Source organism: Curtobacterium sp. PhB115, assembly GCF_003752025.1.
Lineage (GTDB): Bacteria > Actinomycetota > Actinomycetes > Actinomycetales > Microbacteriaceae > Curtobacterium.
Window position 1 is genome coordinate 894,078 of record NZ_RJKR01000005.1, and the last position, 222,413, is coordinate 1,116,490.

The following is a 222,413-nucleotide window of genomic DNA, read 5'->3' on the forward strand; positions in this document are numbered from 1 at the left end:
GGCGTCGGCGGCCAGTGCTGCTCCGTCGGCGGCGCGGCCGGAAGCGGCGACGCGGTCGGCGAGCACCCGGATGACGTCGGTCGACGTGGCTCCGAGGTCCTCGTCGAGGCCGACGAGCTGTGCGCTGATGAGGCGCGGACTCGAGTCTGCGGACATGTGCTTGCTCCTTTGCAGTGGCGCTGGTCGCGCGGGGTCGTGCTGGTGTTCGGGGAGGGGGCTTCGGGCTTCTGGGCCTTCGTGGCCTTCGGGGCGGGGCGGGGCGGGCGCGGGGTCAGGCGTGTTCGGGCGCCGGCTCCGTGGACAGCACCCGGACGGTGATCGCCGTCGGGTCGGTGTGGTCGAGGGCGGGGACGTCGCTGCCCGGCAGGGCGGCGGCCGCGGCACCGGTGGCGACCGCCTGGGCGAGGCGCTCCTCGGGCGACGCCCCGGCGACCTCGGCGAGCAGGTACCCGGCGAGCGACGAGTCCCCCGCGCCGACGGTCGAGCGGGCGACGATCCGGGGTGCTGCGGCAGCGAAGGCGCCCTCGTCGGTGACCAGGACGGCACCGGCGCTGCCGAGGGTCAGCAGGACGGCTCCGACGTTCCGGTCGCGCAGGCGTTGCGCTCCCGCCGCGGCGGCATCGAGGTCCTGTTCGTAGGTGTCGGGGTCGCCGCCGACGACCTCGGCGAGTTCCTCGGCGTTCGGCTTCACCAGGTCGATGCGCTCACCGGACTGCAGCAGCGCGGTGAAGGGCACGCCGGACGAGTCGACGGCGATCCGGACGGCGTCGCCGTGCCGCTCGCGGACGGCGCGGACGAGCACGGCGAGCGCGTCGTCGGGCAGGCCGGGCGGGAGTGAGCCGGCGAAGACCACCCACCGCGCGGCGGGGCCGGTGGCGGTCGCCGCGGCGGTGTCGGCGACCAGGGCAGCGAGGTCGTCCAGGCGGCCCGCGAGCGAGGGACCGGGCTCGTTGAGCTTCGTCGTGGTGCCGGTCGGCTCGGTGACGGTGACGTTCGACCGGAGCGGTGCACCGATCGGCAGTGCGGCGGTCGGGATCCCGCGGGTCGCGAGGCCGAGCAGCACCGGGTCGAGCTCGTCGCCGGGCAGGACGGCGATCGTGTCCCCGCCGCTCGCGACGACGACCCGGGACACGTTGACGCCTTTGCCGCCGGGCTCGGCGGTCGAGCGGGTGGCGCGCTGGACGGCTCCGCGCTGCAGCTCGCCGGCGAGCTCGATCGTGCGGTCGAGGCTCGGGTTCGGGGTGACGGTGACGATGCGGGTGCTGACGTCCGTGCTGGTGCTCATGCGACGACCACCTCGACGTCCGCGTCGGCGAGGGCCCCGGCGAGGTCGGCCGGCGGTGCCTGGTCGGTGACGACGGTGTCGATCTCCTCGAGCCGGGCGAAGCGCATGAGGGCCTCGAGCCCGTGCTTGGCGGCGTCGGCGAGCACGACGGACCGGCGGGCGGCCAGGACGTACGCACCCTTCACGGCGGCCTCGTACTCGTCGGGTGTGCTCAAACCGAAGCCGGCGGACAGGCCGTTCGTCCCGATGAAGGCGATGTCGGGGCGGAGTGCGCCGATCTGCTCGACGGTGGCCGTGCCGACCGCGGCGCTCGTGACCCCGCGGACCCGGCCGCCGAGCAGGTGCAGCTCGATGTCCGCGCTGTGCTGCAGGGTCGCGGCGATCGGCACCGAGTTGGTGATGACGGTGATCGTCGCGCCCTCGACCTCGGGGCGCCAGTGTGCGAGCTCGGTGGCGACCGCGGCGCAGGTCGTGCCGGCGTCGAGGGCGATCGAGCCGGTGAAGGTCGGCGGGACCAGGCGCATCGCGGCCCGGGCGATGGCGGACTTCGCGGTGCCGTGCTGTCCCTCGCGCTCGGCGACGGAGAGCTCGACGACGCTCGAGCGGCCGATGGGCACCGCGCCCCCGTGCACGCGGCGCAGGACCCCGGCGGACTCGAGGGCGTCGAGGTCGCGGCGGACGGTCTCGGTCGTGACGTCGAAGTGCTCGGCGAGACCGGCGACGGAGACGCGGCCGGCGTCCTGCAGTGCTGCTGCGATGGCCTCGTGCCGCTCGGTTGCGTACATGCCCGAACTCCTTCGTTCCCGTGGGTTTCAGGAACCATAAGCCCGAAACCCACACAAACGCAACACTTCCGCAGCGGAACCAACACGTGCGAAGGTGCTCCCCCGTCGAGGCGCCCCGCCCCCGGGGGCATGACGGCGCCCCGGTCCGCGCGGGGCGGGCCGGGGCGTTCGGGTCGGCGGTCAGCCCTTGACGGCCCCTGCCGTCATGCCGCTGACGAGTCGGCGCTGCACGATCAGGAAGAAGACCACGACGGGGATCGAGAACAGCACGCTCGCCGCCATCAGCCCACCGAAGTCCGTGCCCTTGTTCGTCGAGAACCCGGCGAGCCACACCGGCAGCGTGTACATCCCCTGGTCCTTGAGCATCACGTACGCGATCAGGTAGTCGTTCCACGCCGCGATGAACGCGAAGACGCTCGTGGCGATGACCCCGGGCATCACGAGCGGGAAGAGCACGCTCCACAGGATCCGGAAGGTGCCGGCTCCGTCGACCTTCGCTGCCTCTTCGATCTCGACGGGCACGGCCACGAAGAACCCGCGCATCACCCAGATCGAGAACGGCAGCACGCTCGCGACGTACGCCAGGATCAGCCCGACGTAGCTGTTGAGCAGACCGAGGGTCTGGAACGACAGGAACAGCGGGATGAGCAGTGCCCCGGACGGGATCATCTGCACGAACAGGATGCCGACCAGGATCGCCCGCCGCCCGCGGAACCGGAACCGCGACAGCGCCGCGGACGCCAGGAACCCGACCACGATCGACAGCAGCACCGCGGCCACCACGACGATCGTGGAGTTCCGCAGGTAGACCAGGAAGCCCTCTTGCGTCAGTGCCCTGGTGAAGTTGTCGAACGTCGGGTGCAGCGGCGCCCAGATCGGGGTCATCGTGGTGACCTCGTCCGCCGGCTTGAAGGCGGTGTTCACCATCCAGTAGATCGGGAACACCCACACCAGGCAGAACACGACGGCGATGGTGTTCGCCAGCACGCGCGGCTTGCGCTTCCGCGATCGCGCGGGCACGGGGGCCGGCGCGACGCCCGCACCGGGTGCTGCGTTCGAGACGGTCACAGGTCCTCCTCACCGCTGCGGACGAGCCGGCGGATGTAGTAGCTGGTGAGCACCCCGAGGATCGCCGTCGAGATGACCGCGATCGCCGCACCCTGGCCGTAGGCGTTCGAGACGAACGACTTGACGAAGGTCCAGATGCCGAGCGTCAGGGTGGCCTCCTCCGGACCACCACGGGTGAGCAGCCAGATCTGGTTGAAGACGTTGAAGTCCCAGATCACCGACAGGATCGACACCAGGAGCAGCGTCGGCGCCAGGGCCGGCAGCGTGATCGCCCGGTACATCGTCCACGTCGAGGCGCCGTCGAGCGCCCCGGCCTCGTAGTACTCCGGTGCGATCTGCGACTGCGCCGCGTACAGGGTCAGGGCGACGAACGGCACGGCCTGCCAGATCACGAGCGTGAGCACGATCGTGTACGCCTGCCCCGGGTGCGACGCCCAGTTGTCCTGGGTGTGGTCGCCGAACACCCGCAGCTGCGTGATGAGCCAGTTGAGCACACCGTAGAACGGCTGGAAGAGCCACTGCCAGACGAGGCTCGACGCCACGTTCGGCATCGCCCAGGCCAGCACGAGCACGACGCTGACGATCGTGCGCATGGCCACGCCGAGCCGGGTGAGCAGCTGGGCGACGCCCATCCCGATGACGATCGTGCCGAGCACCATCGCGCCGGTGACGAGCACGGTGCGCAGGATGACGGGCCAGAACGACGCGTCGGTCAGGACGTTCGTGTAGTTCGTCAGTCCGGCGAACCCGGCCTGACCGGTGAAGATCGCCCGGAGCCCGTAGTCCTGGAACGAGATGACGACGAGTCGGACGAGCGGGTAGACGACCAGGGCGAGCAGCAGGAGCGCCGCCGGGGCCAGCAGGACGAGCGGTGCCCGCGACCCCGTGGCCGAGCGGCGACGGCCGCCGCGACCGCCCGCGTCTGGCCGCCCCGTGGTCCCGCCCGGTCCGGGTCCGGCCGAGCGTCCGCGACGGAGACGGCCGGCCCCACGCCCGCCGGTGACCGGCTCGGACTGCTCCGAACCGGTCACCTGCTCTGCAGTGGCGGTCATCGACTACGGCTGCGCGTTCAGCGCGGTCGTGAGGTGCTTCGAGAAGCCCTCGGCCGCCTGCTCCGGCGACTTCCGGCCGGTCGCGACGTCGGCGAACATCGACTGGAACGAGGCGTCACCCTCGATGGTCGCCCACCCCGGGGTCGCCGGGGTCGGTCGGCTGGTGCCAGCTGCCTCGAAGTACGGCTTGTGCAGGGTGTCCACGTCGCCGGCGACGGCGTCGAGCAGCTCGGTGGAGTTCGGCTCCCACCCGTCCACGCCGAAGACCTGCTTCTGCTGGAACTCCTTCGAGGTCAGGATCTTCAGGTAGTACAGCGCGAGTTCCTGGTTGGCGGCCTTCGCCGGGATCCCGAGGTCGGAGCCGCCGAGGAACACCGGCTGCGTCCCGCCGTCGGTCTGCGAGGGCATCGGGAACGTCCCGATCTGGTCGGCCAGAGCGGGCTTCGCCGTGGTGATCGAGCCGATCTCCCACGCCGAGCCGAGGAACGCCGAGGTGTTGCCCTGCGCGAAGACGTCGCTCTGCGAGGGCTTGTCGGTGTTGATGTCCTGCGTCGAGGTGGCGGAGTAGTCGTTCTGGAACTCCTTCCACGCCGTCAGGCCCTTGACCGCGTCGGCGGAGTCGAGCGTGCCGGTCCACTTGCCGCCCTTGTCCGTGGCGATCTCGCCGCCGGCGTCCCAGACCCACTGCAGCCCGCCGTACCAGTACTGGCCGGGCATGTAGAAGGCGGAGAAGTCGCTCGCCGAGTTCGCGGCCTTGACCTTGTCGAGGTCCGCGGTGAGCTCGTCGTAGGTGGTCGGCACGTCGGTGACGCCGGCGTCCGCCCAGACCTTCTTGTTGTAGACGACGGCCCGGTTGCCCGCGAAGAGCGGTGCCCCGTAGAGCTTGTCGTCGACCGTGGCCGGCCCCTCGAGCCCGGTGAGCCAGGTCTGGCCGTCCTTGAGCTCGTCGCGGTACGGCGTGAGGTCCATGAGACCACCCGCCGCCGCGTAGACCGGCACCTGCGTGTTGCCGAGGTCGACGACGTCGGGGGCGTCGTCCTGGGCGAGCGCCGTGGTGAGCTTGGTGGTGATCCCGTCCCACTGCTGGGTCTGGATCTTCACCTTCGCCCCGGTGTCCGCGGTGAACTGCTCCTGGGCTGCGTCGAGGACCTTGTCACTGAGGTCCCCGTTCATCATCCAGACGGTGATGGTCTTGCCCTTGCCATCCGGTGTGCCGATGGACTTCGTGCCGCCGTCGGAAGCGCCGTTGCTTCCTGCGGAGCACCCGGTGAGGGCGAGCGCGCCTGCGAGGGCGAGCGCACCGAGTGCGGCGAAACGCGTGCGTGTCACGTTGACTCCCTTTGTCCGACCTTTATGAAAGGACGTTGCGTATTCGCAAGTGAAGACCCTCGGAGCCGGGTTGTCAACCGTTGGATCGGTCCCTGTGGACAGGTTCGATCCGCATGTTTCCGGGGGATCACGGATGTCGAACAGAACATGCCGAATGCTTGACGAGCTGGTCATGACCAGGCATGATCTGCACCCCCGGTCGGCCGGTGGGGACGTGACGGCCTGGAGGCGCGGGGGGGGGGCGCCCCCCCCCCCCCCCCCCCCCCCCGCCTCCAGGCGGTCGCCACCACCACACGCCGTCAGACGGCCGCCAGGGCGGACGTCGGCGGGATCCGCGCCGCGCGTGCTGCCGGGTAGAGGCCGGACACGCCCCCGATGAACACCGTGGCACCGAGCCCTCCGGCGACGGCCCAGAGCGGGATCGCGACCGGCCATCCCTGTCCGAGCGCGTAGACCGTCGTCACCCCGACCCCGAGCGCGACGCCGGCCACGCCGCCGAGGAACGAGAGCAGGAGCGACTCCACCAGGAACTGGTCACGGATGTTCCGCCGCCTGGCGCCGAGCGCTCGACGGACCCCGACCTCGGCCCGCCGTTCGAGCACGGTGATCACCATCGTGTTCGCCACCCCGATGCCCCCGACCAGGAGCGCCACCCCGCCGATGCCGACGAGCAGCCCGGTGAACGAGTCGTCCGTCGCGTTCTTGGCGGCGAGCGCGTCGGAGGGCCTCGTGACCCCGACGTCCTGCGCTGCCCCCGGGCGGATCGCAGCCGCCAGCACATCGCGCGCCCGCTCCACGTGGTCCGGGTCGACCCGTGTGTAGACGGCGGTCGGGGCTCCGGTGAAGCCGAGCGTGCGGGCGAGGTCACGCGGGACGAACACCTGGTTGTCGAGGTCCTCCGCGAGCTGGATCGGCTCGAGGATCCCGACCACCTGCACCCACTGCGCACCGATCCAGACCCGGGTGTCCGGCCCGACGGCATCGATCCCGAGGGCCGTCGCGGCGTCGGCACCGAGGACGACCTGCGCCGGCGCTCCCGGTGCGTCGTCGATCCACCGTCCGGACGCCAGCGCCCCGCCGAGGACCGTCGGGACCTCGCCCCACGCGGCCAGCACGCCGATGCCCTTCGTCTCCGGCGCCGGGACGTACCCGTTGCGGTAGACGGCGGCGTCCTCGATGGTCCCCACCGCCGCCGCGGCCTGGACGTCGTCCTGCCGGAGCACCGACTCCAGCGCCGTCTCCGGCAGCGGCGGCGTCTCGCCGAACCCCTGCGCCTGCGTCGCCGTGAGCACGTTGGTGCCGAGTGCGTCGAGGACCTGGTCGAGCTGCGCCTTGCTCGACGACGAGATGCCGACGACCGCGATCATCGCCGCGATGCCGATGGCGATGCCGAGCGCGGAGAGCACCACGCGGGTCGGGCGGGTCCGGAGCCCGAACAGCCCGAGGCGGAGCAGGTCGGCGGGGGTGACCGCGGACCGGAGCCGACGCCGAGCACTGCCCGCGCTCACCGGGCACCCCGGATCGCGGCGGCGAGCGACGCGGCGTCGGCCGGCGCCGCGGCAGCAGCGCCGGCTCCGGCGGCGCCCGCGCGGCGAGCGCCGCCGGAGTCCGCCTCCACCCGTCCGTCGCGCATCCGCACCTGCCGGGGCAGCGACGCGGCGAGCTCGAGGTCGTGCGTGATGACGAGCACCGTGGTGCCGCCGCCGTTCAGCGCGCGCAGCAGGTCGAGGATCGCGCCCCCGGACGCCGTGTCGAGCGCTCCGGTGGGTTCGTCGGCCAGCAGGATCGTCGGGTCCCCGACCAGGGCCCGGGCGATCGCGACGCGCTGCTTCTCACCACCGGACAGCTGGTTCGGCCGGTGGTCGACGCGGTGGCTCAGGCCGACGCGGTCCAGGGCGTCGACCGCCCGCCGGTGCCGGTCCCGACGTCCGACCCCGGCGTAGAGCAGCCCGTCCGCGACGTTCTCCGCGGCGGTCGCACCGGCCTGCAGGTGGAAGTGCTGGAACACGAAGCCGATGTGGTCCGCGCGCAGCAGCGACAGGGCGTCGTCGGACATCGTGTCGACGTCGTTGCCGGCGATCGTCACGGTGCCGGACGTCGGCCGATCGAGGGTGCCGACGATGTTGAGCATCGTGGACTTGCCGGAACCGGAGGGCCCGACGACGGCGACGAGTTCCCCGCGGGCGACGTCGAGCGACACCCCGCGGAGCGCCCCGACGTCGCCGTAGGTCTTCCGGACGTCGCGGAGTGCCAGCGCTGCGCCGACCGGACGCGCCGTGCCCGTCATGCCGGCACCACGACCTCGTCGCCCTCGGACACGTCCCCGGTGATCGCGACCCGACCGTCCGCGATGAACCCCGGCCTGACCGGGACCCGGTCGGTGGTGCCGTCCTTCCGCACCACGTCGACCGCGTACTCCCCGCCCGTCCCGGCGACGAGGGCCGACACCGGGACGGAGAGCACGCCCTTCTCGGTCGAGCCCTTCGCATCGAGCTGCGCCGAGGCGGCGGTGGGGAGCTTCCGCGAGCCCGGGTCGAACGACACCGAGACGTCGACCTTCCCGTCCGCGTCGTCGCCGGCACTCGGCTGCACGTCGGTGACCTCGCCGCGCATCGCTGCACCGGCACCGTTCACCCGGACGTCGACCTTCGTCCCGACGGCAAGCCGCTCGGACTCGCGTTGCGACACGGTCGCCGTGACGATGCGCTTGGTGCTGGTGACCTGGAGCACGTCGCCGCCCTCACCGCCCGAGGCTGCCTGCCCCAGCTTCCCGGTCACCGAGCCCACCCGGACGGCGCCGTCGACGAACGCGATGTCCGCCGCGGTGAGCACCCCGGTCTCCTTCTGTCCACGGTCGTGCTGCCACGCCTTGACGGCACGCTCGGTCCGCGGGCCGAACGTGTCGTCCACGGCGAGGTCGTAGCCGAGGGCCGCGAGGTTCGTGTTGAGCTGCTGCACGTCGGTCCCGTCGATGCCGCGCTCCAGGTCGCGCCAGAGCGGCACGGTCCCCCACATGGCACGGACGGCGCGCTCGTCGACCGCGTACAGGATGCCGTCGCGCTCGATGACCTGCCCGGGCTCGGGCAACCAGGTGATCGTGCCGGGTGCCGCACCGGGGACACCGACCGTCGCCCCGTACCCGAGTGCGCCGGCGAATACCTTCGAGTCGGTCAGGTCGCCCTTCGTGATGGTCGTCGTGGGTCCGTGGTGGCGGACGGTGTCCGTGGCCGATGCCGACGGCGGTGCCTGGAGTCCGACGAGTGCCCAGGTGGCCCCACCCGCGACCAGCAGGGCGACGAGGCTCAAGGTCACGATGAACGCCGACTTGCGCGTGGTCGTGGTCACTTCTCCTCCGCCATCGAGCCCTTGCCGTACACCTTTTCACCGCACTGCTTCGACACCTCGTCGTACGCCTGCTCATCGTCCGGCCGGAAGTCCGCCACCGCGTCGGGGTCGTCGGGGTAGTCCTCGAAGCCGTTCGCTCGGATGCACTTCGCCAGCTCCTCGGCGTCCTCCGCTGCACCCTCGACCTGCTCCGCCGTCCCGGCACCCGCGCGTCCGCCGACCTTCTCGAGACAGGTCTTCATGTCGTCCTGGTACTGCGCCGGGTCGACGCCGTCGGGCACGGAGAACTGCATCCCGCTGCCACCGGCCGTCGGGTCGGCCATCTCGTACCCCTTGTCACGCATGCACTCGGCGAGCGAAGCCCCCTTCGCTTCGGCCCCGGCGGACCGGGACGCGGTCCCGTCCGGCGACCCGCCCGAACACCCGACCAGCAGCCCTGGCAGCAGCACGACGGCAGCCAGGACCGCGATGCCGGAGCGACGGGCGGTCATCGGCCGAGCTCCTGCGTCTGGGTGTCCGGCGCGAACTCCTCGGTGCAGGACCGGAGCGCCTTCTCGAAGCCGGGTTCGCGGCCGCGCTCGTACCCGAGGGCGTCGAGCATCCCCGGCTTCTGCTCGGGGAAGTCCGGGTAGCCGTTGTCGCGGATGCAGCTCGCGACCTTCGCGGTCTCGCGCGCCCACTTCTGCTGGTCGGCGTTGCTCGAGCCCTGCACGCCCGCCGCCTTCCGGCACGCCCTCATCGCCTTCTGGAAGGCGTCCTGGTCGGCGTCGGCGGGTGCCTGGACGGCACCCGACTCGAGCGCGGCATCGTCGGGGTCCTGGATGTCGAACCCGGCATCGCGCATGCACGCGCCGTACTTCGCGCCGACGCCGTTGGCCGTCTCGGCGACGGTGTCGGCCTCCGAGGGACCGGAGCAGGCTGTGAGCCCGAAGGAGAGGGAACAGGCGAGGACGACGGCCGCCAGGGCCGCCCGCCGGGATCGTGTGGTCTGTGTCATGTGACCAGCACAGCGGAACCGGTGTTTCGCCCCTCGTACCGCCGGGGTTACGTCGGCGAAACGTCCACGTGGACACGGAGCCCGCCCGCGTCCCGTGCGTCGATCGTCAGCGCCCAGCCGTGCGCCTGCACGATCGACGCGACGATGGACAGCCCGAGGCCGTTGTGCCGGCCCGGAGCGCCGTCCGGACAGCGCCGGAAGGGCTCGACGAGGAGCGGCGCCACGTCCGGGGGCACCCGCGCACCGGAGTTCTCGACGAGCACTCCGTCGACGGCGGTCGTCACCCGGACGAACCCGCCCCGCTCGTTGTGGTCGAGCGCGTTGCCGACCAGGTTCACGAGGAGCTGCCGGACCAGGGTCGGCTCACCCCGGACGACTGTGGCGGGACGGCCTGGAGGCCCGGATCGCGTGTGCACGACCGTCACGCCCGCCGCACGGGCGGCCCCGGCGACCCCGGTGGTCACCTCGTCGGCGAGCGCGCCGAGCTCGACGTCCGCTGCGCGGTCGCCGATGCCCCGGTCGGCCTCGGCGAGGTCGAGCAGGGACTCGACCAGGTGCTCGGTGCGGCGGTTCTGGTCGAGGAGCTGTGCCCGGACAGCCGCGACCTCGTCCGGCAGGGCATCGTCGTGCAACCCGATCTGGACGGCGGCGCGCTGGACGGCCAGTGGGGTGCGGAGCTCGTGCGATGCCTGGGCGACGAAACGCCGCTGGCTCTCGAACGCGGTCTCGAGCCGGTCGAGCAGCTCGTCGACGGTCCGGGACAGCCGCCGGAGTTCGTCGTCGGGACCGGTGAGCGCGATCCGCTCGTGCAGGTTCGACGCGGAGATGCGTGTGGCCGTGGCGGTGATGCGGTCGATCGGCCGGAGCATCCGGCGGCTGACGAACCAGCCGAGCGCACCAGCGAGCGCCCCAGCGCCGGCGATCCCGACGGCCGACCACTGCCACTGCACGACCGCCACCAGCCGGATGACCGAGGGCTGGGCGCCGTGCGGGAGGGAGTCCGCCGGCCCACCCGTGGGTGCGGCGCTCGGGCCCGGCGACACCGAGATGTCCGGACGCGCCGCGGTCCGGTCGAACGCCTGCCCGAGGTCGGCGAGCGACATGGTGTTGGCGAAGACGACCACGCCGGTCGCGAGCGCCATCGCCGCGAGCGCGAAGACGAGTGCGGTCCGGGTCCGGATGCTCCAGGTGCGCCGGGCGGGGAGTCGCCTCACAACGCGTAGCCCTGCCCGGGCACGGTGCGGATCGGGTCCGGTTCACCGAGCTTCTTCCGGAGCTTCGACATCGTCACCCGCACGGCAGCGGTGAACGGGTCGATGTTCATGTCCCAGACCTTCTCGAGCAGTTCCTCGGCCGAGACGACGCGCCCGTCCGCCCGGAGCAGCGTCTCGAGCACCCCGAGCTCCTTCGAGGTCAGGTCGAGCGGCCGGCCGTCCCGTGTCACCATGCGACGGTTCGTGTCGAGCACCAGGCCGGCCCGTTCGAGCACCGGCGCGACGGGGGCGACGCAGCGGCGGCCGAGTGCCCGCACCCGCGCGACGAGCTCCGGGTACTCGAACGGCTTCGACAGGTAGTCGTCGGCGCCGAGTTCGAGCCCGTTCACCCGGTCGGTGAGGGTCGTCGCCGCGGTGAGCATGAGGATGCGGGTGAGGCTGCCGCGAGCCGCGAGCCGTCGGGCGACCTCGTCGCCGTGCAGCCCCGGGACGTCCCGGTCGAGCACGACGACGTCGTAGTCGTTCACGCTGAGCAGTTCGTCGGCGGTGTCGCCGCGGTAGGCGACGTCGACGGCCATGTCCTGCCGGGTCAGCCCCTTCGCGACGAGGTCGGCCAGCGGGACTTCGTCGTCGACCACGAGAACACGCACGGATGTATTACATGCAGAGTTCCTATGAGGCGGCTGGGTCGACATGGACGACACCCGCCTGCTCGTCGATGTGGATGACGAACTCGGTGCCGCGCGGGCTCGGGAAGACGGCGAGCGGGACGGTGTCGATGCTGAGGTGGTCCATGCCGGCGATCCTGTCGGAGGCGGTGTTTCGCCCCCGTAACCGTGGCGCCCCGGATCAGCGGTCGAACGGGACCTCGCCGTCGCGGCTGACGCCTGCACGCTGTCGGTACGCCAGGTGACCGCCGAGGTAGCCGCCGACGCCGACGACCGCGAGGCCCGCGAACCCGAGGAGCTTGCCCGCACCGTGGTTGCCCCGCTTCCGCTGCAGCCACGAGAACCCGTAGAGCGAGATGCCGACCCAGTTCACGGCCTGGTGCACCCAGCCGGTCCGGAGCTGCTCGCGGTCGAGCTCCGACCAGTCGACGTAGCCGGCGACGGAGGCGCTGCCGGACGAGACGAGTCCGACCCCGACCAGGGTCTTCGCGGCCTTCGCGTTGCCCTTCCCGCCGAGCAGGTCGAGCACCGCCGCCGAGATCCATGCCCCGAGCGGCACCTGCACCATGAGCGGGTGCAGCGGGTGCCCGAACGGCACCCCGTGCAGCAGCTGGCGCAGCGCCTTCGGCTTGGCGAGGGCGTTCACCACCGCCCGGTCGATGTCGACGGCCGGATCGAGCACGCTCGCGTGCTCGACGGAGTCGGTGAGGCGACGGAACAGGCGGATTTCAGGCATGCCCTGGACCGTAAGCCTGGAGGCCCGTCACCGATCCCAGGAACCGGTGACGGGCCTCCCGTCGGTCACCCCTGCCGCGGGGCGGACGCACGCTCACTCCTCGACGATCTCCGCCAGTTCGAAGGGCTCGACCGTCAGGGCGTCGCCGCCGTCGGCGACGTCCACCCGGACGGTGTCGCCGTCCCGGACCTCGCCGCCGAGGATCGCCCGCGCCAGCTGGTCGTCGATCTGCCGCTGCATGAGCCGGCGGAGCGGCCGCGCGCCGTACACCGCGTCGTAGCCGCGCTCGGCGAGCCATTCGCGGGCGTCCGGCGTGACTGCGAGTTCGAGCCGCCGGTCGGACAGGCGCCGGGCGAGTCGGTCGACGTAGAGCGAGACGATCTGCCCGAGGTCCTCCTCGGTCAGCGCCTGGAACACCACGATGTCGTCGAGCCGGTTGATGAACTCCGGACGGAAGGCCTGCTGCACCATCTCGCGCACCGCTGCCTCGCGCTGGTCGGCGTCGAGGGTGGTGTCGGTCAGGAACTGCGAGCCGAGGTTCGACGTCAGCACCATGATCGTGTTCCGGAAGTCCACGGTCCGGCCCTGGCCGTCGGTGAGCCGTCCGTCGTCGAGCACCTGGAGCAGGACGTCGAAGACCTCGCTGTGGGCCTTCTCGACCTCGTCGAGCAGGATCACCGAGTACGGGCGGCGACGGACTGCCTCGGTGAGCTGCCCGCCGGCCTCGTAGCCGACGTACCCGGGGGGCGCACCGATCAGCCGGGCGACCGAGTGCTTCTCGCCGTACTCGCTCATGTCGATGCGGACGAGGGCCTTCTCGTCGTCGAACAGGAACTCGGCGAGCGCCTTGGCCAGCTCGGTCTTGCCGACGCCGGTCGGGCCGAGGAACAGGAACGACCCCGTCGGACGGTCCGGGTCGGAGATGCCGGCACGGGTGCGCCGGACGGCCTCGGAGACCGCGGTGACGGCGCTCCGCTGCCCGATGATGCGGCGGCCGAGTTCGTTCTCGAGGTGCAGCAGCTTCTCGGTCTCACCCTGCAGCAGGCGCCCCATCGGGATGCCCGTCCACTGTGCGATCACGGCGGCGATGTCCTCGTCGGTGACGCTGTCGTTCACCATCCGGTCGGCTGACTCGGCCTGCTCGGCGGCGGCGAGCTCCCGCTCGATCTGCGGCAGCTCGACGTACCGGATGCGCGAGACGGCCTCGTAGTCGTTCTCACGCTCGGCGCGGGACTCCTGCATGTTGAGTTCGTCGATGCGCTGCTTCAACTCACCGATGCGGTTCAGGCTCGCGCGCTCCGCCTGCCAGCGGGTCTCGAGTTCGCCGAGCCGTTCCTCGCGCGAGCGGAGCTCGTTCCGCAGGGTCTCGAGGCGGGCCTTCGAGGCGTCGTCCTTCTCCTGCTTGAGCGCGAACTCCTCGACGCGGAGCCGGTCGACGTTCCGCTTCAGCTCGTCGATCTCGACGGGGCTGGAGTCGATCTCCATGCGGAGCCGGCTCGCCGCCTCGTCGATGAGGTCGATTGCCTTGTCGGGCAGCTGGCGGCCGGAGATGTACCGGTCGGACAGGGCCGAGGCCGCGACGAGGGCGGAGTCGTTGATGGTCACCTTGTGGTGCGCCTCGTAGCGCTCCTTGAGCCCGCGGAGGATCGCGACGGTGTCCTCGACGCTGGGCTCGCCGACGTAGACCTGCTGGAAGCGACGCTCGAGTGCGGCGTCCTTCTCGATGTACTCCCGGTACTCGTCGAGCGTCGTCGCACCGATGAGCCGGAGCTCGCCGCGCGCCAGCATCGGCTTCAGCATGTTCGACGCGGCCACGGAGCCCTCTCCACCACCGGCGCCCATCAGCGTGTGCAGCTCGTCGATGAACGTGATGACCTGGCCGTCGGAGTCGTTGATCTCCTTGAGGACGGCCTTCAGCCGCTCCTCGAACTCGCCGCGGTACTTCGCGCCGGCGATGAGGGCGGACATGTCGAGCGACACGAGCCGCTTGTCCTTGAGGGAGTCGGCGACGTCCCCGGCGACGATGCGCTGGGCGAGTCCCTCGACGACGGCGGTCTTGCCGACGCCGGGTTCCCCGATGAGCACGGGGTTGTTCTTGGTGCGGCGGGTCAACACCTGCGAGACCCGCCGGATCTCGGCGTCGCGGCCGATCACGGGGTCGAGCTTGCCGCTGCGGGCGACCGCGGTGAGGTCGATGCCGTACTGCTCGAGCGCGGTCTTCTGCTGCTCCTGCGAGTCAGGGGCGCCCTGGAGGTTCGCCATGCGTTCCGTCCTTCCTCTCGTTGTCCTGGTGGTCCGGCTGGTTGAGCCTACTTGACTCAACTTTACTCCGCACGTGGTCATTCCGCCTTCGGGTTGCGGATCCCGACCGCGCTGACGATCGCCCCGGCGAGGAGCAGCACCGCCATCACGACGACCGCCCGGTGCAGGCCGGCGACGCTCATCTCACCGCCGAGCACCACGCCCGCGAGCGCCACCATCACGAGGCCGGCGATGCGCGCGATGGCGTTGTTCACGGCGGAACCGACCCCGGCCTCGGACTGCGGCACCGACCCGAGCACGGCGCTGGTCAGCGGGGTCACCATGAGGGCGATCCCGAAGCCGATGAGCACCAGACCCGGGAAGACGCCGGTCCAGTAGCCGCCGGGCTGCGCGCCGACCAGCAGCATCAGGAGCGAGCCGCCCGCCGCGACCGCCGGTCCCGCGGCCATGAACCACCGCGGCCCGAAGCGCCCGGCCAGCCCGCCGACCGCCGAGGACACCAGCAGCAGGATCACCGTCGGGGGCAGCGTCGCGAGCCCAGCGAGCCAGGCCGGGAAGCCCCAGACCTCCTGCAGGAACAGGGTCACGACGAAGAAGACCATGCTCAGGGCACCGTAGATGGACAGCGTCGCGAGGTTGCCGACCGCGAAGTTGCGCGCACGGAACAGCGCGAGCGGCACGAGCGGCGCTCCCGTCGTCCTGGTCACCCGGAGCTCCCACGGCACGAAGGCCGCGAGTGCCGCAGCGCCGAGCACGAGCGCCGCGACCACCACGGGCGCACCCCACCCGAGCCGCTCCTGTTCGATGAGCCCGAGCACCACACCGCCCACCCCGACCACCGCGAGCGCGGCACCGACCACGTCGATGCGCGGGCGAGTGGCGGGGTGCACGTCGCCGGTGATCCGCAGCACCAGGGGGATCGTCACCGCGATCGGGACCGCCGTCAGGACGAAGATCCACCGCCAGCCGATGCTGTCGACGACCAGGCCGCCGACCACAGGTCCGAGGATCGTCGCCGCGCTCGACCATGCCGTCCACGTGCCGATGGCCTTCGACTGCGCCGCCCCGCGGAAGGCCGCCACGATGAGCGCGAGCGCACTCGGGGTGACGAGCGCTCCCCCGACGCCCTGGAGCGCCCGGGCGACGATGAGGACCTCGCCGGTCGGGGCGATCGCACACGCGACCGAGGCGACGCCGAACACGACGAGCCCCCACGTGATGATGCGCACGCGGCCGAACACGTCGGACAGCGACCCGGCGACGAGGATGAGCGACCCGAGCGTCACCAGGTAGGCGTCGACGACCCACTGCTGCACGACGAGCCCCCCGCCGAGCTCCTGCCGGATCGCCGGGAGCGCGACGTTCACGACGCTCGAGTCCAGCCCGACCACGAACGAGGCCAGGATCGCGACCACCAGCACGATCCGCCGATCGTCGCGGAGCGGTGCGGTGGCCGGTGTGGCCGGAGTCGTGGTCATGCGCTCATCCTCCACCCGACGACCGGCGACGGGCAGTCCCCGCCAGGACCACCCCTGCGGTCCGCGCCACCAGCACCGGCACCGGCACCGGCACGACGAAGCCCCCGCGACCGATGTGGTCACGGGGGCTACCGACAGGACGGGGCTGGGGTCCTGAGTTCTGGGGTGCCTAGCGCCGGGTGTCCGAGTTCGGCTGCACCGACGGGCCGGGGTTCACGACCGGCTGCGCTGCGGGGGCTGCGGGCTCGGCAGCGGTGTTCTGCACCGTGGGGTCCGCCTGCGCTGCCTTCTTGTCGTCGTCCGACATCTCCTTCTTGAAGATGTTGATCGACTGGCCGAGGCCCTTGGCGAGCGCCGGGAGCTTGGTCGCGCCGAACAGCAGGATGACGATCCCGAGGATGATCAGCAGGTGAATGCCGCCGAGGTTTCCGAGCATCATGACTCCTTGATCTGGAACTGGTCGCCGTTCGTGGGTCGTCTTCGACCGACGCGGCGGAAGTCCGTGTGCACCCATCGTAACTCCCCCGCCCGCCGATGCCCAGGCCGGGCGTGGGAACGGACACCGTTCGCACAGGGAAGTGCCGCGCAGCCCGGTGGCAGCGCCCCGCGACTCAGTACGCGCCGCGCGACCGGAGCACCGACGGCACCGTCCGGGCGAGGATCACCAGGTCGTGCAGGAACGACCAGTTCTCGACGTAGTGCAGGTCGAGCCGAACTCCGTCCACCCAGTCCAGGTCGGACCGGCCGCTGACCTGCCACAACCCGGTGATGCCCGGGGTCACGAGCAGTCTGCGGTCGGCGAAGTCCTCGTACAGGGCGACCTCGCGCGGGAGCGCCGGGCGGGGGCCGACCAGGCTCATCGTGCCGGTGAGGACGTTCCACAGTTGCGGGAGCTCGTCGAGCGAGGTCCGCCGCAGGAAGGCCCCGACCCGGGTGATGCGCGGGTCGTCCTTCATCTTGAACAGCGGACCGGCGCCGTCGTTGTCGGCGTGCAGCGCAGCCACGCGGGCTTCGGCGTCCACGCACATCGTGCGGAACTTCAGGATCGAGAACTCCGCACCCCCACGTCCCACCCGGACCTGCCGGAAGAAGACCGGCCCGCCGTCGTCCGACCGGATCACCAGCGCCACGACTGCGAGCACCGGCGCGAGCAGCAGCAACCCGATGCCGGCACCGGTGACGTCGAGCAGCCGCTTGCCCGCCCGACGGCGGTAGTCCGGGGTCTCGACGTGCATGAGCGGGAGTCCGTCGACCGGACGTTCGTGCACCCGACCGGCGGCGATGTCGGCGAGCGGCGACGAGACGACGAGCTCGACGCCGTGCTCCTCGAGCTGCCAGCCGAGCCGGCGCAGGCGTTCGTGCCCACCACGGACGGCACCGGCGACGACGACCGCCGACACCCCCTGGGCGCGGGCGAGGTCGAGGACGTCGTCGATCCCGCCGACGACCGGTGCGGTGGCGGCACCGAGCCCGATGGTGACGCCGACGGGCTCGCAGTCGGTCACGACGGCACGGACGCGGTAGCCGGCCCCGGGCGTCGACGCGATCCGCCGACCGACGTAGCGGACGTCCTCGGTGTCCCCGACGAGCAGGACGTCCTGCAGGCGTTCACCGCGGGCACGACTGCGGGCGAGTGCGGACCGGACCACCTTGCGGCCGATGACCAGGAACAGGATCCCGAGCGGGAAGGCGATCGCGACGTACCCCCGGGCCAGGTCGAGCTGCGACGCGTACGCCAGGACGGCCACGCTGGCACCGGTGATGAGGCTGGCGGTGAGGAGCCGCCGGTACTCGTCACCCCCGATGCCGGCGATGCGCGGGTCGCGCGTGCGGAAGGCCGACAGCAGTGTCATCCAGACGACCACGATCGCCGGGGCGACGACGAACTCGATCCACCCGGCCTGCACGGTGCCGGTCGAGAGCTCCCACGGGAACCGCACGACGTGGGCGAGCCCGAAGGCGACGACCAGGAGCACGACGTCGAGCAGGGCGACCATCGGGGTGAACCCGCGGCGCGCACCGGCCGGCGCCTTGACGGGCGCCGACGCCGGGACGGGCAGCTGGGTTGGCGGACGCATCGCGAGCGACATCGTGGGACCTCCTGTCGACCGGATCGACGAGGGGTCGACCGGACGCCGGAGTCGTTCGGGTCACGACTGCGAGCGGCGTGCTACGAATATATCACTGTGTCGTTTCGCATATCAACAGCCGAGCGCACGATCGAGGCTCCAGAGCACCGGAGCCGCGAGCAGCGCCGGGACGTCGGCCTCGGCCACACCGGTGAGCCGGAACACCACGCGCTCCCCGGGCAGCAGGGTCATGAACCCGCGGTCCACGGCGCCGTCGGCCGAGACCCGGTCGGGCTGGACGAGCAGGTCGCGCACGAGCGAGTCGGCATCGACCACCAGGTCCACACCGCCCTCGACGGGCGTGCACGACACCCGGTAGCGGGCAGGTTCCCAGCGCATGTCGACGTCCGGGCCGGGGGTCCAGACCGCGCGGCGCCAGTCCATGTCCGCCACGACCAGCTCGTTCGCCGGGTCGTCGACGACGCCGACCGACTCGGGCAGCGCCACCACGGCGACCCCGGCGGCGGACAAGCGCACCGGCAAGGACGCTTCGGCGAGGATCGCGCCGGACAGGGTGATGCGGCGCACCCGGACCACGCTGTCGTGGCCACCCCGGGTGGACCGGACCGCGACCTCGATGGGCGAGGACCCGAACGCGCCGGGCGAGACGCCCAACGACAACGTGTCCGCCAGGTCACCCAGATCAGCCGTCTCGCTGGCGGTGGCCGACCGGTCTGGGTGATCCGCGCCTCCAGGCCGGTCGGCGTTCGACGCGGACGACGTGACCGACGAGGACACCGTCGACACCGGACGGATCGTGAGCAGCACGTCGTCGTACAGGCGACGGAGCTCGTGCGCGAGCGGCTTCAGCCGCCCCGCGGAGTCGATCGCCGACCACGACGACACCGGCCACAGGTCGTTCAGCTGCCACATCACGACACCGGTGTTGCGCGGCCAGTGCGTGCGCCAGTGCTCCACGCCCGTCGCGATGGCCCGTGACTGCTGCAGCTGCGTCAGGTAGTGCCACGCATCGAACGAGAACGGCCCGGTGCCGAAGCTCGGCTCGAGTCCACGGGCGAGCTTGCCCATGCCGTCGGTGGCCTTCTGGTGGTGGACGACCCCGGGCGAGTCCTGCGACAGGACCTCGTCGGCGACGCCGTCCCGCAGCGTCCGCCACGCGGGCGGTGCCTGCCAGCCGAACTCGGACACGAACCGCGGTACCGAGTCCCGGTAGGCGGTGTCGGGCAGGCGGTTCCAGACGTCCCACGAGTGGTGGGTCTCGTGGTCGACGTCGTTCGCGAACAGCGACTCGGAGCCCGACCACGGCGACGCCACCGTGTAGAAGCGCGACGGGTCGACCGCGTCCACGATCGTCGGGAGCAGGTCGAGGTAGTAGTCGAGCCCCCAGCCGCGGTCGCCGAGCTCCTCGCCCCAGTTGTCGACGCCGTGCAGCCAGATGTTCTCGTTGTTGCCGTTCCAGAGCACCAGCGAAGCGTGCCGGGCCAGACGGGCGACGTTGTCCCGCGCCTCGGCGATGACCTCGCTGCGGATCGGCTCGACCTCGGGGTAGGCCGCGCACGCGAACGGGAAGTCCTGCCAGACGAGCAGACCGAGCTCGTCGCAGAGCTCGTAGAAGTCACGGGACTCGTAGACGCCGCCGCCCCACACCCGGACGAGGTTCGTGCCGATCGACGCGGCAGCCTCGAGGCGCGACGCGAGCCGCGCACGGTCGACACGGGAGACGATGACGTCGTCGGGGATCCAGTTCACGCCACGCACGTCGATGAGGGTGCCGTTGACGTGGATGCCGAACGGCCGGCCGACCTGGTCGACCTGGGTGTCGATCCGCGTCGACCGGAAGCCGGTGCGGAACACGTCGCGGTCGAGGACCTCGCCCTCGACGGTCTGCAGCTCGACGACCACGTCGTACTGCGCAGGCGTGCCGTAGCCGCGCGGCCACCAGCGCTGCGCATCCGGCACCCGCACCGTGACGACGGTCTCGTCGTCCTTCGGCGTGAGCTGCGCGCGCGACCGCTGCCGGGTCGGTTCGCCCGCCTCGGTGGTCCCGCTCACGGTCACGACGAGCACGAGGTCGTCGTCCTCGCCGTCCTGGTCGAGGTCGTTCAGTCCGGAGCGCTCGACCGTGATGTGGGTGTCGAGGACGCCCTCGCCCGCCTCGACGTCGACCAGCGGCCGCACCTCGCGCAGGCGGGCGGTGGACCAGCGCTCGACCGCGACCGGGCGCCACGGACCGCTCGTCACGGCGGTGAGTCCCCAGTCCCAGCCGAAGTTCGACGCCATCTTCCGGATGTACGGGAACGGCTCGGCGTACGGCCCGGGCATGCTGCCGGCCTTCGCGGCGACGCGTCCGGCTTCCCGGTACGGCGACTCGAACAGGATCTCGAGGTCCTTCGTCGTCGCGTCCGAGGAACCGGTCTGCACCCGCGCGTCGAACCGGTAGCGGCGGTGCATGTTCCGGGTGGTGCCGACGACGACGCCGTCGAGGCTCAGCTCGGCCACGGTGTCGAGGCCGTCACAGACGAGGTCGACCCGTTCGAAGCCGTGCGGGTCGACGTCGACCGTGCAGCGGTAGGCCCAGTCGGACCGGCCGACCCACTTCGCGGCCTGCTCGTTCAGGTGGAACGTCGGGTCGGGCAGCAGCCCGGCACGCTCCAGGTCGGTGTGCACCTGCCCCGGCACCGTCGCCGGGATGATGCGTTCCGTGATGTCGGCCGGGGCGCCCGCGGGGACGGCGTCCCCGGCGATCGTCACGGTCCAGCCGTCGCGGAGTTCCTCGCGTTCGAGGGTCATGCGGGTCCTTCTCTTCGGCGGACGGTGCTCGGAGATGCTAGTACGGGATGCTTTCGGCGAGCTATGTGGGACGCACGCGGTGCTCCGGTCGTGCCTTCCTGGTGACACCCGCCCGCCTTCCTGGTGACACCGCGCCTGCCGTCGTGCAGGGTGGAGACGTGATCACCGTCGAACTCGCCAGGGCCCTCCGCGACGCCGGACTCCGCTGGCACCCCGAGACCGGCGACCGGTTCGTCATCGACAAGCCGGGCGTGGACGAGGACGTCTACACGGTGTCCGAGATGACCGTCGAGCGGCACGACTCCCCCACCGGGACGATCCTCGGGTTCAACGGCACCACCGAGTGGGCGCTCGACTCGGTCACCGCCACCGAGTCGCTGTGGCTGCCGCGCGAGGACCAGCTGCGCGAGCTCCTCGGGCCGGCCTTCGTCGGGCTGACCCGGGTGCAGCTGCCCGCTCGCGTGGTGTTCACGGTCACCGCCACCATCGGCGGCACCGACCGGAGCTTCGCCTCGGAGACCCCGGCGATCGCGTACGGGCAGGCGCTGCAGGCGTACATCGACGCCTCGCTGTCCTGAGCGGCACGCCCGGGGTCGTCGACCCTGGACGTTCCTGGAATGGACGCTGAGGGACGTTTGGTTGCATGACACCATGACCGTTCCGAACATCACCCTGAACGACGGCAAGACGATCCCGCAGCTCGGCTTCGGCGTCTTCCAGATCGACCCCTCCGAGACGAAGGCCGCCACGCTCGCCGCGCTCGAGGTCGGCTACCGCCACATCGACACCGCCGAGATGTACGGCAACGAGAAAGAGGTCGGCGAGGCGATCGCCGAGTCCGGGATCCCCCGCGAGGAGATCTTCGTCACCTCGAAGCTCAACAACGGCTTCCACGCGCCCGAGGCGGCTGCCGAGAACGGCAAGAAGTCGGCCGACCTGCTCGGCGGCTACACCGACCTGTTCCTGATCCACTGGCCGCTGCCCACCGTGTCGGACTTCGTCCCGACTTGGAAGGCGCTCGAGGAGCTCTACCACGCGGGCACCTCGCGCAGCATCGGCGTGAGCAACTTCCAGGCGCACCACCTCCGTCGCCTCATCGCCGAGACGGACGTCCCGCCGGCGGCGAACCAGATCGAGGTGCACCCGTACCTCGCGCAGGAGGAACTCCGCGCCGTCAACCGTGAGCTCGGCATCGCGACCGAGGCCTGGTCGCCCATCGCGCAGGGCCTCGTGCTCGACGACGAGACCATCACCCGCATCGCGCGGGCGCACGACAAGTCCCCGGCACAGGTCGTCCTCCGCTGGCACATCCAGCGCGGCGACATCGTGTTCCCGAAGTCGGTCACCCGTGCCCGCGTCGAGGAGAACTTCGACATCTTCGACTTCGAGCTCTCGGACGAGGACGTCACCGACATCACCGGCCTCGACAAGGGCCACCGCACCGGTCCGGACCCCGACACGTTCGACTACGTGCCGGCCTGATCGGTCACGCGGCCGTCCGGCCGCCACGCCCTGCGGGGCGCACACACGACGAAGCCGTCCGGGTCCGCCCGGGCGGCTTCGCCGTTCCGCCCGGGTCGCGGCGTCGTTCCGCACTACGCTCGGGGCATGCCCGCCGCGGATCGGCACGACGACGGCTGGACGCCGCAGTTCCGCGACGCGTACCAGTCGGTGCTCGGTGCGATCCGTGACGGCTCCCTCGCCCGCGACGTCGACCACGACGAACTCGCGCTGTCCGGACGCCTCGACCTCGACCCTGCTGTGCTGCACGGTGTCCTCGAACGGCTCGCCGACGTCGGACTCGTGACCTTCGTCGGTGCCGCCGAGCTGCGGTTCGGGACCCTCTCGGTGCCCGCGTGGGTGGACAACGGCCGGCTGCTCGTCGGCCTGCTCGAAGGGGTCGTGCGGTCGGCCGTCCCGACGCTCACCGCCGAGGACGAACCCGCACACGCCGCGTCCGCCGACGATCTGCGACGGGCGGCGGCGCTCCGGACCGCCGACCTCGACCCCGCCTTCTGGGCGACGCTGCGCTTCTGGATCGACCGCACCCCGAACCCCGTCCTCGCCGGGCTGGCGAACCGGGCACTCGAGCGTGTCCGGTTCGGCGTCGACCCGTCGGTCCCCTTCCGGAACACCGACGTCGAGGAGTGGATCGCCGCGTCGCAGCAGGCGGCCCGGTACCGGACCCCGGCGGCGGCGGCGCGGGCGGCCCACGTGCTCGCGCGGGTCTGGGAGGGGAACCTCGTCGCCTGCGCCGAGCCGCTCGGGCACACGCCCGACGAGCTCCTCGCCGCGACCTCCTCGGCGGCTGACGCACCGTTCTGGGCGACGTGGACGCCCGACGACCTCTGGTGGGACCTGCTCGCGATGGTGCGTGACGGCACCCTGGAACGCGACCGGACGTACCGAGCGCGGGAGATCGCCGCCCGGCTCCGCCAGTCCGTGCTCGTCCTCATGCCACTGTTCCGTCGGCTCGAGCTCATGGGGCTGATCGCGACGCCACCGGCGGACCCGGAGGCGATCCGGATCGTCCGGCCCGACGTGCGGCACTGGGTCGACTCCCTGCAGCTCGCCGCGACGCTGCAGGAGATGTGCGCGTCGTGGGCGATCCCGGCGCTGAGCGCACGCGGCCGGACGCAGCTCCGCGCGGTCGTCGCCGCCGCTCGCCGACAGGCACGGACCCGGGACTTCGCGTACACGTTGACGATGGTCGAGCTCTCCCGTGTCTTCGGCGCACACACGCAGAACCCCTGGATCGCCGGCAACCTCCGACTCGCACTCAGCCGCCTCGCGTTCGTGTTCGACGACGCGCCGCTCTTCCGGCAGTGGGACATCGAGGACGTCCTCACGCTGCTCGACCGCGCGATCGACACGGGCGACGCCGTCCTGGCGACCGAGGCGATGCACGCGCTGGGCCTCCACTACGACGTCCACATCGCCGAGGTCACCGCGAGGCTCGGCGGCGCGCCGACGGCCTGAGCCGCCGAGCGCCCAGAGCCTGAGCCGCCGCGCGCCCACGGCCTGAGCCGCGCGGAGGACGACCCCCGCACGGCCCAGGTCCGCGGTCACTCCATCCGGTGTCGGCGGCGCAGGACGAGCAGCACGCCGCCGGTCAGTGCGAGCCCGAGGCCGAGGACGCTCGCGACGAGCAGCCCACGCGCTCCGGTCCAGGCGAGGCTCGACGGGCCGGTGACCGACGAGTCGAGCGACGACCCGACCGTCGACGCAGACCCGCTCCCACCCGCACCACCCGGTGCCACGCCGGACCCAGCCCCGCCAGGGCCAGCCCCGCCGGAGCCCGGGCCGCCCGGACCCGGCACGGACGGACCGGGCGTCGGGACCGGAGCCGTGGGCGACGGCGTCGGCGTCGGCCCCACCGCTTCCGCCGACACCTCGACCCGCAGGACCGCCGTCGCGACCTGCCCGGCGTTCGAGGTGACCTCGTACCGCACCGGCGACGCCGCCCCGGTGAACGACGGCTCCGGCGTGAACGTCACCCGCCCATGGTCGTCGACCACGTAGGTGCCCTCACCGGGGACCCGCAGCGTCTTCCCGTCGTCGGACAGCTCGGCGCCCTCGAGCCCGTCGTCGGTCAGCCGGACGGACCCGAGGTCCGGGCCGCTGCCGTCGAGCGCGTCGTTCCCCACCACGTCGACGGTCACCGGCTCGCCCTGCTCGCCCGTGACGGCGTCGTCCGACGCCTCGGCTTCCGGCAGCACGACGTCGAAGCCGATCGTGTCGGTGTTGTTCGTCAGGTCGACGTCGCTCACCGAGCCGTCGCGGGCGACGGCGGCGAGGCCCTCGTCGAAGCGTCCGGCGGCGAAGTCCGTGACGCTCTCCGCCGGCGCCGTGTACGTCCCCGTCCGCGTGGTGACCGGCACCGTCCCCCGGCCGACCATCGTCACCGCACCCCCGGGCGGAGCAGTCCAGTCCGAGGCGACGGGCCCCGTACCGGCACCGGTCGCGCCGTCCTTCCCGCACGCCGCTCCGCCGGTCCCCTCACACGTCCACGTGACGTCGTCGAGCGGCAGGTCCTGGACCATTGCGACGGTCCGGGCCACGGCGTCGGCCGGCCCACCGATCGTCGCCGGCCCACGGTTCTCGGAGCGCACCCGGAAGGTCACGTCGTCGCCCGGGGTCACCGGCCCCGTCCCGTCCACCGAGGCGGTCGTGACGACGTCCGTCGGCTGCGTCGCCCGGACGTTGCGGATCTCGTGGAACTCCGCTCGACCGCCGGTCGACGCGCTGAACCCGAACCGCATCCGGTCGGGCAGCGCCGTCGCGGGCAGGTCGGTCGAGATCACCTGCCGGAGCGCGTCCGGCTCCGAGCCGATCGCCGTCGCACCGGACATCGTCACGATGGCCGTGATCCCGCCTTCAGCCCTGGGCACGACGTCCACCTGCACGTGCCGGTAGGTCGCGGTCGCGGCATCGGCACCCCGGTCCTCGAGGAACCCGTTGCCCTGGTCGCCCGTCGTGGCGAGGACCGGGTAGCACTGGGCCTCGGCACCGCGGACGGTCACCGCGTTCGGGACGGCGTCCGGCAGCGCGAAGTTGCCGAACCGGTCGAACCCGACGCCGACGACGCCGCCGTCGAGCCCGGCCGAGCACGCGGACTTGCCGTCGTGGTACCCGAGCCCACCGCCCACCGGTCCGATCGAGTCGAGCGGGACCGCGGCGTCCTGCAGGAAGAACCCGATGCCGTCGGCGTACCCGGTGTCGGTCGGGCTCCACATGCGCTGGTCGAACTCGACAGTGAGTCCGTGGCTGGAGTCGTACGGCACCTCGTTGTACACGGCCGAGGCCATGTACTTCGCGTTGTCGGTCATCCGCAGCCACTTGCCGGCGGCGCCGTCCTCGACGATCGCCGCCTGCTGGTCGTTCGAGGCGATGCGCGCCCAGCCCGGCGGCATGGTCGTGCCGACGGGCAGGTCGACGAAGGGGTCGTGGACCGGGAACGGCGAGACGGCGTGCGCCGGTGGCGTGTGGCCGACGATCCCGGTCCCCGTCGCGGCGACGAGCGCGACGAGTGCGGTGAGGCCGACGAGGGCCCGGCGGCCTGGTGGTCGAGTGTGCATGGAGGTCCTCTCTGACGGTGCAGAGACGACTGTGCAGTCCCGATCAGCGGGACACAAGTATTATGTGTTCGATATTCCTAGTTCGACATGACCCGGCTCGCGGTGACGGTGAACTTCGGCGTCCGCACGACCTGCCTGGTCGGCCCGACCAGGCGCTCGAGCACGGGACGGTACCGCAGGTGCGAGTTCCAGACGCACCACAGTTCTCCCCCGGCCTGGAGGATCGTGGCCGCGTTCCGGAACATCGCCTCGGCCGCGTCGGTGGTCACCGTGGTGTCCGCGTGGAACGGCGGGTTGCAGAGCACCAGCTGCGCGGATCCCACCGCCAGCTCGTCACCGGCGTCGGCCAGCAGCGCCGTCACGCGGTCGGCCACCCCGTTGGCCGCCGCCGTCGCCCGAGTCGACGCCACCGCGATCCGGGAGACGTCGGTCGCCAGTACCTGCACCGCCGGCCGACGGAGCGCCACGGCCGCGGCGATGACGCCGTTGCCGCATCCGAGGTCCACGACCGTTCGGGCCGTCGGCACGGCATCGTCCATCGCGTCGAGCAGCACGCGCGTGCCCTGGTCGAGCGAGGTCCCGGCGAAGACCCCACCGTGCGCCACGAGCGTCATGCCGAGGTCGTCGACGTGCACCGACCGCGGCCACGGGTTCGTCGCGGCGGCGCGGTTGGCCTGCGCCCGCAGCGGGTCCTGCGCGATGAGGAGCCGCGACTTGCCGCGACCTCGTGATGCGGTGACCTCCCCGAAGGACCGCCGCAGCACGTCGTTCTGGGAGACGTTCATGTACTTCACGTTGCCACCGCAGAGCAGCACGACGTCGGGAGCGGCGAACCGGGCGACCGCGCGCGCGATCTCGTCGAGCCGGTCGTGCGACTTCGAGAGCCGCAGGACCACGAGCCGGACGTCACGGAAGGCGTCCTCGAGCGAGTCCGGGTGGTGGAAGCCGCGCAGGCCGAACGTCCCGGCGTTGGCCTCGAGTGCCCGCTCGCCGACCAGGGAGTCCTGCACGACCCGGATGTCCGATGCGCCGTACTGCGTGATGAGCCCGAGCGTCAGCACCCCGAAGCGGTCGTCGACGACGGCGACCTCACCGGGCTGGCGGAGTGCGTCGCCGTGCACGTGCGGGGCCTCGTCGATGAGGAACCGGTCCGTCCCGTCGATCGCGATGAGGTCCGGGGTGTCGTCACCGGGCTGTCGTCGGAAGAAGTCGGCGAAGTCGAACGCTGGCACCGGTGCAGCGTAGCCGCTCGGAGCCGAACACCCTCGACGTTGCGGGCGGTATGTGAAATACTGAAGAGATGTCGTCGTTCCTCCCCCGGCCCGTCCTGCCGGCCGTCACCGCTGCCGCAACCGTGGCGTCCGTCCTCGTGACGACCCTCGTCGGCGTCCCCGCAGCCGGCTCCTCGGAACGCTCCACCGTCGCGCTCCCCGGCGGTCCGCTCCCGACCGCCATCGTCCGGAGCGCCGATACCCGCTCCACCGACGTCCTCGTCCACGGGCTCGGCTCACCCGAAGCCGAGCGCATCCGCGAGGGCCGGAACATGCGACACAGCGGTCTCCAGCCGACCGGTCGGTTCGTCCGCTCGGGGCAGACGATCACCGTGCAGGTGCCGTCCGGGGCGCCGACGATGCGGGTGGAGACCGGGCTCATCGGCCCGTACGCGGCGTTCAACGGCGGTGCCGAGGTCGGCATCACCGCGGCGGACCTCACCGCGGGCCGCAACGAGGTCACCGCCGACCGGGACGGCATGGTCTTCCTGTCGAGCACGGCGCCGTCGGGCTCGGCCACCGTCACCGTCTCGGGTGGCACCACGGTCCCGACCTTCGTCACGGGGCAGACCTCGAACGCGGAGTTCGCCGCAGAGGTCGAGCGGTTCCCCGACGCCCCGATGGCGACGATCGTCGGCGAGCGGGTGTTCGGCGACTTCCAGGCGCGCACGGTCCCGACGATGTCCGGTGACCTGGCGTCCCGGGTGGAGGACTGGGACCGAGTCGTGCAGGTCACGAACGAGCACCACGGGCTCCTCGACGACGCCGTCGGTGCGGCCCGCAAGGCCCCGCACCGGATCTACATCGCCTCGCCGGACTCCGGTGCCGGCTACGCGAACGCGAGCCACGACCGGATCATGTTCCAGGTCGACACCGCTGCCGCGTCGGAGCTCTTCACGATGCGCGCGAGCGGACTCTGGGGCTTCTGGCACGAGGTCGGTCACACCTACCAGCCGCCGGCCTACAACTGGAAGGGCATGGTCGAGGTCGTCAACAACGTGTCCGCACTCGACGTCCAGCACCGCCTCTTCGGAGCGAACCGCCTCGACGGGCAGCAGACGGCGATCGCCGCGTTCTTCGCCCGCCCGGTCGAGGCACGGAGCTTCGCCGACGAGGACAGCGTCTGGGCCCGTCTGCTCATGTTCGACCAGCTCCGCCGCGCGTTCGGGCAGCAGTTCTGGCCCGCCCTCGACCAGGAGCTCCGCGTCCGGTTGCGCACGGGCGACGCGACCGTCCACGACGACGACGCGAAGCGAGCAGCCTTCACGCTCACCGCCGCGCGGGTCGCCGACCGGGACCTCCGTCCGTTCTTCCGGCAGTGGGGCTTCCCGCTCGACCCTGCCGTCGCGGACGCGATGGCCGACCTGCCGGCACTCACGACCCCGATCTGGGAGAACCGTGGCGCCGCGTCCGACACCGTCCAGGAGCGCGAGCTCCCGCGCTACGGCGTCCCCGTCGGTGTCCCGTCATCCGTCACCGAGCCGGTCGCGGTCGGGCAGCGGCAGCTCGAGACGGCGCCCACCGCGACGGGCATCGGCAACACGGACGGCATCGGGACCGCACACATTACCGGCCACGCCCTCGAGGCGCGCGAACCCGGCACCGGGACGGCGTCCGTCGTGCTCCGGAACGACCGCGGCATCCGCGAGGTCCTCGCCACCCCGGTGCGGGTCGGGCCGGGCAACGCCATCCGGTTCACGGGCATCGGTGACGAGACGATCGGGTGGCTCGCCCTCGATCCGCTCGCCGGCGCACTCCGGTTCGTCCCGGTCAGCACCGCGGCGGCGCACCCGTACTTCGACGGCGAGGAGTACGTCGGCTTCGCGCTCCGGACCGCCGACGGCCGGACGCTCGGCGACTGGTCGATCGACGGCGACGAGAACGGCACAGCGGTCGCGGCCGCGTTCGCGCAGGACTTCGAGGACGGGCAGGTGCTCGAGGTCCGGCACGCCGAACCCCGCTCGCGGCTGACCGCCTTCCGCGACGGCGAGGAACTCCCGCACCGCCCAGAGAAGCTGCAGCGCTTCCGGATCGTCGACGACCGGATCGAACCGATCGCCGACGAGGCCGTCGGGGTCCTGCCCGTCGAGACCACCGGCCTCGTGCGCGGGACGGACACGCCCGTGTCGTTCGGGATCGTCGCCGGCCGGGAGCTCACGTCGATCCGCGCGGACCTCGTGGTCACCGCTCCCGATGGCACGGTGTTCGCCGAGGGGCAGACATCGCTCGTCGGGCAGTACCGGAACCCCGGCGACGACTGGCGGACCGCGGCATCGATGACGATGCGTTCGGGTCAGCGCTCACCGGACGGCCGCACGACGACGTTCCGGCTCGACACGACGACGACGTTCCGCCTGGTGCAGGGCGCGGCCGCGCGATGGTCCCCGCTCGTGCACACCCCGGAGGACGCGATGGCGGGACAGTACGGCATGCACTGGGAGTTCAGCGGGACGACGAACGCCGGTTCGGTGCGCATCGGTTCGTGACGCTGACCAGCACAGCCGACGGCTCAGTGCAGTCGAGGGCTCAGTGCAGCCGATGGCTCAGTGGGGCCCGCGGTACAGCACGATCTGCGTGTTGCGCTGCGGCCGCGCGCCGGCTCGGAGCGACACCGCTGCGCCGGTCGTGGTCGCCGCGAACACCCGGGCGCCGGGTCGGTTGATGAGCTGGTCGGCGAGGGCCGTCTCCAGCTCGCGCACCCGGTCGCGCAGTTCCTTGTTCTCGTTCTCCAGGTCGAGCACCCGCCGGATCCCCTCCAGGGACACCCCCTCGGAACCGAGGCGCGCGATCTCGCGCAGTTGCGCGACGTCGCGCATCGAGTAGCGGCGGGAACCGCCGCGGGTGCGGCCGGGCACGACCAGGCCGAGCCGGTCGTACTGCCGCAGCGTCTGCGGGTGCATGTCGGCGAGCTCCGCCGCCACCGCGATGGCGAAGACGGGCGAGTTCTCGTCCATGTCGGTCATGGCGCGTTCCTTTCCGTCGTCCGCGTGGTCTGGAAACCCAGCCTGGAGGCTCGGTGCGGCTTCCTGACGGAGCCGCACCGACCCTCCAGGCGGGTCTTCTTGCTGTTCGTGCGTTGCGCGCTAGTCGCGCGCCTTGGCGAGGATGTCCTCGCGGGGGTTCTCGTCGGGCAGGACCTCCGCGAGCGCCTCGACGGCCTCGCGCTGCTTGTCCGACAGGTGCGACGGCACCGCGACCTGGACGGTCGCGAGCAGGTCGCCCGTGCCGTTCTTCGTCGCGACGCCACGGCCCTTGACGCGGAGGACGCGACCCGACGGCGTGCCGGGGGCGACCTTCAGCTTGACGGTGGAACCGCCGAGCGTCGGGACCTCGATGGTCGCGCCGAGCGCTGCTTCGACGAACGTCACGGGGACGTCCACGCGCAGGTTCAGCCCGTCGCGCTCGAACACCGGGTGCTTGCGGACGGAGACGGCGACCACCAGGTCACCGGCCTCGCCGCCGTCCGGCGAGGGTTCGCCACGGCCGCGGAGCCGGATCTTCTGGCCGTCCGCGACCCCGGCCGGGATCCGGACGTTGACGGGTCGGCCGTTGCCCTGCGAGAGCTTGACCGTGTCGCCGGCGATCGCCGTGGTGAAGTCGAGCGTCGTCGACGCCGTGACGTCGCGACCCTTCGTCGGTCCACCGAAGCCGCGGTAGCCGCCGGTGGACTGGCCGAAGCCGTTCCCACCGCCGAACATCCCGCCCAGGATGTCCTCGAAGCCGCCGGCACCGGCCGCGCCGCCCTGGCCGAAGCGGACACGCTGTCCGCCCCCGCCCTGCTGCCCGAACATCCCACCGAAGACGTCCTCGAACCCGCCCTGGCCCCCGCCGCCCGCCGTGAAGCGGGCGCCGGAGCCCATGGCACGGACCTGGTCGTACTCCTGCCGCTGTTCCTTGTCGGAGAGGACCGAGTAGGCCTCGCTGATCTCCTTGAAGCGGTTCTCCGCCGCCGCGTCACCCGGGTTGGAGTCCGGGTGGAACTGCCGCGCGAGCTTCCGGTAGGTCTTCTTCAGCTCGGCCTCCGACGCGTCCTTCGACACCCCGAGGACCTTGTAGAAGTCCTTGTCGAACCAGTCCTGACTGGCCACTGGTACCTACCTTCCGTTCCGGATCAGGCCGGGACCGCCACTGCGACCTTGGCCGCACGGAGCACGCGCTCGCCGAGCTTGTAGCCCGGCTCGACGACGTCCGCCACGGTCTGGCCGGTGGCGCCGGGAGTGGGGAGCTGGACGATCGCCTCGTGGATGTTCGGGTCGAAGGACTCACCCTTCTCACCGATCTGCACGAGCTTGAACTTGTCGAAGCCCCCACGGATCTTCTGGCCGATGACCTGCATCGGACCCTCGGCGAGGTCACCGTGGGCCTCGGCCCGGGTGAGGTCGTCGAGCGCCGGCAGCAGGGCCCGCACCACTTCGGCGATGGCGACCTCGCGGTTGGCCTCACGGTCGCGCTCGACGCGCTTCCGGAAGTTCACCAGCTCGGCCTGCGCACGGAGCATGTCCGCACGCATCTCGGCCACCAGGTCCCGCTCGTCGGTGCTCAGCTTGTCCTCGGCGATGCCGCGAGCGGCGTCGGCCAGGAGTGCTTCGTCCTCGGGGCTCAGGTCGTTCGGCACCTCGACGTCGGGGCCTTCCGCCTCGATGAGGTCCTCTGGCTGCTCCGCGTTCGTGGCGTCGCCCTCGACCTGGGGCTCCGAGTCTTCCGGCACGGGCTCGTTGGGGACGTTGTCCTTGGGATCCGTCATCGGTTACTTCTTGTCCTTGTCGTCCTCGTCGTCCACGACCTCGGCGTCGACGATGTCCTCGTCGTCGGCCGGCTGCTCACCCGCGGGCTGGTCGCCTGCGGGAGCGCCGGCGTCCTGCTGGGAGTAGATCGCCTGACCGAGCTTGCCCTGCGACTCGTTGAGCTTGTCGAAGGCGGTCTTCACCGCGTCCTCGTCCTCGCCCGCGAGTGCCGACTTGAGCGCGTCGACGTCGCCCTGGACCTCGGACTTGACGTCCTCGGGGAGCTTGTCGTCGTTCTCCTTGATGAGCTTCTCGATGGAGTAGACGAGCTGCTCGGCCTGGTTGCGACGCTCGTTGGCTTCACGACGGGCCTTGTCCTCGGCCGCGTGCTCCTCGGCTTCGCGGACCATGCGCTCGATGTCCTCCTTCGGCAGCGACGAGCCGCCGGAGATGACCATCGACTGCTCCTTGCCGGTGCCCTTGTCCTTCGCGGACACGTGCACGATGCCGTTGGCGTCGATGTCGAACGTGACCTCGACCTGGGGGACGCCACGGGGAGCCGGCGCGATGCCGGTGAGCTCGAAGGTGCCGAGCGGCTTGTTGTCGCGGGTGAACTCACGCTCGCCCTGGAAGACCTGGATCGCGACGGAGGGCTGGTTGTCGTCCGCCGTCGTGAAGGTCTCGCTGCGCTTGGTCGGGATCGCGGTGTTGCGGTCGATGAGCTTCGTCATCAGGCCGCCCTTGGTCTCGATGCCGAGCGAGAGCGGCGTGACGTCGATGAGCAGGACGTCCTTGCGCTCGCCCTTCAGGACACCGGCCTGCAGTGCGGCGCCGACGGCGACGACCTCGTCCGGGTTGACGCCCTGGTTCGGCTGCTTGCCACCGGTCAGCGACTTGACGACCTCGGCCACGGCGGGCATGCGGGTCGAGCCACCGACGAGGACCACGTGCGCGATGTCGTTGACCGACACGCCCGCTTCCTTGATGACGTCGTTGAAGGGCTTCTTGGTGCGGTCGAGCAGGTCGGAGGTCATCTGCTCGAACTGGGCGCGCGAGATGGTCTCGTCCAGGTTCAGCGGGCCCTCGGCCGTCAGCGTCAGGTACGGCAGCTGGATGTTCGCCGACATCTGCGACGACAGTTCCTTCTTGGCCTGCTCGGCGGCTTCCTTGAGGCGCTGCTTGGCGATCTTGTCCGTCGACAGGTCGACGCCGTGCTCGTCCTTGAACTTCTTGATCAGGTAGTCGACGATGCGCTGGTCCCAGTCGTCACCACCGAGGCGGTTGTCACCGGAGGTCGCACGGACCTGGATCGTGGAGAAGTCGTCGTCCTTGCCCACCTCGAGCAGGGAGACGTCGAACGTGCCGCCACCGAGGTCGAAGACCAGGATGAGCTCGTCTTCCTTGCCCTTGTCGAGGCCGTAGGCCAGCGCGGCCGCGGTCGGCTCGTTGATGATGCGGAGGACGTTGAGCCCGGCGATCTCACCGGCGTCCTTCGTGGCCTGGCGCTCGGCGTCGTTGAAGTACGCCGGCACGGTGATGACCGCGTCGGTGACGTCTTCGCCGAGGTACTGCTCGGCGTCGCGCTTGAGCTTGCCGAGGGTGCGGGCCGAGATCTCCTGCGGCGTGTACTTCTTGCCGTCGATCTCGGTGGTCCAGTCGGTGCCGACGTGACGCTTGACCGACGCGATGGTGCGGTCGACGTTCGTCACGGCCTGGCGCTTGGCGGTCTCGCCGACCAGGACTTCGCCGTCCTTGGTGAAGGCGACGATCGACGGCGTGGTGCGGAGCCCTTCGGCGTTCGCGATGACGGTGGGCTCGCCACCCTCGAGAACGCTGACGACCGAGTTGGTGGTTCCGAGGTCGATGCCTACTGCACGTCCCATGTGGTGTTGCTCCCTTTCGTCGGGTGCGCCGGGTCGGCGCGTGATGCTGAAGTCTGCGGACTTGCGTCCGATGGACTCAACTCTACTCCGGACTGGAGGCGCGTCAACTCTGGGAGCTGAAAGTTGCGTCCGAACGACGCAAGTTCTCACCCGAGGCGACAGGTTCTCGTGAGTTGATTTGTAATGTCACACGTGATATTTTGATATCACGCGGCAAGTCTCTCGATGGGCCGCGTGTCTCCTGTTATCCGACCTGGACTCCCGACACAGCGGCACCGGGCCATCACAGAAAGCACTCACCCATGCGAAAGCACAAAACCCTCAAGGTGTTCGGCGCAGCCACCCTCGCCGCCGCGACGGTCGCCTCCGGCCTGAGTTTCGGCACCTCCGCCGCCTCCGCCGCTTCGCCTAGCGCAAACGAGTCCCTCCAACTGATCCTCAAAGGAACCGACGGCAAGTACTACTCGTACATGACTTGGGATGGTCGGACGACCTACAAACAGTGGAACACGCTTGCGGCGGCGGAATCGGAGTCCCCGTACCTCGCGGTCAGGGTGAATTCGAACGGTAGCTTCGGACTGAGCAGTGACGCAGGGTGTATCGACTTCAGTCAGTGGTCGACGGCCCCTGGGAAGTTTTTTCTCAATGCGTCTCACGTGAACAATTGTGCACAATTCGCTGCCCGGAGCGATGGGAGCGTACACGTATCCGGCCAGCATCACGCAGGAGTCCTCGGGGGCGTCGTGATGACGGGCATCGGGACGTCCGCGACGGGGTGGACTGCAGCGGGTGATTGGTCCGCTGTTTCACCTGCGAAGAACGGAGGGTTCGAAGCGAATGGCGTCGGGACCGCCACGACGATTGCGGCGGGCGAGACGAAGCCGGTGTTCTTCGGGGCGAAGGCCTCGGCCAGGATCACGTCGATGACCGGCACGAAGGTGACCCTCACGGCGCCGAACGGGACCACGTTCCCGGCCGGCATGACCAAGCTCGAGGGCTCGTACGACCAGAACGGCGCCTGGGACCCTGTGGCGTCGCTCGGTCTCACCGGATCCGTGAGTTCCGACGGCAAGACGTTCACGGGCACCATGGCCGACTCGGGGTACTACTTCGCCGTGAACTCCGGCACCACCATGCGGTGGAGCGCCGACGTCAGCGTGCCGGCTGGAGCCAGTGCTGCCGTCCGCGACTTCGGGTTCTCCCTGTCCGGTACGACGCAGAACGGGGCGTTCACCGTCGCGGGCACGTCGCCCGTCACCATCACGTCCGACGACTCGCGAGACTTCACCGCGAAGGTGGACTCGATCGACGAGGCCAACAAGTCGGCGGTCATCTCGGGCACCGGAACCCCGGGCGCCGAGCTCGTGGTGGACAACGTCAGCATCTCGCCGGTGAGCGACGAGGGCACGTGGTCGTACACGGTCTCGGGCCTCAAGGAGGGCGCCAACAAGATCCAGGTGCTCCACATCGTCGGCGCGAAGGTGCAGGTCAAGGACCTCACCATCGACATCGGCGCCGCGACGCAGCCGATCATGGCGAAGGTCGACTCCGTCGACGACGACGCCCGCACGGCGAAGATCTCCGGCACCGCGACCAAGGGTGCCGAGATCTTCAACGGCACGACGAAGATCGCGACCGCGGACGGCGACGGCAAGTGGAACGCCGACGTCTCCGGGCTCGCCGTCGGCAAGAACACGCTCACGCTGATCCAGAAGGTCAACGGCGCCGAGGTCAACCGCACCTCGCTCGACATCACCGTCGAGAACACCGTCGTCGCACCGCTCGTCGTCACCACCCCGGCGAACGGCTCGACCTCGGACACGAACCGCCCGGTGTTCTCCGGTACCGGTGACAAGGGCGCGACCATCGAGGTCCGTGGCTCGTCCCGTGTCGTGGCGACGACCACGGTCGACAGCGACGGCAAGTGGAGCGTCCCGGCTGGCTTCGACCTGGGCGACGGCACGTACAACCTCACCGTCAAGCAGACGCCGCTCAAGGGCGACGCCACGAGCAAGACGGTGACCTTCTCCATCAAGAACACCGCGGGCTTCGTGGACCTGACCGCCAAGGGCGCGTTCGACTCGGACGTCACGAAGCCGGCGACGATCTCGGGCGCGGCCACGGCCGGCTCGACCGTCATCGTCCGCGACTCCTTCGGCAACGAGATCGCCCGCACCACGGCGACGTCGGACAAGACCTACTCGGTCGCGATCCCGGTGAACAAGGCGCAATTCGGCGTCAACGAGTTCTCGGTCACCCAGACCGTGAAGGGTGACGTCTCCGCCCCGGTGAAGGTCTCGCTCGACTACGGCACCCCGACCGCGGTGGACATCACCTCGCCGGAGAACGGTGCGACCGTCGACAAGAAGGACCTCACCTTCACCGGCACCGGCCAGACCGGTGCCAAGATCGACATCCGCGGCACGATCAACGCCATCGCCACGGGCACCGTCGTCGACGGCAAGTGGACCGCCAAGGTCAACTACACGCTGAGCAACAACGTCTACAACCTGTGGGCTGTGCAGACGACCAAGGGCGGCATGACGACGCGTCAGGCGATCACCATCACGATCACCGACCAGGCCGTCGCACCCCTGACCGCCACCGCGGCGTTCAACGCCACGGACGCCAACCTGCCGGCCGTCGTGAGCGGCACCGCGCAGAACGGCGCCACCGTCACGGTGAAGACCAGCACCGGGGCCATCGTCGGGACCGCGACGGTCGTCGCCGGCAAGTACTCCGTCGCCGTCGACCCGAAGCACGCCAAGTTCGGGATCAACTCGTTCACGATCACCCAGACCGTGGGCGGCAAGGAGTCCGCTCCGCTGACCCGCGCGCTCGACTACGGCAACCCGATCGCCCCGGCAATCACCTCCCCCGCCAACGGCGCGGTCGTCGACGCCGGCAAGGTCACGTTCACCGGAACCGGCGACACCGGCTCCAAGATCGACATGCGCGGCTCGTTCAGCGCAGTCGGTTCGGGCAAGGTCGTGGACGGCAAGTGGACCGTCGAGACGCGTGAGCTCAAGGCCACCACCTACAAGCTCTTCGCGGTGCAGACCAGCAAGGGCGGTCTGACCAAGCAGATCGAGACCACCGTCGTCCTGCGCGACAAGAAGGTCACCGAGCTCACCGCCGCGGGCACCTTCCCGGCCGCAGCCGACGTGGACGCCACCATCTCGGGCAACGCCGAGACCGGAGCCACCGTCGTCGTCAAGGAGGGTTCGTCGGTCATCGAATCCGTCACGGCCGTGAACGGCAAGTACTCCGTTGCCATCCCGGCCATCGGATCCGGAGTCCGCACCTTCGCCGTCACCCAGACGGTCGATGGAGTAGTCTCGGCCGCCAAGGCCGCGACGCTCGACTACGGAACGGTGACCCCGGTCGTCGTGACCTCGCCGACCGAAGGCGCGAAGGTCAAGGCGGGTACCGTCACCTTCACCGGCACCGGAACCCCCGGCGCCCTCGTGAAGGTCAACGGCACGAGCAGCGCACTGGGCGTCGCCACGGTGAACGCCCAGGGTGACTGGTCGCTCACGCTGAACCGTCAGCTGACGCCGCAGCTGTACACGCTCTTCGTGAAGCAGACGACGAAGGGCAACCTCGTCGGAGGCGCCGTCGAGCGCAGCTTCGCCGTCGTGAAGTAGGACGTCGCGCAGGAGCACGTCGGGCAGTAGCAGCAGCCGACAACACAGCGGGCGCCCCTCCACTCGGAGGGGCGCCCGTTCGTCGTCTAGAGCGCGTACGTCCGGTACCGAACCGTCCCCCACACCCGGCCGAGCACTCCGCCGAGCCGCTGGGCGGCGACGATCCGGGCTTCCGCGCCGGTGGGTGTCCTGGCCACTGCCAAGACGGTCGCGGCCCACTGTCGGAGCGTGTCCCTGATCCCCCACCGCGCACCGAGCGGGCGGCGCCGCCGGAGGAGTCCCGCGTCGTCGGCGGCGTACCGGAGCGCCTGCCCGAAAGCGCCGCGGGCGTCCATCCGGAGTCGGTAGTGGACGATCGCCCCCGGCACGAAGACCATGCGGACCCCGAGCCCGGCGAGCCGCCAACAGAGGTCGATGTCCTCGCCGCAGGCCAGGTCTTCGTCGAACCCGTCCGCCACGGCGAGCAGCTCGCGGCGGACGCCCAGCGCGCACGTCGGGGAGAACGGCAGGTGCCGGAACTTCACCGGGAGCGCGTCGGTCGAGGACGATTTCCTGGCTGCGAGCGCCGGTGGGTTCAGGCGCTCGTACTCGAGGCGACCGCCGCACGTGCCCGCTGCCTCGACGGCGACGGCCATCTGCTCGGCCCAGACCGCGTCGACCAGGTCGTCGCCGTCGCAGAACAGCACGATCTCGTGGTCCGCGTGCCGCCACCCCACGTTCCGTGCGTGGGCGGGGCCGCGGACGGCACTCGCATCGAGGGTCCGGACGGACCAGTCAGCTGGCCAGGGATGCGCGGCAACTGCCCGTCGGACGGCCGCGACGTCTCGGTTCGCAGCGACGACGAGGTCGATCGGCCGTGCGGTTCGCTGCGCTCGGACCGCTCGGAACTGTTCGTGGAGGTGATCGTCGACACCGCCGACGGGGATCACGATCGAGATCCCCAGGGGTGCGTGGTCGGTCGGGGATGTGCTTCGTTGCACGGTGGACTCCGTCAGGTCGCGATGGGGAAACAGGCGAAGCCCCCGAACGCGGTGCGTCCGGGGGCTGGGGTGGTGCGGGGGCGGGTCAGCGCTTCTGGAAGACGTTCTGGTCGCCCGAGTCCTTCGGCTTCGGGGCGGTGTCCGAGGTGACCCGGTTGCCGTTGCCCGTCACGGTGATCGTGGTGACGGCCTTGACCGCCACGTCGTTGATGGACCCGGTGACGACGAGGTGCTCCACCGCGCCGAGGTGCACGATGCTGTTGCTCGCATCGACGGTGACCTTCGCGCAGTCCGGGACGGTGACGTCCTGGTTGCTCTGCGTCACGGTGACGGCGCCGTCCTTGCACTCGGCCTTCGACTTCTCGATGTCGGCGGGCGGTTCGAAGTACTGCGGTGCAGCGGACTTCGTGGCGGTGGGGGTCGGGCTGCTGCTCGACTTCGCGGTGCCGCCGTCGGCGTTCGACACCGAGCAGGCCGCGAGGGTGGTCAGGAGGGCGATGCCGCCGAGGGCGGCGACGGTCGTTCTGGTGATCTGCGGGGTGCGCATCCGGTGCTCCGATTCGGGCGGGGTCGGGATGGCATTTCCATCTCGTGTTTCATATATTACTTGATATGCTGGATGGATGACAAGCCCGAACCCTGGTCTTCCGCGCGTCGCCTTCGTGACGCACAGTGCTGCGCTCTCCGGCGCCGAACTCTTCGTCGCTCGCGTGGCCGCCGCTGCCCGACGCATCCACCCGGTCGTGGTCCTCGGTGAGCACGGCCCGCTCGAGCAGCGGCTGGCGGAGAGCGGCGTCGAGACCGTCGTCGTCCCGCTCGGCGAGGCCGCACGGGATCGCTCGGCCGGCTCGGGGCTCCGATCGGTCCCCGGAGCCCTCCGGACCACGGCACGGACGACGTTGGCCCTCCGCACCACCCTGCGGAGCCGCCGCATCGACGTGGTGACCACGCACTCCGCCAAGGCGCACGTGTACGGTGCCATCGCCGCTCGGCTGGCGGGCATCCCGGTGGTCGCGCACGTGCACGACGTGGCGCGCGGCTCCCACCTCTCCACACTCAACGGCATGGTGCTCCGCGCCGCCATCGGCTTGCTGCCCTCGCACCGCGTCGCGAACTCGGCGATGACCCGCCGGTCGCTCGGCCGCGTCGGCCGCACCGCAGCGGTCGTCGGCTGCCCGGCCGCCCTGCCCCAGATCGGCCCGGCACCGGACGGCCCGCTCGTGCTCGGCATGTTCGGCAGACTCGCCCCGTGGAAGGGCCAGGACCTCACGATCCGCGCCTTCGCCGCCGCGGACGCCACCGGCCTGCCCTCCGACGCGCGGCTGCGCATCGTCGGGGGCGCACTCTTCGACGGCGACCGCGCGTACGCCGCTGCACTCGAGCAGCTGGTCACGGACCTCGGCCTGGAGGCACGGGTCGACTTCACGGGACACGTCACGGACGTCGCGTCCGAGCTCTCGGGCTGCCACGCCATCGTGCACGCCAGTCGCCGACCGGAACCGTTCGGCCAGGTGGTCGTCGAGGCGATGGCCGCGGGCAGAGCGCTGGTCGCCGCCGACGCCGGTGGCCCGGCGGACCTGCTCGACCACGACCGGTCGGGGTTGCTCGTCGACCCGGAGGACACCGACGCCCTCGCAGCAGCGATCGTGCGGATGGCCGACGCTCCCACCCGCGACCGCCTCGCCACTGCGGCGCGCACCGCCGCGGAACCGTTCCGGCAGGACCGGATCGTGGCGCGGCTCGAGGACGAGTACCTCCGCCCCCTCCGCCGCTGACGCCCGAGCACGACGAGCACCACGAAGCCCGCGACCAACCGTCGCGGGCTTCGTGGCGTTCCGACGCCCTGGACCGGCGTTCTGCGTCAGGTGCCGTGCGCCGATGAGGGGAGCCGCGCCTCCAGGCCGGATCTGGACGCGACCGGCACCACGGGCCGGACCACGTCGTCCGTCCGCACGCGCCAGGCGTCCGCGACGCACGCGGCGATCAGCAACCACAAGATCGGCGTCGACAGGTCGGGCGTCCCGACCGTCTTCGCGACGAGGAGGGCGAGGAGCGCGCAGGCGAACTCGATCCGTCGCGTCCGGCACGCCACGACGACGGCCCCGAGGACCAGTACGAGCAGCAGGGCCGCGCCGGGGACGCCGAGGCAGGACAGGACCGACATCGCGAAGGACGACGGCCGGTTGCCGCCGAGTCCGGTCCCCAACCACAGCGTGTCGGCGGCGACACCCCACGAGAACTCGTCGCCGCCGGTTCGTGCGTTCCAGGACTGGCTGCCGATCTTGTCGTCCACGAGGGCGGCGAGCGGCGCCCACAGCGTGGGACCGGCGATGAGGACCGTGATGCCGAGCGCGAGTCCGGCGAGCACCACCCACGGGGTGCCGACCCCGCCACCGAGCACGTACCGGACCGCGAGGACCACGAGCCCCGCGCCGATGACCACGGCGGACGCGACGAACGCGACGCCCGAGGAGGCCTGCAGCAGGTTCGAGCAGGCGAGGACGAACAGCGCGGCCCAGACGGCGCGTACGCGCCCGCGTGACCGGGAAGCGGCGACGAAGAAGAAGACCGCTGCGGTCACTGAGAACGCGGCGAACTCGCTCGGCTCGCTGAACATGCCCCGGGCACGCCGTCCCGGTGTGAAGCCGCCGAAGATCGTGTTCGGGCTGGTGTCGAAGAGCCACTCGAACGCGCCGAGGCCCGCCTTGACGGACATCCCCCGGACGGCGCTCGCCACGGTCCCGACGGCGAGCGCGACCCGGATCGCGCGCCGTGCGCCGTCGATCCGGACGAGGAACAGGAACGTCAGGAGCGCGATCACGAAGTAGCCGAGCTGGGCGACCGTCGACACCGTGTACCCGAGCCGGTCGGGGTCGAGGACCTGCGAGTCCAGTCCGCCGCGCGACGAGAGCACGGGGATGCCGCGGAAGAGCCACGGGCCGAGGGTCGTGATGACGACGGACCAGAGACCGAAGAGCACGAGGAGGTTCGCGGTCCAGTGGGTCGTCCGGAGCGGCGCCGTCCGTGCGAGGAGCAGCACGGCCACGATCGCGGACGTGTAGAAGAGCGAGATCCCGTTGCCGGCGACGACGCCCGTGACGGAGACGGGCAGCGCGGCCGTGGCACCGAGGACCGTCGGCAACCACTCGCGGCGGAACGTGACCGTGACCGCGAGGACGACGACCAGGACGGCCCCGAGGGCAGTGATCACGAGACCAGCTCAGCGGCGACCGTCCGGACCCGGTGCGCGAACGCGTCGGCGCTCCAGCGTGCGGCGTCGGCGGAGATCGCCTCGTGGTCCCACCGCAGGCGGAGCGCGCGTCGGATCGCGGTGCGGAGGGACTCCGGCGTGTGCTCGTCGAAGAAGACGCCGGAGTACCCGTCGGTGACCGTCTCGACCGCCCCGCCGCCGCGGTACGCCACGATCGGGGCGCCGGACGTCATCGCCTCGATCGGGACCATGCCGAAGTCGTCCTCGGAGGGGAAGACCACGAGGGCGGCGCGGGCGTAGAGGTCGGCGAGGGCGGTGGTGTCGACGGCGCCGAGGAACCGGACGTTCGCGGGGGCCGTGGCCTCCAGCCGTGCGCGGTCACGGCCGTCACCGGCGACGACCAGCGCGATGTCGGGCAGGTCCCGCATCGCGTCGAGGAGCAGCCCGAGCTGCTTGTAGGGCTCGACGATGCGGCCGGCCCAGACGATCTCCGCCCGGCGTTCGACCGCGGGCAGCCCCTCGCGGGTGAACGCCTCATCGACGGGCGGTGGCACGATCGCGAGCGGCTCGACTCCGTAGAACCGGCGGATCCGGCCGGCGACGACCTGGTTCGTGGCGATGTACCCGTCGGCGCGGCGGGCAGCGGCTCGGTCGAGGGCGCGGAGCGTCGGGGCCACGGCGGCGAGTGCTCGACCGCCGTACATGGCGCTGCCGCTCCAGATCTGCCGGAGCGGACTGTGGCAGTAGACGAGGTGGGTCCCCTCGGCGCGGACGTGGTGCGCGAAGGCGTACGAGGACGAGATCACGTTGCCGGGGACCGGTCGGCGGGCGAGGTCGAGCACGGGCCGCGCAAGGGAGCGCATCCGGTAGTTCCGCGCCGTGTACCCGCGGCCGCCGACGTGCCGGGTGCCGCGGAGGCCGAGCTGGGCCTCGACCGCGGGGTCGCCGGCGATGGCGAACACGTCGTCCGTGCCCACGGCGGAGGCGAGGTGGGTGCTGACGCGCTCGGCGCCGCCGAGTTGGAAGAAGAAGTCGTGGCTGATGCTCCAGGAGGAGGACATGCGGCGCCTTTCGGGTCGGGCCGGGGTGGCAGTGCGGGCTTCGTGCCCCGGTTCGCGGTGGGCGTTCACGCCTGGGCCAGGAGTCGGGTGATCACGGCGATCGGGCCGGCCACCCGAGCCCGGAAGCGCTCGTGCTCGCTGTCGTCACCGCGGATCGGGTCGGCGACGTCGTCGGAGTCGGACGCGGTGCCGGGCAGGCGTGCCGCACGGACGGAGTCGACGAGCGCGGGGAACGCCGGTGTGGCGCCGTCGGCCGCATGGTGCATCCCGCCCGCTGCCCGGGTGAACTCGGCGAGTGTGAAGGTGCGCCGGAGGATCGACGGCTCGAGGTCGAGGACGTCGGCTCGGTGCCGACGCTCGAGGGTCAGGACGAGGTCGACCGCGGCGAGCGCCGGGACGTCGTGCAGCGCGCGGGAACGGAACCCGTCGGCGTCGATCCCCCGGTCCCGGAGCGCTGTGGCGGAGCGGTCGACCATCGGCAGTCCGGTCCGCGCTCGGGTGCCGGCGCTCTCGATCCGGACGCCGTGGACGCCGTGCTCGTGGAGGGCGGCGCGCAGCGCGTGTTCGACGTAGGGCGACCGGCAGATGTTGCCTTCGCAGACGACGAGGATCCGGGGCATGAGGGGGCTCCTGTTCGAGGTGATCGACTGCAATATTACATCATGTGATATTCTAATGCAGTAGATCAGACAATCCGGAAGGCAGCAGATGACGCTCGTCCAGTTCCTCGACGTCGTGCGGCGCAGGTGGCTCACCATCGCCATCGCGGTGGTCGTCGGCGTCGCCACGGCGTACGGCGCGACCCAGCTCCAGACCCCCGAGTACCAGTCGGAGGCCGGGGTGTTCGTCTCCGTCAGCGGGAGCGACAGCATCTCCGACCTCAGTCAGGGCAACAACTTCTCTGCCGCGCGGGTGAAGTCGTACGCGGCACTCGCCACCACTCCGGAGGTCCTACGGGCAGCAGCGACCGCCGCCGGTCTGCACGGGCCGGCCGCCGCGATCGGCGGGACCGTGGGCGTCACGACCGACCCGGACACGGTCATCATCAGCATCACCGCGACCGCGACGGACGCGAACCGGGCAGCAGCGGTCGCCAACGCCGTCGCCGCGGAACTCATCGACAAGGTGGCGACGGTCGAGCGTCGGACCGGCAGCGCCATCGTCCACCTCTCCGTCATCGAGAAGGCGATGCCGGCGGGTTCCCCCTTCACCCCGCGGGTGCCGGTCAACATCGCGCTCGGGCTGCTCGGCGGCCTCGCGATCGGTCTCGCCGGCGCGCTCCTCCGCGAGGTCCTCGACACCCGGCTGCGGTCGACCGAGGTCCTGCACCGCCTGATCGACACGAGCGTCCTGGGCGAGTTCCCGATCGACGACTCCGTCCGCGACCACCCACTGCTCGACGCCACGAACCGGTACACCCCGCGCGCCGAGGCCTTCCGACAGCTCCGCACGCAGCTCACCTTCACGAACCTCGAGGGCTCGTCGCAGAGCTTGGTCGTGACGAGCGCCCGCCCCGGCGAGGGGAAGTCGACGACCGCCGTCAACCTCGCGATGACGCTCGCCCAGAACGGCGGCCGGGTCCTGCTCGTCGACGCCGATCTGCGGCGCCCGAAGATCGGTGACTACCTCGGGCTGGAGAGCCGCGTCGGGCTCACCACCGTGCTGGCCCGTCAGGTCGCACTCGAGGACGCGATCCAGACCATCGGGGACACGAACCCGCTCGCGGTACTCGCCTCGGGACGCGTCCCACCGAACCCCAGCGAACTGCTCGGGTCGCAGCACATGGCCGAGTTGGTGCGCGAGCTCGAGCGCCGCTACGACTACGTCATCGTCGACGCCCCACCGGCGTTGCCCGTCACCGACCCGGCGATCCTCGGGGCGATCTGCTCCGGTGTCCTGCTCGTCGTGAGCATGAACGGCCACGTCCGTCGCGCGGATGTGCAGGCCGCCCACGAGCGGATGCAACGGATCGGGGCGCGGGTGCTCGGCGTCGTGCTCAACAAGACCACGCTCCAACGCAAGGAGCGCAGCTACTACCACTACGAGGCGTCCGCGCCGCTGAGCGAGAGCCCCCGACGAGTCGGCCGGGTGCGTGCCCGCCGGACCTCGTCGACGCCCTCGTCCTCGTCGGCGTCTCCCACCACCACCCCGATCTCGGAGGAGACCCGATGACCCGCGACTTCGTCTACCTCGGTTGGCAGGGGTACGACAACTTCGGCGACGACCTGCTGCACGACACCTGGCGCGCGGCACTCGACGCACCGCTCGACGTCGAGGCGCCACTGCACGGCCGCGCGTACGTCAAGCGCTCCCCCGAGATCGCCCACCATCGACTCCGGACGCTCGGACACCGGCGCCTGGTGCTGCTCGGAGGTGGCACGACGGTGGGCTTCGGCACCTGGGCCGGTCATGCGTGTCGCGCCGGTCTGGCCTACGGTGCCGAGGCGGTCGTCGGGCTCGGGCTCGGAGCCGCCGAGCCCACGGACGCGCACCTGCTCGCGACGCAGCCGTACGACTGGCCCGCCTGGAAGCGCAACTCGCGGTTCCGGCTGGCCGGCGTCCGGGGTCCGTTGTCCCAGCGCGAGGTCGCCCAGCACCTCGGTCCGACCGAAGTCGTCGGTGACCCGGCCCTGCTCTACCCCGTCGTCCGGCCGGTGTCCCCGTCCGGTGCACCCGCGATCGGGGTGTCGCTCGGGTCCGATCCGACGACGCGGTTCGACCTCGACACCGTCGCGGCGGTCATCGACCGCCGCGCCGCGCGGGACCACCTGCCGATCAGGGTCTTCGCGCTGTCGCGTTCCGACCGATCCGTCGCCCGGGAGCTCGCCGAGCGGGTCTCCGCACCGGTCGAGATCCACGAATACTCGGGCGACGTGCACGCCACGATGCGCGCGATCGCCTCGTGCACCGTGCTCGTCTCGGAACGTCTGCACGGTGTGATCGCCGCCGTCGCGCTCGGGGTCCCCGCCGTGCCACTGGCCTACGCCTCGAAGTGCGACGACTTCTGGATGAGCATGACCGGCACCCGGCCGAGCACGACCGTCGGGGCGTCCGGGTCGACGATCGCCGAGGCCGTCGACCGTGCCGTGGACGGCGGAGCGCCGACCGGTACCTCCACCGCGAGCGGCACGACGATCGCCGCGTCGGTCGCCGGGATGCAGCGGTCCCTGGGCGCCCTGGCCGACCGGCTCCTCGCCTGGCAGTCGGGCGCGCCGCTCGACCTCGACGGACTCACCGCCGAACCCGCGACCGCGACCACGACCACGACCACCACTCGAGCGGAGACCCACTGATGCGGACCGACAGCACCTTCCACCTCGTGATCAGCACCGTCCGCGGACCCGAGCACCTCGCGCGCTGCCTGTCGACGCTCGAGCACGAGCCCGAGTCCCTCTTCGTCACCGTCGTCGAACAGCACGAGGACCAACGCTGCCGGAGCCTCGTGGAGCCGTTCATCGCGGCCGGCCGGGGCGAGTACGTCCACGAGCCCGTCGTGCGCGGGGTCAGCCGGGGCCGCAACCGCGGGATGCGTCAGCTCCGAGGCCGGTACGTCGCGTTCCCGGACGACGACTGCTGGTACCCCGAGGGGACCCTCACGGCGGTGCGCGAGCAGTTCGACCGCACGCACGACGGGCAGCACGTCGACGGGATCGCCGCGACCATCGCCACGCCAGAGGGCGACAAGGGGCTCCTGCGGTGGCTCTCGACCACCACCTGGGTCCGCCCTCGCACGATCCCGCGGACGGTCTCTGCCGCCAGCTTGTTCTTCCGCGCCGACGTCGTCGCCGTGGTCGGCGAGTTCGACCCGGAACTCGGCACCGGTTGCGCGACTCCGTTCGGTGCCGGCGAAGAAGCCGACTACGTGCAGCGCGCCCTCGACCACGGGTACCGGATGCTCTACCGCGCGGACCTCGCCGTCTACCACCGCGAATGGCGGGACGACCCGGACGTCGACGCTGTCCGGGCGAAGGTCCGCCGGTACAACCGTGGGTTCGCGCGCGCGCTCCGGAAGCACCGGCAGTTCGGCCACCTCGCCTACTGGGTGGCCCGGAGCGTCGTCGGTGTCGGCGCGACGACGCTCCGCCGTGACCGTCCGGGCCGTGACCACCAGCTCGACCAGCTGGTGGGACGACTGCAGGGGTGGTTCAGCGGCCCGGTACCGCGCTGAGGCCGTCGTGGTCGGCTGCCAGGTGCGGCCGACCACGGCGACGGACGGCTCGGATGACCGGCCGTTCGAACAGGTACCAGGAGAGCGTCGCGACGCCGAGCGCCAGGGCGACGACCGCCAACCGTGAGACGCCGCTGATCGGCTCGCCGCCCGGCCGGAGCTGCAGCAGGGCGAAGTGCCACAGGTAGAGCCCGTACGACACCGTGCCGAGCCACCGGAGCGGCAGGACGTCGAGCGCCGGGACACCACCGCGGGCGGCGAACAGCACGACCACCGCCGCGAGCGCGACGGCCACTGTCTCCACCCAGCGTGTGACGCCGACGAGCGGACCGAGCGTGATCGGCAGGGTGCACACCGTCGCCACGACCAGGAGCACGGTCACCGTCGTACCGAGGACGACACTGCGGTTGCCGAAGGTCGCGCGGACGACCCCCACCCGCACGGCGACGGCCGCCCCGCAGCCCAGCAGCAGCGCCGCGACCGAGGTGTCGAACGCGTAGGCGAGCCAGGCGTACGGCGCGACCACCGTGGCGACGATCCGCCAGCAGACCGCCGCCGACACGATCGCGACGAGGAGTGCCACCGAGGCCCTCGGGCGACGCCGGGCGAGCGCGACGAGTCCGATCAGCGCGAGCGGCCAGACCGCGTAGAAGTGCTCCTCGACCGCGAGCGACCAGGTGTGTCCGAGGACACCGAGGTCACCGCCGACCGCTCGGGCGTAGTCGGCGGTGTACGTCACCGCAGCGAGCACGTGCCAGCCGACGACCCCGCGGTCCGGGTCGTCGAGGACCACGACCAGGACGGGCACCACGACGACGAGGAGCCCGAACGCCGGCAGCAGACGTGCTGCCCGGCGGCTCCAGAATCGCCGCAGGTCGACCCGACCGCGGACGTCGACCTCGTCCAGCAGGCCGCGGGTGATCACGAAGCCGGACAGCACGAAGAACGTGGTGACGCCGACCACCCCGCCGTAGGGCACCACGGACTCGGCGACGTGGCCCGCGACGACCAGCAGGACCGCGAGCCCCCGGAGCCCGTCGAGCTGGGTGAGCCGCATCAGTCCTGCCAGACGACGTACCGCGGCGCCCACTTGGCGGTCATGGTCAACAGACCCTTGGTCGCGGTCACGGCCTTGCTCGCCCCGGTGGACTCCACGAGGGTGCCCGTCGTCGGCAGCGGGATCGCGATCGACTGGTCGGCGAACCGGTCGACCGTCTGCCAGACGACCCGCACGTGGCGGTGGCCGTCGGCCGACACGAACTGGATCTCGCGCGTGGTGTCACGGGTGCGGCTGCCGGTGGCGCGCATCCCCGCGAGCATCCGCTGCATGGTCAGGTAGGCGGCAGCGGCGGGCCGGGGTTCGAACCCGGAGGCGACGTCGTGCGTGAGCCCGTAGGTCCGCTCACCGGCGTTCACCGGCCAGTTCAGCTCGAACGTGTAGAGGCGCTCGACGCCGCTGCGGGCCGCCAGGGCGTGCGTCCGGACGAGGAACGCGGCGAGGTCGGACTCGCCCACACCGGTCACACCGGTCGCCGACCACCCCACCTCGGTGATCCAGACCGGCGCGGGGGCACCCGAGGCGGACGGGTTCGCCTTCGCCTGGGCCTTGAGCGCCGCGAGGGTCTCGGTGATGCACCCGGTCCCGGCGGCACAGTTCTCCGGCGCCCACGGCTGCGAGTACGGGTGGACGCTGATCGCGTCCACCCACCGAGCGCCGCCGAGTGCGAACCAGCGGGTCATCCAGTCGCGCTCACGTGCCGAGACGGCGTTGACCCCCGGACCGACGACGCGGGCGGTCGGGTCGGCCGAGCGGACGGCGTGGAAGGTGGCTTCCGCCAGCGGCAGGTAGGCCTCCGGGGTGGCCGGGAAGGACCCGTGGAAGTTGTTCCACTCGTTCCAGACCTCGAACGACAGGTCGGCGTCCGGGTACCGGTCTCGGAGGTGCCGCACCGAGGTCGACACGAACCGCTCCCACGCGGCGCGCTGGGCCGGCACGGCCATGTCGGGCGGGGTCATCGCGCCGCCGGTGTGCGCCACGTTGCCGTAGTCGAGCACGAACAGCGGAGCGACGTCGGCGTCGCGGACCCAGGCGTCCACGCGGGCGTCGACCGGCGCGAAGTCGAACCGGCCCGCCACCTTCTCGACCGCCTGCCACTGGAGGTCCTGCCGGTAACCGCCACCGCCGAGCGCCCGGAACGTCGGCAGGACATCGGTCTTCGGCCCGGGGCTGCCGCCGACGTTGAACGCGAAGAACGGGTCCACCACGGCGGGCCCCGACGAGCGCACGAAGCGCGTCGATCCGGTCGCGGCACCGCACGTGACGGTCAGCCGGTAGATGCCCGGCTTCGTCGCGGTACCGCCGGGGAGCGCCCGTGCCGCCGTCGGTGCCGCAGCCGTGCGGTGCGATCCCGAGCCGACGGACGCGCCTTCCGAATCGGTGACCCGCCAGTCCGTCCCGTCGACGAGACAGTCGGGTACCCGGTACGCGATCGGAGCACCGGGGGCGAGGACGCCGCTGGTGCCGTCGATGCGGACGGTGAGCAGGGCGGCGGCACGAGCGGCCGGGACATCGACCACGAGGTCGGCGATCACGACCCCGATCGCGAGCAGCGGGAGCAGTGCTGGTAGGGAACGGCGGCGCGTTGGAGGTCGCATGGTGCCATCGTGCTCGGGGCCGGACGGCGACGACGAATCCTCGGTATGCACGGCGGGAGCGATGGGAACGACTGGCATTCCACCGGAGAGCGGCCCGGTAGGCTCGCGGCATGCGATGGAGTCGAGTGGGTTGGCCCGCGGTCGGGTACGTCTCGTTCGAGGACGTCGACGGCTACGCCGAGCACCTCGCCCGACTCGTGACCGATGCACCGCCCACCGTCGCGGCGCTCGCCTCGATCACGTGGAGCGAGGCCCGGGTGAGCGAATGGCGGGTCGAGGACTCCGGCCGCCACGACACCGCCGGGGTCGGCGCCGAGCCCGTGCGTACCGTCCACGCCGCGTTCGTCGTCCGCAACGACGAGGTCCTGGACACCCCGGACGGCCTGTGGCGCCGGTGGAACCACGCCAGGGTCACGATGCGCTTCGACCGCGCCGTGCTCGAACCCGACGACACCGACGTGCTCGACCTGCTCGCCGGTGACGTCCAGGTCGCACGCGGCGAGCTCGCCCACGTCGACGCCGACGTCTGGGAGCTGCGCCTGCTCCTCTCACCGACCGGCGAGCTCGCGATCCACTTCCGCGACGTGGCCGTCGAGGTCCGTCGCGTCGACGAGGAAGAATGGACCGCCCTGGAGGCCCGTCCAGCGCACGGCTGGCACGGCCCGATCCCCGATGGCTGGGTCGACTGGGCCACCCCCAGCGTGCGCGCTGCGGCGCACGGTGACGTGGGTGGGCTCTCGCTTGCGCTCGACGGGTTCGACGCCGACCCCGCGGACATCGACGGCATCGACCCGCGCTGGGGCTTCGCGCCACTGCACGCCGCCGCCTGGTTCGACCGGCGCGCGGTGCTCGAGGCACTCCTGGAACGCGGAGCGGCCCTCGGCATCGAGGATGCCGAGGGCCGGACCGCACTGGACCTGGCGCGCGAGCGGGGATCGACGCGCGCCGAGGAGCTGCTGCTCGCCGCCTACGAAGCGGGCTGAGCGGCCGTCTCGAGGGCGTTCGCCTTCGCGACCGTCCCGTACCAGCGGGCCGAGTCCTTCGGCGTGCGCTCGAAGGTCTCCGGGTCCCACGCCACGAGACCGAACGTCGGTCGGAAACCGGACGCCCACTCGTAGTTGTCGAGGAGTGACCAGTGCTGGTAGCCGAGGACCTCGATGCCGTCCTCGATGCAGCGGTGGATGCCCTCGAGGGCGCCCTGCGTGTACGCCTCGCGACGGGTGTCGTCGGCGGTCGCGATGCCGTTCTCGGTGATCATCAGCGGGACGCCACCGGAGAGCTCCCACGCGCTGCGGAGTCCGTCGGCCGAGGCCTCCGGGTAGAACTCCCACCCGGTGAGGGTCGTCTCGACGTCGTCGCGCACGGGCAGCGGACCGTTCGGCCCGATGAAGGTGCGGGTGTACGCCTGCACGCCGAGGAAGTCGTCGCCGGCCGCGTTCTCGAGGTACCAGTCGTCGCGCGGGTACCCGTACTCGCGGAGCATGGCGTCGGCACCGGGCTCGCCGTTCGACTTGAACGCCTGCGTCGCGATCGTCCAGCCGCTCTTGACGCCGTCGACCTGGGACAGGACCTCGCGCGACCGCTTGTGACTGGCGAGCAGTGCATCGGCGACGCCGAGGTCCGGGTTCGGCAGGCCGTAGGCGACCAGGTTCGACGCGTCCTCGCCGCCGGCGAGCATCGCCGCGATGTTCGGCTCGTTGATCGTGCAGACGTAGCGGACACCGTCCTGCACCACCGGCAGCGCGAGCTCGGTGTAGCGCGCGAACAGGTCGGCCGCGTCGGGGGCGCGCCAGAAGCCGTCGCGCTCGAACCAGCGCGGGACGGTGAAGTGCATGAGCGTGACGATCGGCTCGATGCCGAACTCGTGGCACGTCTCCACCATGCGGCGGTAGTGGTCGACCTCGGCACGGCTGACGAAGCCGCGCTCCGGTTCGATGCGTGCCCACTCGATGCTGAACCGGTAGGAGTTCAGCCCGAGCTCCGCCGCGATCCGGATGTCGTCCCGGTAGCGGTGGTAGCTGTCCGCCGCGTCGCCCGAGGGCTCGACGATGGTGGTGTCCGGCTCGTGCTCGTGCACCCACCAGTTGCTGTTGACGTTGTTGCCCTCGATCTGGTGGGCCGCGGTGGCCGCACCCCAGAGGAAACCGTCGGGGAAGTTCAGCGTGGTGATGATGGGGTCCTTTCAGTGCTGGCTCAAGAAAGCGTCGAACACGGCGACGGTCCCGAGCGGGTTCTCGACCTGGGGGCCGTGGTAGCTCGCGGGGATGACGACGTACTCGGCACCGGTGCGCTCGGCCATCGCGTGCTGCCACGGGATCGGCCAGGCGCCGTCCCACTCACCGTGCGTGACGAGGACCGGCAGGCCGGTGGCCCGCAGGGCGTCGGAGGCGTCCGTGTGGTCCTCGAGGATGTGCCCGCCGGCGACGACGCTCAGCGGACTCGTGGCGTCGAAGCGGTCGCGGACCATCCGGACGTCGTCGGGGAGTTCATGGTCGGGTCGGTACGCCCAGAGGGGGTTCGTCGAGTCGAAGAGCTGTCGGAGGTTCCCGCCGGTGTCGTGCAGGATCGTCAGCTCGGCGACCTTGCGGTACGGCCACCCGTGCGGACCGGAGCAGAACTGCACGACGTCGCGGAACGCCGTGGGGTCCTGGATCGCGGCGGCGCGGACGATCACGCCGCCGAGCGAGTGCCCGATCAGGTGCACCGGGGCCCCGTCGTCGAGCAGCCGCGCGACGCGGACCACGTCGGCCGCTTCTTCGTCGAGCGAGTAGTCCCGCGGCTCGGTCGGTGCCGCCGAGTCGGCCTGCCCGCGCCGGCTGATCGCGACGGCCGTCCACCCGGCATCCCGGAGGACCGGCAGGAAGGTCCGCCAGTCCTCCTTGGAGCCGGTGTACCCGGGGACGATGAGGACGGTGCCCTTCGACGGGCCGTCCGGCACGATCCGGTACGCGGTGAGGCGACCGATCGGCAGGTCGACGCCGACCACGTCCACCCCGTCCGGGGTCGGCAGGTGGCCGAACGCCGGGACGGACGGGAAGTCGTGCAGCGTCGTCACAGTCGACCCTCCGCCAGGGCCCGCCGCGGGTTCGGGACGGCGTCGAGCAGCGCGATCGTGTAAGGGTCCTGCGGGTTCTGCAGCACCTCGGCCGTGTGACCGCGCTCGACCACGGCGCCCTCGTGGAGCACCATGATGTCGTCGGTGATGAGCCGCGCGCTCAGCAGGTCGTGCGTGATGTAGAGGAGCGAGACGCCCCACTGCTCGCGCAGGTCCTCGAGCAGGGCCAGCACGCCGGCGCGGAGCGTCACGTCGAGCATCGAGACCGGCTCGTCGGCGATGATCACCTGCGGGTCGGACGCGAGCGCCCGGGCGATCACGACGCGCTGCCGCTGCCCGCCGGAGAGCTGGTGCGGGAGCTTCTGCGCGAACTGCTCGACGGGGGTCAGGCCCACGGTGTCGAGCAGCTCGAGCACGCGCTTGCGGGCGTCGCGACCCGTCAGCCCCGTGTAGTTCGCGATCGGACGGGACAGCGTGTACTCGACCGTGTGCAACGGGTTGAGGGCGGCGTACGGGTCCTGGAAGACCATCTGCACCTCGGACCGGAGGTCACGGAGGCCTCGCTTGCCCAGGCGTGCGACGTCGAGGTCGCCGAACCGGACGGTACCGGTGGTCGGCTTCTCGACGCCGGTGAGCAGCTTCGCGATGGTCGACTTGCCCGAACCGGACTGGCCGACCAGGGCGAGCGACTGCCCCGGCTCGAGGGTGAACGACACGTCGCGCACCGCCTGCACCGGCTGCTCGCCACGGCGCGGAGCCGGGTAGGTCTTCACGATGTTCGAGACCACGATCGGGTTCTTCGCCGCCGAGCGCTCGCGCGACCCGACGGTGCTGAACGACGACGTGGCCTCCTGGCGCTTCTCGCCCGACGTCGCACGCTGCGACCGGTCCGGGAACCCGGGCAGGGACACGACCTCGGCACGCGGGTCGGCGTAGTGCGACAGCAGCATCTTCGTGTAGTCGTCCTGCGGGTCGCGCAGGAGCTGCTTCGAGCCGCCGTCCTCGACGATGCGGCCCTCGTGCATGACGAGCACGCGCTCGGTGGCCTCGAGGACGATGCCGAGGTCGTGGCTGATCAGGATCGCGGTGAAGCCCTCGGACTGCTGCAGCTCGATGATCGTGTCCATCACGGCGTGCTGCACGAGCACGTCGAGCGCCGTCGTCGGCTCGTCGAACACCATGAGCTGCGGCTCGAGCGACAGGGCCAACGCGATCGAGACGCGCTGGCGCATGCCGCCGGACAGCTCCCCCGGGAAGCGGGCGAGCATCGTCGTCGGCAACTTCACCTTCTCGATGAGCTCCTTCATCCGGGCGTCCCAACGGTCGCGCGACACGTGGCCGTGCGCCTTGAAGATGTCGATGAAGTGGTTCCGGATGGTGCGCACCGGGTTCAGCGCGTTCATGCCGGACTGCAGGACCATCGCGAAGCCGCCCTGGCGCTGCTGACGCAGTTCCTCGTCACCGAGGTCCCGGATGTCGTGGCCGCCGAAGACGATGTTGCCGCCGTTCGTGCGTGCCGGGGGCTTCTGCAGGCGCGTCAGCGCGTAGCCGAGCGTCGACTTGCCGGAGCCGGACTCGCCGACCAGGCCGACGAACTCGCCCTTCTTGAGCTGGAACGACACGTGGTCGACCGCTTGGACCGCTTCCTGGCCGGCCGACTCGTAGACGACCGACAGGTCTCGGACGTCGAGCAGGACGTCCGCAGCCTGCGGGGCGGACCCGGGACGGGCCTCCAGGGTGGATTCAGGCATTCTTGGCTCCCTTGGGACGACGCGCGCCCTCGCGCAGCCGCGGGTTGGAGACGGCGTCGACGCCGAAGTTGATCAGGGTGAGGCTCATCGCGAGCAACGCGATGCAGAGACCCGGCGCGAACAGCAGGATCCACTGGCCGGTGAGCAGCGCGTTCGAGTTCTGCGCCCAGTAGAGGATCGTTCCCCAGCTGACGATCGACGAGTCGCCGAGCCCGAGGAACTCCAGGCCCGCCTCGGCGAGGATCGCGCTCGTGGCCGCACCGAAGAACGAGCCGACGATGAGCGACGTCATGTTCGGCAGGATCTCGCGGAACACGATGCGGGTCGCACCGTCACCGGAGAACTGCGCGGCCGTCACGAAGTCGCGACCACGGAGCGACTGGGTCTGGCTGCGCAGGACGCGAGCGCCCCATGCCCAACCGGTGACGACGATCACCGCGATGATGACCGCGATGCCGCCGTTCTGCAGGTACGCCGCGATGACGATCATCAGGGGCAGACCCGGGATGACCAGGAACAAGTTCACGATGAAGCCGATGACCTCGCCGATCCAGCCGCGGACGTAGCCCCAGCTGAGGCCGATCGCCACGGCGACGAGCGTGGACAGGATGCCCGCGACCGCGCCGACCATCACGGAGATCCGCGCACCGTAGATGATCTGGGAGAGGACGTCCTCGCCGGCGGCGGTGGTGCCCATCCAGTGGTCGGCGGTCGCGTCGGCGGAGCGGGCGAAGCCGTTCTGGCTGGCGCCGTACGGGGCCAGGAGCGGCGCGAAGATCGCGACCAGCACGAACACCGCGAGGATGATGATGCCGATCCGGGCCTTCGAGTTCGACCAGACGACGCCGAACTGGCGGGCGATGCTCTTCCACTTGGAAGGAGCCTGTTGTTCGTCGGTGTCCTGGGTCCGGACAGCGACAGTGGCGTTGTTGGTCATCGGCGCGTCCTCGGGTCCAGGACGCCGTACATGACGTCCACGATGAAGTTGGCGATGAGCACCGACACGGTGATCATCAGGAAGAGGGCCTGCATGAGCGGGTAGTCCTGCCCGATGACGGCGTTGAACAGCAGGTAGCCGATGCCCGGGTAGCCGAACACCTGCTCGACCAGGACGGAACCGCCGACCACGCCACCGAGCGCCAGACCGAAGCCGGTCAGGTTCGGCAGGATCGCGTTCCGCGCCGCGTACCGGACGGCCACGGTGCGGCCGCGCAGACCGTTCGCCTCGGCGAAGGTCACGTAGTCGTCGCCGAGCGTGTTGATCATCGCGTTGCGCATGCCGATGATCCAGCCACCGAGGCTCGTCACGAGGATCGTGACCGCCGGCAGGACCGCGTGCTGCAGGGCGTCTCCGACGAACGCGCCGTTCAGGCCGGGCGTCGTCGTCGCCGAGTAGGCACCCGTGGTCGGGAACCAGTGCAGGACGTAGCCGAGGAAGAACAGCAGCAGGAGGGCGGTCCAGAAGTACGGGAACGTCGACATGAACGAGCCCGACAACGTCGGGAGCGAGTCCAGCCAGGTGCCACGCTTCCACGCCGCCGCGACACCGATCAGGGTGCCGAGGACGAACGCCAGGATGGTCACGACACCGACGAGGATCAGCGTGTACGGCAGGGCCTTCGACACGAGGTCACCGACGGGCTGCGGGTAGAACGTGTAGCTCGTGCCGAAGTCGAGGGTGATGACCTGGTGCAGGTAGCTGACGTACTGGTCCCAGAGGTTGCCGGTCGGGACGCCGAGCTGGGCCTCGATGGCCTTCTTCGTCGCCTCGGTGACCGGGCCGTTCTGGCTGAGCTTCGCCAGTGCCGCATCGGTCGGGCTGCCCGGCATGAGGCGTGGGAGCACGAAGTTCAGCGTGACCGCGGCCCAGAGGGTCAGGACGAAGAGGACGAGTTTCTGGAGGATGTACTTCACTTCTTGTCCGCCTTTTCGTCCTGCAGGATCTCCTGTCCGGCGGCGCTGTCACGCAGTCGCAGCTTCGAGAAGATCAGCAGCGGTGCCGAGTCGTAGTTCTGCGGGGCCATGTACGGGTCGTCCGCACTCGGCCAGCCGACGAACTTGGAGGTGTTGAACAGCCCCCAGAGGCCGCCGTAGTACATGCCGATCACGGGCAGGTCGTCGTAGACGATCTCCTGCAGCTGGTTCAGGATCTCCTGCTGCTTCGCGGTGTCCGTCGTCGCCTTGTACTCGTCGAGGAGCTTCTGCGTGTCGGCGTTCTTGTACCGCTCGTAGTTGTTCACCGTCGACTTGCCGACCGGCTGGTAGAAGTCGGTGCTGAGCAGCGAGTTGAACGCCTGGTAGACGTCACCGTTGCCCATGCCGCCCATCGCCATGTCGAACGTGCCGTTGTTGATGTTCGACTGGTACCCGGCGGGCTGCGGTGCCTGGATCGTCACCTTGACGCCGATGGCCGTCAGGTTGCGACGGACCTCCTGCGCGGCGCGGAGCCAGTCCGAGTAGCCGTTCGCGGTCATGATGTTGATCTCGAGCTGCTTGCCGTCCTTGACGAGCTTGCCGCCCTGCTGCGTGTAGCCGGACTTCGCGAACTCGGCCAGCGAGCGCTTCTCGTCCTGCGTGATCATGCCCTGGTCGGGGATGTCCGGGTTGAGGTACTTCTCCTGGTTCGGCAGGATCAGGCCGGTCTGGCCCGCCGCCGCCAGGTTGCCCTCGGATGCCGTCTCGGCGATGTCGTCACGGTTCAGCGCGTACGAGATGCCCTTGCGGACGTTGACGTCGTTGTACGGCGCCTTCGTCAGGTTCGGGATCAGCCCGATCACACCGCCGGCCGGGAACCACCACTGGTTCGACTTCGACGCGGCACCCCAGGTGCCCTTCACGTCGGAGATGAACGAGTACGCCCAGTCGTAGCCGCGGGTGACGGTGTCGAGCTGCGTGTTCGTCGCCGGCAGGATGAGGTGCTTGATGGCGATCTTGTCGGCCTGCCAGTACGTCGGGTTCTTGTCCATCGAGTACTGCTGGTCGGTGTAGTTGCCGAGCACGAACGGACCGGTGCCGACCGGGTTCGGGTCCCGCCACGTGGTCGGGTCCTTCACCCCGCCCCAGTGCTGCTCGCCGAGGATGTACGTCGCGCCGATGATGTTCAGGCTCGGGACGTCATCGGACTTGAGGTGGAAGACGACGTGGTCGCCGTCCTGCTCGATGCTCTTGATGTGCTGCCAGGCGCCCTTGACGTCCATCGCCGGGAACTTCTTCAGCAGGTCGAACGTGAAGACGACGTCCTTCGCGCTGAACGCGTCACCGTTCGACCACTCCACGCCGGAGCGGATCGTCATGTCGATCGTGCTGGCGTCCGGCTGGCTCCAGTCACTGGCGAGCCACGGGGTGCCCTTGCCGTCGAGGGGGTTCACCTCGATGAGGGGCTCGTACATCCACTTGGAGGCCGTGCGGGCGTTCGCGATGTACGGGTTGAAGTTGCGGTCGAACAGCGGGTTGCCGTGGTCCGCGTTGATGAGCATCGTGTCCTTGCCGATGCTCGGGTCCGGTTGGGAACGGACCTGGATGCTGCAGCCGGTGGCCATGAGGGCCACTGCGGCGAGTCCGGCGATGGCCGCGACGAGACGTCCGCGGCGTCGGGTGCTGCCGGGGCGCGTTCCGGGAGCGCGGGTCCCGGGGTCGCGCTTGCCGCGCGTGCGCTGTGGGGGAAGCGTCATTGCTCGGTCGACCTCCGTGTCGATTCGGTACCTGCTCAATGTATGCGCTTACATCGCGGTGCGCAACCGGGGTCGAGCGGGTCGGAGGCGCGGGCGGTGCGTGCCGGTGTTGTTTGCCGGGGTGTCACGTGTGGGTGGGGGTGGGTGGGAGCGCGGCGGGTGGGCGGATGGTCGCGGCGGGTGGGCGGATGGGCGCGGCGGGTGGGCGGATGGGCGCGGCGGGTGGCTCGCACGGTGCGAGGGCGGCGCCGGGCTCGGGACAGAGACGGTGCACGGCTCGCACGGTGCGAGGTTCCGAACACGGTGCGACGCCGCGCGGCCCGCACACTGCGCGGAACCTCGCACACTGCGGCCGACGCCCGTCGAGCCTCGCACGGTGCGAGGGCAACGCCGGGCTCGGGACGGAGGGGGCGCACGGCTCGCACGGTGCGAGGTTTCGAACACGGTGCGACGCCGCGCGGCCCGCACACTGCGCGGAACCTCGCACACTGCGGCTACGGCGCGAGCCACGGCACGCCCCCGCACGAGCGACCAGCCCGCGCCCGCCCGCACACGCGCCCGCACGCACACGCCCCTCACAACACCGGCGGGCAACTCTCCCGCAACAGCACCTCGACGGGCAGCCGCACGGCGCGCGGCGGCCCCTCCCGGTGGTCGAGCCGGTCGACGATCGCCCGCACGGCAGCCCGCCCGAGCTCCCCCATCGGCTGGTGCACCGTGGTGAGCCGCGGCGACGAGAACCGCCCGGCGTCGATGCCGTCGAACCCGGTGACGACGACGTCCTCCGGCACGCGCAGCCCCCGGGCGGCAGCGGCGTCGAGCACACCGAGCGCCGACTGGTCGTTCGAGCAGACGATGGCCCGTGGCACGTCACCGGCGAGCAACGACGTCGCGAGCTCCCGCGCACGCACCCGCCCGAAGTCGCCGTGCACGACACGGACCGCCGACGCCGGCACCCCGTGGTCGGCCAGCGCGGCGCGGAACCCCGTCGACCGCTCGATGTCGTCCGGGGAGTCGATCGGCCCGGCGACGTACGCGAGCGACCGGATACCCAGGCGCCCGATGACGTGCGACACGACGGTCCGCATGCCCGCGGCGTTGTCGACACTGACCGAGTCGAAGCCGTGCGAGCGCCGGTCGTCCGCGAGCACGACGACCGGGATCCGTCTGGCGACGTGCTCGAGCAGCTCGTCTGGCACGGTCTGAGCCAGCACGGCGAGGCCGTCGACGCGACCGGCGACGTCGTTCACGATGACGTCGCGCGACGAGCCGCGTCCAGCGGCGACCATGAGTGCGAGGCCGCGCTGCCACGCCTCGGTCTCGGCGCCGCGCAGGACCTCGTCGAAGTACAGGTTCGAGGAGAACGGCTGGGTCACGTGCCGCCGGTCGTCGACCACTCGGACGCCGCCGTCGGTGACGAGGTCCGGCCGCTCGTCGGGCACCACGTCGAAGCCGGGCAGCAGCAGTCCGACGACGCCGGTGCGCTTGCCGGCGAGGGCCCGGGCATTGCCGGAGGGGACGTAGCCGAGGCTCCGGATCGCCGTCTGGACACGGTCCCTGGTGCCCTCGCGGACGGCGTCGGGCGTGCGCAGCACGCGCGAGACCGTGGCGATCGAGACCCCAGCGGCAGAGGCCACGTCGTAGACCGTGGGAGGTGCGGCACGCTGCTCAGCCAAGCCGTGCCTCCCCTCCGACGTCCGTGGTGTCCGTGCGTCGACCGCTCGGCCGGACCATCCTAGGCATGCCGTCCGCACCGGACTTCCCCACAGGTCCCCGAGACCCCTTGCGGCGCGGAGACCGGCCGCGCCACACTGTTGCGACCTCAGTACGTCCCGTGAGGAAGCGCACCGACGGGCCGGGTGCCCGTGCAACCACGATGCCCACACGCAGGGGAAGGACACCGACATGTCACAGGCGACACGATCCGGGAGCAAGCTGGCGAACCGCGCGAGCCACGACCAGGCCGAGGTGCGCGACGCGCTCCTCGAGCACACCGATGGTGGCTCCGCTTCGGTCTTCGACCAGCTCGACGCGGCGGAGGAACGCGCGGACCGCCCCTAGCGGGCGGGTGCGGGCGGGCGGTTCCGGATCCGGCCTGGAGGCACGGGTCGGCTCGTCCGTTCCGCGACCGCGACGCAGGTGGTCGCGTCAGCGTTCGGTGGTGCCGACGATCGTCATGCCCGCGCCTCGCAGACGGCGGCGCTCCTGGGCGATCCAGCTGAGCAGGCGGTCGTTCGTGCCGGCGACGTGCGCCGCGACGAGTTCCGCTGCGCGGTCCGCGTCGCCGTCCCGCACGGCGTCGATGATGGCGCTGTGCTCCTCCCAGGCGGCGTCGCGAGCCTCGGGCGTGCGCACCTCGATCCACCGTGTGCGTTCGAGGCGCGTCAGTGCGTCGGCGATCGCGTCGGTGATGAACCGGTTGCCGCCGAGTGCGGCGAGGTCGAGGTGGAACGTCGAACCCATCCGGATGCCGGCCTGCTGGTCGGGCGTCGGACGGAGGGTGTCGAGGTGGCCACGGACCTCGGCGAGCTGTTCCGTGCTCGCGCGCTCGACGGCGAGCCGGGCGGCCGCGGGCTCGAGGACACCGCGGAGCTCGGCGAGCGACGCGATCTCGTCCAGGTCGATCGGGGTGACCGTCCACGAGCGGCCCTCGTGCAGGATGAGCCCTTCGCGCTCGAGCCGCGACAGTGCCGCGCGGACGGGGGTCCTCGAGGCGTGGAACCGCGCCTCGAGACCGCGCTCGGAGATGCGCTCCCCCGGCGCGATGTCGAGCGTCAGGATCGCCGCACGGAGGTTGTCGTAGAGCTGGGCCGTCTGCGACACCGGGGTTGCATCGGTCGTGTCGGTCACGGCCCACGATCTTAGTAGCGCCGGTGCGGAAATGGTATACCGTTTTGGTATACCAATCCGTTCCGTCCTGAAACGAACCTCCATGAGCGCGACCGCCGCACCTCCGAAGCCCACCACGATCGGCCCTCGAGCGTGGACGATGCTCGCGCTCGGCGTCGCCGCGCAGGCCGCCGGGACCCTCGTGGTGACGGCCCCGGCACTCCTCATCCCGTACCTGCACGCCAACGGCACGTCGCTCACGGTGGCGGGGGTCCTCGCGGCGGCGCCGACCTTCGGCATGGTGCTGACCCTCATCGCCTGGGGTGCGATCACGGACCGGTTCGGTGAACGGATCGTCATCGCGGGCGGACTCGTGCTCACCACCCTCGCGGTGGTCGGCGCCTGGGTCGCGGCCGGGGACCCGGTGCTGCTCGGCCTCGCGTTCCTGGCCGGCGGCATGACGAGTGCGTCCACGAACGCCGCGAGCGGCCGGGTGGTCGTCGGGTGGTTCCCGAAGGAGCGCCGGGGTCTCGCGATGGGGATCCGGCAGATGTCGCAGCCACTCGGGGTCACGCTCGCGGCGGTCACGGTGCCGCAGCTCGCCGAGTCGTCCGGCATCCGCGCGGCCCTCGTCCTGCCCGTCGTGCTCTGCGCGGTCCTCGCGGTGCTCTGTGCCGTCGGCATCCAGAACCCGCCGCGTCCGGCACGGCACACCGCCCCCTCCGAGACGACCGCGAACCCGTACCGGACGAGCGGGTTCCTCTGGCGCATCCACGCGGTGTCGATCCTGCTCGTCGTCCCGCAGTTCACGTTGTCGACCTACGGACTCGTCTGGCTCGTCGGACTCGGCTGGTCGACCCCCGCTGCCGGACTGCTCGTCGGGGCATCCCAGTTCGTCGGGGCGATCGGACGCATCCTCGTCGGGGTGTGGAGTGACCGAGCGGGCTCACGGGTCGGGCCCCTGCGGATCGTCGTCGTGAGCGCCGCTGTGGTGATGGGCGCTCTCGCACTCGTCGACCTGACACACCTGGCCGCCGCCGCGGTGTTCCTCGTCATCGCGACGAGCGTCACGGTCGCCGACAACGGACTCGCCTACACGTCGGTGGCCGAGGCCGCCGGCCCGTTCTGGTCAGGACGAGCACTCGGTACCCAGAACACCGGGCAGTTCATCGCGGCGAGCGCCGTCGGGCCGGGGATCGGCGCCCTGGTCACCGCCCTCGGGTTCGCGGCGTCGTTCGGCATCGTCGCGGTGCTGCCGCTCCTGGCGCTCCCGCTGGTCCCGCGCACCGATCGTTCACACGACTGACGGACGCGCGCCGAGCACTTCGTGAGCAGGAATGGTCGACTCCCCTGACCGGACCCGACCGTTCCTGCTCACGAAGCACGGTTCTCGGCACGTCGCCCGCGTCCCCCCTGACTCAGGCCGGGACGGCAGGCCCGACCGGCCAGCGCAGGAGTGCCGCCGCGGCAGCGCCGCCGGGCAACGACGCCGCGTTCACCAGCACGAGCTCGGCATCGGTCAGCACCGCGGCCCGGACGAGCGCGCACACCGCCGGCACCGCTCCGATGACGGGGACGCCGGACGCCTGCTCCGGCGCCGTCGCCACCCACGGTGCTCCCGCGAGTGCGAACAACGTCCGGTCCCCGATCGCCACCGCGTCGAGGGCGACCGTTGCACCCTGGGCCTGCTGCAGTGCCTCGACGACGGACCCGATCCCCGTCACGACCTGGTTGTCCCCGCGGCCGATGTGGGTGCGGAGCAGGTCCTCGAGGTCGTGCCGACGGGTGGCGACGACCCGCGCGAGGGCGGTCTCGACGTGCTCGACGAACGCCTGCTTCGATCCGGCGTCGGCGCGGGGGTCGCCCGGGAACACCGACACGAGCGCGCGGGTCTCGGCCGAGAACGCCTTCACCAGGAGTTCGCGGGCCGTGACGTCGCCGGCGACCACGACGAGCCCGGGGCGGAGTGAGCGCACGGTCTCGTCGACGGCCGACGCGGTCTCCGAGGAGTTCTGCTTCCAGATCTCCTCGGTGTGCTGCTGCCAGTGCGGCTGCTTCCAGCCGGTGCCGGCCTTTGCGTAGTGCAGCGTGTCGTTGCGCCCCTGCACCTGTTGCTCGGAGGCCTCGGCGGCGACGGGTGCGTGCCCGAGACGGTAGGCGCGGAAGGCCCCGCCCTCCTTGCCGGCGTGCACGACCAGGAAGGGCAGGTCGACCGGGCGGTGCGCCACGAGCGGCACGAGGTCCGGGACGGCTCCGACGCCGACCGACTCGGGGCCGTGCAACTGGCCGGGCAGGACCTCGCTCAGCACGACGGTGTCGTCGTGCACGAGCACGTACCGGGTCACGGGCGACGGGACGCCGGGCTCCTGTTCGAACTCTGCGGCGACGAGGTCGACGACGTCGTCGGTGGCCCCCTGCGCTCGCAGCGATTCCTCTACAGCACGGAGCTTGAGCGCCGCCTGGCGCCGCGGATCCTCCACGTTGCCGGAGACGTCGGCGTAGGCCCAGGCCCACGTCCCTCCGCCCTCGAGTCGTTCCCCCAGGATCCGGTGCAGTTCGCTCGTCGCGTTGGTCGACGTCATGGCAGCTCCTCTCGGACGGTTGCCGGAGCGGATGAGCCCCGGCGCTCTCACGTGCGACCACCCTTCACCCCGTGGCCGTCGGGCGTCCACAGTCAGGAGCGAACACCCAGTCACGAAACCACAGCGACGCTCGGTTCTGTGGTTGGCTGATCTCGACCCCGATCGACGACGAACCGGAGTGCGGCAATGACGCCACGACCACGACCCATCTCCAGACGCCAACTGCTGGGATTCGGCATCGGCACGGCAGCGGCAGGGCTGCTCGCCGGCTGCGCGGTCCCCGGTTCCACGAACGTGAACAAAGCTGCCCTCGTGCCGGCCGCCGCGTCTGGTGAGACCGTCCAGCTGACGTACTGGGCCTGGCTGAAGGACCTCCAGAAGGTCTGCGACGTCTGGAACGAGACGCACCCGGACATCCAGGTCTCGGCGAACTGGATCCCCGGCGGCAACAGTGGCGGGTACCAGAAGATGTACTCCGCGCTCGCGGCCGGCGGCGGCCCGGACATCGGCCAGGTCGAGCTCCGCCAGATCCCCGAGTTCATGCTCGCGAACGGGCTGGTCGACCTCGCCCGCTACGGCGCGAAGGACTACGAGTCGAAGTACGACGAGGCGGCGTGGGCGCAGGTGTCGTTCGTGGACGGCGTCTACGGCATCCCCCAGGACACCGGCCCGATGGGCTTCTACTACCAGACCGCCCTGCTCGAACAGGCCGGCGGCGAACCCCCGGCGACGTGGGACGAGTGGCGTGACCTGGCCGAGAAGGTCCGGAAGACCGGCAAGCAGAACTACCTCGAGGTCTTCCCGGTCTCCGACGCGTCGCCGTTCGCCGCGTACGCGCAGCAGGCCGGTGCCCGCTGGTTCAAGGTCGACGGTGACGAGTGGGTGGTCGACCTGACGGACGACAAGACGCTCATGGTCGCCGACTTCTTCGACGGGGTGATCGACGACAAGCTGGTGGACACCTCCGCCGGCGCCTACTCCCCCGGCTGGTACGCCTCTGCGGCGAGCGGCAAGATCGCCGCCGTCACGAGTGCGAGCTGGGGTGACGCCCTGATCGAGTCCGTGCAGGGCGGCGAGGGCAAGTGGAAGGTCGCCCCCATGCAGAAGTGGGGCTCCGACGGCTTCGGCTCGAGCGCGATCGGCGGTTCGACGGCCGCGGTGCTGGCGAACGCGAAGCACCCGAAGGAGGCGCTCGAGTTCATCACGTGGATGACGACCTCGAAGGAGGGCATCGACGCGATGATCAAGTACTGCGGCATCGGCTGGTCCCCCGCGGTCGACTACATCGGCAAGCAGCGCGAGCAGCCGTCGAAGTGGTTCTCGGGACAGAACTACAACGAGGACGTCTTCGTGCCGGCCTCGAAGGAGCAGAACGTCGACTGGTCCTGGTCGCCGGTGACCCAGTCGGCCTTCACGAGTCTGCAGAACCAGTTCCGCCGGAAGCTCACCTCAGGGCTCAAGCTCTCCGACGCGGTCGAGCTCGCGCAGCGCGAGATCGTCCAGTCGTTCAAGGACAAGGGCCTCAGCGTCAGGACAGCACGGTGAGCGCCGACAGCACGACGACCGGGGACCGCACGATGAGCCAGACCAACACCAAGCCCGCCTTCCGGACGTCGACCAAGGCCACGAGCGCCCAGAAGCGCGCCCCGTGGATCCTGCTCGCACCGTTCCTGGCCCTGTTCCTGCTGACGTTCGTCATCCCGATCATCAGCGCCCTGTTCCAGTCGTTCACGACGGTCGACCGCCAGGGCCTGTTCGGCGAGGACGGCGTCACCGGTCGCTTCGCCGGGTTCGACAACTACGTCACCGCGCTGAGCGACAACGGCTTCGTCGCCTCGATCGGCCGGATGCTGCTGTTCGGCATCGTCCAGGTGCCGGTGATGATCATCGCCTGCACGATCCTGGCGCTGCTGCTCGAATCGGCGAGCGCCCGCTGGCCGGGCTTCTTCCGCGCGATCTACTTCATGCCGTACGGCGTCCCCGGGGTCATCGCGACGATCCTCTGGTCGTTCCTGTACGTGCCCGGCCTGTCGCCGATCGTGTCGCTCCTGCAGTCGATGGGGCTGCAGCCGGACTTCCTCGGCGCCAACAGCGTGCTGTGGTCGATCGCGAACATCGTCACGTGGACCTACACGGGCTACAACATGCTCATCATCGTGGCCCAGCTGAAGTCGATCCCCGGCGAGGTCTACGAGGCCGCGAAGATGGACGGCGCCGGTCCGTTCCAGGTCGCGTGGCGCATCCAGATCCCGCTGATCGCCCCGGCCCTGGTGCTCACCACGGTCTTCTCGATCATCGGCACGCTGCAGCTCTTCGCGGAGCCGCAGATCCTGTCCACGGTCGCCCCGGCGATCGACACGGAGTACACGCCGAACTACGCCGCGTACACGAACGCGTTCGCGTTCAACGAGTACGGCGTCGCGAGCGCGCAGGCGGTCATCATCGCCCTGGCCGCGTTCATCCTGTCGTTCGCGTTCCTCGCGCTGACGAACCGGCCGCCGAAGGACGAGCGCGATCGCCGCAAGCGGCAGAAACGCGACGGCCTGGAGGCGCGGCGTGCGCTCCAGACGCGCGCGTCTGCCGTCCGCACGGTCACCACCCAAGCCGACCAGGGCCTCCAGGCCGGTCGCGTCGCGACCACCGAAGGGACTGACCGATGACCAGCGAAGCCATCGAAGCGCCGGCCACGGCGAAGACCGCTGTCCCCGTGGACACCACGTCGATCTCGGCGCACCAGCGCCGGAAGCTCGACCGGTCCCCGCGCTCGCAGATCGTCGTGACGGGGATCCTCGTCGTCGTCGCGCTGTACTTCCTCGTGCCGCTCTACTGGGTCGTCATCGCCGCGACGAAGACCACCGGCGCCCTGTTCTCCACGAACGGCTTCTGGTTCGGCGGGGACTTCGCGCTGTGGAGCAACCTGCAGCAGGTGTTCACGTACGACGGCGGCATCTTCGTCCGCTGGATCGCGAACAGCATCCTGTACTCCGGTGTCGGCGCGGTGCTGGCGACCTACTTCGCCGCTGCCGGTGGGTACGCACTCGCGAAGTACGACTTCCGCGGCCGGCAGTTCGTGTTCGGCACGATCCTCGGCGGCGTGCTCGTCCCCGGCACCGCGACGGCACTGCCGCTGTTCCTGCTGTTCTCGACGCTCGGCCTGACCGACACGTACTGGAGCGTGCTCATCCCGAGCCTCGTCTCCCCGTTCGGGCTGTTCCTGTGCCGGGTGTACGCAGCGGCGTCGGTGGACACCACGCTGCTCGAACAGGCACGCATCGACGGTGCCAGCGAGCTCCGGATCTTCCACACCGTCGTGCTCCGCCAGATGACCCCGGCCCTGGTGACCGTGTTCCTGTTCCAGGTCGTCGGCATCTGGAACAACTTCTTCCTGCCCCTGATCATGCTCGCCGACCAGAAGCTCTACCCGATCACGCTCGGGCTGAACAACTGGCGTTCGCAGGTCGACCGGCTGCCGGAGTTCTACCAGCTCACCACCGGCGGGGTGCTCGTCTCGGTCATCCCGCTCGTCATCGCCATCATCGTGCTGCAGCGCTTCTGGCGCGGCGGCCTCACGGAAGGATCGGTCAAGGGTTGACCCACTCCGCACTCTCCTCCACCTCTCCCGGTTCCGAGTCGCGTCTGGCACCCCGTGCCTGGCTGCACACGGATGCCCCGTCGCTGTCGTTGAACGGTGACTGGCGGTTCCGGTGGTCGCCGGTCGCGTCGGTGTCCGAGGCGTTCGCGACCGACGCCGTGGTGGACGACGACCCGGCGTGGGGTGAGCTGCCGGTGCCGTCGCACTGGGTGCTGCACGGCCACGGTGCGCCGAGCTACACGAACCTGCAGTACCCGTTCCCGATCGACCCGCCGAACCCGCCGGAGGAGAACCCCACCGGCGACCACCGGCGGACCTTCGAGCTACCAGCGTCGTTCGCGGCGGCCGGTCGGGTGCTGCTGCGGTTCGACGGGGTCGAGTCGCACTTCCGGGTGTGGCTGAACGGCACGCTCGTGGGCTGGTCGACCGGGTCCCGCCTCGCGACCGAGTTCGACGTCACGCAGCTGCTGCGCCCGGGGTCGAACGACCTCGCGGTGCGGGTGCACCAGTGGTCGGCGGCCTCGTACCTGGAGGACCAGGACCAGTGGTGGCTGCCGGGTATCTTCCGCGACGTCACGCTGCTGGCTCGGCCGACGGCCCCGATCGACGACGTGTTCGTGCGGGCTGGGTGGCGGGCGTCGCTCGGCAGTGCGGCCACTGCCGGGACCGCTGCCTCGGGGCGCCCGGCGACGGGGACCGGCACGATCACGTTCCCGACGTTGGACGCTGCGTTCCCGGTGCGGTTCGCAGTGCCCGACCTGGGCGTCGACGTGACCTGGGCGACGGCGGACGACGTCGCGCCGATCGAGGTCGAGGGTGTCGAACCGTGGAGCGCCGAGCTCCCGAAGCTCTACGACGCGACGGTGTCGACCGGCACCGATGCGTCGGGGACGGCGGGTGGCGAGACCGTCTCGCTGCGGCTCGGCTTCCGCACCGTGGCGATCGAGGGTGACCGGTTCCTGGTCAACGGCGAGCGCGTGGTGTTCCACGGCGTGAACCGGCACGAGACCCACCCCGTCCGCGGCCGGGTCTTCGACGAGGAGCACGCCCGCGCCGACATGGCGCTCATGAAGCGGAACAACGTCAACGCGATCCGCACCTCGCACTACCCGCCGCACCCCCGCGTGCTGGACCTGGCCGACGAACTCGGCTTCTGGGTGATCCTCGAGACCGACCTCGAGACGCACGGGTTCATCTTCACCGGCTGGGTCGGCAACCCCTCCGACGACCCCGCGTGGGCTGACGCCTACCTCGACCGCGTCGCCCGGACCGTCGAGCGGGACAAGAACCACCCGTCGATCGTGATGTGGTCGCTCGGCAACGAGTCCGGCACCGGCCGGAACCTGGCGGCGATGTCGCAGTGGGTGCACGACCGCGACGCGGAGCGCCCCGTGCACTACGAGGGCGACTACACGGGCGAGTACACCGACGTGTACTCGCGGATGTACCCGACGCTGCAGGAGACCGAGTCGATCGGCGGCGGCACTCCGACGCCCCTGCTCGGCTGCGGTCCCGCCGAGGCCGCCCGACAGCGGTCGAAGCCCTTCATCCACTGCGAGTACGTGCACGCGATGGGGAACGGCCCCGGGCAGATCGCCGAGTACGAAGCGCTGGTGGACCGGTACCCGCGCCTGCACGGCGGCTTCGTGTGGGAGTGGCGGGACCACGGGCTGCTCGCGAAGACACCCGACGGCCAGGACTACTACGCCTACGGCGGCGACTTCCACGAGGTCGTGCACGACGGCAACTTCGTGATGGACGGTCTGGTGCTGCCCGACGACACCCCGACCCCGGGGCTCGCCGAGTTCGCGGCCGTCGTCGCGCCGATCCGGCTCAGCGTCTCGGACACCACGATCCTGGTCGAGAACCGGTACCACTCGGCCTCGACCGCCGGGCTCCGGTTCACGTGGACGCTGGCACGGAACGGCGTCGTCGAGGCCTCGGGCCGGTTCGCGCCCGGCGTCATCGCAGCTCGGCAGTCGGCGACCGTACCGGTGCCGGACGCCGTGCTCGAGGCGGCGACGTCCGAACCGGCGCCGGGCGAGGAACTCTGGCTCGACGTCGTCGCGGAGCTGGCGGGCCCGACCGCGTGGGCGGACACGGGCCACGTCGTGGCGCGCACCCAGCGGCTCGTCGCGAGCCGCGTGGCGGACGCACCACGGGCCTCCCGGCAGGGGTGGGACGGCGACCGTCTCGGCGACGGGACGTTCTCGGAGCGCGGCGACCTGGTGTCCTGGAAGGGACACGAGGTCGCCGGGCCCCGGCTCGAGCTCTGGCGCGCCCCGACCGACAACGACCGGTTGGCGTCGCAGGGCGGTTACGAGACCGCGGACCCGGTGCTCACGCACGGGGTCGGTGACCCGGACGCTCCGCCGTCGGCCACGCGCTGGCGGGACCGGGGGCTGGACCGCCTGACGCACCGGCTCGTGTCGGTGTCGCGGACCGACTCCGGTCTGGAGCAGCGCGTCCGTGTGGCTGCGGCGAACAGCGGGTGGGGCCTCGAGGTCACGCACCGATGGACCCTGACCTCCGACGGGCTCGTGCTGCAGACCGACGCCGTCCCGTTCGGGGCGTGGGACGTCACCTGGCCGCGGATCGGCGTGCGGTTCGACCTGCCCGCGGGGCTGGCCGAGTCGGAGGCGACCTGGTTCGGGACGGGGCCGCTCGAGTCCTACGCGGACTCGTCGCACGCGGCTCGGGTCGGTCGGTTCACCGCTCCGGTGCGGTCGCTCGGGGTCGAGTACTCGCGGCCGCAGGAGACCGGGCACCGGCCGTTGTTGCGGGAGCTGTCCGTCGGGCCGTTCACGGTCTCGACCGTGGGGTCGCACCGTGCAGGGTTCACCCTGTCGCCGTGGACCGCGCAGCAGATCGACCGCGCCGGGCACCCGTACGAGCTGCCGGCGTCGGAGCACCTGTACCTGTACCTCGACGCGGCGCAGCACGGGCTCGGCAGCCGGGCGTGCGGCCTGGACGTCCTGCCCGAGCACCAGCTCTGGCCGCAGGCGTTCAGTTGGAGCGTCGTGCTGGCGTAGGGGGCGCTTGCTGCGTCCGGCTCGTGCGCGCCCCGCTGTCGTCGTCGCGCCCCGGCTCTTCGGGGCGCGATGACGACAGCGGGGCGCGATCTGTCGACTGTGCCGCGCCGTGCGGCACAGCGACCGCGCGGCGCGCCGCGCCGCGCTACGCGCCGGCGGACAGGGCGCGCAGGGCCTCGGGATCGCTCGCGTCCAAGAAGTCGGTCAGGCGCTCGGGCTCGCCGGGCTCGTCGATCGCCTCGGCCGCACGGCGCAGCGCGAACAGGGCACGGAGCACGCCCCGGTTCGGCTCGTGCGACCACGGCACCGGACCGGCACCACGCCAGCCCGCCTTGCGCAGGGCATCGAGACCGCGGTGGTACCCGACGCGGGCGTAGGCGTACGACTCGAGCGTCGCGCCGCGCGCCCAGGCCTCGTCGGCGAGGAGCGCCCACGCGAGGCTCGACGACGGGTGCGACACCACCACGCTGGCGACGGGAGCGTCGGCGGCGAGCGCCGCGGTCACCTCGGGTTCGGCGGGGAGCAGGGTCTCGGGGTTCGTCGACGGGGTCGGCAACAGGTTCTCCGGCATGCCCCCAGCCTGTCATCCCTTGCGGGTCGCCGCAGCCGGGATTACCGTGGGTGGCACCTCGTCGTCATCACGAGGCCCCCGGGGCGGGAGACCGACCGGCGGCACGGATGGCGGACACGGGGGTTCCCCGACGGAAGAAGACGGATTGCTGTCGATCACCGGTTCTGCTCAGCCCACGCGCTGACACCGTGATCGTCGCGCCCACGTCGGGCGCTCCACCGCACTGCGGTGGGTCCGGTGTCGTGCGCCCAGCATCGACATCTCCGGAGGCACCTCCATGCCCAGCAGTCCGTCCGTCGTCCTGAACGACGTCACCTTCACCTGGCCCGACGGCACCGTCGCGCTCGATCACCTCACCACCGCGTTCGGTCGGGGCCGGACCGGCTTGGTCGGGAGGAACGGGGCCGGCAAGTCCACGCTGGTCCGGCTCGCGACCGGCCGGCTCCACCCCACGTCGGGCACCATCTCGACGTCGGGTCCCGTCGACCACCTGCCCCAACGGCTCTCCCCGCCGGCACGGCCTGATCGCCGCTGGCGCGTCGATCACGAACCGGCGGCGTGGGCCCACACCGGCGAGGACGACACGGTCGCCGACCTGCTCGGCATCCGGTCGACGCTCACCGCGCTCCGGGCCGTGCTGTCCGGCGACGCCGCACCGGCCCACTTCGACGCGATCGGTGACGACTGGGACCTGGAGGAACGCGCCGCCGCGGTGCTCGAACGCGTCGGGCTCGACGGCACCGAACTCGACCGGCCGGTGTCGACGCTCTCCGGCGGGCAGTCCGTGCTCGCCGCCGTCGCGGGCGTGCGGTTGCGCGGTCGGCCGATCGTGTTCCTGGACGAACCGACGAACAACCTCGACCGCCGCGCACGAGGCCTCCTGCTCGACCTGGTCGACGACTGGCGCGGCACCCTCGTGCTCGTCAGCCACGACCGGGAGCTGCTCGAGCACGTCGACGAGATCGTGGAGCTCCGCGCCGGGGCGATGACCGTCTTCGGCGGGACGTTCAGCGCGTTCGAGGAGCACCTCGCCGTGCAGCAGGCCGCCGTCGAGCGCGAGGTCCGCGTCGCCGAGCAGCGGCACCGCACCGAGAAACGGCAGCGCATCGAGGCGGAGACGAAGATCGCCCGTCGTGCTAAGGCTGGTGAGAAGGCGGGCCGGTCGATGCCGAAGATCCTGGCGAACGAGCAGCGGAAGAAGGCGCAGGAGACCGCCGGCCGACTGCGGGTCGGGTACGCCGACGACGAGGCGGCGGCGCTCGCCACGAAGCGCGAGGCCGAACTCCGGCTGCGCGACGACGAGTCGATCCACGTCGCACTGCCCGACCCGGAGGTGCCCGCATCGCGGCGGATCGCCACCGTGACCGTCCGGGGGCGGGACACCATCGTGCAGGGGCCGGAGCGGATCGCCGTCACCGGGGACAACGGCGTCGGCAAGTCGACCCTGCTCGAGCAGCTGGTCCGCGACCCCGCTGCCCGGGAGCACCCGCTGCCGGACACCACGGCCCTCGCCCACGTCGACCGCATCGCGTACCTGCCACAGCGGAAGGACACGCTCGACGACTCCGCGACGGTGCTCGACAACGTGCGACGGGACGCCCCGCACGTGTCGGACGCCGAGGTCAGGAACCGCCTGGCGAAGTTCCTGGTGCGCGGGGACACCGTCGACCGTCCGGCTGGGGCGCTGTCCGGTGGGGAGCGGTTCCGCGTCGCGCTCGCGACCCTGGTGCTCGCCGACCCGCCGCCGCAGCTGCTCGTGCTGGACGAGCCGACGAACGACCTCGACCTGACGAGCGTCGACCAGCTCGTCGACGCCCTGCGGGCCTACCGGGGAGCGCTCGTGGTGGTCAGCCACGACGAGACGTTCCTCCACCGGCTGGGCCTCGACGCACGGATCGAGCTCGAGTGAGCGACGACCGTCAGCGCAGCGCCCTCAACGACGCGGCGCTCTCAACGACGCAGCGTCGGTCGGATCGCGAGTGACTCGACGGTGCCGCGCTCGGGCAGGTCGACGACGGTGCGGACCGCTGCGGCCACGTCCTCCGGCGCCAGGTAGTAGTCGGTGTCGTAGGACTCCCCCAGCTTCGCCACGAGCTGCCGCTGCATGTCCGAGTCGGTCCGGCCCGGGTGCACGCTCGAGACCCGGACGCCGTTCGCGCGTTCCTCTTCGCGCAGTGCATCGGCGAAGGCCCGCAGCGCGAACTTCGACGCCGCGTACACGCCACCGCCGGGGCCGGAGTGGAACCCGGAACCGCTGTTGATCGGCACGACGATGCCCCTGGCCGCACGGAGTGCCGGCAGCGCCAGCCGGGTGAGCTCGGCGACCGCGAACACGTTCGTCGCGAACACGGACTCCCACACCGCGCGCGGGGTGTCGGCGACGGTGGTGCCCTGCTCGACGCCGGCGGAGTGCACGAGCACGTCGATCCGGTCGGGCAGCGCCGGGACCTCGCCGGCGCCGAGGTCGCCCACGAACGGCGCCGCGCTCGGCAGCGTCGCGACGAGGGCGTCCACGGCCGCCGCGTCCCGTCCGCCGACGAGCACGTGGTGGGTGCGGCCGAGGTCGGTCGCGATCGCGCGGCCGATGCCGCGGGTGGCACCGGTCACCAGCGCGACCGGTCGGTTCTGGAGCTGTTCTGTCGTCACGTGGGCCAGCCTACGGAAGCCGGGACGGGCCTCCAGGCGGTGTCCGCCGTTCGCTCAGTCGTTGTCGACGTTCTGGCGGATGCGGATGCCCTCGAGGACGTCCTGCGCCCGCTTCTCGTCCTGCTTCTCGATCTGCCGGGTGTCGCGCTCCGGGAGCTGGATGTCCTCTTCCGCGCGGATGCCGGCCTGCAGTTCACGGCCACGCTCGATCTCGGCGTCGAACTCGGCACCGAAGAGCAGGGCGTTGTTCGTGATCCAGATCCACAGCAGGAACACGATGACCCCACCGAGGGAGCCGTACGTGGCGTTGTAGTTCGAGAAGTTCCCGACGTAGAAGCCGAAACCGACGCTCGCGATGATCCAGATGAGGAGCGCGAGGATCGAGCCGCCGCTCACCCAGGTGAACTTCGGCTGCTTGACGTTCGGCGACCAGTAGTAGAGCACCGCGACGACGATGATCGCGATGACGAGCAGGATCGGCCACTGCACGATCGACAGGACCGTGACCGCGACGTCACCGAGACCGATCACGTCGCCGAAGCTGCGGGCGAGGGGTCCGCTGACCAGGACCAGCAGGCCGAGGACGAGCAGGATCACCGTCGTGAGGGTCACGCCGAGCATCGTCGGGCGGAGCTTCCAGATCGGGCGGCCCTCGCGGACGTTGTAGACGCGGTTCATCGCCCGGCCGAACGCACCGACGTAGCCGGAGGCCGACCAGATCGCGCCGACGACACCGACGATGAACGTCACCGGTGCTGCGGGCGACCGGACGAGGTTCTCGACCGGCCCCTTGATCAGGTCGACGACCTGCTGCGAACCGACGTTGCCGATGATGTCGAGCAGCGTCTTGATGGTGTTGTCGGCCTGACCGACCAAGCCGAGGATCGACACGACCGCCAGCAGTCCGGGGAACAGCGCGAGCACCGAGTAGTAGGTCAGGCTCGCGGCCAGGTCGGTGCACTGGTCACTGGAGAACTCGCGCAGCGTCTTCTTGAGCGTGTAGACGAGCGTCGGCTTCTTGAGGTCGGTGGGGTTGTCGGGCTTCCGGGCGTCGTCCGGTGCCGGCTTCTGGTCGTCGCTGGACATCGGTCAGACCGCCTTCGCGCGCTTCGCAGCCTGCTTCGACCGCTTCACCGCCTGCTTGCGGTTCTTGTCCGCCCGTCGCTGCACCGCCGAGATCCCGACCTGCTGCTTCACCCGCGCCTGGTGCACCGGATCGCGCTCGAGGGCTTCCTCCGCGGCCTTCGCGCGGGCCTTCCGCCCCTTCCGGCCGGACTGCGCCCGCTCCTTCGCCGACGGGGTGTCGCCGCGACCGCCGAACGGCAGCAGCGCGGTGAACGCCGAGGAAGCCGGTGGTTCGGCCAGGTGACCAGCCGGTCGGTTGCGGATCGCGACACCCACGACGATCGACGCGATCCCCGCGGCCGCGGTCACGCCGAGCGCCACCAGGGGCGTCGGGTCACGGTGCCAGCGCTGGCGGGTCTTCGCGATCGCGAGGCGCGTCCGTGCGGGGACGTCCGCGCGTCGCTTGAGCTCCGTGACGGTGTCGGTCATGCGCTCACGCGTGCGGACGTTCGCGAGTTCGAGCTCGGGGAGACTGTCCTTGGCCATTCCCCATCTTCTACACGTCGGGACCGGGATCGTGCCCAGCAGATGACGGCTACCGTGCGCGTCATGCTCTTCCGGGACGTCGCCGAGGGGATCCACCGCCTCGAGATCGCACACACCAACACGTACTTCGTCGAGACCGGCGACCAGCTGCTCGTGGTCGACGCGGGGCTGCCCGCCGCGTGGCCGCACCTGCAGCTCGCCGTGCTGGACCTCGGGTACACGCCCGCGCAGGTCGAGGGACTGCTCCTCACCCACGGGCACTTCGACCACGTCGGCACGGCCGCGCGCATGCACCGTGACTGGGGCACGCCCGTGTACGTGCACCCCGGTGACCGGCGGCTCGCCGCACACCCCTACTCCTACCGCCCGCAGACCAACCGGCTCGGCTTCGTCGCGCTGCACCCCGGCGGGCTGCTCCCCCTCGGGCGCATGCTGCTGGCGGGGGCCGCGACGGTCGAGGGCATCGAGGACACCCTGCCGTTGGAGTCCCGGGCCGAGGTGCCTGGTTCCCCGTGGATCATCGAGACCCCAGGGCACACGGACGGGCACGTCGCGCTGCACTTCGCCGACCGTGACGCCGTGATCGCCGGGGACGCGCTCGTCACCTTCGACCCGTACACGGGCGGCATCGGGCCGCGCATCGTCGCCCCCGCGGCGACGGCGGACGTGGACACCGCGGTCGCGTCGCTCGACGGGCTCGTGGACACGGAGGCGAAGCACGTGCTGCCGGGCCACGGGCCGACGTGGTCGCTCGGCGCGCGCGCTGCGGTCACGCAGGCGCGACGGGCGGCCGGCGCCGCCTGACGCGGCCGCGGGCGCGGCGCGGCGGCGCGCTGCGGCGCGTGAGGTGTCGGTACGCGCGAAACGTCGCCGAACGCAGTGGGCGCGACCACGAGCGGCCTGGAGGCGCGGTGCGGGCCCGCACCGCGCCTCCAGGCCGTCAACGGGTCACGACGGGACGACGACGTCCTCGGGCAGGCCGCTGGCGGCCGAGCGGCCGGCGGCCTCCATCAGCGCGAGGCTCCGCAGGTTGTCGCGGCCGCTCGTCGCGGGGGCCGGGCCACCGGAGACCGACCGGGCGAACGCCTGCAGGCCACCCTGGCGATCGGTGTGCTCGAGCACGGGCAGCTCGACCGGCACGGCCTCGTCGTCCTGGGTGCGCCGCATGGTGACGCGGTCACCGGCGACCTCGCTGGGGGAACCGTCGCGGCTCGTGAACCAGAGCTCGCCGTCCTCGCCCTGGATGCTCCACTCGCCGGCCCAGGCGGTGCGGGGGCCACGGCTCAGCCAGCTGCCGCGGTAGCTCACCACGAGCCCGCCGTCGAGCTCGATGATCATCGACGCGATCGCCTCGTCCTGGTACTTGCTGTACGACGGGTAGGTCGCCTTGGCGAAGACGCGGACGGCCTCTTGCCCGGTGACCATCCGCAGCAGGTCGAAGTGGTGGATGGCCATGTCGTTGATCATCGCGTGCGGGAACTTGTAGTGCGGGTGCTCCTCGAACGCGAGGTCGTTGTCCCACTGCCGGAAGTCGATGTTGATCGCGGACAGTTCGCCGACGGCGCCCTTCGCGAGCAGGTCCTGCACGACGCGGGGCGCCGGGTACCAGCGGTAGTTCTGGCTGACCTGCAGCACGAGCCCGAGCTCCTCGGCACGACGGACCGCGGTCACGGCCTCCTCCGTGGTGTTCGCGAACGGCTTCTCGACCAGCACGTGCTTGCCGGCTTCGAGGGCCTCGAGCGCGAGCGGCACGTGCGTGACGGCCGGGGCGGTGATGACGACGGCGTCCGCCTCGACGCCGGCGAGGGCCTCGGTGAGGGACGCGAACGCTGCGGAGGCCGGCAGTCCGAGGTCCTGCTGCACGGCGAGCAACGTCGGGGCCGACGGGTCGACGATCCCGACCACCTCCACTTCGGAGACCTGCGGGATGGCGGTGCGGGCCCAGTTGCCGCCCCACCCTCCGAGACCGACGTGGATGATCCGGACCGTCATGCGTGCACTCCTTCGTGGCTGGTGTCGCACCACGGCCGCCGCGGTGCGTCCGTCCAGTCTGTCAGGGGTGCGCTCAGTGCGTGAACGCGTACGCGATGAGTGCCATCGTCACGATGAACCCGGCCAGGTAGTTGATCCAGAGGAACCGCTTCCAGCCGGCGTTCGCAGCCTCGGCGTCCTGGTCCGTGATGTTCCACCACGGCAGCACGTTGAGCGCGTACGGCACGACGACGACGGCGGCGATCGGCCCCGGGAACGCCGAGAACAGCAGCGCGACCCCGGCGACGAGGTACGCCACGAACGCCAGGCGGACGGTTGCCCGGGCTCCGATGACGGTCGCGACGGACCCGATCCCGCCGGCCCGGTCGGCGAGGACGTCCTGCACGGCGCCGAACGCGTGCGAGGCGACGCCCCACAGGAAGAACGCGATGCAGACCGCGACGAGCTGCCCCGTCCAGTGCGGCCCCGCGAGGGCGAGGCCGTAGATCGCCGGCGAGACGAAGTGGGTGCTCGACGTGAGCGAGTCGAGGAACGGCTTCTCCTTGAACCGCAGACCGGGCGCCGAGTACGCGATCACCGCGAAGACGCTGACCGCGAGGACGAGCCACGACCACGGCCCGTTGCCGCTCAGCGCACCGAGCACGACGAGGGCGACGAGGAACGGCACGTTCGTGAGCACGACGGCCCAGAGCGTGGTGCGGTGGACGCTCTTGTCGAGCAGGGCGCCCTCGACGCCGCCCTTCCGCGGGTTCCGCAGGTCGGACTCGTAGTCGAACACGTCGTTGATGCCGTACATCGCGAGGTTGTACGGCACGAGGAAGTACACGACACCGATCAGGAACGCGGCGAGCGAGAACCCGCCGCCACCGTCCACGCCGACCCCGCTGCCAAGCAGGTACGCGGCGCCGAACGGGTAGGCGGTGTTCACCCAGCTGATCGGCCGCGACGACACGAACAGGGCGCGCAGGGTCGACGGCCTGGAGGCGGTGCTGGCGTTCACTTCATGTCCTCTGCTGGTGCTGGGGTCGGGTCGGGCGCGGGGCGCGCGCCGGTCCGGTCGCGTGCGCCTGTCCGGTCGCGTCCGCCGGTCCGGTCGAACAGGACCCACAGGCTCGGCAGCAGCACGATCGCCGCCATCGCGTACGCGAGGTCCTCGACCGGGATCGCCCCGATCGTCGCACCGCTGATGAGCGCGGGGTCGTAGGCGACGATGCGCAGCGTGACGATCACGTTGTCGAACACCATCGTCATCACCAGGAGTGCGATCCCCGCGATGAGCGAGGTCAGCAGGGCGACCCGTCGGCCGGGTCCCGCCTGTCGCCCCGCGGCACGGGCGCGGCGGGCTGCCACGATGCCGGCCACCACGGCGACGATGACGGCGGCGCCGAGGAACGGCAGGGCGAGGAGCGCGTACGCCCCGGAGCCGTTCACGAGCGGCGCCGTTCGGTCGTCCGCTGCACGAGGGGCCGGACGAACCCGACCAGGTCCATCGTCGAGTAGCAGAGGAGCAGCAGGAAGAAGAGTTCCTCGAGCGGGACCTCCGGAGCGAGGAGCACCCCGGTCAGCAGGTGCTGCGGTCCGATGAAGAAGATGCCCGACGCGACCCCGGCGACGTCCCACACCAGGAAGAAGCCCAGGCCGACGGTCATCACGGCTGCCGCTCGCCACGGTGCCCGCCAGAAGAACAGCCGGAAGCGGGCGTCCAGCACGGTCATGCCGACCAGGGACACCACGAGGCCGGCGAGGTACAGCCCCGGCATCAGCTCGTGGCGCCGAGCGGGGTCGGCAGCGGTTCGGTGCTCGTGTCGCCGTGGATGCGCTTCAGCAGGACCTCGGCGCTGATGAGGCACATCGGCAACCCGATCCCCGGGATCGTCGAGGCGCCGACGTAGTACAGCCCCTCGACCTTCGTCGAGGCGTTCTTCTCGCGGAAGAACGCGCTCTGCTTCAGGGTGTGCGCCGGGCCGAGCATGGAGCCGTTCCAGGCGTTCAGGTCGTCGGCGAAGTCCCGCGGACCGATCGTCCGCCGCACACGGATGCGGTCGCGGAGGTCCGGGACGCCGGCGCGCTCGGCCACGACGTCGATGGCGCGGTCGGCGATCCGCTCGACCTCGTAGTCACCGGCGCCGTCGACGCCGCCCTTGCCGATCGACAGGTCTGCCGGCAGCGGCACCAGGATGAAGAGGTTGCTCGACCCTCGTGGTGCGACCGACGGGTCCGTGGCCGACGGCGCGCAGACGTAGATCGACGCGGGATCCGGCACGTGCCGGTCGTCGCCGAAGATGGCGCCGAAGTTCGCCTTCCAGTCCTCGGTGAAGACCAGGGTGTGGTGCAGCAGCCCCGGCGTCGGGCCGTCGATGCCGAGGTACACGAGCACCGCGCTCGGGCCCGGGTCGCGCTCCTTCCAGTGCGCGGCGCCGTGGGTCCGGTGCTCGCGGTCGAGCAGCTGCATCTCGGTGTGCTGCAGGTCGGCGGCGCTCACCACGAGGTCGGCCGGTGCCGTGTGCTGCCCGCCGTCGCGGTCGCGGTGGACGACCCCGGTGGCCACGCCGTCCTCGACGACGATCCGTTCGACCTTCGCCCCGGCGATGATCCGCGCCCCCTCGGCACGGGCGACCCGCTCGACCGCGGAGATGACCTCGGTGATGCCGCCCTTCGGGTACAGCACCCCGTCCGCGAGATCGAGGTGGCTCATCAGGTGGTACATGCTCGGAGCGGCATACGGGCTTGTGCCCAGGAACACCGCGGGGTAGCCGAGGATCTGCCAGAGCCGCCGATCACGGACGGCGGACTCCGCGAAGGTCGCCAGCGGCTCGATGAGCAGGCGCGCGAGCTTCGGCAGCCGGCGCAGGACGTCGGGTGCCGCGAGCTTCGTGAGGTCCTGGAACGTCGTGTAGAGGAATCGGCGGATCGCCATCGCGTAGGTGTCCTCGGCGGACGCGAGGTACTTCCGCATCCGCGCTCCGGCACCCGGTTCGATCGACTCGAACAGTGCGATGTTCGCCTCGCGGTCAGCCCGCAGGTCGACCGGTTCGTCGTAGCCCTCGCTGTAGACGCGGTAGCCCGGGTCGAGCTTCACGAGGTCGAGCTCGGCGTCGGCGGAGGTGCCGAGCAGCTGGAAGAAGTGGTCGAACACCTCGGGCATGAGGTACCAGGACGGACCGGTGTCGAACCGGAAGCCGTCCTGCTCCCACGAACCCGCACGGCCACCGAGCTGGGTCCGCTGCTCGAGCACCGTGACGGCGAAGCCGTCGCGCGCGAGGAGCGCTGCCGCTGCGAGCCCGCTGATGCCGCCGCCGATCACGACGGCGCGACGCGCCGGCACCTTGCGCCGGGTGGTGGAGGTGACGGTCTCCGGACCGGAGGCGCGGGGCGGGGTCACGCCGTGCCTCCCGTCCGACGCCGGGTCGCGCGCGACCGCACCGGCGCACGTCCGGCGAGTACCTGTGCGGCCAAGCGCGCCTTCACCGGGTTCGGGACGCGCACGCGCGTCGTCACCAGCTGCGACGCCGGGGTCGCCGCGATGCGGTCGTTGAGCTCCTGGAACAGCGCGTGGGCGAGGGCGACGGCGTTGCGGGCGTCCGCCGGCAGCAACCGGATGGTCCGCGCGGCGTGGTCGAGGTCGGCCTGCACGTCGGCGACGAGACGGTCCTTCGTGGCCTCGTCGAACGTCCGGATGTCGACACCCGGGAAGTACGAGCGGCCGAGGACCTCGAAGTCGGCGTGCAGGTCGCGCAGGAAGTTGACCTTCTGGAACGCGGCGCCGAGCGCGCGGGCACCGCCGACGAGTTCCGCCTGGTCGAAGGTGGGCCGGCCCGCTCGGTACACGAACGCCCGCAGGCACATCAGCCCGACGACCTCGGCCGAGCCGTCCACGTACGCCGCGAACGAGGCGTCGTCGTGCTCGGTGCGGTCGAGGTCCATGCGCATCGACGCGAAGAACGGCTTCGTGAGTTCCGGACCGAAGCCCGTCACACGAGCCGTCCGGGCGAAGGCGTGCACGACCGGGTTCACCGAGAAGCCCAGTGCGATCGCACGCTCGGTGTCGGCCTCGAGCTCGTCGAGGACCGTCCGAGCGAGCTCCGGGCCGAGCCCCGCCTCGGTCGCGGGACCGTCGACGACCTCGTCGGCGACCCGCACGAGGGCGTAGACGTTGCGGATGTGCTCGCGCGAGTCCTTCGACAACAATCGGGAGGCGAGCCCGAACGACGTCGAGTACCGGTCGATGACGACGCTCGAGGCGGCCTCGGCGGTGGCGTCGTACAGGGGCAGGCGGCCGGGCTGCACGCTGACCGGCCTGGTGGTGCTGGTCGTCACCGGGCGCGCTCCACGAGTTCGTTCACGAGGCCCTCCAGGCGGTCGGCGAGGTCGTACGGCAGTCCGGACAGCTCGGCGCGGGCGAGTGCGACGTGCTCGGCGATCCGGGACTCTGCAGCGGCTCGGGCACCGCACGTGACCAGGGTCGCACGGAGTTCGGCCGCGCGCTCCTCGGTGAGGTCCGGGTCGCCCAGGTACGGCGACAGCTCCGGCCAGCAGTCGGTGGTGGCGGCGTACGCGATGAGCATCGTGCGCTTGCCCTCGCGCAGGTCGCCGAGGACGCTCTTGCCGGTCGTGGACTCGTCGCCGAAGACCCCGAGCAGGTCGTCGACGATCTGGTAGGCGATGCCGATCTCGCGGCCGAAGGCGCCGAGCGCGGCGACGACCGTCTCGGGCGCGCCGGCGAGCACGGCGCCGGACTGCAGCGGCGCCTCGAACGAGTAGACGCTCGTCTTCGCGCGTTCCATCGCCAGGACCTCGTCCACCGTCGGCATCACGCCGAGCGACAGGTCGACGTCCGCCATCTCGCCCGCAGCGCTCGCGAACACGGCGTCGTCCAGGATCTCGAGCAGTCGGGACCGGGCGTCGCCGGTGACCCCGGACGACTCCACGAACCGGGGCGCGGCTGCGAGGGCGAGGTCGCCGGCGATGACCGCCGCGCTCATCCCCCGGTGCTCGGCGGTCGGCAGCGGCAGCCCCCCGGTGGTGCCGTTGTCGCGGAACGACCCGGCGACGTTGGGGCGGCCACGCCGGGACCAGTCGCGGTCGATGACGTCGTCGTGCACGACCAGTGCGGTGTGCAGGAGTTCGTAGGCGGCGGCGATGTGCGCCGCGGCGTGGGCGTCGGTGCCGCCGGAGCCGGCGTACGCGGTGAGGACCATGCGGGGCCGGAAGCGCTTGCCGCCGATGCTCGCCTTGCGGAGCACCCGCCAGAGTTCCTCGGACGACCCGCCGAACCGCTGGGCCCGGGCCGAGGACACGGTGAAGAAGCGCTCGAGGCAGTCGTCCACGAGCGAGAGGTCGATCGCCGCCGCGGTGGCCACTTCTTCGCTCATTGGCCTAACCTATCCGAGCAGATGAGCACATTCCCGGAAACCGTGGTGCTGCTGGACGACGACCGTACCCCGGTCGGCACGGCGGACAAGTTCACGGTGCACACAGACCACACGCCCCTCCACCTCGCGTTCTCGTGCCACGTGCGGAACACCGACGGCGACGTCCTGGTGACCCGACGCGCCCTGTCGAAGAAGACCTGGCCGGGTGTGTGGACGAATACGTTCTGCGGGCACCCCGGGCCGGACGAGTCCTTCGAGGACGCCATCGCCCGTCGGGCCTCGCGTGAACTCGGGATCACCGTGCGCGACGTCGAGCTCGTGCTGCCGGACTTCCGGTACCGGGCGGTCGACGCCTCCGGGATCGTCGAGAACGAGGTCTGCCCGGTGTTCCGCGCCGTGACCGACGACCTGCCGGCCCCCGCGGACGACGAGGTCGCCGAGTACGCGTGGATCTCCGAGGACTCGCTGCGGGCCGCCGTCGCCGGTGCGCCGTTCGGCTGGAGCCCGTGGCTCGGCTGGCAGCTGACCGAGCTCGAGGCCGCAGACCTGCACATCACGCGCTGACGCGCGGTCGCGCTGACGCGGTGCACGCTGACGCGGTGCGCGCTCCCCGCGCGGACGCCCGGCGATCGGCCGCTGGCGCGATCCCTCGGGGACGTTCAGGTGGCGTCGATCCGCCGGACGTGCATAATGATCTGGCTCGGAATGTGAACGTGCACATCGACGTGACGCGGCACCCGGGCGGAAACGAGCAGCAATGGCGTCATCGCGGGCACAGCAACCGCGTTCGCCCAGCATCCGTGACGTCGCACGGATCGCGGGCGTCTCCCACCAGACCGTGTCGCGGGTGCTGAACAACTCCGACGCCATCCGCGACGCCACGCGCGACAAGGTCCTCGCGGCGATGGAGCAGCTGCAGTACCGGCCGAACCGTGCTGCGCGGGCCCTGGTCACGAGCCGGACCCACACGATCGGCGTCCTGACGGCCCGGCGCGCCCACTACGGCCCGGCGGTCGCGCTGCAGGCCATCGAGGACGCCGCGATGCTCCGCGGGTACTCGGTGACCACGGCGAACATCACCGACGCCACCGACGCCGCCGTCCGCGAGGGCCTCGGGCACCTGCTCGACCTGGACGTCGAGGGCATCGTCGTCATCGCACCGCAGCAACGGGTGTTCGACCTGATCGAGGAACTCGGCATCCGCACGCCGTACGTCACGATGCGTTCGAGCGTCGGCGAGGACCCGACGGCCCTCTGGGTCGACCAGATGGAGGGCGCGCGGCTCGCCACGGAACACCTGCTCGACCTCGGCCACGAGTACGTCCGGCACATCGCCGGGCCACAGGACTGGATCGAGGCAGACGCGCGCATGCAGGGCTTCCTCCGCGCCATGTCCGACCGCGACATGCCCGTGGTGGCTCCGATCCTGGGCGACTGGACCGCGGACTTCGGCTACCACGCCGGCCGCGAACTCCTGCGGTGGCGGGACTGCACGGCGGTCTTCTGCTCGAACGACCAGATGGCGCTCGGCGTCATGCACGCCGCGCGCTCGTACGGGCTCGACGTACCGGGTGACCTGTCGGTGGTCGGCTACGACGACATCCCCGAGGCGAAGCACTTCTGGCCACCGCTCACCACGGTGCAGGTCGACTTCGCCGAACTCGGGCGCCGCTGCGTCGACCTGCTCCTGCCCGGTGACGACGAGCTCCTCCGCCCGATCGACATCGTCCCGCAGCTCGTCGTGCGTGCGTCCACGGGAGCCCCGCGCGGCCGTTGACGCGACCGCGTGACGGACGGGAGGCCCGTGGCGGGCCCGCCCCGCGCCTCCCGTCCGGGGGACGTCAGCGCCAGATCACGCGGGCCGTTACGAAAACGCGACCAATCCGAATTGACAGCCGCCCCGAGGCTGTGCGTAAATTACCTCCGTTCAGCCGATGTGACCGTTCACATGAGCGTCACACCAGGCCGGACACCGGACGCGACAACGAAGTCCACACAGACCCCTGTGCCCATTCGCTGCCGCAGCAGAACCACCCGAACGACTGCCGCGGCGAAGCGGCAGAAGGAGATGCACTGTGGCGTCAACCCCGATCGACACCGGCCTCGAGACCCGGTCGATCACCGCACCCGAGACCATCCTCGAGATGCGCTCGATCACCAAGGAGTTCCCTGGTGTCAAGGCGCTGTCAGAGGTCTCGCTCAACGTCCGTGCCGGCGAGATCCACGCGATCTGCGGCGAGAACGGCGCTGGCAAGTCGACCCTGATGAAGGTCCTGTCGGGCGTCTACCCGTACGGCACCTACAGCGGCGAGATCGTCTACGAGGGCGAAGAGGTCCGCTTCAAGGACATCAAGCAGTCCGAGCAGGCCGGCATCGTCATCATCCACCAGGAGCTCGCGCTCATCCCCGAGCTCTCGATCACCGAGAACCTGTTCCTCGGCAACGAGCCCGGCCGCTTCGGCGTCATCGACTGGACCTCGGCCCAGCTCCGTGCGCAGGACCTGCTCGCCCGCGTCGGCCTCGCCGACGACCCGGACACGCAGATCAAGAACATCGGTGTCGGCAAGCAGCAGCTGGTCGAGATCGCGAAGGCCCTGCACAAGGACGTCAAGCTCCTCATCCTCGACGAGCCGACCGCCGCGCTGAACGAGAACGACTCCCAGCACCTCCTCGACCTGATCGTCGGGCTGAAGGCCAAGGGCATCTCGAGCATCATCATCAGCCACAAGCTCAACGAGATCGAGCAGATCGCTGACGAGATCACGATCATCCGCGACGGCAAGACCATCGAGACGCTGAACGTCAAGGGCGACGGCGTCAACGAGGACCGCATCATCCGCGGCATGGTCGGCCGCTCGCTCGAGAGCCGGTTCCCGGACCGCACCCCGAAGATCGGCGAGACCTTCTTCGAGGTCCGCGACTGGACGGTGCAGCACCCGCTCGACTCCAGCCGCCTGGTCTGCAAGAGCTCGAACTTCCACGTGAAGCGCGGCGAGATCGTCGGCTTCGCGGGCCTGATGGGCGCCGGACGCACCGAGCTGGCGATGAGCCTGTTCGGTCGCTCCTACGGCACCTGGCTCGGCGGCGAGATCATCAAGGACGGCCACGAGATCAAGGTCACGAACGTCCAGCAGGCGATCCAGAACGGCATGGGCTACGTCTCCGAGGACCGCAAGGCCCTGGGGCTCAACCTGCTCGACACGGTGAAGCGCTCGACGGTCTCCGCCGATCTGCAGAAGATCTCCAAGGCCGGCGTCGTCGACTCCATCGAGGAGTACGACGTCGCCGAGAAGTACCGCAAGATGCTCCGCACCAAGGTGCCGACCGTCGAGGAGAACGTCGGGAAGCTCTCCGGCGGGAACCAGCAGAAGGTCGTGCTCTCCAAGTGGATGTTCACCGACCCGGACATCCTGATCCTCGACGAACCGACCCGCGGCATCGACGTGGGCGCGAAGTTCGAGATCTACGGCATCATCCAGGAGCTCGCTGCACAGGGGAAGGGCATCATCCTCATCTCCTCCGAGCTCCCCGAACTCCTCGGCCTCTCCGATCGCATCTACACGATCTTCGAGGGCCAGATCACGGCCGACGTCGCAGCTGACCAGGCCGATCCAGAAACGCTCATGCGCAGCATGACCTCCGCGCGGAAGGGCGCTCCCGTCTCATGAACAACCTGAAACTGCTCTTCGGCAAGGGCAACAGCATCGGCCAGTACGGCATGATCATCGCGCTCGTCGCGATCGTCATCTTCTTCTGGTTCACCACGGACGGGCTCATCCTCGAGCCGACCAACGTGATCAACCTGTTCCTGCAGTACTCCTACATCCTCATCCTCGCGCTGGGGATGGTCATGGTGATCATCGCCGGTCACATCGACCTGTCCGTCGGATCGGTGGCGGCGTTCGTCGGCATCATCGTGGCGCAGTCGATGGCCGTCTGGCACTTCCCGGTCTGGCTGGCGATCGTGCTCGGCCTGGTCGTCGGTGCACTCGTCGGAGCATGGCAGGGCTTCTGGGTGGCGTTCGTGAAGGTCCCCGCCTTCATCGTGACGCTGGCCGGCCAGCTCATCTTCCGTGGCGCGAACCAGATCATCGGTTCGTCCACCTCCGTCCCCACGCCCGACGCCTACAACAGCATCGGCTCCGGCTTCCTCGGTGACTTCGGTCCGGACTTCGGGTTCTCGAACGGCACGCTGCTCATCGGCTTCGTGACCATCGCGGTCCTGATCATCGTCGAGGTCCGCGGCCGTGCCCGTCGTCGCAAGATGCAGGCCGAGGTCCCGCCGCTGTGGGTCTCGATCGTCCGCACCGGCATCCTCGTCGCCGTCACGCTGTTCGCCACGTACCTGTTCGGCGCCGGCCCGGTCGGCACGTCGATCCCGATCGTCGCGATCATCCTCGGCGTCCTGACGATCATCTACGGCTTCGTCACCAAGAACACGATCTTCGGTCGCCAGGTCTACGCGGTCGGTGGCAACGCCAACGCGGCGGTCCTGTCCGGCGTCAGCGCCCGCAAGGTCAACTTCTTCGTCATGGCGAACATGTCGGTCCTCGCCGCGATCGCCGGCATGGTGTTCGTCGGGTACTCGAACGCCTCGGGTCCCGCGGACGGCACCGGCTGGGAGCTCGACGCGATCGCCGCCGTGTTCGTCGGTGGCGCAGCGGTCGCCGGTGGCATCGGCACCATCTCCGGGTCCATCATCGGTGGTCTCGTGATGGCGCTCCTGTCGAACGGCCTGCAGCTGATGGGCATCGAGTCGAACAAGGTCCAGATCATCCGCGGCCTCGTCCTGCTCGTCGCCGTCGCCTTCGACGTCTACTCGAAGTCGCAGGGCCGCCCGTCGCTCATCGGCGGCATGATGCGGCAGTTCCAGCGGAAGGACGGCAACGAAGCACCCGTCGTCCAGCAGCAGCCGCGATCCATCGAGGACCAGCCCGACAAGATCACCCTCCCCTAGTCCAACCCTTCCCCTCACAGCACCACCACCTCAACGAAGAGAAAGCAATCTCATGCGCAAGAAGCTCATCGCCGGCATCGGCCTGGCACTCGTCGCGGGCCTGGCCCTCAGCGGCTGCTCGGCTCGTGGCACCTCCGACTCGGGCGACGCCTCGGGTTCGTCCATCAAGAAGGGCGACCTCATCGGCGTCGCGCTCCCCGCGAAGACCTCGCAGAACTGGGTGCTCGCGGGCGCCGCGTTCAAGAAGTCGATCGAGGACGCCGGCTTCAAGGCCGACATCCAGTACGCCAACGCCGGCAACCCCGTCCCGGACCAGCAGTCGCAGATCTCGGGCATGGTCACCAAGGGCGCGAAGGCGATCATCATCGGTGCCGCCGATGGTTCGCAGCTCGGCTCGCAGGTCAAGGCCGCCAAGGCCCAGGGCGCGACCGTCATCGCCTGGGACCGCAACATCCTGAACACGAAGAACGTCGACTACTACGTCGCGTTCAACAACTTCAAGGTCGGCCAGCTGCAGGCCCAGGCACTGCTCAAGGGCCTCGAGGAGAAGAAGGGCGACGGACCGTACAACGTCGAGCTCTTCGCCGGTTCGCCGGACGACGCGAACGCGACCGTGTTCTTCAACGGTGCGATGGACGTCCTCCAGCCGAAGATCGACGACGGCACGCTCAAGGTCGTCTCGGGTCAGACCACGTTCGCCAAGGTGAACACGCAGGGCTGGCTCGCGCAGAAGGCCCAGTCGCGCATGACCGACCTCCTCGCGCAGTACTACACGGGTGACACCAAGCTCGACGGCGTCCTGTCGCCGAACGACACCCTCGCCCGTGCGATCCTCACCGCGACCAAGGCCGCCGGCAAGGACAACCCCGTCGTGACCGGGCAGGACTCGGAGACCGCCTCCATCCCGCTCATCATGAAGGGCACGCAGTACTCGACGATCTACAAGAACACCACGGAAGAGGCCCAGGCGGCCGTCGACCTGGTGTCCACGCTGTCGAAGGGCGACAAGCCGGACACGAAGATCGACAAGACGAACAACTACAACGGCGTCAAGACCGTCCCCGCGATCGAGCTCACCCCGATCCTCGTCACGAAGGACAACGCGGTCGAGGCCTACAAGGGCAACGACACCCTCGAGGCACTCGCCAAGAAGGGCTGATCTCCCCAGCACACACGGACGGCCCCGTCTCGCTTCGGCGAGACGGGGCCGTCCCGCGTTCCGGGGGCCGAGCGGACGACGGACTGGAGGCGCGGCGCACGTCGTGATCCGTGCCTCCCGTCCGGTGGTGGTCCGGACCACCACCCGGCGCGAGACGCGCGGTCAGGCGTGGGCGCGCAACCGCCGTGCCGCCTCGGCGAGGTGCGGCACGTCCGTGTGGGCCGTCCCGGAGACGACCGCACGGGTGGTGTCGAAGTAGCGCCGGGTCAGCCGCTCTCCGAGGTCGGACACCCGCGCCCACGGGATGCTCGGTTCGCTCGCGGTCAGGCTCGCGGGCAGCACGCGGACCGCTTCGCCGATCTCGACCAGGCGCATCCGGACGGCGTCGTGCACGAGTTCCTCCGGGAGCCGCTCGTCGTCGACGTAGCGGCGGATGGCCTCGCACGCGCCGATGACGTCGTCGAGCCGGTCACTGACGGCACGGTGGCCGGTGGGCTCCTGGCTCACAGCGCGACCGCTCCCCGCACGACCTCGGGGCTCATGCCCGCGGCGTCGACGACGTCGACCCGCACCCCGAGCAGGCGTTCCGCGGCGTCCTGGATCCGCATCAGCGCGAAGATGCCGAGTCCTGCATCCACGTCGATCATCAGGTCGACGTCGCTGCCCGGGCCGTCGTCGCCCCGGGCCACACTGCCGAAGAGCCTGGGGTTCCGGCCGCCGAACCGCTCCACGATGCCGATGAGCTCGCGGCGGACCGCTGCCACGCGTTCCCGGAGCGGTGGGGGTTCCTCGACCGGGTGGAGGTCGATCGTCGTCGTGAACCCCGCCGCCCGGAGCATCCGCTGCAGTGCCGCGAGCGACGGTTCGCGGCGGCCGTTCTCGTACGTGCTGATGACGCTCTGGGTGACGCCGGCTCGGCGTGCGAGCTGCACCTGGGTCAGTTCGGCGCGGTCGCGGGCATCGCGGATGAGCGCGGCCGCGGACACCGACGGCGCGGGTCGTGAAGGGACTGCGGACATGCTGCAACGATACACAGAATGCGACATTTCGTCCGCCGTCGGTGTACCGCGTCTCGGTCGAGTCGCCGGCGGCCCTGCGGTCAGCGCGGCGAGGAGACGTCCGCTCGGTGGAAGTTCGTCGCGGAGCGCGAGGCCGTCGGGCCGCGCTGCCCCTGGTACCGGGACTGGTACTCGGCCGAGCCGTACGGCTTCTCGGCCGGGCTCGACAGCTGGAAGAAGCAGAGCTGGCCGATCTTCATCCCCGGCCACAGCTTGATCGGCAGGGTGGCGACGTTCGACAGCTCGAGCGTCACGTGCCCGGAGAACCCGGGGTCGATGAAGCCGGCCGTGGAGTGGGTCAACAGGCCGAGGCGTCCGAGCGAGCTCTTGCCCTCGAGCCGGGCGGCGATGTCGTCCGGCAGCGTCACGACCTCGAACGTCGAACCGAGCACGAACTCACCCGGGTGCAGCACGAACGCCTCGTCCGGGTCGGTCTCCACCAGGCGCGTCAGGTCCGGCTGGTCGACCGCCGGGTCGATGTGCGGGTACTTGTGGTTGTCGAAGAGCCGGAAGAACTTGTCGAGCCGGACGTCGATGCTCGACGGCTGGACGAGCGACGCGTCGTACGGGTCGAGGCCGATGCGGCCCTCGGCGAGCTGGGCGGTGATGTCGCGATCGGAGAGCAGCACGCGCAGAAGCCTAGCGGCAGGACGATCGGTCCCGGTATGCTGCCAGGCTGCCCAGCGTCGGGTTCGGCGGCGTTCGGAGGGACCATGACCACCTACAGCGTCGACGAGCTCGTCGTGCCCGCGACGATGAACGACGATCCGGCGACGGTGCAGTCCTTCCGGGACTGGCTCGCCGTGTCCGACGCGGCCGAGGTCGGGGTGCACGGCCTCCCCGAACTCGCGTGGACACCGGAGGAGTACCTGCCGATGTGCCACGAACCCGGTGCGCCGAGCCGGCTCTTCGCGGTGCGCGACACCGACGGCGCCGTCGTGGCCGCCGGGTCGTACGACACCAAGCAGGAGGCGGGGACGACGAACTGCTGGCTGGCCGCCGGCGTCGCCCCGGAACACCAGCGCCGTGGGATCGGCACGCTGCTCGCGGACCACCTCGAGGGGGTCGCCCGCGCCGACGGCCGGACGCAGTGGAAGACGTACGCCGTGTCCCGGCAGGTCGGACCGGCTGCGGGGCCCGGGTACGTGCAGGCACCGACCGGCTTCGGGGCGGTGCCGGTCGACGAGGCCGGCGTGCGGTTCCTGACGGCGCGCGGCTGGCGGTTCGGTCAGGTGAACCGGATCAGCCGGCTCCCGCTGCCGGCCGACCACTCGGTGGTGCGCGAACTCCACGACCGCGCCTCGGCGGCAGCGGGGCCGGACTACCGGGTGCACTCGTGGACCGGTCGGACGCCCGGCGAGTGGCTCGACGGGATCGCGCTGCTCGAGACCCGGATGAGCACCGACGCCCCGTCGGGCGACATGGCGGAGCCCGAGGACGTCTGGACCGCCGAGCGTCTGCGGGCGCACGAAGAGGAGCTGGCCCGGGCGCCGCGGTCGATGCTCACCGTCGCCGTCGAGCACGTCCCGACCACCACCTTGGCCGGTTTCACGCAGCTCGCGGTGCCGGACGATCCAGCACGACCGGCCATGCAGTGGGACACGCTCGTCCTCCGCGAGCACCGTGGGCACCGGCTCGGCTGGCTCCTCAAGGTGGTCGGGATCGAGGAGCTCGAACGGTCGTTCCCCGGTCGACCGTCGATCGTGACGTTCAACGCGGAGGAGAACCGGCCGATGCTCGACGTCAACGAGGCGGTCGGGTTCACCGGGGTCGGCTGCGAGGGGATCTGGGAGCGACGCGTCTGAGCGAGCGGGGCAGTGGGCGTGACCCTGTGGCGGGCCGCAGCCCGCCCTGCGGACTGACACCCCGCCTCCAGACCGCTCCGCCTACCATGGAGGGTCCGCGGTCTCGCGGACGCACGCGTCCCTGGAACAAGGTTGATGACCGTCACATCCCCCGCAACCCAGCCGGGAGGCCCGGCACCGGAATCCGCGCCCGTCACCGCGCGCACGTCCACCGTCGCGACGGTCCTGGTCATCGCGATCCCGCTCGCGGCGGCGTGCTCGGTCCTCGGCATGACGGTCACCGGTGCCTTCACCGCGAGCCAGCAGCTGGTCTCCGCCGGCGACGTCGTCGAGTACGGCCTGCCGATCGCCCGCGTGGTGCACGACACCATGGCCGCGCTCACCATCGGGCTGCTCATCGTCGCGGCGTTCGCGCTGCCGGCGCAGAAGAAGGACCACCGCTCGATGTCGAGCGTGCAGCACCGAGCCACCCGGTGGGCCGCGGCGACCGGGGCGGTCTGGTTCCTCGCCGCCGCCGTGAGCATCGTCCTCACGGGGGCGAACACCCTCGGCGTCCCGCTCACGAGTCCGGTGTTCGCCCGGAACTTCATGCTCTTCGCGTTCCAGGTCGAGATCGGGCAGGCGCTCGTCGTCTCCGCCGCCGCCATCCTCATCGCCACCGTCATCGCGGCGTTCGCGACCCGGGTCACGACCCTCGCGATCGCCACGGTGTTCGGCCTCTTCGCGCTGCTCCCCCTCGCACTGTCCGGCCACGCCGCCGGGTCGCTCGAGCACGCGAACGCGGTCAACTCGCTCGCGATCCACCTGATCGGTGTCTGCGTCTGGGCCGGCGGGCTCGTCGCCGTCGTCGTGCTGCGGACGAGGACGAAGGGGGCCACCGGCCGTGTGGTCTCCCGGTACTCGACCCTCGCCGCATGGTCGTTCGGCGCCGTCGCGTTCTCCGGCATCGTCAACGCCTCGCTGCGACTGACCGGTCCGCTCGACCTCGTCACCACCCCGTACGGCGCGCTCATCACCGTCAAGGCCGCGATCCTGGTGCTGCTCGGGCTCGCCGGCGTCGTGCAACGCCGGAAGCTCGTGCCCGGTCTGCTCCGCGCACCCCTCGACCGCCGACTGTTCACGCGGTTCGCCCTGGCCGAGATCGTCTTCATGGCCGTCGCGATCGGCGTCTCCGTCGCCGTCTCCCGGTCGCAGCCGCCGATCCCGCAGACCCCGGAGACGGGCGAGGACACCCGCTCGGGCCTGATCGGGTTCCCCTTCCCGCCAGCGCAGACCATGCAGACGTACCTGACGCAGTGGCACATCGACTGGGTGTGGCTCGGGCTCGCCGTGGTCGGCGCGGTCTGGTACCTGCTCGCCGTCCGGAAGCTGCGGAAGCGCGGGGACAAGTGGCCCGTCGGGCGGACCATCGCCTGGCTGATCGGCTGCGCCCTCTTCATCTGGACCACCTCGGCAGGCCCCGCCGTCTACGGCATGATCCACTTCTCGTCGCACATGCTCCAGCACATGCTGCTGATGATGTTCGTGCCGCTGCCGCTCGTGCTCGGCGGACCGGTGCTCCTGGCACTGCGGACCCTGCCGGTACGGAACGACGGGTCTCGGGGCGCCCGCGAATGGCTCATGCTCTTCGTGCACTCGCGTTACATGCAGTTCATGGGGAAGCCCGCCGTCGCCGGTGTGATCTTCGCCGGGTCGCTCGTGGTGTTCTACTTCACGCCGGCGTACCAGGCGGCGATGCAGTCCCACGAGTGGCACGTCGCGATGGTCGTCCACTTCGTGCTGAGCGGCTACCTGTTCTTCTGGGTGTTCGTCGGGGTCGACCCGGGGCCGAAGCGTCCGCCGTACCCGATCCTGATCATCGCGCTGCTGGCCACCCTGGCGTTCCACGCGTTCTTCGGTGTCGCCGTGATGACCTCGCAGTCGGTGTTCGCGGTCGACTGGTTCCACGCGCTCGGGCAGACGAACGACGCCGCACTGCTCGACGACCAGCACACCGGTGGCGGGATCGCCTGGGGCGCGTCCGAGCTGCCGATGGTCTTCGTCGCGCTGCTCGTGGTGAAGAACTGGATGCGCACCGACAAGCGGGAGGCAAAGCGCCTCGACCGCAAGGCCGAGCGCGACGGGGACGCCGACCTGAAGGCGTACAACGAGCGGCTCGCGGCGATGAACGAGCGCGACTGAGGCGCTGCGGGCGGGGGGCTGCGCGGGGGCGGGCTTCGGGGCTCCGTTTCCGCAGTGTGCGAGGTTCCGTTCACGGTGCGACGCCGAACGGGTCGCACACTGCGCGGAACCTCGCACCGTGCGAGCCGCGCGGGCCGGGCTCTCGCACCGTGCGACCTGCGCGCCCGGTTGACCTCGCACCGTGCGACCCGGAGCCAGTGTGCGAGGTTCCGTTCACCGTGCGACGCCGAACAGGTCGCACACTGCGCGGAACCTCGCACCGTGCGAGCCGCGCGGGCCGGACCCTCGCACCGTGCGACCCACGCGCCCGGTTGACCTCGCACCGTGCGACCCGGAGCCAGTGTGCGAGGTTCCGTTCACCGTGCGAGGCCGAACGGGTCGCACACTGCGCGGAACCTCGCACCGTGCGAGCCGCGCAGGCCGGACACACGAAGAACCGCGCACCAGGCGTGAGCCCGGTGCGCGGTTCTGTCGTGACGTCGCTGGTTACTCGGCGGCGGCGGTGTCGACGACCGCACCGCGAGCGGCCCGGGTCCGACGAGCCATCAGGAGCACGAGGCCCGCGATGAGCAGGGCGGCGCCCAGGGCGATGCCGGTGCCGATCGCGACCGGAGCACCCGTGAACGCGAGCTCGCCGGTGCCGGCGGGCACGGCGGAGGCGGACGCACTCGGCGCGGCGGGCGCCCTCGTGGCGACCGGAGCCGTCGTGGCACCCGGGACCGTGGGGTCGGCCGTGACGGGTGCCGAAGCCGTGGGCTCCGACGTCGGCTCGTCCGTGGGGTCGGGCGTCGGCTCCTCGGTGGGGGCCGCAGCGACGACGATCTCGAGCGAGCTGCTCGAGGCAGCGAACGAGGCATCACCGCTGTACGCGGCGGTCACCGTGTTCGTGCCGACCGGCAGTGCGTCGGTCTCGCAGGTCGTCTCCGGCAGGGTGACGGTGCAGAGGACGGAGCCGTCCGCGGCGGTGAACGTCACGGTGCCGGTCGCACCCTCGGGCAGGCCGGAGGCGGTCAGGCGGACCTTCGCGCCCACGACCGGGGCGGTCGCGTCGGTGCTCGCCACGAGCTCCGTCGACTGTGCGGTCACGACGAGGTCGAACGGCGCACCGTCGGCGGGCTCGTAGTTGTCGTCGCCGCTGTAGTGGGCGTGCACGGTGTACTTGCCGCCGGGCAGGTTCGCCGGGATCGCACACGTGGTGTCGGGCAGCGTCGCGGTGCAGAGGACGGTGCCGTCGTCCGTGACGTACTCGATGGTGCCGGTGGCGTCCTCGGGCACGTTCGGGGTGTCGAGCGTGGTGGTCTCACCGTGCGTGACCGTCACCGTGGTGTCGGGTGCGGTCGGCTCGCCACCCTCGCTCGGGTCGCCGCCCTCGCTCGGGTCGCCGCCTTCGCTCGGGTCACCGCCACCGGTGCCGGGCTGGGTACCGATGGTCGTCGAGGCCTTGCGGACCGTCAGGTCCACCGCGACCGAGGCCGACCCGGTGTGCAGGGCGTCACCGGAGTAGACGGCGGTGACGGTGTGCGTGCCGGCGCTCAGGCCCTCGGCGACGCAGCTGGTCTCGGGCAGGGTCGCCGTGCACAGGAGGCTCTCGCCCTCGCGGTACTCGATGGTGCCGGTCGGGGCGGCGACCGTGTCGGTGCCGGAGCCGAGGCCGGTCACGTCGAGCGTGATCGGCTCACCGTAGGCGGCGGACGACGGGGTCGTCGTCAGCGTGACCTCGGTCGAGACCTTGGTCACGGTGAGCGCACCGCTGTCGGTGGCGCCGGTGTGGTCGGCGTCGCCCTCGTACGTGGCGGTGAACCCGGTCGTGCCGACCTTCGAGGTCGGGACGTCGCACGATGCGGCGCCGTCGACGATCTTCGCCGTGCAGAGGTCCGCGCCGGACTCGGTGTCGGTGAAGACGACCGACCCGGTGGGTGCGGTGGCGCCGGACTCCTCGGACGAGGCGACCTTCGCGGTCAGGGTGGCGGTGTCGCCGACGGTCGCGGTGGCGTCGGCGACGGACAGCGACGTGCCCTGCGGCTCGACGGTCAGGTCACCGGTGACGGTCACGGCCTCGGCGTCGGTCGACGCGACGACGGTGGAGATCGTCGCCGAGCGCGCGGCGCCGGTCACCGTGTACGGGATGGAGAGCGTCGGCAGCACCGTGCCGGGCGCGAGGGGCGATGCCGCGTCGACGGCCTGGTCGCAGGTGACGACCCGTCCGACCGGCGGCTGGCAGGTCCAGCCCGCACCGGTCACGCCGGAGACGTCCGGCGTGACGCCGGCCGGGAACGTGGTCGTGGTGCGCACGAGCTGCGACTCCGAGCCGCCGTCAGCGGAGACGGAGGGGGTGACCGTGTACGCGCCGGAACCGGCGTGCGCGACGGTGGCCGGGTCTCCAGTGCTGGCGGTCAGGGCCGGGACCGGACCGGCGGCCGTCGTGGTGCGGAGGTAGTTGACCTCGTGGATGTCGTTCTGTCCGCCGGTGCCCGCGACCCACCCGTAGGTGAGCTTGTAGGGGTAGCCGGTGGCCGGGTCGACCCACGACGGGTCGACGTTCGCGGCGTTCGTGCCGGTGAGCTCCGGGAGCGCACCGCGGACGACCTGCTGCGTGCCGCCGATCGAGGTGAAGACGACCGCGTACTGGCCGGCGGGGACGGAGACCGACGGGTTGTCCTGGGCGGCGAGCGCCGACGAGGTCGGGTTGATCACGATCTCGACGGGCACCTTGGCCTGCGAGCGGTTCGTGACGTCGGTCTTGTTGAGCGAGCCGTTGACCACGGTGCGGGACTGGACGCAGTACCCGGTGCTGCCGTCGCCGGGGCCACGGACCGTCACGGCGTTCGCGGTGAGGGAGCCGTTCGTGCCGGCGTCGTTCGTGCAGCCGCTGCCGCCGAACTGGCGGTTGCCGAAGTTGCCGAAGCGGTCGAGACCGATGCCGAGGTACGCGTGGGACAGGCCCTGCGCGTTGTTCGCGGTGCTGGCGCTGTAGCCGAGCGACCCGCCGAGGTACCCGATCTTGGCCGGCACGGTCGGGTTGTACGGGTCGGTCGCGGCGAGGTAGAACACGATGCCGTCGGCCGAGGTGCCGTTGTACTGGTAGCTGTCGAACACCGCGTCGATGCCCTTGGTGATCGGCACGGACTGCTTCGCACCGAGACCGCCGGCCTGGTCGTTCACCGCACCGGTCAGCCGGAGCGCGCCGGCGTCCGGGGCGTCGGAGGCACCGGCGCACGTCGGGACGGAGCCGTCGTTGGTGGTGCCGGAGCCGGGCTTCGCGGTGAGGCACGCGACGTTCGCGGCGCCCGACTGCGTCGACGGCATGATGTACGCGTTGCCGGCGCTGATGCCGGTGAACCCCTCGTTGACGAAGGTGGTCTGCGCCGGTGCCGCGGCGGACGCGGCAGTCGTGCCGGCCCCCACGAGCGCGACGCCCGCGAGACCGGCGATGACCACGCCGGTGAGGATGCTGCGCGCACGCATGACGGCACGCTTCTGGGATTGTGAACGCACTGGAGCCCTGTTCAGTGAGAAGAGCGGTGCCGACGAGGAGCGGAACCGCCCGGCTCGTCGGCTCGGGTCTTCACACCGTAGAGGCGGTCTGAGTACTCACCGGTCTCGAAACGGGCGATCGCACCAGAACTGGGGGCACGGTCGAGCCGCAGAACGCGGCTGCACACCGCGGAACGCAGCAGCGCGGGCCGCGCGCCGCGCGCCGCGCGCGCGTCAGTCGCCGTGGACGATGCAGACCGCGTCGAGGTCCAGCGCAGCCTCGAGCGCAGCCGAGATGCCCGACTCGCCGTCGGACCCGGCCGGCGTCACGGTGTCGACCCACCAGAGCGGGGTCGTGAGCGTCGGGGCGTCCGGCAGGATCCGCTCGACCTCGTCGAGGGAGTCCACGCGCCGGACACCGAGCACCGTGATCACCGGGTGGGTGGCGTCACGGCAGACCTGCATCATCGGGCCGTCGTCGAGCGCTCGGACCCCCCACGTCTCGTCGTGCAGCAGCAGCGCCTCGGCCACCTCGCGCGTCTCGACGGGCTGACGGCAGAGGATCGTGACGTCACGCGGCACCCTGACCCCCAGCGACGCGGACGTGGCCGTCGAGGGTGCCCTCGTCGTGCGCCGGGTCGAGCGGCGCACCGCCGACGAGTTCGAGGAACCGGTCCTCGTCGATGCGGTCGAGGAAGGACTCGAGCGCCTCCCAGCCGTCCTCGAACCGGACGATCATCCCGCTGTCACCGGCGTCGCCGCCGTCTGCACCCGATCCGTCGGTGTCGGACGCACCAGCACCGGCTGCCCGCCGAGCGCCGAACGTCGCCGTCGTCGTGCGCGGTGGTGGCCACACCCCGTCGCGGTCCAGGAACCCGGAGGCCTCGGGGCCGACGACGACCGCCAGGGGCGACGGTTCGCCGTGCGAGACCGCACGAACGAGGTGGTCGGCGTCGCCGCGGCGCTGCATCACCACGCCGAACACCGGGACGACCTCGTCCGCGACCTGCTGCACGGCGTCGAACAACCGGTTCGCGAGCTCGGGATCGGTGTTCTCCTCGGGGACGGTCAGGACGGCGGCCATCGTCTCGACGACGACCCTGTCGACCAGGTGCGCGGTCATCGTGGCGGAGAAGCCCTCGCCGACGGCGTACGACGTGGAGACGCCCGGGGCCTCGTGCTTGGCGTACTGCGTGACGACCCAGCGGTCCCACGGCACCGCGAGCGGCTCGGCGGTGCCCCAGCGGGTGGGACAGGTGCCGACGGTGTGGCACAGGGCCTCGATCGCGGAGCCCATGTCGATCGCCCGCTCGGCGTGGTGGCGGAGCGTCAGGTCGATGCTGATCTGCCGGACCGAGTCGGCGGAGACGGGGTGTTCCGGCGACGGAGTGCCGACGAGTTCGGGGCCGCGGTGCACGAAGTCCTCGATCCCGGAGGCGGCGACCCCGGTCCGTCCGTCGCGCAGGGTCCCGTCGAAGTCGGCGACGGCCCAGGCCGCTCCGTACGCACCGAGGGCGTGGCGGAGGGCGGGCGTGACGGCGGATTCGCGGCCGGTGCGGAGCACGACCATGCGTCCGGCGGCCGCGGAACGGCGGAGCAGGGAGGCGAGCGCCTCCGTCAGCCACACGACCGGCGATGCGGACTCGACCACGATTGCGGGGCCGACCACGTCGTCGATGAGGGGATGCCTGACCATCCGGTCCTCCTCGGGTTCTTCGGCGCTGGATCTCCCTGGACGGTACACACGTCTCACGACACCTGTCCGTCAGGCTGGCGTGCTCACAGCGGAGACTCGGGAGGCCCGCCACACGTCCGGCAGGAGGCGTACGGTGCGCGGTCGGCTGGCTTCCAGGCGAGAATCCGCTAGGCTTGCCGAGTCCCGTTCTGCGGGGTGCGCGAGTGTAGTTCAATGGTAGAACTCCAGCTTCCCAAGCTGGTAGCGCGGGTTCGATTCCCGTCACTCGCTCCAACTAGCATCGTGCTGTGGAGTCCAAGCCGGCATCTGTCCTCAAGGCGATCAGGGCCGAGATCATCGCCGGGACGCTTGCACGCGGTTCCCGGCTGAAGGAAGACACCCTCGCCGAACGCTTCGGCGTTTCGCGGGTTCCCGTGCGCGAGGCACTCCGGCAGCTGGAGACCGAGGGGTTCGTCGAGTCCGAGAAGTTCAAGGGCGTCCGGGTCGCCGACTCCTCGACCGAGGTGGTCATCGAGCTCATGCAGATCCGACGCGGGCTCGAGGTGCTGGCCGCGGAGCTGGCCGCTCGTCGCCAAGGCGGTGAGTGCGCCGACCTGCTCCGCGCCGTCGGTCGCGAGGAACGCTCCGACCAAGAGGTCGAGGCCGCGCAGTCGCCGCGGTTCGCATTCCACGGACTGGTGGCGCGTGCCTCGGGCAACAGCCGGCTCGAGACGATGATCGATCACCTCATCCATCAGACGGCGTGGGCGTTCGAGCGCGTGACGCAGGACGAGGTGGCCTCGAGCAGCGATGACCACACCGCCGTCGCCGGTGCGATCCTGCGCGGCGCGTCGGTGCAAGCGGGGCTCCTGATGGACGAGCACCTGCGCCGCGACGAGGCGATCTACCGAGCGCTGAACTCGTAAGAACGTATACGAAGCGAGAACGTAGTCCGCCTGAAACCAGCCCGAAACAGCCTTTCGTATACAAAAGAGTGACCGCACGGTGCACCCACCTCACTCTTCCCCCGCTGGAGTTACGAATGTCTGCTGTAACCCGCTCCACCGCACCAACCCGAACCGCGTCCACCGCCCGACCCGAGGGCGGCATCGGATCCGCCCTCGACTCGATCGGATTCACCCGGGCCCAGTTCTGGGTCCTCATGCTCATCCTGGCCGGGGAGTTCTTCGACACGCTCGAGCAGAACTCGGTCGGCGCCATGGCCACCAACATCAAGGCTTCGCTCGCCATCGGCGACGTGCAGCTCTCCACGATCAACACCGCCACCGTCTTGGGTGGCCTGGTCGGACGGTTCCTGGCCGGCTGGCTCGCCGACAAGTACGGTCGGCGGTTCTCGCTCGGGCTCAACCTGCTCGTCTACACGCTCGGCGGACTCCTCAGCGCAGTCTCCTTCAACTTCGACATGTTGCTCGTCAGCCGCTTCATCGTCGGGATCGGCGTCGGCGGCGAGTTCATGATCGGCATCGCGATGCTGTCCGAGATGGTGGCCACCAAGTACCGCGGTGGCCTCATCGCGACCATCAACGTCGGCGCTGGCGGCATCGGCAACTTCATCTCCTACGGTCTGTTCCTCCTGCTGCTCGGCCCGCTCGCCGTCCCGCTCGGCGGCGACGACCACGTCTGGCGCTGGAGCTTCGTCATCCTCGCGATCCCCGCGCTGTTCGTCGTCCTGTACCGGCGCAAGCTCCCGGAGACGCCGCGCTGGCTCTTGTCGAAGGGCCGGGTCGACGAGGCCAACCGCTCCCTCGCGGTCCTCGCCTCGAACACGCTCACCCCGCCCGCCGATGCGGCTCCTCCGGTGCGCTTGACGCCGGCCGACCTGCCACCGGTCGCCCTGCACTCGTCGCCCGCAGCCGTGTTCCACAAGCTGGTGCTCCGTCGGACGATCGCGATCGGCGTCGCCTCGTGGATGGCCTTCGGCGTGCAGGTCACGCTGAACTTCCTGATGCCGACCCTGCTCGTCGAGCGTGGCTACACGGTGTCGCAGAGCCTGCTCTACACGATGATCATGAACATCGGATCGCTCCTCGGGTGCACGGCAGCAGCGCTCCTCGCCAACCGGGTCGGACGGCGGCCCCTCATCGCCGTCGCGGGCGTCCTCGGCTGCCTCACCGCCCTGGCGTTCGCGGCCTTCGGCAACGACACCGCCGCGATCCTGGTGCTCGGCGCCCTGTTCCAGTTCTTCACGATGCTGACGAACACCACCCTCGCGGCGTGGACCGCCGAGGTCTACCCGACCGCGATCCGTGCCTCCGGCGCCTCGATCGTCAACGGCATCGGCAACATCGCCGGAGCGGTCATGCCGTTCGCCGCGATCGCGCTGTACGGCTCGTGGGCCTTCGCCGGTGTCTTCGGACTCGCCGCCGTCATGTACGCGGTCCTCGTGGTCGCGTCACGCTTCGCCCCGGAGACCCGCGGCCGGTCGCTCGAGGACGTCAACGAGAACGCCCTCTCCACCACCACCGCCTGACCGAACTGCCCACCGCACCAACCGCACCACCCCGGTGGGCCGGGCACCCCGGCCCACCACCCCACGATCGGAGCACACCATGGACACCCTCAATATCTCGGCGACCGCGAACGGACTCAACTACCTGCCCGAGTACGTCGCCGACGTCGGCGGCCTGTTCGCCGAGCGCAGTCTCTTGGTCACCGCGAAGGCCTGCGACCCGTGGACCGGCGTCCTCGACGACATCGACTCGCACGAAGCGGACCTCGCCCTCGGTGGTCTCTGGGTCCCCGCGATGTACGCCGGCACGCCCCGGGAGCTGTCCGTCGTGGGACAGCTCAACCACGGGTTCCCGATGACCATCGTCGCCCGCGACGAGACGACCCCGATCACCCTGGACTGGCTCGCCGGCAAGGTCGTCCTGGCGCCCGGCGCCGGCGGCAGCGCCCCGTACGAGTTCACGGCCGGACTCGTCCGCGAGGCCGGGTTCGACGTCGCGGCGACCCGTTTCGTCCGCGACCTGTCGACCGCGATGCTCATCGAGCTGTACCAGGGCGGGCTCGGTGACGCGATCATCCTCGACCTCGTCTCCGCCCAGGAGCTCGTCGCCGCTGGTGGGGGCACGATCGTCTTCCGGCACCTCGACGCCGGGGGCGTGATGCCGAACAGCGTCTACTACACGCGCACGGACCGCATCGACGAGCTCGGCGACCGGGTCGACCGGTTCATGGACGGCATCGCCGCCGCGATGGCCAAGATCACCGCGGGCGACGCCGACGCCGAGATCGCGGCCGTGCTCGCCGCCCGGTGGCCGGAGAAGGACGCCGCCCTGCTGCGACGGGCCGCCGACGAGATGGCCGCCGGGGGCGTCTGGGACTCCGCGGTCGTCGACCGCGAGGCCTCCGACCGCTGGATGCGCATCCTGTTCGACGGTGGCCTCACGACCCACACCCCGTCGCTCGAGGAGCTGCTCGGCACCTCGACCGCCGTCACCGCGTCGTGACCGTCGTCCTCGGCGCCGCCGACGTCGCCGGTCTCATCGACGCCGTCGACGTCGTCGGGGCCGTGGAGGCCGTCCACGCCGACCTCGGGACCGGCGCGATGCAGCAGCCGGCCCCGGTCGCCCTGACCGGCGCCGACGACGCGCTCTTCCTGCCGATGGCCGTGCGCTCCGACCGGCTCGGGCTCGTCGCCGTCAAGCTGATGGCCGACATCCCCGACAACGGTGCGCGGGGACTCCCGTCGCAGCGGTCCACGATCCTGGTGTCCTCGTCGGTGACCGGCGAGTGCGTGGCCGTGCTCGACGGCATGACGATCACCCGGGCACGGACCGCGGCGACCACCGTGGTCGCGACGAAGCACCTCGCCCGCTCGGGCGGCCGGACCCTCGGGATCCTCGGCGCGGGCAACCTCGCCGTCGAGCACGTCCGCGCGTTCGAGGGCACACGACCGTTCGAGCGGATCGTCGTCTGGTCCCGTTCGTCGGGCACGGTCACGCGGTTCCTCGAGGCCATCGGACCGGACGTGGCTCGGCGGTGCGTGGTCGCGCCGGAGGTCCGGCGGGTAATCGAGGAGGCCGACGTCCTCTGCACCCTGACGCCCTCGATCGACCCCGTCGTCCGCGGCGCCTGGTTGCACGCCGGCCAGCACGTGAACGCCGTCGGGGCACGGCCCCGTCCGACGCACCGGGAGCTCGACGGCGCGGCGATGGCACGCGGCACCGTGTTCGTCGACAGCCGAGCCACCGCCTGGACGAAGTCCGGTGACCTGCTCGAGGCCGTCGTCGAGGGGGCACTCCCGCGGGACCTCCGCCCGGCGGAACTCGGCGAGGTCGTCGCCGGACGCGCACCCGGCCGGACCAGCGACGACGAGATCACCGTGTTCGACTCGGTCGGGCTCGGCGCGCAGGACCTCGCCGTCGCGGCCCGGCTGATCGACCTCGCACGCGAACGGGGCGCCGGGACACCGGTCACCGTGGCGAGGGTCGGGATGCCGGTTCCCGGCAGGTGACCAGGGTCGGGCGGCAGGGTGCTCCCATGCGCCGTGCTCTCCCCCTGGTCGTCAGCGGCACGGTCGCCGCGCTCGCCCTCGCCGGTTGCTCCGGTGGCGACGCCGGCGCGACCACCGCGTCGGCCGCCTCGACCGGGCTGTCCACGAGCACGCCGACGAGCGCCCCGACGACGGCGTCGGCGGGGACGGACGCCGCGACATCGGCCGCGGTCCGACGAGCGATCTCGTCGCTCGAACGCGAGTACGACGCGACGATCGGCGTCGTCGCCGTCGACACCGCCACGGGCGCGACCGTCACCCACAACGGCGACCGCCGGTTCGGCTACGCCTCGTCGATCAAGGTGTTCGCGGCCGCGCAGTTCCTGCGGACGGTCCGCGGCGACGCCCGCGACGAGGTCGTGCACTGGACCGCTGACGACGTCGCCGCCGCCGGGTACTCCCCCGTGACGGAGCAGCACGTGGCCGACGGGCTGTCGTACGCCCAGCTGGCCGAGGCAGCCGTCCGGATGAGCGACAACACGGCGCTCAACCTCGTCCTCACCCGGATCGGCGGACCGAACGGGCTCGACACGGCGCTGGCGGACCTCGGCGACACCACGACCGAGGTGGTCCACGGCGAACCGGACCTCAACACCATCGAACCGGGCAGCACCGAGGACACGACGACCCCGGCGGCGTTCACCTCGGCCCTGGCGACCGTGCTCGACGGCACCACGCTGAGCACCGCCGACACCGCACTGCTCGTCAGCTGGATGAGCGGCAACGCGACCGGCGACGCACTCATCCGGGCCGGAGCGCCGGACGGCTGGGTGGTCGCGGACAAGTCCGGTGGTGCCGGTCCGATCCGGAACGACGTCGCACGGGTGACCCGCCCCGACGGCGACACGATCGTCCTCGCCGTCCTGACCCGGCGGGACGACCCCGCGCAGCCGTACGACGACGCCCTCGTCGCGCGGTCCGCGGCAGCGGTCCTCCGCGCGTTCGACACCGGCGGCTGACCCACCCGCTCCCAGGCCCGTTCTGCACCGCGTCACACGGCGTCATGATCGACACCTGTCGGGGACCGAGCGACACTACGCTCGCTCCATGTCCTCCCCCGCTTCCCCCACGATCGTCGTCGGCGCCGGCATCATCGGGCTGAGCGCCGCGTGGCACCTCGCCGGTCTCGGTCAGCGGGTCCTGCTGCTCGACAGCGGTCCCGCCGCCGGCGGCACGACCACCGCGGGTGCCGGGTTCGTCGGGCAGTGGGCCGCCGGGTACGCCTGGTACTGGAACGAGTCCGAACGCGACATCGAGCAGTACGGCATCGACTTCTACCGCCAGCTCGCCGAGTCCGGCAACGGTCCGACCGGGTACCGGCAGAACGGCAACGTCTGGCTGACGGTCACGGAACAGGGGCGCGCCGACCACCTCCCGCCGTTCGAGGAGCACCCCCTGCGCCCGGCCGGCGCGCGGTCGCTCACCCCGGACGAGGCAGCAGCGATCGTCCCCGGGCTCGACCCGTCGGCAGTGACCGCCGGCTTCCTGCACCCCGACGGCATCCAGGTCAGCGCACCGGACACGGCGCGCGCGCTGGTCGCGTCGGTGCGGGCGCGCGGCGTGGAGATCCGTGAGCACACGCCGGGCGCCGCCCTGGAATCGCGCGACGGTTCCGTCACGGGCGTCCGGACCGTGGGTGGCGACGTCATCAGCGCCGATCGCGTCGTGCTCGCCGCCGGCAGCTGGACGAACGCGCTGCTCGCACCCTCCGGGCGCGAGCTCCCCACCGTCCGCGTCGTCGCGAGCCGCCTGGTGACGCAGCCGTTCGGCCTGCCGGACACGCTCCCGACGCTGATGCTCCCCGAGCTGCACGGCCTGTGGATCCGTGAGCACCGCGGCGGCCTGACGTACGGCGCCGGCCCAGGGTACGAAGCACTGCACGTCGGCGGTTCCGACCGCCGCACCGAACCCGACCGTCGACCGGTGCGGCCGGACCTGCTCGACGCGATGCGCACGTACCTGCACCCGATCGTCGCGAAGCTGCTGCCCGCGGCGTCGAGCGTCCTCGGCGTCGACGAGACCCCCACGCAGGGCGTCGTGTCGATGACCGCGGACCGGAACTTCATCGTCGGCCCGGTTCCCGAGCTCGTCGGTCTCGTGGTGGCCGGTGGCGACAACGAGTCCGGGGTGACGCACGGTCCCGGCCTCGGACGGATCGCCGCAGAGCTGAGCGCCACGGGGGCGACCACCCTCGGCGACGCCTCACGCTACGACCCTGCACGGTTCGCCGCCGCCGCCCCCAGCGAGGCCGAGGTCGTCCGGATGATGCCGGCTCGCCGCGAAGCCGACGCCCGACGAGCCGGAGCGGTGGCATGAGCGGCGCCACGACCGGCCAGGCGACGACGCACGTCGTCATCGGAGCCGGGGTCGTCGGTGCCGCCACCGCGTACGCCCTCACCCTCCGCGGCGAACACGTCCTGCTCGTCGAACAGCACGAGCGGGGGCACCACAACGGCTCGTCGCACGGCGCCACCCGGATCTTCCGGCAGGGCTACGCCGACGCCGAGTACGTCGCCCTGACCACCCGCGCACTGGCGCTGTGGGAAGCGCTCGAGGCCGCTGCTGGCGAAGCGCTCATCGTCCGAACCGGCGCCGTCGACCACGGCCGACCCGAGGTCGTGGACGCCATCGCCGCCGCGCTGGCGGACGCCGGCATCCCGCACGAGACCCTCACCCCGGACGACGCCGCGGACCGCTGGCCCGGCATCGCGTTCGAGGGGCACGTCCTCACCCACGCCACCGCCGGTCGCATCCGGTCCGACCGCGCGATCGAGGTCTTCCTGACCCTGGCCGACCGGACCGGGCTCGCCGACCTGCGCTTCGACACCCGGGTCACCGGGCTCGAGGACCACGGCGACGACGTGACCGTGACGCTGTCCGACGGGTCCACGCACCGCACCCCGTCCGTGGTGGCCGCGGTGGGGTCCTGGGCCCCCACGCTGGTCGGCGAGCTGCTCGCCGGACGCGGGGCGGGCCTCCCGGCCATCCGCGTCACCCAGGAACAGCCCGCGCACTTCCCCAGCCACCTGCCGGACCAGGCGTGGCCGAGCTTCGTGCACTGGGCCGACGGCGACGACGTCTACGGTCTGCTCACCCCGGGCGAGGGCGTCAAGGTCGGGTTCCACGGCACCGGGCCCGTCGTCGACCCCGATCACCGGGACTTCACACCCGTGCCGGCCGAGGCGGAGCGGTTGCAGGCGTACGTGGCGCGGTACGTGCCCGGCGTCGACGCGACGAAGCCGACGTTCATCAGCTGCCTTTACGACAACTCCCCCGACGAGGACTTCGTCATCGACCGTCGGGGTCCCCTCACCGTCGCGACCGGGTTCTCCGGGCACGGCTTCAAGTTCGCACCGCTGCTCGGCGACATGATCGCCGACCTCGCGACCGGCGGGTCACCCCATGCCCGCTTCTCCCTCTCGAAACCCTCCCCCACAGGAACCCCGTGAAGACCCGACTCCTCTCCGCGCTCGCGCTCTCCGCAGCCGTCGCCGCCGTCCTCACCGGCTGCGCGTCGACCGGTTCGTCCACCGACGTCTCCGACGGCCTGGTCATCGGCACCACCGATCCCGTCACCTCGCTCGACCCCGCCGGCGCCTGGGACCGCGGCAGCTACACCGTGCAGACGCAGCTGTACCAGCACCTGCTCACCTACCCGGCGGGCAAGACCACGACGAGCCCCGAGGTCGCGAAGTCGTGCGACTTCACCGACGGCACGCACTACGTGTGCGAGATCCGCGACGGGCTCACGTTCTCGAACGGCGACGACCTGACCGCGAAGGACGTCGTGTTCTCGTTCGAGCGGCAGGTCGGGCTCGGTGCGACGGACGGCCCCGGGTCGCTGCTCGCCAACATGCGGTCGGTCGCCGCCGACGGCTCCCAGGTCACCTTCACGCTGAAGCAGGCGAACGACCAGACGTTCCCGTACGTGCTCGCGAGCATGGCCGGCGCGATCGTCGACAGCCAGGTGTTCTCGAAGACGAAGATCCACGCGAACGACGGGGTCGTCGGGTCCGGTCCGTACGCACTGCAGCAGTCCGCGGACGGCGGAGCGACGATCGCGTTGACCGCGAACGAGGAGTACGACGGCACCGCTCCCGCGACGTCGAACGTGACCATCAAGCAGTACACGAAGTCCGCCGACCTCAAGCTCGCCGTGCAGAAGGGCGACGCGGACATCGCCTACCGCCAGCTCACGCCGACCGAGGTCACCTCGCTCGCCGACGACGACGGGCTGCAGCGCGTGCAGGGCTCGTCGGGCGAGGTCCGCTTCCTGGCGTTCAACCTCGAGACGATGCCCGGCAAGGACACCGCCCAGAAGACCGCGATCCGACAGGCCGTCGCCGCGACCGTCGACCGTGCCGCCATCGCGAAGGACGTCTACCAGGACACCTACGCACCGGCGTACTCGATCGTGCCGTCGGACTTCAGCGGTGCGACGGACGCGTTCCAGACCGAGTACGACGGTGCCGACGCCGCCGCCATCCTCGAGAAGGCCGGCGTGAGCACCCCCGTCGCGCTGCCCATCCAGTACACGACCGACCACTACGGCTCCGGCTCGGACGACGAGTACGCGCTGATCAAGCAGCAGCTCGAGGACACCGGCCTGTTCACCGTCGACCTGCAGTCGGCCAGCTGGGACACCTACGTCGGCAACGTCGGCAAGGGCGAGTACCCGGTCTTCCAGCTCGGGTTCTTCCAGGACTACCCCGACGCGTCCTCGTACCTGACGCCGGCGTACGGATCGGCTGACGTCAACCTCCTCGCGAACCACTTCGACGACACGGCCGTGACGGACCTCGTCACCGCGCAGGCCGTCGAGGCGGACCCCGCGACCCGGAAGCAGCAGATCGAGGAGGTCCAGCGGGACACCGCCGAGTCGGTGCCGTTGATCCCGCTGCTCGCCGGCCAGGAGAACGTCATCGGCCAGAAGTCGCTCACCGGGCTGACGAAGTCCGTCGACGCCTCCGGCGAGTTCCGCATCTGGGAGATCGGGCGCCCATGAGCACCGGCGACGAGACGCTGCGCGCAGCCGTCCACGCGGGGATGCCCGCGGGACTCGACGAGCTCGCGGCGCTCGTCGCCGTCCCGTCGGTCCACGACCCGGCCGTGCAGTCCCTCGACGACTGCCACCGGGTCGCCGACCGCGTCCGCGACGCGCTCCAGGACCTCGGTCTGGCAGCGCGCTGCGTCACCACGACGGACGGCTCGCGGGCGGTCATCGCGACCCACCCCGCACCCGCCGGCGCGCCGACGGTCCTGCTCTACGCACACCACGACGTCCAGCCCGCGGGCGACCTCGCGGCGTGGACGAGCGACCCGTGGACCCTGACGGAACGCGACAGCCGGCTCTACGGCCGCGGCGCGGCGGACTGCAAGGGCGGGGTGGTCACGCACCTCGTGGCGCTGCGGGCGCTCCTCGACGTGCACGGCGCGTTCCCGGTCGGGCTGGTCGTCGTCGTCGAGGGCTCCGAGGAGCAGGGCACCGACGGCCTCGAAGAGTACGTGTCCACCCACGCCGCCGATTTCGCGGACGTCGACACCGCCGTCGTGATGGACGCCGGGAACGCCGCGGTCGGCGTCCCCGCGCTCGTGACGACGCTCCGCGGGACCGCGTTCGTCGAACTGCGCGTCCGGGCACTCCGCGGCAACGTGCACTCGGGGATGTTCGGCGGCGCCGCTCCGGACGCCGTCGCGGTCCTGGTCGCACTGCTCGCCACACTCCGAGACCCGGCTGGCGACACCACCGTCGACGGGCTCGACGCCTCCCAGACCTGGGACGGGCTGCCGTACGACGCCGACCGGTTCGCCTCCGACGCCGGGCTGCTCGACGGCGCGGTGCCGATCGGGTCCGGGGACCCGGCGTCCCAGGTCTGGGCGCGCCCGGCCCTGACGGTGGTCGGCATCGACGCGCCGGGCGTCGCGGGGTCGTCCCCGTCCGTGCAGGCGACCGCCGGTGCCGCGCTGAACCTCCGCGTGCCGCCTGGTGTCGACCCCGCTGCGGCCGGTTCGCTCCTCGTCGAGCACCTGCTGCGGCGAGCGCCCGACGGCGTCGAGGTCACGGCGCAGGTCACGGGCACCGGCGACGGGTTCCGTGCGACCGCGGGGCAGTTCTCGTCGGCGTTCCGAGCGGCCCTCGCGTCGTCGTACCGCGTCCCGTCGGTGGGCTCGCTCGGCGGTGGCGGCTCGATCCCGCTCTGCGCGACCCTCGAGCGGGCGATCCCCGGGGTGGAGGTCATCCTCGCCGGGGTGTCCGAGCCGACCGCGAACGTGCACGCGCCGGACGAGAGCGTCGACCCCTCGGAGATCGAGCACATGGCCCTGGCCGAGGCGACCTTCCTGGCCGGACTCGGAGCCGCCGGAGCCTGAGCGGGCCCGCTGGCGCATCCGCTCGCGATCCGCCAGCGGATGCGCCGTCTCCGGTGCCGCCACACGACGTCGGCGCCCGGACGTCAGGCGGTGGCGACAGGTGCCGACGGCTTCCGCCGCGTCCGCACCTGCAGCACCCCGGTCAGCAGCAGCACGACCAGGCCGATCGCCACCACGACGAGCCCGCCGAGGAACCCGATGACGACGAGCAGCAGCGTCTCGGTGGACATCCCGCCGCCGGCACCGTCGCCTGCCGCGGCCACGACTGCCCCGGCCCCGGCATCAGCCGACCGCGCGACCGCTCCGACGCCGTCGACCACGGTGAACGGCACCGCGACGACCGTGCCCTGGTCACCGACGAGCACGACGTGGTGCTCGCCGGCCTCGAGTCCGGTGGTGTCGACCGAGGCAGTGGCCGTGCCGTCCTCGACGGCGAAGTCGTCACCCTGCACCGGTTCGGAGTAGGTCCACACGCTGCCGCCCTCGTCGTCGCCCGTCCACTGCAGCGAGAGCTCGAGCTGGTCACCGGCGGTGACCTCGTCGGGGATCCCGGCGTCGGCGGCAGCGACGGTGGCGATGTCGCCGGCGTCGATCTTCCGCACCAGCTCGTCGGAGTCCGCGGCGGGGGCGCTGGGCGGCTCAGCGGCCGAGGGGGCATTCGCGCTGTTCCGGGGCTGAGCGGCGGTGTTCCGCGGCGCAGCGGTCGGCGCGGCCGTCGGTGCCGTGTCCGAGGCGTTCGTGATGGTCGGTGCCGTGGCGGCCGGCGGCAGCTGCACGACGGGCGGTTGGATGACCGTGCCGCCGCCGTTCCCGCCGCCGGTGCCCCCGCCCGTGGTCGGGCCGGTCGGCAGGGTGCCGGGGACCGTCTGCCCGGCGAAGTACACCGGCGTGAAGGTCTCGAGCGCGGCGTCGGCGGCGCCGTGCGCACCGATGGTCAGGACGCCGCACTGCACGGCTCCGGACAGGCAGTCGACGCGCGCGGTCGACTGGCCGGTGAACGAGGATCGCGCGATGATGCCGGCCTGCGTGAACCCGGCGTTCTTCGTGCCGCTGAGCTTCGCGGTCGCCGCGGCTCCGGTGCCGGTGTTGTCGGGCCAGGCGACGAAGCCCTGGCCGTCCTGCCCGGTGCCACCGGACCCGGGCAGGTAGTCGTAGCCCGCTCCGGCCGCTCCCCCGGCGCTCGGGTGCTTCGTGACGTAGCCGAACAGCACGTAGAGCCCGGAGCCGTTCGTGTTCTTCGTGAACCCGGAGCCCGTGACGGTCAGCTTCGTACCGCTCGCGCCGGTCGAGAGCTCGGTGGCCGGCCGCACGTTCGTCGAGGCACCGCGGGCGTTCTCCGCCCCGGTGATCGAGCCGTCCGCACCGACGACGGTCGACCCGCCGCCGGTGCCCCCGCCGCCCGTTCCCCCGCCGCCGTTCCCGCCGCCCGTTCCCCCGCCGCCGTTCCCGCCGCCCGGGTTCGTCGGCGCCTGGACGGTCACCCGCAGGGTCGCGGTGTCCGAGGCGACCCGACCGACGACGGTCGCACCGAGGACGTTCGTGGCGACGGCGCGGTACCGGTCGCCGTGCAACCCCTCGGTGGCGGTGATGCGGAGTGTGCTGGTCGTCGCGCCGGAGACCGAGGGGCCGTCCTGCAGGTCGGCCCAGCCGGACGGGGTGTCCTGCTGCCACTGCACGGTGGGTTTCGGGGCCCCGGTCGTGGTGACCGCGAACGAGACCTGCTCCGGCTCGGCGGGGGTCGCGCCGCCGTCGGTGCCGGTGGTCGCGCCCGTCAGCGTCACGGCGACGTCGGCCGGCTGCTTCGTGAACGTCGGGGTGGTCACGACCGTGAACGCGCGGAGCCCCTGGTCGGCGGCGTCGGTCGCGGCGTTCACGACGCCGACCACCGCGTCGCCGTCGGCGGAGACCACGATCGGGTCGCCGGTGTAGGTGGTGCCGGGCTGGTACTCGGCGCCGAGCGTGGGCGCGGTGTTGCCGTCGATCGCGTAGGCGCGGACGACGTTGCCGGTGTCGGTGCTGCCGGCGGACGACACCCAGAGGCGCTTCGCGGACTCGTCGACGGCCAGGTACGCGGCGCCGCCGGCCCGGTCGATCGAGGTCGTCACGGCCGGGGTCCCCCGCAGCGAGACGGCTCGGAGCGTGGCGTCGCCGTCGTTGCTCCACCATGCCCGGCCCCGGGAGTCGACGACGGTCCCGCCGGCGGCCCCGGACGTCGCGGTGGCGCCGATCGACACGTCGGCGACCGACGCCCCGGTGTCGAGGGCGACGACGCGGGCGAGAGCGGCAGCCTGGTCGAAGACGACGGCGCGCTTGCCGGTCCAGTCGACGCCGACCGACGAGATCGTCCCGGTGACCGAGCCGATCAGGGTGGCTGTGCGGGTGACGGCGCGGACGGTCCCGCCGGCCGGACTGGGCCCGACCTCGGACACCGCACCCGAACCGGAGACTGACCCAGCACCCGCACCCGCACCGACGGCGGCCACCCGCAGCAGCCCCGCGGACCCGCCGTTGGCGGCCGGGGCGACCTGCGCGACGATCGAGCCGTCGGCGGGGTCGATCGCGAACGCCTTCGCTGCGGGAACCGCCACGGACGGCTTCACGTGCACGACGTCCCGGTAGGTGGCGTCCGTGCCGCGCTCGACGACGACGTAGCCCTGGACGTTCGCGCCGCTGCCGCCGAACTCCGCGGCGGGCAACGACGCGGTCGCGACGATGTTCCCGGTCGACGGGTCGACGCTCGGCTTCGAGGTGGCGACACCGGGGTCGATCGGTCCCGCGATGCGCTCACCGTCTTCGTCCAGGATGAAGTAACTGGCCTTGGCGGTTCCCGCAGCCGGTACCTGCACGACGTTCAGGGCGCGCGCGGCGTCGCGCACGACCGTCGTGATCCGGCCGATGGTGGCGCCACCGGCCGTGGTCTGCACGCCGGTGCTGACGAGCCCCTGGACGCCGGGTTCACTGAACCCCTGGTCGCCGTCCGTGCCCTCGGCGGCCCAGTCGCCCGTCACGGCGACCGACAGCGGGTCCAGCGCGGTGCCCGCGGCGTAGAACTGCGACGGGTTGCCGCCACCCGTGATGTCCGCCGCGAAGGCCGCCGCACCTGCCGCGGTGATCGTGGTCGGCAGACCGGTCCACGAGTACCTCCCGTCGGTGACCGATCGTGTGCCCTTGGTGACGTCGATCGTCGCGAACGCGATCCGCTTCGTCCCCGGGTCGGACTTCGTGGCGCCGGTGGTCGGGTCCACCAGCCGGACGTCGACCCCGGCGGTGAGGGTGCCGGTGGTCGGCGTGAGCTCGATCGCCGGGTCACTCAGCGAGATGACGAACGTGTGCGCCCGGTAGTCGAACACCGCGGCGCCGGAGCCCGTGACGGTGAGCTTCCGTGTGCCGGGGTCGTAGCTGCCACCCGACGCCGTGAACCGGAACGTGCCGTCGGCGTTCTTCGACGCACCGCCGGACACCGACTGCCCTGCGGCCGGCACGTAGTTCCGGAACGACTGCTTGAACCCCCAGTCGAGCGTGCCACCCGTGACGGACGTGCTCGGAGCCGAGGCGGCGGCCGCCGCGGTGGGCACGGTGCCGGCGACGGCCGCGGTCAGGCCGATGATCGCGGTGACGGTGGCACTGAGCGCGCGGAGGCGTCGGGCCGGTCTGGTCTGGGTGTGCATCGGTTCCTCGGGTCGGGTGGTGCGAGCGTGGGGAGGCGGTGCCCCGGGCGGACCCGGGGCACCGCGAGGGTCACCAGGTGACGGGGACCTGGACCTCGTCGAGGTCGACCGGGTCGTTCGCGACGCCGTGCGCCGAGAACGTCTGGACGAAGCACTCGTACTGCCCGAGGGCAGCGTTGGCGGTCGCGGTCTTCGTGGCGTCGTAGTCGCAGCTGACGGTCGCTGCTGCGTCACCGGTGTGGTGCGGGTCAGCGGTGTAGGACTTCGCGACGTCGATCGTCGTCGTGAAGCCGCCGCCGGCCGTGAACGCGCTCTTCGACACCCACTGGGCGGAGCCGAACCAGCCGGAGTTGGTGGCGTAGTCGGCCTGCTTGGGCCCGTAGACGACGTAGACGCCGAAGCCGCGCCCCTGCGCGTCCCCGTCGAACCCGTTGCCGGTGACCGTGACGGTGCCGTCCGAGACGCCGTGGAGCGCCCCCGAGCCGTCGGTCACGACCGAGGCCGGACCACTGACGGACAGGCTGGCGCCGTAGTCGTTCGTGACCGCGGTGGCCGCGGACGCGCTGACCGCGGGCAGGACGGCGATCCCGACCGCTGCGACCCCTGCCGCCAGCGTGATCCCGAACGAGCGTGCGATTCGTGCCATGTTCGTGTTCCCTTTCGATGCGGGTGCCCCCTGTGAGCACCCGGGTCCGGTGGTCCTACGGCGCGACGTCGGTCGCGGCGCCTCGTGCGGTGCGGCGGGAGTGCACGATCGCGAAGACGACGAGGGCGGCGACGGCCACGACGAGCGCGGACAGTCCGCCGAGCACGATCCGCAGGACGCCCGGGTCGATCCCGCCCGAGGACCCGTCGGCAGCCGCTGCCGCCACCGCCGAGGGGGTCGCCCCGGCCGGCGCAGTGGGGGTCGCCGACGCGGTCGGCTCCGCGGTGGAGCTCGGCTTCGTCGTCGACCGCGCGGACGGCTTCGTGGTCGCGCGGGTGTCGGCGCTCGCCTCGGACGTCGGCTCGGCGGACGGACGGGAGGCACTGCCCGCGTCCGTCGTGTCGGCCTGCGTCCGCCCGGTGGTCGCCGTGGTGCCACCACCGGCCAGCGTGCCCCCGCTGCCGTACAGGTTCTGCACCGAGACCGGCGTGAACGACTCGTTGTTCGCGTTCGCGACGCCGTGCGCCCCGATCGTGATGACGCCGCACTGCACGACAGTGCAGTCGACGGTCTTCGCGGCGCCGTTCCGGTCGAGCGCCTGGAACGTCGAACCGGGGACCTTGAGCGTCGCGGACCAGGTGCCGGTGGCGGAGTCGACGGTGCCGCCGTTCGCCAACGACGCGGTGGTGCTGCCCTCGAACGCGACGAAGTCGAGGTACCCGGTGGGGTTCGACTCGTCGTCGGGCACGTAGCTGTAGTCGACGCCCGTCGCCCCGCCCTTGCTCGGCTGCCAGGTCCCGCTCACGGTGCCGAACGCGACGTAGATGCCGCCGTACCCGTTCTTGATGCCCTGGAACCCGGAGCCGCTCAGGCGCAGCGTCGTCAGGTAGGTCGAGTCGACCTGGTCGGTGACCTCGGGGTGCCCCTCGATCGCGACGCTGACACGGCCGACCGCCGACGCGGGCGCGCCTCCGACCAGGGCAGCCCCGCCGGCGCTCAGGGCGACGAGCAGTCCGGCGAGCACGAGCCGCAGCGAGCGGGTGGGAGTGGTCACGAGGAGACCTCCTGGGGTGTCCGGGACGGCACGACGACGGGCGTGCCGGTGTTCGGGTCGGGGACGACGGTGACGGGGTGGCGGTAGACGGCACCGATCCGGTCGGCCGTCAGGACGTCGGTGGGCGTGCCGACGGCGACGATCCGGCCGCCGGCGAGCATGGCGACGCGGTCGGCGTAGGCACCGGCGAGGCTGAGGTCGTGCAGCACCACGACCACGGCGCCGCCGGCCTGTGCGTGTGCACGCGCGACCGCCAACACGGCTTCCTGGTGCCGGAGGTCGAGGGCCGCGGTGGGTTCGTCGAGGAGCAGCACCGGCGTCGACTGCGCCAGGACCCGGGCGAACGATGCCCGCGCGCGCTCGCCGCCGGAGAGCGAGGGGAACGTCTGGTCGATGCGGTCGGCGAGCTCGACCTGGTCGAGGACCCGCGCGACCACGGTGTCGTCGTCATCGGCCAGCGGGGTCCCCCGCCACGGCGCACGGCCCATCCGGACGACCTCGCCGACGCGGAACCCGAACGCCACGGCGGTGTCCTGCTCGAGCACGGCCCGTCGTCGTGCCGTGGCGACGAGGGGCTCGGTGCCGGCGGGGACGCCCTCGATCGCGACCGTCCCGGTGTGCGCGACGTCGCCGGCGATCGCGCGGAGCAGCGTGGACTTGCCGGCACCGTTCGGCCCGACGAGGGCCAGTACCTCGCCCGCGCGGACGGTCAGGTCGACGTCGGCGAGCAGTGGACGGCCGCCGATGACGACCCCGACCCCGGAGGCCACGACGGAACGGGTCATGCCCAGCCTCCCGATCGGCGGCGCGCACGGCGTAGGAGCCAGAAGAAGAAGGGTCCGCCGACGAGCGACGTCAGCATGCCGATCGGCAGGTCCGCGTACGGCACGAGCGTCCGGGCGAGCATGTCCGCGATCGTCAGCAGGAGTGCGCCGCCCAGGGTCGAGACGAGCAGCAACGGTCCGTGCGCCGGGCCGATCACCATCCGCATCAGGTGCGGGATCACCAGGCCGACGAACGCGATGATCCCGGCGAACGCGACCGCGGCGCCGACGAGCAGGGCCACCACGACGATGGCGGCGATGCGGACGGCCTCCACCCGCACCCCCACGTGCCGAGCGGCCCGGTCACCGAGCGACAGCAGGTCGAGCGACCGGGTGAGCAGCACCGAACCGACGAGTCCGGCGCCGATGACCGGGGCGATCGCCGCGGCCTGGTCCCACATCGAGCCGTTCAGGGACCCGAGCTGCCAGAACACGATCTGCTCGCGCGCCTGCTGGTCGCCGAGGAACGTCAGGAACGCCAGCCCGGCACCCGTGAAGGCGTTCACCGCGATCCCGGTGAGCAGCAGCGTCACGACCTCGGTCCGGCCGCCGGCGCGGGACAGGCCGTAGACGAGCAGGGTCGCGACGAGTCCCGCGGCGAAGGCCATCAGCGGTGTCGTCCAGTACCCCGCGAACTGCAGCCCGAAGACGATCGAGGCGCAGGCGCCGAACGCCGCTCCGCCGGAGACCCCGACGACGCCGGGGTCGGCGAGCGGGTTCGAGAACACGGCCTGCATGAGCACACCGGCGGCGGCGAGCGCGGCGCCGATCACCAGCGCCATCACGACCCGGGGGAAGCGGATCGTCCAGAGCGCCTGGGTGACGAGGTCGTCGGATGGTCCCTCCACGGGCAGGCCGACGGAGCGCGCGACGGTCCGGAGCACCTCGGCGGGCGAGATGCCGAGCTGTCCGATGCTCGCCGACACCAGCGTCGCGACGACGAGGCCCACCACGAGTCCGACGGTCAGCAGCGTGACCCGGCCGGCCCGGGACCTGGACGTGACCGCCGGTGCGGCGGGGACGTGCGTGGCGGGCGCGACCCGTTCCTCCAGGGTCACGAGGCGTCCGCCGGACCGTAGATCGCCGCTGCCAACGCAGCCACGATCTCGGGCGTGCGCGGCCCGAAGCTCATCACGGTCGTGTCGGCCATGTCCACGATTCGGCGGTGCTGTCCCGCCGGGGTCTGCGCGATCGCCGGCACCCGCTGGAGCAGCCCGTCGACCCCGCCGACGGACTCGAGCCCCTTCGTCATCATGATGACCAGGTCCGGCTGCATCGCGACGAGCGCCTCGGCGTTCACCGGACGCATGCCCTTCCAGTCCTGCTCCGTCGCGACGTCCCGCGCACCGACCGCGTCGATGAGCGAGTCCGCGCCGGACTCCTCGCCGAACAGGTAGTAGACGCCCGCGCTCCCCCGCACGTAGAGGAACACCGTCTTGAGCTTGTCGGCCTGCGCCTGCGGGGCGATGCGGTCGACCTGCTCGGCGACCGCCTGCTGCTGCGCGTGCACCTCGGCGGACAGTCGCTCCCCCGTCTCCGGCACGCCGAGCGCCGTCGACACCTGGTCGATGATCGTGTCGGTGTTCGAGGTGTCCCGGTGCGAGTCCACGATGACGACCGGCACACCCGCCTTCCGGATCTGCAGGACGACGTCCCACGGGCCGAGCGACGAATCGGTCAGGAGCACGGTGGGGCGGAGCGCGAGGATCGCCTCGGCGGAGAGCTCGTGGCCGTTCTGGGTCACGAGGGGCAGGTCCTCGGTGCCGGCGAACCCGGTCGAGACGTCACGGCCGACGAGGTCGTCACCGAGGCCCAGGCCGTACACGGTCGAGGACAGCGTGCCGTAGATGTCGAGGGCCAGGATCCGGTCGGCGCTCTCGACGGTGACCTCGGTGCCCTGGTTGTCGGTGACGGTGACGGGCAGTTCCGGCGCGTCGACCTCGCTCGCCTTCGGCGGCAGGTCGGTCGACAGGGTCGCGGTGGTCGCGCCGGTGACGGACTTCGCGTCGGTCGCCGGGGCGATGGCCTGGAGGCTCGTGGCCGGGTCCGTCGCGCTCGTCGCGGGGTCGGTCGTGCCGTTCGCACCCCGTGCGGACCCCGCCCCGCCGGCTGCGGTGCAGCCCGTGGCGACGGCGAGCACGACGAGGGTGGACGCGGCGGCGAGGGCGGCGCGGCGGAGTGGCGACATTGAGATGGTCCCGAGGTGCTGTGAAGTTAGGTGAGGCTCACCTAACCGTTAACTTAGGTGACCCTCACCTCGCTTGTCCAGCGGGTGTCGCGCAGCACCGCTACGGTGGACCTCGTGCGCATCGTGGTGGCTCCAGACTCGTTCAAGGGGACCGCGACCGCGGCCTCCGTCGCCCAGGCGGTCGGCGACGGCTGGCTGGCCGAGCGGCCCGACGACGACGTCGTGCTCGTCCCGATGGCCGACGGTGGCGAGGGCACCCTCGACGCCTTCGCCACCGCGATCCCCGGTGCGGTCCGTGTGCCGGTCACCGTCACCGGTCCCGCCGGCACCCCGGTCGACGCCCATTGGCTGCAGCTGCCCGACGGCCGCGCGGTCGTGGAACTCGCGGCGACGAGCGGCCTCCCGCTCCTGCCCTCGCTCACGCCCGACACCGCGACGTCGCGCGGGTTCGGTGAGGCGATCGCCGCCGCGCTGGACGCCGGCGCCACCGGCCTCGTGCTCGGCATCGGCGGCAGCGCCTCGACCGACGGCGGACGACCGGTGCTCGAAGCCCTCGGTCTGGACGGAGCGGGACTGCGCGCGCTCCCACCGCTCGGCGTCACCGTGCTGACCGACGTGACCTCTCCCCTGCTCGGCCCGACCGGCGCGGCTGCCGTGTTCGGACCGCAGAAGGGCATCGAGCCGTCGCGGGTCGCGTTCTTCGACGAGCAGCTGGCCGCGTGGGCCGCGCGGTTCCCGTCCGTCGACCCCGCGACCCCTGGGGCCGGAGCGGCCGGCGGCGTCGGCTTCGGGCTGCTCGCCTGGGGTGCGACGCTCGCACGCGGTGCCGACGGGGTCGCCGAGGTGCTCGGGCTCCGCGACGCGGTGCAGGGCGCCGACGTCGTGATCACCGGCGAGGGACGCTTCGACGGGCAGTCCGCCGCGGGCAAGGTGCCGTCCGTGGTGCACGCACTCGTGTCGACGCACGCCCCGGGAGCGCGCACGATCCTCGTCGCGGGCGCGATCGACGCTCCGCTCGACGACTTCGCGGCGGCGGCGTCGCTCACGGTGCTCGCGACGCAGACGACCGGTGAGCCCGCCGATGCCCTGGCCGACCCGCTGCGCTTCGCGACCATCGCCGGGCAGCGGCTCGCCCGCATGGCCTGATCAGTCGACCGCGTCGCCCCACCCGCGCTCGGTCGCCATCGCTGCGATGCGGTTCGCGATCGTGATCGCGTGGGCTCGACCGCTGTCGTCTGCTCGCACGTCACGCAACGCGGTCGCGAACGCCGCGGCCACGCCGCCCCGGATGCGATCGACGGTTGCTTCGGCAGCTGCAGCGTCGATCCTGAGCAGTCGTGCGCACTTGACGAACTCCGCCATCCCGATGCGGTTCATCCGACGCTCGCCACCGATGTTCACGGCGGACTCGACCGGCTGCGCACCCGAGTAGAGGATGTTCGAGCCGAGGTCGTACAGCGGGGCGAGCTGCGTCCGCCGCCCCGGGTGCACCAACGAGTAGTTCTTGGCGTGCGCGTCCGTGTTGACCGAGGCGACGGAGTACACGAGTCCTTGGAACAGCCGCTCGGTCGCGTCTCGGACGACCGAGGGTGACAGCGACAGGAGGACACGGGCGAACTCTGCGACACCCGGTCCCCCATCGGCTTGGTACTTCCGCACCGGATCGACCGAGAGCGCCTGGGCAAAGTCCTCTTGGTGGATGCGGTGGAACCTGCCGTCGTCTCCGATCACGCGGTCGTACCGACGACTCACGAAGACGTGGCGGCCGCGCTCGGTCCGCATGATCTCGTGGTCGGCGACGTTCAGCCCCAGGTACCGGGCGGCCCGCATCGTGAGGAACTCGTTCACTTCGTGACGAGAATCCAGCCCCGCTGGCTTCAGGATGTACGTCGTCGGCGTTGCATCGCGCGGGAGGCCCCACCGACCGGACTCTTCATCGCGGTAGAGCGCCACCTTGGGCTGCGCACCGGCCAGGGACCAACGGATGTCGTCCCGTCGTCGCTGCCACGCACCTGCCTCGGTGACGATGCCGTCGATGAGTTCCTCGAACTCGCCGTCGGACAGGTACTCGATGTCTCCGACCTGCCGCTCGGCGTCGCGGGATGGTTCCTCCGACGGGAGGAGCTGCAAGGCTCCGGCGGTGTCCTCGCCCACGTGACGGAGCAAGGCGAAGGGGTTGCGCGCTGAGGTGTGGTGGTTCCGAGCGATTGCTTCGAGGGTTTCGTTGTTGTCGGGCAGCAACCCCTGCAGGAACGGCGCGACGACTCGGTGCTTGTAGACAGCACCCGTGACGATCGGCATGGCGATCGACAGCGGAGTGGACGCCGGCGAGTAGTCATCGTCGTAGCGGAAGGTGAGCTGTCCGCCACGCGTCTGCTCGACGACGCCGATCCGGTGCCCGTCGATGTACGCGATGAGTTCGCTCATCGTCGACCGGCCTCGTCCCCGTCGTCCGTCAGCGCGAGCGTGAGCCCGAGTGCCTCGACGACCGCGAAGACCTTCTGCAGCGAGGGGTTCGGCAATCGGCCGTTCTCGAGTTGCACGAGCCACTGCCGCTGGACACTCGCCTGGTCGGCGAGCGCAAGCTGCGTCCGCCCTGCCCGCAGCCTCGCCGTCCTGAGCGCGGAGCCGAGTTGCGCCAGGGAATACACCGAAGTCATCGCCACGAACCACTCCTCTCCGGAGATGTCCGATACAGCGTACATACCAAAATGTCCGATCCACAAGACTTTCCCGGATGTCCGACACACCGGACACTGCCCCTGGGGGCGGGCATTCCGACCAAGGGAGTCCCAACGGAACCTCCCACCCGATGGCGCGCTCCACGAGACTGGTTCCGGGCCGGAACCGGCCCGGACACGCACCACCCCCACGAGGAGATCATTGCGCACCGTCAACGCGTACGCGGCACCGTCAGCGACCGAGCCGCTCGTCAAGACCACCATCACCCGTCGTGACGTCGGCCCGAACGACGTCGAGATCGACATCGCCTACGCCGGCATCTGCCACTCGGACATCCACACGGTCCGCGGCGAGTGGGGGCCCATCCAGTACCCCCAGGTCGTCGGCCACGAGATCGTTGGCCACGTCTCCGCCGTCGGCGAGAACGTCACCAAGCACCAGGTCGGCGACCGTGTCGGCGTCGGCTGCATGGTGAACTCGTGCGGCGAGTGCGAGAACTGCCTGAAGAGCGAAGAGCAGTACTGCCTCAAGGGCAACATCCAGACCTACGCGGGCGTCGACCCGGCCGACGGCTCGATCACCCAGGGCGGGTACTCGCAGGCGGTCGTCGTGAACGAGGACTTCGTCCTCCGTGTCCCCGAGTCGCTCGACATCGAGAAGGTCGCGCCGCTGCTCTGCGCCGGCATCACCACCTACTCGCCGCTGCACCACTGGAACGCCGGCCCCGGCACGAAGGTCGCCGTCGTCGGCATGGGTGGCCTCGGCCACATGGCCGTCAAGATCGCGGTCGCCCTGGGCGCCGAGGTCACCGTCCTGTCGCAGACCACCTCCAAGGAAGCCGACTCGCTCCGCTACGGCGCGAAGGCCCACTACGCGACGAAGGACCCGGAGACGTTCGAGAAGCTCGCGAACTCCTTCGACCTGATCATCAACACCGTGTCGGCCAAGATCCCGATGGGCTCGTACCTCGGTCTGCTCGCCGTCGACGGCACCATCGTCAACGTCGGCGCCCCGTCCGAGCCGCTCGAGGTCCCCGCCTTCGCGCTCATCGGGTCGCGTCGCAGCTGGGCCGGATCGGCCATCGGCGGCATCCGCGAGACCCAGGAGATGCTGGACTTCTGCGCCGAGCACGACATCCTGCCGGAGACCGAGCTCATCAGTGCCGACGCGATCAACGAGGCCTACGAGCGCGTCCTGGCGTCGGACGTCCGCTACCGCTTCGTGATCGACGCGGCCACGCTGGCCTAGTCGTCACCACCTGCGCGACAGCGAGGCCCGTTGCCAGCCGGCAACGGGCCTCCAGTCCGTCGTCTCCGGACCGTCAGCCGATCTCGTCACCGGACGGCAGCGCACCGCACCAGTCCACGGAACCGGCGTCGATGCTCGCCTCGAGCGCTCCGGAGGTCGCATCGACGATGCTCACGAGCTCGTCGGTCGCCGACTTCGTCGCCACCGCGACGAACTGCCCGTTCGGGGACGGACAGACCGCCCGCACGCTCGCGTCGTCCGGGATGCTCACCGCCAGCCGGGAGGCGCGGCTCCCCTCCACGCGCACGATCCGTGCCGAGATGGTGCCGGACGGGAGCACGTCCCCCAGCACGCGCAGGTACGTGTCGTCCGACAGCTGGGCGATGCGGCCGAGGACGGCCGCGTCCGTGCTCGCGGCCGGCGCCTGCAGCGCCGACTTGGACCCGTCGGTCAGGTCGAGGCGCACGATGCCCGTACCGGTCTCGACGACCGCGGTGGTCCCGGTCCCGACGAAGCCGTGCAGGTAGGTGGCGCTGCCGAGCCGCACCGGCTCGGCGCGCCCGCTCATGTCGACGAGCACCAGGTCGTCGCTGCCCGTCCGGACGAGGGCGCTCTCGGTGCGCGGGACGTAGGCCCACTGCCCGACGGTCATCGGCACGGCGCCCGTCGTCGCCTTGCCGTTCGCCGCGATCGCCGTGGGCATGTGCGTGCCCGTCATGTCGACGACGTACAGGCCGGTGTTCCGGGACTGCCCGGTCGAGGTGTCGGCGTACTCGAACCCGAACGAGGCACCGTCGTCGGCGACGTGCAGTGCGGTGACCCTGCCCTGCGGTGACGGCAGGGTGAGGTGCTCGACAGGGGCGTCCTCGTCCTCGACCCCGCCGGACAACGGCACGACGTCGACCGATGAGCGCGCGTCACTCCCGCTGACGACCACCAGCGACCGACCGAGCCGGGCGTACTCCGAGATGTCGGCGCCCTGGTACACGGTCGTCGCGCCACCGGCGTCGAGTTCGCGTCGGACGATCCGGTCCTCCGCACCGTCGGCCCCGGGGACCAGGGCGAGCACGTCGGTGCTGCCCGTGCGGATCGACGCGGTGAGGTCCGACGTCGCCCGCTGCCCCGGCGCCCGGACGTTCACGACGGTCACCGTGTAGTCGCGGTCGTAGGCCAGGGGTCCGGCGAACTCGACCGCGATCGTGTTCCCGCTCGAGGTCACGGTGTGCGCCGCAGCCGGACTCACCCGGACGTCGGCAGCGGAGACCCGCTGCAACGCCTGGTTCGCGGTGAGGATCACCCGCTGCGCCGGCCGTGACACCAGGCCGCTGGCGTCGTACGAGACGTCGCGGAGCCGCGGACCCTGCTGCGAGCCGACGACGGCGGCGACGGCGGCCACGAGCGCGAGGACGAGCACGACGGCGAGGTACCGGCGGTGGAACCGACGCGTGACCGGGCGGCGGTCCGGGTTGCGTCCCGTGCGGCGTCCCGTGCGCTCAGTACTCATACGGGTCCTTCGGCTGCGCGATCTCGGTGACCTTCGCGGCCTTGATGACGATGCGGGCGTCGGCGGACTGGTCCGGGTTCGCCGCGAGTGCGCCGGTCACCGTGACCCACTGCCCCTCGTCGGGCGCAGAGCCGTCGGCGTCGTCCGTCACCACGCCGAGACCGACGGGCTGGGCGTCGACGGCACAGCAGCTGATCACGAAGCGGGTCAGGGTGAAGGAGCCGTCGTCGCCGGGCACCACGAAGCCCGAGAGCTCGACCGGCTTGCCGACGAGTGCCGTGGTGTCGGTGGTCTGACGGATCAGCGCCGCCCAGTCCTTGACGCCGTACTCCGAGGTGTCGACCCCCTCGCTGCCGAGCAGGGAGACCGCCGCCTCGGAGCCGGTCGCGTTCGACAGGGTCGCCGAGTCCACGCTCCGCTGCTGCGCGGTGCGGGCGGAGAGCGTCGTCGGGGGCAGGACCAGCATCGACACGGTGACCCCGACCGTGACGATCGCGGCCGCTCCGCCGAGGGCAAGGCGGACGGCGCCACCACGGCCGGGCCCGCGCCGCCCGTGGTCGTGATCGTGGTCGTGGTCCGGCTCGTGCTCGTCCGCGTCGTCACCGTGCGTGTGGCCGTGGCCGCGTGCGATGACCGCCAGGCCCGCGATCGAGGCGGGTACCGCGACGGCGGCGAGCACGATCGTGAACACCGAGTACCGCGGGTTGATGTACAGGTCGAGGTGGCCGACCAGCGCGAGCCACAGCGTGCACAGGGCGACCGCCAGCACGGACCCGAGCCCGAGGTAGGCCGGAGCGTTGCTGCTGCGTGCGTCAGACGAGGACATTCATCACCAACCCGACGGTTCCGGCGAACAGGACGCACACGACGGCGAGCAGCACCAGGAAGCGGGCGCGGAACGTCGTGCGGAGGAGAGCGATCATCTTCACGTCGATGATCGGCCCGATGATCAGGAAGGCCGTGATCGACCCCGGCAGGAACGTCGACGCGAACGACAGCGCGAAGAAGGCGTCGACGTTCGAGCAGAGCGACACCGTCATCGCGAGCAGCATCATCGCGGCGACGGAGAGCACCGGGTTCGACCCGATCGCGACGAGGGTCGAGCGGGGCACGGCCACCTGGATCGCGGCGGCCAGGCCGGCACCGACGAAGAGCGCGGGCATCATCGTGGCGGACTCGCCGCCGAACTGCGCGGCGCTCTCCCGCCAGCGGTCCCGGCTCCGTGAGGCGCCGATCGCGGCACGGCAACGGGCCTCGAACGCGGGCAGCAGCAGGTCCGCCGGACGGCGGTGCGCGGCGACGATCCAGCCGACGAGGTTCGCGATCACGAACCCGCCGACGATCCGGACCGGCAGGATCCAGCCCGACCAGCCGAAGGCCTGCGCGGTGCTGATGATGACGAGCGGGTTGAGGATCGGCGCGGCGACCAGGAACGTGACGGCCTCGGCCGGCGTGAAGCCGCGCATCATCAGGCCGCGGGCGAGCGGCACGTTCCCGCACTCGCACACCGGGAACAGCATGCCGATGAGGGAGATCACGGCGCGGCGGCCGAAGGCGTTCTGCGGCAGGACCCGCTCGAGTGCGCCGACCGGCACCCACACCTCGACGACGATCGACAGCACGATGCCGAGCACCACGAAGGGCAGGGACTCGACGACGACGCTGATCGCCAGGGTGAGGAAGTCCTGCACGACGTCGGGCAGACCGGCGGTCCCGATGCTCGGGGACAGCAGCCGGATCCCGAGCAGCACGACGACGGCGAGCAGCACCAGGCCCGGGCCCGTCAGGGAACGGGAGCGGGAGCGCTGCGGCGGCGGCGTGGTCGTCGTCACCCGGCCAGGATAGGCGACGCGTGCTGCCTGGGGCTGCGCCGGCGTGGGCAGTGCCGTGCGGTTGCGCCCAACGCCCCGCAGTGTGCGAGGTTCCGCGCAGTGTGCGAGCCGAATGCCCTCGCACAGTGCGCGGAACCTCGCACCATCGCGCTCGTGCCCTCGCACCGTGCGACCCGCGCCGCCTCGCGCCCTCGCACCGTGCGACCCGCGTGCCACCGGCCCTCGCACCGTGCGACCCGCGGGCTGCCTGCCCCGGAGCCGGTGTCCGCGAGCGGCCCCGCGCTCAGACCCGCGCGATGCCCGCCACGTGCCGGTCGAGCGTGTCGATCGCCCACGAGGCATCGCCGCCGGGGTCGAGCCGGACGATGTGCATCGCCAGCCCGTCCACCAGGGCGTGCAGCCGCCGCGTCTCGTACGGCACGTCGACGTCCCGCACCCCGATCGCATGGAGGATCCGCGCACACCACGCCCGCATCTCGTCGACGACCCGGTCGTGGAACGGCCGGAGCTCGGCGTCGGTCAGGGCCGCGGTCCCGAGGCCGAGGTAGACGTCGAGCTCGATCCGACGCTCCTCGTCGAGTGGCAGCAGCTCGAGCAGCACCGCGTGCGCGTACGCCGTCCCGCGGAGGTCCGTCGGCACGGCATCCACCCGCGCCGCGGTGGCGTCGAAGACGAGCTCGAGGGCGTGCGACCGGACGCTCGCCTGGGTCGGGAACGTGTAGCGGACGGTGCTCGGCGGGAGCCCTGCCTCGGCCGCGACGTTCCGCACGCTGAGCGCGCCGAGGCCGTCGCGGGCGAGGACCCTGCACGCCGCCTCGGACACGGTGCGGCGCCGTCCCTCGATGTCCATGCTCCTCGCCATGCCGCCATACTCGCACAGTCGTACCAAGTCGTGCTACCGTCGGAGTTGTTGTCGCACAGTCGTGCGACTACCGCACCACACACGGAAGGACATCGTCATGGCATGGGTCATCCTCGTGCTGAGCGGCGTGCTCGAAGCCGTCTGGGCCACCGCCCTCGGCGCCTCGAACGGCTTCAAGAAGGTCGTCCCGACGATCGTGTTCGTCGCAGGGATGGCACTCAGCATGGTCGGCCTCGCGTTCGCGATGAAGAGCATCCCGGTCGGCACGGCCTACGCGGTCTGGGTCGGGATCGGAGCCTCACTGACGGTGCTCGTCGCGATCCTCCGTCGGCAGGAAGCCGCATCGTTCACCCGACTGGCCCTGGTGTTCGGGCTCGTGGCCTGTGTCGTCGGCCTCAAGGTGGTGAGCTGAGATGGCGTGGATCGTCCTGTTCGTCAGTGCCGCACTCGAGACCGTGTGGGCGACCGCCCTCGGCGAGAGCAACGGCTTCACCGAGCTGGGCCCGACCCTGGTGTTCGCGGCGACCATCGTGGTGAGCCTCGGCGCGTTCGGCTACGTGCTGCGCCACATCCCGATCAGCACGGCCTACGCGGTGTGGACCGGGACCGGGGCAGCACTCACGGTCCTCTGGGGCATGGCCACCGGCGCCGAACCCGTCACCGTGCTGCGCCTGCTGTTCATCGCCGGCATCGTCGGCTGCGTCGTCGGCCTCAAGCTCGTGCCGGCCCGCCCCGTCGTGGAACCAGCAGCCGAGCTCACGCGCTGAGCGACAGCTCACGCGCCGCCCACCCCGTGACCTGTCGCTGACCGCGAGAAGTGGGCCCAGGCCCGAGAACGCGCGCCGAGACAGCCAGGAGGCGCGGTGCCAGCTGGCACCGCGCCTCCCGTCCGCTCGTGGTCGCGCCCACCGCACATGGTGAGCAGAAATGGTCGGGTCACCTCACGGGACCCGACCATTCCTGCTCACGAAGCGAGCGCTGCGAGCGCCACCCACGCTGCGAGCGCCACCAGCCCTGCGCGCGTCAGACGGACGCGCCCGTCCACTCGTCCTCGGCGGCGACGTGGTCACTGCCGACCGTGCCGGCCGCCATCGCCGCAGCCACACGCGAGGCGTGCGACGGCGGGTTCGACGGCACACCTTCAGGGCGACCCTCGTCGTTCAGCTTCCGGAGCGCCGGCACGATGTCCTCGGCGAGGATGTCGATCTGCTCGAGGACCGTCTTGAGCGGCAGCCCGGCGTGGTCGACCAGGAACAGCTGGCGCTGGTAGTGGCCGACGTGGTCCTTCATCGCGGCGTACCGGTCGATGACCTGCTGCGGCGACCCCACGGTGAGCGGGGTCTGGGTGGTGAAGTCCTCCATCGAGGGGCCGTGACCGTAGACCGGGGCGTTGTCGAAGTAGGGCCGGAACTCGTTGATCGCGTCCTGCGAGTTCTTCCGCGCGAAGAACTGTCCGCCGAGGCCGACGATCGCCTGGTCGGCACGGCCGTGTCCGTAGTGCTCGAAGCGCTGACGGTAGAGGCCCACCATCTGCTCGGTGTGCTGGATCGGCCAGAAGATGTTGTTGTGGAAGAAGCCGTCACCGTAGTACGCGGCCTGCTCGGCGATCTCCGGCGTGCGGATCGAGCCGTGCCAGACGAACGGTGCGACGCCGTCGAGCGGGCGCGGGGTGGAGGTGAAGCCCTGCAGCGGCGTGCGGAACTTGCCCTGCCAGTTCACGACGTCGTTCTCCCAGAGCTGGCGGAGGAGCGCGTAGTTCTCGATCGCCAGGTTGACGCCCTGGCGGATGTCCTGCCCGAACCACGGGTAGACCGGGCCGGTGTTGCCGCGGCCCATCATGAGGTCCATCCGGCCGTCGGAGATGACCTGGAGCATCGCGTACTCCTCGGCGATGCGCACCGGGTCGTTCGTGGTGATGAGCGTCGTCGACGTCGAGAGCGTGATGTTCTTCGTCTTCGCCGCGAGGTACGCGAGCATCGTTGTCGGCGACGAGGCGACGAACGGCGGGTTGTGGTGCTCACCGGTCGCGAAGACGTCGAGGCCGGCCTGGTCCGCGTGCTCGGCGATCGTGAGGATGTCCCGGACGCGCTGGGTGTCGTCCGGCGTGGTGCCGGTCGTGGGGTCGGTCGTGACGTCACTGACCGTGAAGATGCCGAACTGCATGATGCGCCGCCTTTCGCGATATCGATGCGTTTGCATCGACTTGCTGGGTACAACGTACCGCACGCGCTGGCATTCCCGCCAGGCCCCGTCGGCCTACGTCGGGTCTCCCGCCAGGCCCCGTCGGCCCGCGTCGGGTCTCCCGCCGGCTTCCACCCTGCCTGGAGGCCCAGCTCAGCTCCCGCGCTCGGCCCGCGGTGGCAGCGTGGCCGGGTCGGTACGCGCGGCGTGGTGCATGCCGTCGAGGAACCAGACCACGGTGACCACGGCCAGGACGGTGGCACTCGAGGCCATCCGTCCGGCGACCAGGATCGCGGCGTGGTCGTGCGGGCCGTCGGTCGCGAGCCCGAGGACGAGCGCGGTGAGCCCGACCGCGAGCGTGACCCCGGTCGCGACGAGCAGCACGAGACTGACCACCCGGCGCGGAGCCCGTCGGCCGTCACGGTCGCCACGGAGACCGCGGTCCACCCGGGGCCCGAGCGCCCGGACTGCTCCGAGCCAGAACACCGCGATCGCGCAGGCGCCGACGATGTCGCTCACCCGGTGCCAGCCGTAGACCACCGTCTGGTTCGCCACGAACACGGCGTAGACGGCACCGACCACGGTGACCACTGGCCGGAACCGCCTCGGCGTGACCATGAGGACCGCGAACAGCGCAGCGAGCGCGATGGTCGCGTGCCCGGACGGGAACGAGTTCGGGGTCGTCGACTGAGCGATCTCCGGGCGCACGGCGATACGCTTGAGGAGCGTCGAGGTGGCCGCCGACGCGAGCAGCACCACACCCGCGCCGAGCCCCACCGCGAGCCGTCGTCTGGCGAACGCCACCGCGACGATCACGACCACGAGCAACAGGATCACCGGCACCGAGATGACGTTGAGGGCAGTGTCCGAGCTGAACAGATCGGACTCCCGGACCCCGCCGAGCGCGGCGTCCTCGACCCGCTGCCCCACCGGCGTCAGCACCGCGGCCGCGTAGACGAGAGGCACGATCACGAACCCCAGAGCCGACAGCACAGCCCACCGCACCCTGCGCGAGACACTCGGTCCACGCGACTCCGGGGCGCTGCGCTCGGGTGTCAAGGTCACCGGGCTGGTCCTCCTCGGGGTGGTCGTGGTGGGTCTCGTCGCACGTCTCGTGACGGCGCTGCGATTCGGTCGGTCGGGGTCCGACACGATACCGTTGGAACACCGGCCGGAGGCTGGGAACCGCGGCACGATCGCCCGCGTGTTCGCCGCCGGACCGATCGGATCGGCGGGTGCCACCGGACGGTCAGGCACCGCCGGACCGACGCACACCGCGTCGGCAGTGTACGAGGAGGAAACCGAAGTGGCCATCAAGGAACCGAGCATCACCGCTTCGCCGAACCGCGCACTCGCGCTCACGGTCGGCAGTGTCCTCGCACTCTGGGGCATCCTCGGCTTCTTCTTCGCCGCCGACGGTGACCCGGGCTTCTTCAACCGCCAGGGCGGCATGCTCTGGAACGCGTTCGGGGTCAACCCGGCGCTCTGCTTCATCTGGGTGCTGCTCGCCGTCGCCCTGCTCATCGCCGGACTCGGCACCACGATCGCATCGCGGAGCGCCAACGTCGTCGTCGGGGCCCTCCTCGTCGTCTTCGCGGTGTACGGCTTCGTGTTCGTGAACACCTCGGCCAACGTCTTCGCGCTGAACACCACCGACAACGTGTTCCACGCGATCGTCGGTGTGGTCCTGCTGCTCACCGCGGTCGGTGCCGACAAGGAGAACCTCGCCGCGCTGCGTGCGGCGCGCGCCTGATCCACTGCTCCCCGACGCCCGTCTGCCGATCCGGCAGGCGGGCGTCGTCGTGTGTGCGTGGGCGGGGGTCCGGGGGTGGTCCGGCGGCGGGGTGGTCCGGCGGCGGGGTGGTCCGGCGGGTGTGTCGTCCGGCGGGTGTGTCGTCCGGCGGGTGTGTCGTCCGGTCACGACTCCCCGCTCAGGTCCGCCGGCCGGTCACGAACTGTCTGATGCGGAGTGTCCAGGCGACAACGAGTGACCACTCGGCGCAGGACCGACGGGGAGTCGTGACCGCTCGGCAGTGTGCGACCGGGCATGCAGGCGCGCGTGCCCGGCGGCGTGAGGCCGATGCGGACCCGACTGGCAGTCCGACGCGTCAGTCGTCGGTGGGGGCTGGCTTCGGGGCCTCGAGCTCGGTCGCCACGATGCGCGGCGCCTCGGACATGAAGCGCCGGACGTCGAGGTCCACGATGATGTCCTGCGGGCGCAGCGGCCTGGTGAGGTACAGCCCCTCGAGCGAGGTCAGCCGAGACAACGCCACGTAGGTCTGCCCGGCGCTGAACACCCGGTTGCCGAGGTCCACCACGGCCCGGTCGTACGTGCTGCCCTGGGACTTGTGGATGGTCACCGCCCAGGCGAGCCGCAGCGGGAACTGCTGGAACTCGCCGACGGTGTCCTTCTTGAGTTCCTTCTTGTCGGCGTCGTAGGAGTACTTGAACTTCTCCCACACCGACGGCTGGACCTCGAACGACTCCCCGTCGACGTCGACCCACACGGTGTCGCGGATGGCCGTCACGACCCCGAGCGTGCCGTTCACCCAGCGTTGGTCGGCGTCGTTGCGCAGGAACATCACGTGCGCTCCGGGCTTCAGCTCGAGGGCTTCGTCCGCCGGGAAGTTGCGTCCACCGAAGTCCCCGTTGACGTCCGCCTTGGCGGTCTTCACCTTGCCGGGCAGCCGCTCGAGAGCAGCCTTGTTGATCCGGGACACGGTGTCGTTCCGGGTCGCCAGGGTGATGGCGTCGTCGGGCGAGGGACGAGCACCCGCCGTGTTCAGCTGATCTGCGATCTCCGCGGTGACCCGGCCGTGACGGACCGCGGTGAGCATCGCGGCGAAGGCGTCGTCCCGCTGGCGGTGCACCGTGGCGAGCTCGATGATGTTCAGCTCCGCTTCGAGCCACACCTTCGCGTCGAAGAACCACATCGACCGGTAGTGGTCCGTGAAGTAGGCGCGCTCGTCGGCGTCGCCCGGCACCGGCGGCAGCTGGTACGGATCGCCGAACATGACGACCTGGACTCCGCCGAACGCCTCGAACTGCCGCCCGCGGGCCTTGCGCAGCGAGCGGTCCATGCCGTCGAGCAGGTCGGCGTTGACCATCGAGACCTCGTCGATGACCAGGGTGTCGATGGTGTTCAGGAGCTTGCGGGTGTCAGGACCCTGCCGGAGCTCGGCGTCGGCGATGAGGCCGATGGGCAACCGGAACAGGGAGTGGATCGTCTGGCCGCCGACGTTCAGCGCCGCGACCCCCGTCGGCGCGCAGATCACGACCTGCTTCTCGGTGTTCCAGGACAGGTGGTTGAGCAGCGTCGACTTGCCCGTGCCCGCGCGCCCGGTGATGAAGACGTGGTCGCGGGTGTGCTCGATGTACTCGAAGACCGCCCGCTGTTCGTCGCTCAGTTCGATGCTCATCGTGCGTCCCCCTCGAGCGTGCGGGCGGGCGATCCATCACGCCGGACCCGAACGAGCACCACGACGACGACCGCGACGAGCAGCAGGACCCCGGCGGCGACGAGGACGAGCCCGCCTCGGGCCTGGTCGACGAGCGGGTCCGGCCCCCAGGTGCGGCCCATCGCGCCGAACCACGACGCCTGCAGCAGCCCGAGGGGCCCGCGCATCGCGATGCCGAGCGACACCGCGCCGGCGGCGACGACGACGGCTCCGACGATGCGCACGAGTGCCGCCGCGCGGGTCGGGTGCTGCCGGCCGGCAGCGATCGGTGTGAAGAGCGTGGGCACGGCCAGGAGCCCGACGAGCAGGAAGCCCGCGTCGATGACGGTCCGCCCGGTGGAGTCGCTCACGGACCACCGCACGGCGTCTGTGGCGAAGAAGGCCCACCACATCGCCGCTGCGAGCAGGAACGCGGGGAAGGGCTGCGCCAGGTACCGGACAGCCGGGTTGTCGACGAGCACCTCGGTCCACTCGCGCACCCCGGTGCTGTCGTCGTCGCGGGGGTGCACCGCTGCCCGGATGAGCACCACCGGCGCCGCGGCCCACACCAGCGCCGGGACGACCAGGCCGAGCAGCACGTGGGCGCCGATGTTCGCGGAGATGAGGAACCGGTCGTACTGGTGCAGCGAGCCCGAGGTGGCGACGACGAGCGACACGATCGCCAGGGCAGCTGCCACCGACCGGCGCACCGGCCAGTGGACCCCGTTCCGGCGCAGTCGCACGACGCCGGCGGTGTAGGTGGCGGCGACCAGGACGGCGGCCATCAGCCAGAACAGGTCGACGTTCCACTGCGTCAGCCAGCCCCACGCACCGGGCGCGTGCGGCAGCAGGTCGTCGGTCAAGAGTTCGGCGGGACTCGGATCGGTCGTCTTGCTCAGGGCGATCTGGTCGACCGGGGTCGCCGTCCGCCCGAGCGCTGCCGCGAACCCCGACGCGACACCCATCACCGCGAGCTCGACGACGATCAGGGTCCAGAACGGGCGGTGCCGTGCCGGAGCCTCGGACAGGGAGCGGATCGCACGCCGACGCTGCACCACACCGAGCACCCCGATGGCCACGATCGCGCCGATCTTGACCAGCACGAGCGTGCCGTACGGGGTGAAGAGGTTGGACAGGGCACCGACGCGGATCTGCGCGGACGCGATGCCCGACACCGCCACGAGCACGAAGCACCCGAGCGCGATGCTCGAGTACCGGGCGACCACGACGGCCAGCCGGTCACCGGGCAGGACACCGCGCAGGAGCACGAGCATGGTCAGCCCGCCGACCCAGAGCGCGGCGCCGACCAGGTGCAGCCCGAGCGCGGTCACCGCGGCGTCGTGACTCGCGGTGCCGGCGGCGTGGCCCTGCTGCGCGAGCGGGATGAGCCCGATCATCGAGACCCCGGCGGTCAGGGCGACCATGCCGCGGGACCGCACGGCGAAGCACAGGACCGTGACGGCGGCGGCGACCAGGACGGTCACCAACCAGGCGAGCCCCAGGTCCGTGCCGGTGAGGAACACCCCCATCGACTGGCCGAACTGCTCGTCGATGCTGATCGTCGAGCCGGCGACGCTGAGGAACGTGAAGAAGGTCGTGACGGCCGAGGACACCGTCCACACCCCGGCTGCGGCTGCTGCGACGTCGATCGCGCGGTTCCACTCGGGGCCCGACCGTGAGAGGCCGACGGTGGCCAGTGCGAGTCCGCCGATCGTCGCGGCGGCGGACAGGTCGACGACGAGTCGCGCGATCGGCAGGCCGAACCGGACGGCGGGGCCCGGGTCAGCGATGAGCGCTGCGTCCGCGCCGCCGCCGATGACGAGTGCCGTGAGCAGCGCCACGAACCCGACGAGCAGGAGCACGGCGGGACCGGCGATGCGCGCGATCCGATTCACCCGTCAAGCCTAGGCGGTGCCCACCCGGCCACAGAATCGGGCGGGCCGATCTGTGGAAACCGGCACGCGCCTCCAGGCCGACGACAGGGACGAGACCGACGCGACCCGCGCGCCGCACGAAGACCGACAAGACGCGACGCGACGCGACCCGACCCGACCCGGCCCGACAAGACCCGACCCCGGGAACGACGAAAGGGACGGCCGAAGCCGTCCCTCTCGATGTGCGGAACAGTCTTACTTGACCGCAGCCTTGAGCTTCGAGCCGGCGCTGACCTTGACCGAGTCGCTCGCGGCGATCTCGATGGCCTCGCCCGTCTGCGGGTTGCGGCCGGTGCGGGCGGCGCGGTGCGTCTTCTCGAAGGCGATCCAACCCGGGATCGTGACCTTCGTGCCGTCCGCGACGGACGACGAGACGACGCTGAACAGTGCGTCGACGACGCCGTTGACGGTGGCCTGGCTCTGGCCGGACTCGGCGGCGACGGCAGCGACGAGCTCGGTGCGGTTCAGTGACTTGTCAGCCATGGATGTCCTCCTCGGACTTCTTGCAGTATCGGTCGGACGTACGTGCCGCCCGGCGCCCGGAGCGGGTGCCCCGTGCCACGGTTCCATCGGGCCGAGGGCCCGGCGGAACCGGAGTTGAACCTACCAGCCGCATGGGACGAATTCAGCCGACTCGCCCGGATTTCCGGGCTTGTCGCGGGTCAGGAGGGGCTGATGTGACGAATGAGGCCCCGATGTACCCCGCACACAGCGAACGCCCCGCCACCAGGAGGTGACGGGGCGTTCGAGGAAGCGAGTGCTTACCAGGAGCTCTTCGTGATGCCGGGGAGCTCACCACGGTGGGCCATGTCGCGGAAGCGGACACGGCTGATGCCGAACTCACCGAGGTGGCCACGGGGGCGGCCGTCGATCGCGTCGCGGTTGCGGTAGCGGATCGGGGACGCGTCACGGGGCAGCTTCTGCAGGCCCACGCGAGCGGCCTCACGCGACTCGTCGGTGCCGTTCGGGTCCACGAGGGCCTTCTTCAGCTCGAGACGACGCTCGGCGTAGCGCGCGATGATGACGGCACGCTGGTTGTTCTTCGCGATCTTGCTCTTCTTCGCCATGCTTAGCGCTCCTCACGGAAGTCGACGTGCTTGCGGATCACCGGGTCGTACTTCTTCAGCACGAGACGGTCGGGGTTGTTCCGACGGTTCTTCTTGGTCACGTACGTGAACCCGGTGCCCGCCGTCGAGCGGAGCTTGATGATCGGACGGATGTCCTGACCTTTTTTCGCCATCAGATCTTCTCCCCACGTGCGAGGACGTCCTTGACGACGGACTCGATGCCGCGGGCGTCGATGACCTTGATGCCCTTTGCGCTGACGTTGAGCGTCACGTTACGACGAAGCGACGGCACGTAGTACGTCTTCTTCTGCACGTTCGGGTCGAAGCGGCGCTTCGTCCGGCGGTGCGAGTGCGAGATGTTGTGACCGAAGCCGGGAACGGCGCCGGTCACCTGGCACACTGCTGCCATGGTTTCCTCCTGAGGTACCGTGCGACCGGACGGCCGCACCCAAGTTCACTTGCCTGGTGCACACGCGCAGGACCACGAGGTGGAGATGCGAGGGGGTTGTGTGCACCGCCCAGGTCCGCAGCCCCTGTCGAAGGGGAGACGGACACCACGCGACCGCGGCGTTCGCGACGGTCGGAGGGCTTGGAACAACGGGTCATCCGCGCGGACGCGGAGAACCAAGGGACAACACTACGCGAGCGCCGGGCGTGTCGCAAGCGGCCGGTCGGGCCGTCGGGCCTGGAGGCGCGGCGCACCTCCGCCCCGCGTGCTCGCGCCGTGCCGCGGCCGCGTTCACCGCCCCGTTCGCCGCCGCGTTCACCGCCCCGTGCCGCCGCCGCGCTCGCCGCCCGCGCATCGTGAGCAGAAATGGTCGAGTCCGGCAGCCGGACCCGACCATTTCTGCTCACGAAGAGGGCTGCCTGCCGTCGCCGCGCCGCCCGCTGCGTCGCGCTACCGCCCGCTGCGTCGCGCTACCGCCCGCTGCGTCGCGCTACGGCCCGTCGGTCGGCTTGGGCGCGAGCGCCTGCACCATCAGCGCCCCGAGCTCCTGCGGCGCCGTGAACATCGGCCAGTGGCCGGTCTCGAGCCCGACGATGGCGAGCTCTTCGGTCGCGATGAGTTCTGCAGCCCAGGTCTGGTGGTCGGCCACCATCGTCGCGAGCTCGGTCGCCGGGATCTCGCAGGTGATGACCGTCGCCGGGATCGTGTGCCGCGCCGCGTCGCTGTAGTGGAACCGGTCGGACGGTACTGCCGCGGGCTCCGGGATCGCGCGGTGCTCGAACGCCGTCCGGAGTTCCGGGGTCATACCGCGGAGCGTCGCCGGCTCCCAGACGTCCCACGACGGCAGCGGCACGGTCCCGTCGACCACCGGCAGTTCGTCGTTGACGCAACCGCCCTCGGGCCCGGGGAAGGTGTCGACGTAGAGCAGGTGTGCGACGAGGGAGGGGCGCTGGTCGGCAGCCATGTACGCGATCGGGCCGGCGCCGGAGTGCCCGGCGAGCACGACCGGTTCTTCCGGCGTGGCGACGTCCTCGAGGATCGCCACCAGTGCGGCGACCTGCTCGTCGAGGGTGTCGCCGTCGCGCGTGACGGCCTGCACCGAGTGCCCCGCCGCGCGCAGGATCGGGGCGACGTCGTCCCACGCGCTCGCGTCGAGCCAGAACCCGGGGACCAGGATGACGTGCATGCCGGGGACGCTACTCGCTGGCAGCGGTCGTCGCGCGTGCAGCGGTGCAGGCCGCGCATTCGCCGAAGATGTCGACGACGTGGCTGGCGTTCGTGAACCCGTTGGCCGCGGCGACGTCCTGCGCCCACTGCTCGACCGGGTCCGCCTCGATCTCGACGGTCCGACCGCAGTTCCGGCAGATCAGGTGGTGGTGGTGCGCGTCCGTCGTGCACGCCCGGTACAGCGATTCGCCGTCCTGCTGGAGCGAGTCGGCGTCGCCTTCGGTAGCCAGGTCGGACAGCGCCCGGTAGACGGTCGCGAGTCCGATCGTCGATCCCTCGTCGCGGAGGTGCTGGTGCAACGCCTGCGCGCTCACGAACCCCTCGGTGGAGTCGAGCGCCCCGCGCACCGCTTCGCGTTGCCACGTGTTCCGCTTCGTCTTCTGCACGGCGTTCATGCTGGCACCTCTTCCTTCCGGCCTGCTGTCGACCCCGTTCCGGCCTGGAGGCCCGGGTCGTCCCCGCCCCGCTGGTCGCGGCCTGCGACGCGGTCGCGACCGCGCTTGTCCTTCCGCGCTCCCACGATCCGGCACACCACCCAGATCGCGAAGGAGATGGTCGTCACGTAGGGGCTGATCGGCAGTCCCCCGCCGAGTGCCAGCAGGATCCCACCCACCACCGACGTCACCGCGAAGACCGTCGACAGCACGGGCACGACGACCGGGTGCGAACTGAGCCGCAGGGCCGCGGCCGCCGGGGTGACGAGCAGGGACAGCACGAGCAGCGCACCGACGATCTGCACGGAGACCGCCGTCGCCAGCCCGAGCACGAGCATGAACACGATCGCCAGGGTCCGGACCGGCACACCGGCGGCCGCGGCGACGTCGGGGTCGACCGACGCGAACATCAGCGGGCGCCAGATCACGAGCAACGTCGCGACGACGACGGCGGCGATGACGATGAGGAAGGCGAGCTGCGGGTTGTCGACCGACACGATCTGCCCGGTGAGCAGCCCGAACTTGTTCGCGGCGCGACCCTTGTACAGCGCCAGACAGAGGATTCCGAGGCCCAGGCCGAACGGCATGAGCACGGCGATGATCGAGTTGCGGTCGCGGGCCCGGGAACCGAGCACCCCGATGAGCAGCGCCGCGATCACCGACCCGACGAGCGAGCCCGTGACGACGTTGACGCCGAGCAGCAGGGACGCGCTCGCGCCGGCGAACGACAGCTCCGAGATGCCGTGCACCGCGAAGGGCATGTTCCGGGCGACGACGAACGGCCCGATCAGGCCGCCGACGATGCCGAGCACCGCACCGGCCCAGATCGAGTTCTGCACGAGCGCGACGAGTTCGCCGTAGTCCTGGAAGGAGAAGACGGTGGAGAGCACGTCCATCAGATCCGCCCTTCGTCCGGCACGTGGCCGTGCGGGTCGACCTCGCCCGCGTGGTGCTCGTGCGCCTCGTTCGCACCGACGATGACGATGCGCCCCATGGTCCGGACGACGTCGACGGGCGTGCCGTACAGGTCGCTCAGGACGTCGGCGCGCAGGACCTCGTCGGGGGAGCCGATCCGGAACCGACCACCCGCGATGTACAGGACCCGGTCGACCACGTCGAGGATCGGGTTCACGTCGTGCGTCACGAACAGCACGGCGGCGTCCCGCTGCCGTCGCTGACGGTCGATGAGCTCGGTGACGCCGCGCTGGTGCCGCAGGTCGAGCGAGATGAGCGGCTCGTCGCACAGGAGCAGTGCCGGGTCGGCGGCGATGGCCTGCCCGACGCGGGTGCGCTGCTGCTCGCCGCCGGACAGTTCGGCGACGGGGGCGTCGGCGAAGGCGGTGGCACCGACCTCGTCGAGGATCCGGTCGACACGGGCACGGTCGGCCCGCGACGCCGGCAGGACACCCCACCGGTGACCGGTGACGCCCTGCGCGATCATGTCCCGCGCGCGGAGCGGCGTGCCGGCCTCCATCAACCGCTGCTGCGGGATGTAGCCGATCTTCCGGTGGCCGCGACGGACGGGCTGGCCGAGGAACGACATCGTGCCGCTCGTCAGGCGCTGCTGGCCGAGGACGGTCCGGAGCAGCGAGGTCTTGCCGGCACCGTTCGGTCCGAGCACCGCGACGAACTCCCCCGGCGCGATGTCGAGGTCGAGGTGGGCCCAGAGCTTCCGGGAACCGTAGGACAGCCCGGCGTCGCGGAGCGCCAGGACGGGACGGCCCGTGGCCCGGTCGTCCACCGAGGTGGTCGCCGGGCCGTCGGTCACCGCTGGTGCGGTCGAGGTCGTCACTTCTGGAGCGCCGCCTGCACCGCGTCGATGTTCGCCTGCTGCCACGAGACGTAATCCTCCCCCTTCGGGAGCGTTTCCGTGACACCGACCACCGGGATGCCATTGTCCTCTGCGGCTTTCTGGACCTGCTCGGTCTCGGGGCTGGAGGTCTGGTCGTTGTACGCGAGCAGTCGCACGGTCTTCGCGCTGAAGAGCTGCAGCGTCTTGTTCAGGGCGGCCGGCGGGACGTCGTCGCCCTCCTCGATCGCCTCGGCGAAGGCCTCCGGCGTGACATTGTCGAGGCCGATCGCGTCGAACAGGTACCCCGGCACCGGCTCCGTGTAGGACACCTTCTCGCCGTCGTACGTCTTCTTCAGGTCGGCGGTCTGCGACTCGAGGTCCTCGAGCTTCGTGGTGAGCGCGTCGGCGTTCTTCTCGAACGTTGCCTCGTCGCCCTCGTCGAGCGCGGACAGGCGCTTCGTGACGTCGTCGACGAGCTTCACCATCGTCGGGTAGCTGTAGAAGACGTGCTCGTTGAACTCAGTGTCGCCACCCTTGTCCAGACCGGAGAGCTTCACGACGTTGATGGTGTCGGCCTTGGTGTCCGAGGCGTCGGCGAGCGTGGTCATGAAGTCGTCGTACCCGCCGCCGTTCTCGATGAGCAGGTCGGCCTGCGACACCGCGAGCTGGGTCCGGGCGCTCGACTCGAACGAGTGCGGGTCCTGCGACGGGTCGTTCAGGATGCTCGTCACGTCGACGTGCTCGCCGCCGATGGTTTCGACGAGCGACCCGTAGACGTTCGTCGAGGCGACGACGGCGATCTTCCCGTCGCTGCTGGCGTCACCGGATGCAGAGGACGTCGCGCACCCCGTCAGGGCGAGCGCGGCGGCGCCGGCGACCAGCGGGAGGGCGAAGAGGCGGTTGTGCATGCGTCGACGGTAGCGCTTGCTGATAACGATTGTCAAAACCGGTATCAGCGCTCTGGTGGTGACGGCAGACGGACGGGAGGCCCGGTGCCAGCTGGCACCGGGCCTCCCGTCTTGCAGGAACGCGCGCTTACGGCTTGGTGGCCGCGTCGATCGTGTTCTCGGCGATCGTGTCCTCTTCGCGCCCGGGGGTGCGGAGGTTCCACTTCTTGATCACGAAACTGAACAGGAAGTAGTAGATCACCGCGTAGCCGAGGCCGATCGGGATGAGCCAGATCGCTCCGTCCGCCTTGCCGAAGTTCAGGACGTAGTCGATCGCACCGGCCGAGAACGAGAACCCGTCGTGGATCCCGAGGGCGTTCACCAGGGCGAGCGACGTCCCGGTGAGCAGCGCGTGGATGATGTACAGCGGGAACGCCACGAACATGAACGAGTACTCGAGCGGCTCGGTGATCCCGGTGACGAACGAGGTCAGTGCGGCGGAGATCATGATGCCGCCGACGAGCTTGCGGTTCTGCGGCTTGGCGTTGCGCCAGATCGCGAGGGCACCGGCCGGCAGCGCGAACATCATGATCGGGAAGAAGCCGGTCTGGAAGATGCCAGCGGTCGGGTCACCGGCGAGGAAGCGTGCGATGTCACCGTGGTAGACGACGCCGTCGGCACCCGTGAAGCTGCCGAGCTGGAACCACGGGAAGAAGTTGAGCAGCTGGTGCAGCCCGATCGGGATGAGCATGCGGTTGACGAACCCGAAGATGCCACCACCGATGACGGCATTGTCGGCCACGGCGGTCCCGGCGGCGGTCAGCGCGATGTCGAAGTACCGGTAGACGAAGGACATCAGGACCGCGATCACGAGACCGGCGACGGCCGTCAGGATCGGGACGAGTCGGCGACCCGAGAAGAACCCGAGGAAGTCGGGCATCTTCGTGCGGTGGAACCGCTCCCAGAGCACGGCGGAGACGAGACCCATCACGATCCCGCCGAGGACACCGAAGTTGATCGTCGCCTGGTTGCCAGCGGCGTCCTTCACGCCTGCGAGGACGATCGGCGACATCGCCGCGAAGACCTGGTACATGACCATGTAGCCGACGACGGCCGCGAGTGCGGTGGTGCCGTCGGACTTCTTCGCCCACCCGATCGCGATGCCCACCGCGAAGAGCAGCGGCAGCCACGTGAACACACCGTTGCCGGCAGCGGCGATGATCGTCGCGCCCTGCTCGAAGCCGGGGATCGCACCGAGCATGTCGGACTGGCCGAGGCGGAGCAGGATGCCCGCGGCGGGCATGACCGCGATCGGCAGGAGCAGGCTCCGACCGAGGCGCTGGGCGTTCGCGAAGAGCCTGGACTGCTTCTTCGGCTTCTTCTTCTCCGGCACGTCCGTGGCAGTGGTGGCGCTCATCGGAGTTCCTCTCGTCATTGGGTGGAGCTGTCGGGGTGAGTTGAGTCGCGCAGCCGGCGCAGGTAACCTCGGCGGTGTCGCCAGGTCCGGTCCTGTCCGGTCATGACCAGTTCCGTAGTCTGAACCGAGACGGGTCCCGTGTCAACCTGGTACGAAAACCCTTAACGAGGAGGAAACGATGGCCGACATCAAGGCAGCCGACATCATCGCCGCGCTCGGCGGTGCCGACAACATCGAAGAGGTCGAGGGCTGCATCACGCGCCTCCGCGTCGAGGTCGAGGACGGTGACCTGGTCGACAAGGCGGCCCTGCAGGCCGCCGGGGCCCAGGCCGTCGTCGGTGGCGGCACCGGCTGGCAGGTCATCGTCGGCACGATCGCCGACAACCTCGCGCAGGACATCCAGGACGAGCTGTGACGGCGGTCCGCACGCCGTTCGCCGGCCCGGTCGTCGCCCTCGCTGACGTGCCGGACCCGGTGTTCGCAGGGCAGCTCGTCGGCGCCGGCGTGGCCGTGGACCCGACGGGCGTCGAGGGCGCGGTCACCGCGGTGGCCCCGGTCGACGGCACCATCGTGAAGCTGCACCCGCACGCGTTCGCGCTGCAGGGCTCTGCGGGCACGGACGTCCTCGTGCACGTCGGCATCGACACCGTGAAGCTGTCGGGCGAGGGCTTCGAGCTCCTCGCCACCGAGGGCTCGACGGTCGCGGCCGGCGACCCCGTCGTCCGGTTCACCCCCTCGGTGATCTCGGCCGCCGGCTACTCGCCGATCTGCCCGGTCGTGGTGCTCGGCTCCGCGCCGGACACCGTCGACCAGGGCACGGTGGGCACCTCGGTGCTCGACGGCGACAGCCTGTTCGAGGTCTGACCCGGACCCACTCCGGTTCTTCCCCGGTTCTTCCCGCCGAAGCGACTGTGTGCCGCGGAACGTTCGCGGCACACAGTCGCTTTCGCGTGCCGGTCGGGGTCAGGCGACCGCCGGGGTCGCCGTGACCTCCATCTGCACGCGGTACCGGTCCGACCGGTACCAGCTGCGGGTGTGCTCGACGGGCCGCTCCCCCGCGTAGGACACCCGGTCGAACTCCAGCACGGGAGCCCCGGTCTTCGTGCCGAGCAGCGTCGCGACGTCGTCGGCAGCGGGGTTCGCGGCAACCGTCTGCTGCGCGCGGTCGATCGGGGTGCCGTACTCCGTCGCGATGATCGAGTAGACCGACCCCGACAGGTCGTGGTCGAGGAGCCCCGGGAACGCATCGGCCACGAGCCAGGCGTCGTCGATGGACACCGGAGCACCGTCCGCCATGCGCAGCCGCTTCACGTGGAAGGCGGGCACGTCGGTGTCGATGCGGAGCGCAGCCGCGGTGTCGCTCGGCGGCACACGTTCCTCGCGCACGAGGACGACCGTCGTCGGCACGTGGCCCATCGCCCGCATCTCCTCGGTGAACGAGGCGAGGTGCAGCGTCGACTGGACCGGGCGGTGCGCCACGAAGGTGCCCTTGCCGCGCACCCGCTCGAGGTAGCCCTCGTTCACGAGCTGTCCGAGGGCCTCGCGCACCGTGATCCGCGAGACGCCGTACTCCGCGATGAGCTGCCGTTCCGAGGGGATCGCAGCGCCGGGCGCCAGCCGCGTGGTGGCGAGGTCGAGCAGGATGCGCCGCAACTGTTGGTGCTTGGGCTCGGCACCCTCGGTGATGCGGCTCGTCATGCGTCCCTCGTGCTCCGTTGCTGGTCCTGGGCGGTGGTCATGCGCGGACATGACCAGTCCCATCACAGTAGCGAGTCCACCTCGGAACGCCAACGTGCGTGACGCGCCGGGATCGGAGCGGAGCGCGTCAGGCGTTGCGGACGAGCCAGGCGAACTGCTCGTCGGAGAGCAGGCGGTCGGTCCACACCTGACCCTCCACCCCCACGGCGGTCGGCGTCTGCACACCGGGAGTCCCCTGCCACACGAGCGAGAGCCCGGCGCGACGGAGCACCGCAGCGGACGCGGGGTTGTTCGTGAGCACGCGACCCGTCACCGGGACGTCCGGCGCGGTGTCCGCCGCTGCTCGAACGGCAGCGAGGGCGATCTCGGACGCGAAGCCCTGCCCCCAGGCGGCGGGAGCCAAGCGGTAGCCGAGGTTCCAGACCCCGCCGGCGGTCATGTCGACACCGCCGACCCCGACGAACGTGTGGTCCGGCGTGCGGACGGCCCACGAGCCCAGCCCGTGCCGTGCCCGGCCGCCGATCTTCCGCTGCACGAGGTCCACGCTCGAGCTCCGGGCGACGTGCCGCCCGGTCGGCAGGTGCTGCCACGTCCGGGCATCGGAGAACAGCGCGTGCACGTCGTCGATGTCGGCCGGGGTCAGCGGGGTGAGCAGGAGGCGATCCGTTCGGATCTCCTGCGAGGGGGTCAGGAGCTGGTGGACCATGCTCCGATCATCCCGCCGACCACCGACATCCGCGTGAACACCACGCGAACGGGCGGGCATCGTGCGGAGGACCGCACATCGTGAGCACAAATGGTCGAGTGGCTCGGAGCCACCCGACCATTCCTGCTCACGAAGAGCGAACGCCGTGCACGAAGCGCGAACGCCCCTCACGAAGCGCGAACGCCGTGCACGAAGCGGGAACGCGCGCCTCAGTCGAGCAGGAGCGCGGGCTCCTCGAGCACCGAGGCCACGTCGTGCACGAAACGCGACGCCACGTCACCGTCCACGACCCGGTGGTCGAACGATGCGCCGATCGTGGTCACCATGCGCGACCGGACCTCGCCGTCGACGACCCACGGCTTCGGCTTGATCGTGCCCATGGCGACGATCGCGACCTCGCCCGGGTTGAGGATCGGGGTCCCCGTGTCCATGCCGAACACGCCGATGTTCGTGATCGAGACGGTGCCGTTCGCCATCTGCGCCGGCGTCGTCTTGCCGTCGCGGGCGGTCAGGGTGAGCTCCTCGAGGGCCTGGGCCAGCTCGAGCAGCGACATGTCCTGCGCGTCCTTGATGTTCGGCACGATCAGCCCACGCGGGGTCGCCGCGGCGATGCCGAGGTTCACGAAGTGGTGGACGATGATCTCGCGGTCGGTCCAGGTCGAGTTCACCGAGCGGTTCCGGCGGACGGCCCAGATGACGGCCTTCGCGACGAGGAGCAGCGGCGAGACCTTGACGCCCGCGAACGTCGGCGAGGACTTCAGGCGCTTGACGAACTCCATCGTGCGGGTCGCGTCGACGTCGACGAACAGCGACACGTGCGGCGCGGTGAACGCCGAGGTGGTCATGGCGGTCGCGATGGCCTTGCGGACGCCCTTGACCGGGATCGTCTCGCTGCGCACGTCGCCCCACTCGGGCGTCTCGATGTTCCGGAAGACGCTCGCCTGCTTCGCGTGGCGGATGACGTCGTCGCGCGTGACCTCGCCGGCGAACCCGGTCGCCACGATCTCGGCGAGTTCGACGCCGAGGTCCTTCGCGAGCTTCCGGATCGGCGGCTTCGCGAGCACGTTGGTCGCCAGGGTCTGCTTCCGTGCGGGCGCAGACGCCAGACCGGCGATGGCCTCGGCGGTGGTGTCCTCACCGGGATCGCTGGCCGCTTCGGCCGCTGCCGCGGGATCCGCACTGGAGGCACGACTCGCCTCGGCCGCGAGCGCTGCGGCCCGGCGGGCGCCCGGCTTGCGACGCGACGGCGACGAGGTCGCCGAGCCGTAGCCGACGAGCACGGCGCCGGAGGACTCGTCCGTCCCGACGACGGAGGCGTCGACGGCGACGGGCTGCACGGGAGCGGCGGCTCGAGCGGGCGCGGCAGCCTGCACGGGCGCCGGGGCCTGGGCCTGGGCCTGGGCCGGCGGGGTCTGCGCGACCGGAGCCGGCGGGACGGACGCTGCTGGCGGGGTGGCGGCGACCACCGGCGAGGTCGGGACGCTGTCGGTGACCGGTGCCGGGCCTCCAGGCTGGGTCGACGTGACCGGCGCACCGGACGCGACCGACGCGTCGGACTCGACCCGGATGATCGGCTTGCCGACCTCGACCGTGTCGCCCTCGGACACGAGCAGTCCCGTGACGGTGCCTGCGAACGGCGACGGCAGCTCGACGAGCGACTTCGCGGTCTCGATCTCGACCAGCACCTGGTCGACGGCGATCTCGTCCCCGATGGCGACGCGCCACTGCACGATCTCGGCCTCGGTCAGGCCTTCGCCCACATCGGGCAGGGGGAATTCGGCGACGGCCACTGACGGCTCCTTCGGCGTTCGGACGAGTTGGGTCGGTCGAGCAGGATCAGTACGCGAGGGCGCGGTCGACGGCCTCGAGGACGCGATCGGCATCCGGCAGGTGCAGGTGCTCCAGTTTCGAGACCGGGAACGGGATGTCGAACCCGGAGACGCGCAAGGGCGGTGCCTGCATCGTGTAGAACGCCTTCTCGGCCACCGTGGCGGCGATCTCGCTGCCGACGCTGACGAAGCCGGAGGCCTCTTGCGCGATGACGAGTCGGCCGGTCTTGCGGACCGACGCGAGCAGCGGCTCCCAGTCGATGGGCGAGATCGAGCGGAGATCGATGACCTCGCAGCTCGTGCCCTCGGTCTCGGCGAGCTCCGCGGCCTGCATCAGGGTGGCGACCATCGCGCCGTGGCCGACGAGGGTGACCTCGGTGCCGGTGCGGGCGACGCGGGTGGTGTGCATCGGGACGTGGCCGTCGACGAGGTCGACCTGACCCTTCGGCCAGTACCGCGACTTCGGCTCGAGGAAGACCACCGGGTCCTTCGACGCGATCGCTTCCTGGATCATCCAGTAGGCGTCGTTCGGGGTGCTCGGGCTCACCACGCGCAGACCCGGGGTGTGCGCGAAGTACGCCTCGGGCGACTCCTGGTGGTGCTCGACGGCACCGATGTGGCCGCCGTAGGGGATGCGGATGACGACCGGCAGCGACATGTGCGCCGGCAGACGGTTCGCCATCTTCGCGAGCTGCGAGGTGATCTGGTCGAACCCCGGCCAGACGAAGCCGTCGAACTGGATCTCGACCACGGGGCGGTAGCCGCGCAGGGCCAGGCCGATCGCGGTGCCGATGATGCCGGCCTCGGCGAGCGGGGTGTCCCGCACGCGCTCGGGGCCGAACCGCTCCTGCAGGCCCTCGGTGATGCGGAAGACACCGCCGAGCGCGCCGATGTCCTCGCCCATCAGCAGGACCTTGTCGTCCGCCTGCATGGCGGCGGCGAGCCCGGCGTTGAGCGCCTTGGCCATCGGGAGGGTCGGGGTGGGGTCGCTCGGGATCTCGCCGGCGCCCGGGTGGGAGCGCAGCGTGTAGTCGAAGAGCTGCTCGGTGGTGCTCATGCGTGGGCGCCCCCTTCGAAGCCGGCCTCGTACTGTTCGAGCCAGGCCTTCTGCTCGGCGACCAGCGGATGCGGTTCGCGGTACACGTTGTCGAACATGACGTCGACCGACGGCGGCGTCAGGGCCACCGTGCGGCGTCGGACGTCGGCGGCGATGTCCTCGCCCTCTTCGTCGAACGCGGCGAACTGCTCGTCCGTCGCGCCCTTCGAGCGGAGGTACGCCTCGGAGCGGGTGATCGGGTCGCGACGGACCCATTCCTCGAGCTCGTCGTCGCCGCGGTACCGGCTCGGGTCGTCCGAGCTGGTGTGCGCACCGATGCGGTAGGTGTCGGCCTCGATGAACGCCGGGCCCTGGCCGCTGCGCGCGTGGTCGGTCGCGACGACCGACGCCGTGTACGAGGCGAGGATGTCGTTGCCGTCGATCAGCACGCTCGGGATCCCGAAGCCGCGCGGGCGGTCGACGAGGGGCGTCGGGGACTGCACCGCCACCGGAACCGAGATCGCCCAGTGGTTGTTCTGCAGGAAGAAGACGACGGGCGCCTTCGTCGACGCCGAGAAGACGTAGGCCTCGTTGACGTCGCCCTGGCTGGTCGCTCCGTCGCCGAAGTACACGATGGAGCATGCGTCGCGGTCCGGGTCACCGGTACCGACGTCGCCGTCGAGCATCTGGCCGAGTGCGTAGCCCGTGGCGTGCAGGGTCTGCGACCCGATCACCAGGGTGGAGATGTGGGTGTTGCCGCGCTGGTCCGGGTCCCACCCGCCGTGGGTCTGCCCGCGGTACATCGCGATGATCTCCATCGGCTCGACGCCGCGCTGCATCGTGACGGCGTGCTCGCGGTACGAGGGGAAGACGTGGTCCTGGGCGCGCAGGGCGAAGGCGGAACCGGTCTGTGCGGCTTCCTGCCCGTGGCTCGGCACCCAGAGGCCGAGCTGACCGGTGCGCTGGAGGTTGTGGCCGGCGTGGTCGAACCGTCGGGTGAGGACCATGCGGCGGTGCATCGCCAGCAGGGTCTCGTCGGGGATCGCTCGCGCAGCGGCGGCGAACTCGGCGTTCTCGTCGGTCTCCACGAACCGACCCTCGGGGTCGAGGAGCCGGACGGTGGTCGTCGCGGGAGCCGCGGCGCGGAATGACATGCGGGCCAGCGTAGCGGCAGCCATCAGTCGGCCACCTGGAGGTCCCCCACAAGCGAGCGGGCCGTTTCGAGGAGCGTTTCCACAGCCTCGTGCTCGCCGATCGAGATGCGGATGCCCTCGGGGTGGAAGGCCCGGACGATGATGCCGGCGTCCTCGAAGGCGGTGGCGGCGACCGCGGTCCGCTCCCCCGTCGGCAACCAGACGAAGTTGCCCTGTGCATCCGGCACGGCCCAGCCCTGCTCGCGGAGCTCGGCGACGATGTGGTCGCGCTGCACGGCGAGCTCGGCGACCCGCTCGAGCAGCTCGCCCTCGCGCTCCAGGCTCGCGAGCGCGGCCGCCTGGCCCTGTGCGGTGACGGACAGCGGGATGGCGCACGCACGGACGGCCTCGAGCACGTAGGCCGGGCCGAGCGCGTAGCCGACCCGCAGCCCGGCGAGTCCGTACGCCTTGGAGAAGGTGCGGAGGACGACCAGGTTCGGGTACCGCTCGAGCAGCGGGTGCCCGTGCACGGCGGACTCGTCGGTGACGAACTCGGCGTATGCCTCGTCGAGCACGACCAGCACCGACGACGGCACGGTGGCCATGAACGCCTCGAACTCGGCGGCGGTGACGATCGGGCCGGTCGGGTTGTTCGGCGTGCAGACGATCACCATGCGGGTGCGGTCGGTGACGGCGGCGGCCATCGCGTCGAGGTCGTGCCCGCCGTCGGGACGGTTCGGCACCTGCACGCTGGTGGCGCCGGCGACGGTGACGACCCCGGGGTACGCCTCGAAGGAGCGCCAGGCGTAGACGATCTCGTCACCGGGACCCGACGTGGCACGGGCGAGCTCGTGCAGGATCGCGACGCTGCCGGGGGCGACGTGGACCTCGTCGGCGGTCAGGCCGAAGCGGTTCGCCAGGACGGCCCGCACGGCGAGCGCGGTGGCGTCGGGGTAGCGGTTGTAGGAGGTCTGGGCCTGGACCGCCTCGACGACACCGGGGAGCGGCGGGAACGGGTTCTCGTTGCTCGACAGCTTGAAGGCCTCGGCCGAGGCCTGCCGTCCCTGCTTGTACGCGGGGAGGATCGCGATCTCGGGTCGGATGTACACACGCTGCTCGCTCACCGGTTCAGGGTATCTGCACACCACCGGCGTTCCGAGGGCATCATGAGTCCATGCGATTCCTCGTCCGCCTCGTCGTCAACGCCGTCGCCCTCTGGCTCACCACGCTCATCGTCAGCGGCGTCTCGGTCACGCCGTTCGGCGACGGCGGGACCCTCGCGACCGTCCTCACCTACCTGCTCGTGGCGTTCGTGTTCGGCCTCGTGAACGCGGTGATCGGCACGCTCATCCGGATCGTCGCGTTCCCGATCTACATCCTGACGCTCGGGCTCATCTCGTTCATCGTCAACGGGATCCTGCTGCTCATCGTCGCCGGGATCTCCGACGCGTTCGGCTTCGGGCTCGAGGTCGAGTCGTTCGGCTGGGGCATCGTCGGCGCCTTCGTGCTCGCGGTCTTCGCCTGGCTGATCGGGCTGTTCGTCCGCCCGGTGCTCAACCGCTCGCGCGCGTGACCACTGCGGACGTCGCGGGCGAGAGTCCGCTGCGTCATGATGTCCCCATGACCCAGGACGTCGACGCCCCGTTCCGCGTCTCGTTCGTCTGCAGCGGCAACATCTGCCGCTCCCCGATGGCCGGTGTCGTCTTCGCGCAGCTCGCCGCGGACGCCGGGCTGTCCGATCGGTTCCACGTCGAGTCCGCGGGCACCGGTGACTGGCACGTCGGCGAACCGGCCGACGAGCGCACGATCGCAGCCCTCGCGGCACGCGGATACGATGGCAGCAGGCATCGCGCCCGTCAGTTCGACCCGGACCGGTTCCCGGACCTCGATCTGGTGGTCGCACTCGACCGCTCCCACGAACGCGTCCTGCGCTCGTGGGCACCGACCATGGACGACTCCGCCAAGGTGACGCTCCTGCTGCGGTACGACGACGCCTGGCCCCAGCAGACCGACGTGCCGGACCCGTACTACGCGGACCGGCACGAGTTCGACCGAGTGCTCTCGACCGTCGAACGGGCCTGCCGGGCGCTCTTCCACCAGCTCGAGCCGGCAGTCCGTCAGGGAGCCCCATGACCCCCCTTCCCCCGCAGCCGATCAGCCCGCTCGACGGGCGCTACTACCCGATCGTGCACACGGTGGGCGAGCACCTCTCCGAGGCCGGCCTCAACCGCGCGCGCATCGTGGTCGAGGTCGAGTGGCTCATCTTCCTGACCGACCACGCGATGTTCACCACGTCGCCGCTGAGCGTCGACGACAAGGCCGCACTCCGCCAGGTCGTCGAGACGTTCGGGCAGGACCAGATCGCGGAGCTCGCCGAGATCGAGGCGACGACCCGCCACGACGTCAAGGCCGTGGAGTACTTCGTCCGCCGCCGGCTGTCCGAGCTCGGCCTCGACGCGATCGCCGAGCTGACCCACTTCGCCGCCACGAGCGAGGACGTCAACAACCTGTCCTACGCGCTCACCGTGCGGGACACCGTCGACCAGGTCTGGTTGCCGGCCTACCGTGCCGTGCTCGAGAAGCTCCGGACACTCGCCGTCGAGCTCCGTGCCGTGCCGATGCTCTCCCACACCCACGGCCAGCCGGCGACCCCGTCGACGCTCGGCAAGGAGCTCGCGGTCGTCGTCTACCGCCTCGAACGCGTCCTCGCCCAGATCGAGGGCGGCGAGTACCTCGGCAAGTTCTCCGGCGCGACCGGCACCTTCTCGGCGCACCTCGCCGCGGACCCCGAGGCCGACTGGCCGACGCTGTCCCGCGAGTTCGTCGAGGGACTCGGTCTCACCTGGAACCCGCTCACCACGCAGATCGAGTCGCACGACTGGCAGGCCGAGCTGTACGACCGGGTCCGGCACGCCAACCGCATCCTGCACAACCTGGCGACCGACGTGTGGACCTACATCTCGATGGGGTACTTCACGCAGATCCCGGTCGCCGGTGCCACGGGCTCGTCGACCATGCCGCACAAGATCAACCCGATCCGGTTCGAGAACGCCGAGGCGAACCTCGAGATCTCGTCGGCGCTGTTCTCCACGCTGTCCGAGACCCTGGTGACGAGCCGGCTGCAGCGCGACCTGACCGACTCCACCACGCAGCGCAACATCGGCGTCGCGTTCGGGCACTCGCTGCTCGCGCTCGACAACCTGCGCCGCGGGCTCGGTGAGATCTCGGTGAACCAGGAACGGCTCGCCGAGGACCTCGACCACAACTGGGAGGTGCTGGCCGAGGCGATCCAGACGGTGATCCGCGCCGAGGTCACCGCCGGGCAGTCGAACATCGAGGACCCGTACGCGATGCTCAAGGAGCTCACCCGCGGCAAGCGCATCGGGCAGGCCGAGCTCGTGGCGTTCGTGAACGGCCTGGACATCTCGTCCGGCGCCAAGGCCCGGCTGACGAACCTCACGCCGGCGTCGTACACGGGCCTGGCGGACGAGCTCGTCGACCACCTGGACGTCTGACGCGCGTCCGCTCGCACTTCGTGAGCAGAAATGGTCGGGTTCCGTGACGGGACCCGACCATTTCTGCTCACGAAGCGCCCCGCGGCGCCCGCGGCGCCCGCGGCGGCGGGCGGAGGGAAACATCGGGCAACGAAACGGCACCGAGGGGTGCGGAATCCTCATGAAGTCGATAGGTTCGTCCTGCTGAGCACCATCTCAGCACGGGGGGCGTCGGAGTGGACGAACCCTGTCCTCTGACCGGATGGATCTGTAGAACCGTGCTTCGTTCCCGCATCACCGCGGCCGCCGTCGGCGCCACCGTGCTCGGCGTCACCGCTGCGCTCGTCCCCACCGTCTCCACCGCCAACGTCTCCGTCGACGCCGCTTCGGCCGTCGTCACGTGGAAGGACTCGGCCGCCGACTTCACCGCGGCGCCCGAGGGCACCTTCCCCCTCACCGACCAGTGGTACTGGGCGGCGCTGTCCGACCCCACCGCCGGCGGGAAGATCACCGACTTCGCCACGCTCGACGAGGACGGCGTCTCCGTCTCCGAGGGCGAGGCCGTCGGCCTGGTCCGCGGGCTCACCAAGCCGGTCGCCCCGAGCGACCTCGGTGCCCTCGCGTCCGGCATCAGCAGCACGACGACCGGCGCGACGACGTTCGGCCTCGCGATCCAGGAGGGCGACGACGACAGCGCCCAGACCGTGGTCTTCGCCACCGACCAGGCGAACGGCGAGGGCGTCGTCGACGGTCTGAGCAACTGGCTCGACCCCGAGACGGGCGAGGTCGAGTCGACCTCCGCACTCGCCGCCGACCTGCGGGCCGCAGACGCCGAGGTCGTCGGCTACATCGTCTACGTCGGCATCGACGTGGCCGGTGAGGTCACCGCGCCGCCCGCGACGGACGAGCCCACCGAGACGCCGGCGCCGACCGACGAGCCGACCACCGCACCGACCGACGAGCCGACGGTCGCGCCGACCGACGAGCCCACCACGGCACCGACCGACGAGCCGACCACGGCCCCGACCGACGAGCCCACGGCTCCGACCACCCCGGTCGAGCAGGCACCCGGCGCCGAGCTGAAGAGCCTCGCCTCGCCGCTCGAGTCCAGCGCCCAGGCCCTCGCCGCCGACGCCAGCGGTTCGATCTCGTCGCTGCGCATCGACGACACGACGACGTACTTCACGCCGCAGCCCACCGCGGCCGCGCGCCTGGTCACCTCGTCGGCCACCCTGACCGAGGCCACCACCACCGGTGTCCGCGTCCAGGGCTCGGGCTTCGCACCGTTCGAGGTCGTGGGTGCCGGCGTCGGCACCTCTGCCCAGGGCACGGACATCCCCGGGGTCGCGCTCCGCGCCGACGCCGAGGGCAACGTGGCCGGCACGATCGTCCTGCCCGCCGACTTCGTGAACGCAGCAGGCACCTACACGATCGGCCTCGTCGGCACCTCGTCGGCACAGACCGCCCAGGCGACGCTCACCGTGACGGCCGACCCGGCCGTCGCACCGGTCGCCGTCCCGGTGCCCGGAACGGCGACCTTCACGGGCTGATCTTGCCGATCCTCCCGACCGAGCCACGGCGGCGCGCGACCCTGATCGCCGCCGCCGTGGCCGTCGTCTGTGCGGGGGCCGTCGCGTTCGTCGCGTTCGGCCCCCTGTCCGCGTCGCCCACGCCGACGCACTCCGTCGCCGCGACCCCGACGGCCGCTCCCACGGCCACCCGGACGCCGTCGTCCACGCCGGAGCCCGGGAAGGTCGACGCGATCGACGCCCCGGAGAGCACGACCGTCGCGGCGGTCCGAGGCGACAGCGTGCCGGTCAGTCGGACGGCGGGCGGTGCCGCGACCACGACCCTGTCGAACCCGCAGGCGTCCGGCGCTCCACTGGTCTTCCGCGTCGTCGACCAGCAGGACGGCTGGGCCGAGGTCCAGCTCGCGCAGCGTCCGAACGGCAGCACCGGCTGGGTCCCGACGAGTGCGGTCACCCTCTCCGAGGACCCGTACGCGATCGTCGTGACCCGTTCCACGAACACCCTCGACCTGTACAAGAGCGGCAGGGTCGTGCACTCCTACCCCGTCGCGACGGGCACCGGGGGCACGCCGTCACCGACCGGACGGTTCGCGCTGACGGAACTGCTCGCGCCGACGAACGCCGGGTACGGTCCGTACGCCTACGGCACGACCGCGTTCTCGGACGTCCTCAACTCCTTCGGCGGCGGCCCTGGTCAGATCGGCCTGCACGGCACCGACGACACCTCGAGCATCGGCACGGCGGCCTCGCACGGTTGCATCCGGATGCACAACGCGGACATCTCCGCGCTCGCCGAGCTCCTGCCGCTCGGCACCCCCTTCCAGGTGCGCTGACTTCCAGGTGCGCTGAGCGCCAAGGCCGCGCACTTCGTGAGCAGCAACGGTCGGGTTCCGAGACGGGACCCGACCATTGCTGCTCACGAAGCGGGTCTGCCGCAGCGCGACACCCGGCCTGGAGGCGCGGCGTGCGCCCGGCAGTGGGCGCGACCACGTCAGGTGGTGACGTCCAGGGCCTCGGCGACCAGCGCCTCCAGGACGGTGCGCACCACGGGGCGGACCGCGCGGTCGGGGCGGACGAGTGCCTCGAGCCGGCGGCCGGCGCGGACGTCCGCGAGTTCTGCCAGGTGGAACCGGCCGCGCGCCCGGGTGCCCGACGTGTACCGCGGCACGAGGGCGACGCCGTGCCCCGCCGCGACGAGGTTCTCGATGACGGGCAGGTGGATCGTCCGGAACGCGACGCTCGGCGGGGTGTCCGACGCGGCGGCCATCGCCTGCAGCACCCGGTCGATCGGGTAGCCCTCCGGTACGCCGATCCAGGTCTCGCCGACGACCTCGTCGATCCCGACGCGCTGCCGGCCCTCGAGCCGGTGTCCCGGCGGGAGCGCCACGTCGAGCGGTTCCCGCAGCAGCGGCACCGTCTCGAGGGCGCTCCGCTCCACCGGTCGGACGCCGTCGGACCGGTGGCCCACGACGACGTCGTGGTCGGCCGCGAGCGGAGCGAACTCCCCCTCGCTGACGTCCACGTCGACCAGGGTCAGCGCGATGCCCGGGTGCTCGCGCATCCGGGTGAGGACCCCGGGCAGCAGCAGTTCCGCGGCGGACGGGAAGATCGCGAGGTCGACCTGCCCCGTGGCACCGCCGAGGTGTTCCTGCCAGGCCGCGTCGACGCGGGCGATCGCCGTCGCGACCCCGGTGGACAGGCCCGCGAGCACCTCGCCGTGCCCGGTCAGCCGGACGCCTCGGCCCACCCGTTCGACGAGCGGGACGCCGACCTGGCGTTGCAGCGTCTGCAGCTGTTGCGACACCGCACTCGGCGTGCGGTGGGTCGCCTCGGCGACGGCGGTCACGCTGCCGCGCTCGGCGAGTTCGCGGAGGACGGCGAGCAGCTGCACGTCGAAGTCGACCATGCAGGCAGGCTACAACGTCGATGGCGGAAGTCTCGCTGGACCTACACGATCGAGACGGCCACGATCGGAGCATGACCGCACGTGACCGTCTCCTCGCCGTGGTCGTCGCGGTCGTCTGGGGCCTGAACTTCCCCGCGACGGCCCTCGCCCTCGAGCACTTCCCGCCGTTCCTGCTCGCCGCCCTGCGCTTCACGATCCTGGCGGTCCCGACACTGCTGTTCGTGCCGCGGCCGAGGATCCCGTTCGGACGACTGCTGCTCGTCGGGTTCGGGCTCGGCGTGCTGCAGTTCTCGTTCCTGTACCTGAGCATGGCGTCCGGGATGCCGTCGGGGCTCGCGTCGCTCGTGCTGCAGGCCTCGGCGCCGTTCACCGTCGTGCTCGCCGGGGTGTTCCTGCGCGAACGGCTCACCGGGCGGCAGGTGATCGGCGTGACGATCGCGGTCGCTGCCCTCGGCCTGATCGCCGTGCACCGCTCCCAGACCGCAGCGCTGCTGCCCGTGGTGCTGGCGCTGTGCGGGGCGCTCGGATGGGCGATCGGCAACGTCGCGACCCGACGAGCAGGAGCCGCGAACCCGTTGCACCTGACGCTGTGGTGGTCCGTCGTGCCGCCGATCCCGATGGCCGTGCTGTCGTTCGTGGTCGAGGGGCCGGACCGCATCGGCGCCGCACTCGGCACGGCCTTCACCGCCGAGGCCCTGCCGGCGGACCTCGGTCTGCTCTACATCGTCCTCGTCGCGACCCTGGTGGGCTACGGCATCTGGTCGCGGCTCATGGCGACCTACCCGTCGAGCACCGTCGCACCGTTCTCGATGCTCGTGCCCGTCGTCGGGGTGCTCGCGTCGTGGGCGGCGTTCGGCGAGGTGCCCGACCTGGTCGAGGTCCTCGCCGGCGCGGTCGTGGTCGCCGCGGTGCTGTGGTCGTCCCGCCCGGCGCGGGGCAGCGGGCCGCGATCGTCCACCGGCGGCGAGTTCGCAAGACGCGCCGCGGCCGTGTCGCCGAGGTCGTACGACATGCTGTCCGGACCGCTCGCGAGCGGCAGTCCGCGCGACCTCGAACCGACCATCAGCCCCGGTGCTGGCGACGTTCCGCGATGATCCCGGCGAGCGCGCCGCGCAGGTGCGGGTACCGGAACTCGTAGCCGGCCTCGAGCAGCCGGCTCGGCACCACCCACCGGCTCTTCAGCACCAGCTCGGTCTCGGTGCGGATCGCGAACGACCCGATCTCGAGCATCCAGCGCGGCGTCGGCAGCCCGAACCGCCGACCGACGGCGTCCCGGATCGTCGCCATCACGGTGCGGTTGTCCGACGGGTTCGGGCTCGACACGTTGAGCGGCCCCTCGAGCTCCGGGTGGTCGCGGACGAAGCGGATCGTGCCGAGGACGTCGGCGATGTGCACCCAGCTGAACCGCTGCCGCCCACGGGTCGGTCGGTGGTGGTGGTACGTGCCGGCCCGGAGCCGGGAGCGCGTCGGCACCCAGGCACCGTCGTACTGCGGGCCGCCGAGCCCGGTCTGCGCGAGCCGGAGGAGCGGGACCAGGGCGCTGCCGTCACCGAAGACGATCGCCATCCGGAGCGCCACCCGTCGGGTGTGCGGCAGGTCGGCGGAGAAGAACGCGTCCTCCCACGCTCGGGCCACCGAGACGGAGAAGCCCTCGCCGAGCTCACCCGTCGCGTCGTCCTGCGGGCGGTCGTCGGCGTGCCGGTAGATCGTCGCGGTGGAGGCGTTCACCCACAGCGGCGGCGGGTGTTCCGCGGTGCGGATCGCCTCGGCGAGCTCGAGCGTGGTGTCCACCCGGGAGCGCACGATCTCCGCCCTGTTCCGGCGGCCGTACCGGCAGTTCACACTCTTGCCCGCCATGTTCACGACGAGGGCTGCACCGTCGACGAGCTCGCGGATCCGCATCGTGTTGCCCCACACCGCGTCGCCGGTCCGCCCGACCGTGACGACCTGGTAGCCCTCCTCGGTGAAGGCATCGCGCAGGTACTGCCCCACGAACCCGCTCGCTCCCGCGATCACGACGCGGCCCATCTGGTCGCTCATCTCATCCCCGTCCTGTGTCCGGCGCGATCTCGTACCGGAACGCCCCCTCGTACCGGTACAGCGTGCCGAGCACCGGTGCCGAGAGCACCAGGGACACGCGCTGCACGTCCGCTTCGTCATCGAATCGTTCCATCAGCGTCACACGCGGCGCGATCAGGGCCGGGAGGCGCACCTCGCGTCCCAGCGCTCGGAACGTCACACGCGTGGAGACCAGGCGCAGGGCGCCCGCGTCGGGGCCGTCCGCGTCGACCTCCGCCCGGAGCCGGGCGCTGACGCGCCCGTGGCGACCGAGGTGGTCGACCAGGCCGTCCGGTTCGGCGGTGATGGCGTCCACCATCGTGCGGCTGCCGGTACGGAACCGGAAGGTGCGGTGCGCGCGGACCGCGGGGCGGGCCTCCCGTCCGGCACGACCACGACGGACGCGAGCCGGGAGGTTCTCGACCGTGAAGGGGACGTCCCGCTCCCAGACCGGGAACATCACGGCATCGCGCGCGAACACCGCGAGCAGTGGCCAGAGCCAGCGGCGAGGTGTGCCGACGACGTCGAACACCCCTTCACCGCGGCCGACGTGGCCGGACGGGATCGGACCGAAGTAGGTGCTGAGTCGGGGGTGCAGGCGGGCCAGCACCTCCGGGGGCGTGGACAGCTCGTACGGCGACCGGGTCACGGTCTCGATCCTGGCATGTCGTCGGTGCGGATCCCTACGATGTGGCACATGGGACACGACCACGGGCACTCGCACGGGCACGCGTCCGAGCGCGCCCTGCTCGTGGCGTTCTGCATCTCCGCGGGCATCCTGCTTGCCGAGGTGATCGGCGCCGTCGTCACCGGCTCGCTCGCACTGCTCGTCGACGCCGGCCACATGGTCGTGGACACCGGTGGGCTCGGCATCGGACTCGTCGCCACCCGGCTCGCCCGCCGTTCCCCGACCGCGCAGCGCACGTGGGGCTTCCAGCGGGCCGAGGTCCTCGGGGCCACGGCGCAGGCGGCGATCCTGCTCGCGGTCGGCGTGTACGTGATCATCTCGGCGATCCAGCGACTGTTCGTGCCGGCGGACATCCACTCCGGGCCACTCCTGGTGTTCGGGATCATCGGACTCGTCGGCAACCTGGTCGCCTACGCCGTGCTGCTGCGGGCCTCCGGCGAGGGGTTCACCTCACGCGCCGCCCGGCTCGAGGTCCTGAACGACACCCTCGGCTCCGTCGCCGTCATCGCCGCCGCCATCGTGCTCATGCTGACCGGGTGGGAGCGGGCGGACTCGGTCGCCGCGATCCTGATCGGACTGCTCATCCTGCCGCGGGCGATCCGGCTGCTGCGCGAGACCGCGAACGTGCTGCTCGAGTCGACGCCGCCGGGGCTCGACCTCGATGCCGTGCGGGGCCACATCCTCGAGCTCGACCACGTCATCGCGGTGCACGACCTGCACGCGACCCTGGTGGCGACGGGCGTCCCGAACCTGACCGCGCACGTGGTGGTGGACGACCACTGCTTCTCGACGGCGCACGCTCCGCGGATCCTCGACGAGCTGCAGCAGTGCGTGGCGGAGCACTTCGACGTCCCGGTGGAGCACTCGACGTTCCAGTTGGAGCCGGCGTCGCACCGGCGGCACGAGCACGAGGTGCACGCGTAGCGGTTGCGTTCGGGCGCGGCGGGTTGCGCACGTTCGCGACGTTCCACGAGGCGATCGACGCGTGTTCTGTCGCAAGATGCGCACGCAACTGGTGCACGCGCATGTTCCGACAGAACACGAGGCGATCAACCGGTGTTCTGCCGCAGAACCGGTGCGCGTCAGCAGTCGTCGGTGCTGGTCGGGTACGCCGTGATGACGCGGTCGTTGGTGGCGGAGACGATCACCTTGACGAACGGGTCGTCGTCCGGCCGCGAGCCGTCGTCGAACCGCACCGGCGCCGCGTAGCAGACCTTGCCGTCGCCGGCGTCGACGGGGAAGCCGGACCTCGGTGCGGTCAGGGCCGTCTGCACCGCGGTCAACATGGCGTCGTCCCAGTCGCGGGAGCCGTGCCCGGCGACGACGTCCTGCCAGTCGGCGGTGTGCCGGATGCGGATGTGCTCGTAGCCCTGCCCCGAGTTCCCGCACTCCATCGTGACCCGGCCGAGTGCCGCGGTGTCGTACTCGGCGACGGCCGCCCGGGTCGTGCTGTCGCACCGTGCGAGGGCGGCAGACCCGGGCAGGTCGGGCCCCGTGCGGGTGATGGTGACGGTGCTGTCACCCGCGGGCGATGCAGCACCGGTCGTCGCACCGACGGTCGAACCGCCGCCGGTCGAGCCGCGGATGGTCGAGCCGCCGATGGTCGGGTCGTCCGCGCCCTGCCGCGCCGTCAGGAACAGCCCGCCCGCGAGGAGACCAGCGGCCACCACGGCCGCGATCCCGGTGATGACGGGACGGTTGCGGTTCTGGGGCACGCGCCCAGTATGCCGGAGGCGGATCGTGCGTCCGGGCCGGGTCACGCCTCCGGGCCGGGTCGCGGACGACGGGTAGACGGGATGCGCCGGGCAGACCGGCCGCGCCGGGCAGACGGGTTGCGCCGGGGACGGACGGGAGGCCCGCCCCGCGTCAGGCGCGCGCGGCCAGCCGGGTCCCGGCGACGACGGCCAGGACGGCGACGAGCACCACGTACCCGATCAGGACGGGGAGCGTCGGGATCACCAGGAGCGCCGCGCCGACCGCCACGACCGGCACCGTGAGCCCGGCGTAGGCGATGAGGAAGGTGGCAGCGAGCACTCCGCCGCGACGCTCCGGGCCGACGAGGGCCCCGGCGCTGGCGATGCTGGCCCGGAAGAGCAGACCGACCCCGGCACCGGCGATGACGCCACCGCCGATGAAGCCGGCGACCTGCAGCAACAGCGCGGCGACGGCCAGGATCACGAGTCCGCCGACGAGCAGCACCATGCCGAGACGGATCTGCTTCCGCTGCGTCAGTCGGGCGAACACGATCTGCGACACCGCACTCGCGGCGAACACCCCGAAGGTCGTGGCGCCGGCAGCGAGCCGGTCGGTGACGTGGAAGGTGGTACCGAGGAACGACGGCGCGACCGAGGTGAAGAGTCCCTGCACCGCGAGGGCCGCGAACGCTGCGGTACCGGCGGCCCAGAACTCGGCGCCCTTGCCCTCCGGTGCCTGCATGCGCTGCGGGCGGTAGGGCACGGGGGTGGTCGGGCGGTCGACGGTCTCCGGGACGGCGAGCACGAGGGCGAACGCGATGGCGAGGGCGACGACGAAGACGACGTACGGGACCATCAGCGGCTGCCCGACGAACTCGGCGAGTGCGCCACCGACGAGGGCCCCGAGTGACAGGCCGCCGAGGTTGACCGCACCGGCCGCGACGCTCGCACCCTTCGCGGAGTCGGGCGAACCGGTCGCGCGGACGCGGAGCTCCCCGAGGTGCGCGGTCGCGGTGGCCGTGAGCAGTCCGACACCGAGGCCGGTGACGAGCCGGGCGACGATCAACCCGGAGACGTCGTTCCACACGAGGAAGAGCACGGCGGCCACGAGCTCGAGCGCGATCGACACGAGGATGAGCGGTCGGCGTCCGTGCACGTCGCTGAGGTGGCCGGCGAGGTACAGCGCACCGACGACGCCGACGCCGTACGCGGCGAAGATCACCGTCGTCGTGAAGGTCGGGAAGCCGTCGCGCGCCTGGTAGATGACGTACAGCGGTGCGGGGACGGTCGCGAAGGCCATCACCGAGAGGAACGCGAAGGCGACGGCCCAGAAGCCGAACCCGTGGCGCCGACGCGTGTGGGAACCGTGTCCGCGAGGTGCGGACACGCGCTGACTGGCCGGGGCTTCCGTGACGGTTGACATGCTCCGATGATGACGCCCGGCGCTCATCGAGTCCAACGGATGCTCTTGATGGAAGCCATCGACGTGATCGATGATGGGTGGGTGGAGACCCGCCTGCTCGAACAGTTCGTCACCGTCGCCGCAGAGGGCAGCGTCACCCGCGCCGCGGAACGCCTCTGGGCCGCGCAGTCGACCGTGTCGGCGGGGATCGCGTCGCTCGAACGGACCCTCGGAGTCCGGCTCTTCGACCGCACCGGCCGGCACCTCGTGCTCACCACCGCTGGAGAGGACCTGCTCCCCCACGCCCGCGCCGTGCTCGAGTCGCTCGACCGCATGCGCGACCTGGCCACCGTCGACGACGCTGATCTGCGGGGTCGGGTGCGGCTCGGCATCTTCACCAGCATGGACATCGTCGACCTGACCGGGGTACTCCGGCGGTTCCGGCAGCGGCACCCGCTCGTCGCCGTGGAGCTGATGACCTCGCCGTCGGGGACGACCGGGCTCGTGCAGGACCTCGCGGCGGGCCGGCTCGACCTCGCCTACACGGGGCTGCCCGCACTGCCCTCCGGAGTCGTGGTGGAGCCCCTGCGCGTGATGCCGTTCCGTGTGTTCACGGCCGCCGACCACCCGCTCGCCGGCCGGGGATCGGTGTCCCTGTCAGAGCTCGCGGACGAGCCGTTCATCGACACGGCGCACGGGTTCGGGAACCGGATCATCCTGGACGCCGCACTCGAACGGCTCGGGATCCGTCGGCGCATCGTGGCGGAGATGAACGACATGCCCGCGGTGATCCGGTTCGCGTCGGCCGGGCTCGGCGTCGGGGTCGTGCCGGACTCGGGGGTGCGGCACGACGGTGCGGTGCTCGAGTTGGAGGACGACGTCGAACCCCTGCGCATCGGCCTGGCGATGCGGACGAGCCCGGAGCCGAACCGCGCGGTGCGGGCCCTGGCGCGGGACATCGTGGCGGCGCGCGTCGAGTGACGCTTCGTGAGCAGGAACGGTCGGGTCGCGGTTCGCGAGGCGACCATTCCTGCTCACGATGTGCGGTGGTCGGCCCCGTCCGACCGGCCGGCGGAGCTCCGGGTCAGTGGAAGTCGTTGCCGCCGTCGCCGTCGCCCGGCGTCTTGTGTCCGCCGAGCATGTCGTTGTCGTCCTGGTCGCTGGTGGAGGCGAGCTGCAGCATGGCGAGGACCACGACGACCACGATGAACGCGACGCCGAGGAAGATCACGGCCAGCTGCAGTTCCCGCGTCGAGAACAGCACGACGAGCCCGGTGAACACCGCGATGATCGCGGAGATCCCGAGGAGCTCGACCGGGCGAAGACGGTCACGACGGCTGGGGGTGGTCATGCGTGTGGTGCTCCGTCCGGGGCGACGGCCGGTGCGGCCGTTCCCCACTTGTGCGAGAGGCCGGCGATCACGTGGAAGACCGCCGTGATGGCGAGGTACGCGCCGAGCAGGCCGACGAGGACGATCGAGGCGTCGAGGGTCCCGGTGACCTGTTCCACACCGCCGAGCTGCTGGGAGTAGTCCGGCGGGGTGACGAGGAACGCGATCGCGAGCAGCAGGGTGAGCCCGCCGATCGTGGTCCAGTCGCGGGAGAAGGGGGAACGACGACGGGCGCGCAGCCCCTGCGTGAGTTCGAGGGCTCCGGTCAGCACGGCGAACGCGACGACGACCGCGATGAACGCGGGCAGGCCGAGGCCGTTGCCGGCGAACCCGGCGACCGCCGCGAGCAGCGTGATGACGGCCTGCAGCAACGTTGTGCGGCGGGACCGGGCATCGAGCGGCATCCGGTTCAGGGCGGCGAAGAGGAGCACGAGTCCCTCGACCAGGGCGAAGGCCCCGAACAGCAGGAGCCCGTACCCGGCGGCGTGGTTCGACGAGAAGGTGATGACCATCGCCACGACCGCGGCGGGCACGGCCCGGAGGATCGGGATCGGCCAGTACCGCGCGCGTTGGGTCGCGTCGTTCACGGTGGTGGCGTCGTCCACGGTGTCGGACACGAGACCTCTTTCAGGCAGCCGGATCGTGATGTCGATCCTACCGCCGGTGCGAGTGCCGACCGACCGCGGGGCGACCCGGAGCACTGAGGATGCTCGAATCCGGGCCGCCCAGCCCCGTTCCGCTCAGGTCAGATCAGACCCGGTCAGGTCAGACCAGGTCAGGTCAGACCAGGTCAGGTCCGCCGAGACCCGTCGGCGTCCGCTGCCCGTCGCAGCCGGCGTCGGGCGAGCCACCAGCAGGCGCCCCCGGCGGCGACCAGCGCCCCGCCGAGCGCCGCGAGCAACCCCAGGTCCTCGGCCCCGGTGTAGGCGAGTGCACCCGATCGAGCGGGTCCGTCGTCGGGGACCGGACCCGCGTCGTCGGCATCGGCGTCGTGACCATCCGCACGAGGCGCGTCCGGGAGACCGGGTCCGGCACCGTCGTCGTCAGGACCGGGGCCCGCCGGCGAGGGCGAGGGCGCCGGGCCGTCATCGCCCGGATCGACGACCAGGCCGACCTCGGTCGAGGGGTCCCCGCCGTCCGGGTCGGTCGGCGAGGTCGCGGTCGCCACGTTCAGCACGTCGGACCCGTCCCCCCGGTACTCGGGGTCGAGCACCGCACGGATCCGGAAGTCGAGGGTCTCCCCCACGGCGAGCGCCACGTCCGAGGTGCACGTCACGACCTGGGCCACCGCCGTGCAGCCGTCGTCAGAGCCGGCGAAGCGCATCACGTCGGGCAGCTCGTCGACCGCGCCGACCTGCTGCGCGACCGCCGGGCCGCGGTTCCGAGCGGTGACGAGGTACTCGACCTCGTCACCCGGTCGGACGGCGGTCGACGGCGACACCGACTTGTCCGTCTCGACGTGCGCGACGGTGGGCTCCGGCGGGGCCGCGGTGACCGTGGTGCTCGCCCGCGAGGTGCTGTCGGACTCGTCCGTGTCGGACATCGAGGTCGGCGGGGCGATCGTGGCCACGCTCTCGAGTTCGCCCGCGGCCTGCTCGGCGATCGTGCCCTCGACCGTGACGACCGCCGAACCCCCGCGCGGCAGCGACAGGTCGGTCGCCACGTCCCCCGTGCCCGTCGCGGTGGCGCAGCCGGAGCCGTCGGCGGCCGTGCAGTTCCAGGAGACGTCCTCGATGCCGTCGGGGACGTCGACCCGCAGTGGGCTCGGGTCGGCGGCGTTCGGCCCGGGGTTTCGCGCGGTGACCGTGTAGGCGACGGGCTTGCCGGCCTCGGCGGTCGGCGGCAGGTCGTGCTCGACCGACAGGTCCGCCGGCTTCCACACCCGGAGCGCGTCGACCTCGTGCTTGTTCACATGGCTGCCGGTTGCGCCGGCGAAGCCGAGGCGGAGCGTGCTCGGCAGTGCGGTCTGGTCGTCGCCGTGGAGCGGCACGGCGTCGAGCACGGTGCGCATCGTCGACCCGACCTGCAGACGCACGGTCATCGACAGCTCACCGGCGCCCCCCGGCAGCAGCGTGACGCGGACCTTCCGCGGAGCCGAACCGGCGCTCTCGGCACCACCGGGAGCGGGTGCGCCGTCGACGTACCGGTACCCGGTGATGCCGTCACCGGAGCCACGCACCACCACCATGCCGGGCTGGGCTCCCGGCCCGGACCCGTTGATCCGCGACGAGAAGTTGCCGTAGTGGTCGATCGCGATCCCCGCGAACCCGCCGGGGACCCCCGGCAGGTCGCACACCCGACCGCCGCCCTCGGTGACCTCTTTCCGGCAGGCGTACCCGAGCCCCGCGCCGAACGACCCGACGCCCTGCGCGGCTGCCCCGTCGGCCAGGTAGAGCAGGAGCCCGTCCGCTCCGGGGTCGTCCTTGTCGCTGTACATCGCGTACGTGAACTCGATCTCGAGCCCGGTGTCCGAGGGGAACGTGTCGTTCGTGGACCACGCGCCGGCCTGGTTCCGGACGTCCTCCGTCAGCCGGAGCCGCCCGCCGGACACCGCCGCGTCTCCGTGCAGGGCGCCACCGGACGCGCTGGAGAACTGGTTGACGTACGGGAAGTCGAGCGCGGCGGCGTTCGAGCCGGACGGGGCGACCGCCGGGGCCGCGAGCACGGCCAGGGCGGTGAGCGCGGTGCACGCAGTGGCGAGGCGCCGCGCCACGCGTGATCGGGCCGGTCGTGGGACGGATGCTGGTGCAGTGGGTTCTGTCATGGACCGATCGTCGCGATCTGGACCCGGCGACCGCGGGGCCCGGGACCGATCTGTGGAACGCGGCCACGGGCCTCCGGGCTGTGGAGGAAGGGATCGGGAATAGCGCTCCGGACGCGTGCATTGGTTGTCGGTGACACCTTTCCGTCTCAGAACAAGAAGGATCACCACATGACGAACGTCCTCGTGCTCGTCGGCAGCCTCCGCGCCGGCTCGATCAACCGCAAGCTCGCCGAGGCGGCCGACCACCACGCCCCCGAGGGCATCGAGCTCTCGACCTTCGACGGCATCGTGGACCTGCCCTTCTACAACGAGGACATCGACGGCGACACCCCGCCCGCCTCGGCCGTCGCCTTCCGTGCCGCGATCGACGACTCGGACGCCGTGCTCGTCGTCACGCCCGAGTACAACGGCACCATCCCCGCCGTGCTGAAGAACGCGCTCGACTGGGCCTCACGTCCGTTCGGCGCTTCCCCGCTGTCCGGCAAGCCGCTCGCCGTCATCGGCTCGGCGTTCGGCCAGTACGGCGGCGTCTGGGCACACGACGACGCCCGCAAGGCCGCCGGGATCGCGGGCGCGAAGGTGCTCGAGGACGTCAAGGTCGCCATCCCGCAGTCGGTCGTCCGCTTCGCCGAGACGCACCCGCGCGAGGACGCCGAGGTCACCACGCTCGTGCAGGGCGCGCTGAACGCGCTCGCCGAGGCCGCGCAGGAGCCCGCAGCTGCCGCGTAGCCCACGCGACCAGACGACGGACGGGAGGCCCGTGGCGACACCGCCACGGGCCTCCCGTCCGTCCCGTGCGCACGCACGACCGCGACCCGCGCGCAGGCACGACTGCGACCCGCGACAACGCACGATCGCAACCCGTGCGTTCGCTAGACGACCTACTAACGAGACGGGTTACCCTGACCCCATGTCCATGCAGGAGATCACCGAGGCGTCCGGGTACTGGTTCCCCGACGACGATGCGACCCAGCGCGGGGTCGCCGTCCTCAACGCCCTGCGCCGCTACCGCTCCGCCGAGACCGCGATGCGCCGCCGCACCCGGGACTCCATGGGCATGGGCGAGACCGACCTGCTGGCCGTCCGCTACCTGCTGCAGGCCCAGCGATCCGGCCGCAGCGTCAGCCCGAAGGACCTCGCCGCGTACCTCAAGATCTCCTCGGCCTCGACGACGATCCTCATCGACCGGCTCGTGAAGTCGAACCACGTGCGTCGCGACCCCCACCCGACCGACCGTCGTGCGCTCGTGATCACCCCGACGACGGAGACCGACGACGAGGTCCGCGCGACCCTCGGTGTGATGCACCGCCGGATGATGTCGATCGCCGAGGGGCTCCCGGCGGGCGAGGCCCGCATCGTCGCCGCCTTCCTCGAGCAGATGCGCGAAGCGGTCGACCTGGTCGATCCGGCCCCCGCACACTGACCGGGGGACACCTCGTTCCACGTGCTCTGAGAGCCGACTCTGCCGCGGCGCGTAGACCGGAACGGTCAACCGACGCGAAAGGAGCCGATCATGCACGCATCGGACAAGCTCGCCAAGAACCTCCAGGCCGTCCTCGTGGACCTCATCGACCTGCACCTGCAGGGCAAGCAGGCCCACTGGAACATCCTGGGCACGAACTTCCGCGACCTGCACCTGCAGCTCGACGAGATCGTCGACGCCGCACGTGAGTTCGCGGACGACACCGCCGAGCGCATGCGCGCGCTCTACGCCGTGCCCGACGGCCGCTCGAGCACGGTCGCGGCCTCGAGCCACCTCGACCAGTTCCCCGAGGGCGAGATCACGACGCACGACGCCATCGACCAGGTGACGCTCCGCCTCTACCAGGCGACCGGCACCATGCGCGATGTGCACGACGAGGTCGACGAAGAGGACCCGACGACCGCGGACCTGCTCCACGGTTTCATCGAGCGCCTCGAGCAGCTCGCGTGGATGGTCTCCGCCGAGAACCGCGCACCGAGCACGCCGCTCGCCTCGGCCACCACGCCCGCCGTCGCCAACGCCTCGGCGCACGCGTAAGGGGGCCGGGTGGACCTCGGGATCCAGGGGAAGACCGCACTCGTCTTCGGTGCCGACTCCGGCATCGGCTGGAACACGGCGCGCATCCTCCTGCAGGAGGGCGCGACCGTCGTCGTGAGCGACATCGACCAGGCGCAGCTCGACAACAGCGCCGACCAGCTCGAGGCACCGCAGGGCAAGCTGCACGCGTTCGCGGCGGACGTCACGGACACGGCGAGCCTCGCGGCCCTGCACGAGAAGGTGCGGGACGCCGTCGGCGAGATCGACATCCTGGTGCAGTCCTCCGGCGTCACCGGCGCCCAGGGGCTGTTCCACGAGATCGACGAGGAGGGCTGGGCGAAGACCATCGACATCGATCTGATGGGCCCGGTCCGCATCACCCGCGAGTTCATCGGCGACCTGCGACAGGGCGGCTGGGGCCGCATCGTGTACCTCGTGTCGGAGGACGCGTCGCAGCCGTACGACGACGAGCTGCCGTACTGCGCGGCGAAGGCGGGCGTGCTGTCGTTCGCGAAGGGCCTCTCGCGTTCCTACGCGACCGAGGGCCTGCTCGTGAACACGGTCAGCCCCGCCTTCATCCACACGCCGATGACCGACGCGATGATGGACAAGCGGGCCAAGCAGACCGGCCAGAGCTTCGACGAGGCCATCGAGTCGTTCCTCGACGAGGAGCGGCCGTACATGGAACTCAAGCGACGCGGTGAACCGGAAGAGGTCGCGAACGTCATCGCGTTCCTCTGCTCCGACCTCGCCAGCTTCGTCAACGGTTCGAACTACCGGGTCGACTCCGGCTCGGTCGCCACGATCTGACGTTCCCACGACGTCGCCACGATCTGAACCAGGAGGCACGATGACCGACTACCGCTACCTCATCGTCGGCGGCGGGATGGTCGCCGACTCCGCCGCTCGAGGCGTCCGGGAGATCGACCCGGACGGCTCGATCGGCATCGTCAGCGAGGACGTCGACCGGCCGTACGCACGACCGGCGCTGTCCAAGAAGCTGTGGACGGACCCCGAGTTCGACTGGGACGAGAAGGTCGACCTGCACACCGAGGAGACCGGGGCGACCTTCGTCCTCGGGACCCGGGTGACGGCGATCGACCGCACCGGGAAGACCGTCACGACCGACGACGGCGCCACCCACGGCTACGAGCGCCTGCTCATCGCCACGGGTGGGAAGCCGCGCAGCCTGCCGGGCCTCGAGCCGTCCGAGCGTGTCCTCGACTACCGCAGCGCGGCCGACTACCGGCGTCTGCGCGCCCTGGCCGACGCCGGAGCGCACGTCGCCGTCGTCGGCGGCGGGTACATCGGCACCGAGATCGCGGCTGGCGTCGTGCAGAACGGCGCTCGCGTGACCCTGGTCGACCCGGACGAGATCGTCGGCGGACGGATGTTCCCCGAGGACCTGGCGACGGCCTTCCAGCAGCGCTTCGTCGACCACGGCGTCGAGCTCCGGCTCGGCCGACGGGTCACCTCCGGCTCCGAGACGGACACGGGCGTCGTCCTCACGCTCGACGACGGCTCCGTGGTCGAGGCCGACGCCGTCGTCGTCGGACTCGGCATCGAACCCGCGACCGCACTCGCAGCCGACGCCGGACTCACCGTCCGGGACGGCATCCTCGTGTCGTCGACCCTGCGCACCGACGACGACTCGGTGTTCGCCGCGGGTGACGTCGCCGAGTACCCGGACCGGATCCTCGGCACCCGTCGCGTCGAGCACGTCGACAACGCGCAGCAGCAGGGGCGCCAGGCGGGGCGCAACCTCGCCGACGCCGACGAGACCTACGACCACACGCCGATGTTCTACTCCGACGTCTTCGACATGGGGTACGAGGCGGTCGGACAGGTCTCGACCTCGCTCCGCACGCTCGAGGACTGGCAGGAACCGACGGTCACCGGCGTCGTCTACTACCTCGACGACGACCAGCTCGTGCGCGGGATCCTGCTCTGGAACGTGTGGGACAAGACCGACGAGGCCCGGAAGGTCCTCGCCGAGGCGCACGCCCTGACGACGGACATGCTGCCGGGCCGCATCACGGCCTGACCGGAGCGCTGGTCGCCCTGGACGCGACCGACTGGAGGCCCGGTGCCGGTCCCGTGGACCGGCACCGGGCCTCCAGTGCGTGCGTCGAGAGCCCCGCTCAGCGCGCCTTGCGGGCTTCGGGGGCGACCGTGTCCAGGACCGCTGCGCGGTCGGCCGGGTCGACCGGCAGGTCGTCGCCGTCCGCCATCGCGACGGCGTGTGCGGACTTCGCCGCCTCGAGGGTCTCGTCGTCGTTCCGCGCCATGCCGAACAGCTCGACGAACCGCGACTTGACGAGCAGCCAGGCCTCGCCGGGGGCGAGTCGCGACAGGTCCGACGCCGTCGAGTCGTCGCGGACCCGCTGCAGCGAGGAGACCCCGCGGTCCGGCAGGTCACCGGCGACGTGCGCGACCGCCAGCCGGGCCACCGCGTCGGCCTGCGCGTGCATCACCGAGTGGGCGCCGTCGACGACCTCGCGGAGGACCGCGTACGGGAACACCCGCGCGAGCCGGCGGATCCAGTCCCGCGGCACCATCGCGTCGTGCTCACCACGGACGATGAGGGTCCGCGCCTGCACCAGGGCGGCACGCTCCTCGATCGGGAACGCGATCATCCGCGGCAGGACCTTGCTGAACCAGTGCCAGCCGCACAGGACGTACGCTGTGATCCCGTGCCAGCGGACCGCAGCGGGCTCGTGCAGCGTCGACCGCAGGAACCGCCACGCGGACTGCCGGACGGTGCGCGCGTGCGAGTCCACCACCGGGCTGATCAGGACGAGGTCGGACAGCTCCGGACGACGCGATGCCACCTCGGTCACCACCTGCGTGCCCATCGAGTGGCCGACGAGCACCGGGTCCTCGAGACCGAGGTCGTCGAGGACCTTCTCGACCGCGTCGGCGTACCGCTCGATCGAGACCTTGCCCCGGAAGCGCGGCACGCCCGCGAACCCGGGCAGGTCCAGCGCGTGCACCGGACCGTTCTCGTTCAGGTGCGGGGCGAGCCGCTCGTAGTAGGTGGCCGCGATGCCGAGGCCGGCGACGAGCACGAAGGCCCGCTCGCCCGGCTCACCGATGGAGCTGACGCGGACGTAGGTGCCGTCGACGGCGACCCGGTCCACCTCCACCGTCACGTCGGCGTTCTCCGCCTGCGCGAGTTCGCTCGCCGGGTCCGGGGTGGCTGCCGTGTGCTCGTCGTTCACGTGGGTCTCCTCGGGTCGGGCGAGCGCCCACGATACCCGCCGTGCTGCCCGCCGGACGCCGCCGCTGCCGTCAGCCGCTGAACGTGTTCGCGGGGAAGCCGTGCACCCGCGTCGGCACCGCGAGGACCGCCCCCGACGCCGGGGACTGCTCGAGCTGCTCCTCGGTGAGGTTCTCGCGTGCGGTGCCGACGAAGAGCGTGGCCATGTCCGGGCCGCCGAACGCCACGGACGTCACGTTCGGTGCGGGGAGCTCGACCGTCTCGAGGTGCGACCCGTCCGGGCCGTACCGCTCCACCCGGCCGCCGCCGTAGATCGCACTCCAGGAACAGCCCTCGTCGTCGCGCACCAGACCGTCGTGGGCGGCGCCGACGACGAACGGTTCGAGTTCACCGAGCTCGCCGTCCGGACCGTAGGACCCGCGGTAGACCGTCGACGCGCTGGTGTCCGTGACGTACATGACGCTGCCGTCGTCCGACCACTCGATGCCGTTCGTGACGCCGAAGCCGCCGCGGAGCAGCCGGGTCGTGCCGTCGGGCTCGATCGAGTACAGGGCGCCGTCGGGCTCCCCCGTCGTCAGGTTCATGCTGCCCACCAGGAACCGGCCGAACGGGTCGCACTTGCCCTCGTTGAACCGGATGCCGGCCGTGGCGTGCTCGACCCGGGCGATCTCGCGCTCGATCGCGCCCTCGGCGTCGGTCACCACCACGGAGTCCCCGAGCGCTGCGACGAAGCCGCCGGAGGCCCGTGGCTGGAACGACGCGAGCGGCGGCGGGAGCGGGACACTCGAGACCGCGGTCCCGTGCGCGTCGGCGGTGTTCAGGGTGCCGAGGGTGATGTCGGTCCACCGGAGCAGCTGGGCGGACGGGTCCCAGACGATGCTCTCGGCGAGGACGGCTCGGGCGTCGGAGAAGACGGTGGCGGGGCCGGTCGTCGCGCTGCTGCTCATGCCTCCGGTCTACCGGCGACGGCTCCGTGGTCCCCCAGCCGTCGTGCCGCCGCCGCCGCTGCCGCTCCGCTCCGCCGCCGCCACTTCACGGGCTGGGCGACACCTCACGGGGCGACGGGCGCGTGAAGTGTCGCTGGGCGCGAAAGGTCGAGCGCTCGCGGGCGGAGCGCGAGCGCTCAGAGGCGGGCGTAGCGCGCGCGGAAGAAGCTGTAGACGCCGAAGGCCAGGAACCCGATGCCGATGACCACGAGGACGAACACGCCACCGGGCATGCTCCGGATCGCGTCGAACGCCCCGTCGAGGCCGGTCGCCTGGTCGGGGTCACTCTGCAGCCCGGCCACGCCGATGAGCACACCGACGATCGCGACCGCGATGCCCTTGAGGACGTAGCCGACCACCCCGAGCACGGTGATGACCCGTTCGACCGACCGCGGCGGCCGCACGAGCTGCTTCCAGAACGAGCGCCGGCAGCCGATCACGACGAGGCCGATCCCGATCGCGACCGCGATCGCCCCGGCGAGGAGCAGCACGAACACGCCACCGGGGGTCGCGAGGGTCTTCGCCGCGGCACTCTGCGACGAGCTGCTGGAGCTCGAGCCGGCACCGAGCGCGTACGAGGCCGACGAGTACGCGATCACGCCGTAGACCACGGCCTTCGCGACGTCCTTGAACCGGGCGAGCCAACCCCGGGTGCTGTCCGACCGACCGCCGACGACCGCCTCGAGGACCAGCCGCACGGTCAGCGCTGCCGTACCGATCGCGATCGCCCAGAGCAGGAACACCCCGCCGGGCACCGCAGCGATCTGCTGCAGAGCGCCGGACTGGTCGGTCTCGCCGCCCGAGGACGCGTTGCCGACGCCGAGCAGGATCGCGAGGTACCCGATCAGCAGGTGCACGATGCCGCTGCCGACGAAGCCGGCCCGTGCGGTCGTCTCGAACCAGCGGCTGTCCGCGACCCGCTTCGCTTCGCGTCCGGTCTTCCGGGCCGCCTGTTCCGCCTGTTCACTCACGCCATCGAGCGTGCCCGACGCGCGCCGGTCTGTCCGGGCCGCGCCGGGCGGTCGACCGGACCCGACGTCGGACTGGAGGCGCGGGGCGGGCAGCACCCGTGCCTCCAGTCCGAGGGGACGCGCAGCGTCAGTCACCCTTCACGTTGACGACCTGCCGCAGCGTGTGCCGGACCGCGACGAGGTCCGACGCGTCCGCCATCACCTGGTCGATCGGCTTGTACGCCGCCGGGATCTCGTCGAGGAACGCATCCGTGTCGCGGTACTCGATCCCGACCATCGCCTCGCGCAGCTGCTCGTGGGTGAAGGTCCGGCGGGCGGCACTCCGCGAGAAGAGCCGGCCGGCACCGTGCGGCGACGACTCGAGCGACGGCTTGTTGCCGAGGCCCTCGACGACGTACGACGCGGTCCCCATCGACCCGGGGATCAGGCCCGCCTGTCCCGCCTTCGCCTGGATCGCGCCCTTCCGGGACACCCACACCGACTTGCCCCAGTGCGTCTCACGCTGGGTGAAGTTGTGGTGGCAGTTGATCCGCTCGAGCTCGTCGACCGGGGACCCGAGCACCTCGGACAGCTGCCGGACGACGCGGTCCATCATCTCCTCGCGGTTGAGCAGCGCGAAGTGCTGGGCCCACCGCAGCTCGGCGATGTACCGGTCGAACTCGGGCGTGCCCTCGACCAGGTACGCCAGGTCGGGGTCGGCGAGCTGGATCCACCAGCGCTCCATCAGCCGCTTCGCGACCTTGATGTGCCGCTGGGCGATCTTGTTGCCGACGCCACGCGAGCCGGAGTGCAGGAAGGTCCAGACCCGGTCCTCCTCGTCGAGGGAGACCTCGATGAAGTGGTTGCCGGACCCGAGCGTGCCGAGCTGGTTGCGCCAGCCGCCGTGCACGCCGTCCGGGTCGAACCCGGCGGTCTCGGCCATGGCCTCGAGCTCCGCGATCCGGGGCGCGGCGGTCGCCACGATCTTCCGGTTCGACGCACCGGCCGACAGCGGGATCGCGCGCTCGATCTGCTCGCGCAGCCCCTGCAGGTCCTCGGGCAGGTCGCCCTTGGTGAACTGGGTCCTGACCGCGATCATGCCGCAGCCGATGTCCACACCGACGGCCGCCGGCATGATCGCGCCGAGGGTCGGGATGACCGAACCGACGGTCGCACCGAGTCCGAGGTGGGCATCGGGCATCAGGGCCAGGTGCGGGAACACGAACGGCATGCGCGCGGTCGTGCGGGCCTGCTGCTCCGTGTTGTCCTCGAGCATCGAGGCCCAGCTGAGCAATCGGTCGTTGATCTTCTCCATGGTGTCGTCTCGCTTTCGTGACGGTCTTCGATGACGGTCCGAGGCGGAATCCGGCTGCCGTTCCGTGCTGCGGTGCGGCGTTCGGAGGGGCAGCGTCGGGAGGTGACGCCCCGGGCCGGGTGGGCACGGGGCGTCTGGTGACGTCGCGTGCCTACGCGGGATAGCTGGAGGACTGCTGCTCGCGCTGCTGTTCGGGCAGCACGACGAGCGTGTCGAGCTGGAGCTCGACTCGCTGTTCGCTGTGCTGCACGGCGCGCATGCGCGGTCCTTCCGAGGTGCCCGGGACGGGCGGTCCTGCCGGTGGGCAGGAGGACCGACAGTAGTTCGACACGCCCGGGGTGCACAAGTCACGCCGGGCGTGTCGTGCGTTCTCGACGCGTTGTCGTGCGTTCTCCACATCCTGGAGGCGCGGCGCGGGTTCTCCACAGCGGGGTACGGCCGCCTGATGGTCGCGCCCACGGCCAGGGCAGGCTGGGCACATGACGGAGCGCACCCGAGACACCCCCGACGCGGTCGACAACGACGAACGCAGCAACGGGTACGTCCCGCTCCGCTCCTACGGAGCGATCGGCGACGGCCGCACCGTCGCCCTCATCGCCGCCGACGGCCGGATCGACTGGCTGCCGATCCCGTCGATGGACTCCCCGCCCGTCTTCGCCAGCATCCTCGACGCCGAGCACGGCGGACACATCGCGTTGCGGCCGACCGGCGACGCCTCCGCATCACGCGAGTACATCCCCGGCACGAACGTCCTCGTCACGACGTGGACCACGGACTCCGGCACCTGCACCGTCACGGACGCGATGGTGACCGGTGTCGCCGGACGTCTGCCGTGGGCCGAGATCGGCCGCTGCGTCCAGGGCGTCGACGGCACCGTGGAGCTCGAGTGGGCCGTCGTGCCCGGCACCCTGCTGAACACCGCCGAGCCGAGGCGTCTCGACACCGTGAACGGCACCGTCGTCGGGGTCGACGGCATCACGATCGCGATCGTCGAGCAGGGGTTCGACCCCGTGCACGAGGACGGACCGCGCTTCTCCGGCCGCTTCACGACCTCGGCCGACTCGGAGCACATCCTGACGATCGTCGGCACGCACGACGAGCCGATCTTCATGCCCGACCCGGAACAGAGCATGCAGGGCATCGACCGGACCATCCGGAACTGGTCGACGTGGTCGGAGGAGTTCGCCTACGACGGCCCCTGGGCGGATGCCGTCCAGCGCAGTGCCCTCGCCCTGAAGCTCCTCATCTACTCCCCCACCGGGGCGATCGCCGCGGCGCCGACGACGAGCCTGCCCGAGGACCGCAGCGGTGGGAAGAACTGGGACTACCGGTTCGCCTGGGTGCGCGACCTGTCGTACACCGTGCACGCACTGACGAGCTTCGGGTTGCGCGAGGAGACGCACGCCGCAGTGTCCTGGGTGATCCGCACCATCGCCGAACACGGCGACAGCATGCCGATCTTCTACGAACTCGACGGCTCGGACTCCGACGGCGTGCACGAGCGCGACGTCCCGGGGTGGGACGGCATCGGGCCGGTGACCGAGGGCAACCGGGCGAGCGACCAGCTGCAGCTCGGCGTCTGGGGCGACGTGTTCGAGATCATGCGCCAGTACGTGCGCGCCGGCAACGTGCTCGACCGCAAGACCGCCGCGACGCTCGAGGGGCTCGCCGACGACGCCTGCAAGCGGTGGGAGCAGCCCGACGCCGGCATGTGGGAGCTCGAGGAGACCCACCACTACACGACGAGCAAGATCGGCTGCTGGCAGGCGCTCGACGCCGCCGTGGAGCTCCACGACGCCGGCCAGATCGAGGGCACCCGCGACATGTGGGTGAAGAACCGGGAGCTCATCGAGGACTGGGTCGCCGAGCACGGGTGGAACGAGGAACTCGGCCACTACGTGATGCACCCGGACACCGATGCGCTGGACTGCTCGATCCTGCTGCACGCCATGTCGGCCTTCGACCGCGGCCCCCGCATGTCGGCGACGATCGACGCGATCCGCGAGCAGCTGCAGCGCGGCCCGCTCGTCTACCGGTACTCCGGGATCGAGGACGAGGAGAGCCCGTTCGTGGCTTGCTCGTTCTGGCTCGTGGCCGCTCTCGCCTGCGTCGGGCGGCAGGACGAGGCGCGCGCGCTGATGGACGAGATGGTCGCACAGGGCAACGACGTCGGACTGTTCAGCGAGATGATCAGCGAGGACGGTTCCTTCATGGGCAACCTGCCGCAGGGACTGTCGCACCTCGCGCTCATCCAGGCAGCGCTGACCGTCCAGGAGATGAGTGGCGAGGACGACGCCGCCGCGTGATCATGGACTGACGATGAACGACGTCGATGCACGGATGGACCGGCTGCGACGAGCCGCGCGGTACCGGTACCAGCAGCTCGTGGACAGCGAGATCGAACGCGGCTCCCTCGACCCGGACGAGGTGCGCGAGGAACGCCGCCAGCTCCGGGCCGCCGACGTGGCCGCGAACGCCAGGGCCCGGATCGAGGAAGCCGAACGCCGCGGCGTCTTCGAGGGCAACCCGTACCACGGCAAGCCGTTGCCGGGGAACGACGGGCAGCACGACCCGGACTGGTGGATCCGCTCGAAGATCGAACGCGAGGACATCCGCGGGATCGCTCCGCCCGCGCTCGCGCTCCGCACCGAGGACGCCGACCTCGACGATGCGCTCGATGCGCTGACGGTCGAGGCCGACGTCCGTGCGGTGCTCGAGGACTTCAACGCCCGTGTGAAGGAAGCCCGGCGGCAGTTGCTCGGCGGGCCGCCGGTCGTGACGCCGATGCGGGACGTGGACGCGGAACTCGTCGCGTGGCACGAGCGGCGGGAAACCAGGCTCGCGGCGGCGGCGGCCACCGCGGCAGCCCGAGCAGCGGAGTCGGCGGACCGGCCGCGTCGGTGGTGGCGCCGGCGGCGGTGAGCAGTGAGCGCTGTGCGTCCGCGTGGCGTCGCCGTGTTCCGCACGACGAAGATCGGCCCGGACCACGTGTTCACGTGGTCCGGGCCGATCTTCGTCGTGGGTGTTACTTGATCTGCGCCGTGATGGTCGCGGTGCCGACGAGCAGGCCGCGCTTGACGGCGTCGGTGCCGAAGGTCTTGTTCAGCAGGCCGGCAGCGTCCTCGGACACGTGCACCGTGGTGCCGGTCAGGATCGCGTTGTCACCCTCGAGCTGGAGGGGCTTGAGGGAACCGCCCCAGAGCTCGAACAGGTACGCGTTCGACGCGGCGACCTTGCCGTTGACCAGGACGTCACCGTAGAGCTTGGACGAGCCCGGGTTCACGACGAAGTTCTCCAGCGTCACCGTGGTGTCGCCGGCCTTCAGGGTCAGACCCGAGTCGTCGTGGTTCAGCAGGCCCTGCACGTACGGGCGGTAGTTGCCGTCCGGCGACCAGTACGTGACCGACCCGGCGGTGATCGGGAACGACACCGAACCGTCAGCGAGGGTCGCGTCGCCGGAGACACCCGGGGTGAGCTTCAGGGCGGTGAGGGCGTCGGTGAAGCCGGAGTCGAGCTTCACGGCGGTCGAGCCACCGAGGACCTCGGGCACCGAAGCGACCGGCGCGGGGATCTTCGACGAGGACGACGACACGGTGTGCACCGTCGGGGTGGAGGCCTGCGCGGCGGAGACGCCGAACGCGGCGCCACCGAGCACCAGGGCACCGGTCGTGGCGAGGGTGATGGAGGTCTTCAGGCTCTTGCGCATGATTTTTCAGTCCTTTGCTGTGTGGGCACTCCGGCCGGCGGCCGACGTAGCTCCTGTGCGTACGCTGAATACCGGCCGAGTTTGACCGGAGAGCGCCCTGGGCTTTTGCCCTGTGCAACTCATTCGGCACCCCGGCCCGAACGGTTTGGAAGTTCTTTTCTGGGGCGCTCCGATGCCGGGTTTCGTACCGTGGGGGCATGTCCCCAGCACACCTCCCGACCACCGACCGACTCCGGGCGATCGACGCGTGGTGGCGCGCCGCCAACTACCTGACGGTCGGGCAGATCTACCTGCTGGACAATCCGCTGCTCTCACGGCCCATCGAGCCCGACGACGTCAAGCCGCGGCTGCTCGGACACTGGGGCACCTCGCCCGCACTGAACCTCGTCTACGCGCACTGCAACGCGCTCATCGCCGAGACCGGTCGCGAGTTCCTCTACATCTGCGGGCCAGGGCACGGCGGCCCCGCGATGAACGCGAACGCGTGGCTCGACGGCACGTGGGGGGAGCTCTACCAGGACGACGACCTCCAGCGCTTCTTCCGGCAGTTCTCGTTCCCGGGCGGGATCCCCTCCCACGCCGCACCGGAGACCCCTGGCTCGATCAACGAGGGCGGCGAGCTCGGGTACTCCCTCGCCCACGCGTACGGCGCAGCACTCGACAACCCCGACCTCGTCGTGGCCTGCGTCGTCGGCGACGGCGAAGCGGAGACCGGCCCCCTCGCCGGCTCCTGGCAGGCACACACGTTCCTCGACCCGGTGTCCGACGGCGCCGTGTTGCCGATCCTCAACCTCAACGGGTGGAAGATCGCGAACCCGACGATCCTCGCGCGCATCCCCGACGAAGACCTCACGTCGTACTTCCGCGGGCTCGGCTACGACCCGATCGTGGTCGACTCCTCCCGGGTCGGCGACGACCCCTACGCGGTGCACGCCCTCTTCGACGGTGCGCTCCGCCGGGCACTCGCCGGGATCGACGACATCCAGGCCGCGGCACGGGCGCAGGCAGCACGTGCGGCAGCGGGGCAGCCCGCCGGTGCCGCCGACCTCCGTCCGCGCTGGCCGATGATCGTACTCCGGACCCCGAAGGGATGGACCGGCCCGAAGGAGGTCGACGGCGAGCGGGTCGAGGGAACCTTCCGCGCGCACCAGGTCCCGCTGCCGGGGGTGCGCGAGAACGACGAGCACCGCGCCCAGCTCGAGGAGTGGATGTGGTCCTACCGACCGGACGAGCTCTTCGACGAGGACGGCCACCCGGTCGGGATCATGACGACCATCCGGCCCACCGGCGACGAGCGGATGAGCGCCACCCCGCACGCGAACGGCGGGCGGATCCGCACCGCGCTCGACCGGCCGTCGATCGACGACCACGGGGTCCCCGCCGGCACGACCGCGTCCGCCACCGGCACCCTCGGACCGTGGCTCGCCGCGCTCATCGAACGGAACGGCTCGACCTTCCGGCTGTTCGGTCCGGACGAGACCGTCTCGAACAAGCTCGACGCCGTGTTCGACGTGACCTCGCGGGTGTGGCGGGCGCAGCGCACGGCCGACGACGAGCACCTCTCCGCTCGGGGCCGGGTGACCGAGGTGCTGTCCGAGCACCTACTCGAGGGGATGCTCGAGGGCTACGTGCTCTCCGGCCGGCACGGGATCCTCAACACGTACGAGGCGTTCGCGCACATCATCGACTCGATGGTCGGCCAGTACGCGAAGTGGCTCGAGTCCTCGACCGGCATCGACTGGCGCGCGCCGGTGGCGAACCTGTCGATCCTGCTGTCGTCGCACGTCTGGCGGCAGGACCACAACGGCTTCTCCCACCAGGACCCGGGCTTCCTCGACGTCGTCGCGTCCAAGCAGCAGGACCTCGTGCGGATCAAGCTCCCCGCCGACGCGAACACCCTGCTCGCCGTCGCCGCGCACGCACTCGAGACCACCGACCGCATCGAGGTGATCGTCGCCGGCAAGCACCCGGAACCGGTGTTCCTGTCCCTCGAGGACGCGAAGGCGCACGCCGACGCCGGACTCGGGGTCTGGGCGTGGGCCGGTACCGAGGAGACCGTCGGTCGCGTCGACGTCGTCCTCGCCTCCGCCGGTGACGTGCCCACGGTCGAGGCCGTCGCCGCCGCGGACCTCATCCGCAAGCACGCGCCCGACGTCGGTGTGCGGGTGCTCAACGTCGTCGACCTCCTGGCGCTCGGCGACCCCCGGAAGCACGAGCACCCGATCCCGGACGACGAGTACGACGAGCTCTTCCTGCCGGGGACGCCCACCGTCTTCGCCTTCCACGGGTACCCGTCACTCGTCCACCAGCTCACCTACCGGCGGCACGGGCACGACGACCTGCACGTGCACGGGTTCCTCGAGCAGGGCACCACGACGTCGCCGTTCGACATGCTCATCCGGAACGAGATGGACCGGTTCGCCCTGGCGCACGACGCCCTGACGCGGGTCGACGCCGACGCGCACGCTGACCTGCTGACCAAGCTGTCCGAGGCCCGTGATGCTGCACGCACCTACGCGTACACGAAGGGCGAGGACCACCCGTCCCTCGAGGGCTGGGAGTTCGCGGGCTGGCCGCAGGACGAGCCGGCGTCCGGCGGGACCGGGGGCGACCCGGGCGCCGGTGAGACGGAGGGCGCGGCTCCCGGGAACTGACGCACTTCCTCCACAGCCAGGAGGCCCGCCATGCTCTCCACAGGACCGGTCACGCTCGACGCGTGGCCGGTCCTCCGGCGTCAGGCTGATCCTCATGGAAGTCGGATGGATGAGCGCGGTCGTGTCGGCCCTCAGCGCCTTCGTCGCGGTCGGCGCATCGGTCACGAGCGGCAGGAGCGCGCCCGCGCGCGGAAGCTCCGGTACGAGGCGTCGTTCGGCGAGCACTGAACCGACGCCCTGCAGGCCTGCCACGCTGGGACGGTGACCGACCTCGTGATCCCGGCCCCGAGCCTCCCGACCGTCCCCGTCGCGACCGGCGGCCGATTCCCGGTCCGACGCGTGTTCTGCGTCGGACGGAACTACGCCGCGCACGCGCGGGAGATGGGACACGATCCGGACCGCGAACCGCCCTTCTTCTTCGCCAAGCCCGCGGACGCCGTGGTCGTCGACGGTGCCGACACCCCGTACCCGTCGCTGACCGAGCAGCTCGAGCACGAGGTCGAACTCGTCGTGGCGATCGGGACGGGCGGCACCGACATCACGGCGGCGGACGCCCTCGACCACGTGTGGGGGTACGCGGTGGGGATCGACCTCACCCGGCGGGACCTGCAAGCCGAGGCGAAGCGGCTCGGACGGCCGTGGGACACCGCGAAGGGCTTCGACTCCTCGGCGCCGATCGGCGCGATCACACCGGCGGCGGGGGTCGACCCGACCTCGGGGGCGATCGAGTTGACCGTCGACGGGGAGCGGCGACAGGCCGGGGACCTCGCCGACCAGATCTGGTCCGTGGCGGAGACCATCGCCGCGTTGTCCCGGTTCGTGGCCCTCGCGCCGGGCGACCTGCTGATGACCGGTACGCCGGACGGGGTCGGCGTCCTCGAGCGCGGCCAGTCGGTCACCTGGACGATCTGCGGGGTGGGTTCGGTCACGACCCGCATCGTCTGAGCCGCGCGCCCGCGTTTCGGCCGTGTGACCGCCGACTGGGAGCGCTCGCAGCCGCGCAGAGTACTCCTGACCTGACGTCGAGTGGGGCACACGACGTCCAGACACGGGGCTGGCGGGTCACGACAGGGTGGCGTCGGTCGCGGGACAACGGAGGTACGGCCGTGCAGGAACACGATCTGCTCGCGACGTCCTGGACATGGGCCGGCGACGGGAGCATCCGCGAGCGCGTCCACGCCGTCGGCGCAGCCGGGTTCGCCGGGCTGTCGCTGTCGCTCGACGACCTCCACGAGGTCCGTGCGACGACCGGGTTCCCCGAACTCCGACGCATGCTCGACGGTGCCGGCATCGTGTGGGTCCAGCTCGGACCACTCGACCGGTGGTGGACGTGCCCGAGCCGGACCTCCGACGAGTCGGACGCCGACCGCGGGGTCGTGCTCGAAGCAGCAGCGGCGCTCCGTGCGTGGCAGGTCGTCGTGCGCGCGGACACCTCGCTGCCCGGCGCCTCGCCGATCGCGATGGCCGACGACTGGAACGTGCTCGCCGGGCAGGCCGAGGGCGTCGGTGCCCAGCTCGTGCTCGAGCCCGAGCCGTGGTCGAACCTGCCGACGGTGGAGCGGGCGTCGCGCTTCGTCGCCACCGCTGGCCACCCGAACGGCGGGCTGCTCCTCGACGCCATGCACGCCCTGCGTGGTGGGTCGACGCTGGCCTCCATCCGTCAGGGTGTCTCGCCGGTCACGTTGGCGGCCGTCGAGCTCAGCGACGGTCTCCTCCACACGCCCGCCGGCATGACCCTCGCCGAGGAGTCGCGTGAGGCGCGGTACCTCCCCGGAGCCGGGGCATGGGACCTGCCGGGGTTCGTCCGGATCGTCCGTGAACTGGGCTTCGACGAGCCGTGGGGTGTCGAGGTCCGGACGCCAGGGCACCGTGCGATGCCCGTCGCCGACGGCTTGCGGATGGCCGCGGCCGCGACCCGCGCCGTGCTCGACGCGGCGGACGCGTTCGGCACCCCGGCCGTGCCGGCGATGCCGTCGAGCCCTGCGCCGACCTCCGCCGTCGACTTCGAGCCGCCGCACGGCCGCCCGCACGACGGCGTGCGTCGTCGGGATGCCGGCTCAGGGACCCCCGCGTAGCGTCCGGTCCATGACGGATCACGCAGCCAACGACGACCTCCTCCGCCGCTCGCAGGAGTCCATCGACGACGCCAAGGCCGCCGCGGCCGAGGTCGTCGAGCCGGAAGAGGACGAGCTCATCGACCAGGACGTGCCAGCGGCCGACGACGCCGAGCCCGCCGACGGCCCCGCTCCTGCCCCCTGACGGACGCGTGCTCGGGCTCAGACGATCTCGACGACGCGGACGGTGACGTCCGTCGGACGGCTGCCGAGCAACGGCTCGGCAGCCGTGACCACCGCGTCGCGGACGGCCCGGACCACGGCGACCAACGGGGTCGAGCGCTCCGAGGTCACGACGACCCGGATCCGCGGGCCGTCCGAACGCTGCTGCACGAGGACCGCCCCGCCGTCCGCCGGGATGTCCATGACCGAGCGCACGTCGCGCACCAGGGTCGCGAGACCCGGCCCCGGCGGCAGGACGGTGCGGACACCGGGGACGTCGAGCACGACGGCGGTGAGGGCGCGGGAGACCGCTCGCAGGTCGGTGGTCACGGTGTCCCCTCGATCATGACGTCGACGACCCGGACGACGAGTGACCGGACGACGAACGGCGCGTGGGCGGCGAGCGCGTCGGCGACCCGTTCGCGCAGCACGTCGGCGCGGGCCGTGACCGAGGCGTCCACGGAAACCACGATCGTGATCTCCACGTCGACCGGGCCGCCGGGGACGGCGACGTCGCCCGTGAAGCGGGTCCGGCGGACGAAGACGCCGGGGACCTCGTCGCCGAGCGACCGCACCAGGCCACGGAGCGCACCCTCGGTGACCACCAGCCGACTGGCGGGGTCGTCGTCGGGCACGGGGATGTCGCGTCCGGCGTGCGCGGTCGTCCGGATCGAGGCGAGCACCGCGGTGATCCAGGCCTCGTCACGTGCCCGCACGGCGTCACCGACCCCGGTGTCGAGCAGGTCCCGGCACGCTGCACGCAGCGACTCGAGCCGTACCAGTGCCGCGGCGGCTTCGTGGTCGTCCTCGATGTCGTCGCGCACCGGGGTGCGATCGGCGTCCAGGTAGTCGGACAGCTCGTCCAGCGTGAAGGCGCCGTAGCGGTCCTCGACGTCGTCGTCGTTCATCGCCACCCCTCCATCTGCTCGACCACTCGCCGCCGCGCACGCGCGAGCAGCCCCCGAACCGTCGCGGCGGACAACCCCGTCGCCTCGGCGATCTCCGCGTACGGCGCCCCACCGATCTCCCGCATCACCCAGACCGCACGCTGTGCGTCCGGGAGAGCCTGCACGATACGCGCGAGTTCCCGCACCTGCATCCGGGCGGCGACCACGTCGTCGACGGGACGGTCGTCGACGGGGTCGACCACGGCCTCCAGGTCGGCGTGGGGGTGCCGTCCGCGCAGGCGGTCGAGCGCCTTGTTCGCGGCGATCCGGAACAACCAGTTGCGCACGCGCTCCGGGTCCTCGACCCGGTCGATCCGCTGCCACGCCTGCAGTGCGGCCTCTTGCACGGCGTCGTCGGCCTCGCCGTCCCCGTGCCCGAGGATCCGCGCGGCGTAGGCCCGCATGTGCGGACCGTACCGGCGGATGAGCACACCGAACGCCGCGGTGTCGCCGTCGGCGCTCCGCTCGACGAGGGAGGCGTCCGACAGGGCCGCCAGGGCCTCGTCGCTGGACAGGTGGTGCTCCTCTGCGCGGATCTCGGTTCTTCGTGTGACGAATCGCTCGCTCGTCACGTCGTTAGTACGTGCCTACCAGGTGCATCTCGGTGTGCCTGGTGCGAGCGCGCCGTGGCCGGCCATCCCTGAACGGTCGGTCACGGTGCTTCGGCGGCGGCCCGTGCGTTCCCTGATCCGGCGCACGGGCCGTCTTCTCCCCCGTGTCCGGCGGCCGAGACCGCAGCCGTCGTCGGCCCCGTCTGCTTCCCTACTCGTCGATCTCGTCGACGAGGAAGTCCGCGTACGTGACCTCGGTCTCCCCGATGACCGCCCCCGGGTCGGCCGTTGTGTGCGGGACGTGATCTCCGGTGATCGCGACACGCTCCTCGGCCGTGAACGGTGGCAGGTACTTGCTCGCGCTCATCCCCGTGCCCTTTCGTCCCGGCGAAGGTAACAGCCACCGGGCGATCCGCAGGTGGCTCGTCCGGAAACGTCCCCCGTTCGCGGGCCGGACGGGGGACGGATGTTCGCCGCGGGCGGACCCCATGCGGATGCATGCTCAACTCTCGCGGACGACGTCCGACGGGTCCTTGTCGACGCGCCAGCCCCGCCACGAGGGCTGTCGGAGCCGTCCGTCCCCGGTCCACTCCGCGAACTCGACCTCGCCCACACGCTTCGGCGTGACCCAGTGGGCATCGCGGGCGTCCGGCCGAGGGACGTCGACGAACGGCGGGGTCTTCCGCTCGAGCGGGTCGAGCACGGCGGCGATCTCGTCGAGGTCCCGGTCGCGGAACCCCGTCCCGACCTTGCCGACGTACTCGAGTCCGTCGGGCCCCGGGATGCCGAGAAGGAGCGATCCGACACCGCCCTCTCGGCGACCACTGCCGGGTTTCCAGCCCCCGACGACGACCTCTTGCGTGGCGTGGTCCTTCAGCTTCAGCCACGACTCGGACCGACGGCCCTCGACGTACTTCGAGGAACGCTTCTTCGCGACGACGCCCTCGAGTCCCTTGCTCGCCGACTCGGCCACCGCACGGTCGAGGTCGCCCTGGTACGCCGGCGGCACGTCGATCACGCCGCCGGGCTCGACGACGGTCTCGAGCGCCTGCCGCCTGGCGTCGTAGGCGAGTCGCGTGAGCTCGTGCCCGTCCGCCTCGAGCACGTCGAAGAGCAAGAACCGCACGGGCGTCGACTCCTGCGCGGCGCGGACCTCGCGGGGCTTCGTCAGCCCCATCCGGTTCTGCAGCAGCTGGAAGGACGGACGGCCACGGTCGTCGACCGCGACGATCTCGCCGTCGAACACCCCGTCGACACCGGCCCGTTCGCCGAGCTCCTGCAGCTCCGGGTACTGCGCGGTGAGGTCGTTGTCGTTCCGGCTCCGCAGGGTCACCTCGCCACCACGTACGGTGGCGAGCGCCCGCACGCCGTCCCACTTCATCTCGAACGCCCAGTCGGTGGGGTCGAGGTGCGGGGTGTCCTTGGCCAGGGTCGCCTGCATCGTCCGCCGGTCGGCCGGCGCCGTGTCCGCGTCGGCAGCACCCGAGATCCGCTCGCGTCCGCCACGGTGTCCGCCGCGCTGCCCGTCGGCGGGCCCGGAGCCGCCGCGACGCGCGCCCGCAGCGTCGCCACCGTCGGCGAGACGTTCGGGCTGCTCCTTCGTGCGGTGGATCAGCCAGTTCTTCTCGTCGCCCCCACCACGGCCCCGGGTGTGCAGCAGTGCGAGTCGGCGAGCGCCGCCGGTCCGGCCGTGCAGCGTCACGATGACCTCTTCGCCCTCGCGCCACTTCTCGAGCTCGTAGGTGCCGTCGTCCCACAACGTCACCGTGCCGCCGCCGTACTCGTCCTTGGGGATCGTGCCCTCGAACGACCCGTACTCCAACGGGTGGTCCTCGGTCTGCACGGCGAGGTGGTTCTTGCCGGGGTCGGTCGGTTCGCCCTTCGGCAGCGCCCAGCTCACCAGCACGCCGTCGTGCTCCAACCGGAAGTCGTAGTGGTCGCGGGTGGCGTGGTGCTCCTGGATCACGAAGGTCGGGGTGCCGTCCTTCCGGACCGAGGGCGCCCCCTCGGGCACGGGTTCCGGGGTCTTCGACGCGTCGCGCTTCGCACGGTAGGCCGCGAGCCGGTCGCGGGCCGGCTGCTCGGCGTCGTTCGCGCGGTCCGTCCGGTCGCTGTCCCAGTGACCGTGGTCGTCACGCCCGACGGCCAACGAGGCGGACGCGACCGGGTGCAGGAAGTCCCCACGGGCCTCCAGTCGTTCGAGGACCTCGTCCAACGTGAGCTGCGCGAGCCCGCGTTCCCCGAGCTCCTTCCAGGTGCGCGGAGCCGCGACCGTCGGCCGCTCGCGGCCGCGCAGCGAGTACGGGGCGATGGTCGTCTTGTTCCCGTTGTTCTGCGACCAGTCGACGAAGACCTTGCCCGTGCGCTCGGCGCGGCTCATCGAGGAGAGGACCAGGTCCGGCAAGTCCGTCTCGAGTGCCTTCGCCAGCTCGTGGGCGACGTCGGAGACGTGCTTCGTGGTCGATCGGCCGTCGAGTGCTGCGTAGAGGTGGATGCCCTTCGACCCCGAGGTCACCGGGTACGGCTCGAGGCCCATGCCGTGCAGGATCTCGCGGGCGGCCAGGGCGACCTCGACGCACTCGGGCAGCCCGACGCCGTCGCCGGGGTCCAGGTCGAGGACGAGCCGGTCCGGGTTCTGCTGCGCGCCACGGGGACCGAACCGCCACTGCGGCACGTGCAGTTCGAGGGCGGCCTGCTGCGCCATCCAGACCAGGGTCTGGACGTCGTCGACGATCGGGTACTCGTTGTCGTGCTCCGAGTGGTGGATCGTGTGGTGCCGGACCCAGTCGGGCGCGGAGTCCGGCAGGTTCTTCTCGAAGAACACCTTGCCCTCGACCCCGTTGGCCCACCGCTTCCTGGTCACCGGTCGGTCCTTGACGTGCGGGATCATCCACGGCGCCACACGCTCGTAGTACTCGATGACCCGCCCCTTGGTGGTGCCGGTCTCGGGGTAGAGCACCTTGTCGGTGTTCGTCAGCGCGATCCTGCGGTCACCGACGACGACCACGGTCTTCCGGGACGCGGGACTCACAGCGCCACCCCGGTCGCTCCCGCCACCGTCAACGTCGTGCCCGAGGTGTACGACGACTCCGGACCGGCGAGGTACACGTACGCGCTGCCGAGCTCGACGGGTTGAGCCGGGCGCCCGAACGGGGTGTCCTGACCGTAGCGGGCGATCTCGTCCCCGGGGTAGCTGATCGGCTGCAGCGGCGTCCACACCGGGCCGGGGACCACCGTGTTCGCGCGGATCCCCTTGGCAGCGAGCTGCCGGGCGAGGCCGTTCGTGTAGGTGATGATCGCGGCCTTCGTCGCCGCGTAGTCGATCATCCGGTCCTGCGGCTGCGTCGCCGAGACCGAGCTCGTCGTGACGATCGCGCTGCCTGGTGCCATGTGCGGCACCGCCGCGCGCACCAGCCAGAACAGCGAGTAGAGGTTGACCTTCATCGTGCGGTCGAAGTCCTCGGTCGACTGTTCGGTGACGTCCTCGTGCACCTTCTGGTGCCCGGCGACCAGGACGAGGGCATCGAGCCCACCGAGTTCGCGCACCGCGGTCCGGACCAGGTCGTCGCAGAAGCCCTCGTCCGTCAGGTCGCCCGGCAGCATGAGCGCGTTGCGACCGAGGTCGGCCACCAGGTCACGGACCTCGGTCAGGTCGTCGATCTCCTCGGGCAGGGCGTTCAGCGCGACGTCCGCGCCTTCCTTCGCCATCGCGATCGCGGCGGCACGCCCGATGCCGGAGTCCGCCCCGGTGACGAGCACGCGGTACCCCCGCATCCGCCCCGTGCCGAGGTAGCTCGTCTCGCCGTGGTCGGGAGCGGGGTCCATCGCGCTCGCCAGCCCGGACCCCTGCTGGGTCTGCGCGGGGAACGGCGGACGGGGGAACTGGTCGCGCGGGTCCTGCTTGTCGAGCTGACTCATGCGCCCATCGTGCACGTCCCCGCCACCGGACGGTCCAGCGAAGCCGGATCTGTGGAGAACCCGTCGCCTGCGGGCACTCCCGCACAGGGACGGGCATCATGTGGTGATGAGGTCGATCTGGAAGGGCTCCATCGCGTTCGGGCTGGTCAACGTGCCGATCAAGGTGTACGCAGCCACCGAGACCCACGACGTGTCCCTGCACCAGGTCCACGACGAGGACAAGGGCAGGATCCGGTACAAGCGGGTCTGCGAGTTCGGGCACGAGGTCGAGTACGGCGACATCCAGCGCGCCTACGACGACGGCGACAAGACCGTGGTGCTGACCGCGGACGACTTCAAGCAGCTCCCCGAGGAGCAGTCGCACGAGGTCGAGGTCCTCGAGTTCGTGCCGCTCGACCAGGTCGACCCGATGATGTTCGAGAAGACGTACTACCTCGAGCCCGACTCGCGCTCGCCGAAGGCGTACGTCCTGCTGCGCGAGACCCTGTCGAAGACGGACCGGCTGGCGATCGTGCAGTTCACGCTCCGGCAGAAGACCCGGCTCGGCGTGCTCCGGGTGCACGACGACGTCATCCTGCTGCAGGGCCTGCTGTGGGGCGACGAGGTGCGTGCGGCCGACTTCAAGGCCCTCGACTCGTCGGTGAAGGTCAGCGCGAACGAGCTGAAGATGTCGTCGTCGCTCGTCGAGAGCATGTCGACGGACTTCGATCCCGACCGCTACACCGACTCCTACCAAGAGGAACTCCAGCAGCTCATCGACGCCAAGCTCGAGGCCGGTGACGACATCGACACCGAGAAGACGTTCGGCGAGAAGCCGGACGAGGACGACGACGAGGGCGGCGACGTCCTCGACCTGATGGCCGCCCTGCGTGCGTCCGTGGACAAGAAGCGGACGGGAGGCGCGGGGTCGCGTTCGGCGTCCCGGTCACGGTCGTCGTCGGGTTCCGAATCGAGCACGTCCGGCTCGACGAAGAAGGCTCCGGCCGCGAAGGCGCCCGCCGAGAAGACTGCGCCCGCGAAGAAGGCCCCCGCGAAGAAGACCCCGGCGAAGAAGGCCCCGGCAAAGAAGGCACCTGCGAAGCAGCCCGCGGCCAAGAAGGCGACCGCCGAGAAGAAGCAGGCGAGCTAGGCGTCCTCGTCGGTGTCGCGTCGGGTCCGTCGCAGCGCGAGCGGCACCGACACCCACAGCACGGCCGTGCCGAGGAACACCGCTGCTCCCCCGACGATGCCCCCGACGTCCCCGATGACCACGTCGAACACGAAGAGCACGGTGCCGGCGAAGAGCAGCGCGCTCGCGATGAGCGTCGCGAGCAGGATCACGTTGCCCGCCCGGACCAGGTCGTGCTTCTGCCGTTGCCGGAACACCAGCCGGTGCGTCGCGACCGCCGACAGGGCAGTCACGGTCACGAGGACGGCGAGGACCACCAGCACGAGGTAGATCGCCTCCTGCGCCTGGTCGAGCGTCGTGAAGCGCTGCTGGAACGGCAGGGTCAGCAGGAACCCGGCGAGGATCTGCGTCCCGGTCTGCACGATCCGCAGTTCCTGCTGGATGTCCGCCCAGTTGCGGTCCCACCGCTCGGTCGGCGTCTCGTGCCGTCCACGCTCGGTCGCCCGCGGGTCGCCGTCCACCTCGCTCATACCGAGAACCTACCCGTGGCACTTCCCGCGCCGGTCCGCCGCGACACGAGCCGGTAACACGGGTCCGCGAGACTGGACGGATGACTCCACAAGAGCCAGGAGCCCTGCAGTCGTCACCCGAGACCGCCGGCCCGCCCGTCACCGTGTCCATCACCCGCCTGGTCGAACCCGACCGCATCCCGGAGGTCACCCGCTGGGTGCAGTCCGGCGTGAACCTCGCAAACCGGTACCCGGGCTTCCTCGGCTCCGGGTGGGTCCGGTCACGGGCACAGTCCCGCGAGTGGCACATGCTCTACCGGTTCGCCGACCACGAGTCCCTGGCGACGTGGGAGAACTCCGACGACCGGCTCCGCTGGCTCGACCTCGGCCGTGACCTCGTCGTGGAGTCCCGCGTCGAGAAGCGCACCGGGATCGAGGGCTGGTTCGACGCCCCCGCGGACGCCCCGGCCTCGAGCGCTCCGCCGCGCTGGAAGCAGGCGGTCAGCATCTGGCTCGGGTTCTTCCCGGTGAACCTGGCGTTCACGTACCTGGTCAGCTGGCTGCTCCCAGCGTTCGGCGCGCTGCCGGTCCTGCCCCGGGTGCTCATCACGACGCTCGTGCTCACACCGATCATGACGTTCTGGGTGCTGCCCTTCGTGACGACGCTGATCCGTCCGTGGCTGCTGGCTCCGCCGAGGTCCGAGCGGGCTTAACCGACGGCCCCGAGCGGCACGGTCCCGTCGTGGCCGAGGGCGTCCCATCCGACCTGCAGCATCCGCGGCCGGGCCTCGGCCGCCGAGGCCTCGGTCTCGTACGTCAGTGCGAGCATCACGATCGCACCGAACGCACCGGAGACCCGTGCCCGCCGGTCGAGCGGGGTGGCCGTGGCGTCGGCCATGTCGATGCCGAACACGTCGAGGAGCGTCGCGGCGACCGGTTCGAGCCGGACGCCGACGTCGTCCCCGCGCCGCAGGGTGAACGCAGCGAGCGCGAGTTCTGCCCAACCCGGCCGGGAGAGCGCGAGGTCGGCGATCCCCGCGAGCGCTGCGGCGTCGCGGGACTCCCCCGCGGGCGCAGCGGAGGCGGCAGCACGGATCGCCTCGGTCTGCTCGGTGCACTGCGCGAGCGCGGCCTCGACGAGCAGCTCCTTGCTCGTGAACCGGGCGAGGATGCCCGCCTTCGAGTAGCCGGCCTGGTCAGCGACGGCCTGCACGGCGGTGTCCTTGATGCCGCGGCGGGCGATGAGTCCGGCGGTGATGTCCAGGACGTCCCCGTTGATCTCCTCGGCAGAGGGCCGAGCCCGGCGCCCGGGGCGGGTCACGCTCCGACCGCCGAGGCCCGTGCCGCCCGCCGGCGCCGGGCACCCGCGACGAGCAGGGCGATCCCGGTCACGAGCTCCCACGCGACGATCGTGTACACGGACGCACGCTCCCACACGCCGTCGGGGAGCACGTCGATCGCCGTCGACGACGAGTCGACGACGAGCATGACGAGGGAGACGAGGCCGACGATCCCGAGCACGACGCTCGTGATCCGGTAGGCCGCCGGTGCCCGCAGCGCCCGGGATCCCATGCCGGCGGTGATCGCCACGAGGTTGCCGGTCGTGATCGCTGCCGCGGCACCGAGCACGTGGAACACGATGGTGCCACCGTCGGTGCTCGTCTGGCTGCCGTGGAACGAGCCGACCAGGACCATCCCGACCAGGTGGACCACGGCGAGGACCGCGGTCGCCACCCGCGCACGGCGGGATGCGGCACGGAACACCACGACGGCGAGCACCGCTGCGATCCCGAACAGGACGCCCTGCCCGATGAACGTCGTGTTCATGAGCACGTGCAGCGGTGAGTCGATGGACCGCCCCTGGAACGAGCCGACGTCGGGGACCCCGAGGTCGGAGATGTAGTTCGTCGCGTAGTCGTAGCCGGGGAACGCCGACGCCGAGACCGCCTCACCGACGAGCCAGCCGACCCCCGCGAGCGTCCAGAGTGCGCCGGGCATGAGTGCGCGGGAAGTGTCCGATTCGGTCATGTACTGACCATAACGGTCACTACTTGGAGTTGCCGAGCACCGACAACTGGTCGAGCCGCTCCAGGATCACGCCCTCGCGCAGCGCCCACGGGCAGATCTCCAGCGCCGGCAGGTCGAAGATGTCCAGGCATGCTTCGGCGACGAGCGCACCCGGCACCACCTGGTGCGCCCGGCTCGCCGACACCCCGGGCAGCGTCGCGAGTTCGTCGACCGACATCGTCAGCAGCGCGGGCAGCTTCGACCGGAGCACGTCGCCGTCGAGCGCCCGCGGCACGAGCGGACCTGCACCCGAGGGCGCTGCCCCGCAGATCCGGGCGATCGACCGGAAGGTCTTCGAGGTCGCGACGGCCCGGTCCGGACGTCCGGCGCGGAGCAGCTTGCCGGCGTCGCGAGCGATCTCCACGCGGATCTCGTGCCGGATCCGGCGGACGTCGTCCTCGGTCGGCGTGCCCTCGGCGAAGTACGAGCGGGCGAGCCGTGCGGCGCCGATCGGCATCGACCACGCGACGTCGGGTGCTTCGTCGGCACCTCCGGCGATCTCGAGCGAGCCACCGCCGATGTCGAACACCGCGAGCCGTCCTGCCGACCACCCGAACCACCGTCGGACGGCCAGGAACGTCAGTCGCGCCTCGTCGCCACCGGACAGGACGGCCAGCTCGACGCCGGTCGAGGCCTCGACGTGGGCGAGCACCGCGTCGGAGTTCACCGCGTCGCGCACGGCCGAGGTCGCGAAGGCGAGCATGTCCTCGCAGCCGCGTTCCTCGGCGACGCGGACGGCATCCGCGACGAACTGCGTCAGCGCGTCGACGCCCTGCGGTGTCACCGCGCCGGAGTCGTCGAGGTGCTCGGCGAGCCGCAGCGGCTGCTTGAACGAGGACGCCGGCAGTGGCGCGGCGCCGCCGTGGGCGTCCACCACGAGCAGGTGGCCGGTGTTGGACCCGATGTCGAGGACTCCCACGCGCATGCCACAACGCTAGCGGCCGGTCCGCGCTCGACGAGCGAAGGGCAACAGGCCGGGAGGCCCGTCCTACGCCCGCAGGAACGCCTCGAGTTCATCCGTGGTCGGGTACGAGGCCTGTGCCCCGGCCTTGGTCGCGGCGTACGCCCCGACCCCCACCGCGAACCGTGCGGCGTCGACGAGGGAGTCCCCCGCCGCCAGCCGGAGGGCCACCGACCCCATGAAGGCGTCGCCGCAGCCCGTCGTGTCCACCGGCTCGACCCGCACGGCGTCGATCGACACCGGGTCGGCGTCGCCGTCGTGCACGACGCAGCCCGAACCACCGCGGGTGACGATCGACCGTGCGACACCGTGCTCGCCGAGCGACGCAGCCTCGTGCTCGTTCACCAGCAGCACGTCGGTCAGTTCGAGCAGCTCGGCGGGGACGGCTCCGAACGGCGACAGGTTCGTGAGCACCGTGACCCCGGCGGCGTGCGCTGACCGGGCCGCCGACAGGACCACGTCGATCGAGACCTCGAGGCAGAGTCCCAGGACCCCGGCATCGTCGAAGGCGTCGGCGGGGACGTCGTCCGGCGTCAGCGTGCCGTTCGCGCCGGCGGAGATCACGATGGTGTTCTCGCCGGCCGAGTCGACCGTGATGACGGCGGTGCCGGTGGCCACGCCCTCCCGGACGGCGACGTGCGTTGTGTCCGCACCCGCAGCCGCGACGGAGTCGCGGAGCAGCGCACCGTTCCCGTCGTCGCCGACCGCACCGATCATGCGGACCGTGCCCCCGAGCCTCCCGGCAGCCACCGCCTGGTTGGCGGACTTGCCACCCGGAAGGATGCGGAGGTCGGACCCTTGCAGGGTCTCACCGGGCTTGGGGAAGCGCTCCGTGCGGACCACCAGGTCCGCGTTGAGGCTGCCCACGACGACGATGCCGGTCATGCGGCGGCTCCTGTCTCGGCCGAGGCCGGGCGCGGGATGAGGAAGGACGTGGCGAGTGCCGCACAGGTGATGACGGCTCCCAGCAGCATGGCACCGGAGTACCCGGCGGTGCCCGCGGACCCGCCGACCCCGAGGGCGATCTGGAGCGCCGGCAGCACGGCGAAGCTGACTCCGGCACCGAGGTTGAAGGCGCCCGCGTTCAGGCCGGGCAGGAAGCCGGGGTTCGACTCCGGCGAGAGCACGATGCCCAGGCCGTTCAGGATGATGTTCGCGATGCCCGCGTAGGTGATGCCGATCAGCACCGTCGCCGTGACGAGGACCGGCAGGGAGTGCACCCCGACGATCGCCATCAGGATCGTCGACACGATGCTGCCGATCAGGCCGAAGCGGAGCACGGCCCGGTACCCGATCGTCGGCGCGAGGCGTCCCGCGAACGGACCGACGATCCAGCCGACCAGTGCGTACGGGGTGAGGAACACGAGCGAGGCCAGGTCGGGCTCCATGCCGAAGCCGACGTCGCCGTTCTGCGCCAGGGAGGTGACCAGGCCGTTCACGACCGCGAAGACGCCTGTCATGGTGAGGAAGGTCGTCGCGAGCAGTGCCCACGTCGCGCGGCGCTTGAGGAACCGGGTCTCGACGAGGGGTTCCTTCACCCGCGACTCCACCGCCCAGAAGACCGCGAAGGCCGCGAGGGCGACGACGATGCCCCCGATCACGAGCACCGGGTTGGCAGCGCCGAGCTTGCCGGCCTCGTTGAACGCGGTGAGCAGTGCGCCGACGCTCACCACGAGCGGGACCACGCCGACCCAGTCCATCCGGGTGCCGGCGGACGGCTTCGACTCGACGCCCCACAGCGCGACGAGTGCCAGGGCGATCACGGTGACGACGGCGATCACCCAGAAGATGCCGCGGAAGCCGAAGTTGGTGGCGATCCAGCCGCCGGCCAGCGCGTCGATGCCGGCGATGCCGCCGTTCACCGCGGTGAGCAGCCCGAGGGCGGCGCCGTAGCGCTTCGGGTCGGCGATCTCGTTGCGGAGCACGAGCAGGGAGATCGGCACGACCGGCCCGGTGACACCCTGGATGATGCGGCCGGTGAAGAGCATCGGGACGTTCACGGCGAGCGCGGCGACGATGCTGCCGACGAGCATCACGGCGAGCATGCCGATCAGGACGCGCTTGCGGCCGACGATGTCAGACAGGCGCGGCAGGAACAGCGAGAACAGCGCGGCGAGCGTGAAGTACAGGGTCTGCGAGAGCCCGATCGTCGCGTCGTCGGTCTTGAGCTCCCGCGCCATGGTGACCAGGGCGGGGCTGAGCATGCTCGCGTTCAGCTGGAACGCGATGCAGGCGGCGAGGAGCGCGGCGGTCAGTGCGCCGATCGACTTCTTCGACATCGTCGTCGAGGTGGTGGTCATGGCGGTCAGGCCTCCGGGGTGGTGGTGGCGCCGGTCTCGACGGCGACGGCGACGCCGCCCGGGGTCCAGCCGGTGTCGGGCGTCTCACCGATGCGCTCGAGGGCATCGACGACGAGGTCCCAGAACCGGCCGTGGTCGAGCTCCATCGCGGCGCTCGTGCGGCAGTCCTCCGGCGCTGGCGCAAGGAAGTCGGCGACGGTCATGCCGAGGGTGTGGGTGCCCTGCGTCTCGACGTGGATCGGCACCTTGACGGCGCGGACGACGGTCGGGTCGATGACGTACGCGACGGCGCAGGGGTCGTGCACCGGCGGGGCGTCGAAGCCCTGCACGTCGCGGTAGGTCTGGCCGAAGAACTCGAGGAGCTCCCCGACGAACGCGGCGGGACCGGTGCCGATCGCGGCGATGCGCGCGGCGACCTCCGGGGTGGCGAGCGCCTGGTGGGTCAGGTCGAGGCCGACCATGACGACGTCCCACCCGGCCTCGAACACGATCGAGGCAGCCTCGGGGTCGATGACGATGTTGAACTCGGCGACGGGGCTCCAGTTGCCGACGTGCACACCGCCGCCCATCAGCACGACCTGCTTGACGCGCTCGACGATGCGGGGCTCCTTGCGGGCGGCGAGCGCGATGTTCGTGAGACCGGCGGTGGGCACGATGGTGACGGTGCCGGGCTCGTGGGCCATGACGGTGTCGATGATGAGGTCGACCGCGTGCCGCTCGTCCAGGGCGAAGGACGGCTCCGGGAGCATGGTGCCGTCGAGGCCGCTCTCGCCGTGGATGTCCTCGGCCACCTCGATCTCGCGCAGCAGCGGTCGCTCGGCACCGGCGGCGAACGGCACACCGGTGATCCCGGCGATGCGGGCGACGGCGAGGGCGTTCCGGGTGACCTTCGGCAGGGTCTGGTTGCCGACCACGGTGGTCACGGCCAGGAGCTCGATGTCCGGGTTGCCGTGGGCCAGCAGCATCGCCACGGCGTCGTCGTGACCGGGGTCGCAGTCGAGGATGATCTTCTCGGGCACGCGGGGGCGCTCCACTTCTTCGGGGAATCGGGGTCGGGGCTCGACGTGGTGGGGATCCGCGGACCGGCAGAACGTCGGTCAGCAGCGCGTCAAGCGTTTGACATGCAAACACGTCAAGCGTTTGACGTCAAGTCGCCACCGGAGGCAGCCGGCCCGAGGATCTCGCTCGGTAGCATCGACGCGTGCCATCCTCCGCCGCCGCCGGCCGTCGCGTCACCGCCGCGATGGTCGCCGAGCGCGCGGGGACGAGCATCGCCACGGTCTCGCTCGTCGTGAACGGCAAGGACCGCGGCCGGGTGTCCGTGCCGATCGCCACTCGCGTGCGGGACGCCGTCGACGAGCTCGGCTACGTCGTCGACCACGCGGCCAGCTCGCTCGCGCGGGGCAGCGGTGACCTCGTCGTGCTCATCGCCCCCGACCTGTCGAACCCGTTCTTCGCCGAGGTCATCCGCGGTGTCCGCGACACCATCGGCGACCGCTTCCAACTCGTGCTCTCGGTCACCGAGCGGGGCGCACAGCCCGTCGCCGCCGACGTCCGACGCTTCGAACGCCTCCGGCCCGCCGGCATCCTCGTCGACGCCCCGGCCGCTGGGGAACCGATGTCGGCGAGCGTCCCGGTGGTGCTCCTCGACGCTCCGGGAGGCTCCGAGGCCGTCAACTACGACCTCTCCCCCGGTGTGCACGACCTCGTCACGCACCTGCACGCCCAGGGACACCGGCACGTCGCGTACTTCGACGGGACCTCGCGGGCGGCGACGTTCGGCGTCCGCCGCGAGCGCTTCGAGGCCGAGTGCGCCGCCGCCGGCATCACCGTGTCCGAGGTCACCGCCCGCGCGGACCTCACCGTCGAGGCAGCGGCCTCGGCCACCGAGCACGTCATCGAAGCGTGGCAGGACGACGACGTCACCGCGGTCGTCGCAGCCGCCGACACCCTCGCCTACGGGGTCTTGCGGGTCGCGGGCGCCCTCGGCATCGCGGTCCCCGGGGACCTGGCGGTCGCCGGCTTCGACGACCTGCCGTCCTCGTCGGTCACCGCACCGGCACTGACGAGCGTCGCCCTGCCCGGCGCCGACCTCGGACGCGCGGCCGCGGAGCGCCTGCTCGCGACCCTCGACGGCACGGCCCCGGAGCCGATCGGCTTGCCGGCACGGCTCGTCCGGCGCGCGAGCACGGGCGCGTAGCGCGGCCGCCACCAGGTTTCGCGCTGAGCGACAGTTCACGCGCTCGCGAGCGCGTGAACTGTCGCTCAGCCCGAAAAGTAGGGCGCGCGGCGTCGGCCGAAACGTCGGCGCGACCACGGCGGTCGGCGCGACCACGAACGGCCGGGAGGCGCGGTGCCAGCTGGCACCGCGCCTCCCGGCCGTCACGCCGTCGTGTCCGGAGCACGCCCCGCTCTCCGCGAGACGCCTCCGAACGCGGCGGCGTCTCGCTCAGTCGGAGGCGTCTCGGCGAGACGCCGGCGTCTCGCCGCCCGACGAAACGGACGACTCCGTCGCGCGCTCCACCCGGCCCTCGCGCTGCGCGCGCTCGAGCTCGTCGGCCTCGGCACCGCCGACGGCCTCGCCACGGGCGACCATGCCGGCCGTGTCGGAGAGCTTGATCTGCGGCAGGAACAGCGCGAGCAGGAACGCGATCGCGATGAAGGGCAGCAGGTACCAGAACACCGGGGCCAGCGAGTCGGCGTACGCGTTCACGATGCCGTCCTGCACGGCCTCGGGCAGCTTGGCCACCGTCGCCGGGTCGATACTGCCCGCCGACGACGCGGCATCGGTCGCCGAACCCCCGGCGCCGCGGAAGACGTCGGTGAGCGACGTCGTGAGCCGCGCCGTGAACAGCGCACCGAAGACGGCGGTGCCGAGTGAGGCGCCGACCTCGCGGAAGTAGTTGTTCGTCGAGGTCGCGGTGCCCACCTGCGACGCCGGCACGGCGTTCTGCGCGACCAGGACGACCACCTGCATGATGAGCCCCAGCCCGGCGCCGAAGACGAACAGGTACGCGCAGATGAGCCAGATCGGGGTGTCCGCCGCGAGCTGGGTCATCGCGAGCATCGCGACGGCGACCAGGACGGTGCCGATGATCGGGAACATCCGGTAGCGACCGGTCTTCGTGATCAGGTTGCCGGACGCGATCGAGGTCCCGATCAGTCCGACCATCATCGGCAGCATCAGCAGACCGGAGACCGCGGCCGAGGTACCTGATGCCATCTGCAGGAACGTCGGGACGAAGCCGATCGCCGCGAACATGCCGATGCCGAGCACCAGGCCGATGCCGGTCGCCAGCAGGAACGTGCGGTTGCGGAAGAACGACAGCGGGAGGACCGGGTCCTGCGCACGCGATTCGACGAGCACGAGGAGCGCGGCCGAGACGACGAGTCCGGCGAACCAGGCCCACGTCTCCGGAGCGTCCCAGCCGTGGTCCTTGCTGCCACCGAACTCCGAGAAGAACACCAGGCACGTGGTCGCGGCGGACATGAAGAGCACACCGAGCACGTCGATCCGCTTCGTGGCCTTCTTGTTCGGCAGCGTGAGTGCGAACCACGCGACGAAGAACGCCGCGATGCCGACCGGGATGTTGATGTAGAACGCCCAGTTCCAGGTGAGGTGGTCGACGAAGAAGCCGCCGAGGAGCGGGCCGCCGATCGCGGACAGGCCGAAGATCGCACCGAGCGGGCCGAGGTACTTGCCGCGCTGCGAGGCGGGCACGATGTCGGCGATGATCGCCTGCGACAGGATCATCAGGCCGCCTCCGCCGAGCCCCTGCATGGCGCGGAACACCACGAGCTGCGTGAAGTCGCCGGCGAAGGCGCACCCGGCCGAAGCGATCGTGAACAGCGCGATCGCGATGAGGAACAGGTTGCGGCGGCCGAGCACGTCGCCGAACTTGCCGTAGACGGGCATCACGATCGTCGAGGCGAGCAGGTACCCGGTCGTCAGCCAGGCCTGGTGCGCGACGCCACCGAGCTCTCCGACGATGGTGGGCATCGCCGTCGAGACGATCGTCTGGTCGAGGCTGGAGAGCAGCATCCCCGCGATGAGCGCGGAGAAGATGATCCAGATGCGGCGCTGCGTCAGCAGCAGCGGCCCGTCGGAGCCGGGGCGGGCACGCTTGGTCGTGCCCGGCGCGGTTGCGCTCATGGTGTGGGGTCCTGTCCGGTGGTGATGGCCGCCCTCATGAGGCGGAGGTTCTGGGTGAGCAGCTCGTCGAACGGCGGGCCCGTGGTCTCGTCGAAGGCGTCGTCGAACCAGGTCTCCGCGGTGACCTTGGCCAGCGCGGCGGCTGCTTCGGTGACCAGGCGCGCCCGGCGGTCCGCAGGGTCGTCCCAGCCGAACCGCTGCCGCACGGCGTCCGTGATCCGGGCGAGCTGCACGTCCGTCGCCGAGAGGAACCGAGCGACAAGCGCCGGCTCCCGCTCGAAGACGCTCCGCACCAGCACCTCGTCGGCGCGGTCGATGCCGTAGCGGCGGAGCTGGTCGATCGCCAACGCGACGATCGAGTCGAGCGGACCGAGGTCCTGCGGGACGATCCCGCCAGCGGCGTACTCGTCGATGGCCTCGACGTCCGCGTGCAGCTCGATGCCGAGCACGGCGTCGTCCTTCGACGCGAAGTGGTTGAAGAACGTGCGCCGGGACACCCCGACGGTCTCGCAGAGCTGCTCGATCGTGAACCCGTGCAGTCCGTGCTCGACCGTCGCCCGACGTGCTTCGACGATCATGCGTCGGCGCAGCGCGCGGGTGCGTTCGGTGGTGCTCACCGAACAAGAATTGCACTATCTACCCGAGAGTGCAATACGGGGTGGGGCTGCTAGAGCGCCTTCTCGAAGCAGAACGACCACGGCAACGTCGCCACGTACGGCTCGTACACCGGGATCGGGGTCCACCCGGTCTTCTCGTACAGGGCGACGGCGTCGGGCTGCTTGTCACCCGTCTGCAGGATCAGCCGGGGCGCGCCGAGCTCACGACCGATGCGCTCGCACTCGTCGAGCAGCGCGGTGGCCGCCCCCTTGCCGCGCGCCGACGTCAGCACGATCAGGCGCTTCAGCTCGACCTCGTCGCCGAGGCGCCGGACGGCGATGTGCCCGACGGCCTCGCCGGACTCGTCGACGGCGAGCACGGAGGTGACGATCGTCGACGGGTCGACGGACAGCGCACGGTTCCGCTCCGCCGTGATCGCCGGGTCCTCGTCGCCGATGGACGAGCCGTAGCGTTCGTGCATCTCGTCGTCCATGCGGGCGCGGAGCACCACGCCACGGGGGTCGTCCCAGGACACGCGTTCGATCGTGATCACGATGGTCGATCCTGGCACGGACCGCCGACGACCGGCGAACGCGCGGCCGTCGGTCGACAGTGCATCAGCCCCGCAGTGCTGCGATCGCGCCGTCACCCGCACGCAGCGCGGCGAGCACGGCCGCCGCGTCGTCGTGGACCTCGGCCGCACCGGCGCCACGGAGTTCGTCCCCGCCGATCCCGCCGGTCATCACCGCCACGCACGGCACGCCGACCCGACCGGCGGACTCCACGTCCCACATCGCATCGCCGACCATCACGGCGGCACCGGCGGTGACCCCTGCTCGGTCGAGTGCGACCTGGATGATCCCGGGGTCCGGCTTCGCCTGCTCCACGTCCTCGGAGCTCGTCACCGCGGTGAGCCACTCCTCGGCGTCGAGCAGTTCGCGCAGCCGCGCCAGTTCGTTCTCCGGCGCACTCGTCGCCAGGACCACGGCATGCCCCGCCTCGGCGACCACCCGGAGCAGGTCACGGGCGCCGGGCAGCAGTCGCAGCAAGGGCATCTGCTCGGCGTAGTACGCCGTGTGGAACTGCTTGACGGTGTCGCGCGTCTCGTCGGAGGCGTCCGGCAGCAGCGTCTCGAGCAGCTTCGACGAGTCCATGCCGATCGCACGGTGGATCCGCCAGGCGTCGACGGACTCGCCCGCGGCGCGGGCAGCGCGCCACCAGGCGTCGATGTGGGCGTAGTTCGAGTCGACGAGCGTGCCGTCGATGTCGAAGAGGACTGCGGTCGAGGGAGCGTCGGACATCCCTCCATGCTGCCCGGGAGGCGCGGATCGCCTCCCAGGAGCACGGTCGCGTCCGTCAGACGGTGACGCGCTCACCCGCCTGGAGGATCGTGGTCGGCACGCCGCCGAGACCGTCGGTCCCGAGCATGCGGACGTTCATCTGCTGTCCAGCATCGCTCAGCAGGAGCTCGTGGATCTGGATCGCGCGCTCCGGCGCGACCTCGCGGACGTAGTCGACGGCAGCGGCGGTGTGCACCCACGGGCCGCTCGTGGGGATGAGCAGCGTGCCGACCGGGACCCCCGGCACGAGGTAGGCGTCGCCCGGGTGGAAGACGGCACCGTTGACCAGGTAGCCGACGTTCGCGATCGTCGGGATGTCGCGGTGGATGACGGCGTGCTGCTCACCGAAGACCTGCACGGAGAACGGCCCGACCTCGAACGCGTCGCCGGCACGGACCGCAGCGACGCGGCCGTCGTGGTCACCCAGCTGCTCGACGATCGCCGCCGGCCCGCGGACCACGAGCGACGGGTTCGCGTCGAGCCCGGCACGGACGGCGTCGACGTCGAAGTGGTCGGCGTGCTCGTGGGTGATGAGGACCGCGGCGGCAGCGCCGGCCAGGTCGGCGGCCTTGGGCGTGAAGGTACCCGGGTCGATGACGAGGGTGGCGCCGTCCTGCTCGAGGACGACGGTGGCGTGGTTGTACTTCGTCAGCTCCATGCCCGAAAGACTACAACACTGTTGTAGGTATTGCCCGGGGAGGAGGGTGAGGGATCGTTCAGTCGGCGCGCCGGGCGATGCGCTCGAACAACTCCGGCATCCGCTCGAGCAGCGCACGTTCCTCGTCGTCGAGTTCCTCGCGGAGAGCCGTCGCCAACCAGTCGGCACGGGCGTTCATGTCCCGCTGCAGGGCAACCCGGCCGGCCGCCGAGATCCCGATCACGGACACGCGGCGATCGGACTCGGAGACGGTCCGCTCGACGTAGCCGAGGTCGGCGAGCTCACCGACGGTGCGCGACTGCCCCTGGTGCTTCACGCCGCGACGACGGGCGAGTTCCGCGATCGTCATCGGGCCCTCGCGGTGCAGGAACCCGAGCGTGGTCTGGTGTGTGGCCGGCAGGGCGTCCGCCTCACGGCGGGCCGCGCGGACCACGCGTCCGATGGACTGCCGCAGCGCTGCGGCGAGCTCGTCGATCGGGTCCATGCCCGGAACGCTACCGCCTGACGGCCTGGAGGCCCGTGGCGGCGTCGCCACGGGCCTCCAGGCCGTTCCGGGGTTGCGTCAGCTGCTGCGCACGTCGTCCGCAACGCCCTTCGCGTGGTCCTGCACGTCGGACGCGGCGCCCTGCGCCTCGTCCTTGACGGTCTGGGCCGCGTCCTGCGCCGTCCCCTTCAGGTCCTGCGCATGCTCCTTCGCGGCGTCGCCGAGCTTCGACCCGACGTCCTTCGCCTGCTCCTTGACTTCCTCGACGAGCGGAGCCGCCTTGTCCTTCAGTTCACCGGCGAGCTCCTCCTCCTTGGTCGACGTCGGGATCAGCGAGGAGACAAGCCAGCCGGCACCGAACGCGATGAGTCCGACGGCGAGCGGGTTGCCCTTCGCCTTCTCGACACCGCGCTGCGCGACGTCCTTCGCTTGGTCGGTCGCGCCGGACGTCGTGCCGGACGCGCTGGACCGGGCCGAGTCGGCCGCGCCCATCACGGAGTCGCGGACCCCCTGGAACCGGCTCTTCACCTTCTCGGTCTGGCGGTGCGCGATCGACGACGGGCTGACCTTGTCGGCGAGTGCGTCGACGTCGGAGCCGAGTTCGCCGCGGGTGCGCTCGATGTCGGCGCGGATCTCGTCTGGGGTGCTCATGGCTTCCTCCCGGTGGTGGGCTTGAGTGTCTCGGGGACTTCCTTGGCGGTCTCGATCGTCTGCGGGGCGCCCTTGATCTCCTTCATCTCCTTGCGCCCGCGGAGTGCGAGGACCGCGGCGACGATCGCGTACACGACCGCGATGATGAGTGCCGACCACGCGTTGCCGACGAGGTGACCGAGACCCCACCAGGCGGCGATCGACAGGAACAGCAGGGCGAAGAGCGCGGTGAGACCGGCTCCGCCGAACATCCCACCGGCCTTGCCCGCCTTCTTCGCGGACTCGGTGAGCTCGGCCTTCGCCAGGGCGACCTCCTGCCGGAACAGGCTCGACAGGTCCTTCGACACGTCGGAGAGCAGTTCGCCGAGCGGGGTCGTGGCGGCGCGTTCCCCCGGCGTCGGTTCACCGGTGGGCACGGCGCCCGGAGCGGTGTGGCTCATACGCCGCTCCCGGTACCGGTCGTGCCCGTCGCGCCGTCGTCGGCTTCCTTCTCGTGCTTGACCTCGGTCGCGAGCGCCTTCGCGAGCCGCCCGGCCAACAATCCGGCACCGGCCGCGACCGCGATGAACGTGCCTGGACGCTTGGCAGCGAAGTGCTTCACTTCGTCCAGGAGGGAACCCGGGTCGCGGTTCTCGAGGAACCCGGCAGCGGAGGTCGCACGGCTCGACAGGTCGCGGACGACCTTCGACGCCACGCCCTGCTCGTCGTCGTTCTCGGCCATGCGTCCGAGCTGCTCGCCGATGCTCCGGAGTCCACCGGCGGCGCGCTGCTGCTGGTCTGCGGCCTGCTCCTTGAGCGTCTCGGTCGCCTGGCCGTAGAGCTGCTTGGTGTGGTCGGTCGCCTCGGAGGCCACGTTCGACGCCTGCTCCTTCGCGGTGCCGGCGACGTTCGCTGCCTTGTCCTTCGCATCACCGGCGACGTCCTGCGCGGCACCCTTCGCGGCGTCGGCCTTGCCGGAGCCACCGCCGTTCGGGGCCGACCCTGTCGGAGGCAGGGTCGTCGGGGTGGCGGTCGTCGGGGTGGCGGGGAGCTGTTCGTCCGCAGGGACGGCGTCGAGGTCCGGGTCGAAGGGCACCTCGGCCGCGTGCTCGCCGTACGGGTCGTACGTCTGCGCCGTGTCCGGGTCCGCGGGTCGCGGCGCGGGCGTCCCGCTGGCGAACGACGGCACGGTGACGCCAGGGTGTACCTGATTGCCCTCGGACGCTGCGGTGCGGTCGTGGATGGGGGTCCCGGAGTCGTTCCCGGGTGGGTTCGTGGTCATGGTCGGCCTTCCGGTTGTCGCCGTCGCTGGCCCTGCACCCGCGGCGTGCCAGTCGACCGTGCGCGCTGCTCACTGGCACCGGGCCCAGGAACGACCCGCAATGCGGACCGCACGTCCACCCAGCGCACATCCGGTTGGATCAGAGGATGCCCACGAGCGTGTCCGTCGTCGTCCCGGTGCTCGACGACGCCGAACACCTCCGCCGCTGCCTGGCCGCTCTCGCCGTGCAGACGACGCCACCCGACCAGGTCGTCGTCGTCGACAACGGCAGCACCGACGACAGCGCCGCCGTCGCACACGCAGCCGGCGCCCTCGTCCTGACCGAGCGGGTCCGCGGCATCGCCCGAGCTTCTGCCCGCGGCTACGACCGGGCCACCGGCGACGTGATCGTGCGACTCGACGCCGACTCCGCGCCGCCGCCGGGGTGGATCGCCGACGCAGTCCGACTGCTCGCCGATCCGTCCGTCGTCGCGGTCACCGGCCCCGGACGCCCGCACGACGGCGGCCCCGTCGTCCGACGGCTCTGGGACGCCGCCTACATGCGTCCGTACTTCGGTCTGATGTGGGCAGCGCTCGGGCGGCCACCACTGTTCGGTTCGGCGATGGCGATGCGGCGGAGCACGTGGCTGGCAGTGCGGTCCCGGGCACACAGCGGCGACGCCGAGGTCCACGACGACGTCGACCTGAGCATGCAGCTCGACCCGGCCTGGCGGGTGGTGGCCGACCCCGTGCTCACGGTGCAGGTGTCCGCGCGACCGTTCTCGGGCCTCCCGTCGGTCGTGCGGCGGACGCGACGCGCCTTCCACACGTTCCGCGTGAACGGCCGGCGCGCGAACCCGGTGCGGCGCTGGGCGCGTCGCTCTCGTGTCGCGCTGCGCCTGCGGGCGGCCGCGCGCTGGTCACGCGGCTGAGGTCCTCGAGGAGTGACGGTCAGGAACCGTCGTCCTTCTGCCACGGCAGCATCCGCCCTGCGACCAGGGCGAGGACCCCGCCGAGCGCGTACACCAACAGAGTCGCCCACCACGGGTTCGCCCGGGCCCGACCGTGCCCTCGTTGCTCGTGCACGTCAGACCTCCTCCTGATGCCGCCGCGACGCTGACGGTGATCGGCCACCACGCTACCGAGTCGGGGCCGCGCCCCCGCCCAGCGACCGCGGATAGTCTCGGGAGGACGGGCGATCGGCCCGCTGACCGGGGGGGGGCACCATGCAGCGCAAGGACCACAGGAACGCAGTACTCGGGATCACCGGGGCGCTGGCCGTGGGACTCGCCCTCGGCGGGTGCGCCCAGGGGTCGTCGGGCGACGAGGGCACACCCTCCGCCACCGCGGTGGAGAGCACTGCGGTGGAGAGCACTGCGACGCCGACTCCGAGCGAGAGCCCGACCACCGGTGCACCGAGCCCGACGTCGACGAGCTCCGAGGCGCCGGTGGACTCCGTCGGCACGGTGCCGGACAGCTGCACGGACCTGATCACGGCCGGCAAGTGGGACGACGCGTTCGCCTCGGCACCGCTGAACGACCCGGCGGTGGTGGGCGACCCGATCGCGATCCCGAAGAGTGCGTTCACCCCGGCCCTGCAGGGGGATGGCACGCGCCTGTTCTGCGTGTGGAAGGACCCGAACGCGGACATCACGAACCTGTCGATCGGGGTGGACGTCGTCGACCCGACGACTGCGCGGGCGGAGCTCGACTCGCTCGCGACGGAAGGCTACGACTGCGGCGACGAAGCCGGGGGCTACCGCTGCCAGAAGATCTCCCAGAACCCGCAGTACCCGGTCACCGACGGGGACACGTACTACACGCGGGGCGAGCTCGGCATCCACATCCAGCAGTCGAACACCGAGACCTCCGGGCTCCTCGCGGACGTCATCGCCCACACGTTCTGACGCCTAGGCACGCCGGAGCGTGCCTGGACCGCTGGCGCGCCACACGCCACACGCCGCGCCACACGCCGCCCCGCGCGCGCCACTCGCCGCCCCGCGCGCGGCACCCGCCGCACGCTCAGGCCGGCCGCGACCGGACGTGCGCCCGCTCCCCCTGCGGCCCGTACAGGCACAGCACCTCGGTCACCGAGTCGCTGACGTTGCCGATCCAGTGCGGGGTGTGGGTGTCGAACTCGGCGACCTCACCCGGTCCGAGGTCGAGGTCGTGCTCGCCGAGCACCAGGCGCAGCCGGCCCGACAGCACGTAGAGCCACTCGTACCCCTCGTGCGACCCGAGCGAGGGCTCGCCACCCGGTGTGCCCGGCGGGAACACCTGCTTGAACGACCGGACCCCTCCGGTCCGCTCGGTCAGCGGCACGACGACCCGCCCACCGTGCACCTCGGGCTTCATGTGCACCCGCGGGTCGCCGGTCTGCGGTGCTCCGACGAGGTCGTCGAGCGGCACCTGGTACGCACGGGCGAGCGGCAGGAGCAGCTCGAGCGTCGGCTTCCGCTGTCCGGACTCGAGCCGCGACAGGGTGCTCACGGAGATGCCGGTCTGCTCCGACAGCCCGGCGAGCGTCACGTCACGGTGGGCACGCAACGCGCGGAGTCGGGGGCCGACCGCGTCGACGACCTGCGCGGTCGTGCGTGGGGTGATCCGTTCCTCCCGGCCACGGTCGTGCGATGCGCTGCCCATGCCGGCCATGTTGCCACACCAGCAAGCTTTCTTGCTGTTCTCCGGCAGGTGCCCGCATGATCAGCGCATGCGTGATCACTACGACGTCATCGTCATCGGCGGAGCAGCCGCCGGCCTCTCCGCCGCCCTCGTCCTCGGGCGCTCCCGCCGCTCCGTCCTGGTCGTCGACGCGGGCGAACCCCGCAACGCGCCCTCCGCCGGCGCACACAACTACCTCGGACGCGAGGGCGTCGCCCCCGCCGAGCTGTCAGCGATCGGACGCGACGAGGTCGCCGCCTACGGCGCCGAGGTGACGGCCGGGAGGATCGTGGCCGCGTCCGCCACGACGGGTGACGGCACCGACCCGGTCGGCTTCTCGGTCACGCTGGACTCCGGCGCGGTCGTCACCGCCCGCAGGCTCGTCGTCGCCTCCGGCGCCGTGGACGTGCTGCCGGAGGTCCCCGGGCTCGCCGAGCAGTGGGGGCGCGGGGTGGTGCACTGCCCGTTCTGCCACGGCTGGGAGATCCGCGACCAGCGCATCGGAGTGCTCGTGACCACGCCGAACGGCGTCCACCACGCGCTGATGTTCCGGGCGCTGAGCGAGCACGTCACGGCGTTCGTGACCGACCCGTCGCTGGTCGACGACACCGCGCGCGCCGGTCTGGCGGCACGCGGCATCACCGTCGTGGACGCTCCGGTCGCCCGCGTCCTGTCGTCGCACGGCAAACTGACCGGGGTCGAACTGGGCTCCGGCGAGGTCGTCGAGCTCGATGCCCTGGCGGCGGCGAGCACGGCCGAGGCGCGGGTGGACTTCCTGGCCGGGCTGGGACTCGTCGCGACCGACCAGTTCATGGGCGACTTCCGGTACGCGAGTGCGCTGACCGTCGATCCGGCCGGACAGACCTCGGTGCGCGGTGTGTACGCGGCCGGGAACGTCGCGAACCCGATGGCGACGGTCATCGCGTCCGCTGCTGCCGGGACCCAGGCGGGCGCGGCGACGCACGGCGACCTGGTGCAGGCCGACCTGGCCGCGGCGTTGGCGACGGCGGGTGCCCGCGCGGGCGCCTGACCGCCGGGCTGCGGCCGGGCTGCGGCCGGGCTGCGGCCGGGCTGCGGCCGGGCTGCGGCCGGGCTGCAGCGAAGTTTCGCGCTGGGCGACACTTCGCGGGGCTCCGGCGCCGTGAACTGTCACCCAGCGCGAAATCTGGCGCCGATCGGCCCGCCGTCGGTCAGTCGACCCGGTAGCCCGCCTGCGCCGCGAACAACGGCGCGAGCGTGTACAGCTGGTCGCCGCCGATCGTCGCACCGCGGAAACCCTCGAGCCGCTCCACCCGGTCGAGGTCCGCCTCGCGAAGGTCCACGTGGTCGATGCGGGTGTTCGAGCCCTCGGCCGCACGGATGCTGCTGCCGTCGAACGCCACCCGCAGGAGCTTGGCGTCGGCGATGTCGAGCTCGTCGATGACGCAGTCGCGGAACAGCACGTCGGTGAGGGTCGACCCGCGGAGGTTCACGAACCCGAACTTCATGCCGACGAATTCGACGCCGTTCAGCCCGGCGTCGTACAGCTCGGCGGACCCGATCCGCCCGCCGGACACCCGGACCTCCCGCCAGGAGCTGCTCGACGCCCGGAACACCGGTGCGTCCAGCGTGTCGATGACCGAGTCACGGACCCGGAGCCCCCGGAAGTCCGCCGCATCGCCCCGGAACGTGTCGATGACGCACTCCTCGATCTCGAGGTCCGGCAGTCGCTCCCCGGCGAGGTCGAGGACGTCGATGCGCTTGCCCTCGATCCGGTCGCCGGTCAGGACGTCACCGGGACCGGGTACCCAGTCCTCGAGGTCAGCGGGTTCGGTCAGGGTGATGCGCGGGGCGTCGGTGCCGGAGGAACGTGCCATGCCCCCAGTCTGGCGGTGACCGCCGACCTGGCGTCGACCGCCGACTCCGGGGCCGCAGGGCACGGCGGCGTCAGGGCCGCGTGAGCACGCTGTCGAGCCGGTAGTCCTTCGCCGGGCCGACGGCCTCCCACCGCACCGTCCACCGGTGCTCGTCGCCGTCGAAGGCACCCGTGTAGTCGTCGGGCGCGCACGCGTGCACGACGGGGACACGCCAGACCCAGTCGTGGAACACCCGGCCGTCGGAGAAGTGCACGGTCCAGCCGCCACCGGCGTTCCGCCGCACGACGAGCTCCCGCGACACGGGCACCGTCCGGCCGTCGAACGCCATGACGCCGGACTCGTCCCAGCGCACCTCGTCGGGGCTGGTCGTGGTCAGCGTCGTGGTGCCGGTGACGATGCCCTGGACACCGGCGCGTCGGTCGTCCACGGTGCGACGGAGTTCCCACGCCCCGAGCAGGTCCGTCGGCAGCAGCACCCGTTCACCCTACGTCGGGCCGTGCCGCCCAGCGGCACTCCTCACCCGCGCAACGGAGCCGACGCCGGGAGGTTCGCACCGTCCGCGAACCCGGCCACGAGGGCACGCAACGCGTCTTCGGAGGTGTGCCGGGCCTCCCAACCGAGCACCGACCGGGCACGGTCGGTCCGCATGATCGGCACGCCGGCCGCGATGTCCACCCACCCCGCGTCCGTCGGCTGCAGCCGCAGCCGCCAGGTGAGCGTCACGATCCCGCGGATCAGCCAGAGCGGGACCCGGACGGCTCCGAGCATGCCGAAGGCACGTGCGAGCCGCGGTGGGGTCAGCACGGGTGACGCCGCGATGTTGAACGCCCCTCCGGCCCGGCGGTCGATCGCTCGCCAGTAGGCGTCGGCGACGTCGTCGGCGTGCACGGCCTGGAACACGAACGGGTACGGCAGCGGCAGCACCAGCCAGCGGATCCACCGCACGATCGACATCGGCACGAGGTGTCCGAGGAACAGCCCGCGGATCTCGGCGGCCGCGTCCCGCTGGAAGATCAGCCCTGGACGCATCCGCGTGACGGTCACGGACGGGTGGTCCGCCTCGAACGCGTCCATCGCCGACTCGTTCGCGGCCTTGTGGATCGAGTAGGTGGCGGTGGGGATACCGTCGGCCGGCCAGCTCTCGTCGACCGGGGTCCGCTTGCCGTCGACGTCCACCCCGCGGTAGGTCCCCACCGACGATGCGACGACGACCTGTGGGACGGAGGCGCGAGCGACGGCCTCCAGGACGTTCGCCGTCCCGGTGACGTTCGTCCGGTACTGGGTGGGGATGTCGTGCGTGGGCTGCAGCGCCCAGGCCAGGTGCACGACCGCGTCGGCGCCGGTGAAGATCGCGGCGAGCTGGTCGACCGCGTCCGGTGCGCCGACGTCGACGGCGTGCCAGACGGCGGACCGGTACGGCTCGACGTGGACGTCGGGCAGGCGCCGTGCGACACCGACGATGTCGACGCCGCCGCGGTCGCCGGCCGCCCGCGCCTCGACGAGCCGACGGAGCACCGCCGTCCCGACGTTGCCGGTTCCGCCGACGACCACGACCCGCATCAGGAAGCAGCCAGGGCGGGGTCGAGCACGACCTTCACGCAGCCGTCCTCCTTCTTCTGGAACACCTCGTACATGTGCGATGCGTCCTCGAGCGGGACCCGGTGCGTGGTGAGGTCGAGCGTGCCGAGCGGGTCCGAGGAGTCGGACACGAGCGGCATGATGTCGTCGATCCAGCGGCGGACGTTGCACTGCCCCTCACGCACGGTGATCTGCTTGTCGAACAGGGTGAACATCGGCATCGGGTCGGCACGGCCCCCGTAGACGCCGCTGAGGGAGACGGTCCCGCCACGTCGGACGAGGTCGATCGCGGTGTGCACGGCGGCCAGGCGGTCGACACCCGCGGTCTCGATGGCCTTCTGCGCCAGCGCGTCGGGCAGCAGGCCGGCGGCACGCTGCGCGAACCCGGCGAACGGGTTGCCGTGCGCCTCCATGCCGACGGCGTCCACGACGCCGTCGGGGCCACGGCCGTCGGTCAGGTCCACGAGCTGGGTGACGAGGTCGTCCGACAGGTCGAACACCTCGATGCCGTACTTCGCCCCCAGGTCTCGGCGGACCTGCTCCGGGTCGACGGCGAGCACGCGGTAGCCGAGGTGCTTGCCGATGCGTGCAGCGAACTGTCCGACGGGGCCGAGCCCCAGCACGGCGAGGGTGCCGCCCTCGGGCACGTCCGCGTACCGCACGCCCTGCCACGCGGTCGGCAGGATGTCGCTCAGGAACAGCCAGCGGTCGTCGGGCGTGCCGTCGTCCGGCACGACGATGGGGCCGTAGTCGGCGTGCGGGACGCGCAGGTACTCGGCCTGTCCCCCGGGCACCTGGCCGTACATCTTCGTGTAGCCGAAGAGCGAAGCGCCGGTGCCGTACTCCTTGACCTGGGTCGTCTCGCACTGCGACTGCAGGCCGTGCTGGCACATCCAGCAGTGCCCGCAGGAGATGTTGAACGGGACGACGACGCGGTCGCCGACCTTGAGGTTCGTGACGGCGCTGCCGACCTCTTCCACGATGCCCATCGGCTCGTGTCCGAGGACGTCGCCCTTGTCGATGTACGGGCCGAGGACCCGGTACAGGTGCAGGTCGGAGCCACAGATCGCCGTGGAGGTGATCCGCACGATCGCGTCGGTCGGCTCCTGGATCGTGGGGTCCGGGACGGTCTCGACGGACACCTTCTCGGTGCCCTGCCAGGTGAGTGCGCGCACGTCGCGTTCCTCTCGTGGTCGGTTCGGGTCGGCCGGGAGGCTCGACTCGCGTTGCCCTCCTCGGTACGCGCCCGCCCCGTGGTGCGTTCACAGCCGCGGGGGCGTCCGCACGGCGTGCCGCGTGCTCGCCGCGGGTGTCCCCGCAGCGTGCTGCGGCTCAGACCACGGGGTCGGCGAGCACCGCGGCGAGCACTGCCTCGTGCTCGGCACGGTCCCCGGGGCCGGCGCTCCCGGCGAGCATGATGAGGCTCTTCCAGAGCGCCCACCCGCGCGCCCGGCCCCACGTGTCGGCGTCGAGCCCGACCGCGTCGTGGAACACCCGGCGGGCAGGGGCATCGAGGAACGTCCACGCCAGGACCAGGTCGCACGCGGGGTCCCCGACGCCGCACGTGCCGAAGTCGATCAGTGCGCTGAGCCGCGCGGCGCCGTGGTCGTTGCCGCCGTCGTCGTCGTCCACCGTGACGAGCAGGTTCCCGGGTGCGACGTCCCCGTGGAACCAGACGTCGGGCTCCTCCCAACGGCTCGCGATCGCCCGCTCCCAGACCTCCTCGCACGCTTCGCGATCGACCCCGTCGCCGAGCGCGTCGAGCGCCGCCACCACCTCGGTGCCGTAGTACGACGGGTGCCCTCCGCGGTGGAACGAGTGCGCGCCGGCGACGGGTCCACCGGTGGCGGGGATGCTCCGGAGCTGGCGGAGCACCGCGCCGACGTCCTCCGCGAATCGACGGTGGTCGATGCCGATCGCCCGGGAGGCCACGGTCCCGTCGAGCCACCGCCGGACCGACCACGGGAACGGGTACCCGTCGCCCGGCTCCCCCAGCCCGACCGGTTCGGGTACGGCGACGTCGAGGCGACGCGCGAGGTACGGCAGGACGTCCTGCTCCTTCTCGACCGCGGCGACGTACCCCTCGGCGCTCGGCAGTCGGACGGAGAGCGCGTCTCCGAGCCGGTAGGTGCGGTTGTCCCAGCCCTGCGGGTCGACCTCGCGCACGGGCAGGTCCGCCCACTCGGGGAACTGGGCGGCGATGAGTCGTTCGACCAGAGCGGCGTCGATCCGGGGCACGTCGGTGTGCATGGACCCAGGTTAGGCTCCGGGCATGGCCACCGTGTCCGAGCTCCTGACCGCGAACCTCCACGACGTCTTCGGCAACCGGGACCCCGCTTCCCGACGGGCGGCGATCGAGCGGACCTACTCCTCCGACGTGACCTTCACCGACCCGGAGGCCACCGTCGTCGGGCGGGACGCGCTCGAGCAGAAAGCCGCCGAGCTCCTCGACGGGGCGCCCGGCGCGTTCCAGTTCGTGGAGGAGGGACGCCGGTACGTCTCCGCGACGCACGGTGCGCTCGCGTGGGGCTTCGGTCCCGTCGGAGCGCCCGTCGTCCGTGGCGTCGACGTGATCGAGGTCCGTGACGACGTCATCGTGGCGCTGACGACCGTGCTGGCGGAGCCCGACCCGGCCTGACGTGGTCTGACGTGGTCTGACCGCTGTGTGCGGTCGCGACTCCACGCTCACCGACAGTTCGTGCGCGGGCGAGCGCGTGATCTGTCGCTGGGGGCGTGAGCTCGGTCGCGGTCAGCCGCGCAGTCGGGCGCGGTCAGCCGCGCAGTCGGTCGCGGTCAGCCGCGCAGCACGTCGCGGTCAGCCGCGCAGTCGGTCGCGGTCGGCCGGTGCGAGGTGCTCGGTCGCCGTCTGCCGTGCCGCGGGCGTCAGGAACCGCCCGCTCTTCTCGAGGAACGCGACGAGTGCCGGCTCCGACGCCCGCTTGCCCGTCTCGCGCAGCACCCACCCGAGCGCGGACTGCACCGTGTCGCTCCGCTCGCGCACCAGGCGACCTGCGATCGCGAGCGGCACCTCGGCGTCGCCCTGCTTCGCGAACGCCAGCGTCGCCACGACCGCGATCCGCCGGACCATCGCGACGTCCGACTTGACGAGCGCGAAGAGCGGACCGGTCGAGCCGCCGACGAGCGGGGCGCCGACGAGTTCCTCGGCTCCGAGGTCGACGGGTGCAGTGTCATCGAAGCGCTCCGCCTTCGCCGCCGACAGGTACTCGTCGGTCAGCTCCGGGTCCGGCCGTTCCCGCATCGCCTGCACGAGCAGCAGCACCGCGACGAGCTTCGCCCCGGGGTCCTCGCTCCAGAGCAGCGCGGACCGCTCACCTTCGTCGAGGCCCTGGAACTGCCGCGCCACCCGGCGTGCCGCCGCGACGTCGCCGCTGGTGCGCGCGAACGCGACGAGCACAGCCCCTGCGTCGTTGCCTCTGCCGTTCTTCCCTGCCTGGAGGCCCGTCATGCGACCTCACCGTCCGTCGCGTCGTTCCGGCGTGCGGTCCGACGACCACGGCTGAGCACGATGACCGCCACGACCACCAGGAACGCGGCGAAGAGCCAGGTGCCCACCTGCGGGTCGACGAGGCGTGCGAGCCACGCCCCCGCCGGCGAACAGACCGCGGCGGTGATGCCGACCGTCAACCCGACCCGCAGGTCCACCGTCCGACGACGGAGGTTCGCGACCGTACCCGACACCGACGTCGGCACCATCGTGAGCAGCGACGTGCCCTTCGCGAGCAGGTCGCCGGCGCCGAGCACGACCTCGAGTCCCGGCACGATCACGACGCCACCGCCGACCCCGACCAGCCCCGACAGCACGCCCGACAACAGCCCGAGCAGCAGGAGCACGATCGCCTCGACGACGCCGAAGTGCACCTCGCCGCCACGCGTCGGCACCGTGGTGAACAGCGAGACGAGCACGACGGCGATGAAGCCGACGAAGATCCAGGGCAGTACCCGGAGCGGGAGCGCACGGAGGAGCCGGGCGCCGAGCGGGGCACCGACGACGCTGCCGATCGCGAGCGTGAGCGCCGCCGACCAGTGCACGTCACCCTGCACGGCGTAGGTGATCGCGCCGACGACAGCTGCGGGGGCGATGGCCACGAGCGACGTCGCCGAGGCCCGGCGCTGGTCCATGTGCACGAATGCCATGAGCGCCGGCACCACGATGACCCCACCACCGACGCCGAACAGCCCGGACAGGATCCCCGCGAGGACCCCGATCGCCACCAACACGATCCCGGTCCCACCGCGCGTCTTCATCGCCTCAAGGGTATCCGCGCCGCGGCCGCCCCACTTCGTGAGCAGAAATGGTTACTCAGTTCGCGAGCCGCCCCACGCCCTCCCGGATCGAAGCCGCGTGGAGGTAGATGTCGTCCAGTTCATCGATCGGGTGCTTCGTCTCGACCTTGTTCTCGTCGAAGAGGCCGAGGTACTTCTGCTTCTTGCCGTTGAACCAGAGGCGGGCGATCGGCTTGCGGTTGTTGTCGTCGAGCAGCACCGCGAAGTACGACTTCTGATCGCGGTGCGCGATGCGGTCCGGCTTGACCTCGCTGCAGGCGATGGCCTTGACGATCTGGTAACCCTCGAGCTCCTCGAGCGTCGTCTCGATCTCGGTGTCGCGATCGAGGTCGTCTTCGGCAACCGCTGCGCTCGTGACGGTTTCTGCGGGTGCGTCCGCCCCGACGGGCGCGCTGTACGAGGCACCGAGAGCAGTCTTCAACCGATCGTTGACCTGCTCGTTGAGGAACTGCTTCGAGGCCTTCGCGACCAGCGCCGTGAACTGCGTTCGCGCTTCCTGCGTGAACCGACCGTCGTAGACACGCGACGTGAAGAGGCGGACGAAGTCCTCTTCCGGCTCACGGAACTGTGCCGCGATCGCTCGCTTGATCGAACCGACGTACTTCAGTTCCTCTGCGGCACTGATCACCGAGTCGAGGTCGAAGACGTCCTTCGTGAGCTTGCTCAGTTCTGGAAGGAGCGTCTCGTCGATGTCGGCGAGGTCCAGCACCAGGAATGGACGGTCGTCCATCTTGTTCGGCGCGTCGAGGTCTGTGTAGAAGTTGTAGACCTCGCCGTTCGTCAGGACGGCGATCCGGGCGTTCGTGACTGAGAAGTAACGGAACAGCTGCGATGCGTGCTCGATCTTCAACGGCTCGGTCGACTTCTTGCACTCGATGAGGATCTGCACCTCGCCGTCGCGCATGATCGCGTAGTCGACCTTCTCGCCGCGCTTCACGCCGACATCGGCAGTGAACTCCGGCACGACTTCCAGCGGGTTGAAGACGTCGTACCCGAGGATCGTCGAGATGAAGGGCATGACGAACGCGTTCTTCGTCGCTTCTTCGGTCTGGATGGCATCGCGCTGGTTCTGCACCTTCGTCGCCATCGCGGCGAGACGCTCTTCGAACTCCATTGTTTCTCCCCTGTGCTCAGGGCAACGCTAGTTGACGACTCGTCACCCATCGACCGCGTGGGCCTCCCCCGTTCGCGGGGCGTGCTGTGCAGCCCCCTTGAGAACAGGACGACATCACGATGCAGCGAGCGCCGCTGCATCTCGCTCGTGCACGAGCTGGTGGACTCGCTGGTACGAGACACCGAGCACCACGGCGATGTCGCGCAGGGTCATGCCGTCGTCCTTGAGGGACACTGCGATCGCCCGGCGCAGCGACAGCGCCCGAGCTTCCTTCTCCTCGGCCTCGGCCCGGAGCGCGAACGCCTCGTCGAGTGACCGGGCGAGTGCGGGCTCGAGTTCTGCACGGATGACGACGGTCACGTCGGCCTGGTCGACGTCAGCGACGAACGCGATCGCTTCACGCTGGGCGTCTGCGGCGAGATCGAGCCGCCGCACCTGCGAGATCGCGCCGGGGAACTGGTCGTTCTGGACGACCCACCAGTTGCCCTCACGGTGTGCGTGCGACGTGTAGGTCATCGCCACCACCCCTTCCCGAATTCGTGCTCGTACTGCTTGAAGAACGCCCGAGCGGTCCCGTCCGCGATCTCGGAGTGGCGGCCGATCGTGCTGCGCGTACCGCCGACGACGACGCCAGTGTGGTTCGCCAGCTCGACTTCGCGGTACTCGAGGCCCGCAGCGCGCGCCGCGATCTTGAGCCGCTTGAGCACCGCCTGCCGTTTCATACCTTATGTCTACGGCGCTTGACACTTCAAGTCAAGGAGCATAGACAGAGCGGGATAACCCTCCGTCGTACCGAGCGAGGTGGCGGCCGTCCCGTGCGCAGAAATGGTCGGGTGCCCGAAGGCGACCCGACCATTTCTGCTCACGAAGTGGAACGCCGAGCGCTCCGCAGGATCAGCGGAAGTGCATGTTCTTCAGGGGATCGATGAGGGTGCCGTTCCGGCGCGTCTCGACGTGCACGTGCGGACCGGTCGACTGCCCGGTGTTGCCGGAACGTGCGATCTCGGTCGCGAGCTTCACGACCTGCCCCTTCTTCACCTCGATCTTGCTGAGGTGTGCCGTGAGCACCGTCGTCAGCCCGTAGGTCACCACGATGTAGTTGCCGTACGCGGCGTCGTTCGCGACGGTCGTCGTCACCGTTCCGGTCCCCGAGGCGTAGACCTTCGTGCCGACCGGTACGGGTGCGTCGGTGCCCTGGTGGTAGCGCGGGACGTGCCCGGCGCCGCGGTCGTCGCCGTACCGCCCGCTGATCTTGGTGCCCGCGACCGGCCAGGCCAGCCCGGTCACCGGTCGGCTCGACCAGACCCGGGTGTCCTTCGAGCCGTAGAGGACGACGTTGCCGTCGACCTGCACGAGCAGGTTGCCGGCACCGGCAGTGCTCGTCCGCGAGGTCCAGAGAGCGACCTTCTTGCGTGCGGCGTTGCGGGTCCAGACGACGAAGTTGCCGTTCTTCTGCAGCTCGGCCCAGGCGCCGGGGTGGCCGCCGGTCCGGGACTGCCAGACCACGCGACCGCTGACCTTCTGCACCAGGTTGCCGTCGGTGCGCATGTTCAGGACGCGGGTCGAGGTCGGGTCGGACCGCAGGACCGTGCCACCGAGGAGCGTGTTCCCCGAGGGGACCCGGTCCTGGTAGGTGGTCCAGTTCACGACGACGGAGCTGCCGGCGAGGAGCGCCATCGTGCCGTCGGCGCGGAGCTTCAGGGCGGTCGAGTTCGCACTGCCGGCCGAGGCCCAGCGGGCGAGCCGCTTGCCGTTCTTCGTGATGTCGAGGGCACGGTTCCGGCCGACGACGGCGACCGCGCCGGGCGACCCGGCGGTGTTCGACGCCCAGAGCACCTGGTTGCCGATGCCGTACTCGACGAGGTTCCCGTCGCCCTGCATGATGAGCTTGAACTGGCCGTTCGGCGAGGTCACCGAGTCACCCGGGTAGATCGTGGTGCCGGCGGGCGCGGTGCCCACGTACACGGCGGATGCCGCAGCCGGCTCGGCCGTCACGACGAGCGCACCCGCGGCGAGGGCCAGTGCCGTGACGGCGCCGGCGATGCGTGGGAGCCGGCGCACACGTGCGACGGTCGACGGAGTGGTGGTCATGGATCCCCTGCCCTGGAATCGACCACGCCCCTGCGCAGCCGTTCGGCGCTCGCCCTGTACGAGTCGCCGAACGATGGTCGCTTTTTGCAACACCCTGCGCAAGCCCCTTGACAGGGGGGTCACGGTGCCTGGAAGAACTCCTTCGGGGTCGCGAGCAGGGCTTCGAGCTTGTGGAACGACTGCGTCCACCCGGCGATGTTCATGTCGCGCATGACCTCGGGGAACGGCCCCTGGGTGAGGGTGAGGACCGTTCCGTCGCCGTCGGAGGCGAACTCGATCGTCAGGGACAGTTGCGTGCCGTCCTCGACCCCGGGGATGCCGTGGGCGGTCGACGTCCCCACGATCAGGCGGTTCTCCTCGATCTGCTCGAGCGTCGAGGTGACGGGCGACGACCACTCCGCGTTGTCGTTGCTCACCATCGTGAGGTTCCAGGCGCCACCTACCCGGGCGTCGACCTCGACGGTGGCGGCGGGGACGTGGAAGCCGAGCGGACCGAACCACAGCGCGAGCTGCGCCGGGTCGACGAACGCGCGGTAGACGTCCTCGACGGGGAACGCGAACCGGTGGGTGGCGTGTGCGGTGAACTGATCGGTCATGACTGCTCCTGCGGATCGACGGTGAAGGCGGAACTGGCGGAACTGGCGGAACTGGCGGAACTCGTGGAAGTGGTGGGTGGGGCGGTGGACGGACCGCCCACCGGGGCGGGCGTGCGCCGGGCGGCGAGCACGGCCTCCAGGCTGTCGAACCGGCGGTCCCAGACGGGCAGCAGCCCGCCCAGCCATGCGCCGAGCTCGTCGACGGCCTCTGGCCGGAGGCGGCACGTGCGCCAGGTGCCGTGCCGCTCGCGGCTGATGAGGCCGGCGCGTTCGAGGACGCCGAGGTGGCGCGAGATCGCCGGGCCGCTGACGTCGAACGGGGTGGACAGGTCCGAGACGGTCGCCTCGCCCTTCCCGAGTCGTTCGACGATGCGGCGTCGGATCGGGTCGGCGAGCGCCGACAGGACGGCGTCGATGCGGTCGGGCTCCATCGCGCACCTCCTGATGAACCTGGCGGTTAATTAACCGGCGCGTTCAGTATGCGCGGGTCGGGGGTCTGACGCAAGGGCCAAGATGGGAGCATGCCGACGCCGAACCCCGCCTTCGTCCCGCCCGCCACCCAGACCTCGCGACCGGACCTCGGCGGCACCTTCGGCATGGCCGCGTCGACGCACTGGATCGCCACGGCGACCGCGCAGTCGGTGCTCGAACGCGGCGGGAACGCGTTCGACGCCGCCACGGCCGGCGCCTTCGTCCTGCACGTCGTCGAGCCGCACCTGAACGGCCCGGGCGGCGACCTAACCGCGGTGTTCGCGACCGCCACGAACCCGACGCCGATCGTGCTCGTGGGTCAGGGGCCCGCGCCCGAGGGCGCGACGCCGGAGCACTACCGCTCCGAAGGCCTCGACCTCGTCCCCGGATCCGGAGCGCTCGCAGCGACCGTCCCCGGCGCCGTCGACGCCTGGCTCCTGCTCCTCCGCGACCACGGCACGTGGGAGCTCGCCGACGTCCTCGCACCGGCGATCGGCTACGCCCGCGATGGCCACCCCGTCGCGCCCGCCGTCGTCCGCACCATCACCGCCGTGCGGGGGCTCTTCGAGGAGCACTGGCCCACCTCCGCCACGCAGTGGCTGCCGGGAGGCGCGGTGCCCGTCCCCGGGGACCTGGTGCGCAACGAGGCGCTCGCCTCCGTCTTCGACCGGCTGGTCGCCGCCGGCGACGGCGCCGGCGGTCGCGCCGCGCAGATCGACGCGGCCCGGAGCGAATGGGCGGAAGGGTTCGTCGCCGAGGCGATCGACCGGTTCGTCCGCGAACCGCACCGGCACTCGTCGGGCACCGACCACGCCGGGGTCGTCCGGGCGTCCGACCTCGCGGCGTTCCGGGCGTCCTACGAACCGGCGACGACGGCCGAGTTCCGCGGGTACACGATCGCGAAGACCGGCCCGTGGGGGCAGGGCCCGGCGCTCCTGCAGACCCTGCGCCTGCTCGAACCGCTCGACGACGCGCTCCTCGACCCGTCGACCGAGCTCGGCGCGCACACCATCGCCGAGGCGCAGAAGCTCGCGTTGGCCGACCGTGAGGCCTTCTACGGCGACGGCGACGTCCCACTCGACGTGCTGCTGTCCGACGCGTACACCGACGGTCGGCGGGCGCTGATCGGGGACCGGGCGTCCGCGGAACTGCGGCCGGGCACGATCTCGGGGGTCGAGTACGCGCTGCCCCCGATCCGCGAGACGTACGGAACCGGCGCGGGCGCGGGGCTCGGCGAGCCGACCGTGCAGGTCACGCGAAGCGCTGACCGTGCGACGGCGAATCCGGTCGTGCCGGTCGCTCCCGTCGTGCCGGTCGAGGACCGCGGTGAGCCCTTCGTGGCGCCGGACGGCGAGACCCGCGGCGACACCTGCCACATCGACGTCGTCGACCGCTGGGGCAACATCGTCAGCGCCACACCCTCCGGCGGCTGGCTGCAGTCCTCGCCGACGATCCCGGAGCTCGGGTTCTGCCTCGGCACCCGACTGCAGATGACCTGGCTCGAGGAGGGCACGGCATCGACACTGCGCCCCGGGCAGCGCCCCCGCACCACGCTGACCCCCACGCTCGTGCTCCGCGACGGCGAACCGGTCGCGGCACTCGGCTCACCCGGTGGGGACCAGCAGGACCAGTGGCAGCTGCTGTTCCTGCTGCGCTGGATCGTCGGCGGGTACTCCCCGCAGCAGGCGATCGACGCCCCGGCACTGCACACCACGTCGTTCCCCGGCTCGTTCTGGCCGCGGACGTGGGAACCGGCCGGACTCGTGGTCGAGGACCGACTCGGCGACGACGTGATCGCGGGTCTCGAGGCACGCGGGCACGTCGTCACCCGTGCCGGTGACTGGGCCCTCGGACGGCTGTGCTGCGTGACGCGGAACCCGTCGACCGGGGTGCTCGGTGCCGCCGCGAACTCGCGCGGCGCCCAGGGTTACGCAGCCGGGCGCTGAGCGCTCCGGCGCGATGCCCGCACCCAGCGGACGACGTTGACGACGGGGTAGGCGAGCGCCACGATCGCGATGACGGCCATGCCGAGCGCTGCGACCCACAGCGCGTCGGGCTGCACCATGATCACGACGATCCGGACGACGGCGTTGATGCCGACCGCCGCGAGCACGAGCGACGCGACGATCCGCCACGCGAGGCCGAGCGGCGTGACCGGTCCCGTGTCGGACGCCCCGGCACCGTGCGCCGGCGCGTCGTACGGGATCCCCATCGTGACCGCGCCGCCCTCGCTGTCCGCGGTGGTCGGCCGTGCGACGGCCTCGGTGTGGTCTGCGTTCCCGGCCATGGTCCCCTCCTGCCCGGTGCCCCGACGGGCCCGTTGCCCCACGGTACCGCCGGGCGATCCGGACGGGAAGGAACCGTTACCGAACCGATCTCAGAGGGTCGGGACCACGACCGCGCGGCCCGAGAGTTCCCCGGCCTCGAGCTTCCGGTACGCCTCGAGGGCGTCCGACAGCGCGTACCGCTCGACGTCGGGCACGATCTGGCCAGCGCGGTACATCGCGACGACCTCGTGGAGCTCCTCGATGGTGCCCCAGTAGGTGTTCGTGATCGTCGACTCGTACGGGGTCGCGAAGAAGTTCCACTCGGTGGTGCCGCCGGCGATCCCGACGACGGTGAACCGTCCACCGATCGCCATCGACGCCTGCGCGACCTTGATGGTGGGGGTGGCACCGACGAAGTCGAACGCGGCGTCGACCCCGCGACCGCCGGTGATCTCGCGGATGCGTTCGGCCTGGTCGGGGCCGCCGGGCACCGTGATCGCGCCGCGGGCAGCAGCGCGGTCCATCGCGTCCTGCTTCGTGTCGGTCGCGATGACGGTGGCGCCGGTGAGCGCCGTGAGGATCTGGACGGCGATCTGTCCGAGGCCACCGAGCCCGACGACGAGCGCGAAGCGACCGCCACCAGCCAGGTTCGGCAGCGCGTTCTTGATCGCGTGGTACGGGGTGAGGGCGGCGTCACTCAGGGGCGCTGCGGCGATCGGGTCGGCGTCGCCGAGCGGCACGAGGTTCCGCGCGGGCACGGTGACGTACTCCGCCATGCCACCATCGCAGCCGAGACCGATGCCCATGTACGGGTTCGTCGCGGCGTTCTCGCAGTAGGTGTCCTGCCCCTTCGAGCAGTACGAGCAGTGGCCGCAGCCGACCGGTCCGTAGACCAGGTAGGCGTCGCCCGGGGTGAAGCCGGTGACCCCGTCGCCGACGGACTCGACCCAGCCGGAGCTCTCGTGCCCGAGCGTGAACGACGGCGCCTGCGCTCCGGGCTGGCCGGCCTGGAACTCGCGGTACACGGCGACGTCCGAGTGGCACGCACCGGCACCGGCGACCTGCAGCAGCACCTCCCCCGGACCCGGCGTGGGCTTCGGGACCTCGGTGAGGGACGGGAACGTCTGGTACTGCTCGAACACGACGGCGCGCATGGGTTGCTCCTCCTCAGAACACCATTCAGGCTACACCTGTCGTTTTGGCCGACACCTGTTGCTCATCGACGTCGGGGAGACGCCGACCGGCGAACACTCCGCGGTCGAACCGGGCACCGCGCTGCCGTGATCGACTGGCGACCATCCCCATCACCACGAGCCATCCGATCGGCCCGGTGAACACGAGGAGCAGGATCCACGTGCCGGAGTGGTCCCGGTCGTGCAGCCGTCGCACGAGCAGCGACCAGCGCGGCACGATGGTGACGAGCACCGGGACGAGCAGCACCAGGTCCCACGCGTCCGGCCAGACGTCCCGCGCGCCCGTCCCCCAGCCGAACCACGACCCCTGCCCGCGGTCGACGAGGTGGAACGAGACCCGCGGCGATGCGATGGCCCCGAACGGATCGACGTACAACTCCCACCGTCCACCCGTCCCGTGCGCACCGACGACCGCGAGCGCTGCTCCGACGAGTGCGAGCTCGAGGGCGATCACCCACCAGAACTCGGTGCGACTCGCCCGCCCGTGGAAACGCCATCCCTGCGTCCAGAACCGTACCCAGGCGACGAGCGGGTTCGTGACGTCGACCGGACCCTGCTCGAGTGCGCGCTCGCGGAAGTTCGTGGCAAGACTGTCCCCCATGCGCCCGATCGTAGGGCAGACCTGCGTCTTCGCCGTGAGCCCGTTGCGAGAACGAGCGTTCTCCGCTTGACTCGGCTGCGACGGTCCTGCACGGGGCCGATCCCCCACACGAAAGGAGCGGCCATGCCCACTCGCACCGCACGCACCGCCTGGAACGGCGGCCTCAACGACGGTTCCGGTCAGGTCGAGCTCTCCAGCTCGAAGGTCGGCACCTACGACGTCTCGTTCCCGAAGCGCGCAGCCGACGACGCCGGCGGCACCACCAGCCCCGAGGAGCTCATCGCCGCAGCGCACTCCGCCTGCTACGCGATGCAGTTCTCCGCGGTCCTCGGTGAGGCCGGCGGCACGGTCGAAGCCCTCGACGTCAAGGCCGACGTCTCGCTCGGCCCGGACTCGGCCGGCGGCTTCAAGCTCACCGGCATCGTCCTCACCGTGACCGGCGAGGCCTCCGGCATCGACGAGGCGACCTTCCTGAAGGCCGCCGAGGACGCCAAGGCGACCTGCCCGGTCAGCAAGGCGCTCACGGGTGTCGAGATCACGCTCCACGCGACGTTCGAGCAGTAGCAGACACCGAGCAGGAGCCGACACCGAGCAGTAGACGGGACGCGTCCTGGACGCGACCACCTCTCTCACTGGAGGCGGGGGGGCCCCCGGGCCCCCCCCCCCCCCGGCCCGGAGGGGGGCGGGGCGGGCCCCCCGCGCCCCCAAGCCGGATGGGCCAGCCAAACAAAA

The 222,413-nt window shown here is 71.2% G+C and carries 214 protein-coding genes and 1 tRNA gene (1 of these 215 only partly in view); 70 read left to right on the forward strand and 145 right to left on the reverse strand.

All coding sequences use genetic code 11. The features are described 5' to 3' along the window. The 20 genes from EDF19_RS04455 to EDF19_RS04545 form a co-directional block, all read right to left on the reverse strand. Nucleotides 1-156, reverse strand: partial view of a fructose-specific PTS transporter subunit EIIC gene (locus EDF19_RS04455; RefSeq protein ID WP_123679674.1) — the 5' portion only. The gene continues 1,974 nt to the left of window position 1, outside the view; 156 of the gene's 2,130 nt are visible here — the first part of the coding sequence; the start codon lies at nucleotides 154-156; its stop codon lies off the left edge, out of view. 115 nt (nucleotides 157-271) lie between these two features. Then, nucleotides 272-1,285, reverse strand: coding sequence for a 1-phosphofructokinase family hexose kinase (locus tag EDF19_RS04460; protein WP_123679675.1), 1,014 nt, complete (start codon nucleotides 1,283-1,285; stop codon nucleotides 272-274). Beyond that, the gene (locus EDF19_RS04465; protein ID WP_123679676.1) at nucleotides 1,282-2,070 is read right to left on the reverse strand and encodes a DeoR/GlpR family DNA-binding transcription regulator; all 789 of its coding nucleotides are present in this window, start codon (nucleotides 2,068-2,070) and stop codon (nucleotides 1,282-1,284) included. The genes EDF19_RS04460 and EDF19_RS04465 overlap by 4 nt, the downstream gene beginning before the upstream one ends. A 180-nt stretch (nucleotides 2,071-2,250) precedes the next feature. Further along, nucleotides 2,251-3,138 (reverse strand): carbohydrate ABC transporter permease, encoded by an 888-nt coding sequence (locus EDF19_RS04470; RefSeq protein ID WP_260216920.1) that lies wholly within the window; start codon nucleotides 3,136-3,138, stop codon nucleotides 2,251-2,253. Then, nucleotides 3,135-4,190: a carbohydrate ABC transporter permease gene (locus EDF19_RS04475; RefSeq protein ID WP_123679677.1), complete on the reverse strand. Its 1,056-nt coding sequence runs from the start codon at nucleotides 4,188-4,190 to the stop codon at nucleotides 3,135-3,137. The genes EDF19_RS04470 and EDF19_RS04475 overlap by 4 nt, the downstream gene beginning before the upstream one ends. 3 nt (nucleotides 4,191-4,193) lie before the next feature. Beyond that, nucleotides 4,194-5,519 (reverse strand): sugar ABC transporter substrate-binding protein, encoded by a 1,326-nt coding sequence (locus tag EDF19_RS04480; RefSeq protein WP_221180614.1) that lies wholly within the window; start codon nucleotides 5,517-5,519, stop codon nucleotides 4,194-4,196. A 299-nt stretch (nucleotides 5,520-5,818) separates the two neighbouring features. Next, nucleotides 5,819-7,027, reverse strand: coding sequence for an ABC transporter permease (locus EDF19_RS04485; RefSeq protein ID WP_123679679.1), 1,209 nt, complete (start codon nucleotides 7,025-7,027; stop codon nucleotides 5,819-5,821). After that, nucleotides 7,024-7,806 (reverse strand): ABC transporter ATP-binding protein, encoded by a 783-nt coding sequence (locus EDF19_RS04490; protein ID WP_123679680.1) that lies wholly within the window; start codon nucleotides 7,804-7,806, stop codon nucleotides 7,024-7,026. Before EDF19_RS04490 ends, EDF19_RS04485 begins: the two co-directional genes overlap by 4 nt. Then, nucleotides 7,803-8,864: a peptidoglycan-binding protein gene (locus tag EDF19_RS04495; protein ID WP_123679681.1), complete on the reverse strand. Its 1,062-nt coding sequence runs from the start codon at nucleotides 8,862-8,864 to the stop codon at nucleotides 7,803-7,805. The genes EDF19_RS04490 and EDF19_RS04495 overlap by 4 nt, the downstream gene beginning before the upstream one ends. Continuing rightward, nucleotides 8,861-9,355, reverse strand: a complete 495-nt coding sequence (locus tag EDF19_RS04500) for a hypothetical protein (protein ID WP_123679682.1) — start codon at nucleotides 9,353-9,355, stop codon at nucleotides 8,861-8,863. Before EDF19_RS04500 ends, EDF19_RS04495 begins: the two co-directional genes overlap by 4 nt. Next, nucleotides 9,352-9,861 carry a hypothetical protein gene (locus EDF19_RS04505; RefSeq protein WP_123679683.1) on the reverse strand — a complete coding sequence of 170 codons (510 nt, stop codon included), beginning with the start codon at nucleotides 9,859-9,861 and terminating at the stop codon, nucleotides 9,352-9,354. The genes EDF19_RS04500 and EDF19_RS04505 overlap by 4 nt, the downstream gene beginning before the upstream one ends. Before the next feature lie 47 nt (nucleotides 9,862-9,908). Beyond that, the gene (locus EDF19_RS04510) at nucleotides 9,909-11,075 is read right to left on the reverse strand and encodes a HAMP domain-containing sensor histidine kinase (RefSeq protein ID WP_123679684.1); all 1,167 of its coding nucleotides are present in this window, start codon (nucleotides 11,073-11,075) and stop codon (nucleotides 9,909-9,911) included. After that, nucleotides 11,072-11,725 carry a response regulator transcription factor gene (locus EDF19_RS04515; RefSeq protein ID WP_123679685.1) on the reverse strand — a complete coding sequence of 218 codons (654 nt, stop codon included), beginning with the start codon at nucleotides 11,723-11,725 and terminating at the stop codon, nucleotides 11,072-11,074. Before EDF19_RS04515 ends, EDF19_RS04510 begins: the two co-directional genes overlap by 4 nt. A 22-nt stretch (nucleotides 11,726-11,747) precedes the next feature. Further along, nucleotides 11,748-11,870, reverse strand: a complete 123-nt coding sequence (locus EDF19_RS19350; protein ID WP_260216922.1) for a hypothetical protein — start codon at nucleotides 11,868-11,870, stop codon at nucleotides 11,748-11,750. A 54-nt stretch (nucleotides 11,871-11,924) separates the two neighbouring features. Then, the gene (locus EDF19_RS04520) at nucleotides 11,925-12,479 is read right to left on the reverse strand and encodes a DUF2231 domain-containing protein (RefSeq protein WP_123679686.1); all 555 of its coding nucleotides are present in this window, start codon (nucleotides 12,477-12,479) and stop codon (nucleotides 11,925-11,927) included. Nucleotides 12,480-12,572: 93 nt separating this feature from the next. Further along, on the reverse strand, nucleotides 12,573-14,741 hold the full coding sequence (locus EDF19_RS04525) for an ATP-dependent Clp protease ATP-binding subunit (protein ID WP_123679687.1): 2,169 nt from the start codon (nucleotides 14,739-14,741) through the stop codon (nucleotides 12,573-12,575). A 77-nt stretch (nucleotides 14,742-14,818) separates the two neighbouring features. Continuing rightward, nucleotides 14,819-16,219: an MFS transporter gene (locus EDF19_RS04530; RefSeq protein WP_123679688.1), complete on the reverse strand. Its 1,401-nt coding sequence runs from the start codon at nucleotides 16,217-16,219 to the stop codon at nucleotides 14,819-14,821. 169 nt (nucleotides 16,220-16,388) lie between these two features. After that, a complete protein-coding gene (gene tatA / locus EDF19_RS04535) occupies nucleotides 16,389-16,658 on the reverse strand; it encodes a twin-arginine translocase TatA/TatE family subunit (protein ID WP_395859494.1) in 270 nt (89 codons plus the stop codon). Nucleotides 16,659-16,830: 172 nt separating this feature from the next. Continuing rightward, nucleotides 16,831-18,297 (reverse strand): sugar transferase, encoded by a 1,467-nt coding sequence (locus EDF19_RS04540; RefSeq protein ID WP_185022669.1) that lies wholly within the window; start codon nucleotides 18,295-18,297, stop codon nucleotides 16,831-16,833. Between the two features lie 123 nt (nucleotides 18,298-18,420). Beyond that, nucleotides 18,421-21,099 carry a glycoside hydrolase family 2 protein gene (locus tag EDF19_RS04545; RefSeq protein WP_123679690.1) on the reverse strand — a complete coding sequence of 893 codons (2,679 nt, stop codon included), beginning with the start codon at nucleotides 21,097-21,099 and terminating at the stop codon, nucleotides 18,421-18,423. 158 nt (nucleotides 21,100-21,257) lie between these two features. Here EDF19_RS04545 and EDF19_RS04550 point away from each other — a divergent pair, with 158 nt between their 5' ends. From EDF19_RS04550 to EDF19_RS04560, 3 genes are all read left to right on the forward strand, one after another. Continuing rightward, nucleotides 21,258-21,677, forward strand: a complete 420-nt coding sequence (locus EDF19_RS04550) for a pilus assembly protein CpaE (RefSeq protein WP_123679691.1) — start codon at nucleotides 21,258-21,260, stop codon at nucleotides 21,675-21,677. Nucleotides 21,678-21,750: 73 nt separating this feature from the next. Next, nucleotides 21,751-22,581: an aldo/keto reductase gene (locus tag EDF19_RS04555; protein WP_123679692.1), complete on the forward strand. Its 831-nt coding sequence runs from the start codon at nucleotides 21,751-21,753 to the stop codon at nucleotides 22,579-22,581. A 126-nt stretch (nucleotides 22,582-22,707) separates the two neighbouring features. Then, nucleotides 22,708-24,078, forward strand: coding sequence for a hypothetical protein (locus EDF19_RS04560; protein ID WP_123679693.1), 1,371 nt, complete (start codon nucleotides 22,708-22,710; stop codon nucleotides 24,076-24,078). Between the two features lie 86 nt (nucleotides 24,079-24,164). On the opposite strand, the gene EDF19_RS04565 is transcribed toward EDF19_RS04560, so the two are convergent. After that, nucleotides 24,165-26,177 (reverse strand): lectin-like domain-containing protein, encoded by a 2,013-nt coding sequence (locus EDF19_RS04565; RefSeq protein ID WP_123679694.1) that lies wholly within the window; start codon nucleotides 26,175-26,177, stop codon nucleotides 24,165-24,167. A 77-nt stretch (nucleotides 26,178-26,254) separates the two neighbouring features. Further along, nucleotides 26,255-27,409, reverse strand: coding sequence for a class I SAM-dependent methyltransferase (locus EDF19_RS04570; protein WP_123679695.1), 1,155 nt, complete (start codon nucleotides 27,407-27,409; stop codon nucleotides 26,255-26,257). A gap of 68 nt (nucleotides 27,410-27,477) precedes the next feature. Here EDF19_RS04570 and EDF19_RS04575 point away from each other — a divergent pair, with 68 nt between their 5' ends. Continuing rightward, nucleotides 27,478-29,934 (forward strand): M60 family metallopeptidase, encoded by a 2,457-nt coding sequence (locus EDF19_RS04575; RefSeq protein ID WP_123679696.1) that lies wholly within the window; start codon nucleotides 27,478-27,480, stop codon nucleotides 29,932-29,934. Between the two features lie 57 nt (nucleotides 29,935-29,991). Here EDF19_RS04575 and EDF19_RS04580 read toward each other — a convergent pair whose 3' ends face one another. The 5 genes from EDF19_RS04580 to EDF19_RS19030 all read right to left on the reverse strand — a co-directional run bounded on the left by EDF19_RS04580 (nucleotide 29,992) and on the right by EDF19_RS19030 (nucleotide 34,989). After that, nucleotides 29,992-30,402: a heat shock protein transcriptional repressor HspR gene (locus EDF19_RS04580; protein ID WP_123679941.1), complete on the reverse strand. Its 411-nt coding sequence runs from the start codon at nucleotides 30,400-30,402 to the stop codon at nucleotides 29,992-29,994. A 129-nt stretch (nucleotides 30,403-30,531) separates the two neighbouring features. Next, nucleotides 30,532-31,536 (reverse strand): DnaJ C-terminal domain-containing protein, encoded by a 1,005-nt coding sequence (locus EDF19_RS04585; RefSeq protein ID WP_123679697.1) that lies wholly within the window; start codon nucleotides 31,534-31,536, stop codon nucleotides 30,532-30,534. Between the two features lie 23 nt (nucleotides 31,537-31,559). Further along, complete coding sequence (locus tag EDF19_RS04590; protein WP_123679698.1) at nucleotides 31,560-32,192, reverse strand: nucleotide exchange factor GrpE; 633 nt, start codon at nucleotides 32,190-32,192, stop codon at nucleotides 31,560-31,562. 3 nt (nucleotides 32,193-32,195) lie between these two features. Then, nucleotides 32,196-34,055, reverse strand: coding sequence for a molecular chaperone DnaK (dnaK, locus tag EDF19_RS04595; RefSeq protein WP_123679699.1), 1,860 nt, complete (start codon nucleotides 34,053-34,055; stop codon nucleotides 32,196-32,198). A 718-nt stretch (nucleotides 34,056-34,773) separates the two neighbouring features. Continuing rightward, a complete protein-coding gene (locus tag EDF19_RS19030; RefSeq protein ID WP_185022670.1) occupies nucleotides 34,774-34,989 on the reverse strand; it encodes a hypothetical protein in 216 nt (71 codons plus the stop codon). Between EDF19_RS19030 and EDF19_RS04600 the strand changes: the two genes are divergently transcribed. Continuing rightward, a complete protein-coding gene (locus EDF19_RS04600) occupies nucleotides 34,979-37,702 on the forward strand; it encodes an Ig-like domain-containing protein (protein WP_185022671.1) in 2,724 nt (907 codons plus the stop codon). The two genes, EDF19_RS19030 and EDF19_RS04600, sit on opposite strands and share 11 nt — an antisense overlap. 86 nt (nucleotides 37,703-37,788) lie before the next feature. Here EDF19_RS04600 and EDF19_RS04605 read toward each other — a convergent pair whose 3' ends face one another. Beyond that, a complete protein-coding gene (locus EDF19_RS04605) occupies nucleotides 37,789-38,682 on the reverse strand; it encodes a glycosyltransferase family 2 protein (RefSeq protein WP_185022672.1) in 894 nt (297 codons plus the stop codon). Between the two features lie 85 nt (nucleotides 38,683-38,767). Further along, nucleotides 38,768-39,229 carry a DUF3060 domain-containing protein gene (locus tag EDF19_RS04610; protein WP_185022673.1) on the reverse strand — a complete coding sequence of 154 codons (462 nt, stop codon included), beginning with the start codon at nucleotides 39,227-39,229 and terminating at the stop codon, nucleotides 38,768-38,770. A gap of 76 nt (nucleotides 39,230-39,305) precedes the next feature. Here EDF19_RS04610 and EDF19_RS04615 point away from each other — a divergent pair, with 76 nt between their 5' ends. Then, nucleotides 39,306-40,457, forward strand: coding sequence for a glycosyltransferase (locus EDF19_RS04615; RefSeq protein ID WP_123679702.1), 1,152 nt, complete (start codon nucleotides 39,306-39,308; stop codon nucleotides 40,455-40,457). A gap of 86 nt (nucleotides 40,458-40,543) precedes the next feature. On the opposite strand, the gene EDF19_RS04620 is transcribed toward EDF19_RS04615, so the two are convergent. The 3 genes from EDF19_RS04620 to EDF19_RS04630 form a co-directional block, all read right to left on the reverse strand. Beyond that, the gene (locus tag EDF19_RS04620; RefSeq protein ID WP_123679703.1) at nucleotides 40,544-41,893 is read right to left on the reverse strand and encodes a hypothetical protein; all 1,350 of its coding nucleotides are present in this window, start codon (nucleotides 41,891-41,893) and stop codon (nucleotides 40,544-40,546) included. Then, on the reverse strand, nucleotides 41,890-42,954 hold the full coding sequence (locus EDF19_RS04625) for a glycosyltransferase (protein WP_123679704.1): 1,065 nt from the start codon (nucleotides 42,952-42,954) through the stop codon (nucleotides 41,890-41,892). Before EDF19_RS04625 ends, EDF19_RS04620 begins: the two co-directional genes overlap by 4 nt. 65 nt (nucleotides 42,955-43,019) lie before the next feature. Next, nucleotides 43,020-43,574: a low molecular weight phosphatase family protein gene (locus EDF19_RS04630; RefSeq protein ID WP_185022674.1), complete on the reverse strand. Its 555-nt coding sequence runs from the start codon at nucleotides 43,572-43,574 to the stop codon at nucleotides 43,020-43,022. A gap of 88 nt (nucleotides 43,575-43,662) precedes the next feature. Here EDF19_RS04630 and EDF19_RS04635 point away from each other — a divergent pair, with 88 nt between their 5' ends. Genes EDF19_RS04635 through EDF19_RS04645 form a run of 3 tightly spaced genes read left to right on the forward strand, consistent with a single transcriptional unit; the run spans nucleotide 43,663 to nucleotide 47,122 of the window. Then, nucleotides 43,663-45,126, forward strand: a complete 1,464-nt coding sequence (locus EDF19_RS04635) for a polysaccharide biosynthesis tyrosine autokinase (RefSeq protein ID WP_123679706.1) — start codon at nucleotides 43,663-43,665, stop codon at nucleotides 45,124-45,126. Continuing rightward, nucleotides 45,123-46,247 carry a polysaccharide pyruvyl transferase family protein gene (locus EDF19_RS04640; RefSeq protein WP_123679707.1) on the forward strand — a complete coding sequence of 375 codons (1,125 nt, stop codon included), beginning with the start codon at nucleotides 45,123-45,125 and terminating at the stop codon, nucleotides 46,245-46,247. Before EDF19_RS04635 ends, EDF19_RS04640 begins: the two co-directional genes overlap by 4 nt. After that, complete coding sequence (locus tag EDF19_RS04645; RefSeq protein WP_123679708.1) at nucleotides 46,247-47,122, forward strand: glycosyltransferase family 2 protein; 876 nt, start codon at nucleotides 46,247-46,249, stop codon at nucleotides 47,120-47,122. Before EDF19_RS04640 ends, EDF19_RS04645 begins: the two co-directional genes overlap by 1 nt. Here the strand turns inward: EDF19_RS04645 and EDF19_RS04650 are convergent. Together EDF19_RS04650 and EDF19_RS04655 are read right to left on the reverse strand one after the other, a co-directional pair. Beyond that, entirely contained in the window at nucleotides 47,100-48,179 is a 1,080-nt protein-coding gene (locus EDF19_RS04650; protein ID WP_123679709.1) for an acyltransferase, read from the reverse strand. The genes EDF19_RS04645 and EDF19_RS04650 overlap by 23 nt on opposite strands. Further along, nucleotides 48,179-49,777, reverse strand: coding sequence for a GH39 family glycosyl hydrolase (locus EDF19_RS04655; RefSeq protein ID WP_185022675.1), 1,599 nt, complete (start codon nucleotides 49,775-49,777; stop codon nucleotides 48,179-48,181). The genes EDF19_RS04650 and EDF19_RS04655 overlap by 1 nt, the downstream gene beginning before the upstream one ends. Before the next feature lie 110 nt (nucleotides 49,778-49,887). Here EDF19_RS04655 and EDF19_RS04660 point away from each other — a divergent pair, with 110 nt between their 5' ends. Further along, nucleotides 49,888-50,760 carry an ankyrin repeat domain-containing protein gene (locus tag EDF19_RS04660; protein WP_148071031.1) on the forward strand — a complete coding sequence of 291 codons (873 nt, stop codon included), beginning with the start codon at nucleotides 49,888-49,890 and terminating at the stop codon, nucleotides 50,758-50,760. On the opposite strand, the gene EDF19_RS04665 is transcribed toward EDF19_RS04660, so the two are convergent. The 7 genes from EDF19_RS04665 to EDF19_RS04700 form a co-directional block, all read right to left on the reverse strand. Beyond that, nucleotides 50,745-51,950 carry a glycoside hydrolase family 1 protein gene (locus EDF19_RS04665; RefSeq protein WP_395859558.1) on the reverse strand — a complete coding sequence of 402 codons (1,206 nt, stop codon included), beginning with the start codon at nucleotides 51,948-51,950 and terminating at the stop codon, nucleotides 50,745-50,747. The two genes, EDF19_RS04660 and EDF19_RS04665, sit on opposite strands and share 16 nt — an antisense overlap. Nucleotides 51,951-51,959: 9 nt before the next feature. Next, a complete protein-coding gene (locus EDF19_RS04670) occupies nucleotides 51,960-52,832 on the reverse strand; it encodes an alpha/beta fold hydrolase (protein ID WP_123679713.1) in 873 nt (290 codons plus the stop codon). After that, on the reverse strand, nucleotides 52,829-54,583 hold the full coding sequence (locus tag EDF19_RS04675; RefSeq protein WP_123679714.1) for an ABC transporter ATP-binding protein: 1,755 nt from the start codon (nucleotides 54,581-54,583) through the stop codon (nucleotides 52,829-52,831). The genes EDF19_RS04670 and EDF19_RS04675 overlap by 4 nt, the downstream gene beginning before the upstream one ends. Continuing rightward, nucleotides 54,576-55,520, reverse strand: coding sequence for an ABC transporter permease (locus EDF19_RS04680; protein WP_123679715.1), 945 nt, complete (start codon nucleotides 55,518-55,520; stop codon nucleotides 54,576-54,578). Before EDF19_RS04680 ends, EDF19_RS04675 begins: the two co-directional genes overlap by 8 nt. Further along, entirely contained in the window at nucleotides 55,517-56,497 is a 981-nt protein-coding gene (locus EDF19_RS04685; protein ID WP_123679716.1) for an ABC transporter permease, read from the reverse strand. Before EDF19_RS04685 ends, EDF19_RS04680 begins: the two co-directional genes overlap by 4 nt. Then, nucleotides 56,494-58,254: an ABC transporter substrate-binding protein gene (locus tag EDF19_RS04690; protein ID WP_260216923.1), complete on the reverse strand. Its 1,761-nt coding sequence runs from the start codon at nucleotides 58,252-58,254 to the stop codon at nucleotides 56,494-56,496. The genes EDF19_RS04685 and EDF19_RS04690 overlap by 4 nt, the downstream gene beginning before the upstream one ends. A gap of 575 nt (nucleotides 58,255-58,829) precedes the next feature. Beyond that, a complete protein-coding gene (locus EDF19_RS04700; protein ID WP_260216924.1) occupies nucleotides 58,830-59,891 on the reverse strand; it encodes a LacI family DNA-binding transcriptional regulator in 1,062 nt (353 codons plus the stop codon). 268 nt (nucleotides 59,892-60,159) lie between these two features. Here EDF19_RS04700 and EDF19_RS19035 point away from each other — a divergent pair, with 268 nt between their 5' ends. Next, complete coding sequence (locus EDF19_RS19035; protein ID WP_185022677.1) at nucleotides 60,160-60,315, forward strand: hypothetical protein; 156 nt, start codon at nucleotides 60,160-60,162, stop codon at nucleotides 60,313-60,315. Between the two features lie 87 nt (nucleotides 60,316-60,402). On the opposite strand, the gene EDF19_RS04705 is transcribed toward EDF19_RS19035, so the two are convergent. Then, complete coding sequence (locus EDF19_RS04705; protein WP_123679719.1) at nucleotides 60,403-61,104, reverse strand: GntR family transcriptional regulator; 702 nt, start codon at nucleotides 61,102-61,104, stop codon at nucleotides 60,403-60,405. 82 nt (nucleotides 61,105-61,186) lie between these two features. On the opposite strand from EDF19_RS04705, the gene EDF19_RS04710 reads away from it, so the two are divergent. Beyond that, nucleotides 61,187-62,389, forward strand: coding sequence for an MFS transporter (locus EDF19_RS04710; RefSeq protein WP_123679720.1), 1,203 nt, complete (start codon nucleotides 61,187-61,189; stop codon nucleotides 62,387-62,389). A gap of 112 nt (nucleotides 62,390-62,501) precedes the next feature. Here EDF19_RS04710 and EDF19_RS04715 read toward each other — a convergent pair whose 3' ends face one another. Continuing rightward, nucleotides 62,502-63,665 (reverse strand): Vms1/Ankzf1 family peptidyl-tRNA hydrolase, encoded by a 1,164-nt coding sequence (locus EDF19_RS04715; RefSeq protein ID WP_123679721.1) that lies wholly within the window; start codon nucleotides 63,663-63,665, stop codon nucleotides 62,502-62,504. A 186-nt stretch (nucleotides 63,666-63,851) separates the two neighbouring features. Here EDF19_RS04715 and EDF19_RS04720 point away from each other — a divergent pair, with 186 nt between their 5' ends. Genes EDF19_RS04720 through EDF19_RS04735 form a run of 4 tightly spaced genes read left to right on the forward strand, consistent with a single transcriptional unit; the run spans nucleotide 63,852 to nucleotide 70,289 of the window. Beyond that, nucleotides 63,852-65,210 (forward strand): sugar ABC transporter substrate-binding protein, encoded by a 1,359-nt coding sequence (locus EDF19_RS04720; RefSeq protein ID WP_123679722.1) that lies wholly within the window; start codon nucleotides 63,852-63,854, stop codon nucleotides 65,208-65,210. Nucleotides 65,211-65,242: 32 nt separating this feature from the next. Next, the gene (locus tag EDF19_RS04725; RefSeq protein ID WP_123679943.1) at nucleotides 65,243-66,325 is read left to right on the forward strand and encodes a carbohydrate ABC transporter permease; all 1,083 of its coding nucleotides are present in this window, start codon (nucleotides 65,243-65,245) and stop codon (nucleotides 66,323-66,325) included. Next, complete coding sequence (locus EDF19_RS04730) at nucleotides 66,322-67,257, forward strand: carbohydrate ABC transporter permease (RefSeq protein WP_123679723.1); 936 nt, start codon at nucleotides 66,322-66,324, stop codon at nucleotides 67,255-67,257. The genes EDF19_RS04725 and EDF19_RS04730 overlap by 4 nt, the downstream gene beginning before the upstream one ends. Then, on the forward strand, nucleotides 67,254-70,289 hold the full coding sequence (locus EDF19_RS04735; RefSeq protein ID WP_123679724.1) for a glycoside hydrolase family 2 TIM barrel-domain containing protein: 3,036 nt from the start codon (nucleotides 67,254-67,256) through the stop codon (nucleotides 70,287-70,289). Before EDF19_RS04730 ends, EDF19_RS04735 begins: the two co-directional genes overlap by 4 nt. 145 nt (nucleotides 70,290-70,434) lie before the next feature. Here EDF19_RS04735 and EDF19_RS04740 read toward each other — a convergent pair whose 3' ends face one another. Then, complete coding sequence (locus EDF19_RS04740) at nucleotides 70,435-70,860, reverse strand: DUF3151 domain-containing protein (RefSeq protein ID WP_123679725.1); 426 nt, start codon at nucleotides 70,858-70,860, stop codon at nucleotides 70,435-70,437. Between the two features lie 277 nt (nucleotides 70,861-71,137). Here EDF19_RS04740 and EDF19_RS04745 point away from each other — a divergent pair, with 277 nt between their 5' ends. Beyond that, nucleotides 71,138-72,769 (forward strand): ABC-F family ATP-binding cassette domain-containing protein, encoded by a 1,632-nt coding sequence (locus tag EDF19_RS04745; protein ID WP_123679726.1) that lies wholly within the window; start codon nucleotides 71,138-71,140, stop codon nucleotides 72,767-72,769. Nucleotides 72,770-72,810: 41 nt separating this feature from the next. Here EDF19_RS04745 and EDF19_RS04750 read toward each other — a convergent pair whose 3' ends face one another. From EDF19_RS04750 to EDF19_RS04760, 3 genes are read right to left on the reverse strand one after another with little or no spacing between them, the layout of a single operon-like run. Beyond that, entirely contained in the window at nucleotides 72,811-73,506 is a 696-nt protein-coding gene (locus EDF19_RS04750; RefSeq protein WP_123679727.1) for an SDR family oxidoreductase, read from the reverse strand. 54 nt (nucleotides 73,507-73,560) lie between these two features. Continuing rightward, a complete protein-coding gene (locus EDF19_RS04755) occupies nucleotides 73,561-74,592 on the reverse strand; it encodes a YihY/virulence factor BrkB family protein (RefSeq protein WP_123679728.1) in 1,032 nt (343 codons plus the stop codon). Nucleotides 74,593-74,595: 3 nt separating this feature from the next. After that, the gene (locus EDF19_RS04760) at nucleotides 74,596-75,117 is read right to left on the reverse strand and encodes a hypothetical protein (RefSeq protein ID WP_123679729.1); all 522 of its coding nucleotides are present in this window, start codon (nucleotides 75,115-75,117) and stop codon (nucleotides 74,596-74,598) included. 63 nt (nucleotides 75,118-75,180) lie between these two features. Between EDF19_RS04760 and EDF19_RS04765 the strand changes: the two genes are divergently transcribed. Next, nucleotides 75,181-75,921 carry an MBL fold metallo-hydrolase gene (locus EDF19_RS04765; protein WP_123679944.1) on the forward strand — a complete coding sequence of 247 codons (741 nt, stop codon included), beginning with the start codon at nucleotides 75,181-75,183 and terminating at the stop codon, nucleotides 75,919-75,921. A gap of 144 nt (nucleotides 75,922-76,065) precedes the next feature. Here the strand turns inward: EDF19_RS04765 and EDF19_RS04770 are convergent, their stop codons facing one another. From EDF19_RS04770 to EDF19_RS04800, 7 genes are all read right to left on the reverse strand, one after another. Continuing rightward, nucleotides 76,066-77,109 carry a Gfo/Idh/MocA family protein gene (locus EDF19_RS04770; RefSeq protein ID WP_123679730.1) on the reverse strand — a complete coding sequence of 348 codons (1,044 nt, stop codon included), beginning with the start codon at nucleotides 77,107-77,109 and terminating at the stop codon, nucleotides 76,066-76,068. Nucleotides 77,110-77,182: 73 nt separating this feature from the next. Further along, nucleotides 77,183-78,109 carry a prenyltransferase gene (locus tag EDF19_RS04775; RefSeq protein ID WP_123679731.1) on the reverse strand — a complete coding sequence of 309 codons (927 nt, stop codon included), beginning with the start codon at nucleotides 78,107-78,109 and terminating at the stop codon, nucleotides 77,183-77,185. After that, a complete protein-coding gene (locus EDF19_RS04780) occupies nucleotides 78,106-78,540 on the reverse strand; it encodes a lycopene cyclase domain-containing protein (RefSeq protein ID WP_260216926.1) in 435 nt (144 codons plus the stop codon). Before EDF19_RS04780 ends, EDF19_RS04775 begins: the two co-directional genes overlap by 4 nt. Then, on the reverse strand, nucleotides 78,537-78,869 hold the full coding sequence (locus EDF19_RS04785) for a lycopene cyclase domain-containing protein (protein ID WP_123679732.1): 333 nt from the start codon (nucleotides 78,867-78,869) through the stop codon (nucleotides 78,537-78,539). Before EDF19_RS04785 ends, EDF19_RS04780 begins: the two co-directional genes overlap by 4 nt. Beyond that, the gene (gene crtI, locus EDF19_RS04790; protein WP_260216927.1) at nucleotides 78,869-80,491 is read right to left on the reverse strand and encodes a phytoene desaturase family protein; all 1,623 of its coding nucleotides are present in this window, start codon (nucleotides 80,489-80,491) and stop codon (nucleotides 78,869-78,871) included. Before crtI ends, EDF19_RS04785 begins: the two co-directional genes overlap by 1 nt. Further along, the gene (locus EDF19_RS04795; RefSeq protein WP_123679733.1) at nucleotides 80,488-81,426 is read right to left on the reverse strand and encodes a phytoene/squalene synthase family protein; all 939 of its coding nucleotides are present in this window, start codon (nucleotides 81,424-81,426) and stop codon (nucleotides 80,488-80,490) included. Before EDF19_RS04795 ends, crtI begins: the two co-directional genes overlap by 4 nt. Further along, nucleotides 81,423-82,481 (reverse strand): polyprenyl synthetase family protein, encoded by a 1,059-nt coding sequence (locus EDF19_RS04800; RefSeq protein WP_185022678.1) that lies wholly within the window; start codon nucleotides 82,479-82,481, stop codon nucleotides 81,423-81,425. The genes EDF19_RS04795 and EDF19_RS04800 overlap by 4 nt, the downstream gene beginning before the upstream one ends. 21 nt (nucleotides 82,482-82,502) lie before the next feature. Here EDF19_RS04800 and idi point away from each other — a divergent pair, with 21 nt between their 5' ends. The 5 genes from idi (at nucleotide 82,503) to EDF19_RS04825 (ending at nucleotide 88,597) form a co-directional block, all read left to right on the forward strand. Continuing rightward, nucleotides 82,503-83,045 carry an isopentenyl-diphosphate Delta-isomerase gene (gene idi / locus EDF19_RS04805; protein WP_123679734.1) on the forward strand — a complete coding sequence of 181 codons (543 nt, stop codon included), beginning with the start codon at nucleotides 82,503-82,505 and terminating at the stop codon, nucleotides 83,043-83,045. Between the two features lie 193 nt (nucleotides 83,046-83,238). Then, complete coding sequence (locus tag EDF19_RS04810) at nucleotides 83,239-84,258, forward strand: LacI family DNA-binding transcriptional regulator (RefSeq protein ID WP_123679735.1); 1,020 nt, start codon at nucleotides 83,239-83,241, stop codon at nucleotides 84,256-84,258. A gap of 367 nt (nucleotides 84,259-84,625) precedes the next feature. Beyond that, nucleotides 84,626-86,149: a multiple monosaccharide ABC transporter ATP-binding protein gene (gene mmsA / locus EDF19_RS04815; RefSeq protein WP_123679948.1), complete on the forward strand. Its 1,524-nt coding sequence runs from the start codon at nucleotides 84,626-84,628 to the stop codon at nucleotides 86,147-86,149. Further along, on the forward strand, nucleotides 86,146-87,438 hold the full coding sequence (gene mmsB / locus EDF19_RS04820) for a multiple monosaccharide ABC transporter permease (RefSeq protein WP_123679736.1): 1,293 nt from the start codon (nucleotides 86,146-86,148) through the stop codon (nucleotides 87,436-87,438). The genes mmsA and mmsB overlap by 4 nt, the downstream gene beginning before the upstream one ends. 52 nt (nucleotides 87,439-87,490) lie before the next feature. Next, complete coding sequence (locus EDF19_RS04825; protein WP_123679737.1) at nucleotides 87,491-88,597, forward strand: sugar-binding protein; 1,107 nt, start codon at nucleotides 87,491-87,493, stop codon at nucleotides 88,595-88,597. 162 nt (nucleotides 88,598-88,759) lie between these two features. Here the strand turns inward: EDF19_RS04825 and EDF19_RS04830 are convergent, their stop codons facing one another. The 3 genes from EDF19_RS04830 to dcd form a co-directional block, all read right to left on the reverse strand. Continuing rightward, nucleotides 88,760-89,104 carry a DUF86 domain-containing protein gene (locus tag EDF19_RS04830; RefSeq protein WP_123679738.1) on the reverse strand — a complete coding sequence of 115 codons (345 nt, stop codon included), beginning with the start codon at nucleotides 89,102-89,104 and terminating at the stop codon, nucleotides 88,760-88,762. Further along, nucleotides 89,101-89,616 (reverse strand): helix-turn-helix domain-containing protein, encoded by a 516-nt coding sequence (locus EDF19_RS04835; RefSeq protein ID WP_185022679.1) that lies wholly within the window; start codon nucleotides 89,614-89,616, stop codon nucleotides 89,101-89,103. The genes EDF19_RS04830 and EDF19_RS04835 overlap by 4 nt, the downstream gene beginning before the upstream one ends. Nucleotides 89,617-89,696: 80 nt before the next feature. After that, nucleotides 89,697-90,284: a dCTP deaminase gene (dcd, locus tag EDF19_RS04840; protein WP_123679740.1), complete on the reverse strand. Its 588-nt coding sequence runs from the start codon at nucleotides 90,282-90,284 to the stop codon at nucleotides 89,697-89,699. 84 nt (nucleotides 90,285-90,368) lie between these two features. Between dcd and EDF19_RS04845 the strand changes: the two genes are divergently transcribed. Together EDF19_RS04845 and EDF19_RS04850 are read left to right on the forward strand one after the other, a co-directional pair. Continuing rightward, nucleotides 90,369-91,460 (forward strand): GNAT family N-acetyltransferase, encoded by a 1,092-nt coding sequence (locus tag EDF19_RS04845; RefSeq protein WP_185022680.1) that lies wholly within the window; start codon nucleotides 90,369-90,371, stop codon nucleotides 91,458-91,460. Nucleotides 91,461-91,595: 135 nt separating this feature from the next. Then, a complete protein-coding gene (locus EDF19_RS04850; protein WP_123679742.1) occupies nucleotides 91,596-93,641 on the forward strand; it encodes a cytochrome c oxidase assembly protein in 2,046 nt (681 codons plus the stop codon). 486 nt (nucleotides 93,642-94,127) lie between these two features. Here the strand turns inward: EDF19_RS04850 and EDF19_RS04855 are convergent, their stop codons facing one another. The 3 genes from EDF19_RS04855 to EDF19_RS04865 form a co-directional block, all read right to left on the reverse strand. Then, nucleotides 94,128-97,106 (reverse strand): Ig-like domain repeat protein, encoded by a 2,979-nt coding sequence (locus EDF19_RS04855; RefSeq protein ID WP_123679743.1) that lies wholly within the window; start codon nucleotides 97,104-97,106, stop codon nucleotides 94,128-94,130. Between the two features lie 243 nt (nucleotides 97,107-97,349). Next, nucleotides 97,350-97,697, reverse strand: coding sequence for a hypothetical protein (locus EDF19_RS04860; protein WP_123679744.1), 348 nt, complete (start codon nucleotides 97,695-97,697; stop codon nucleotides 97,350-97,352). Then, nucleotides 97,687-98,811: a DUF6177 family protein gene (locus EDF19_RS04865; protein WP_123679745.1), complete on the reverse strand. Its 1,125-nt coding sequence runs from the start codon at nucleotides 98,809-98,811 to the stop codon at nucleotides 97,687-97,689. The genes EDF19_RS04860 and EDF19_RS04865 overlap by 11 nt, the downstream gene beginning before the upstream one ends. A 199-nt stretch (nucleotides 98,812-99,010) precedes the next feature. On the opposite strand from EDF19_RS04865, the gene EDF19_RS04870 reads away from it, so the two are divergent. From EDF19_RS04870 to EDF19_RS04915, 10 genes are all read left to right on the forward strand, one after another. After that, nucleotides 99,011-99,084, forward strand: a tRNA-Gly gene (locus EDF19_RS04870). A 14-nt stretch (nucleotides 99,085-99,098) separates the two neighbouring features. Continuing rightward, entirely contained in the window at nucleotides 99,099-99,716 is a 618-nt protein-coding gene (locus EDF19_RS04875) for a GntR family transcriptional regulator (protein ID WP_123679746.1), read from the forward strand. Nucleotides 99,717-99,832: 116 nt separating this feature from the next. Next, entirely contained in the window at nucleotides 99,833-101,281 is a 1,449-nt protein-coding gene (locus EDF19_RS04880) for an MFS transporter (protein ID WP_260216928.1), read from the forward strand. Between the two features lie 79 nt (nucleotides 101,282-101,360). Then, nucleotides 101,361-102,263 (forward strand): ABC transporter substrate-binding protein, encoded by a 903-nt coding sequence (locus tag EDF19_RS04885; RefSeq protein ID WP_123679747.1) that lies wholly within the window; start codon nucleotides 101,361-101,363, stop codon nucleotides 102,261-102,263. Then, complete coding sequence (locus EDF19_RS04890; RefSeq protein ID WP_123679748.1) at nucleotides 102,260-103,270, forward strand: ornithine cyclodeaminase family protein; 1,011 nt, start codon at nucleotides 102,260-102,262, stop codon at nucleotides 103,268-103,270. Before EDF19_RS04885 ends, EDF19_RS04890 begins: the two co-directional genes overlap by 4 nt. Nucleotides 103,271-103,296: 26 nt before the next feature. Further along, nucleotides 103,297-104,268: a class A beta-lactamase gene (gene bla / locus EDF19_RS04895; RefSeq protein WP_123679749.1), complete on the forward strand. Its 972-nt coding sequence runs from the start codon at nucleotides 103,297-103,299 to the stop codon at nucleotides 104,266-104,268. A gap of 88 nt (nucleotides 104,269-104,356) precedes the next feature. Beyond that, the gene (locus EDF19_RS04900; protein WP_123679750.1) at nucleotides 104,357-105,625 is read left to right on the forward strand and encodes an FAD-binding oxidoreductase; all 1,269 of its coding nucleotides are present in this window, start codon (nucleotides 104,357-104,359) and stop codon (nucleotides 105,623-105,625) included. Next, nucleotides 105,622-106,758 carry an FAD-dependent oxidoreductase gene (locus tag EDF19_RS04905; protein WP_123679751.1) on the forward strand — a complete coding sequence of 379 codons (1,137 nt, stop codon included), beginning with the start codon at nucleotides 105,622-105,624 and terminating at the stop codon, nucleotides 106,756-106,758. The genes EDF19_RS04900 and EDF19_RS04905 overlap by 4 nt, the downstream gene beginning before the upstream one ends. Then, nucleotides 106,755-108,314, forward strand: coding sequence for an ABC transporter substrate-binding protein (locus tag EDF19_RS04910; RefSeq protein WP_123679752.1), 1,560 nt, complete (start codon nucleotides 106,755-106,757; stop codon nucleotides 108,312-108,314). Before EDF19_RS04905 ends, EDF19_RS04910 begins: the two co-directional genes overlap by 4 nt. After that, nucleotides 108,311-109,678 carry a M20/M25/M40 family metallo-hydrolase gene (locus tag EDF19_RS04915; protein ID WP_123679753.1) on the forward strand — a complete coding sequence of 456 codons (1,368 nt, stop codon included), beginning with the start codon at nucleotides 108,311-108,313 and terminating at the stop codon, nucleotides 109,676-109,678. The genes EDF19_RS04910 and EDF19_RS04915 overlap by 4 nt, the downstream gene beginning before the upstream one ends. Before the next feature lie 83 nt (nucleotides 109,679-109,761). Here EDF19_RS04915 and EDF19_RS04920 read toward each other — a convergent pair whose 3' ends face one another. From EDF19_RS04920 to EDF19_RS04945, 6 genes are all read right to left on the reverse strand, one after another. Further along, nucleotides 109,762-113,346, reverse strand: a complete 3,585-nt coding sequence (locus tag EDF19_RS04920) for an HtaA domain-containing protein (RefSeq protein ID WP_123679754.1) — start codon at nucleotides 113,344-113,346, stop codon at nucleotides 109,762-109,764. Nucleotides 113,347-113,416: 70 nt separating this feature from the next. Next, the gene (locus EDF19_RS04925) at nucleotides 113,417-113,992 is read right to left on the reverse strand and encodes a hypothetical protein (RefSeq protein WP_123679755.1); all 576 of its coding nucleotides are present in this window, start codon (nucleotides 113,990-113,992) and stop codon (nucleotides 113,417-113,419) included. Between the two features lie 55 nt (nucleotides 113,993-114,047). Continuing rightward, entirely contained in the window at nucleotides 114,048-115,046 is a 999-nt protein-coding gene (locus EDF19_RS04930; protein WP_123679756.1) for a hypothetical protein, read from the reverse strand. Beyond that, nucleotides 115,043-115,831 (reverse strand): heme ABC transporter ATP-binding protein, encoded by a 789-nt coding sequence (locus tag EDF19_RS04935; protein WP_123679757.1) that lies wholly within the window; start codon nucleotides 115,829-115,831, stop codon nucleotides 115,043-115,045. The genes EDF19_RS04930 and EDF19_RS04935 overlap by 4 nt, the downstream gene beginning before the upstream one ends. Beyond that, nucleotides 115,828-116,922, reverse strand: a complete 1,095-nt coding sequence (locus tag EDF19_RS04940; RefSeq protein WP_185022702.1) for an iron ABC transporter permease — start codon at nucleotides 116,920-116,922, stop codon at nucleotides 115,828-115,830. The genes EDF19_RS04935 and EDF19_RS04940 overlap by 4 nt, the downstream gene beginning before the upstream one ends. Nucleotides 116,923-116,924: 2 nt before the next feature. Further along, nucleotides 116,925-118,058 carry a hemin ABC transporter substrate-binding protein gene (locus tag EDF19_RS04945; RefSeq protein WP_123679758.1) on the reverse strand — a complete coding sequence of 378 codons (1,134 nt, stop codon included), beginning with the start codon at nucleotides 118,056-118,058 and terminating at the stop codon, nucleotides 116,925-116,927. Nucleotides 118,059-118,172: 114 nt separating this feature from the next. Here EDF19_RS04945 and EDF19_RS04950 point away from each other — a divergent pair, with 114 nt between their 5' ends. Beyond that, entirely contained in the window at nucleotides 118,173-119,204 is a 1,032-nt protein-coding gene (locus tag EDF19_RS04950; protein WP_123679951.1) for a glycerate kinase, read from the forward strand. On the opposite strand, the gene EDF19_RS04955 is transcribed toward EDF19_RS04950, so the two are convergent. Further along, nucleotides 119,205-120,485 carry a HipA domain-containing protein gene (locus EDF19_RS04955; RefSeq protein WP_123679759.1) on the reverse strand — a complete coding sequence of 427 codons (1,281 nt, stop codon included), beginning with the start codon at nucleotides 120,483-120,485 and terminating at the stop codon, nucleotides 119,205-119,207. It lies immediately after the preceding gene. Continuing rightward, nucleotides 120,482-120,718 carry a helix-turn-helix transcriptional regulator gene (locus EDF19_RS04960; RefSeq protein WP_123679952.1) on the reverse strand — a complete coding sequence of 79 codons (237 nt, stop codon included), beginning with the start codon at nucleotides 120,716-120,718 and terminating at the stop codon, nucleotides 120,482-120,484. Before EDF19_RS04960 ends, EDF19_RS04955 begins: the two co-directional genes overlap by 4 nt. Before the next feature lie 223 nt (nucleotides 120,719-120,941). Between EDF19_RS04960 and EDF19_RS04965 the strand changes: the two genes are divergently transcribed. Further along, a complete protein-coding gene (locus tag EDF19_RS04965) occupies nucleotides 120,942-121,988 on the forward strand; it encodes an NAD(P)-dependent alcohol dehydrogenase (protein WP_123679760.1) in 1,047 nt (348 codons plus the stop codon). Nucleotides 121,989-122,061: 73 nt separating this feature from the next. Here EDF19_RS04965 and EDF19_RS04970 read toward each other — a convergent pair whose 3' ends face one another. The 4 genes from EDF19_RS04970 to EDF19_RS04985 form a co-directional block, all read right to left on the reverse strand. Then, nucleotides 122,062-123,492, reverse strand: coding sequence for a hypothetical protein (locus EDF19_RS04970; RefSeq protein WP_123679761.1), 1,431 nt, complete (start codon nucleotides 123,490-123,492; stop codon nucleotides 122,062-122,064). Then, nucleotides 123,482-124,318 (reverse strand): TIGR03943 family putative permease subunit, encoded by an 837-nt coding sequence (locus EDF19_RS04975; RefSeq protein ID WP_123679762.1) that lies wholly within the window; start codon nucleotides 124,316-124,318, stop codon nucleotides 123,482-123,484. The genes EDF19_RS04970 and EDF19_RS04975 overlap by 11 nt, the downstream gene beginning before the upstream one ends. After that, nucleotides 124,305-125,324 (reverse strand): permease, encoded by a 1,020-nt coding sequence (locus EDF19_RS04980; RefSeq protein ID WP_123679763.1) that lies wholly within the window; start codon nucleotides 125,322-125,324, stop codon nucleotides 124,305-124,307. Before EDF19_RS04980 ends, EDF19_RS04975 begins: the two co-directional genes overlap by 14 nt. Before the next feature lie 283 nt (nucleotides 125,325-125,607). Further along, on the reverse strand, nucleotides 125,608-126,186 hold the full coding sequence (locus tag EDF19_RS04985) for a TetR/AcrR family transcriptional regulator (RefSeq protein WP_260216931.1): 579 nt from the start codon (nucleotides 126,184-126,186) through the stop codon (nucleotides 125,608-125,610). A 97-nt stretch (nucleotides 126,187-126,283) separates the two neighbouring features. Here EDF19_RS04985 and EDF19_RS04990 point away from each other — a divergent pair, with 97 nt between their 5' ends. Both EDF19_RS04990 and EDF19_RS04995 read left to right on the forward strand, forming a co-directional pair. Beyond that, entirely contained in the window at nucleotides 126,284-126,598 is a 315-nt protein-coding gene (locus EDF19_RS04990; RefSeq protein WP_123679765.1) for a multidrug efflux SMR transporter, read from the forward strand. Nucleotide 126,599: 1 nt separating this feature from the next. After that, nucleotides 126,600-126,953 (forward strand): multidrug efflux SMR transporter, encoded by a 354-nt coding sequence (locus EDF19_RS04995; RefSeq protein WP_123679766.1) that lies wholly within the window; start codon nucleotides 126,600-126,602, stop codon nucleotides 126,951-126,953. Nucleotides 126,954-127,209: 256 nt separating this feature from the next. Here the strand turns inward: EDF19_RS04995 and EDF19_RS05000 are convergent, their stop codons facing one another. Next, nucleotides 127,210-128,349 carry a CE1758 family FMN-dependent luciferase-like monooxygenase gene (locus EDF19_RS05000; RefSeq protein WP_123679767.1) on the reverse strand — a complete coding sequence of 380 codons (1,140 nt, stop codon included), beginning with the start codon at nucleotides 128,347-128,349 and terminating at the stop codon, nucleotides 127,210-127,212. Nucleotides 128,350-128,520: 171 nt separating this feature from the next. After that, nucleotides 128,521-129,339: a phosphatase PAP2 family protein gene (locus EDF19_RS19040; protein ID WP_221180616.1), complete on the reverse strand. Its 819-nt coding sequence runs from the start codon at nucleotides 129,337-129,339 to the stop codon at nucleotides 128,521-128,523. Between the two features lie 334 nt (nucleotides 129,340-129,673). Here EDF19_RS19040 and EDF19_RS19045 point away from each other — a divergent pair, with 334 nt between their 5' ends. After that, a complete protein-coding gene (locus tag EDF19_RS19045) occupies nucleotides 129,674-130,120 on the forward strand; it encodes a DUF4383 domain-containing protein (RefSeq protein ID WP_185022682.1) in 447 nt (148 codons plus the stop codon). Nucleotides 130,121-130,475: 355 nt separating this feature from the next. Here the strand turns inward: EDF19_RS19045 and EDF19_RS05010 are convergent, their stop codons facing one another. The 12 genes from EDF19_RS05010 to EDF19_RS05065 form a co-directional block, all read right to left on the reverse strand. Next, nucleotides 130,476-131,786: an ATP-dependent RecD-like DNA helicase gene (locus EDF19_RS05010; protein WP_123679769.1), complete on the reverse strand. Its 1,311-nt coding sequence runs from the start codon at nucleotides 131,784-131,786 to the stop codon at nucleotides 130,476-130,478. Beyond that, complete coding sequence (locus tag EDF19_RS05015) at nucleotides 131,783-133,699, reverse strand: cytochrome c oxidase assembly protein (RefSeq protein WP_123679770.1); 1,917 nt, start codon at nucleotides 133,697-133,699, stop codon at nucleotides 131,783-131,785. Before EDF19_RS05015 ends, EDF19_RS05010 begins: the two co-directional genes overlap by 4 nt. Before the next feature lie 234 nt (nucleotides 133,700-133,933). Continuing rightward, on the reverse strand, nucleotides 133,934-134,221 hold the full coding sequence (locus tag EDF19_RS05020; RefSeq protein WP_111085379.1) for an HU family DNA-binding protein: 288 nt from the start codon (nucleotides 134,219-134,221) through the stop codon (nucleotides 133,934-133,936). Between the two features lie 278 nt (nucleotides 134,222-134,499). Continuing rightward, a complete protein-coding gene (gene rpsN / locus EDF19_RS05025; RefSeq protein ID WP_017886455.1) occupies nucleotides 134,500-134,805 on the reverse strand; it encodes a 30S ribosomal protein S14 in 306 nt (101 codons plus the stop codon). Nucleotides 134,806-134,807: 2 nt separating this feature from the next. Then, the gene (gene rpmG / locus EDF19_RS05030; protein ID WP_017886456.1) at nucleotides 134,808-134,978 is read right to left on the reverse strand and encodes a 50S ribosomal protein L33; all 171 of its coding nucleotides are present in this window, start codon (nucleotides 134,976-134,978) and stop codon (nucleotides 134,808-134,810) included. Beyond that, the gene (gene rpmB, locus EDF19_RS05035) at nucleotides 134,978-135,214 is read right to left on the reverse strand and encodes a 50S ribosomal protein L28 (RefSeq protein WP_111085377.1); all 237 of its coding nucleotides are present in this window, start codon (nucleotides 135,212-135,214) and stop codon (nucleotides 134,978-134,980) included. Before rpmB ends, rpmG begins: the two co-directional genes overlap by 1 nt. A 529-nt stretch (nucleotides 135,215-135,743) precedes the next feature. Continuing rightward, nucleotides 135,744-136,439 carry an alpha/beta fold hydrolase gene (locus tag EDF19_RS05040; protein WP_123679771.1) on the reverse strand — a complete coding sequence of 232 codons (696 nt, stop codon included), beginning with the start codon at nucleotides 136,437-136,439 and terminating at the stop codon, nucleotides 135,744-135,746. A 10-nt stretch (nucleotides 136,440-136,449) separates the two neighbouring features. Continuing rightward, nucleotides 136,450-136,875, reverse strand: coding sequence for a Fur family transcriptional regulator (locus EDF19_RS05045; protein ID WP_123679772.1), 426 nt, complete (start codon nucleotides 136,873-136,875; stop codon nucleotides 136,450-136,452). Beyond that, nucleotides 136,872-137,810, reverse strand: a complete 939-nt coding sequence (locus tag EDF19_RS05050) for a metal ABC transporter permease (RefSeq protein WP_123679773.1) — start codon at nucleotides 137,808-137,810, stop codon at nucleotides 136,872-136,874. The genes EDF19_RS05045 and EDF19_RS05050 overlap by 4 nt, the downstream gene beginning before the upstream one ends. Beyond that, nucleotides 137,810-138,655: a metal ABC transporter ATP-binding protein gene (locus EDF19_RS05055; protein WP_123679953.1), complete on the reverse strand. Its 846-nt coding sequence runs from the start codon at nucleotides 138,653-138,655 to the stop codon at nucleotides 137,810-137,812. Before EDF19_RS05055 ends, EDF19_RS05050 begins: the two co-directional genes overlap by 1 nt. Before the next feature lie 47 nt (nucleotides 138,656-138,702). After that, the gene (locus tag EDF19_RS05060; RefSeq protein WP_123679774.1) at nucleotides 138,703-139,614 is read right to left on the reverse strand and encodes a metal ABC transporter solute-binding protein, Zn/Mn family; all 912 of its coding nucleotides are present in this window, start codon (nucleotides 139,612-139,614) and stop codon (nucleotides 138,703-138,705) included. Nucleotides 139,615-139,741: 127 nt separating this feature from the next. Next, the gene (locus EDF19_RS05065; RefSeq protein ID WP_123679775.1) at nucleotides 139,742-141,010 is read right to left on the reverse strand and encodes a PTS transporter subunit EIIC; all 1,269 of its coding nucleotides are present in this window, start codon (nucleotides 141,008-141,010) and stop codon (nucleotides 139,742-139,744) included. Between the two features lie 178 nt (nucleotides 141,011-141,188). Here EDF19_RS05065 and EDF19_RS05070 point away from each other — a divergent pair, with 178 nt between their 5' ends. Both EDF19_RS05070 and EDF19_RS05075 read left to right on the forward strand, forming a co-directional pair. Further along, nucleotides 141,189-141,425, forward strand: coding sequence for a PTS transporter subunit EIIB (locus EDF19_RS05070; protein ID WP_071293232.1), 237 nt, complete (start codon nucleotides 141,189-141,191; stop codon nucleotides 141,423-141,425). Further along, a complete protein-coding gene (locus tag EDF19_RS05075) occupies nucleotides 141,422-141,874 on the forward strand; it encodes a glucose PTS transporter subunit IIA (protein ID WP_123679776.1) in 453 nt (150 codons plus the stop codon). The genes EDF19_RS05070 and EDF19_RS05075 overlap by 4 nt, the downstream gene beginning before the upstream one ends. 99 nt (nucleotides 141,875-141,973) lie before the next feature. Here the strand turns inward: EDF19_RS05075 and EDF19_RS05080 are convergent, their stop codons facing one another. The 6 genes from EDF19_RS05080 to EDF19_RS05105 all read right to left on the reverse strand — a co-directional run bounded on the left by EDF19_RS05080 (nucleotide 141,974) and on the right by EDF19_RS05105 (nucleotide 148,536). Continuing rightward, nucleotides 141,974-142,708, reverse strand: coding sequence for a GntR family transcriptional regulator (locus EDF19_RS05080; RefSeq protein WP_123679777.1), 735 nt, complete (start codon nucleotides 142,706-142,708; stop codon nucleotides 141,974-141,976). A gap of 127 nt (nucleotides 142,709-142,835) precedes the next feature. Beyond that, on the reverse strand, nucleotides 142,836-143,414 hold the full coding sequence (locus EDF19_RS05085; protein ID WP_185022683.1) for a GNAT family N-acetyltransferase: 579 nt from the start codon (nucleotides 143,412-143,414) through the stop codon (nucleotides 142,836-142,838). Nucleotides 143,415-143,623: 209 nt separating this feature from the next. Next, entirely contained in the window at nucleotides 143,624-145,204 is a 1,581-nt protein-coding gene (locus EDF19_RS05090; RefSeq protein WP_123679779.1) for a dihydrolipoamide acetyltransferase family protein, read from the reverse strand. 46 nt (nucleotides 145,205-145,250) lie between these two features. Beyond that, nucleotides 145,251-146,210 (reverse strand): alpha-ketoacid dehydrogenase subunit beta, encoded by a 960-nt coding sequence (locus EDF19_RS05095; protein WP_123679954.1) that lies wholly within the window; start codon nucleotides 146,208-146,210, stop codon nucleotides 145,251-145,253. Nucleotides 146,211-146,296: 86 nt separating this feature from the next. Next, the gene (locus EDF19_RS05100) at nucleotides 146,297-147,433 is read right to left on the reverse strand and encodes a thiamine pyrophosphate-dependent enzyme (RefSeq protein WP_123679780.1); all 1,137 of its coding nucleotides are present in this window, start codon (nucleotides 147,431-147,433) and stop codon (nucleotides 146,297-146,299) included. A 23-nt stretch (nucleotides 147,434-147,456) separates the two neighbouring features. Then, nucleotides 147,457-148,536 (reverse strand): histidinol-phosphate transaminase, encoded by a 1,080-nt coding sequence (locus EDF19_RS05105; RefSeq protein ID WP_123679781.1) that lies wholly within the window; start codon nucleotides 148,534-148,536, stop codon nucleotides 147,457-147,459. Nucleotides 148,537-148,586: 50 nt separating this feature from the next. Here EDF19_RS05105 and EDF19_RS05110 point away from each other — a divergent pair, with 50 nt between their 5' ends. The 5 genes from EDF19_RS05110 (at nucleotide 148,587) to EDF19_RS05130 (ending at nucleotide 153,268) form a co-directional block, all read left to right on the forward strand. Further along, complete coding sequence (locus EDF19_RS05110; protein ID WP_123679782.1) at nucleotides 148,587-148,985, forward strand: phage holin family protein; 399 nt, start codon at nucleotides 148,587-148,589, stop codon at nucleotides 148,983-148,985. 47 nt (nucleotides 148,986-149,032) lie between these two features. Further along, a complete protein-coding gene (locus EDF19_RS05115) occupies nucleotides 149,033-149,545 on the forward strand; it encodes a low molecular weight protein-tyrosine-phosphatase (protein WP_123679783.1) in 513 nt (170 codons plus the stop codon). Further along, a complete protein-coding gene (purB, locus tag EDF19_RS05120; RefSeq protein ID WP_123679784.1) occupies nucleotides 149,542-150,927 on the forward strand; it encodes an adenylosuccinate lyase in 1,386 nt (461 codons plus the stop codon). Before EDF19_RS05115 ends, purB begins: the two co-directional genes overlap by 4 nt. A gap of 257 nt (nucleotides 150,928-151,184) precedes the next feature. Then, nucleotides 151,185-152,456 (forward strand): hypothetical protein, encoded by a 1,272-nt coding sequence (locus tag EDF19_RS05125; protein ID WP_123679785.1) that lies wholly within the window; start codon nucleotides 151,185-151,187, stop codon nucleotides 152,454-152,456. A gap of 2 nt (nucleotides 152,457-152,458) precedes the next feature. Beyond that, entirely contained in the window at nucleotides 152,459-153,268 is an 810-nt protein-coding gene (locus EDF19_RS05130) for a L,D-transpeptidase family protein (RefSeq protein WP_260216934.1), read from the forward strand. Between the two features lie 158 nt (nucleotides 153,269-153,426). Here EDF19_RS05130 and EDF19_RS05135 read toward each other — a convergent pair whose 3' ends face one another. Next, complete coding sequence (locus tag EDF19_RS05135) at nucleotides 153,427-154,341, reverse strand: LysR family transcriptional regulator (protein WP_123679786.1); 915 nt, start codon at nucleotides 154,339-154,341, stop codon at nucleotides 153,427-153,429. Between the two features lie 71 nt (nucleotides 154,342-154,412). Here EDF19_RS05135 and EDF19_RS05140 point away from each other — a divergent pair, with 71 nt between their 5' ends. Beyond that, the gene (locus EDF19_RS05140; RefSeq protein ID WP_123679787.1) at nucleotides 154,413-155,435 is read left to right on the forward strand and encodes an EamA family transporter; all 1,023 of its coding nucleotides are present in this window, start codon (nucleotides 154,413-154,415) and stop codon (nucleotides 155,433-155,435) included. Here the strand turns inward: EDF19_RS05140 and EDF19_RS05145 are convergent. Together EDF19_RS05145 and EDF19_RS05150 are read right to left on the reverse strand one after the other, a co-directional pair. Next, complete coding sequence (locus tag EDF19_RS05145) at nucleotides 155,404-156,381, reverse strand: epimerase (RefSeq protein ID WP_123679788.1); 978 nt, start codon at nucleotides 156,379-156,381, stop codon at nucleotides 155,404-155,406. The genes EDF19_RS05140 and EDF19_RS05145 overlap by 32 nt on opposite strands. A 1-nt stretch (nucleotide 156,382) precedes the next feature. Then, nucleotides 156,383-157,048, reverse strand: coding sequence for a DUF4166 domain-containing protein (locus EDF19_RS05150; protein WP_123679789.1), 666 nt, complete (start codon nucleotides 157,046-157,048; stop codon nucleotides 156,383-156,385). A gap of 48 nt (nucleotides 157,049-157,096) precedes the next feature. Here EDF19_RS05150 and EDF19_RS05155 point away from each other — a divergent pair, with 48 nt between their 5' ends. Further along, the gene (locus EDF19_RS05155; protein WP_123679790.1) at nucleotides 157,097-158,011 is read left to right on the forward strand and encodes a cation diffusion facilitator family transporter; all 915 of its coding nucleotides are present in this window, start codon (nucleotides 157,097-157,099) and stop codon (nucleotides 158,009-158,011) included. Between the two features lie 158 nt (nucleotides 158,012-158,169). Here the strand turns inward: EDF19_RS05155 and EDF19_RS05160 are convergent, their stop codons facing one another. Next, nucleotides 158,170-158,802, reverse strand: a complete 633-nt coding sequence (locus tag EDF19_RS05160) for a hypothetical protein (RefSeq protein WP_123679791.1) — start codon at nucleotides 158,800-158,802, stop codon at nucleotides 158,170-158,172. A 151-nt stretch (nucleotides 158,803-158,953) separates the two neighbouring features. Beyond that, the gene (locus tag EDF19_RS05165) at nucleotides 158,954-160,204 is read right to left on the reverse strand and encodes an MFS transporter (RefSeq protein ID WP_260216937.1); all 1,251 of its coding nucleotides are present in this window, start codon (nucleotides 160,202-160,204) and stop codon (nucleotides 158,954-158,956) included. A gap of 48 nt (nucleotides 160,205-160,252) precedes the next feature. Here EDF19_RS05165 and EDF19_RS05170 point away from each other — a divergent pair, with 48 nt between their 5' ends. Continuing rightward, nucleotides 160,253-161,164 (forward strand): LysR family transcriptional regulator, encoded by a 912-nt coding sequence (locus EDF19_RS05170; RefSeq protein ID WP_185022684.1) that lies wholly within the window; start codon nucleotides 160,253-160,255, stop codon nucleotides 161,162-161,164. Nucleotides 161,165-161,267: 103 nt separating this feature from the next. Here EDF19_RS05170 and EDF19_RS05175 read toward each other — a convergent pair whose 3' ends face one another. The 3 genes from EDF19_RS05175 to EDF19_RS05185 form a co-directional block, all read right to left on the reverse strand. Then, a complete protein-coding gene (locus tag EDF19_RS05175; protein ID WP_123679794.1) occupies nucleotides 161,268-161,534 on the reverse strand; it encodes a hypothetical protein in 267 nt (88 codons plus the stop codon). Next, nucleotides 161,531-162,190 (reverse strand): hypothetical protein, encoded by a 660-nt coding sequence (locus EDF19_RS05180; RefSeq protein ID WP_123679795.1) that lies wholly within the window; start codon nucleotides 162,188-162,190, stop codon nucleotides 161,531-161,533. The genes EDF19_RS05175 and EDF19_RS05180 overlap by 4 nt, the downstream gene beginning before the upstream one ends. Before the next feature lie 173 nt (nucleotides 162,191-162,363). Next, nucleotides 162,364-164,337 carry a lectin-like domain-containing protein gene (locus tag EDF19_RS05185; protein ID WP_148071034.1) on the reverse strand — a complete coding sequence of 658 codons (1,974 nt, stop codon included), beginning with the start codon at nucleotides 164,335-164,337 and terminating at the stop codon, nucleotides 162,364-162,366. A 168-nt stretch (nucleotides 164,338-164,505) separates the two neighbouring features. Between EDF19_RS05185 and EDF19_RS05190 the strand changes: the two genes are divergently transcribed. The 5 genes from EDF19_RS05190 (at nucleotide 164,506) to EDF19_RS05210 (ending at nucleotide 168,401) form a co-directional block, all read left to right on the forward strand. Next, nucleotides 164,506-165,066, forward strand: a complete 561-nt coding sequence (locus EDF19_RS05190) for an NADPH-dependent FMN reductase (protein WP_123679797.1) — start codon at nucleotides 164,506-164,508, stop codon at nucleotides 165,064-165,066. A 181-nt stretch (nucleotides 165,067-165,247) separates the two neighbouring features. Continuing rightward, on the forward strand, nucleotides 165,248-165,760 hold the full coding sequence (locus EDF19_RS05195) for a MarR family winged helix-turn-helix transcriptional regulator (RefSeq protein ID WP_123679798.1): 513 nt from the start codon (nucleotides 165,248-165,250) through the stop codon (nucleotides 165,758-165,760). A gap of 90 nt (nucleotides 165,761-165,850) precedes the next feature. Then, a complete protein-coding gene (locus tag EDF19_RS05200) occupies nucleotides 165,851-166,357 on the forward strand; it encodes a Dps family protein (protein ID WP_123679799.1) in 507 nt (168 codons plus the stop codon). A gap of 9 nt (nucleotides 166,358-166,366) precedes the next feature. Further along, on the forward strand, nucleotides 166,367-167,167 hold the full coding sequence (locus EDF19_RS05205; RefSeq protein ID WP_123679800.1) for an SDR family NAD(P)-dependent oxidoreductase: 801 nt from the start codon (nucleotides 166,367-166,369) through the stop codon (nucleotides 167,165-167,167). Between the two features lie 40 nt (nucleotides 167,168-167,207). Further along, nucleotides 167,208-168,401, forward strand: a complete 1,194-nt coding sequence (locus tag EDF19_RS05210) for an NAD(P)/FAD-dependent oxidoreductase (RefSeq protein WP_123679801.1) — start codon at nucleotides 167,208-167,210, stop codon at nucleotides 168,399-168,401. A 97-nt stretch (nucleotides 168,402-168,498) separates the two neighbouring features. Here EDF19_RS05210 and EDF19_RS05215 read toward each other — a convergent pair whose 3' ends face one another. From EDF19_RS05215 to EDF19_RS05230, 4 genes are all read right to left on the reverse strand, one after another. Next, nucleotides 168,499-169,578: an alpha/beta fold hydrolase gene (locus EDF19_RS05215; protein ID WP_123679802.1), complete on the reverse strand. Its 1,080-nt coding sequence runs from the start codon at nucleotides 169,576-169,578 to the stop codon at nucleotides 168,499-168,501. 70 nt (nucleotides 169,579-169,648) lie between these two features. Then, on the reverse strand, nucleotides 169,649-170,524 hold the full coding sequence (locus EDF19_RS05220) for an SMP-30/gluconolactonase/LRE family protein (RefSeq protein ID WP_123679803.1): 876 nt from the start codon (nucleotides 170,522-170,524) through the stop codon (nucleotides 169,649-169,651). A 176-nt stretch (nucleotides 170,525-170,700) separates the two neighbouring features. Beyond that, nucleotides 170,701-171,534: a DUF1206 domain-containing protein gene (locus EDF19_RS05225; protein ID WP_185022685.1), complete on the reverse strand. Its 834-nt coding sequence runs from the start codon at nucleotides 171,532-171,534 to the stop codon at nucleotides 170,701-170,703. A 127-nt stretch (nucleotides 171,535-171,661) separates the two neighbouring features. Next, entirely contained in the window at nucleotides 171,662-172,828 is a 1,167-nt protein-coding gene (locus EDF19_RS05230) for an RtcB family protein (protein WP_123679805.1), read from the reverse strand. Nucleotides 172,829-173,307: 479 nt separating this feature from the next. Between EDF19_RS05230 and EDF19_RS05235 the strand changes: the two genes are divergently transcribed. Further along, a complete protein-coding gene (locus tag EDF19_RS05235; protein ID WP_123679806.1) occupies nucleotides 173,308-175,134 on the forward strand; it encodes a glycoside hydrolase family 15 protein in 1,827 nt (608 codons plus the stop codon). A 13-nt stretch (nucleotides 175,135-175,147) separates the two neighbouring features. After that, complete coding sequence (locus EDF19_RS05240; protein ID WP_123679807.1) at nucleotides 175,148-175,750, forward strand: DnaJ family domain-containing protein; 603 nt, start codon at nucleotides 175,148-175,150, stop codon at nucleotides 175,748-175,750. Nucleotides 175,751-175,853: 103 nt separating this feature from the next. Here EDF19_RS05240 and EDF19_RS05245 read toward each other — a convergent pair whose 3' ends face one another. After that, complete coding sequence (locus tag EDF19_RS05245; RefSeq protein ID WP_123679473.1) at nucleotides 175,854-176,534, reverse strand: hypothetical protein; 681 nt, start codon at nucleotides 176,532-176,534, stop codon at nucleotides 175,854-175,856. A 197-nt stretch (nucleotides 176,535-176,731) separates the two neighbouring features. On the opposite strand from EDF19_RS05245, the gene EDF19_RS05250 reads away from it, so the two are divergent. The 4 genes from EDF19_RS05250 (at nucleotide 176,732) to EDF19_RS19050 (ending at nucleotide 181,447) form a co-directional block, all read left to right on the forward strand. Then, nucleotides 176,732-179,188, forward strand: a complete 2,457-nt coding sequence (locus EDF19_RS05250) for a phosphoketolase (RefSeq protein WP_123679808.1) — start codon at nucleotides 176,732-176,734, stop codon at nucleotides 179,186-179,188. Nucleotides 179,189-179,449: 261 nt separating this feature from the next. Continuing rightward, nucleotides 179,450-180,133, forward strand: a complete 684-nt coding sequence (locus EDF19_RS05255) for a fumarylacetoacetate hydrolase family protein (protein ID WP_123679809.1) — start codon at nucleotides 179,450-179,452, stop codon at nucleotides 180,131-180,133. Between the two features lie 161 nt (nucleotides 180,134-180,294). Continuing rightward, nucleotides 180,295-181,263, forward strand: coding sequence for a sugar phosphate isomerase/epimerase (locus EDF19_RS05260; RefSeq protein WP_185022686.1), 969 nt, complete (start codon nucleotides 180,295-180,297; stop codon nucleotides 181,261-181,263). Nucleotides 181,264-181,273: 10 nt separating this feature from the next. Then, nucleotides 181,274-181,447: a hypothetical protein gene (locus EDF19_RS19050; RefSeq protein ID WP_185022687.1), complete on the forward strand. Its 174-nt coding sequence runs from the start codon at nucleotides 181,274-181,276 to the stop codon at nucleotides 181,445-181,447. 17 nt (nucleotides 181,448-181,464) lie between these two features. On the opposite strand, the gene EDF19_RS05265 is transcribed toward EDF19_RS19050, so the two are convergent. The 6 genes from EDF19_RS05265 to EDF19_RS05285 all read right to left on the reverse strand — a co-directional run bounded on the left by EDF19_RS05265 (nucleotide 181,465) and on the right by EDF19_RS05285 (nucleotide 186,880). Continuing rightward, nucleotides 181,465-181,794 carry a hypothetical protein gene (locus EDF19_RS05265; RefSeq protein ID WP_123679811.1) on the reverse strand — a complete coding sequence of 110 codons (330 nt, stop codon included), beginning with the start codon at nucleotides 181,792-181,794 and terminating at the stop codon, nucleotides 181,465-181,467. Beyond that, nucleotides 181,791-182,372, reverse strand: coding sequence for a hypothetical protein (locus EDF19_RS05270; RefSeq protein WP_148071035.1), 582 nt, complete (start codon nucleotides 182,370-182,372; stop codon nucleotides 181,791-181,793). The genes EDF19_RS05265 and EDF19_RS05270 overlap by 4 nt, the downstream gene beginning before the upstream one ends. Next, complete coding sequence (locus EDF19_RS05275; RefSeq protein WP_260216939.1) at nucleotides 182,369-182,983, reverse strand: RNA polymerase sigma factor; 615 nt, start codon at nucleotides 182,981-182,983, stop codon at nucleotides 182,369-182,371. The genes EDF19_RS05270 and EDF19_RS05275 overlap by 4 nt, the downstream gene beginning before the upstream one ends. A gap of 190 nt (nucleotides 182,984-183,173) precedes the next feature. Continuing rightward, a complete protein-coding gene (locus tag EDF19_RS19055; RefSeq protein WP_185022688.1) occupies nucleotides 183,174-183,329 on the reverse strand; it encodes a hypothetical protein in 156 nt (51 codons plus the stop codon). Between the two features lie 135 nt (nucleotides 183,330-183,464). Further along, nucleotides 183,465-185,993 (reverse strand): ATP-dependent DNA ligase, encoded by a 2,529-nt coding sequence (locus EDF19_RS05280; RefSeq protein WP_123679813.1) that lies wholly within the window; start codon nucleotides 185,991-185,993, stop codon nucleotides 183,465-183,467. Beyond that, complete coding sequence (locus EDF19_RS05285; protein WP_123679814.1) at nucleotides 185,990-186,880, reverse strand: SDR family oxidoreductase; 891 nt, start codon at nucleotides 186,878-186,880, stop codon at nucleotides 185,990-185,992. Before EDF19_RS05285 ends, EDF19_RS05280 begins: the two co-directional genes overlap by 4 nt. Nucleotides 186,881-186,986: 106 nt before the next feature. Here EDF19_RS05285 and EDF19_RS05290 point away from each other — a divergent pair, with 106 nt between their 5' ends. After that, nucleotides 186,987-188,009 (forward strand): Ku protein, encoded by a 1,023-nt coding sequence (locus EDF19_RS05290; RefSeq protein ID WP_123679957.1) that lies wholly within the window; start codon nucleotides 186,987-186,989, stop codon nucleotides 188,007-188,009. On the opposite strand, the gene EDF19_RS05295 is transcribed toward EDF19_RS05290, so the two are convergent. Next, nucleotides 188,006-188,518 carry a DUF6328 family protein gene (locus EDF19_RS05295; RefSeq protein WP_123679815.1) on the reverse strand — a complete coding sequence of 171 codons (513 nt, stop codon included), beginning with the start codon at nucleotides 188,516-188,518 and terminating at the stop codon, nucleotides 188,006-188,008. The two genes, EDF19_RS05290 and EDF19_RS05295, sit on opposite strands and share 4 nt — an antisense overlap. An 80-nt stretch (nucleotides 188,519-188,598) precedes the next feature. Between EDF19_RS05295 and EDF19_RS05300 the strand changes: the two genes are divergently transcribed. Beyond that, nucleotides 188,599-189,210 carry an antibiotic biosynthesis monooxygenase gene (locus tag EDF19_RS05300; RefSeq protein ID WP_123679816.1) on the forward strand — a complete coding sequence of 204 codons (612 nt, stop codon included), beginning with the start codon at nucleotides 188,599-188,601 and terminating at the stop codon, nucleotides 189,208-189,210. Here the strand turns inward: EDF19_RS05300 and EDF19_RS05305 are convergent. From EDF19_RS05305 to EDF19_RS05330, 6 genes are all read right to left on the reverse strand, one after another. Further along, nucleotides 189,207-189,818, reverse strand: coding sequence for a TetR/AcrR family transcriptional regulator (locus tag EDF19_RS05305; protein WP_185022689.1), 612 nt, complete (start codon nucleotides 189,816-189,818; stop codon nucleotides 189,207-189,209). The two genes, EDF19_RS05300 and EDF19_RS05305, sit on opposite strands and share 4 nt — an antisense overlap. After that, the gene (locus EDF19_RS05310; RefSeq protein ID WP_221180617.1) at nucleotides 189,815-190,525 is read right to left on the reverse strand and encodes a DUF998 domain-containing protein; all 711 of its coding nucleotides are present in this window, start codon (nucleotides 190,523-190,525) and stop codon (nucleotides 189,815-189,817) included. The genes EDF19_RS05305 and EDF19_RS05310 overlap by 4 nt, the downstream gene beginning before the upstream one ends. A 19-nt stretch (nucleotides 190,526-190,544) precedes the next feature. Continuing rightward, nucleotides 190,545-191,489, reverse strand: a complete 945-nt coding sequence (locus EDF19_RS05315) for a Ppx/GppA phosphatase family protein (RefSeq protein ID WP_123679818.1) — start codon at nucleotides 191,487-191,489, stop codon at nucleotides 190,545-190,547. A gap of 63 nt (nucleotides 191,490-191,552) precedes the next feature. Then, complete coding sequence (locus tag EDF19_RS05320) at nucleotides 191,553-192,410, reverse strand: ribokinase (RefSeq protein WP_123679819.1); 858 nt, start codon at nucleotides 192,408-192,410, stop codon at nucleotides 191,553-191,555. Then, nucleotides 192,407-193,825, reverse strand: a complete 1,419-nt coding sequence (locus EDF19_RS05325; RefSeq protein ID WP_123679820.1) for an MFS transporter — start codon at nucleotides 193,823-193,825, stop codon at nucleotides 192,407-192,409. Before EDF19_RS05325 ends, EDF19_RS05320 begins: the two co-directional genes overlap by 4 nt. A gap of 5 nt (nucleotides 193,826-193,830) precedes the next feature. After that, a complete protein-coding gene (locus tag EDF19_RS05330) occupies nucleotides 193,831-194,844 on the reverse strand; it encodes a nucleoside hydrolase (protein WP_123679959.1) in 1,014 nt (337 codons plus the stop codon). A 182-nt stretch (nucleotides 194,845-195,026) separates the two neighbouring features. Between EDF19_RS05330 and EDF19_RS05335 the strand changes: the two genes are divergently transcribed. Further along, nucleotides 195,027-196,025 (forward strand): LacI family DNA-binding transcriptional regulator, encoded by a 999-nt coding sequence (locus EDF19_RS05335; protein ID WP_260216940.1) that lies wholly within the window; start codon nucleotides 195,027-195,029, stop codon nucleotides 196,023-196,025. A 249-nt stretch (nucleotides 196,026-196,274) separates the two neighbouring features. Here EDF19_RS05335 and EDF19_RS05340 read toward each other — a convergent pair whose 3' ends face one another. From EDF19_RS05340 to EDF19_RS05380, 9 genes are all read right to left on the reverse strand, one after another. After that, nucleotides 196,275-197,978 (reverse strand): MDR family MFS transporter, encoded by a 1,704-nt coding sequence (locus tag EDF19_RS05340; RefSeq protein WP_123679821.1) that lies wholly within the window; start codon nucleotides 197,976-197,978, stop codon nucleotides 196,275-196,277. Continuing rightward, nucleotides 197,975-198,595 carry a TetR/AcrR family transcriptional regulator gene (locus tag EDF19_RS05345; RefSeq protein WP_185022690.1) on the reverse strand — a complete coding sequence of 207 codons (621 nt, stop codon included), beginning with the start codon at nucleotides 198,593-198,595 and terminating at the stop codon, nucleotides 197,975-197,977. Before EDF19_RS05345 ends, EDF19_RS05340 begins: the two co-directional genes overlap by 4 nt. Nucleotides 198,596-198,645: 50 nt before the next feature. Beyond that, nucleotides 198,646-199,128, reverse strand: coding sequence for a GNAT family N-acetyltransferase (locus EDF19_RS05350; RefSeq protein WP_260216941.1), 483 nt, complete (start codon nucleotides 199,126-199,128; stop codon nucleotides 198,646-198,648). Between the two features lie 64 nt (nucleotides 199,129-199,192). Next, entirely contained in the window at nucleotides 199,193-199,876 is a 684-nt protein-coding gene (locus tag EDF19_RS05355; RefSeq protein WP_123679822.1) for an HAD family hydrolase, read from the reverse strand. Between the two features lie 55 nt (nucleotides 199,877-199,931). Continuing rightward, nucleotides 199,932-200,573 (reverse strand): MBL fold metallo-hydrolase, encoded by a 642-nt coding sequence (locus tag EDF19_RS05360; RefSeq protein ID WP_123679823.1) that lies wholly within the window; start codon nucleotides 200,571-200,573, stop codon nucleotides 199,932-199,934. Nucleotides 200,574-200,631: 58 nt separating this feature from the next. Next, nucleotides 200,632-201,057: a MarR family winged helix-turn-helix transcriptional regulator gene (locus EDF19_RS05365; protein ID WP_123679824.1), complete on the reverse strand. Its 426-nt coding sequence runs from the start codon at nucleotides 201,055-201,057 to the stop codon at nucleotides 200,632-200,634. Between the two features lie 78 nt (nucleotides 201,058-201,135). Continuing rightward, the gene (locus tag EDF19_RS05370) at nucleotides 201,136-201,708 is read right to left on the reverse strand and encodes a DUF3618 domain-containing protein (RefSeq protein WP_123679825.1); all 573 of its coding nucleotides are present in this window, start codon (nucleotides 201,706-201,708) and stop codon (nucleotides 201,136-201,138) included. Continuing rightward, nucleotides 201,705-202,148: a phage holin family protein gene (locus EDF19_RS05375; protein ID WP_123679826.1), complete on the reverse strand. Its 444-nt coding sequence runs from the start codon at nucleotides 202,146-202,148 to the stop codon at nucleotides 201,705-201,707. Before EDF19_RS05375 ends, EDF19_RS05370 begins: the two co-directional genes overlap by 4 nt. Further along, nucleotides 202,145-202,969: a hypothetical protein gene (locus tag EDF19_RS05380; protein ID WP_123679827.1), complete on the reverse strand. Its 825-nt coding sequence runs from the start codon at nucleotides 202,967-202,969 to the stop codon at nucleotides 202,145-202,147. The genes EDF19_RS05375 and EDF19_RS05380 overlap by 4 nt, the downstream gene beginning before the upstream one ends. Before the next feature lie 146 nt (nucleotides 202,970-203,115). Between EDF19_RS05380 and EDF19_RS05385 the strand changes: the two genes are divergently transcribed. Then, nucleotides 203,116-203,880, forward strand: a complete 765-nt coding sequence (locus EDF19_RS05385; RefSeq protein ID WP_123679828.1) for a glycosyltransferase family 2 protein — start codon at nucleotides 203,116-203,118, stop codon at nucleotides 203,878-203,880. A gap of 19 nt (nucleotides 203,881-203,899) precedes the next feature. Here the strand turns inward: EDF19_RS05385 and EDF19_RS19355 are convergent, their stop codons facing one another. Next, nucleotides 203,900-204,034: a hypothetical protein gene (locus EDF19_RS19355; RefSeq protein ID WP_260216942.1), complete on the reverse strand. Its 135-nt coding sequence runs from the start codon at nucleotides 204,032-204,034 to the stop codon at nucleotides 203,900-203,902. 140 nt (nucleotides 204,035-204,174) lie between these two features. On the opposite strand from EDF19_RS19355, the gene EDF19_RS05390 reads away from it, so the two are divergent. Further along, nucleotides 204,175-204,855, forward strand: coding sequence for a hypothetical protein (locus EDF19_RS05390; RefSeq protein WP_123679829.1), 681 nt, complete (start codon nucleotides 204,175-204,177; stop codon nucleotides 204,853-204,855). 115 nt (nucleotides 204,856-204,970) lie between these two features. Here the strand turns inward: EDF19_RS05390 and EDF19_RS05395 are convergent, their stop codons facing one another. After that, nucleotides 204,971-205,591, reverse strand: coding sequence for a helix-turn-helix domain-containing protein (locus EDF19_RS05395; protein ID WP_260216943.1), 621 nt, complete (start codon nucleotides 205,589-205,591; stop codon nucleotides 204,971-204,973). Nucleotides 205,592-205,658: 67 nt separating this feature from the next. Here EDF19_RS05395 and EDF19_RS05400 point away from each other — a divergent pair, with 67 nt between their 5' ends. Continuing rightward, nucleotides 205,659-206,639 (forward strand): NAD(P)/FAD-dependent oxidoreductase, encoded by a 981-nt coding sequence (locus EDF19_RS05400; RefSeq protein WP_123679830.1) that lies wholly within the window; start codon nucleotides 205,659-205,661, stop codon nucleotides 206,637-206,639. Between the two features lie 160 nt (nucleotides 206,640-206,799). On the opposite strand, the gene EDF19_RS05405 is transcribed toward EDF19_RS05400, so the two are convergent. The 5 genes from EDF19_RS05405 to EDF19_RS05425 form a co-directional block, all read right to left on the reverse strand. Then, nucleotides 206,800-207,465: a pentapeptide repeat-containing protein gene (locus tag EDF19_RS05405; RefSeq protein ID WP_123679831.1), complete on the reverse strand. Its 666-nt coding sequence runs from the start codon at nucleotides 207,463-207,465 to the stop codon at nucleotides 206,800-206,802. Nucleotides 207,466-207,535: 70 nt separating this feature from the next. Beyond that, entirely contained in the window at nucleotides 207,536-207,940 is a 405-nt protein-coding gene (locus EDF19_RS05410) for a DUF6314 family protein (protein WP_123679832.1), read from the reverse strand. 41 nt (nucleotides 207,941-207,981) lie between these two features. Beyond that, nucleotides 207,982-209,025, reverse strand: a complete 1,044-nt coding sequence (locus EDF19_RS05415) for an NAD-dependent epimerase/dehydratase family protein (protein WP_123679833.1) — start codon at nucleotides 209,023-209,025, stop codon at nucleotides 207,982-207,984. After that, nucleotides 209,025-210,218, reverse strand: coding sequence for a zinc-dependent alcohol dehydrogenase (locus EDF19_RS05420; protein ID WP_123679834.1), 1,194 nt, complete (start codon nucleotides 210,216-210,218; stop codon nucleotides 209,025-209,027). The genes EDF19_RS05415 and EDF19_RS05420 overlap by 1 nt, the downstream gene beginning before the upstream one ends. A 157-nt stretch (nucleotides 210,219-210,375) precedes the next feature. Continuing rightward, a complete protein-coding gene (locus tag EDF19_RS05425; RefSeq protein WP_123679835.1) occupies nucleotides 210,376-211,293 on the reverse strand; it encodes an aminoglycoside phosphotransferase family protein in 918 nt (305 codons plus the stop codon). Nucleotides 211,294-211,315: 22 nt separating this feature from the next. On the opposite strand from EDF19_RS05425, the gene EDF19_RS05430 reads away from it, so the two are divergent. Continuing rightward, entirely contained in the window at nucleotides 211,316-211,681 is a 366-nt protein-coding gene (locus EDF19_RS05430; RefSeq protein ID WP_123679836.1) for a nuclear transport factor 2 family protein, read from the forward strand. Nucleotides 211,682-211,858: 177 nt separating this feature from the next. On the opposite strand, the gene EDF19_RS05435 is transcribed toward EDF19_RS05430, so the two are convergent. From EDF19_RS05435 to EDF19_RS05470, 8 genes are all read right to left on the reverse strand, one after another. Continuing rightward, nucleotides 211,859-212,509 (reverse strand): DNA alkylation repair protein, encoded by a 651-nt coding sequence (locus EDF19_RS05435; RefSeq protein ID WP_123679837.1) that lies wholly within the window; start codon nucleotides 212,507-212,509, stop codon nucleotides 211,859-211,861. Next, entirely contained in the window at nucleotides 212,506-213,309 is an 804-nt protein-coding gene (locus tag EDF19_RS05440; RefSeq protein ID WP_123679838.1) for a sulfite exporter TauE/SafE family protein, read from the reverse strand. Before EDF19_RS05440 ends, EDF19_RS05435 begins: the two co-directional genes overlap by 4 nt. 55 nt (nucleotides 213,310-213,364) lie before the next feature. After that, nucleotides 213,365-214,462 (reverse strand): type I restriction endonuclease, encoded by a 1,098-nt coding sequence (locus EDF19_RS05445; protein WP_123679839.1) that lies wholly within the window; start codon nucleotides 214,460-214,462, stop codon nucleotides 213,365-213,367. 114 nt (nucleotides 214,463-214,576) lie between these two features. Next, complete coding sequence (locus EDF19_RS05450; RefSeq protein ID WP_148071036.1) at nucleotides 214,577-214,978, reverse strand: helix-turn-helix domain-containing protein; 402 nt, start codon at nucleotides 214,976-214,978, stop codon at nucleotides 214,577-214,579. Next, nucleotides 214,975-215,184 carry a ribonuclease PH gene (locus EDF19_RS05455; RefSeq protein ID WP_185022691.1) on the reverse strand — a complete coding sequence of 70 codons (210 nt, stop codon included), beginning with the start codon at nucleotides 215,182-215,184 and terminating at the stop codon, nucleotides 214,975-214,977. The genes EDF19_RS05450 and EDF19_RS05455 overlap by 4 nt, the downstream gene beginning before the upstream one ends. 172 nt (nucleotides 215,185-215,356) lie before the next feature. Beyond that, nucleotides 215,357-216,553 (reverse strand): peptidoglycan DD-metalloendopeptidase family protein, encoded by a 1,197-nt coding sequence (locus EDF19_RS19490; protein ID WP_123679841.1) that lies wholly within the window; start codon nucleotides 216,551-216,553, stop codon nucleotides 215,357-215,359. Between the two features lie 119 nt (nucleotides 216,554-216,672). After that, nucleotides 216,673-217,149, reverse strand: a complete 477-nt coding sequence (locus tag EDF19_RS05465) for an SRPBCC domain-containing protein (protein ID WP_123679842.1) — start codon at nucleotides 217,147-217,149, stop codon at nucleotides 216,673-216,675. Next, nucleotides 217,146-217,580, reverse strand: a complete 435-nt coding sequence (locus EDF19_RS05470; RefSeq protein WP_123679843.1) for a helix-turn-helix transcriptional regulator — start codon at nucleotides 217,578-217,580, stop codon at nucleotides 217,146-217,148. Before EDF19_RS05470 ends, EDF19_RS05465 begins: the two co-directional genes overlap by 4 nt. A 90-nt stretch (nucleotides 217,581-217,670) precedes the next feature. Here EDF19_RS05470 and EDF19_RS05475 point away from each other — a divergent pair, with 90 nt between their 5' ends. Beyond that, nucleotides 217,671-219,566, forward strand: a complete 1,896-nt coding sequence (locus tag EDF19_RS05475; protein ID WP_123679844.1) for a gamma-glutamyltransferase family protein — start codon at nucleotides 217,671-217,673, stop codon at nucleotides 219,564-219,566. On the opposite strand, the gene EDF19_RS05480 is transcribed toward EDF19_RS05475, so the two are convergent. From EDF19_RS05480 to EDF19_RS05490, 3 genes are all read right to left on the reverse strand, one after another. Beyond that, nucleotides 219,548-219,907: a hypothetical protein gene (locus tag EDF19_RS05480; RefSeq protein ID WP_123679845.1), complete on the reverse strand. Its 360-nt coding sequence runs from the start codon at nucleotides 219,905-219,907 to the stop codon at nucleotides 219,548-219,550. The two genes, EDF19_RS05475 and EDF19_RS05480, sit on opposite strands and share 19 nt — an antisense overlap. 90 nt (nucleotides 219,908-219,997) lie before the next feature. Then, entirely contained in the window at nucleotides 219,998-221,041 is a 1,044-nt protein-coding gene (locus tag EDF19_RS05485; protein WP_123679846.1) for an NAD(P)-dependent alcohol dehydrogenase, read from the reverse strand. Nucleotides 221,042-221,066: 25 nt separating this feature from the next. Next, nucleotides 221,067-221,681 carry a DUF805 domain-containing protein gene (locus EDF19_RS05490; RefSeq protein WP_123679847.1) on the reverse strand — a complete coding sequence of 205 codons (615 nt, stop codon included), beginning with the start codon at nucleotides 221,679-221,681 and terminating at the stop codon, nucleotides 221,067-221,069. Between the two features lie 123 nt (nucleotides 221,682-221,804). Between EDF19_RS05490 and EDF19_RS05495 the strand changes: the two genes are divergently transcribed. Then, nucleotides 221,805-222,245, forward strand: coding sequence for an OsmC family peroxiredoxin (locus tag EDF19_RS05495; RefSeq protein ID WP_123679848.1), 441 nt, complete (start codon nucleotides 221,805-221,807; stop codon nucleotides 222,243-222,245). The last annotated feature ends 168 nt before the right edge of the window (nucleotides 222,246-222,413 follow it).

What these genes read in the sequence shown, in the direction of transcription:
- EDF19_RS04460 (WP_123679675.1), bottom strand. Translation starts at nt 1,285, where the DNA reads ATGAGCACCAGCACGGACGTCAGCACCCGCATCGTCACCGTCACCCCG.
- EDF19_RS04465 (WP_123679676.1), bottom strand. Translation starts at nt 2,070, where the DNA reads ATGTACGCAACCGAGCGGCACGAGGCCATCGCAGCAGCACTGCAGGAC.
- EDF19_RS04475 (WP_123679677.1), bottom strand. Translation starts at nt 4,190, where the DNA reads ATGACCGCCACTGCAGAGCAGGTGACCGGTTCGGAGCAGTCCGAGCCG.
- EDF19_RS04490 (WP_123679680.1), bottom strand. Translation starts at nt 7,806, where the DNA reads ATGACGGGCACGGCGCGTCCGGTCGGCGCAGCGCTGGCACTCCGCGAC.
- EDF19_RS04500 (WP_123679682.1), bottom strand. Translation starts at nt 9,355, where the DNA reads ATGACCGCCCGTCGCTCCGGCATCGCGGTCCTGGCTGCCGTCGTGCTG.
- EDF19_RS04505 (WP_123679683.1), bottom strand. Translation starts at nt 9,861, where the DNA reads ATGACACAGACCACACGATCCCGGCGGGCGGCCCTGGCGGCCGTCGTC.
- EDF19_RS19350 (WP_260216922.1), bottom strand. Translation starts at nt 11,870, where the DNA reads ATGGACCACCTCAGCATCGACACCGTCCCGCTCGCCGTCTTCCCGAGC.
- EDF19_RS04520 (WP_123679686.1), bottom strand. Translation starts at nt 12,479, where the DNA reads ATGCCTGAAATCCGCCTGTTCCGTCGCCTCACCGACTCCGTCGAGCAC.
- EDF19_RS04525 (WP_123679687.1), bottom strand. Translation starts at nt 14,741, where the DNA reads ATGGCGAACCTCCAGGGCGCCCCTGACTCGCAGGAGCAGCAGAAGACC.
- EDF19_RS04530 (WP_123679688.1), bottom strand. Translation starts at nt 16,219, where the DNA reads ATGACCACGACTCCGGCCACACCGGCCACCGCACCGCTCCGCGACGAT.
- tatA (WP_395859494.1), bottom strand. Translation starts at nt 16,658, where the DNA reads ATGATGCTCGGAAACCTCGGCGGCATTCACCTGCTGATCATCCTCGGG.
- EDF19_RS04540 (WP_185022669.1), bottom strand. Translation starts at nt 18,297, where the DNA reads ATGCGTCCGCCAACCCAGCTGCCCGTCCCGGCGTCGGCGCCCGTCAAG.
- EDF19_RS04545 (WP_123679690.1), bottom strand. Translation starts at nt 21,099, where the DNA reads ATGACCCTCGAACGCGAGGAACTCCGCGACGGCTGGACCGTGACGATC.
- EDF19_RS04555 (WP_123679692.1), top strand. Translation starts at nt 21,751, where the DNA reads ATGACCGTTCCGAACATCACCCTGAACGACGGCAAGACGATCCCGCAG.
- EDF19_RS04560 (WP_123679693.1), top strand. Translation starts at nt 22,708, where the DNA reads ATGCCCGCCGCGGATCGGCACGACGACGGCTGGACGCCGCAGTTCCGC.
- EDF19_RS04565 (WP_123679694.1), bottom strand. Translation starts at nt 26,177, where the DNA reads ATGCACACTCGACCACCAGGCCGCCGGGCCCTCGTCGGCCTCACCGCA.
- EDF19_RS04575 (WP_123679696.1), top strand. Translation starts at nt 27,478, where the DNA reads ATGTCGTCGTTCCTCCCCCGGCCCGTCCTGCCGGCCGTCACCGCTGCC.
- EDF19_RS04580 (WP_123679941.1), bottom strand. Translation starts at nt 30,402, where the DNA reads ATGGACGAGAACTCGCCCGTCTTCGCCATCGCGGTGGCGGCGGAGCTC.
- EDF19_RS04590 (WP_123679698.1), bottom strand. Translation starts at nt 32,192, where the DNA reads ATGACGGATCCCAAGGACAACGTCCCCAACGAGCCCGTGCCGGAAGAC.
- dnaK (WP_123679699.1), bottom strand. Translation starts at nt 34,055, where the DNA reads ATGGGACGTGCAGTAGGCATCGACCTCGGAACCACCAACTCGGTCGTC.
- EDF19_RS04600 (WP_185022671.1), top strand. Translation starts at nt 34,979, where the DNA reads ATGACCGGCACGAAGGTGACCCTCACGGCGCCGAACGGGACCACGTTC.
- EDF19_RS04610 (WP_185022673.1), bottom strand. Translation starts at nt 39,229, where the DNA reads ATGCGCACCCCGCAGATCACCAGAACGACCGTCGCCGCCCTCGGCGGC.
- EDF19_RS04615 (WP_123679702.1), top strand. Translation starts at nt 39,306, where the DNA reads ATGACAAGCCCGAACCCTGGTCTTCCGCGCGTCGCCTTCGTGACGCAC.
- EDF19_RS04625 (WP_123679704.1), bottom strand. Translation starts at nt 42,954, where the DNA reads ATGTCCTCCTCCTGGAGCATCAGCCACGACTTCTTCTTCCAACTCGGC.
- EDF19_RS04630 (WP_185022674.1), bottom strand. Translation starts at nt 43,574, where the DNA reads ATGCCCCGGATCCTCGTCGTCTGCGAAGGCAACATCTGCCGGTCGCCC.
- EDF19_RS04635 (WP_123679706.1), top strand. Translation starts at nt 43,663, where the DNA reads ATGACGCTCGTCCAGTTCCTCGACGTCGTGCGGCGCAGGTGGCTCACC.
- EDF19_RS04640 (WP_123679707.1), top strand. Translation starts at nt 45,123, where the DNA reads ATGACCCGCGACTTCGTCTACCTCGGTTGGCAGGGGTACGACAACTTC.
- EDF19_RS04645 (WP_123679708.1), top strand. Translation starts at nt 46,247, where the DNA reads ATGCGGACCGACAGCACCTTCCACCTCGTGATCAGCACCGTCCGCGGA.
- EDF19_RS04650 (WP_123679709.1), bottom strand. Translation starts at nt 48,179, where the DNA reads ATGCGGCTCACCCAGCTCGACGGGCTCCGGGGGCTCGCGGTCCTGCTG.
- EDF19_RS04655 (WP_185022675.1), bottom strand. Translation starts at nt 49,777, where the DNA reads ATGCGACCTCCAACGCGCCGCCGTTCCCTACCAGCACTGCTCCCGCTG.
- EDF19_RS04660 (WP_148071031.1), top strand. Translation starts at nt 49,888, where the DNA reads ATGCGATGGAGTCGAGTGGGTTGGCCCGCGGTCGGGTACGTCTCGTTC.
- EDF19_RS04675 (WP_123679714.1), bottom strand. Translation starts at nt 54,583, where the DNA reads ATGCCTGAATCCACCCTGGAGGCCCGTCCCGGGTCCGCCCCGCAGGCT.
- EDF19_RS04680 (WP_123679715.1), bottom strand. Translation starts at nt 55,520, where the DNA reads ATGACCAACAACGCCACTGTCGCTGTCCGGACCCAGGACACCGACGAA.
- EDF19_RS04690 (WP_260216923.1), bottom strand. Translation starts at nt 58,254, where the DNA reads ATGACGCTTCCCCCACAGCGCACGCGCGGCAAGCGCGACCCCGGGACC.
- EDF19_RS19035 (WP_185022677.1), top strand. Translation starts at nt 60,160, where the DNA reads ATGTCACAGGCGACACGATCCGGGAGCAAGCTGGCGAACCGCGCGAGC.
- EDF19_RS04710 (WP_123679720.1), top strand. Translation starts at nt 61,187, where the DNA reads ATGAGCGCGACCGCCGCACCTCCGAAGCCCACCACGATCGGCCCTCGA.
- EDF19_RS04715 (WP_123679721.1), bottom strand. Translation starts at nt 63,665, where the DNA reads ATGACGTCGACCAACGCGACGAGCGAACTGCACCGGATCCTGGGGGAA.
- EDF19_RS04720 (WP_123679722.1), top strand. Translation starts at nt 63,852, where the DNA reads ATGACGCCACGACCACGACCCATCTCCAGACGCCAACTGCTGGGATTC.
- EDF19_RS04725 (WP_123679943.1), top strand. Translation starts at nt 65,243, where the DNA reads ATGAGCCAGACCAACACCAAGCCCGCCTTCCGGACGTCGACCAAGGCC.
- EDF19_RS04730 (WP_123679723.1), top strand. Translation starts at nt 66,322, where the DNA reads ATGACCAGCGAAGCCATCGAAGCGCCGGCCACGGCGAAGACCGCTGTC.
- EDF19_RS04740 (WP_123679725.1), bottom strand. Translation starts at nt 70,860, where the DNA reads ATGCCGGAGAACCTGTTGCCGACCCCGTCGACGAACCCCGAGACCCTG.
- EDF19_RS04745 (WP_123679726.1), top strand. Translation starts at nt 71,138, where the DNA reads ATGCCCAGCAGTCCGTCCGTCGTCCTGAACGACGTCACCTTCACCTGG.
- EDF19_RS04755 (WP_123679728.1), bottom strand. Translation starts at nt 74,592, where the DNA reads ATGTCCAGCGACGACCAGAAGCCGGCACCGGACGACGCCCGGAAGCCC.
- EDF19_RS04760 (WP_123679729.1), bottom strand. Translation starts at nt 75,117, where the DNA reads ATGGCCAAGGACAGTCTCCCCGAGCTCGAACTCGCGAACGTCCGCACG.
- EDF19_RS04765 (WP_123679944.1), top strand. Translation starts at nt 75,181, where the DNA reads ATGCTCTTCCGGGACGTCGCCGAGGGGATCCACCGCCTCGAGATCGCA.
- EDF19_RS04770 (WP_123679730.1), bottom strand. Translation starts at nt 77,109, where the DNA reads ATGACGGTCCGGATCATCCACGTCGGTCTCGGAGGGTGGGGCGGCAAC.
- EDF19_RS04785 (WP_123679732.1), bottom strand. Translation starts at nt 78,869, where the DNA reads ATGCCGGGGCTGTACCTCGCCGGCCTCGTGGTGTCCCTGGTCGGCATG.
- EDF19_RS04800 (WP_185022678.1), bottom strand. Translation starts at nt 82,481, where the DNA reads ATGAGCGAAGAAGTGGCCACCGCGGCGGCGATCGACCTCTCGCTCGTG.
- idi (WP_123679734.1), top strand. Translation starts at nt 82,503, where the DNA reads ATGAGCACATTCCCGGAAACCGTGGTGCTGCTGGACGACGACCGTACC.
- EDF19_RS04810 (WP_123679735.1), top strand. Translation starts at nt 83,239, where the DNA reads ATGGCGTCATCGCGGGCACAGCAACCGCGTTCGCCCAGCATCCGTGAC.
- mmsA (WP_123679948.1), top strand. Translation starts at nt 84,626, where the DNA reads ATGCGCTCGATCACCAAGGAGTTCCCTGGTGTCAAGGCGCTGTCAGAG.
- mmsB (WP_123679736.1), top strand. Translation starts at nt 86,146, where the DNA reads ATGAACAACCTGAAACTGCTCTTCGGCAAGGGCAACAGCATCGGCCAG.
- EDF19_RS04825 (WP_123679737.1), top strand. Translation starts at nt 87,491, where the DNA reads ATGCGCAAGAAGCTCATCGCCGGCATCGGCCTGGCACTCGTCGCGGGC.
- EDF19_RS04835 (WP_185022679.1), bottom strand. Translation starts at nt 89,616, where the DNA reads ATGTCCGCAGTCCCTTCACGACCCGCGCCGTCGGTGTCCGCGGCCGCG.
- EDF19_RS04845 (WP_185022680.1), top strand. Translation starts at nt 90,369, where the DNA reads ATGACCACCTACAGCGTCGACGAGCTCGTCGTGCCCGCGACGATGAAC.
- EDF19_RS04850 (WP_123679742.1), top strand. Translation starts at nt 91,596, where the DNA reads ATGACCGTCACATCCCCCGCAACCCAGCCGGGAGGCCCGGCACCGGAA.
- EDF19_RS04855 (WP_123679743.1), bottom strand. Translation starts at nt 97,106, where the DNA reads ATGCGTGCGCGCAGCATCCTCACCGGCGTGGTCATCGCCGGTCTCGCG.
- EDF19_RS04865 (WP_123679745.1), bottom strand. Translation starts at nt 98,811, where the DNA reads ATGGTCAGGCATCCCCTCATCGACGACGTGGTCGGCCCCGCAATCGTG.
- EDF19_RS04880 (WP_260216928.1), top strand. Translation starts at nt 99,833, where the DNA reads ATGTCTGCTGTAACCCGCTCCACCGCACCAACCCGAACCGCGTCCACC.
- EDF19_RS04885 (WP_123679747.1), top strand. Translation starts at nt 101,361, where the DNA reads ATGGACACCCTCAATATCTCGGCGACCGCGAACGGACTCAACTACCTG.
- bla (WP_123679749.1), top strand. Translation starts at nt 103,297, where the DNA reads ATGCGCCGTGCTCTCCCCCTGGTCGTCAGCGGCACGGTCGCCGCGCTC.
- EDF19_RS04900 (WP_123679750.1), top strand. Translation starts at nt 104,357, where the DNA reads ATGTCCTCCCCCGCTTCCCCCACGATCGTCGTCGGCGCCGGCATCATC.
- EDF19_RS04905 (WP_123679751.1), top strand. Translation starts at nt 105,622, where the DNA reads ATGAGCGGCGCCACGACCGGCCAGGCGACGACGCACGTCGTCATCGGA.
- EDF19_RS04915 (WP_123679753.1), top strand. Translation starts at nt 108,311, where the DNA reads ATGAGCACCGGCGACGAGACGCTGCGCGCAGCCGTCCACGCGGGGATG.
- EDF19_RS04920 (WP_123679754.1), bottom strand. Translation starts at nt 113,346, where the DNA reads ATGCACACCCAGACCAGACCGGCCCGACGCCTCCGCGCGCTCAGTGCC.
- EDF19_RS04925 (WP_123679755.1), bottom strand. Translation starts at nt 113,992, where the DNA reads ATGGCACGAATCGCACGCTCGTTCGGGATCACGCTGGCGGCAGGGGTC.
- EDF19_RS04935 (WP_123679757.1), bottom strand. Translation starts at nt 115,831, where the DNA reads ATGACCCGTTCCGTCGTGGCCTCCGGGGTCGGGGTCGTCATCGGCGGC.
- EDF19_RS04945 (WP_123679758.1), bottom strand. Translation starts at nt 118,058, where the DNA reads ATGTCGCCACTCCGCCGCGCCGCCCTCGCCGCCGCGTCCACCCTCGTC.
- EDF19_RS04955 (WP_123679759.1), bottom strand. Translation starts at nt 120,485, where the DNA reads ATGAGCGAACTCATCGCGTACATCGACGGGCACCGGATCGGCGTCGTC.
- EDF19_RS04960 (WP_123679952.1), bottom strand. Translation starts at nt 120,718, where the DNA reads ATGACTTCGGTGTATTCCCTGGCGCAACTCGGCTCCGCGCTCAGGACG.
- EDF19_RS04970 (WP_123679761.1), bottom strand. Translation starts at nt 123,492, where the DNA reads ATGAGTACTGAGCGCACGGGACGCCGCACGGGACGCAACCCGGACCGC.
- EDF19_RS04975 (WP_123679762.1), bottom strand. Translation starts at nt 124,318, where the DNA reads ATGTCCTCGTCTGACGCACGCAGCAGCAACGCTCCGGCCTACCTCGGG.
- EDF19_RS04985 (WP_260216931.1), bottom strand. Translation starts at nt 126,186, where the DNA reads ATGGCGAGGAGCATGGACATCGAGGGACGGCGCCGCACCGTGTCCGAG.
- EDF19_RS04990 (WP_123679765.1), top strand. Translation starts at nt 126,284, where the DNA reads ATGGCATGGGTCATCCTCGTGCTGAGCGGCGTGCTCGAAGCCGTCTGG.
- EDF19_RS04995 (WP_123679766.1), top strand. Translation starts at nt 126,600, where the DNA reads ATGGCGTGGATCGTCCTGTTCGTCAGTGCCGCACTCGAGACCGTGTGG.
- EDF19_RS05000 (WP_123679767.1), bottom strand. Translation starts at nt 128,349, where the DNA reads ATGCAGTTCGGCATCTTCACGGTCAGTGACGTCACGACCGACCCCACG.
- EDF19_RS05010 (WP_123679769.1), bottom strand. Translation starts at nt 131,786, where the DNA reads ATGAGCATCGAACTGAGCGACGAACAGCGGGCGGTCTTCGAGTACATC.
- EDF19_RS05020 (WP_111085379.1), bottom strand. Translation starts at nt 134,221, where the DNA reads ATGGCTGACAAGTCACTGAACCGCACCGAGCTCGTCGCTGCCGTCGCC.
- rpsN (WP_017886455.1), bottom strand. Translation starts at nt 134,805, where the DNA reads ATGGCGAAGAAGAGCAAGATCGCGAAGAACAACCAGCGTGCCGTCATC.
- rpmG (WP_017886456.1), bottom strand. Translation starts at nt 134,978, where the DNA reads ATGGCGAAAAAAGGTCAGGACATCCGTCCGATCATCAAGCTCCGCTCG.
- rpmB (WP_111085377.1), bottom strand. Translation starts at nt 135,214, where the DNA reads ATGGCAGCAGTGTGCCAGGTGACCGGCGCCGTTCCCGGCTTCGGTCAC.
- EDF19_RS05040 (WP_123679771.1), bottom strand. Translation starts at nt 136,439, where the DNA reads ATGCACGTCATCCTGGTCCCCGGGTTCTGGCTCGACGCGAGCGCGTGG.
- EDF19_RS05045 (WP_123679772.1), bottom strand. Translation starts at nt 136,875, where the DNA reads ATGAACGCCGTGCAGAAGACGAAGCGGAACACGTGGCAACGCGAAGCG.
- EDF19_RS05050 (WP_123679773.1), bottom strand. Translation starts at nt 137,810, where the DNA reads ATGGACGTGCTCTCCACCGTCTTCTCCTTCCAGGACTACGGCGAACTC.
- EDF19_RS05060 (WP_123679774.1), bottom strand. Translation starts at nt 139,614, where the DNA reads ATGCACAACCGCCTCTTCGCCCTCCCGCTGGTCGCCGGCGCCGCCGCG.
- EDF19_RS05065 (WP_123679775.1), bottom strand. Translation starts at nt 141,010, where the DNA reads ATGAGCGCCACCACTGCCACGGACGTGCCGGAGAAGAAGAAGCCGAAG.
- EDF19_RS05070 (WP_071293232.1), top strand. Translation starts at nt 141,189, where the DNA reads ATGGCCGACATCAAGGCAGCCGACATCATCGCCGCGCTCGGCGGTGCC.
- EDF19_RS05080 (WP_123679777.1), bottom strand. Translation starts at nt 142,708, where the DNA reads ATGACGAGCCGCATCACCGAGGGTGCCGAGCCCAAGCACCAACAGTTG.
- EDF19_RS05085 (WP_185022683.1), bottom strand. Translation starts at nt 143,414, where the DNA reads ATGGTCCACCAGCTCCTGACCCCCTCGCAGGAGATCCGAACGGATCGC.
- EDF19_RS05095 (WP_123679954.1), bottom strand. Translation starts at nt 146,210, where the DNA reads ATGGCCAAGGCGCTCAACGCCGGGCTCGCCGCCGCCATGCAGGCGGAC.
- EDF19_RS05100 (WP_123679780.1), bottom strand. Translation starts at nt 147,433, where the DNA reads ATGTCATTCCGCGCCGCGGCTCCCGCGACGACCACCGTCCGGCTCCTC.
- EDF19_RS05110 (WP_123679782.1), top strand. Translation starts at nt 148,587, where the DNA reads ATGCGATTCCTCGTCCGCCTCGTCGTCAACGCCGTCGCCCTCTGGCTC.
- EDF19_RS05115 (WP_123679783.1), top strand. Translation starts at nt 149,033, where the DNA reads ATGACCCAGGACGTCGACGCCCCGTTCCGCGTCTCGTTCGTCTGCAGC.
- purB (WP_123679784.1), top strand. Translation starts at nt 149,542, where the DNA reads ATGACCCCCCTTCCCCCGCAGCCGATCAGCCCGCTCGACGGGCGCTAC.
- EDF19_RS05135 (WP_123679786.1), bottom strand. Translation starts at nt 154,341, where the DNA reads ATGGTCGACTTCGACGTGCAGCTGCTCGCCGTCCTCCGCGAACTCGCC.
- EDF19_RS05140 (WP_123679787.1), top strand. Translation starts at nt 154,413, where the DNA reads ATGACCGCACGTGACCGTCTCCTCGCCGTGGTCGTCGCGGTCGTCTGG.
- EDF19_RS05145 (WP_123679788.1), bottom strand. Translation starts at nt 156,381, where the DNA reads ATGAGCGACCAGATGGGCCGCGTCGTGATCGCGGGAGCGAGCGGGTTC.
- EDF19_RS05155 (WP_123679790.1), top strand. Translation starts at nt 157,097, where the DNA reads ATGGGACACGACCACGGGCACTCGCACGGGCACGCGTCCGAGCGCGCC.
- EDF19_RS05165 (WP_260216937.1), bottom strand. Translation starts at nt 160,204, where the DNA reads ATGTCAACCGTCACGGAAGCCCCGGCCAGTCAGCGCGTGTCCGCACCT.
- EDF19_RS05170 (WP_185022684.1), top strand. Translation starts at nt 160,253, where the DNA reads ATGGAAGCCATCGACGTGATCGATGATGGGTGGGTGGAGACCCGCCTG.
- EDF19_RS05175 (WP_123679794.1), bottom strand. Translation starts at nt 161,534, where the DNA reads ATGACCACCCCCAGCCGTCGTGACCGTCTTCGCCCGGTCGAGCTCCTC.
- EDF19_RS05185 (WP_148071034.1), bottom strand. Translation starts at nt 164,337, where the DNA reads ATGACAGAACCCACTGCACCAGCATCCGTCCCACGACCGGCCCGATCA.
- EDF19_RS05190 (WP_123679797.1), top strand. Translation starts at nt 164,506, where the DNA reads ATGACGAACGTCCTCGTGCTCGTCGGCAGCCTCCGCGCCGGCTCGATC.
- EDF19_RS05195 (WP_123679798.1), top strand. Translation starts at nt 165,248, where the DNA reads ATGTCCATGCAGGAGATCACCGAGGCGTCCGGGTACTGGTTCCCCGAC.
- EDF19_RS05200 (WP_123679799.1), top strand. Translation starts at nt 165,851, where the DNA reads ATGCACGCATCGGACAAGCTCGCCAAGAACCTCCAGGCCGTCCTCGTG.
- EDF19_RS05210 (WP_123679801.1), top strand. Translation starts at nt 167,208, where the DNA reads ATGACCGACTACCGCTACCTCATCGTCGGCGGCGGGATGGTCGCCGAC.
- EDF19_RS05220 (WP_123679803.1), bottom strand. Translation starts at nt 170,524, where the DNA reads ATGAGCAGCAGCGCGACGACCGGCCCCGCCACCGTCTTCTCCGACGCC.
- EDF19_RS05230 (WP_123679805.1), bottom strand. Translation starts at nt 172,828, where the DNA reads ATGGAGAAGATCAACGACCGATTGCTCAGCTGGGCCTCGATGCTCGAG.
- EDF19_RS05235 (WP_123679806.1), top strand. Translation starts at nt 173,308, where the DNA reads ATGACGGAGCGCACCCGAGACACCCCCGACGCGGTCGACAACGACGAA.
- EDF19_RS05240 (WP_123679807.1), top strand. Translation starts at nt 175,148, where the DNA reads ATGAACGACGTCGATGCACGGATGGACCGGCTGCGACGAGCCGCGCGG.
- EDF19_RS05245 (WP_123679473.1), bottom strand. Translation starts at nt 176,534, where the DNA reads ATGCGCAAGAGCCTGAAGACCTCCATCACCCTCGCCACGACCGGTGCC.
- EDF19_RS05250 (WP_123679808.1), top strand. Translation starts at nt 176,732, where the DNA reads ATGTCCCCAGCACACCTCCCGACCACCGACCGACTCCGGGCGATCGAC.
- EDF19_RS19050 (WP_185022687.1), top strand. Translation starts at nt 181,274, where the DNA reads ATGACGGATCACGCAGCCAACGACGACCTCCTCCGCCGCTCGCAGGAG.
- EDF19_RS05270 (WP_148071035.1), bottom strand. Translation starts at nt 182,372, where the DNA reads ATGAACGACGACGACGTCGAGGACCGCTACGGCGCCTTCACGCTGGAC.
- EDF19_RS19055 (WP_185022688.1), bottom strand. Translation starts at nt 183,329, where the DNA reads ATGAGCGCGAGCAAGTACCTGCCACCGTTCACGGCCGAGGAGCGTGTC.
- EDF19_RS05285 (WP_123679814.1), bottom strand. Translation starts at nt 186,880, where the DNA reads ATGAGTCAGCTCGACAAGCAGGACCCGCGCGACCAGTTCCCCCGTCCG.
- EDF19_RS05290 (WP_123679957.1), top strand. Translation starts at nt 186,987, where the DNA reads ATGAGGTCGATCTGGAAGGGCTCCATCGCGTTCGGGCTGGTCAACGTG.
- EDF19_RS05295 (WP_123679815.1), bottom strand. Translation starts at nt 188,518, where the DNA reads ATGAGCGAGGTGGACGGCGACCCGCGGGCGACCGAGCGTGGACGGCAC.
- EDF19_RS05300 (WP_123679816.1), top strand. Translation starts at nt 188,599, where the DNA reads ATGACTCCACAAGAGCCAGGAGCCCTGCAGTCGTCACCCGAGACCGCC.
- EDF19_RS05310 (WP_221180617.1), bottom strand. Translation starts at nt 190,525, where the DNA reads ATGACCGAATCGGACACTTCCCGCGCACTCATGCCCGGCGCACTCTGG.
- EDF19_RS05315 (WP_123679818.1), bottom strand. Translation starts at nt 191,489, where the DNA reads ATGCGCGTGGGAGTCCTCGACATCGGGTCCAACACCGGCCACCTGCTC.
- EDF19_RS05320 (WP_123679819.1), bottom strand. Translation starts at nt 192,410, where the DNA reads ATGACCGGCATCGTCGTCGTGGGCAGCCTCAACGCGGACCTGGTGGTC.
- EDF19_RS05325 (WP_123679820.1), bottom strand. Translation starts at nt 193,825, where the DNA reads ATGACCACCACCTCGACGACGATGTCGAAGAAGTCGATCGGCGCACTG.
- EDF19_RS05340 (WP_123679821.1), bottom strand. Translation starts at nt 197,978, where the DNA reads ATGAGCGCAACCGCGCCGGGCACGACCAAGCGTGCCCGCCCCGGCTCC.
- EDF19_RS05355 (WP_123679822.1), bottom strand. Translation starts at nt 199,876, where the DNA reads ATGTCCGACGCTCCCTCGACCGCAGTCCTCTTCGACATCGACGGCACG.
- EDF19_RS05360 (WP_123679823.1), bottom strand. Translation starts at nt 200,573, where the DNA reads ATGGAGCTGACGAAGTACAACCACGCCACCGTCGTCCTCGAGCAGGAC.
- EDF19_RS05365 (WP_123679824.1), bottom strand. Translation starts at nt 201,057, where the DNA reads ATGGACCCGATCGACGAGCTCGCCGCAGCGCTGCGGCAGTCCATCGGA.
- EDF19_RS05370 (WP_123679825.1), bottom strand. Translation starts at nt 201,708, where the DNA reads ATGAGCACCCCAGACGAGATCCGCGCCGACATCGAGCGCACCCGCGGC.
- EDF19_RS05375 (WP_123679826.1), bottom strand. Translation starts at nt 202,148, where the DNA reads ATGAGCCACACCGCTCCGGGCGCCGTGCCCACCGGTGAACCGACGCCG.
- EDF19_RS05380 (WP_123679827.1), bottom strand. Translation starts at nt 202,969, where the DNA reads ATGACCACGAACCCACCCGGGAACGACTCCGGGACCCCCATCCACGAC.
- EDF19_RS05385 (WP_123679828.1), top strand. Translation starts at nt 203,116, where the DNA reads ATGCCCACGAGCGTGTCCGTCGTCGTCCCGGTGCTCGACGACGCCGAA.
- EDF19_RS05390 (WP_123679829.1), top strand. Translation starts at nt 204,175, where the DNA reads ATGCAGCGCAAGGACCACAGGAACGCAGTACTCGGGATCACCGGGGCG.
- EDF19_RS05395 (WP_260216943.1), bottom strand. Translation starts at nt 205,591, where the DNA reads ATGGGCAGCGCATCGCACGACCGTGGCCGGGAGGAACGGATCACCCCA.
- EDF19_RS05400 (WP_123679830.1), top strand. Translation starts at nt 205,659, where the DNA reads ATGCGTGATCACTACGACGTCATCGTCATCGGCGGAGCAGCCGCCGGC.
- EDF19_RS05405 (WP_123679831.1), bottom strand. Translation starts at nt 207,465, where the DNA reads ATGGCACGTTCCTCCGGCACCGACGCCCCGCGCATCACCCTGACCGAA.
- EDF19_RS05415 (WP_123679833.1), bottom strand. Translation starts at nt 209,025, where the DNA reads ATGCGGGTCGTGGTCGTCGGCGGAACCGGCAACGTCGGGACGGCGGTG.
- EDF19_RS05425 (WP_123679835.1), bottom strand. Translation starts at nt 211,293, where the DNA reads ATGCACACCGACGTGCCCCGGATCGACGCCGCTCTGGTCGAACGACTC.
- EDF19_RS05430 (WP_123679836.1), top strand. Translation starts at nt 211,316, where the DNA reads ATGGCCACCGTGTCCGAGCTCCTGACCGCGAACCTCCACGACGTCTTC.
- EDF19_RS05435 (WP_123679837.1), bottom strand. Translation starts at nt 212,509, where the DNA reads ATGACGGGCCTCCAGGCAGGGAAGAACGGCAGAGGCAACGACGCAGGG.
- EDF19_RS05440 (WP_123679838.1), bottom strand. Translation starts at nt 213,309, where the DNA reads ATGAAGACGCGCGGTGGGACCGGGATCGTGTTGGTGGCGATCGGGGTC.
- EDF19_RS05445 (WP_123679839.1), bottom strand. Translation starts at nt 214,462, where the DNA reads ATGGAGTTCGAAGAGCGTCTCGCCGCGATGGCGACGAAGGTGCAGAAC.
- EDF19_RS05450 (WP_148071036.1), bottom strand. Translation starts at nt 214,978, where the DNA reads ATGACCTACACGTCGCACGCACACCGTGAGGGCAACTGGTGGGTCGTC.
- EDF19_RS05455 (WP_185022691.1), bottom strand. Translation starts at nt 215,184, where the DNA reads ATGAAACGGCAGGCGGTGCTCAAGCGGCTCAAGATCGCGGCGCGCGCT.
- EDF19_RS19490 (WP_123679841.1), bottom strand. Translation starts at nt 216,553, where the DNA reads ATGACCACCACTCCGTCGACCGTCGCACGTGTGCGCCGGCTCCCACGC.
- EDF19_RS05465 (WP_123679842.1), bottom strand. Translation starts at nt 217,149, where the DNA reads ATGACCGATCAGTTCACCGCACACGCCACCCACCGGTTCGCGTTCCCC.
- EDF19_RS05470 (WP_123679843.1), bottom strand. Translation starts at nt 217,580, where the DNA reads ATGGAGCCCGACCGCATCGACGCCGTCCTGTCGGCGCTCGCCGACCCG.
- EDF19_RS05475 (WP_123679844.1), top strand. Translation starts at nt 217,671, where the DNA reads ATGCCGACGCCGAACCCCGCCTTCGTCCCGCCCGCCACCCAGACCTCG.
- EDF19_RS05480 (WP_123679845.1), bottom strand. Translation starts at nt 219,907, where the DNA reads ATGGCCGGGAACGCAGACCACACCGAGGCCGTCGCACGGCCGACCACC.
- EDF19_RS05485 (WP_123679846.1), bottom strand. Translation starts at nt 221,041, where the DNA reads ATGCGCGCCGTCGTGTTCGAGCAGTACCAGACGTTCCCGTCCCTCACC.
- EDF19_RS05490 (WP_123679847.1), bottom strand. Translation starts at nt 221,681, where the DNA reads ATGGGGGACAGTCTTGCCACGAACTTCCGCGAGCGCGCACTCGAGCAG.
- EDF19_RS05495 (WP_123679848.1), top strand. Translation starts at nt 221,805, where the DNA reads ATGCCCACTCGCACCGCACGCACCGCCTGGAACGGCGGCCTCAACGAC.